The sequence below is a fragment of the Streptomyces sp. WAC07094 genome (assembly GCF_036320405.1).
Classification (GTDB): domain Bacteria; phylum Actinomycetota; class Actinomycetes; order Streptomycetales; family Streptomycetaceae; genus Streptomyces; species Streptomyces lannensis.
This window is the reverse complement of sequence record NZ_JAVMJZ010000001.1, coordinates 5,612,451-5,843,136: the sequence shown is the minus strand read 5'-3', so window position 1 is coordinate 5,843,136 and position 230,686 is coordinate 5,612,451. Positions and strand designations below refer to the sequence as shown.

At 70.4% G+C, this 230,686-nt stretch carries 198 protein-coding genes, 4 tRNA genes and 4 pseudogenes (2 of these 206 only partly in view); 111 read left to right on the top strand and 95 right to left on the bottom strand.

Features of this window, described 5'->3' with window-relative positions; genetic code table 11:
- From RCR19_RS25790 to RCR19_RS25755, 8 genes are all read left to right on the top strand, one after another.
- Positions 1–560 carry the final stretch of a YbfB/YjiJ family MFS transporter gene (locus RCR19_RS25790; protein WP_331267283.1) on the top strand. Its footprint begins 685 nt before the window's first position, so 560 of the gene's 1,245 nt are visible here — the last part of the coding sequence; the start codon falls outside the window, past its left edge; its stop codon occupies positions 558–560.
- A 408-nt stretch (positions 561–968) separates the two neighbouring features.
- The gene (locus tag RCR19_RS25785; protein ID WP_331269554.1) at positions 969–2,168 is read left to right on the top strand and encodes an ATP-binding protein; all 1,200 of its coding nucleotides are present in this window, start codon (positions 969–971) and stop codon (positions 2,166–2,168) included.
- Positions 2,165–2,566: a roadblock/LC7 domain-containing protein gene (locus RCR19_RS25780; RefSeq protein WP_059125879.1), complete on the top strand. Its 402-nt coding sequence runs from the start codon at positions 2,165–2,167 to the stop codon at positions 2,564–2,566. Before RCR19_RS25785 ends, RCR19_RS25780 begins: the two co-directional genes overlap by 4 nt.
- Positions 2,563–2,937 (top strand): DUF742 domain-containing protein, encoded by a 375-nt coding sequence (locus RCR19_RS25775; protein WP_059125878.1) that lies wholly within the window; start codon positions 2,563–2,565, stop codon positions 2,935–2,937. Before RCR19_RS25780 ends, RCR19_RS25775 begins: the two co-directional genes overlap by 4 nt.
- Complete coding sequence (locus tag RCR19_RS25770) at positions 2,912–3,499, top strand: ATP/GTP-binding protein (protein WP_059125877.1); 588 nt, start codon at positions 2,912–2,914, stop codon at positions 3,497–3,499. Before RCR19_RS25775 ends, RCR19_RS25770 begins: the two co-directional genes overlap by 26 nt.
- A gap of 72 nt (positions 3,500–3,571) precedes the next feature.
- Positions 3,572–4,927, top strand: coding sequence for a cytochrome P450 (locus tag RCR19_RS25765; RefSeq protein ID WP_331267282.1), 1,356 nt, complete (start codon positions 3,572–3,574; stop codon positions 4,925–4,927).
- 100 nt (positions 4,928–5,027) lie between these two features.
- Positions 5,028–7,106, top strand: coding sequence for an acyl-CoA dehydrogenase (locus RCR19_RS25760; protein WP_331267281.1), 2,079 nt, complete (start codon positions 5,028–5,030; stop codon positions 7,104–7,106).
- 504 nt (positions 7,107–7,610) lie between these two features.
- Complete coding sequence (locus tag RCR19_RS25755) at positions 7,611–8,873, top strand: cytochrome P450 (RefSeq protein ID WP_331267280.1); 1,263 nt, start codon at positions 7,611–7,613, stop codon at positions 8,871–8,873.
- A gap of 1,136 nt (positions 8,874–10,009) precedes the next feature.
- Here the strand turns inward: RCR19_RS25755 and RCR19_RS25750 are convergent.
- Positions 10,010–10,300: a hypothetical protein gene (locus RCR19_RS25750; protein ID WP_331267279.1), complete on the bottom strand. Its 291-nt coding sequence runs from the start codon at positions 10,298–10,300 to the stop codon at positions 10,010–10,012.
- Between the two features lie 270 nt (positions 10,301–10,570).
- Positions 10,571–11,374 carry a nucleotidyltransferase domain-containing protein gene (locus RCR19_RS25745; protein WP_331267278.1) on the bottom strand — a complete coding sequence of 268 codons (804 nt, stop codon included), beginning with the start codon at positions 11,372–11,374 and terminating at the stop codon, positions 10,571–10,573.
- A gap of 364 nt (positions 11,375–11,738) precedes the next feature.
- Between RCR19_RS25745 and RCR19_RS25740 the strand changes: the two genes are divergently transcribed.
- The 6 genes and pseudogenes from RCR19_RS25740 (at position 11,739) to RCR19_RS25715 (ending at position 18,480) form a co-directional block, all read left to right on the top strand.
- Positions 11,739–12,326 carry a dihydrofolate reductase family protein gene (locus RCR19_RS25740; protein ID WP_331267277.1) on the top strand — a complete coding sequence of 196 codons (588 nt, stop codon included), beginning with the start codon at positions 11,739–11,741 and terminating at the stop codon, positions 12,324–12,326.
- Between the two features lie 279 nt (positions 12,327–12,605).
- Positions 12,606–13,979 carry an FAD-dependent oxidoreductase gene (locus RCR19_RS25735; RefSeq protein ID WP_331267276.1) on the top strand — a complete coding sequence of 458 codons (1,374 nt, stop codon included), beginning with the start codon at positions 12,606–12,608 and terminating at the stop codon, positions 13,977–13,979.
- Positions 13,980–14,159: 180 nt separating this feature from the next.
- The gene (locus RCR19_RS25730; RefSeq protein ID WP_331267275.1) at positions 14,160–15,473 is read left to right on the top strand and encodes an MFS transporter; all 1,314 of its coding nucleotides are present in this window, start codon (positions 14,160–14,162) and stop codon (positions 15,471–15,473) included.
- 361 nt (positions 15,474–15,834) lie between these two features.
- Positions 15,835–16,423: pseudogene (locus tag RCR19_RS25725) on the top strand (RNA polymerase sigma factor).
- Between the two features lie 788 nt (positions 16,424–17,211).
- Positions 17,212–17,652, top strand: a complete 441-nt coding sequence (locus RCR19_RS25720) for a VOC family protein (protein WP_331267274.1) — start codon at positions 17,212–17,214, stop codon at positions 17,650–17,652.
- Between the two features lie 375 nt (positions 17,653–18,027).
- Positions 18,028–18,480 (top strand): SMI1/KNR4 family protein, encoded by a 453-nt coding sequence (locus RCR19_RS25715; RefSeq protein ID WP_331267273.1) that lies wholly within the window; start codon positions 18,028–18,030, stop codon positions 18,478–18,480.
- Between the two features lie 670 nt (positions 18,481–19,150).
- On the opposite strand, the gene RCR19_RS25710 is transcribed toward RCR19_RS25715, so the two are convergent.
- Positions 19,151–19,681 carry a YrhB domain-containing protein gene (locus RCR19_RS25710; RefSeq protein WP_331267272.1) on the bottom strand — a complete coding sequence of 177 codons (531 nt, stop codon included), beginning with the start codon at positions 19,679–19,681 and terminating at the stop codon, positions 19,151–19,153.
- 270 nt (positions 19,682–19,951) lie between these two features.
- Between RCR19_RS25710 and RCR19_RS25705 the strand changes: the two genes are divergently transcribed.
- The 5 genes from RCR19_RS25705 to RCR19_RS25685 all read left to right on the top strand — a co-directional run bounded on the left by RCR19_RS25705 (position 19,952) and on the right by RCR19_RS25685 (position 24,253).
- A complete protein-coding gene (locus tag RCR19_RS25705; protein WP_331267271.1) occupies positions 19,952–20,503 on the top strand; it encodes a YcxB family protein in 552 nt (183 codons plus the stop codon).
- Positions 20,504–20,999: 496 nt separating this feature from the next.
- Positions 21,000–21,668, top strand: a complete 669-nt coding sequence (locus RCR19_RS25700; protein ID WP_331267270.1) for a hypothetical protein — start codon at positions 21,000–21,002, stop codon at positions 21,666–21,668.
- A 921-nt stretch (positions 21,669–22,589) separates the two neighbouring features.
- The gene (locus RCR19_RS25695; RefSeq protein ID WP_331267269.1) at positions 22,590–23,228 is read left to right on the top strand and encodes a hypothetical protein; all 639 of its coding nucleotides are present in this window, start codon (positions 22,590–22,592) and stop codon (positions 23,226–23,228) included.
- A 70-nt stretch (positions 23,229–23,298) separates the two neighbouring features.
- Positions 23,299–23,844 (top strand): hypothetical protein, encoded by a 546-nt coding sequence (locus RCR19_RS25690; protein ID WP_331267268.1) that lies wholly within the window; start codon positions 23,299–23,301, stop codon positions 23,842–23,844.
- 148 nt (positions 23,845–23,992) lie between these two features.
- On the top strand, positions 23,993–24,253 hold the full coding sequence (locus tag RCR19_RS25685; protein WP_331267267.1) for a hypothetical protein: 261 nt from the start codon (positions 23,993–23,995) through the stop codon (positions 24,251–24,253).
- A gap of 148 nt (positions 24,254–24,401) precedes the next feature.
- Here RCR19_RS25685 and RCR19_RS25680 read toward each other — a convergent pair whose 3' ends face one another.
- Complete coding sequence (locus RCR19_RS25680) at positions 24,402–24,683, bottom strand: hypothetical protein (RefSeq protein ID WP_331267266.1); 282 nt, start codon at positions 24,681–24,683, stop codon at positions 24,402–24,404.
- 90 nt (positions 24,684–24,773) lie between these two features.
- The gene (locus tag RCR19_RS25675; protein WP_331267265.1) at positions 24,774–25,148 is read right to left on the bottom strand and encodes a hypothetical protein; all 375 of its coding nucleotides are present in this window, start codon (positions 25,146–25,148) and stop codon (positions 24,774–24,776) included.
- Positions 25,149–25,956: 808 nt separating this feature from the next.
- Here RCR19_RS25675 and RCR19_RS25670 point away from each other — a divergent pair.
- A complete protein-coding gene (locus RCR19_RS25670) occupies positions 25,957–26,307 on the top strand; it encodes a hypothetical protein (protein WP_331267264.1) in 351 nt (116 codons plus the stop codon).
- Positions 26,308–26,489: 182 nt separating this feature from the next.
- On the opposite strand, the gene RCR19_RS25665 is transcribed toward RCR19_RS25670, so the two are convergent.
- The 5 genes and pseudogenes from RCR19_RS25665 to RCR19_RS25645 all read right to left on the bottom strand — a co-directional run.
- Positions 26,490–26,831, bottom strand: a complete 342-nt coding sequence (locus RCR19_RS25665) for a hypothetical protein (protein ID WP_331267263.1) — start codon at positions 26,829–26,831, stop codon at positions 26,490–26,492.
- 35 nt (positions 26,832–26,866) lie between these two features.
- The gene (locus RCR19_RS25660) at positions 26,867–27,874 is read right to left on the bottom strand and encodes an IS3 family transposase (RefSeq protein WP_331267262.1); all 1,008 of its coding nucleotides are present in this window, start codon (positions 27,872–27,874) and stop codon (positions 26,867–26,869) included.
- Between the two features lie 17 nt (positions 27,875–27,891).
- On the bottom strand, positions 27,892–28,275 hold the full coding sequence (locus tag RCR19_RS25655; protein ID WP_331267261.1) for a hypothetical protein: 384 nt from the start codon (positions 28,273–28,275) through the stop codon (positions 27,892–27,894).
- Positions 28,276–28,958: 683 nt separating this feature from the next.
- Positions 28,959–29,531, bottom strand: coding sequence for a DUF4240 domain-containing protein (locus RCR19_RS25650; RefSeq protein ID WP_331267260.1), 573 nt, complete (start codon positions 29,529–29,531; stop codon positions 28,959–28,961).
- Positions 29,532–29,640: 109 nt separating this feature from the next.
- Positions 29,641–29,730: pseudogene (locus RCR19_RS25645) on the bottom strand (NUDIX hydrolase); the annotation flags it as partial.
- A 1-nt stretch (position 29,731) separates the two neighbouring features.
- Here RCR19_RS25645 and RCR19_RS25640 point away from each other — a divergent pair.
- Positions 29,732–29,962: pseudogene (locus RCR19_RS25640) on the top strand (GntR family transcriptional regulator); the annotation flags it as partial.
- A 283-nt stretch (positions 29,963–30,245) separates the two neighbouring features.
- Here the strand turns inward: RCR19_RS25640 and RCR19_RS25635 are convergent.
- Positions 30,246–30,320 (bottom strand) — tRNA-Val (locus tag RCR19_RS25635).
- A gap of 195 nt (positions 30,321–30,515) precedes the next feature.
- Between RCR19_RS25635 and RCR19_RS25630 the strand changes: the two genes are divergently transcribed.
- Both RCR19_RS25630 and RCR19_RS25625 read left to right on the top strand, forming a co-directional pair.
- Positions 30,516–31,307 (top strand): DUF4097 family beta strand repeat-containing protein, encoded by a 792-nt coding sequence (locus tag RCR19_RS25630; protein WP_331267259.1) that lies wholly within the window; start codon positions 30,516–30,518, stop codon positions 31,305–31,307.
- A gap of 103 nt (positions 31,308–31,410) precedes the next feature.
- Entirely contained in the window at positions 31,411–32,937 is a 1,527-nt protein-coding gene (locus RCR19_RS25625; RefSeq protein WP_331267258.1) for a hypothetical protein, read from the top strand.
- 319 nt (positions 32,938–33,256) lie between these two features.
- On the opposite strand, the gene RCR19_RS25620 is transcribed toward RCR19_RS25625, so the two are convergent.
- The 4 genes from RCR19_RS25620 to RCR19_RS25605 all read right to left on the bottom strand — a co-directional run bounded on the left by RCR19_RS25620 (position 33,257) and on the right by RCR19_RS25605 (position 39,417).
- Positions 33,257–34,375 carry an amidase domain-containing protein gene (locus RCR19_RS25620; protein WP_331269553.1) on the bottom strand — a complete coding sequence of 373 codons (1,119 nt, stop codon included), beginning with the start codon at positions 34,373–34,375 and terminating at the stop codon, positions 33,257–33,259.
- Between the two features lie 175 nt (positions 34,376–34,550).
- The gene (locus RCR19_RS25615; protein ID WP_331267257.1) at positions 34,551–35,837 is read right to left on the bottom strand and encodes a hypothetical protein; all 1,287 of its coding nucleotides are present in this window, start codon (positions 35,835–35,837) and stop codon (positions 34,551–34,553) included.
- 48 nt (positions 35,838–35,885) lie between these two features.
- Complete coding sequence (locus RCR19_RS25610; protein ID WP_331269552.1) at positions 35,886–37,949, bottom strand: transglycosylase domain-containing protein; 2,064 nt, start codon at positions 37,947–37,949, stop codon at positions 35,886–35,888.
- Positions 37,950–38,679: 730 nt separating this feature from the next.
- Entirely contained in the window at positions 38,680–39,417 is a 738-nt protein-coding gene (locus tag RCR19_RS25605) for a class I SAM-dependent methyltransferase (protein WP_331267256.1), read from the bottom strand.
- A gap of 98 nt (positions 39,418–39,515) precedes the next feature.
- Between RCR19_RS25605 and RCR19_RS25600 the strand changes: the two genes are divergently transcribed.
- Positions 39,516–39,740: a zinc ribbon domain-containing protein gene (locus RCR19_RS25600; protein WP_331267255.1), complete on the top strand. Its 225-nt coding sequence runs from the start codon at positions 39,516–39,518 to the stop codon at positions 39,738–39,740.
- Between the two features lie 8 nt (positions 39,741–39,748).
- Here the strand turns inward: RCR19_RS25600 and RCR19_RS25595 are convergent.
- From RCR19_RS25595 to RCR19_RS25580, 4 genes and pseudogenes are all read right to left on the bottom strand, one after another.
- Positions 39,749–40,407, bottom strand: a pseudogene (locus RCR19_RS25595) (O-methyltransferase).
- A gap of 104 nt (positions 40,408–40,511) precedes the next feature.
- Positions 40,512–41,324 (bottom strand): HAD family hydrolase, encoded by an 813-nt coding sequence (locus tag RCR19_RS25590; RefSeq protein ID WP_331267254.1) that lies wholly within the window; start codon positions 41,322–41,324, stop codon positions 40,512–40,514.
- On the bottom strand, positions 41,321–43,825 hold the full coding sequence (locus RCR19_RS25585; RefSeq protein ID WP_331267253.1) for a phosphoribosyltransferase: 2,505 nt from the start codon (positions 43,823–43,825) through the stop codon (positions 41,321–41,323). Before RCR19_RS25585 ends, RCR19_RS25590 begins: the two co-directional genes overlap by 4 nt.
- A 17-nt stretch (positions 43,826–43,842) precedes the next feature.
- Positions 43,843–45,009 carry an HpcH/HpaI aldolase/citrate lyase family protein gene (locus RCR19_RS25580; RefSeq protein WP_331267252.1) on the bottom strand — a complete coding sequence of 389 codons (1,167 nt, stop codon included), beginning with the start codon at positions 45,007–45,009 and terminating at the stop codon, positions 43,843–43,845.
- Positions 45,010–45,196: 187 nt separating this feature from the next.
- On the opposite strand from RCR19_RS25580, the gene RCR19_RS25575 reads away from it, so the two are divergent.
- A complete protein-coding gene (locus RCR19_RS25575; RefSeq protein WP_331267251.1) occupies positions 45,197–46,030 on the top strand; it encodes a TerD family protein in 834 nt (277 codons plus the stop codon).
- A 4-nt stretch (positions 46,031–46,034) separates the two neighbouring features.
- Here RCR19_RS25575 and RCR19_RS25570 read toward each other — a convergent pair whose 3' ends face one another.
- The 6 genes from RCR19_RS25570 to RCR19_RS25545 all read right to left on the bottom strand — a co-directional run bounded on the left by RCR19_RS25570 (position 46,035) and on the right by RCR19_RS25545 (position 50,633).
- Complete coding sequence (locus RCR19_RS25570; RefSeq protein WP_059131632.1) at positions 46,035–46,766, bottom strand: Tellurium resistance; 732 nt, start codon at positions 46,764–46,766, stop codon at positions 46,035–46,037.
- A gap of 200 nt (positions 46,767–46,966) precedes the next feature.
- Complete coding sequence (locus tag RCR19_RS25565; protein ID WP_331267250.1) at positions 46,967–48,115, bottom strand: DUF475 domain-containing protein; 1,149 nt, start codon at positions 48,113–48,115, stop codon at positions 46,967–46,969.
- 51 nt (positions 48,116–48,166) lie between these two features.
- The gene (locus tag RCR19_RS25560; protein ID WP_331267249.1) at positions 48,167–48,742 is read right to left on the bottom strand and encodes a TerD family protein; all 576 of its coding nucleotides are present in this window, start codon (positions 48,740–48,742) and stop codon (positions 48,167–48,169) included.
- A 97-nt stretch (positions 48,743–48,839) separates the two neighbouring features.
- A complete protein-coding gene (locus tag RCR19_RS25555; protein ID WP_220294219.1) occupies positions 48,840–49,415 on the bottom strand; it encodes a TerD family protein in 576 nt (191 codons plus the stop codon).
- A 113-nt stretch (positions 49,416–49,528) separates the two neighbouring features.
- Positions 49,529–49,987 (bottom strand): peroxiredoxin, encoded by a 459-nt coding sequence (locus tag RCR19_RS25550; RefSeq protein WP_331267248.1) that lies wholly within the window; start codon positions 49,985–49,987, stop codon positions 49,529–49,531.
- A 208-nt stretch (positions 49,988–50,195) separates the two neighbouring features.
- Positions 50,196–50,633 carry a DUF3052 domain-containing protein gene (locus RCR19_RS25545; RefSeq protein ID WP_059131400.1) on the bottom strand — a complete coding sequence of 146 codons (438 nt, stop codon included), beginning with the start codon at positions 50,631–50,633 and terminating at the stop codon, positions 50,196–50,198.
- Between the two features lie 427 nt (positions 50,634–51,060).
- Between RCR19_RS25545 and aceE the strand changes: the two genes are divergently transcribed.
- Together aceE and RCR19_RS25535 are read left to right on the top strand one after the other, a co-directional pair.
- The gene (aceE, locus tag RCR19_RS25540; protein ID WP_331267247.1) at positions 51,061–53,808 is read left to right on the top strand and encodes a pyruvate dehydrogenase (acetyl-transferring), homodimeric type; all 2,748 of its coding nucleotides are present in this window, start codon (positions 51,061–51,063) and stop codon (positions 53,806–53,808) included.
- Positions 53,809–53,892: 84 nt separating this feature from the next.
- On the top strand, positions 53,893–54,663 hold the full coding sequence (locus RCR19_RS25535) for an ion channel (RefSeq protein WP_331267246.1): 771 nt from the start codon (positions 53,893–53,895) through the stop codon (positions 54,661–54,663).
- Positions 54,664–54,690: 27 nt separating this feature from the next.
- Here RCR19_RS25535 and RCR19_RS25530 read toward each other — a convergent pair whose 3' ends face one another.
- Positions 54,691–54,999, bottom strand: a complete 309-nt coding sequence (locus RCR19_RS25530; protein WP_331267245.1) for a small hydrophobic protein — start codon at positions 54,997–54,999, stop codon at positions 54,691–54,693.
- Positions 55,000–55,220: 221 nt separating this feature from the next.
- The gene (locus RCR19_RS25525) at positions 55,221–56,849 is read right to left on the bottom strand and encodes an MFS transporter (protein ID WP_331267244.1); all 1,629 of its coding nucleotides are present in this window, start codon (positions 56,847–56,849) and stop codon (positions 55,221–55,223) included.
- A gap of 113 nt (positions 56,850–56,962) precedes the next feature.
- Between RCR19_RS25525 and RCR19_RS25520 the strand changes: the two genes are divergently transcribed.
- The 3 genes from RCR19_RS25520 to RCR19_RS25510 all read left to right on the top strand — a co-directional run bounded on the left by RCR19_RS25520 (position 56,963) and on the right by RCR19_RS25510 (position 59,974).
- Entirely contained in the window at positions 56,963–57,634 is a 672-nt protein-coding gene (locus RCR19_RS25520) for a TetR family transcriptional regulator (RefSeq protein ID WP_331267243.1), read from the top strand.
- 201 nt (positions 57,635–57,835) lie between these two features.
- Positions 57,836–59,053, top strand: a complete 1,218-nt coding sequence (locus RCR19_RS25515; protein WP_331267242.1) for an alpha/beta hydrolase — start codon at positions 57,836–57,838, stop codon at positions 59,051–59,053.
- 66 nt (positions 59,054–59,119) lie between these two features.
- Positions 59,120–59,974 (top strand): DUF4429 domain-containing protein, encoded by an 855-nt coding sequence (locus tag RCR19_RS25510; RefSeq protein WP_331267241.1) that lies wholly within the window; start codon positions 59,120–59,122, stop codon positions 59,972–59,974.
- Here the strand turns inward: RCR19_RS25510 and RCR19_RS25505 are convergent.
- Both RCR19_RS25505 and RCR19_RS25500 read right to left on the bottom strand, forming a co-directional pair.
- Positions 59,971–61,005: an aldo/keto reductase gene (locus RCR19_RS25505; RefSeq protein ID WP_331267240.1), complete on the bottom strand. Its 1,035-nt coding sequence runs from the start codon at positions 61,003–61,005 to the stop codon at positions 59,971–59,973. The genes RCR19_RS25510 and RCR19_RS25505 overlap by 4 nt on opposite strands.
- On the bottom strand, positions 61,002–61,478 hold the full coding sequence (locus tag RCR19_RS25500; RefSeq protein ID WP_059131409.1) for a MerR family transcriptional regulator: 477 nt from the start codon (positions 61,476–61,478) through the stop codon (positions 61,002–61,004). Before RCR19_RS25500 ends, RCR19_RS25505 begins: the two co-directional genes overlap by 4 nt.
- Before the next feature lie 95 nt (positions 61,479–61,573).
- Between RCR19_RS25500 and RCR19_RS25495 the strand changes: the two genes are divergently transcribed.
- A complete protein-coding gene (locus RCR19_RS25495; RefSeq protein WP_331267239.1) occupies positions 61,574–62,053 on the top strand; it encodes a GNAT family N-acetyltransferase in 480 nt (159 codons plus the stop codon).
- A 10-nt stretch (positions 62,054–62,063) separates the two neighbouring features.
- Entirely contained in the window at positions 62,064–62,885 is an 822-nt protein-coding gene (locus RCR19_RS25490) for a serine hydrolase domain-containing protein (RefSeq protein WP_331267238.1), read from the top strand.
- A 9-nt stretch (positions 62,886–62,894) separates the two neighbouring features.
- Here RCR19_RS25490 and RCR19_RS25485 read toward each other — a convergent pair whose 3' ends face one another.
- Positions 62,895–63,548 (bottom strand): pirin family protein, encoded by a 654-nt coding sequence (locus RCR19_RS25485; protein ID WP_331269551.1) that lies wholly within the window; start codon positions 63,546–63,548, stop codon positions 62,895–62,897.
- An 84-nt stretch (positions 63,549–63,632) separates the two neighbouring features.
- Here RCR19_RS25485 and fasR point away from each other — a divergent pair, with 84 nt between their 5' ends.
- The 5 genes from fasR (at position 63,633) to fabF (ending at position 68,636) form a co-directional block, all read left to right on the top strand.
- Entirely contained in the window at positions 63,633–64,838 is a 1,206-nt protein-coding gene (fasR, locus tag RCR19_RS25480) for a fatty acid biosynthesis transcriptional regulator FasR (protein ID WP_331267237.1), read from the top strand.
- An 89-nt stretch (positions 64,839–64,927) separates the two neighbouring features.
- Complete coding sequence (locus tag RCR19_RS25475) at positions 64,928–65,842, top strand: ACP S-malonyltransferase (protein WP_331267236.1); 915 nt, start codon at positions 64,928–64,930, stop codon at positions 65,840–65,842.
- A 16-nt stretch (positions 65,843–65,858) separates the two neighbouring features.
- Complete coding sequence (locus RCR19_RS25470) at positions 65,859–66,890, top strand: ketoacyl-ACP synthase III (RefSeq protein ID WP_331267235.1); 1,032 nt, start codon at positions 65,859–65,861, stop codon at positions 66,888–66,890.
- A gap of 103 nt (positions 66,891–66,993) precedes the next feature.
- Positions 66,994–67,242, top strand: coding sequence for an acyl carrier protein (locus RCR19_RS25465; RefSeq protein WP_043440034.1), 249 nt, complete (start codon positions 66,994–66,996; stop codon positions 67,240–67,242).
- Positions 67,243–67,364: 122 nt separating this feature from the next.
- Positions 67,365–68,636 (top strand): beta-ketoacyl-ACP synthase II, encoded by a 1,272-nt coding sequence (gene fabF, locus RCR19_RS25460; RefSeq protein WP_331267234.1) that lies wholly within the window; start codon positions 67,365–67,367, stop codon positions 68,634–68,636.
- A gap of 79 nt (positions 68,637–68,715) precedes the next feature.
- Here the strand turns inward: fabF and RCR19_RS25455 are convergent, their stop codons facing one another.
- Positions 68,716–69,210, bottom strand: a complete 495-nt coding sequence (locus RCR19_RS25455) for a DUF3145 domain-containing protein (protein WP_059131417.1) — start codon at positions 69,208–69,210, stop codon at positions 68,716–68,718.
- A 240-nt stretch (positions 69,211–69,450) separates the two neighbouring features.
- On the opposite strand from RCR19_RS25455, the gene RCR19_RS25450 reads away from it, so the two are divergent.
- Both RCR19_RS25450 and RCR19_RS25445 read left to right on the top strand, forming a co-directional pair.
- Entirely contained in the window at positions 69,451–70,353 is a 903-nt protein-coding gene (locus tag RCR19_RS25450) for an SGNH/GDSL hydrolase family protein (RefSeq protein ID WP_331267233.1), read from the top strand.
- 10 nt (positions 70,354–70,363) lie between these two features.
- Entirely contained in the window at positions 70,364–71,374 is a 1,011-nt protein-coding gene (locus RCR19_RS25445) for an aldose epimerase family protein (protein ID WP_331267232.1), read from the top strand.
- 76 nt (positions 71,375–71,450) lie between these two features.
- Here the strand turns inward: RCR19_RS25445 and RCR19_RS25440 are convergent, their stop codons facing one another.
- Positions 71,451–73,907 (bottom strand): glycoside hydrolase family 3 C-terminal domain-containing protein, encoded by a 2,457-nt coding sequence (locus tag RCR19_RS25440; protein ID WP_331267231.1) that lies wholly within the window; start codon positions 73,905–73,907, stop codon positions 71,451–71,453.
- A gap of 102 nt (positions 73,908–74,009) precedes the next feature.
- Here RCR19_RS25440 and RCR19_RS25435 point away from each other — a divergent pair, with 102 nt between their 5' ends.
- The gene (locus RCR19_RS25435; RefSeq protein ID WP_331267230.1) at positions 74,010–74,588 is read left to right on the top strand and encodes a TetR/AcrR family transcriptional regulator; all 579 of its coding nucleotides are present in this window, start codon (positions 74,010–74,012) and stop codon (positions 74,586–74,588) included.
- Positions 74,589–74,736: 148 nt separating this feature from the next.
- The gene (locus RCR19_RS25430; RefSeq protein WP_331267229.1) at positions 74,737–76,002 is read left to right on the top strand and encodes a pyroglutamyl peptidase; all 1,266 of its coding nucleotides are present in this window, start codon (positions 74,737–74,739) and stop codon (positions 76,000–76,002) included.
- On the opposite strand, the gene RCR19_RS25425 is transcribed toward RCR19_RS25430, so the two are convergent.
- Positions 75,989–76,780, bottom strand: coding sequence for an EI24 domain-containing protein (locus RCR19_RS25425; RefSeq protein WP_331267228.1), 792 nt, complete (start codon positions 76,778–76,780; stop codon positions 75,989–75,991). The genes RCR19_RS25430 and RCR19_RS25425 overlap by 14 nt on opposite strands.
- A 319-nt stretch (positions 76,781–77,099) precedes the next feature.
- Between RCR19_RS25425 and RCR19_RS25420 the strand changes: the two genes are divergently transcribed.
- Entirely contained in the window at positions 77,100–77,711 is a 612-nt protein-coding gene (locus RCR19_RS25420; RefSeq protein WP_331267227.1) for a tetratricopeptide repeat protein, read from the top strand.
- Positions 77,712–77,717: 6 nt separating this feature from the next.
- On the top strand, positions 77,718–78,992 hold the full coding sequence (locus RCR19_RS25415; protein ID WP_331267226.1) for a glycosyltransferase: 1,275 nt from the start codon (positions 77,718–77,720) through the stop codon (positions 78,990–78,992).
- A gap of 127 nt (positions 78,993–79,119) precedes the next feature.
- Here the strand turns inward: RCR19_RS25415 and rfbD are convergent, their stop codons facing one another.
- The 4 genes from rfbD to rfbA all read right to left on the bottom strand — a co-directional run bounded on the left by rfbD (position 79,120) and on the right by rfbA (position 82,747).
- Positions 79,120–80,022, bottom strand: coding sequence for a dTDP-4-dehydrorhamnose reductase (gene rfbD / locus RCR19_RS25410; RefSeq protein WP_331267225.1), 903 nt, complete (start codon positions 80,020–80,022; stop codon positions 79,120–79,122).
- Positions 80,019–80,993 carry a dTDP-glucose 4,6-dehydratase gene (rfbB, locus tag RCR19_RS25405; RefSeq protein WP_331267224.1) on the bottom strand — a complete coding sequence of 325 codons (975 nt, stop codon included), beginning with the start codon at positions 80,991–80,993 and terminating at the stop codon, positions 80,019–80,021. Before rfbB ends, rfbD begins: the two co-directional genes overlap by 4 nt.
- A 129-nt stretch (positions 80,994–81,122) precedes the next feature.
- A complete protein-coding gene (rfbC, locus tag RCR19_RS25400) occupies positions 81,123–81,752 on the bottom strand; it encodes a dTDP-4-dehydrorhamnose 3,5-epimerase (protein ID WP_331267223.1) in 630 nt (209 codons plus the stop codon).
- Positions 81,753–81,802: 50 nt separating this feature from the next.
- A complete protein-coding gene (gene rfbA / locus RCR19_RS25395) occupies positions 81,803–82,747 on the bottom strand; it encodes a glucose-1-phosphate thymidylyltransferase RfbA (RefSeq protein ID WP_331267222.1) in 945 nt (314 codons plus the stop codon).
- A gap of 405 nt (positions 82,748–83,152) precedes the next feature.
- On the opposite strand from rfbA, the gene RCR19_RS25390 reads away from it, so the two are divergent.
- The gene (locus tag RCR19_RS25390) at positions 83,153–84,082 is read left to right on the top strand and encodes a hypothetical protein (protein WP_331267221.1); all 930 of its coding nucleotides are present in this window, start codon (positions 83,153–83,155) and stop codon (positions 84,080–84,082) included.
- 183 nt (positions 84,083–84,265) lie between these two features.
- Here RCR19_RS25390 and RCR19_RS25385 read toward each other — a convergent pair whose 3' ends face one another.
- Positions 84,266–85,288, bottom strand: a complete 1,023-nt coding sequence (locus RCR19_RS25385; RefSeq protein WP_331267220.1) for an NADP-dependent oxidoreductase — start codon at positions 85,286–85,288, stop codon at positions 84,266–84,268.
- A gap of 100 nt (positions 85,289–85,388) precedes the next feature.
- Here RCR19_RS25385 and RCR19_RS25380 point away from each other — a divergent pair, with 100 nt between their 5' ends.
- Positions 85,389–85,823: a MarR family transcriptional regulator gene (locus RCR19_RS25380; protein WP_059131432.1), complete on the top strand. Its 435-nt coding sequence runs from the start codon at positions 85,389–85,391 to the stop codon at positions 85,821–85,823.
- Between the two features lie 119 nt (positions 85,824–85,942).
- Here RCR19_RS25380 and RCR19_RS25375 read toward each other — a convergent pair whose 3' ends face one another.
- A complete protein-coding gene (locus RCR19_RS25375; RefSeq protein WP_331267219.1) occupies positions 85,943–86,713 on the bottom strand; it encodes a hypothetical protein in 771 nt (256 codons plus the stop codon).
- A gap of 268 nt (positions 86,714–86,981) precedes the next feature.
- On the opposite strand from RCR19_RS25375, the gene RCR19_RS25370 reads away from it, so the two are divergent.
- The 10 genes from RCR19_RS25370 to RCR19_RS25325 all read left to right on the top strand — a co-directional run bounded on the left by RCR19_RS25370 (position 86,982) and on the right by RCR19_RS25325 (position 102,378).
- Positions 86,982–88,139 carry a mandelate racemase/muconate lactonizing enzyme family protein gene (locus tag RCR19_RS25370; RefSeq protein ID WP_059131434.1) on the top strand — a complete coding sequence of 386 codons (1,158 nt, stop codon included), beginning with the start codon at positions 86,982–86,984 and terminating at the stop codon, positions 88,137–88,139.
- A complete protein-coding gene (locus RCR19_RS25365; RefSeq protein ID WP_331267218.1) occupies positions 88,136–89,140 on the top strand; it encodes an alcohol dehydrogenase catalytic domain-containing protein in 1,005 nt (334 codons plus the stop codon). Before RCR19_RS25370 ends, RCR19_RS25365 begins: the two co-directional genes overlap by 4 nt.
- Positions 89,141–89,264: 124 nt before the next feature.
- A complete protein-coding gene (locus RCR19_RS25360) occupies positions 89,265–90,272 on the top strand; it encodes a hypothetical protein (RefSeq protein WP_331267217.1) in 1,008 nt (335 codons plus the stop codon).
- Positions 90,273–90,277: 5 nt separating this feature from the next.
- On the top strand, positions 90,278–91,384 hold the full coding sequence (gene chvE / locus RCR19_RS25355; protein WP_331267216.1) for a multiple monosaccharide ABC transporter substrate-binding protein: 1,107 nt from the start codon (positions 90,278–90,280) through the stop codon (positions 91,382–91,384).
- Between the two features lie 44 nt (positions 91,385–91,428).
- Positions 91,429–92,979 (top strand): multiple monosaccharide ABC transporter ATP-binding protein, encoded by a 1,551-nt coding sequence (gene mmsA, locus RCR19_RS25350; protein ID WP_331267215.1) that lies wholly within the window; start codon positions 91,429–91,431, stop codon positions 92,977–92,979.
- Positions 92,976–94,220, top strand: coding sequence for a multiple monosaccharide ABC transporter permease (mmsB, locus tag RCR19_RS25345; RefSeq protein WP_331267214.1), 1,245 nt, complete (start codon positions 92,976–92,978; stop codon positions 94,218–94,220). Before mmsA ends, mmsB begins: the two co-directional genes overlap by 4 nt.
- 57 nt (positions 94,221–94,277) lie before the next feature.
- Positions 94,278–95,432 carry an aldose epimerase family protein gene (locus RCR19_RS25340; protein ID WP_331267213.1) on the top strand — a complete coding sequence of 385 codons (1,155 nt, stop codon included), beginning with the start codon at positions 94,278–94,280 and terminating at the stop codon, positions 95,430–95,432.
- 164 nt (positions 95,433–95,596) lie between these two features.
- Positions 95,597–97,234, top strand: coding sequence for a histidinol-phosphate transaminase (locus RCR19_RS25335; RefSeq protein ID WP_331267212.1), 1,638 nt, complete (start codon positions 95,597–95,599; stop codon positions 97,232–97,234).
- Positions 97,235–97,410: 176 nt separating this feature from the next.
- Positions 97,411–98,991 carry a substrate-binding domain-containing protein gene (locus tag RCR19_RS25330; RefSeq protein ID WP_331267211.1) on the top strand — a complete coding sequence of 527 codons (1,581 nt, stop codon included), beginning with the start codon at positions 97,411–97,413 and terminating at the stop codon, positions 98,989–98,991.
- A 435-nt stretch (positions 98,992–99,426) separates the two neighbouring features.
- Entirely contained in the window at positions 99,427–102,378 is a 2,952-nt protein-coding gene (locus RCR19_RS25325) for a beta-galactosidase (RefSeq protein ID WP_331267210.1), read from the top strand.
- A gap of 47 nt (positions 102,379–102,425) precedes the next feature.
- Here RCR19_RS25325 and RCR19_RS25320 read toward each other — a convergent pair whose 3' ends face one another.
- Positions 102,426–103,271 (bottom strand): SMP-30/gluconolactonase/LRE family protein, encoded by an 846-nt coding sequence (locus RCR19_RS25320; RefSeq protein WP_331267209.1) that lies wholly within the window; start codon positions 103,269–103,271, stop codon positions 102,426–102,428.
- Complete coding sequence (locus RCR19_RS25315) at positions 103,268–104,041, bottom strand: IclR family transcriptional regulator (protein WP_331267208.1); 774 nt, start codon at positions 104,039–104,041, stop codon at positions 103,268–103,270. Before RCR19_RS25315 ends, RCR19_RS25320 begins: the two co-directional genes overlap by 4 nt.
- A 174-nt stretch (positions 104,042–104,215) precedes the next feature.
- Here RCR19_RS25315 and RCR19_RS25310 point away from each other — a divergent pair, with 174 nt between their 5' ends.
- Positions 104,216–104,812, top strand: a complete 597-nt coding sequence (locus RCR19_RS25310; RefSeq protein ID WP_331267207.1) for a hypothetical protein — start codon at positions 104,216–104,218, stop codon at positions 104,810–104,812.
- Here the strand turns inward: RCR19_RS25310 and RCR19_RS25305 are convergent.
- Positions 104,796–105,677, bottom strand: coding sequence for a hypothetical protein (locus tag RCR19_RS25305; RefSeq protein WP_331267206.1), 882 nt, complete (start codon positions 105,675–105,677; stop codon positions 104,796–104,798). The two genes, RCR19_RS25310 and RCR19_RS25305, sit on opposite strands and share 17 nt — an antisense overlap.
- Positions 105,678–106,021: 344 nt before the next feature.
- On the opposite strand from RCR19_RS25305, the gene RCR19_RS25300 reads away from it, so the two are divergent.
- The 4 genes from RCR19_RS25300 (at position 106,022) to RCR19_RS25285 (ending at position 110,848) form a co-directional block, all read left to right on the top strand.
- Positions 106,022–107,470, top strand: coding sequence for an acyl-CoA synthetase (locus RCR19_RS25300; RefSeq protein ID WP_331267205.1), 1,449 nt, complete (start codon positions 106,022–106,024; stop codon positions 107,468–107,470).
- Positions 107,463–108,809, top strand: a complete 1,347-nt coding sequence (locus RCR19_RS25295; protein ID WP_331267204.1) for a carboxyl transferase domain-containing protein — start codon at positions 107,463–107,465, stop codon at positions 108,807–108,809. Before RCR19_RS25300 ends, RCR19_RS25295 begins: the two co-directional genes overlap by 8 nt.
- 241 nt (positions 108,810–109,050) lie before the next feature.
- On the top strand, positions 109,051–110,088 hold the full coding sequence (locus RCR19_RS25290) for a rod shape-determining protein (protein ID WP_331267203.1): 1,038 nt from the start codon (positions 109,051–109,053) through the stop codon (positions 110,086–110,088).
- A gap of 292 nt (positions 110,089–110,380) precedes the next feature.
- Positions 110,381–110,848 (top strand): hypothetical protein, encoded by a 468-nt coding sequence (locus RCR19_RS25285; RefSeq protein WP_331269550.1) that lies wholly within the window; start codon positions 110,381–110,383, stop codon positions 110,846–110,848.
- Positions 110,849–110,895: 47 nt separating this feature from the next.
- Here the strand turns inward: RCR19_RS25285 and RCR19_RS25280 are convergent, their stop codons facing one another.
- The gene (locus RCR19_RS25280) at positions 110,896–111,810 is read right to left on the bottom strand and encodes a DUF4231 domain-containing protein (protein WP_331267202.1); all 915 of its coding nucleotides are present in this window, start codon (positions 111,808–111,810) and stop codon (positions 110,896–110,898) included.
- A 245-nt stretch (positions 111,811–112,055) separates the two neighbouring features.
- Between RCR19_RS25280 and RCR19_RS25275 the strand changes: the two genes are divergently transcribed.
- The 5 genes from RCR19_RS25275 to fxsT all read left to right on the top strand — a co-directional run bounded on the left by RCR19_RS25275 (position 112,056) and on the right by fxsT (position 120,664).
- Complete coding sequence (locus RCR19_RS25275) at positions 112,056–112,235, top strand: hypothetical protein (RefSeq protein WP_331267201.1); 180 nt, start codon at positions 112,056–112,058, stop codon at positions 112,233–112,235.
- Positions 112,236–112,376: 141 nt separating this feature from the next.
- Entirely contained in the window at positions 112,377–114,542 is a 2,166-nt protein-coding gene (fxsB, locus tag RCR19_RS25270; protein WP_331267200.1) for a radical SAM/SPASM protein FxsB, inactivated metallohydrolase extension form, read from the top strand.
- Between the two features lies 1 nt (position 114,543).
- Positions 114,544–115,308 carry an AAC(3) family N-acetyltransferase gene (locus tag RCR19_RS25265; RefSeq protein WP_331267199.1) on the top strand — a complete coding sequence of 255 codons (765 nt, stop codon included), beginning with the start codon at positions 114,544–114,546 and terminating at the stop codon, positions 115,306–115,308.
- Positions 115,309–115,415: 107 nt separating this feature from the next.
- Positions 115,416–116,732: a TIR-like protein FxsC gene (locus RCR19_RS25260; protein ID WP_331267198.1), complete on the top strand. Its 1,317-nt coding sequence runs from the start codon at positions 115,416–115,418 to the stop codon at positions 116,730–116,732.
- On the top strand, positions 116,729–120,664 hold the full coding sequence (gene fxsT, locus RCR19_RS25255; RefSeq protein WP_331267197.1) for an FxSxx-COOH system tetratricopeptide repeat protein: 3,936 nt from the start codon (positions 116,729–116,731) through the stop codon (positions 120,662–120,664). The genes RCR19_RS25260 and fxsT overlap by 4 nt, the downstream gene beginning before the upstream one ends.
- Before the next feature lie 33 nt (positions 120,665–120,697).
- On the opposite strand, the gene RCR19_RS25250 is transcribed toward fxsT, so the two are convergent.
- The 4 genes from RCR19_RS25250 to RCR19_RS25235 form a co-directional block, all read right to left on the bottom strand.
- Positions 120,698–121,621, bottom strand: coding sequence for an alpha/beta hydrolase (locus RCR19_RS25250; protein ID WP_331267196.1), 924 nt, complete (start codon positions 121,619–121,621; stop codon positions 120,698–120,700).
- 286 nt (positions 121,622–121,907) lie between these two features.
- Positions 121,908–121,981 (bottom strand) — tRNA-Ile (locus RCR19_RS25245).
- A gap of 166 nt (positions 121,982–122,147) precedes the next feature.
- A tRNA-Asn gene (locus RCR19_RS25240) sits at positions 122,148–122,220 on the bottom strand.
- 5 nt (positions 122,221–122,225) lie between these two features.
- A tRNA-Asn gene (locus RCR19_RS25235) sits at positions 122,226–122,298 on the bottom strand.
- Between the two features lie 165 nt (positions 122,299–122,463).
- Between RCR19_RS25235 and RCR19_RS25230 the strand changes: the two genes are divergently transcribed.
- The 4 genes from RCR19_RS25230 to RCR19_RS25215 all read left to right on the top strand — a co-directional run bounded on the left by RCR19_RS25230 (position 122,464) and on the right by RCR19_RS25215 (position 128,220).
- Positions 122,464–122,769, top strand: a complete 306-nt coding sequence (locus RCR19_RS25230; protein ID WP_331267195.1) for a YtxH domain-containing protein — start codon at positions 122,464–122,466, stop codon at positions 122,767–122,769.
- A 117-nt stretch (positions 122,770–122,886) separates the two neighbouring features.
- The gene (locus RCR19_RS25225) at positions 122,887–124,332 is read left to right on the top strand and encodes an FGGY family carbohydrate kinase (protein ID WP_331267194.1); all 1,446 of its coding nucleotides are present in this window, start codon (positions 122,887–122,889) and stop codon (positions 124,330–124,332) included.
- Between the two features lie 226 nt (positions 124,333–124,558).
- A complete protein-coding gene (locus tag RCR19_RS25220; protein ID WP_331267193.1) occupies positions 124,559–126,292 on the top strand; it encodes an ABC transporter ATP-binding protein in 1,734 nt (577 codons plus the stop codon).
- Positions 126,292–128,220, top strand: coding sequence for an ABC transporter ATP-binding protein (locus RCR19_RS25215; protein WP_331267192.1), 1,929 nt, complete (start codon positions 126,292–126,294; stop codon positions 128,218–128,220). The genes RCR19_RS25220 and RCR19_RS25215 overlap by 1 nt, the downstream gene beginning before the upstream one ends.
- 35 nt (positions 128,221–128,255) lie before the next feature.
- Here RCR19_RS25215 and RCR19_RS25210 read toward each other — a convergent pair whose 3' ends face one another.
- From RCR19_RS25210 to RCR19_RS25190, 5 genes are all read right to left on the bottom strand, one after another.
- On the bottom strand, positions 128,256–129,548 hold the full coding sequence (locus tag RCR19_RS25210; RefSeq protein WP_331267191.1) for an RNA polymerase sigma factor: 1,293 nt from the start codon (positions 129,546–129,548) through the stop codon (positions 128,256–128,258).
- 381 nt (positions 129,549–129,929) lie between these two features.
- Positions 129,930–131,837, bottom strand: coding sequence for a DNA primase (dnaG, locus tag RCR19_RS25205; protein WP_331267190.1), 1,908 nt, complete (start codon positions 131,835–131,837; stop codon positions 129,930–129,932).
- 141 nt (positions 131,838–131,978) lie between these two features.
- Complete coding sequence (locus RCR19_RS25200) at positions 131,979–133,244, bottom strand: FAD-dependent oxidoreductase (RefSeq protein WP_331267189.1); 1,266 nt, start codon at positions 133,242–133,244, stop codon at positions 131,979–131,981.
- Positions 133,245–133,348: 104 nt separating this feature from the next.
- Positions 133,349–134,722 (bottom strand): deoxyguanosinetriphosphate triphosphohydrolase, encoded by a 1,374-nt coding sequence (locus tag RCR19_RS25195; protein WP_331267188.1) that lies wholly within the window; start codon positions 134,720–134,722, stop codon positions 133,349–133,351.
- An 85-nt stretch (positions 134,723–134,807) separates the two neighbouring features.
- Positions 134,808–135,710: a sirohydrochlorin chelatase gene (locus RCR19_RS25190; protein ID WP_331267187.1), complete on the bottom strand. Its 903-nt coding sequence runs from the start codon at positions 135,708–135,710 to the stop codon at positions 134,808–134,810.
- 277 nt (positions 135,711–135,987) lie between these two features.
- On the opposite strand from RCR19_RS25190, the gene RCR19_RS25185 reads away from it, so the two are divergent.
- The gene (locus RCR19_RS25185) at positions 135,988–136,683 is read left to right on the top strand and encodes an ElyC/SanA/YdcF family protein (protein WP_331267186.1); all 696 of its coding nucleotides are present in this window, start codon (positions 135,988–135,990) and stop codon (positions 136,681–136,683) included.
- Between the two features lie 128 nt (positions 136,684–136,811).
- On the top strand, positions 136,812–138,989 hold the full coding sequence (locus RCR19_RS25180; protein ID WP_331267185.1) for a molybdopterin oxidoreductase family protein: 2,178 nt from the start codon (positions 136,812–136,814) through the stop codon (positions 138,987–138,989).
- On the opposite strand, the gene RCR19_RS25175 is transcribed toward RCR19_RS25180, so the two are convergent.
- The gene (locus RCR19_RS25175) at positions 138,969–139,877 is read right to left on the bottom strand and encodes an intradiol ring-cleavage dioxygenase (RefSeq protein ID WP_331267184.1); all 909 of its coding nucleotides are present in this window, start codon (positions 139,875–139,877) and stop codon (positions 138,969–138,971) included. The two genes, RCR19_RS25180 and RCR19_RS25175, sit on opposite strands and share 21 nt — an antisense overlap.
- Before the next feature lie 190 nt (positions 139,878–140,067).
- Positions 140,068–140,478 carry a gamma-glutamylcyclotransferase family protein gene (locus RCR19_RS25170; RefSeq protein WP_331267183.1) on the bottom strand — a complete coding sequence of 137 codons (411 nt, stop codon included), beginning with the start codon at positions 140,476–140,478 and terminating at the stop codon, positions 140,068–140,070.
- Positions 140,479–140,695: 217 nt separating this feature from the next.
- Between RCR19_RS25170 and RCR19_RS25165 the strand changes: the two genes are divergently transcribed.
- A complete protein-coding gene (locus RCR19_RS25165) occupies positions 140,696–142,342 on the top strand; it encodes a M4 family metallopeptidase (RefSeq protein ID WP_331267182.1) in 1,647 nt (548 codons plus the stop codon).
- A gap of 145 nt (positions 142,343–142,487) precedes the next feature.
- Positions 142,488–143,378, top strand: a complete 891-nt coding sequence (locus tag RCR19_RS25160; protein ID WP_331267181.1) for an aminoglycoside phosphotransferase family protein — start codon at positions 142,488–142,490, stop codon at positions 143,376–143,378.
- A gap of 46 nt (positions 143,379–143,424) precedes the next feature.
- Here the strand turns inward: RCR19_RS25160 and RCR19_RS25155 are convergent, their stop codons facing one another.
- The gene (locus RCR19_RS25155; protein WP_331267180.1) at positions 143,425–144,024 is read right to left on the bottom strand and encodes an NAD(P)H-dependent oxidoreductase; all 600 of its coding nucleotides are present in this window, start codon (positions 144,022–144,024) and stop codon (positions 143,425–143,427) included.
- Between the two features lie 339 nt (positions 144,025–144,363).
- Here RCR19_RS25155 and RCR19_RS25150 point away from each other — a divergent pair, with 339 nt between their 5' ends.
- The 7 genes from RCR19_RS25150 (at position 144,364) to RCR19_RS25120 (ending at position 151,401) form a co-directional block, all read left to right on the top strand.
- A complete protein-coding gene (locus RCR19_RS25150) occupies positions 144,364–144,891 on the top strand; it encodes a hypothetical protein (protein ID WP_331267179.1) in 528 nt (175 codons plus the stop codon).
- Positions 144,892–145,007: 116 nt separating this feature from the next.
- The gene (locus tag RCR19_RS25145; RefSeq protein ID WP_331267178.1) at positions 145,008–145,676 is read left to right on the top strand and encodes a class F sortase; all 669 of its coding nucleotides are present in this window, start codon (positions 145,008–145,010) and stop codon (positions 145,674–145,676) included.
- 68 nt (positions 145,677–145,744) lie between these two features.
- Positions 145,745–146,971: an FAD-dependent oxidoreductase gene (locus tag RCR19_RS25140; RefSeq protein ID WP_331267177.1), complete on the top strand. Its 1,227-nt coding sequence runs from the start codon at positions 145,745–145,747 to the stop codon at positions 146,969–146,971.
- Complete coding sequence (gene nirB / locus RCR19_RS25135) at positions 146,971–149,586, top strand: nitrite reductase large subunit NirB (protein ID WP_331267176.1); 2,616 nt, start codon at positions 146,971–146,973, stop codon at positions 149,584–149,586. The genes RCR19_RS25140 and nirB overlap by 1 nt, the downstream gene beginning before the upstream one ends.
- On the top strand, positions 149,583–149,957 hold the full coding sequence (nirD, locus tag RCR19_RS25130) for a nitrite reductase small subunit NirD (protein ID WP_059131471.1): 375 nt from the start codon (positions 149,583–149,585) through the stop codon (positions 149,955–149,957). Before nirB ends, nirD begins: the two co-directional genes overlap by 4 nt.
- A 29-nt stretch (positions 149,958–149,986) precedes the next feature.
- Positions 149,987–150,568, top strand: a complete 582-nt coding sequence (locus tag RCR19_RS25125; RefSeq protein WP_331267175.1) for a TetR/AcrR family transcriptional regulator — start codon at positions 149,987–149,989, stop codon at positions 150,566–150,568.
- A 68-nt stretch (positions 150,569–150,636) separates the two neighbouring features.
- On the top strand, positions 150,637–151,401 hold the full coding sequence (locus RCR19_RS25120; RefSeq protein ID WP_331267174.1) for a glucose 1-dehydrogenase: 765 nt from the start codon (positions 150,637–150,639) through the stop codon (positions 151,399–151,401).
- A gap of 154 nt (positions 151,402–151,555) precedes the next feature.
- On the opposite strand, the gene ppdK is transcribed toward RCR19_RS25120, so the two are convergent.
- Together ppdK and RCR19_RS25110 are read right to left on the bottom strand one after the other, a co-directional pair.
- Complete coding sequence (ppdK, locus tag RCR19_RS25115) at positions 151,556–154,297, bottom strand: pyruvate, phosphate dikinase (RefSeq protein WP_331267173.1); 2,742 nt, start codon at positions 154,295–154,297, stop codon at positions 151,556–151,558.
- Between the two features lie 429 nt (positions 154,298–154,726).
- A complete protein-coding gene (locus RCR19_RS25110) occupies positions 154,727–155,947 on the bottom strand; it encodes an ROK family protein (protein WP_331267172.1) in 1,221 nt (406 codons plus the stop codon).
- An 824-nt stretch (positions 155,948–156,771) separates the two neighbouring features.
- On the opposite strand from RCR19_RS25110, the gene RCR19_RS25105 reads away from it, so the two are divergent.
- Both RCR19_RS25105 and RCR19_RS25100 read left to right on the top strand, forming a co-directional pair.
- Positions 156,772–158,709 carry a glycogen debranching N-terminal domain-containing protein gene (locus RCR19_RS25105; protein WP_331267171.1) on the top strand — a complete coding sequence of 646 codons (1,938 nt, stop codon included), beginning with the start codon at positions 156,772–156,774 and terminating at the stop codon, positions 158,707–158,709.
- Between the two features lie 773 nt (positions 158,710–159,482).
- Positions 159,483–161,147 carry a hypothetical protein gene (locus RCR19_RS25100; protein WP_331269549.1) on the top strand — a complete coding sequence of 555 codons (1,665 nt, stop codon included), beginning with the start codon at positions 159,483–159,485 and terminating at the stop codon, positions 161,145–161,147.
- Between the two features lie 12 nt (positions 161,148–161,159).
- Here RCR19_RS25100 and dusB read toward each other — a convergent pair whose 3' ends face one another.
- Complete coding sequence (gene dusB / locus RCR19_RS25095) at positions 161,160–162,323, bottom strand: tRNA dihydrouridine synthase DusB (protein ID WP_331267170.1); 1,164 nt, start codon at positions 162,321–162,323, stop codon at positions 161,160–161,162.
- 98 nt (positions 162,324–162,421) lie between these two features.
- Here dusB and RCR19_RS25090 point away from each other — a divergent pair, with 98 nt between their 5' ends.
- Positions 162,422–163,867 (top strand): MFS transporter, encoded by a 1,446-nt coding sequence (locus RCR19_RS25090; RefSeq protein WP_331267169.1) that lies wholly within the window; start codon positions 162,422–162,424, stop codon positions 163,865–163,867.
- A 4-nt stretch (positions 163,868–163,871) separates the two neighbouring features.
- On the opposite strand, the gene RCR19_RS25085 is transcribed toward RCR19_RS25090, so the two are convergent.
- Positions 163,872–164,789: a helix-turn-helix transcriptional regulator gene (locus RCR19_RS25085; protein WP_331267168.1), complete on the bottom strand. Its 918-nt coding sequence runs from the start codon at positions 164,787–164,789 to the stop codon at positions 163,872–163,874.
- A 113-nt stretch (positions 164,790–164,902) separates the two neighbouring features.
- On the opposite strand from RCR19_RS25085, the gene RCR19_RS25080 reads away from it, so the two are divergent.
- The 3 genes from RCR19_RS25080 (at position 164,903) to RCR19_RS25070 (ending at position 167,166) form a co-directional block, all read left to right on the top strand.
- Positions 164,903–166,330 (top strand): MFS transporter, encoded by a 1,428-nt coding sequence (locus RCR19_RS25080; protein WP_331269548.1) that lies wholly within the window; start codon positions 164,903–164,905, stop codon positions 166,328–166,330.
- 97 nt (positions 166,331–166,427) lie between these two features.
- The gene (locus tag RCR19_RS25075) at positions 166,428–166,634 is read left to right on the top strand and encodes a hypothetical protein (RefSeq protein ID WP_331267167.1); all 207 of its coding nucleotides are present in this window, start codon (positions 166,428–166,430) and stop codon (positions 166,632–166,634) included.
- Positions 166,635–166,710: 76 nt separating this feature from the next.
- The gene (locus tag RCR19_RS25070; RefSeq protein ID WP_331267166.1) at positions 166,711–167,166 is read left to right on the top strand and encodes a VOC family protein; all 456 of its coding nucleotides are present in this window, start codon (positions 166,711–166,713) and stop codon (positions 167,164–167,166) included.
- Here the strand turns inward: RCR19_RS25070 and RCR19_RS25065 are convergent.
- Together RCR19_RS25065 and RCR19_RS25060 are read right to left on the bottom strand one after the other, a co-directional pair.
- Positions 167,163–167,768 carry a TetR family transcriptional regulator gene (locus tag RCR19_RS25065; protein ID WP_331267165.1) on the bottom strand — a complete coding sequence of 202 codons (606 nt, stop codon included), beginning with the start codon at positions 167,766–167,768 and terminating at the stop codon, positions 167,163–167,165. The two genes, RCR19_RS25070 and RCR19_RS25065, sit on opposite strands and share 4 nt — an antisense overlap.
- Before the next feature lie 26 nt (positions 167,769–167,794).
- A complete protein-coding gene (locus RCR19_RS25060) occupies positions 167,795–168,799 on the bottom strand; it encodes an aldo/keto reductase (RefSeq protein WP_331267164.1) in 1,005 nt (334 codons plus the stop codon).
- 205 nt (positions 168,800–169,004) lie between these two features.
- On the opposite strand from RCR19_RS25060, the gene RCR19_RS25055 reads away from it, so the two are divergent.
- A complete protein-coding gene (locus RCR19_RS25055; RefSeq protein WP_059131483.1) occupies positions 169,005–170,057 on the top strand; it encodes a chitinase in 1,053 nt (350 codons plus the stop codon).
- A gap of 132 nt (positions 170,058–170,189) precedes the next feature.
- Here RCR19_RS25055 and RCR19_RS25050 read toward each other — a convergent pair whose 3' ends face one another.
- Positions 170,190–171,572, bottom strand: a complete 1,383-nt coding sequence (locus RCR19_RS25050; protein WP_331267163.1) for a glycine--tRNA ligase — start codon at positions 171,570–171,572, stop codon at positions 170,190–170,192.
- 197 nt (positions 171,573–171,769) lie between these two features.
- On the opposite strand from RCR19_RS25050, the gene RCR19_RS25045 reads away from it, so the two are divergent.
- The 4 genes from RCR19_RS25045 to RCR19_RS25030 all read left to right on the top strand — a co-directional run bounded on the left by RCR19_RS25045 (position 171,770) and on the right by RCR19_RS25030 (position 174,966).
- Positions 171,770–172,726 (top strand): zinc ABC transporter substrate-binding protein, encoded by a 957-nt coding sequence (locus RCR19_RS25045; RefSeq protein WP_331267162.1) that lies wholly within the window; start codon positions 171,770–171,772, stop codon positions 172,724–172,726.
- Between the two features lie 17 nt (positions 172,727–172,743).
- Positions 172,744–173,508 (top strand): metal ABC transporter ATP-binding protein, encoded by a 765-nt coding sequence (locus RCR19_RS25040; RefSeq protein ID WP_331267161.1) that lies wholly within the window; start codon positions 172,744–172,746, stop codon positions 173,506–173,508.
- Entirely contained in the window at positions 173,508–174,410 is a 903-nt protein-coding gene (locus RCR19_RS25035) for a metal ABC transporter permease (RefSeq protein ID WP_331267160.1), read from the top strand. The genes RCR19_RS25040 and RCR19_RS25035 overlap by 1 nt, the downstream gene beginning before the upstream one ends.
- 136 nt (positions 174,411–174,546) lie before the next feature.
- A complete protein-coding gene (locus RCR19_RS25030) occupies positions 174,547–174,966 on the top strand; it encodes a transcriptional repressor (protein ID WP_331267159.1) in 420 nt (139 codons plus the stop codon).
- A gap of 252 nt (positions 174,967–175,218) precedes the next feature.
- On the opposite strand, the gene RCR19_RS25025 is transcribed toward RCR19_RS25030, so the two are convergent.
- The 5 genes from RCR19_RS25025 to RCR19_RS25005 all read right to left on the bottom strand — a co-directional run bounded on the left by RCR19_RS25025 (position 175,219) and on the right by RCR19_RS25005 (position 179,785).
- Positions 175,219–176,052 (bottom strand): isoprenyl transferase, encoded by an 834-nt coding sequence (locus RCR19_RS25025; RefSeq protein WP_331267158.1) that lies wholly within the window; start codon positions 176,050–176,052, stop codon positions 175,219–175,221.
- Between the two features lie 32 nt (positions 176,053–176,084).
- Entirely contained in the window at positions 176,085–176,831 is a 747-nt protein-coding gene (gene recO, locus RCR19_RS25020) for a DNA repair protein RecO (RefSeq protein ID WP_059131489.1), read from the bottom strand.
- Between the two features lie 433 nt (positions 176,832–177,264).
- Entirely contained in the window at positions 177,265–177,483 is a 219-nt protein-coding gene (locus tag RCR19_RS25015; protein ID WP_331267157.1) for a hypothetical protein, read from the bottom strand.
- Between the two features lie 443 nt (positions 177,484–177,926).
- Entirely contained in the window at positions 177,927–178,583 is a 657-nt protein-coding gene (locus tag RCR19_RS25010) for a response regulator transcription factor (RefSeq protein WP_059131491.1), read from the bottom strand.
- Entirely contained in the window at positions 178,580–179,785 is a 1,206-nt protein-coding gene (locus RCR19_RS25005) for a sensor histidine kinase (RefSeq protein ID WP_331267156.1), read from the bottom strand. Before RCR19_RS25005 ends, RCR19_RS25010 begins: the two co-directional genes overlap by 4 nt.
- Positions 179,786–179,918: 133 nt before the next feature.
- Here RCR19_RS25005 and RCR19_RS25000 point away from each other — a divergent pair, with 133 nt between their 5' ends.
- Positions 179,919–180,833, top strand: coding sequence for an ATP-binding cassette domain-containing protein (locus RCR19_RS25000; protein WP_331267155.1), 915 nt, complete (start codon positions 179,919–179,921; stop codon positions 180,831–180,833).
- On the top strand, positions 180,830–181,672 hold the full coding sequence (locus RCR19_RS24995) for an ABC transporter permease (protein ID WP_331267154.1): 843 nt from the start codon (positions 180,830–180,832) through the stop codon (positions 181,670–181,672). Before RCR19_RS25000 ends, RCR19_RS24995 begins: the two co-directional genes overlap by 4 nt.
- Here RCR19_RS24995 and RCR19_RS24990 read toward each other — a convergent pair.
- From RCR19_RS24990 to RCR19_RS24950, 9 genes are all read right to left on the bottom strand, one after another.
- Positions 181,557–183,281, bottom strand: a complete 1,725-nt coding sequence (locus RCR19_RS24990; protein WP_331267153.1) for an MFS transporter — start codon at positions 183,279–183,281, stop codon at positions 181,557–181,559. The genes RCR19_RS24995 and RCR19_RS24990 overlap by 116 nt on opposite strands.
- Before the next feature lie 5 nt (positions 183,282–183,286).
- On the bottom strand, positions 183,287–183,916 hold the full coding sequence (locus RCR19_RS24985; RefSeq protein WP_331267152.1) for an NUDIX hydrolase: 630 nt from the start codon (positions 183,914–183,916) through the stop codon (positions 183,287–183,289).
- A 138-nt stretch (positions 183,917–184,054) separates the two neighbouring features.
- Entirely contained in the window at positions 184,055–184,591 is a 537-nt protein-coding gene (locus tag RCR19_RS24980) for a GTP cyclohydrolase I (protein ID WP_331267151.1), read from the bottom strand.
- A gap of 526 nt (positions 184,592–185,117) precedes the next feature.
- Positions 185,118–186,143 carry a DUF6879 family protein gene (locus tag RCR19_RS24975; protein WP_331267150.1) on the bottom strand — a complete coding sequence of 342 codons (1,026 nt, stop codon included), beginning with the start codon at positions 186,141–186,143 and terminating at the stop codon, positions 185,118–185,120.
- A 38-nt stretch (positions 186,144–186,181) separates the two neighbouring features.
- Positions 186,182–187,150 (bottom strand): SCO2521 family protein, encoded by a 969-nt coding sequence (locus RCR19_RS24970; protein WP_331267149.1) that lies wholly within the window; start codon positions 187,148–187,150, stop codon positions 186,182–186,184.
- Position 187,151: 1 nt separating this feature from the next.
- Positions 187,152–188,135 carry an SCO2522 family protein gene (locus RCR19_RS24965; RefSeq protein ID WP_331267148.1) on the bottom strand — a complete coding sequence of 328 codons (984 nt, stop codon included), beginning with the start codon at positions 188,133–188,135 and terminating at the stop codon, positions 187,152–187,154.
- Positions 188,132–189,049, bottom strand: a complete 918-nt coding sequence (locus RCR19_RS24960) for an SCO2523 family variant P-loop protein (RefSeq protein ID WP_331267147.1) — start codon at positions 189,047–189,049, stop codon at positions 188,132–188,134. Before RCR19_RS24960 ends, RCR19_RS24965 begins: the two co-directional genes overlap by 4 nt.
- 3 nt (positions 189,050–189,052) lie before the next feature.
- Positions 189,053–190,894, bottom strand: a complete 1,842-nt coding sequence (locus RCR19_RS24955; protein WP_331267146.1) for an SCO2524 family protein — start codon at positions 190,892–190,894, stop codon at positions 189,053–189,055.
- Positions 190,895–190,964: 70 nt separating this feature from the next.
- The gene (locus RCR19_RS24950) at positions 190,965–191,753 is read right to left on the bottom strand and encodes an SCO2525 family SAM-dependent methyltransferase (protein WP_331267145.1); all 789 of its coding nucleotides are present in this window, start codon (positions 191,751–191,753) and stop codon (positions 190,965–190,967) included.
- 355 nt (positions 191,754–192,108) lie between these two features.
- Here RCR19_RS24950 and RCR19_RS24945 point away from each other — a divergent pair, with 355 nt between their 5' ends.
- Positions 192,109–192,546, top strand: coding sequence for a GNAT family N-acetyltransferase (locus tag RCR19_RS24945; protein ID WP_234381122.1), 438 nt, complete (start codon positions 192,109–192,111; stop codon positions 192,544–192,546).
- A 40-nt stretch (positions 192,547–192,586) separates the two neighbouring features.
- Here the strand turns inward: RCR19_RS24945 and RCR19_RS24940 are convergent, their stop codons facing one another.
- Positions 192,587–193,048 (bottom strand): protein-tyrosine phosphatase family protein, encoded by a 462-nt coding sequence (locus RCR19_RS24940; protein WP_331267144.1) that lies wholly within the window; start codon positions 193,046–193,048, stop codon positions 192,587–192,589.
- Between the two features lie 57 nt (positions 193,049–193,105).
- Positions 193,106–193,852: an FCD domain-containing protein gene (locus RCR19_RS24935; protein ID WP_331267143.1), complete on the bottom strand. Its 747-nt coding sequence runs from the start codon at positions 193,850–193,852 to the stop codon at positions 193,106–193,108.
- A 239-nt stretch (positions 193,853–194,091) separates the two neighbouring features.
- On the opposite strand from RCR19_RS24935, the gene RCR19_RS24930 reads away from it, so the two are divergent.
- Genes RCR19_RS24930 through RCR19_RS24910 form a run of 5 tightly spaced genes read left to right on the top strand, consistent with a single transcriptional unit; the run spans position 194,092 to position 200,665 of the window.
- The gene (locus RCR19_RS24930; protein WP_331267142.1) at positions 194,092–195,720 is read left to right on the top strand and encodes an ABC transporter substrate-binding protein; all 1,629 of its coding nucleotides are present in this window, start codon (positions 194,092–194,094) and stop codon (positions 195,718–195,720) included.
- Between the two features lie 19 nt (positions 195,721–195,739).
- Positions 195,740–196,702, top strand: coding sequence for an ABC transporter permease (locus tag RCR19_RS24925; RefSeq protein WP_331267141.1), 963 nt, complete (start codon positions 195,740–195,742; stop codon positions 196,700–196,702).
- Entirely contained in the window at positions 196,699–198,666 is a 1,968-nt protein-coding gene (locus RCR19_RS24920; protein ID WP_331267140.1) for a dipeptide/oligopeptide/nickel ABC transporter permease/ATP-binding protein, read from the top strand. Before RCR19_RS24925 ends, RCR19_RS24920 begins: the two co-directional genes overlap by 4 nt.
- Entirely contained in the window at positions 198,663–199,730 is a 1,068-nt protein-coding gene (locus RCR19_RS24915) for an ABC transporter ATP-binding protein (RefSeq protein WP_331267139.1), read from the top strand. Before RCR19_RS24920 ends, RCR19_RS24915 begins: the two co-directional genes overlap by 4 nt.
- Complete coding sequence (locus RCR19_RS24910) at positions 199,730–200,665, top strand: dihydrodipicolinate synthase family protein (RefSeq protein WP_331267138.1); 936 nt, start codon at positions 199,730–199,732, stop codon at positions 200,663–200,665. The genes RCR19_RS24915 and RCR19_RS24910 overlap by 1 nt, the downstream gene beginning before the upstream one ends.
- Positions 200,666–200,668: 3 nt before the next feature.
- Here the strand turns inward: RCR19_RS24910 and RCR19_RS24905 are convergent, their stop codons facing one another.
- The 3 genes from RCR19_RS24905 to leuA form a co-directional block, all read right to left on the bottom strand.
- Complete coding sequence (locus RCR19_RS24905) at positions 200,669–201,856, bottom strand: sialidase family protein (RefSeq protein ID WP_331267137.1); 1,188 nt, start codon at positions 201,854–201,856, stop codon at positions 200,669–200,671.
- Between the two features lie 114 nt (positions 201,857–201,970).
- Entirely contained in the window at positions 201,971–202,675 is a 705-nt protein-coding gene (locus tag RCR19_RS24900; RefSeq protein ID WP_331267136.1) for a TerB family tellurite resistance protein, read from the bottom strand.
- Between the two features lie 214 nt (positions 202,676–202,889).
- The gene (gene leuA, locus RCR19_RS24895) at positions 202,890–204,611 is read right to left on the bottom strand and encodes a 2-isopropylmalate synthase (RefSeq protein WP_331267135.1); all 1,722 of its coding nucleotides are present in this window, start codon (positions 204,609–204,611) and stop codon (positions 202,890–202,892) included.
- Positions 204,612–204,962: 351 nt separating this feature from the next.
- Here leuA and RCR19_RS24890 point away from each other — a divergent pair, with 351 nt between their 5' ends.
- The 9 genes from RCR19_RS24890 to RCR19_RS24850 all read left to right on the top strand — a co-directional run bounded on the left by RCR19_RS24890 (position 204,963) and on the right by RCR19_RS24850 (position 212,906).
- Positions 204,963–206,033 (top strand): M4 family metallopeptidase, encoded by a 1,071-nt coding sequence (locus RCR19_RS24890; protein WP_331267134.1) that lies wholly within the window; start codon positions 204,963–204,965, stop codon positions 206,031–206,033.
- Between the two features lie 33 nt (positions 206,034–206,066).
- Positions 206,067–206,333 (top strand): protealysin inhibitor emfourin, encoded by a 267-nt coding sequence (locus tag RCR19_RS24885; protein WP_331267133.1) that lies wholly within the window; start codon positions 206,067–206,069, stop codon positions 206,331–206,333.
- A gap of 109 nt (positions 206,334–206,442) precedes the next feature.
- Complete coding sequence (locus RCR19_RS24880) at positions 206,443–207,759, top strand: GH1 family beta-glucosidase (RefSeq protein ID WP_331267132.1); 1,317 nt, start codon at positions 206,443–206,445, stop codon at positions 207,757–207,759.
- On the top strand, positions 207,756–209,024 hold the full coding sequence (locus RCR19_RS24875) for an MFS transporter (protein WP_331269547.1): 1,269 nt from the start codon (positions 207,756–207,758) through the stop codon (positions 209,022–209,024). The genes RCR19_RS24880 and RCR19_RS24875 overlap by 4 nt, the downstream gene beginning before the upstream one ends.
- Before the next feature lie 217 nt (positions 209,025–209,241).
- A complete protein-coding gene (locus RCR19_RS24870; protein WP_331267131.1) occupies positions 209,242–210,315 on the top strand; it encodes a PhoH family protein in 1,074 nt (357 codons plus the stop codon).
- Between the two features lie 12 nt (positions 210,316–210,327).
- Positions 210,328–210,825 carry an rRNA maturation RNase YbeY gene (gene ybeY / locus RCR19_RS24865; protein ID WP_059131516.1) on the top strand — a complete coding sequence of 166 codons (498 nt, stop codon included), beginning with the start codon at positions 210,328–210,330 and terminating at the stop codon, positions 210,823–210,825.
- Positions 210,822–212,129, top strand: a complete 1,308-nt coding sequence (locus RCR19_RS24860; protein ID WP_331267130.1) for a hemolysin family protein — start codon at positions 210,822–210,824, stop codon at positions 212,127–212,129. The genes ybeY and RCR19_RS24860 overlap by 4 nt, the downstream gene beginning before the upstream one ends.
- Positions 212,126–212,485 carry an MmcQ/YjbR family DNA-binding protein gene (locus RCR19_RS24855; protein WP_331267129.1) on the top strand — a complete coding sequence of 120 codons (360 nt, stop codon included), beginning with the start codon at positions 212,126–212,128 and terminating at the stop codon, positions 212,483–212,485. Before RCR19_RS24860 ends, RCR19_RS24855 begins: the two co-directional genes overlap by 4 nt.
- A gap of 67 nt (positions 212,486–212,552) precedes the next feature.
- A complete protein-coding gene (locus RCR19_RS24850) occupies positions 212,553–212,906 on the top strand; it encodes a cytidine deaminase (protein ID WP_331267128.1) in 354 nt (117 codons plus the stop codon).
- Between the two features lie 165 nt (positions 212,907–213,071).
- Here the strand turns inward: RCR19_RS24850 and RCR19_RS24845 are convergent, their stop codons facing one another.
- Positions 213,072–213,410 carry a P-II family nitrogen regulator gene (locus RCR19_RS24845; RefSeq protein WP_331267127.1) on the bottom strand — a complete coding sequence of 113 codons (339 nt, stop codon included), beginning with the start codon at positions 213,408–213,410 and terminating at the stop codon, positions 213,072–213,074.
- A 247-nt stretch (positions 213,411–213,657) separates the two neighbouring features.
- Between RCR19_RS24845 and era the strand changes: the two genes are divergently transcribed.
- The gene (gene era / locus RCR19_RS24840; RefSeq protein WP_331267126.1) at positions 213,658–214,608 is read left to right on the top strand and encodes a GTPase Era; all 951 of its coding nucleotides are present in this window, start codon (positions 213,658–213,660) and stop codon (positions 214,606–214,608) included.
- Between the two features lie 33 nt (positions 214,609–214,641).
- Here the strand turns inward: era and RCR19_RS24835 are convergent, their stop codons facing one another.
- From RCR19_RS24835 to RCR19_RS24825, 3 genes are all read right to left on the bottom strand, one after another.
- Positions 214,642–215,742 (bottom strand): PfkB family carbohydrate kinase, encoded by a 1,101-nt coding sequence (locus tag RCR19_RS24835; protein WP_331269546.1) that lies wholly within the window; start codon positions 215,740–215,742, stop codon positions 214,642–214,644.
- Positions 215,743–215,868: 126 nt separating this feature from the next.
- Positions 215,869–217,176 (bottom strand): glucarate dehydratase family protein, encoded by a 1,308-nt coding sequence (locus RCR19_RS24830; RefSeq protein WP_331267125.1) that lies wholly within the window; start codon positions 217,174–217,176, stop codon positions 215,869–215,871.
- The gene (locus RCR19_RS24825) at positions 217,173–218,135 is read right to left on the bottom strand and encodes a 5-dehydro-4-deoxyglucarate dehydratase (RefSeq protein WP_331267124.1); all 963 of its coding nucleotides are present in this window, start codon (positions 218,133–218,135) and stop codon (positions 217,173–217,175) included. The genes RCR19_RS24830 and RCR19_RS24825 overlap by 4 nt, the downstream gene beginning before the upstream one ends.
- 117 nt (positions 218,136–218,252) lie before the next feature.
- Here RCR19_RS24825 and RCR19_RS24820 point away from each other — a divergent pair, with 117 nt between their 5' ends.
- Both RCR19_RS24820 and RCR19_RS24815 read left to right on the top strand, forming a co-directional pair.
- On the top strand, positions 218,253–219,035 hold the full coding sequence (locus tag RCR19_RS24820) for an IclR family transcriptional regulator (RefSeq protein WP_331267123.1): 783 nt from the start codon (positions 218,253–218,255) through the stop codon (positions 219,033–219,035).
- Positions 219,036–219,248: 213 nt separating this feature from the next.
- Complete coding sequence (locus RCR19_RS24815; protein WP_331267122.1) at positions 219,249–220,592, top strand: MFS transporter; 1,344 nt, start codon at positions 219,249–219,251, stop codon at positions 220,590–220,592.
- On the opposite strand, the gene RCR19_RS24810 is transcribed toward RCR19_RS24815, so the two are convergent.
- The 10 genes from RCR19_RS24810 to hrcA form a co-directional block, all read right to left on the bottom strand.
- The gene (locus tag RCR19_RS24810; RefSeq protein WP_331267121.1) at positions 220,589–221,587 is read right to left on the bottom strand and encodes an adenosine deaminase; all 999 of its coding nucleotides are present in this window, start codon (positions 221,585–221,587) and stop codon (positions 220,589–220,591) included. The two genes, RCR19_RS24815 and RCR19_RS24810, sit on opposite strands and share 4 nt — an antisense overlap.
- Positions 221,588–221,607: 20 nt before the next feature.
- Entirely contained in the window at positions 221,608–222,513 is a 906-nt protein-coding gene (locus RCR19_RS24805; protein ID WP_331267120.1) for a ribonuclease Z, read from the bottom strand.
- Positions 222,514–222,519: 6 nt separating this feature from the next.
- Complete coding sequence (locus RCR19_RS24800; RefSeq protein WP_220294139.1) at positions 222,520–222,873, bottom strand: histidine triad nucleotide-binding protein; 354 nt, start codon at positions 222,871–222,873, stop codon at positions 222,520–222,522.
- Between the two features lie 223 nt (positions 222,874–223,096).
- Complete coding sequence (locus RCR19_RS24795) at positions 223,097–226,336, bottom strand: S41 family peptidase (RefSeq protein ID WP_331267119.1); 3,240 nt, start codon at positions 226,334–226,336, stop codon at positions 223,097–223,099.
- A 69-nt stretch (positions 226,337–226,405) separates the two neighbouring features.
- Entirely contained in the window at positions 226,406–226,966 is a 561-nt protein-coding gene (locus RCR19_RS24790) for a hypothetical protein (protein WP_331267118.1), read from the bottom strand.
- Between the two features lie 107 nt (positions 226,967–227,073).
- A complete protein-coding gene (locus RCR19_RS24785; protein WP_115975297.1) occupies positions 227,074–227,466 on the bottom strand; it encodes a VOC family protein in 393 nt (130 codons plus the stop codon).
- Positions 227,467–227,482: 16 nt separating this feature from the next.
- Positions 227,483–228,223: a 16S rRNA (uracil(1498)-N(3))-methyltransferase gene (locus tag RCR19_RS24780; protein WP_220294137.1), complete on the bottom strand. Its 741-nt coding sequence runs from the start codon at positions 228,221–228,223 to the stop codon at positions 227,483–227,485.
- Positions 228,220–229,341, bottom strand: a complete 1,122-nt coding sequence (locus tag RCR19_RS24775; protein WP_331267117.1) for a nitronate monooxygenase — start codon at positions 229,339–229,341, stop codon at positions 228,220–228,222. Before RCR19_RS24775 ends, RCR19_RS24780 begins: the two co-directional genes overlap by 4 nt.
- A 148-nt stretch (positions 229,342–229,489) precedes the next feature.
- A complete protein-coding gene (gene dnaJ / locus RCR19_RS24770; RefSeq protein WP_331267116.1) occupies positions 229,490–230,626 on the bottom strand; it encodes a molecular chaperone DnaJ in 1,137 nt (378 codons plus the stop codon).
- A protein-coding gene (gene hrcA / locus RCR19_RS24765) for a heat-inducible transcriptional repressor HrcA (protein ID WP_059131536.1) crosses the window boundary here: on the bottom strand, positions 230,627–230,686 show its end. The gene runs 960 nt beyond the window's last position; 60 of the gene's 1,020 nt are visible here — the last part of the coding sequence; the start codon falls outside the window, past its right edge; it ends in the stop codon at positions 230,627–230,629. It lies immediately after the preceding gene.

The following is a 230,686-nucleotide window of genomic DNA, read 5'->3' as shown; positions in this document are numbered from 1 at the left end:
TCCCCGCCATGTCCTTCCTCGCCGACTTCGTCAGCCGCGGCCTGGGCAGGGGCTCCGGCAGCGGCTCCATGGTGTGGATCGTCTACGGCCTCGGCGCCCTCGTCGGGCCCACCCTCTACGGACTCCTCGGCGACCGCCTCGGATTCGCCAGGGCCCTGCTGCTGATCACCCTGGTGCAGACGGGAGCGCTCATCACGCTCGCCTTCGTGCACGACCTGCCCGAGGTCGCGGTGCTGAGCGCCGTCATCGGGTCCTTCCCGCCCGGCGTGGTGCCCGTCGTCCTGGGGCGCGTCCACGAACTGGTGCCCGCGCGCACCGAGGAGCAGTCGACGGCCTGGGGGCAGGCCACCGTCGCCGGTGCCCTCTCGCTGGCGGTGTCCGCGTACCTGTACTCGTACGTCTTCGACCTGACGGGCCAGAACCACCGCGTGTTGTTCCTGATCGGCGGCGGTGCCCTCGTCCTGGCGCTCCTGACCGGCCTCGCCACGCGGTTCGTGCACTCGGGCGGGGATCACACCGCCCGTGTGACCGCATCCGGGCGCGTCACGACGGCGGGCTGAGACACCTCTGACCGGCACGTCACCGGTCGCCATGGCACGAAGTGCGGCGCGGCTTGCGCCGTCTCCGCCCAGCTCAACGACTGTTCACCGGAGGGCATCAGTAGTGCCGGGGGCTGTTCAGCCCTCAGTGAGCCTTTCGTCAGCATCCCTTCCTGGCGAAGGTTCACGTTGCCTCCCCAAGTCGTCACCGTGGTACGGGGATTGGTACGAGCCCCGCTGTTAAGATCATCTGGCTTTCAGTAGGCTGACGTCGCGTCATGCACGTGTCACGGGGGATAGCTTTTGCCTACTGCGAAGGAGTAGCCGTTGGTCCGCGAGTGAGCCCGCAGCGCGGCGTGAGGTCCGCGACTTCGGCCACTGCCGCGCGGTCCTGCACTACCCCCCGCGATGCGACGTGAAGAGAGCCTGATGACCTCATTGATGAAGGATCCACTGTTGTGGATCTTGCTAGGAGTACTGATCGCTGCGGTCCTCGCAGTGATGCTCGCCCGGAGAACCAATCTGGCGCTCCGGAAGCAGAACGCCGATCTGCATGCAAGCCAGGGCCGTCTCGAAGCAGAGCGCCAACGGCTTGCCAACGAGAGCGCCACCCTGCGTTCCGAGCACGATCGCGATCTGGCGCAGGTCCGCAGCGACGCCGAAGAGGAAACTAAGGCCGCTCTCCGTACATGGATGCGTAGCCTGCAGGTCCTCGCTGATGAGCAGCAGGGCGTCATCAGCGATCTGGCCCGAGTGAAGTACGGCAACGACAGCGAGATCCTTGCCGACTTCATGACGATCGACCACACCAACAGCCAGTTCGGCCGGCGCGCTCAGGGCATCGCGGCTCTGTGCGGCGGCTGGCTCGGTCGACGTGACCGCGCAGCCCCTGTCCTCGACGTGGCGCGCAGCGCGCAGGGCCGCATCAAGCTCTTTGACCGGGTGAGGATCCACAGCCAGGTCAACGTCGCAGTCGCCAGCACCGCCGTGGAACCGGTGGCGGTCGTCTTGGCCGAGCTCCTGGACAATGCCACGAACTACTCGGCGCCCGGCACGCCCGTCGAGATCAACATCCAGGCCGTTCCGACCGGTGTGTGCCTGATCGTCGACGACGCCGGCCTTGGTATCAACGCAGAGGAGAAGGACCGCGCCTCCGCCCTGCTGAACACGCAGGGCCCTGTGTCGATCACCAGCCTGGGCAGCCCGCCGCGCGTCGGCTTCGCTGTCGCAGGTGTGCTCGCTGCAAGGTATGGCTTCAAAGTTTCCGTCGATTCCGTCTCGCCGTACGGCGGCGTCCGCGCGGTCATCCTCCTTCCGGAGAGCCTCTTGACCCACGATGTCCCCGCGCCTGAAGCCGAGAACAGCCCCACCACTGCGAGTGAAGGGTCGCCGAGCAGCCCGGTCACGGCGCCGGTGGCAATCGTTGGGACGACGGCAGGCGGTCTGCCCAGGCGTCGCCGTGCGGTCGCAGTGGTACCGCCTGCACCATCGCTGGCAGCCGAGCCGGACCCGGTGCCGGTGCCGGAGCACAGTGAGGTGACCGCCACCGCGACACGCCTCACTGCCTTCGCACGCGGAACCGTCCGCGGGCGGGACACGACCACCACGGAAGGATCTGAGAACCAGTGAAGCCCGACCTGTCCTGGGTGCTGGACGACGTAATCAGCGTCCGTGGTGCCCGGCATGCGATCCTCGTCTCCGCTGACGGCCTGCTCCTGGAGCGCTCCAGCGAAATCCCCCGAGACGAGGCCGAGACCAACGCCGCGGCGATGAGCTCGATGCAGTCCCTCAGCCGCGCCGTCGCCGGGTTCGTGGCAGGCGGTAAGGGCATCTGGAAGCAGACCCTGCTGGAGTACGACGGCGGCTGGATCTTCCTGATCGCGGCAGGCAGCGGAGCCTACATGGCTGTTTCCGCGGCCTTGGACGTCGACATGGAGGTCATGTCGATGCGTATGCAGCAGCAGGTGGCTGCTCTGGGTCGGGCACTGAGCACCCAACCTCGTCAGAGCGCTGGTGCTGAGGCATGAGCGCCCCCGGCGAGGAAGCTCCGGTCTCCAGCGAACTCGTCCGCTCCTACGTCATCACAGGCGGCCGGCGCCTGCCTTCCGCCGACGACCTCTCCCTGCACATGCTCGTCACCTTGGCGCCCGACCGGGAACTGCCGCTCGGTGCCAGCCCGGAAGTACGCGCCATCTGGGAGCTCTGTGCGGGGGGCTACCTGGCCGTGGCGGAAGTGGCCGCGCACTTGGGCCTGCCGGTCGGGGTTGCCCGTCTGCTGTTGACGGACTTAGCGGACCAAGGCCATCTGCTGCGCCGCTCTGCGCCGCCGCCCGCCAAGTCGGAATCGAGACTCGTCATCGAGAAGGTGCTGCATGGACTCCAAAGCCTCTATGCCTGAGCCGAGTTACGTCTCGGGCTCGGTGACGACAGCTGCAAAGATCCTCGTGGTGGGGCACTTCGCCGTGGGCAAGACCACCTTCATCGGCTCGCTGTCCGAGATTCCCCCGCTGCGCACGGAGGAGCGGATGACTCAGGCTTCGGCTCACGTGGACGACCTGGCGGGTGCACCGGACAAGGTGACGACCACGGTCGCCCTGGACTTCGGGCGGCTCACCCTGGGTGACGAAGTGGTGTTGTACCTCTTCGGTACGCCCGGTCAGCAGCGGTTCGTCCAGCTGTGGGAGGACATGGCCCGCGGGGCGCTTGGAGCGCTGATCCTGGTCGACCCCGTGCGGCTGGCCGACTCCTTCCCGGTGATCGAGTTGGTCGAGAAGTACGGCCTGGAGTACTCCATTGCGGTCAACTCCTTCACCGATGTCCTGTACGGCGAGGCCGAGATCCGTGAGGCCCTCGACTTGCTGCCCGACACCCCTGTCTCGTACTGCGATGCCCGCGACCGTGCGTCGTCAGCAAGGTCGCTGATCACGCTCGTGAAGCATCTCCTTGTGCGCACGGCCTGATCCGCCGCTCGCCCCCTGCTCCTCCACTCGCCCGGACCGCAAAGACGCCGGGCCCACAAAGGATCCGATCCCATGGACACTCAGCAACCAACCGTGCCGGGCGCCCCCGCACGGTGCCCGATGCACACGGCGGAGTTCGCCGCCGATCCGCATGCTGCCTACGACAAGATGCGCGCCGAGGGGCCGGCGGCGCCGGTCGAGCTCGCCCCCGGGGTGGATGCCACACTCGTCGTCGATTACCAGACGGCGCGAAGCGTGCTGCAGAACACGACCGATTTCAGCAAGGACGCCCGGCACTGGAAGGCCCTCATGGAGGGCCGTATAGCTCTGGACAGTCCGGTGGTGCCCATGATGGCGTTCCGTCCCAACGCCATGTTCACCGACGGAGCTGTCCATCTCCGGCTGCGCAAGGCCGTCACGGACAGCCTCGACCGACTCAACATCGGCCGGATCCGCCGGGACGCCGAGCCCATTGCCGCCTTCCTGATCGACCAGTTCAGCGAACGCGGCCGCGCCGATCTCCTGAACGACTACGCGAAGTTGTTGCCGCTGCTGCTCTTCAATCGGCTTTTCGGCTGCCCGGCCGGGATCGGCGATCGCCTTACCACCTCCATGTCGGCGATGTTCGACGGCAGGGACGCCCTGAAGGCCAGCGAGAACATCACTGCCTGCCTCATGGAGCTGATCGCCCTCAAGCGGCGCGAGCCCGGCGACGATGTCACCTCCTGGCTCATCCAGCACCCCGCCGGCCTGAACGACGAGGAACTCAAAGACCAGCTCGTCATGATGATGGGCGCCGGCGTGGAGCCCGAGCGGAACCTGATCGGCAACGCACTGCTCCTGCTGCTGTCCGGCTCCTCGAGCCGAGGGGCGGGCATGCTGCCCGAAGAGGCCATCGACCACGTCCTGTGGAACAACTCGCCCATCGCAAACTACGCCACGCACTACCCCCTGCGTGACGTCGACCTCGGCGGCGTCCGAGTGGAGGCCGGCACGCCTCTCATGATCAGTTTCGGGGGCGCCAACTCCGACCCCGCACTTGGCGCAGCCCGTGAGTCCCTCAGCAAGGGGGCTCACCTCGCCTGGGGCGCCGGGCCGCACGCCTGCCCGGCAAAGTCCCCGGCGACGGTGATTTCCCTGACCGCGATCGAGGCCGTACTCAACGCGCTGCCCGACCTGGCGCTCGATGTCTCGGTCGAGGAGCTGCAGTGGCGGCCCGGCCCCTTCCACCGGGCCCTGGCGACGCTGCCGGTGCGCTTCACACCGACCCCCGGAACCCGGGTGGCCGCACTCCACACCCCCGCACAAACCACCCCGCAGACCACGACTGCCCCGTCCCACACTCCCGTGACGCCCTCACTCCACCCTGAGGCCAAAAGGGTGAGGAAGGGATTCTGGAGCACCTTCCTCGACATCTTCCGCGTGTAGAGGTCGGCCAGCAACGGGAACCGCTCCCTGCAGCGCAGACCCAGTGGATCGGGAGGGTAGGTCCTGGCGGTAGCAGTGCCGCCCGGAAGCTCTACGCGCCATGGGCGACGTCGCCGGCGCCCTCTGGGGCGGATACTTAGTCCCCCAACTACGAGGCCTGCAGCCAGGTCCTGCCCCGCAGGACCTGGCTCGTGCCCGTCATCAACTCGGCGATGAAGACAACCCGCGCCAGGCCACGTTCAAGGGCCCCTCGACGGTCACCACGCGGAGACTTTGGGTATCTTCCACGTTCTTCGAACAGCCAATCGTGTTGATCATCACGCTGAGCGGAGCAATCAACTCCGCTCCTTTCAAGTACTTTCAAGCCGTGACTGCCACTCCACTCCCCCAGCCTCGGGGTATATCGGCGGACCTTGCCCGTATCCTCTTCGGGCCTCATGCAGAGCAGATCCACGAGCCCTGGAAGTCCCTGTTCAGCGATCCGCGGTTCAGCTTCCAGGAGGGCCTGAGCCCGCATGAACGGACGGCGCTGTCCTACGAGCGACTGCGCCTGGTCAACGAATTTGTGGCTGACCCGATCGGACTCGCCTCCGACATCGAATCCCTCACCGCGATGCACGAGTGGGCCGGCGTCGTGGACGCCGGCATGGCCACCATCGCGAGCATCCACTGGAACCTCCACATCGGCAGTCTGGTGGACCATGACACGGATGGATGGGACCTGTCCGCGTACGCCCGCATGGACCGCATCGGCACATTCCTCTGCACCGAATTGGACCATGGCAACGACGCCGCATCGCTGGAGACAACGGCGACGTTCGATCGCGAGACGAGCGGATTCGTCCTTGACACACCGACGCCCGGCGCCTGCAAGTGGATGCCCAACACCTCGTCAACGGGCGGCGCCAAGAACGCCGTCGTGGCGGCCCGCTTGGTGGTCGACCATATCGATCACGGCGTGTTCCTCTTCCTGACTCCTCTGACTGACAGCGCGGGCCACCACTATCCCGGCGTGGAGGTACGACCCCTCCCGCAGACGGCGAGTGCGCCCGTCGACCACTGCGCCACGCACTTCCATCAGGTGCGGTTGCCGTTCGAAGCCCTGTTGCAGGGCGAGCACGGCCGCCTGTCGCGCGACGGCACGTTCACTAGCTCTCTGGGCAACCCGCGCAAACGGTTCCTTCAGTCGGTACGCCGCGTCCATACAGGCAAGCTGTGCATGACCGCGTACAGCCTCGGTGTGACCCGGCACGCCCTGGCCGTCACGATGCAGCACTCCCATCGCCGGCTCACCTCGGGCATGACGACGGGTCGCAAGGTCTCGCTGATCGAGCACCGCAGTCACCACGCCCCCCTCATGGCGGCCGTCGCCACCACTTACGCCGCGACGCTGCTGCACCGCGACGTCGTGCGGCAGTGGACAGGCGGGGCGGGGGCCGAGCAGGAGGAGACCGAGCGCCTGGCGGCCGTGGCCAAGGCGTGGATCACCTGGCAGGCCCGTTCGGTGATGACGGAGTGCCGGGAGCGGTGCGGCGCACAGGGCCTGCTGCTCTCGAACGGCATCGCCTTCCAACTGGCCGCGAACGAAGGGACGATCACTGCAGAGGGCGACAACCGCGTCATCTGGGTCAAGGCCGCGGGCGAGATGCTCCTGGGCGGATTCACCCCGGCACCGCCCTCCGAGACACCGCCGGCCGGTCGCACTCTGGACGACTCCGCCTATCTCCAGGACCTGCTGACGGATATCGAACGGATCTGGCACAGCCGGGCCCGAAGCCGACTGCGCGGCGGTCGCCGCGGCGATCCCCTCGCCCGCTGGAACGGAGCCGTCACACCCGCGTTGAACCTGGTCGAGGCGCACGTGCACCGCCGTGCGGCACAGGCCCTCCTCACCGCCGCCGGACGGCCGTCCGATCCGCAGGCCCGCGCGGTTCTCCGGTGCTTGCACGCCCTGTTCGCGCTGCGCCAGGTGAAGGCACACAGCGGGGACCTGCTTGCCGCCGGCCGCCTCACAGCCGACCACGTGCAGCAGCTACCGGACGTGGAAGAAGCGGCGGTCGAGGCACTCGTGCCGTACAGCCTGCAGTTGACCGAGGCCTTCGCTGCCCTGGAAGGATTCATGGGCGAGCATCCAATGTTGCGCGCCCCGTCGCCTGCGGTCGCGTTGGCGCCCGCCTAGCCTGGGCGGGCTGCCCTCCCGGTGGGCGTGCTGGGGCGGATGTGCCGGGCCGTGAGCAACCGCGGTGGCTTTGGGTCCCCCGGCACCGCGCGTCCGCCCCGGCCACGGTGATATCCCGGACTGCGCTCGATGCCGTCCTCAACGCGCTGCCCGACCTGACGCTCGATGTCCCAGTCGAGGAGCCGCAGTGGCGGCCCGGTCCCTCCCATCGAGCTCCGGCTCTCCGTCCCCTTCGCGTCGGGACCGGGAACCTGGGTTGGCGCAGTCCGTGCTCCCGCACAGTCCCGGCAGACCACGCCTGACAAGTTCCACGCACCCGTGGCAATCACTCCGTGCCGGGGGAGCCGACAGGTCAACAAGGGCATTCCGGAGCTCCGTCGGCATCTTCTGCGTGCAGAGGACGGCATGTGACAGAAGCAACCCTCCGCTCCGCATGACCAGAGGGGGAGGAAGGGTAGATTCCGCCGGTAACGGTAGCGCTCTGCCCACTCGAAGGAGCTCCGCGTGACCGCAGTGGATGACATAGGCGGCATAACCACCGACCGTCGCGCCGTCATCTCAGTTCTCCGTCGCCTACGTTCTCCCGAGGGACAAACCAACCCCCTGCCCCTCTGGGAAGAACTCCGCGGCATGGGGGACGTCGTCCCCGCCCCCTGGGGCGGGTACTTCGTCACCTCCTACGAAGCCTGCAGCCAGGTCCTGCGCGGCAGGACCTGGCTGGTGCCCGACATCAACTGGCAGGAACGCCAACCGGATCTCGAACGCTGGCACGCCCCCGCCACCCAGGAGATGAGCCACGCCCTCTCGCGGCTCAACGCCCCCACCCATACGTGCCAGCGGCGCAGCCTCGGCAACCTTTTCGACCGTCGGACCCTCGAGGAGATGCAGCCCGACATCGACGACCACGTGAGGCAACTCCTGGACGCCCTGGAGGAGCACCTCGACACCAGCGGCGAGACCGACCTGGTCACAACCGTCAGCGAGCAGCTGCCCATCCGCACGGTCGGACACTGGCTCAACATCCCTGACGAACACTACGGCCACATCCTGGACTTCACCCATCGGCAGGTCTTCGCTCAGGAGCTGCTCCCCACCAAGAGCGAGCTCGAGATCTCCGCTCGCGCCACGCTGGAGATGAGGGCCTTCTTCACCGACCTCATCCGCCAGCGCCGGGCCCGCCCTGGCAACGATGTCCTCTCCGACTGGATCCGCTACTGGGACGCCCTGCTGCACGACGACCCTGCCGGCGCGGACCGCACCCTCTACCACCTGGTCATGTTCATCTGCATTGCCTCGCTGGAGACCACCGCGACGTTGCTGTCCGTCGCCGTCTGGCTTCTCCTGCAGGACCCGGCGCGGTGGGACTGGCTGCGCCGCCACCCCGAGCACATCGACGACGCCATCGACGAAGCCCTGCGCTACGACCCGCCCATCCATCTCAACTCGCGGATCGCGGGCGACGACACCACCTTGGCCGGCGTACCGATCGCCAAAGACACGATGGTCCACGTCCTGTACGGGGTTGCCGCCCACGACCCCCGCCGCAACCCGGACCCGCACACCTACGACATTCTCCGCAAGGGCAGCCACATCACTTTCGGTGGCGGTGCCCACTACTGCCTCGGCGCAGCCCTGGCACGTCTCGAAGCCCGAACCCTCCTCACGCACCTGCTGAAACGCTTTCCGACATTGAAACTCGCCAGCGGCCCCACCTACGCCTCTCGCATGGTCTTCCGGCGCATGACCTCGCTGAGAGTGAGGACATGAGAAGCCGTTGTCCTTTTGATCTTGAGCGGTGGCGATCGACCGCCGATTCCGGCTAGGTAGTCCTGCCGTGTCAAGGGCATGAAGACGGGCCTCCTGACCAGCTCATGGGTGTCGAGTCCATAGAGGACCAGGAGGCCCCGATGCTGACTCCGCACCGGGACTCGTCAAACGTGGGGCGTTGGTCTTCTATCAGTCCTGTACGGATGGCTCCGATCTACTCGGGAACCGCCGGCGACACCGCCGGTAAGGGCCCCCGGCGGCTCTCAGGGCCGCGCTCGCCAACGCTGGCAGATCCGCTCGCATGCGATCTCAGGAGGAGAACCGAATGGCTACAGACGACGCGCAGCAGGACGCCGCGAGCCTTGGGCGCCCCGTCGGCGCGTACGGCGTCTGCCCTAGCTGCGAAAACGTCGTTTTCCCGGAAGGGATGACCCAGGAAGAGCTTCTAAAGCTGTCGTGGTGCCCGGAGGGATGCGCCTCCTTCCTGGAGTGGGTCCCGTACCGCTCGAATGCGTAGACCGGTCTCATCCTCATTGCACATGCCGTCAACGAAAACTTTGAACAGTGAGTGGACCGAATCACCTGATGTGCTCCGCGGTGGCAGATGGGACAGAAGTCGAACCGGCGGGCGTGGAGTGTCCGTACGGTGCGGACAGCGTGGTCGAGGCCCGATCTGTGTCGTGCCCAGGAGCTGTCAAAGAGGGAAACCATCTTGGAGAAACCCTCCGGATACCCCTGCCCGTCGCGGAAATACGCCACCGGATCGGACTGTTCCTGCGTCCACCACACCTCACGCCGACGCACCATCTGCGCTGGTCATGGTGGAGACGACTCAGCCAGTCACGCGCTCGGCTCAGCCATTACAATGCTCGAGGCCAGACCCTATAACTGTGATTGCAGTACTAGGTCGTGGCACGTTCCGCGCGACTGCTCAGCCCCCACTTTCCCCGGCTCCCCTACCGTCCGCCCTCGACCCACACACCGTGGAGCGGGCGTGGTTCCCGGCGTCCAGGTGGAGCGCGCCACTGTACGAATGCGGGCTGCGCCTACCCCGGCACAGCCGCACCGGCGGCTGCCACGTCGAGGTGACAGCGCTCGGCGGCCCCCGCTACGGGTGACGGGGCTCGCCTCCCGCCTCAGATCCGCCCGCCGGTCAGACGTGTGATCGGACCGTGCGTGCGGCGCCCCGCACGGCGACCCGCCAGGTAGGACGTGGCACCCAACGCCGACAAGCCCGCGCCCACGCCGGCGGCGAGGATCTTTCGATGGGCGATCAACGTCCATCCCGTCTTGGCAAGGACCACGGCCTGACCCGAGGCAGCGATGACCGCCTGGCGGCCGGCTTGGACACGCTCGGCCGCGCTGTGCACGACCGCGGCGCCCGTCCCGGCCGTACGCTCGGCCGCGTCCACGGCTGTTGACGCCACGTCACCGGACTTCTCGGCCGCCTTGTCCGCCGCCTGCGAAGCCGGAGCAGTCGCCTTCGCCGTGGCCCGCCGGGCCTTGGCGGATGCGCTCCGCTTGGATACCGAATCTTGATTCGTGCCGCTGTTTGATTGACTCATGGACTCCGCGTTGCCGCTGGCGCCAAAGGCAAACACTCTCCGCCGGGACGGTGCACGCCGATACACCTCCGGCACGACTGCTCTTCGTCCCGAACTGGCCTTACTGGACGCCTGGCCTGTGGTCCGCTTTTCTCACGAATGTTGCGACGTTCCATCGATGATGTCATGGAGGTACCGCACGGCGAGCTTTTCGGCGTGAGAATGACGTTCGATCGTCGCTCCTGTGTCATCCAGCCACCGCCGGTAGAGCTCGATGGCGGCAAGGAGTGCCTGACCGGCGCCATGTCGGTCGTAACCGCACAGAGTTGTCCGAAGGTCGCGCGCCTCATCCGGTGCGACGGTTTCAAGGTGGCGCAGGCCACGGGGCGTTGCCCCCGCTCGGAGGGTCGCCAGGGGGCCCAGCACCGCTTCTCGCAGATAGTTGAGAAAGCCGATGACCTCGAACAGTTCACCGCGGCCGAGTTTCGTCGCACCGTAATGCACCCAGATCCAGAAGCGGTCCTCGATCCACTGAAGGTCGAACGACGAGGTCTGCGGCGGATGTTCCGCGAGCGAGTCGGCCAGGCCTCCGTCTCGGTCCCACAGGATGTCCGGGTCCTCGACACGCTTGGCGAAGTCGGAGGCTTTCACGAACTTGAAGTCGACATGGAGGAGGGGCGGCCCGACGAGCGTGATGATCAGGCGGGGTTCACCGACGTGCTCCCCGGTGAATCCGGCCACCAGAGTGGCCCATGCGCCGATCAGGGCAAGCCGCTCCTTCATGACCGAGTCGAACGCCTCGTCGTCGATGACCACGATCAGGTCGACATCGGAGTAGATGTCGGGGTTTCCACCGGCGATCGACCCCGCGACGGCAACGCCGGTCACTCGCTGATCCTGCTGAATCCGAGGAAGCACATTGCCGAGGAACCGGCTGTGCAGGGAGGGGATGTCCATGGCATTCCTTCCGAATGGAACAAAGTTTTGCAACGTACCACGCCACCGGGCCGGACCCCCAAGGAAATAACGGCACGGCAAACCGTGGTGAAGCAGGAACCCTCCCGTCCGCACCGCCGGACTCGGGCGGCCGTACACACGCCGTCCCACGTCCCGGCCCCGGGCCGTGGCGTCCTCCGGCCCACTGTCGTCCGTCCGCCGCGCGGCCTTGCCGAATATGCAGGCCGCGGGCCCAGGAACCGCCCGAGTGACAACATTCGGCGCGTGCCCAGTCAGCCCCGACGAAGGAAATTGCGGGAACCGCGATGAGTTCCGCGGTATCCGGCGGTCGTACTGTCGAACCCGGTGCCGAGGAGGACTTCTGATGCGCGGCGTGACCTATTCGATGAATGTCTCACTCGACGGCTACATCGCCGGTCCGGACGGCGGCATCAACTGGACGCCGCCCGACGAGGAGGTCTTCCGCTCCTGGATCGACGAGATTCGAAAGGTCGGCGTCCACCTGCTGGGACGGCGGCTGTACGAGACGATGCTGTACTGGGAGACCGCCGACCAGGATCCATCGCTCGACGACTCGAGGCTCGAGTGGGCCGCGATCTGGAAGCGGCTCCCGAAAGTGGTGTTCTCCACCACGCTCTCCGCGGTGCAGGGCAACGCCCGCCTGGTTTCCGGCGGCCTGGCGGAGGAGATCGAGCGCTTGCGGACCGAGCCGGGGAAGGGCGACATCGCGATCGGCGGCGCGACTCTCGCCGCGGGGGCGGCGGAGTTGGGCCTGATCGACGAGTACCGGGCCAGGGTCTACCCGGTGCTGGTCGGCGGTGGCATTCCGTTCTTTCCCCGGCTCGAGCGCCAGGTGGATCTCGAACTCGTCGAGACCCGCACCTTCAACTCAGGAGTCGTCTACTCCCGCTATCGCGTGGGGCGCCAGGCAGAGCCTGAAGGCGAGAGCTGAGCTGGGCGGACACTCGGCCTCCTGTCCCCGACCCCACTCTGCCGAGCCAACTCATGTTCCGCTTACGGACGTTCAGTTCTCGCACTCCTTTGTCCTCGGCCCCTTGTCGGGCCGTACGGACTTCACCCTGACCCTGAACTGCTTCGAACGGGAGGGCCGGCTCCCGGAGCTCGTCGAGGAGATCCCTCGGGCCACCGTCCAGTGCGTCGCCCACTTGGTGAAGGCGAATGATCTTCCAGCATTAGGCTCGTTCCGCAACACGACGCGAAGGGGAGATCGGTGGCGCGGGTTGCGGTGATCGGTGGGGGTATCAGCGGACTGGGGACGGCGCTCATGCTTGGCCGACGGGGCCACATGGTCACGTTGTTCGAGCAGGACGCGCGGCACGCCGGAGAGGACCTGAACCGGGACTTCTTCCGATGGGACAGACCCCGAGTCCCGCAGGCCACCCATCCCCATTCTTTCCTCGCGCCAGTCCGCACCGTACTGCGCACCGAGACCCCTGATGTCTACACCGACCTGCTGAGACGCGGAGCACGGGAATACCACGACTTCGACTGGTTCGGCGAGCATCCACCGCATCAAGACGGCGATGAGGACTTGGTGACCCTGCGCACCCGCCGCATCGTGTTGGAGGCCGCCCTGACCGCGGCCGTGCGGCGGGAAGCCACCGTTGAAGTCCGGCAAGGCTGCCGGGTGCGCGCCCTCACCTTCGGAAACGGCCGCCCTGCCCGGGTCACCGGCGTGCAGGTGGGTGCGGAAACGCACAAGGCGGACCTCGTCATCGACGCGTCCGGCCGCCGCACGCCGGTCCCCGACTGGCTGACCGCGGCCGGCTGCCGCCTGCCCGTGGTCGACAGCCATCGCACCAGGATCGCCTATCTGTGCCGCTGGTACCGCCTGCGTCCCGACGGCCCGCGTGACCCCGGGCGGGTGAAGACCGGCTCGGCCGCACCGTTCGCGCTCGCCGGAGTCTTCCCATCCGACAACGACACCTTCGCGGTGAGCCTGGTGCTCTCCACGAGTGATCCGAGCCGCGGCGCGCTCACCGACCCCGCTGTGTTCGAGGCCGTCGCGCGCCGCTTTCCCGCCACCGCCGCCTGGCTCGACCTGGCCCCCGAGGCGCAGACGGCCGTCCTGGCGATGGCCGGCCTGGACAACCGCTGGACCTCCCTCGTCGACGATGACGGACCTGTCGTCACGGGCCTGGTCAACGCCGGGGACAGCCTCGTCCACACCAACCCCACCCTGGGCCATGGCGTGGCCCTCGGCCTGCGTGCTGCCCAGTACCTCGCCGCCCACGCCGACCGGGCCGCCGCGGACCCCATCGGCTACCACACCTGGACGGCACAGGTCCTCCGCCCGTGGTTCGACGCACAGGTGGCGGCCGATCGCGGCAACGAACAACGCCTCACCGAGAGTTCACCGTCCTCGGATCTGCGCACTGCTGCCCTGGCCGCTTGCGCCTTTGACGATCCCGTCGTCATGCGAGCCCGTGCCCAGGTACGCCATCTCCTGCAACCGGCCGGCGAGGCTTACGGCACCGATGAAGTGGACCGAGCTGTAACCGACTGGCTGGCCGACCATCCGGACTTCTCGCCGGCGTACGACGGCCCGACTCGCAATCAGTGGGACGCCCTCATTCCGGGCTGAGCGCTTGGCCGCGGACTGGAATACCCCTCTCTTGCTGCGACGGTGCGCGGAGCGTCCGTTGCCATTGTTCGCACGAACCGAGAGACCCCGGGTGTATGGCCGAGAACGGAGCAGAGGTGGGCGCGGTGCCGATGGAATAGCAGTTGCCCTGGCGGTCACAGACCGCCAGGATCGCGTCCCGTGCCTCGCTTGCTCCCTGACCTCGCCCCCTGGCGGTCTTCCCGTGATTTCCGGCTGATGTGGTGTTCGGGGCTGATCACGAACTTCGGCAGCGCCCTGACCCTGGTGGCCTTGCCCGTCCAGCTGAAGGAGCTGACCGACTCGCCCCTGGCAGTCGGCGCAGTCGGCGCGGTCGAGCTGATACCGCTCATCCTCTTCGGGCTCTACGGTGGCGCGCTCGCGGACGCCCTCGACCGCCGCAAGCTGATCGTGTACACGGAGGCGGCACTCGGTCTGCTGATGGTCGCCCTCCTGGCCAACGCGCTGCTTCCGCACCCCCTGGTCTGGCCGCTGTACGTCGTCGCGGCGCTGAGCAGCGCTCTCGGCGGCCTGCAGCGCCCGGCGCTGGACGCGATGGTGCCCCGCGTCGTCCGGCACGACCAGCTCACCGCTGCCGGCGCCCTCAACGCCCTGCGTTGGCAGATCGGTTCGATCGCGGGTCCGTCCCTTGCGGGCCTCCTCGTCGCCCTCGCCGGTCTTCAGTGGGCCTACGTCATCGACGTCGCCACCTTCGCGGTCTCGGTCGCCCTCAGTCTGCGCCTGCGGCCGTCCCCGGCCCGGCGTGGCACCGGGAAGCCGTCGCTGCGCTCGATCGCGGACGGTGCACGCTACGCGTGGAGGCGCAAGGAGTTGCTCGGCACCTACGCCGTCGACGTGGCCCAGACCGGGCTAGGGTTCCCCATCGCGGTCTTCCCCTTCCTCGCCGACGACCTCGACGCACCCTGGTCCCTGGGGCTGATGTACGCGGCGCTGCCGGCCGGTGCGCTCATGGTGAGCCTCACCAGCGGCTGGTCGTCCCGCATCCATCACCACGGCCGCATGCAGATCCTCTCGGCCACCACGTTCGGCCTCACGATGACGATGACGGGCCTGGTGCACAACGTCTGGCTGGTGCTGCTCCTCCTCACCGTTGCGGGCGGCTGCGACACGATCAGCGGCATCTTCCGCCGGACGATCTGGAACCAGACGATCCCCGACGAGCTGCGCGGCCGTCTCGCCGGCTTCGAGATGTTCTCCATCGCGGGCCTTCAGCTGGGCCAGGTCCGCGCCGGGGGCATGGCCGCCCTCGTCGGCGTCCGCGCTTCGGTGTGGTCGGGCGGCCTTATGTGCGTGGCCGCCGCCGGCCTGCTCGCCGTCTCGCTGCCGCGGCTGATGTCCTACGACGCCCGTACCGATGAACATGCCGAGCGTCAGCGCATGATCGCGGCACAGAGGCATGACTCCACTGCCGTGGAGAGCGGCGTGCCCAGTGAGGACAGGCAGTCCCAGCGCTAGGAGAAGTACACAGCGCCCGAGCACCCAGGGGTCGTCGGCGGCCGAAGTCGTCCGAGTTCTGGGCCGTGTCCGACGTCATCGCCCCAGGGACGATGTGCAGCTCCCACGGCAGGGAATCCCATCGGATCCGAGCACGCGGCACGCACATGAACCCGGACTCCTGGATCCGGCAGTGGCCCACGGACGCCGAATGTGCCCGCGTGCACGTGTTTCCATGACTCTCATGCCTCCCCGGCGGCTGTGTGACAGCGAACACAGGAACCCGGCCTGGGCGGCGGCGGGTGATGAATGCGACGCATACAGAACCAGCAGAGTCGTCGCGTGGGCGAACACGGCAGGAGACCGTGCCGCGTTCGCCGACCTGTACGAGCAAAACGCGCGGGCGGTCTGCGACCACGCGCTGCGGTGGACCGGCAGCTGGTCGGAGGCCGAGGACGTCATGTCCGAGACCTTCCTCGCAGCCTGGCGCGCGGGAGACCGTGGAACCGGAGGGCGACTCCCTCACTCCGTGGCTGCTCGGCATAGCCACATACAAGGCACACAACGCCAACCGCGGACTGTGGCGAAAGCCGGCTTTCCTGGCGCGCAGCCCGGAGCCTCGCCCCGTCCAGGACTTCGCGGACGAGACGGTCGGCCGGATCGACGACACCAGCCGCCTAGCCGCCGTCCACGACACACTGCGCCAACTGCGCCGCCAGGACAGGGAAGTGATCGCCCTGTGCGTGGCGGCCGGGCTGGACTACCGGCAGGCCGCCGAGGCCCTGAACATCCCGGTCGGCACCGTGCGCTCACGGCTTTCGCGCGCCCGGAACCGACTGGCCAGGCACCTTGGGCGGCCCGGTCCGGCTCGGGGCGTTGCACAAGACCGAAGTCCGGACCGTCCAGGGCTCCGGCCCCACCACCAGGACGGGCTGGATGCGCGAGACGGGCAAGGACGCCGTGATGCCTGATCAGCGGATCCCCATCGTCACCCCCACGCCCGTGCATGCCGGTCTGGACCACCCCACCTGCACGTGGCCGGCCACACTGCCCACGGATCCCGAAGCCCTGCGCACACTGCCTTACGCACAGACCGAGCCGCGGGGCAGCCTTTCGCAGGACGAGACCGTACTTCAGGAACGTCGGCGACCTGCTGGGGTCGACGATCATGCCGCCCGCCACCGCCTCGGCTCTGTACAAGGTCCTCGAGAGGATCCCCGGAGTCACCGTGATACCCGACACGGTCGACGCTGCAGGCCGTCACGGCATCGGCATCACCCGTAAGGACCCCGCATCCGCCACCCGCGACGAGTGGATCTTCAAGAAGAACACCCTCGCCTGTTCTCGGCTCACGGTCATACATGACCGCCGACAAGCGCACGGGCGTCACCGCCGACACGTTGTGCGGCATCGACGTCATCATGGAGCGAGGGGTCGTCGACAAGTCCGGCGAGGTTCCCGCGAGCGCCGAGGGCTGACCCCGGCGCGGACTCCTCCTGGACGACCCACGCCCGGCTGTCCGCGACGTCGAAGGGCTCACCCGGTTCGTCCGGGCCCGGCGAGGAGCCCGGAACGTTCGTGTGGCGGTGCACGCGCCGGATCGGGATGCCCGTGCCATTGATGCGACTGTTGGACGGCGAGGCGCGTTCCAGATTCTTCGGAGTTCGGCAGTCTGCGGATGTCGAGAACGTGCCACCGGCTCCGTCCCAGGGACATCAGTGGCCACCAACGGCCGCATGAGGAAGAAGGAGAAACCAGCATGGCGATTCAGCGGATGGACAACGTCGGCATCGTCGTCGAGGACATGGATGCCGCCATCGCGTTCTTCGAGGAACTCGGTATGGAGCTGGAGGGCAGGGCGGAGGTCAAAGGCCGCTTCGCCGACCAGTGCACCGGACTCGAGGGCGTCCGCTGTGACATCGCGATGGTCCGGACCCCGGACGGTCACAGCCGGCTCGAGCTGGCGAAGTACCACAGCCCCGCGGTGATCAGCGCCGGGCCGCGCAACCGCCCGCACAACGTTCTGGGCACGCACCGCGTCATGTTCGCCGTCGACGACCTCGAGGACACCGTTGCCCGCCTGCGCCCTCACGGCGCCGAACTGGTCGGCGAGATCGCCCGGTTCGAGGACAGCTATCTGCTCTGCTACGTCCGCGGCCCGGAGGGCATCATCGTCGGACTGGCCGAGCAACTCCGCTGAGAGGCTGCGAAGGAGGAACCGAACCATGCGGCCGATCGGAAACCGTGAGACGGACCTCGGAGAGTGGTGGCTCGCCACCACTCTCAGGCTGATACGGGCCTCGGGCCGCGGCCCCGCTCGGCTGCGCGCAGCAGCGCATGCGCCACCTGTTCCACATCATCGGGTGTCGGTAGATCTCCTGCGTCCACAGCTGTGACAGCCGGATCCTGCAGTTGAGGAGGTTGGTTGCGACATCCACCTCCACACCATTGCCCGTCACGTCGGTTACCGACAGGTCCTGGTCGCTGCTGTGGGCGAGGGTCCGGTTGCGCTCGGCCCGGTACTCGTCGAACAGACTGAAGAACAAGTCGATCGCACGTAATCGGAGGGTCTACCGTGGAGTTCAAAGATTTCTCGGCCATCCTTGAGCGCGTTCGCGCCACGCGATCTGGAAATGTACCCTCAGACATTCAACTCCTTGACTCCTGGCTTGCGTCCGATAGCGAGATCCGGCACGCGGAGGATGAACTCGGCGTACGACTTCCAGAGAAATACAAGGAGTTTATGCAGAGGATTGGAGGCGGCCAGTTCATCTTCATAGACCTGCTTCCAGTCGTCTCCCCGGAAGGCCGTCATGAGGATGTCGTAGAGGTCAATCAGCGGGAACCCTGGGCAAATGACTTTGTTGCAGTATCCCCGGTCGGGACCGGCGACTGGTGGGGGTTCAATGCTGTCGGCGGCATATGCGGGGATGAGGTCTTTATACGTATCTTTGAAGACGGCAGTCGTGAGGTCGAGGCGTCCGATTTTCTTGAGTTCGCTGCCAGGCAGGGTCTGCGAGCGGGCTGATCCGTCGGAAACCGATGTCAGCCTGGATGGCGGCGAGGAGGTGCCGGCGTCTTGTTGTCGACGCGGTGTCAGAGGGTGAGGCCCGCGGGCCCATAAGTGCTGCAGAACCCGCAATCACAGCTGGTCAGGGAGTTCGCCCTGCAATGGGCGGTCGGCCAGGAGCGGGATGCACAGGGGCCTGGGGCGAGCAGCGCCTCGTCGCCGGGCACTGTCCTGTCACACCAGGTGCAGCAGACGGCTGCAGACACGCCGGCATCCTGCAGTCGCCCGGCCGCGACGACGGCCATGTCGAGCGGGACATTCTCCAGAACCTCCGCAGGGGCACTGCCCAGAAGAAGCTTGCTACGCCACAGGCTCAGTCCGGTCACTGCTCCGACTGCCTGCAGGGCTTTCCGTCCTCCATTCCCGGATTCGGTCACCAGCACGGTGAACCCTGGCTCCTCCATGGATACATCTCCTTCGGGGGCGGGGCAGCCGTCTTCAGTATGTCGACCGAGGGCCGTAGTCCAGGGATGGTCTGGGCGCCTTGAAGGCGCAGCGAGGGGGCTGCACTTGTGTTGCGATTCCACAGGCTGCACCCTCGCCCGCATCGTGAACCTGTCGCAGGGCGGATCGGGAGCACTCTTTCAGCGCGCAACTCGACCCGCAACGCAGCCCTTCCGCCGGACGGCTATTGAGCGGGGGCGGAAAGGGTCTCGATGGGCAACGGTGGGCAGATCTCCCGCTTTCGTGTGAGGCTCACCAGTTCTTCCGGAGGCTCGGCTCCCTCCCGCAGGGCCATGACGTAGGCCTTTGCCTGCTGCGGTGTCAGCAGCGGGGCCTGTTTGCGCAGATGGCGCATCGCGGCAATGGTTCCGTCGGATTGCACGAATGCTCGGACGGCCGCAATCAGTGGATCTGGTGGTCTGGCGCCTCTCACCTGCTGGAGGTAGAGCCGTTCCCAGTCCACGCCCCGGTACGTGGTGACGGGAATATGGTGGATGCTCCCATCCTGCCGGTCCACCAGGTAAGGGCCGTGACCCACCAGCATCTCCTCAAGGTCACGACTACGTATGTACTCCACCGACTGCCAGGTGACCAGCCACCCCAGAGTGTGCTCTCTAACGTCGCAGACAGCGGCTTCCGGCAACCATGGGGACTCCTGCTGCTCGCTTGACAGCAAGCCCTCCACCAACTGGACGGCACGCTCCTTGGTGACCATGTCCTTCATCATTCACCATGGCACAACCAGATTTCGGACCACGGCCGGAACAGTCGCACGTCGACTTAATCGAGATCTCGAACGCGGTCTGACGTCAACGTACGCAGACAACAGCGTCCAGGCGCGTACGTAGGTCCACAGGGCCTCTGGCTTTTGCGTCGACGGCAGAGTTCGACGGCAGCCGGGCTCCGAAGTGGACCATGAGTGTTCAGCGGATCTTGGTACGCCGGCTCCGATCCGGCTGAGATCACCCCGCTAGGATCCCCGCTCATGGAGACCAGGGGTGGGGATTCCTCAGATCAGGACACGGACCGTGGTACGGCCGTGGAGTTCGTCTACCGGCTGACCGCCGCGGACTTCGAGGAGGCGCTCCGTGCGCGAGCCCGTCGGACACCGGCGGGCCGGGCGCATGTGCTCATGGGGCCGCTGATGGCGGCTGTCGCTGTGGCCGTCCTGTCGATGTTTCAGCACGCCACGCTGCCGCTGTGGATCGTCACGCTGGTGGTCTGCGTGGCAGCCGTGTCCTGGGGCACCGTACGAGGGCTGCGCACCATGGCTCGACGCATGTCCAGCGTCATGGAGGTGTACGGGCAGTGCCGCATGGTGGCCGACGACCGCGGCGCCGTCACCACCGGCGAGCGGGCGTCGTCGAGCATCGACTGGTCGGCGTTCCGGGAGTATCTGGAGACATCCGGCCTCTTCGTGCTGCTGGGCGGTGACCGCGCGACCAGTGTCACGGTATTGCCAAAGAGGGGAGCCCATGAGCACGCCGACGTGGACCGGCTTCGGGCGATCCTGGACCGACACTTGAAAAGGCGTTAGGCGGCTACGGCGACACCGGCCGGACCGCCATCACCGTCCGGGCTGCTGCCACGTCTCCGGCGAGGTTGGGCGATCACGGGTGTGACCGGCGGACTCCTTGTCTGGACCAGGGTCCGGCTAGTTCACCCCCGCGGCCCCCGGTTCCCCGTGGGTCCCCGTCGGTTCTGGCGCGAGAGTGGCGCGGCCCAGGTGCCGACCTGCAAGCGCAGCAGCCCCAGTTCGGCGCCCTCGATCAACGCTGCCACCTGCGACTTGGCTGTCGGTGGTTGTCAGCGTTGGTCGTCGTTGAGAGACGGCCCGAACGGGGGCGTCGCCGTGCCTCCTTGGGTCGAACTACAGGCGTGGCGGTCGCTGAGGTCATCTGGGGCCCCGATATCGGCTTGGCCGACCGGGCCCGGAGTGCCAACGTCCTGTACATGTAAGCCGGCAGAGCGGCGGATGCATGCCGTCAGGCGCGTCCGCCCCTCTTTCTGATTGAGGGGAAAGGCCCTTGTCCATGTCGATTCTCCACCGGGTTTGCGAGCCTTTTCCCGATGCGTCAAGCACGCTGTCGCGGGCGCGGGCGATCATGCGCGATCTGGCCGACTGGAACGGCACCCCTTGGCCCCAATTGGATCTGGTCACGACAGCCGGGCAGTACATGCACGCAGTTCGCACATTCGGCGCCGCGCTGGCCGCCTGGGACCGCGACCTGCCTGGGTTCGGACCCATCCGGGATGAACTGCAGCACCGCGGTGTCGCATTCGACTGGGAAGAGCGGAGCTACGTGTTCATTACGGATATGCAGCTCCGCCCGGACCTGGCCGACCTGTGGCCGCTGCCCGAAGGCCTGTCCCTTTCCCTGGCGAGGACTCCGCCCTTCGGTGGCCCGGACAGCGAGCCCGAGGACGACTGCACCGAGGAGGAACTGGACCGGATGGTCTCCGCACTCGGGCCACTGTCCATGGAGGTCAGCTGGAATTGCGGCTGGCGGGGCCTGTCCGATTTCAAAGGCTGTGGCGTGCAGATCTGTCTGAATTGCATCCAGGTCGACCAGCACGTCGAGCTGGCCCCCGGTGAGTTCGGGGTCTGGGTCTCCCTCGGCTCCCGCGTCGCCTGGAGCCCGGCCGGCCAGGCATGGCTGCGTGACTCGGGACTGCCACTGGGCGAACCCCAGACAGGCTGAGAGCGCAACCGGAGCGGCCGGCCCGTATCCGAGCAACGTCACTCAACCGATGTAGGGCTCCGTCCGGTTGGCCAAGTCGTGATCGATTCGCATCCGTCGGGCCCCAGACGGACTCACAGTCAAGGCACCCAAGAGCGCTCGCACGTCCGGGCAGGGCGTCCGCGCGTGGCTGGGGGAGACGTCCGGGCTGAACTGGCCGTTCCGTGCTGGGCTGTTGCTGCTCGGTGCGCTGCTCCTGAAGAAGGTCATCGTCGCTGTGGCCAGCGGTCTGGCCCGGCGCGTGGATGCGGCGCCGTGACTGATGTGGCCGCTCGTGATCGCTTGGCTGATCGCGGCGTACCGGGTTGGCCGCCCGGACTGGCAGCCGTCCAAGGCTCGTGAGGCGGAGTCCGAGGTGACCGTCGAGCGTGAGGAGGGCGAGCCGCACCAGGGTCCGGCGGCTCCGGCCGGGGCCGAGCTGGTGGCTGCGGTCCGTGAGATCGGTACTCCGCATGCCCATCTCGCCGCTCTCGCCGAGCACTTGGGGACGACCGGCGAGCGAGTCCGAGAGGGCTGCGCTTGCGGCGGGAGGTCACGACCGTCCGTATGCGGGGGCGCGGCTCGTCCACGGGGGTGCGTGGTGACGTCCTTCCCCCGGCTCCCCTCCCCCGCCCCTGACTCTGTTGTTGCCGCTGGTCAGGCCACCAACAACGACAACAACAACGCGTCAGGAGATGAGCAGCGTGAGGGGGGTTCGTGTACAGCACATTGAGGGCGAGCTGATCGTCTACGACCTGTCGGACAGTCACCGTCACCACGTGGTCCGCAAGTCATAGCACCATGCCGATTGTCACGGTCAGGTCACTTTCGCCGAATCGCGGCAACCACACAAGTCATTCACATGTCACACACCCGCAAGACACAAGAACCTCAGGGGGCACCATGAGCCAGCAGTACCCGCAGAACCCGCAGCAGCCCGGCTACGGCTACCCGCAGCAGCCCGGCCAGCAGCAGCCTGGATGGGCCGGCCCCGGCGCGCCGCAGCAGATGTGGGGTGCCCCGCCGCCGCAGCCTCCGAAGAAGTCCAGCGCGGGGAAGATCATCGGGTTCGGGTGCCTCGGCGTCGTCGCCCTGTTCGTCGTGATCGGCATCGTCGCCGCGCTCGCGGGCGGCGGCAGCGACTCCACCGACAACAGCAACAAGGACAAGGCCATCGCCGCGGCCAGCAGCGATCCGAAGGCGGACGACTCGCAGAAGGCGCCCGCCAAGAAGCCGGCCGAGAAGCCTGTTGAGTCGAACAAGACGCAGGCCGAGCAGTTCCAGGCGTGCGTGGCCAAGTCCGGCACGCCCACCGAGAAGTCGGCCGTCAAGCACGTCACGAAGGTGACCGGCACCGACAAGCGCAACGACCTCCTCGACTCGGCCGAGGTGTGGACCGACTACACCGGCGGATTCATGAGCGATAACTCGGGCGACGCGAAGCTCATCGCGACCGCGTTCACGTCCTGCTACGAGTCGAAGAACGGTCTCGTCACCGTGTACGGCAAGGACGGCGACATGATCACCAACGCCAACTACTGAGACGGCCGTACGAACTGGCCCCGCCGATCCATTCGGCGGGGCCAGCCCACTTCGTATCCCTTGGGGGACCATGACCAGCGCGACACCGCCGCCCATGCCCGACTTCCCGCCGCCCCCGCCGGCGCCGAAGAAGTCCCGCACGAACCTCGTCATCATCGGCTCGGCCGCCGCCGTCATCGCTGCCGTCATCGGCACCGGCGTGGTGGTCGTGCAGTCCAGAGGCGACGACAGCAGGCCGGCCGCGGTCACCAAGTCGGCGAGCGAGGAAGCCGTCACGCCCGCAGCGGAGCCGGATCCCACGCCGACGTACACCGAGCTCACCGCCGACAGCTTCACGGTCAAGCTTCGGACCACCGAGCGGCAGTGCTTCGGGTCAGCGGGCTGCAATGTGACGGTCGAGCCGAAGCTGACCTTCCTCGGAGACACGGAGGAAATCGATCCGGACGCCACGTACGAGATCACGTACGAGATCCACGGCGACGAGTCCGGTCCGGTCATCGAGACGGCTGAGCTGACGGACCGGACAAGCCTGAACTACACGCCGTCTCTGATCAGCACGTCCTCGTCCCGTACGAAGGTGTCCGTGGAGATCGCCGACATCACCCGGGGGGGATGAGTCGGCGTAGCCGGATGTGCAGCGGCCCCGCTCCTGAATCGCTCCAGGGCGGGGCTTTCGCATGTCATGGTTCGGGCGCCACCCTTCACACGGTGCCCACTGCAGCAGATGATGCGGCCCAGAGCTACGCCCACCCTCGGGGGATTACTTGTCCGACTACAGCGATGTGCAGCGCGCGGTACGCGGGGGAAAGCACCGCATCTGGATCCCATGGCTATGTGCCAGCGTGATCCCGCCGATCGCGGGCCGGGCGGTCGATGGCCTCGGCGTGGTGGGCATGGTCATCCAGGAGGTGGTCATCTTGGCGTGGATCGCATTGATGATGGTCCTTATCCGGATGACGGGCGCGTTGAATCGGAAGGCTGCAGCAGCGCGGCGTGAGGTCCTCGGGGACGACTACCCGGGCTGATGCGGTAGTGACAGGGCTCGCCTGATTGCCGTAGCCGGGAACGGCAGCTGCGCAAGTCTTCGCAGGGCTACAGGGGTGTGGTGACCCCTCGCGTGGCTGCCGTGTGAGCATGGTTCGGCCCCGACTGGTTGTCCGGGCGGGTCCGTAGTCATCCCCTTCCCCCACGTTCCGGCGGGACTCCCCTGCCGTCGTACAGGTCGAGGCAGTTGGCCACGAAGTGCATACCATCGCGGAACTCGCGAGAGAAGCTCTTAGAGGCTGCACCCACCTCGTCCGCCTGGTCACGGAGCCAGTCCGCCAGCTCGGCCTCAAAGCTCTGAAGCAGTTCCTCAACTTCCGACCGCTCGGCGCCATGCCCGAGCAGCGTGCCGACGATCGCCCGCCGGGCTGGCGGGAGGGACTCCAGCGGTTCGCAGGCGGGCCCACTCATGTGGTGGGCTCCTTGCCCGGGCGTCCCCAGCCGTGGCCGTTGAGGTCTGGGTGCGTCATGCAGAACAGGCGCAAGGCTGTCCGCCGACGGTCAGCGTCGACCACGGTTGTTCCCCCGTGTTGTGTCAGGGGAGTGATCGGGCTTGATTCCCCGACGCAAGAACGGTCCGGGGATTCGCCGGTCGTGACGCTGGTGTCCACACTCCAACGGGCTGCCAGACATATCGATCACCTGGGATTCCAAGACAACCCTGTTGGGGTCACCGTCCTCGAAGAGCCACACGCTCACCAGCTCGTCCGCAGCGGTCACCGCGAACTGGACGTTGACGCCGTCGCTGACCGGCGAGACGGTAACGGTCTCCCCCGGCTCAAGCCAGAAATCCTCGCCGTATGGTTCGACGAAGAGGCACAGCGGGACGCTCCCCGCATTCTCGACCGGCAGACTTCCGTGCACTGGATCACTCACTCCGCACCCTGACGGCCAATCATCCACGCACCGGCCAGCACTCGCGAGCGGCGCCCGGCCATCTCCGTCCGCCGCCGCTGAAAGTCCTGCGAATCCCGCCGCCCCCTCGATGCGAGCTACGGGCGGGACGGTCGGTGAGGTCTGCTCGGCTGGTCAGACGGTCATGTAGGGCTGCTGACGGTTAGGTCCGGTCGCGATGGTTGCTGTACCTCGCTGCTGTACAGCCAGACCAGAGGTCCGCGATCTCCGTTTTAAAGGTGCGGGGGTGGGTGATTGCTGGCGGGACCTGCGGAGACGTGGCTTCAAGTAAGGCCTGGTGCCTGCACCACTGCCGCCGAGTCCCCGTGAGTCCCCGTCCGACCAGGCACGGCCGTCAGATGAGCCGCCAACGCCAGCACCACGGAGCGAGGTCGGCTGTCGGGTATTCCTCCCGGCCGCCAGCCCGCTGCACGAGAAGACGACCGCCGTCCATGGAGACCCGATCTCCTGGCATGAGCAGCAGAGGACGGTCGAGGCGGAAGATCCAATCCGGATCAAACCTCACCTCGCTGAGCAGCAACATCCTGGGGGCCACCGCTGGAGTGCCGAAAACTCGCATGGCTCCATGGTGTATCGAACAGGGATCCGTGATCACCTCTTTAGGAGCGAGGTGGGGCGGTCAGGAGACCGAGCTGGGAGTTTCCTGGTTCGGCGTAGTACGGCCATCGTGCCCGCTCTGTGCCGCGATTCCCCGTGAGTGCCCGCCCGTTCTGGCACGAGAGTGGCACGGCCCGAAGGCTGGGCCATGCCTGCGCCTACTCTCTAGGCCATGGACGACTCAGATGCCTTTCGCGCAGCGGTCAGGGCGCGTTTGGCGGTCATGCTGAACAGCGATGCTTCACCGTACGAACCGGCGTTGGAGGTCCTGGGCCTTGCTAGTGGTGGGATGCCGGTCGACGACGGCGATGAAGCCTGTAATTCGCTGACGCTCATCTGGGGCGAGCTGACCGATTGGGTCGAGCTCCGGCCTTCGGAAACGGATCAAGCAGAGACGCATATGGTGACTGCCGCCCGTGAGTGGCTGACCGTTGAAGGTGATCGAGAGGCCGAGGGCCAGTACTTCGACCGTTGGCTTCACGACATCCTTGGGTACGAGCGTGCCGCTCCGCCTCAGCATTAGTCCACGATCTTGAAAACCGTCGTGGCGCGAGTCACCGTGGGTTCAAATCCCACACCCACCGCCAGCAGAAACGGCCTCTGCCCAGTCGATACGGTTAGGGGCTGTTCTGCTGCCTGGTGCCCGCCGACGACCGCCATTCCCCGTGGCTACCTGTTCGACCGGGCACGCAGGGGGCACGCTGTCTAGACTGCCGCCTGGTAGACCTCGAGCTTCACTGGTCTCTGCTCACGGATGGCTGCCCAGGCATCCCGCGTGGTGAGGGCTTCTAGCCACTGCCCCAGATCCTCACCTGAGTCGTGAAAGAACCAAGAGGTGAAGTCTCCCAGAGCGACCAAAGCCGGTACCGGCTCGTAGATCAGCTCGCAGTGGACCTGGACGAAGTGGTCATGGTCGCCGTCCTCGCCCAGCACTTCGAATTGGCGTGTGAGGTCGAGTGAGAAAGCCTCCGGACCATCGAAGCTGTACACCCCATACTGAAACAGCAGACCGTCGGCGTCGGGCGAATCCGCCGTGCTGAACCGCATCGGAAGATTTCAAGTCCAGTGAGACGGTCGTGACGCTATGAGGTTTGTGGTGCGGGTTCCCTGCGCTTGGCCGGGTCGTTGATCCATGCCTGCTGGGGTATCCGGGGTGGTCGGGGGCGGCGGCCGAAGCGTTCGGGATGGCGGGCGTATGCCTCGGCGAGGGTGACGGCACGCTGATCACGGACCTCCTCGGCGGTGCCGAAATGCACGCTGGCCGGTGTGTGCCAGCCGATGCCCGAATGCCGGTGCTCGTGGTTGTAGTACGCGATGAACGCCTCGAACCACTCACGGGCATGGGCCAGCGAGTCGAACCGTTCGGGGTAGTCGGACATGTACTTCGTGGTCTTGAAGTGGGCCTCGCTGTAAGGGTTGTCGTTGGAGGTCTTCGGCCGCGAGTGCGACCTTGTCACCCCGAGATCGATCAGCAGCTGGGAGACCTTCTTGCTCGTCATCGAGGTGCCGCGGTCCGCGTGCACGGTCTGGGGCACGATGCCGTTGCGGGCGATGGTCTCGCGGATCAGCTCCCCGGCCCGCACCGCTGATTCGGCCCGCTCGACGGTATGGCCGACGACGTAGCGGCTGAAGATGTCGATGATGACGTAGGCGTGATACCAGACGCCCTTGACCGGTCCGGCCGCCTTGGTGATGTCCCAGGTGAACACTTGTGACGGTGCGGTGGCGACCAGCTCGGGCACTGTCTTCGCCGGGTGGGTGGCCTGGCGGCGGCGCTCGCCGGACTGCCCCTTCTCGCGCAGGATCCGGTACATCGTGGAGACGGAACAGTGGTAGCGCCCGGCATCCAGCTCGCGGGCCCAGATCTGCGCGGGCGGCAGCTCGGCGTACTCGTCGCTGTTCATCATCTCCAGGACCGCCGCCCGCTCCTCGGGTGCGAGAGATGAGGGCTGGACCTGCGGTTTTCTGGGTTTCCGCTCGGTCGGGGGCCTCAGCCGACGGTAGTGGGTGGCCCGGGAGCGGCCGGTCAGCCGGCACGCGGCCGTGATGCCCAGTTCGCCCTGGACGCCGGTGAACGCGTCGTCGACCACCGGTTCGGCGGCAGCGTTCAGCCCGCGCCCTCGGAGATCATTTCCAAGAGCGCGGAAGCTTTTCCCATGACTTCCAACGCGGCCTTGTTCCGGGCCAGTTCCTTCTCCAGCCGTTCCACCTGGCGGCGCAGCTTCTCGTTCTCCGCCTCGGCAGCAGGCTTCTTCGGCCTCGCCGGACTGGTCCGCTGGTCGACCAGCTTCTCCAGGGCCCCGGCATCCCGCGCGGCCCGCCATTCCTTGACGTGCGAGTGGTACAGACGCTCGCGGCGCAGGACCGCGCCCTTCTCATTCTTCGGGGCGGCGTCGTACTCGGCCACGATCCGCAGCTTGTACTCCGGACTGAAGGTGCGGCGCTTCGGCCGGGGAGCCGGGTCGGACCCGGCGGGGGCGGTGCTGGTCATGAGGGGGTGGTTCTCCTGTCGTGCCCTCTCAGGCTAACCCGACGAAGCGGGATGTCTCCCCCAAGGCTGACAGAGAGGGCATCCGGCCGAAGCGGATGAAGGCAGACCATGCGTCCTCAGCTGTTGTAGGGCTCGATAGCTGGCCCACGCGCAGCTCCGCCCGAAGGAGGTCTGCCGCTTCGCCGATCGATGGTCTGCCGGACATGCGTTGATCCCGTCTCTCGCGGATGAGTGCTCAGCGTACGAGCGCGGCCGGTGGAGCGGCTTTGGGCGGGAGCTGCCATGGGGCGAGTGATCATGGCCCCGTAAGCTTCCGGCGAGTCGGGCAGTCTGTGGACCTGCCCGTTAAAGCACGACGTTGGGGCCATGATCTTCGAGGCTAGCCCCATGATGGCTGCCTAATAAAGCCGCGGAGCCGACCGCCCAGCCACGACGGGTTCTCACCTCATGCCGCCGGCCAGCCCTCTCCAGAGCGCGCGTCGGCGCAGCGCGGGCGGAGGGGGCCGAAGGCAGGAGCCGCGCCCGCAGTGGAGCCGGGAGCGCGCCCGGCGGAGCGGAGCGCAGCCGGGGCTTGATGAAGCAAGGAAAGTTCTATCCCGTTGAGATCAGGCGCCTGTTGTCTTGTCTCGGTTGATGCTTGACGTTGTGGCTTCACCTGATGCCTGACGGCGACTCTGTCGTCGCTACGTAAGGCTGCTTGGTTGAGCGTCGAGGTAGAGCACAGTTAGCCGCGGCAGGCGTTGGCGCATCTGCTGGGCATCATCGAAGTCGAACGACTCACCCATGCCACTGGCGTCGTCCGTGCTGTTGGGGCGATCGGCAATGTACGTGGCCCATGCCTCCCAGAAGTCGTCTGTGTCACCGGTCAGCCGCTCGTACGCTGTGGACGAAACGAAGTTGAAGTCCTCATCGAAGATGACGTCCTGGTCACCGACGGCTGCCGCGGTACGCACAGCAGGGTGCTCGGCGAGCGTGTCCGGGTGGGCAGCTACCTGCTCGTACCACTCGTGCCCGAGTGCCACCACGCCTGCGGTGAAGTCGCTGAACCGATCATCAGAGCAGCCGCTAGCGATGAGGTAGGCAGCCGCCCAGACGTCCCAGCGATAGACCGCCTTGCGTAGACGGGAGAACTGGTACTCGAAGGCGAGGATCTCTCCTGGGGAGAGGGCCGACAAGTGATCAACCACGGCTACATCGAGCGGCTTGTCTCCGTCCTTCGCCACGTCGAGCACGCGCCAGAATGCTTCGGTGTCCATGGCACGCAGTCTGGAGGGGCGCTGTGACAGCGTTCTGCACGCAGGATGGACGCTGAAACGCGAGTTTTTCGGCAAACCGCCAACCGCGCGAGCCTTCGGCCGGCCTAACTCAGGCGATGAGGAGATTGCGGCCGTCGTGGCTCCGGACGTGCGGGCCGTCGCCGTCCAGGGCGTCTAGCAGGCGGACCGCGAAGACTTTGTCGATCGTGAAGGATCGCCCGCCGGTACGGCATCGCTCCTCCGACCGCTTCCGGCGTTCGCACCGCCAGGGCGGCAAGGCCGCGTACCTCGCGGAGTCCGCGCAGTCCGGTGCCACGGCCAAGGTGAGCGTCCTCTACATCGGCCCCATGCAGGCCCCCGAGGATGCCGCGGAGCGACTGGGCGTCTCGGCCGGCACCCAGGTGCTCGCCCGACGCCGCCTCTACTTCCGCACCGGCAACACCCTCGCCGCGACCGGCGGCGCCACCACCCGCGAGCTGATGCACGCATGGGTCACTCGTCGACGCGGGCCGCGCTGATCTATCAGCACCTCGTCAACGGCCGCGACCGCCAGGTCGCGGACTACGTGGACGGTCAGATCAAGAAGGTGAAGCGGCCCCCGCACGGACCATCTGGCACGTGAGTGGCACGGCGGCGAAAAGTCGCCGAGAAAGATCAAGGCCCAGGTCTCCGGCTTCGCACCGGTTGACCTGGGCCTTAGTCGTGTCCTGAGACTGGTGGGCGCGGACGGTTTCGAACCGCCGACATCCGCCTTGTAAGGGCGGCGCTCTACCGCTGAGCTACGCGCCCAGGACGAGTCGACAGCCTACATCGATCCAGGGGATACCCCGCAAACGCACATGACCGGGAAAGCGGCAGGAACCCCGGCAGGGGGTTAACCCCACCTCGGACCGGGGAGTCCGCTCCATCCTCCCGAGGGCCGCCGATCCGTACGGTCGAAGAACACTCCGCTTCGGTACTTCAGGCTCTCAGGGGGATATTGTCATGGCTCGTACGACGACGCACACCGGTCGGTCAGGCCGGGTCGGGCGCACTCGGTTGATCGCCGTCGCCGGGGCCGTCGCGGTCGCCGCCACGGTCGCCGCCTGCGGCAACGACGCCCGCGACGACCGGCACCCCGACCACCGCTCCTTCGCGCTGCACGGCCGTACGCTCACCGTCGACTCCGACGACTCGGCGCTGGAGATCGTTCCGGCCGATGTGCACGAGGTCCGGGTCACACGGTGGTTCCAGGGGACGGTCGTGGTCGGCGGGGACCCCCGGGTGACCTGGGCCATGAAGGACGACCGGCTGGTGCTGCGGCTGAAGTGCTCCGGTCTGGTCGCCGACTGTTCCGCACGGCACCGGATCGAGGTGCCGCGCGGGGTGGCCGTCAAGGTCGAGGACGGTGACGGGAGCGTGCGGGCGCAGGGCTTCCAGGAGGCGCTGACCATCCGGACCCAGGACGGTTCGGTGCGGGTGAGCGACTCCACGGGGCCGCTCACGCTGGACAGCGGTGACGGGTCGGTGCGGGCGACGGGGGTGGGCTCACGGCGCGTGCACGCCGCGACGCGGGACGGCTCGGTCCATCTCGAACTGGGCACCGTGCCCGATCTCGTCGAGTCGAGCAGCGAGGACGGCTCGGTCACGATCTCGCTGCCGCACGAGACCTACCGGGTCACCACCCACACCGGGGACGGCTCCGTCCATGTCTCGGTCCCGCGGGATCCGGGCAGCTCACACGTGGTCGACGCGCGGACCCGGGACGGGTCGGTCACGGTGCGGACGGCGGGGTAGACCGCGGGCCGGGCAAAGAAGTGGTAGAGCCGCGGCACATCACGAACCGAACGCCCCGTGTGTTCGTCCTCAACCGGTGGGAGAATGACACCGGGCAGGGCGGATGACAGCACGGGAGAGGGATGTGACGGCGACACCACCACAGCCGTGTACGCCGTTTGCGCCATGCGCGCACCACCGATCGCCGAGCGTCGGGCCCGGCCGCACGACCACCCCGGTCGCACCGTCCGAAGTCCGGGGACACCCGGGCACGTCCGGCGGCGCCGGTGCCGCACCCGCCCGTGCCCCGGTCGGCTCCCGGGGCCGCACCGCCCTCCGTGACACCCTCGCCCTCCTCGCCCTGCCCCTCGTCGCCGCGCTCGTGCTCCCCGGCGCCTTCGCCGGGGGCGGGACACGGCGGTGGTTCGGCGGACGGTCCGAGGGGCAGCGGGCCGAGGCCCAGGCCGCAAAGGACGCCGCCGCGGCCGCCTTCTACGAGCTCGACACCGCCCAGCGCGATCTCAGGATCTCGATCGAGACCATCGACGCCGTGGACGACTCCCCCGCCGCCCGGCGCGCCATCACCGACTTCGAGGCGTTGGGACGGCGCATCGACGAGGCCAGCCAGCGGTATATCCAGGCCGTCGACGCGCACGACCTCGACCGCGTTGATCTCGAGGCCTCCGCCGCCTCACGGGCCCGCACCGAACTCACCGCGGCCAAGGACGAGCTGGGCCGCGTCAAGCAGGAGCTGGATCGTTTCGGCGCGAGCCTCGGACCCCTGCTCGGGAAGGCCGAGACCCAGCTCGCCCGGCTGGTCCCGGCCGTGGAGCGGGCCCGCCAGGCGCTGCTCGCCGCCAGCAACGCCCTGGACGGCGTCCGGTCCTCCGGGCTCAAGGCCGACGACCTCGCCGCCCGGCTCGCCGCCCTCGCGCCCGAGCTGACCAAGCTCAATCAGGGGGCGGGCCGGCACGGCGTGGCGCAGACCCTGGAACGCGCGGAGCGTGTCGCCCGGGAGGCGGAGGGCGTGCGCACGCAGGCCGAGCGGCTGCCGGAGCGGGCCGCCGAGATCGATCACCGGCTCGTCTCACTGCGGACCCGGGCGCAGGCTCTCACCACGCGTGCCGGCCAGGTCGAGCCCGTGCTGAGCGAACTGCGCCGCCGGTTCGCCGCGGCCTGCTGGCAGGATCTGCAGCAGGTCCCGGAGCAGGCCGGCGAGTCCGTGCGGCAGGCCGAGCTGAAGCTGAAGGAGGCGCAGGCCGCGCGCGAGGCGCAGCGCTGGCCGGACGCGACCTCGCTGCTGTCGACCGTCCGGGCGCTGCTGAACACGACGGACGAGGCCGTGTCCGCGGCCGGTGACCGGCTGGGGCGGCTGAACGCCGTGCAGAAGGACCCGCAGCAGGAGATCGAGCGCACGCGGTTCGCGATCCGGGACGCGCAGCGGCTGGCGATGACGGGGCGCAACAAGCCCGATCCGCGGCACGCCCGGCCGCTCGACGACTCCGTGGCCCGCCTGGACCGGGCGGTCGCGTCGCTGGAGGGCCGCCACCCGGACTACTGGCACTTCCTGACCGAGACCGAGGCGGTGCGCCGGACGGTCGCACGGGTGGTCGGCAGTATCCGTGAGGAACGCGGCACGGGAGCGTCGTAGCACGGGGTGCGGCGCCGGCTGAGGGGGCCTCGCGGTGTCCACACACGGCACAGAGACGGGGCAGAGGCCGGACAGCACGGGGACGGTGCGGAAGCCGACGGCACGGGAGCGTCGTAGCACGGGGTGCGGCGCCGGCTGAGGGGGCCTCGCGGTGTCCATACACGGCACAGGGACGGGGCGGAGGCCGGACAGCACGGGGACGGTGCGGAAGCCGGACAGCACGGGGACGGTGCGGAAGCCGGACAGCACGGGGACGGTGCGGGAGCCGGGCGGCCCTGCGCCCGGGCGCAGGGCCGCTCGGCGGCACTCGAGCGACGGCTCAGGTGCGGTACGCGTAGTACGCGGCGTTCGGGTACGACGCGATGATGCTCGCCACCGACCTGTTGTAGGTGTTGGTGGAGTGGTACGTCACATACGGCACGCCCTGCGAGTTGCGGGAGGTGACGATCATGGAGTGGTCCTTGGACCCGTCCTTGTCGAAGTCCATCTGCAGCACGTCGCCGACGTCCATCTGGTAGACGTTGGCAAGGCTGGTGACTCGCTTGGAGGACAGTGCGAACCAGGAGAACTCGTTGACCCCGATGAACGAGTCGGACTGGATCTCGGAGTTGCCGAACCACTTGTGGAAGTCCGACGTGTAGCCGGGCACATGCTTCCAGCCGCCCGCCTTCAGGGACTGGCTGACGAAGTTGGTGCAGTCGCCGCCGGCACCCTGGCCGTTGAAGTTCGGGTAGTCCGGGTTGTACTTGCTCCAGTACTTCTGCGCGTACGCGGCCATGGCCTTGTAGTCGTAGCCGGTGGCGGAGAAGTTCTTCGGCTTGGCCGGTGCGGGCCGCGTCGTGGCCGAACGGGCCGCCTCCGGCGGGCCGTCGTCGGCCGCGGTGGCCGGTGCCGCGACGGCCGGCTTGGCGACCTGGTTGACGGCCAGGTAGCCGTCGTCGGTGTCACGGATGCCGGTCAGCTGCCAGTCGCCGTCGCGACCGGCCTTGAACGTCAGCTCGTGGTGGGCCTGGAAGCCGGTGGTCTTCGGCTCGCTGCCCTTGACCTTCTCGTACGTCAGGGTGGTGGTCTCGGTGACGGCGACCGTGGCGTTCCGGCCCTTCACCTGCGTGGCGTCCAGCTTGACGCTGGTGTCGGCCGCGCTGTACTTCTCCCCCAGCTGCGCGAGACGGGCCTTGCGGCCGCTCAGCTCCGACAGCGCCGTGTTCTCGTGGCGGGACTGCGTTCCGGACAGACGCACCTTGCCCGAGAATCCGGACGTCAGCCGGTGTCCCTTCTTCCCGCCTTCGGCCTTGTCCACCAGGGCCTGGGTGCGGTCCGTGAAGACCGCGTCGGCCAGCCGCTGGAAGGTGGCCCTGGTCGTCGGGTCCACCTTCGGGTCGTCCGTGACCGCCGCGCCCGCGCTCCAGTTGGGCAGCAATGCGACGCCGGCGACCACCGAGGCGGCCGCCGCGGTGATGATGGTCGTGCGGCTCCGCTTACGGCTCAATCTTCTTGATTTCAACGATGTTCCCCTCTACGCCGGTACACCTACCGGGCGACGGCATCTTCGCACGGGCTGTGTGACGGTTGTGAAGAGGGGACGCACAAGTGGAACCGGACTGTCCCAAGCGTCACTTGACCACCGTCGACCAGTCAGGCGACTGCGCCGGGTCCAGGCTGCGCAAACGTTCCAGCGTCTCCGGCTTCTGCACGTCGAGCCAGTCGGCCAGCTCCTTGAACGAGACGCACTGGACGCCCTTTTTGGTGCACACGTTCTTGACCACCTGATCGATGGCCTTCATGTAGATGCTGCCGTTCCAGTCCTCGAAGTGGTTGCCGACGAACAGGGGGGCCCGGCTGCCGTAGTAGACGCGGTCGAAACCGGCCATGTACGAGTCCACCGTCATCTCCTCCCACTCGGCGTACTTCGACGCGTCGCCCTGTGTCTCACCGGCCGACTGGTTGTAGAGGAAGTTGAAGTCCATGGACAGGCCTTGGTACTTGCCGCCCTCGTACGGCAGCATCTGCAGCGGGAAGTCCCAGATGCCCTTCTTCTTCACCGGCCATATCTGGAAGTCGCCCGGGGAGCTCGCGTCGTAACGCCAGCCGTAACCCTTCATGGCCTTCAGCAGGTTCGGCTGGCCCTCCAGGCAGGGCGCCCGTCCGCCGGTGACCTCCTTCTCGAAGTCGAAGGGCAGCGCGGGAATGTCCTTGTAGCCGGTGTTGGTCTTCCAGTTCTCGACGAAGGAGTAGAACTGGTCGATCTCACTCTTCCACTCGTCGACGCTCCAGTCGCCGCCGCCCTTGGCACCGCAGAAGTGCCCGTTGAAGTGGGTGCCGATCTCGTTGCCGTCGTTGTACGCCTGGCGCAGCTGCTCCAGCGTGGTGTGTATGTGCTCGTCGGTGGCGTAGTCGATGGCCGCGTCGCCCGCCTCGTGCTGCGGCGGGTGGTAGAGATCCTTCTTGTTCTTGGGCAGCAGGTAGATGCCCGTGAGGAAGAAGGTCATGTGGGCGTTGTACTCCTTGGCCAACTCCCGGTAGTGCGAGAAGAGATGGTCGCTTCCCTCCAGCGCGCCGTCCCAGGAGAAGACCACGAACTGGGGCGGCTTCTCACCGGGCTTGAGCGGCTTCGGCTTCAGCGAGCCCTTCTGCGGTCCCGTGTAGGAGGTCGAGCCGTCGCCGATGACCTGTGTCCTGCCGTCCCACTTCGGCGTCGCGGTCGGCTTGGCGGCGGCCCTGTCGTCCTTCCGCTCGGTGCCGGCGGAGGCGGTCGGCGCCGTGTCGTCGTGCCGGGCCACCGCCAGGAAGGTCACCGTGACGGACGCCACGGCGAGAAGGGCCGCCAGGGTGATGTTGCGGCGGTTGTTGGTGCGGGTGGGGCGTGCGCTGCGGCGGCGGTGGCCGTTCTTCTTCGTCACAGGCGGCTCGTTCCGGGAGGAGGCGGGGGGTGTGTCTCGGCGCCGTCGTCAGCCGAGTGGACTCATGGCTTTGGACCAGATGCCGTAGGGGACGCTGCCGGCCGTGGTGCCGGCGAGCCCGTCGAGTTCCAGCGGCTCGAGGCTCTTGGACAGGTCGATCCGGTAGACCACGACCGCCGTCGACACGGATGCGGCCGTCCCGACGTACCAGGACGCCGTGTCGTCGTGCGTGGTTCCGGCCTTGCCGGCCACCGGGGCGGTGGCGGTGGCCGCGTCCGGATGAGCGGTGCGGAAGGACTCCGTCAGCGCCTCGGTCACCTGGCGGGCCACGGTGGAGCCGAACGCCTTCCGGGTCCCCGGCACTTTGAGCGCGACCTTGGAACCGTTGCGGGTCACACGGCGCACCGAGTAGGGCTCGGTGTGCGTACCGTCCGCGGCGAACGTGCCGTATCCGCTGGCCATCCGGATCGCGCTGGGCGTGGCGGTGCCCATGGAGAGCGCGGGCACCTGCGGTCCCATGCTGGAGGCGAGCAGTCCGGCCGCCTCCGCGGTGTCGCGGACCTTGTTCAGTCCTGTGTCCATGCCCAGTTGCATGAAGGGGGTGTTCACCGAGAGGGCGAGTGCCTGCCCCAGACCGATCTGCCCGTAGGACTTGTTGCCGTCGTTGTGGGCGGCGACCTTCTTGCCGCTGCGGTCCCAGTACGGTCCCTCGGGCGTGGTCACGGGAACGCCGTCGTCACCGTCGTAGAGCGACTCCGGGGTGACAGGGGTGGCCGGACCGTTCCTGGTCTTGTAGACACCGTGCTCCAGGCCGGCGGCATAGACGAACGGCAGGAACGCCGAACCGGCCTGCACGGTGGTCGCGTTGGACTCGTTGTACCCCTGGGTGCGGTGGTCGGGGCCGCCGTAGACCGCGAGGATGCGCCCGTCCGCGGCGACAGTGGCCGCGCCGTAGTGGGCGGTCTTCGCCGACTCGGGGTGGTCCTTGCGGCCCTGGTTACGGGCCTTGGTCACCGCGTCGGTGAGCGCCTCCTCCCGTTTGCGGTCGAAGGTCGTGTAGATCTGGTAGCCGCCCAGGTCGAACTGCTTGTCCGAGACGTGTCCGGACTTCTTGACGTACTGGGAGGCCAGTTCGACGAGATAGTCGCTCTGCTTGCCGGTGTTGTACAGCGGGTTCTGCTTGAGCGGCTCGGGGAAGGTCCGGTACTTCGCGCGCTCCGACGGCGACAGCTTGCCGATCTCGACCATCCGGTCGAGGATCCACGACCAGCGTTCCACGGCCCGCTCGTGGTTCGCCTTGCTCAGCGTGGGGTCGAACAGGCCCGCCCCCTTCAGCAGCGAGGCGAGGAAGGCGGCCTCGCCCGCGTCGAGCTGGCTGACGTCCTTGCCGTAGTAGGCCTGGGCGGCCCGTTGGATGCCGTAGGTGCCGCGGCCGAACCAGCTGGTGTTGAGGTATCCCTCGAGGATCTTGTCCTTGCTCATCCTGTTGTCGAGCTTGAGCGCGATCATCGCCTCGGTGAACTTGCGGCTCACCGTCTGGTTCTGGGTCAGATAGACGTTCTTCACGTACTGCTGCGTGATGGTCGAACCGCCCTCGGTGTCCCCCTCGCCGACCGTGCGCCACAGGCCGCGGGTGAGACCCGAGACGGAAATGCCGGGGTCCGAGTAGAAGCTCTCGTTCTCGGCGGCGAGTACCGCCCAACGGACCTGCTCCGGTATGTCCTTCAGCGGCATGGCCTGGCGCTGTACCCAGCCGGTGCGGGCCATCGGTGTGCCGTCGGACCAGAAGTAGACGTTGTCCTGCTGGGTGGCGTACGTGTTCAGGTTCTGCGGTATGTCCGTCGCGGCGTACGCCACGGCGAGGAAGACCCCGCTCAGGCCGGCGGACGCCAGTACGGCCCCCAGCCACTGGCGCCAGGAGGGCATCCAGCGCCGCCAGCCGATCCGGCCCGGGCGGGGGTAGACCGGCCTGAGCCTGCGGACGTGGGGCGCGAGCCTGCGCGCGTGGGGTTCGAGTCGGGCCTTGAGACGGGCGAGCGGCGGGGGTGAGGCGGCTTTCTGGCGGGCGCTACGCCGGGGGCCCAACTTCGGTATGGGTATTCGCAGTTGCATGGTGACGTCCGGCTTCACCGGCGCGACGTCGTCCGGGTCCGCGGACTCCATGGTCTTCAACTGCATGGTGGCGTCCGGGGGAAGGGGCACTCCGGCCTTCGACTGCGCCGAGGCGTCCGGGGGAAGGGACACTCCGGCCTTCGACTGCGCCGAGGCGTCCGGGGGAAGGGACACTCCGGCCTTCGACTGCGCGGAGGCGTCCGGGGGAAGGGGCACCCCGGCCTTCAACTGCATCGTGGTGTCCGGAGGCAGGGACGCTCCGGCCTTCAACTGCATGGTGGTGTCGGGATCGAAGGACTTCCCGGTCCGGGCCTCGTCCTCGGGGCGGCGCTCCCGCGGCTGTTCGGGCGTCACCTCGGTGTTCTCGGGACGGCCGTCGTTCCCGCTAGTCACGGTGAACCCTCTCGCACGCACGCGTTTGTGGATGCCGGCCCTCTGTTCGCTGCCGTGCCTCGGTCACCACTGCGTCTCCCTCCGCACTCGGTCTTGCGCGCGCGGGTAGATGCAGCTGCCACACATATGGCTGCGAGCCCCCTCACGACGTTGCGGCTCCTCGCGGCTTCTATAAATTATCAGCGGCCTCTGTGATCTACCGGATCAGGAGTGGCAGAGAAGTGGCCAACTCATGGAGAGTAAGGAGATGTCGAGAAGACACTCGGGTCACCCACGCCCCCTCCGGGGCGATCTCGGTGGCCCCGCGGGCAGCCGGACGCTCTTGCGGTCAGGGGGATCAGAACGTCCTGAACTCCTCGAAGGGCGGCTCGAACGAAGGGTCGGGCAAGCGAACGGCTGCGCAGCGAGGTGCCGGTTCGGCCCGAGGATCACCGACGGCCGCCGTCGGAGCCTCCGGCTCACGGGGGAAGGCGTCGGCAATCACCGTCCAGCCGAGGTTGCGCTCGTAGTAGCACAGCGCGGTCCGCACCGAGGGTGACCGGACGTCGTCGAGGACGATCAGCCCACCGGGTCTGACGATCTTGCGCAGGAAGTAGAGATCGACGAACACCTCGTGGAACCGGTGGCTGCCGTCGACGAACGCCGCGTCGGCGACGAGGCCTTCGGCGAGAAGCCGCGGAAGCGCGATCGACGACGGAGCGGACAGCAGAGTGGCGATCGAGTCCAGTCCGGCCGAGCGGAGCAGGTCCCAGCCGGCAAGGGACCAGTCGCGCTCCTGGTACGGGTCGACGATGATGTGCCGGGGACGCGGCGGGGCGACCGTGACCAGTGCCTCACCGATCGCGAGCGCGGAACCGGCGTAGGCGAGACCGATCTCGACGACCGTCTGCGCGCCCTCGGCGATCAGCAGGTCGCGCAGCCGATCGCAGGTGTGCTCGGGCACCGAGATCGTCTCGAAGTCCGCCGCACCACCCCGAGTCCGAGGCGGTCCCTCCCGCACCAGCCGGCGGCGTACCGCGCCGACCCGTGCCCTGCGGTCGTCCGTTCCCGGCTCTCGCCCCTGGTCGTCGAACACTCTTCAGCACCTTTCGACGTCTTCGTGACACGTCCCGGGAATGCTTCCGGCCCCCCGATGTCCTGGGATCGCCGGTGGCCGCCGGTTAGCCTGTGCCCATGCCACGCTATGAGTACCGCTGCCGCAGCTGCGGTGACACGTTCGAACTGAGCCGTCCGATGGCGGAGTCCTCCGCCCCCGCCACGTGCCCGTCCGGTCACGACGACACGGTGAAGCTCCTGTCGACCGTCGCGGTGGGCGGCAGCGCGTCGGCCCCGGCGCCGGCTCCCCGGGCGGGCGGCGGCGCGGGCGGCGGGTGCTGCGGCGGCGGCTGCTGCGGCTGAGCACCCGCTCAGCGCCGTCGCGCCAGGGTCAGCCCGTCCGCCACCGGCACCATCACGCTGTCGACCCGCTCGTCCGCCGTCACATGGTCGTTGAAGTCCCTGATGGCGGCGGCGAGTCCGGACGCGCCGGGATCCGTCACGCCGCCGCGGTAGAAGATTTGTCCACCACGAGCAGACCGCCCGGACGCATGCGCGGCACCAACTCGTCCCAGTACGCGACGTAGTTGTCCTTGTCCGCGTCGATGAACGCCATGTCGATGTGCGGCCCGCCGGGCAGCGACCGCAATGTGTCGATCGCGGGCGCGATCCGCAGCTCGATCCGGTCGGACACCCCCGCCTTCGCCCATCCGGCCCGCGCGTACTCCGTCCACTCCTCGCGGACGTCGCACGTCAGCAGGGTTCCGTCGGGGGGCAGCGCCTGCGCCATGGACAGCGCCGACAGCCCGGTGAAGGTCCCGATCTCGACGACCCGCCGCGCCCCGGTCAGCCGCACCAGAAAGGCCAGAAGAGGCCCCTGCTCCTCGGCGACCTGCTTGCCCGCCACCAGTGGCAGCCGGGTGTGCGTGACCTCGACCAGCATCCGCTGCACGGGGTCCAGCGGTGGGTTGTGGCCGAGCATGTACGCGTAGAGCTCGTCCGTCAGCGGCGTCCCGTTCCCCTTGGCCACCCGGTCCTCCTCCGGCCCGCCCCGAGATCCTGAGCGCTTCGGGCTCCCTTCCACCGTATCCCGGGGTCGCCCGAACGGGGCGGGTCGTGCCGGACGGGGACGGGTCAGGCCTGGCCCGCCTCCTTCAGGAACTCCCGCAGGATCCGCTCTCCGGCCAGCACGCCCCGCTCGGGCAGGGCGGTGATGCCCGGTGCCGTCCATTCGGCGTCGGCGAGCTCGCCGTGCCCCGGGCGCCAGCCGCGGTCGGCGGCCAGCAGCAGGTCCGCATCGAGCAGCGAGTCCCCGGCGGCGAGGGTGAGCGCGGCCCCGGTACGGCGGGCGACCTCCCGCACGGCGGCGCTCTTGGTGAGCGGCTTCGGCACGGCGTAGATCTTGCGGCCCTGCAGGGACACCGTCCAGCCGCGGTTCTCGGCCCACGCGGCCAGTTCCTTCACCCACTCCTCCGGCAGCAGCTCGCGCTCCACCACGAGGTAGGCGAAGAGGTCCTCGGCGACCCGGTGCTTGCGCAGCCACACCGGGTCGGCGGTGGCCGCCAGGTGCTCCCGCACCTCCTCCAGCGGCGCGCACTCCTCGGCGAGCCGGGCGACGACTGCTGCGTGCCACTCGGGATCGGCGACACCGTCGACGAGCAGATGGCCGCCGTTCGCGCAGATCGCGTACGTCGGGGCCGGGCCGGGCAGGTTGATGCGCTGGTACTGCTTGCGGGTGCGGGTGGTGGTCGGCACGAACACCGCGCGGTCGCCGAGGTCCGTGAGCAGCGCGGCCGCGGTCTCGGTCATGTACGACAGCGGCCTGCTCTCGTGCACCTCGACGCACAGCAGCCGGGGCGCCCTGGCGTCCGGCATGGTCAGCGCGAGCGCCGCGGACGAGTAGATGAGCGTACGGTCGAGGTCGCTGGCGACCAGAACGGGACTCATGCCGTCACCGCCTTGCCGTCGGCGCCGGTCGCGCCCCGGGTGTACTTGGGGTGGATCAACCCCACGCAGGTGTAGGGAAGTTCGTCGACCAGCTCGACGGGCACACCCCGCTGCCCGGCCAGCAGCCGCACATGGTCCAGGTCGGCGCCCGCCCCGGACCGGGCCAGTATCTTCCAGGGCACCCGGCGCAGCAGTACCCGCGTGGTCTCGCCGACGCCGGGCTTGACGAGGTTCACGTCGTGGATGCCGTACTCCTCGCTGATGCGTTCCACCGCCGCCCAGCCCTCCCAGGTCGGCGCGCGGTCACCGGAGAGCAGTTCCTTGGTCAGTGCGTCGACCGCGTCCTCGACCTCCGTGAAGCAGGCCGAGACGGTGTCGAGGAAGGCGACCGAGACGTCCGCTCCGGCGAGTTCGCGGTAGAACTTCGCGCCGTGGTAGTCGTGCGGCCCGACCAGGTCGGCGCGCAGCACCGTGCGGGATATCAGCCCGGAGACCGTGGAGTTGAGGCAGGCGGACGGGATCAGGAAGTCCTCGCGCGTGCCGAAGGTCCGTACGCAGGAGCCCGGGTCCGCGAGCACCGCGATCTCCGGGTCGAAGCCGGTGATGCCGTCGGACTCCTCGAACTCCCGGATCGCTTCGGCGAGTTCCCGGGTGATGGCGCCCTTGCCGGTCCAGCCGTCGACGAAGACGATGTCGGCGGGGTCGTACCGGTCGGCGAGGTAGCGCAGGGCGTTGGCGTCGATACCGCGTCCGCGCACGATGGACACCGCGTAGTGCTGCACGTCGATGCCGTGGCGGTACCGCGCCCAGCGGCGCATCAGGACGCCCACGGGGGTTCCGGCGCGGGCCAGTGAGACGAGGACCGGACGCGGGGACCGTTCGGCGAGGATGGTCTCGGTGACCACGCCGACGGCCTGCGCGATACGGGCGGCGGACGTCTCGAGTGCCGCGTGGAACAGCTCCTGGTACTGCTCGCTCGGCTGGTACTCCACCGGCAGCGACTCGGCGTAGTGCGCGCCGCCGCTCTGGATCGCCTCCTCGCGTTCCTCGGTCGGCGCCTCCAGGGTGACGTCCGAGAGGTCCTGGAGCAGCCAGCCGACCTCGTCGGGCGCGTACGAGGAGAAAGCGGGGCCACGAAGTGGCTCGGGCAGCATGGCGGGCCTTTCGGGGACGTGCCGGGGCGCGGGGACGTGGCTGGGCACGACCGCGAGCAGGACGTGCGGGGTGTGGGCGGCGAGCCGGTCCAGGAGGCCGCCCGGGGCGTGCAGTGCGGGTGTGTCGGCCACGGAGTCCACGACGGCGACGACGGCGTCGAAGCCGGCACCCGCCACGTTGTAGGCGTAGCGCTCGCCGGGGCCGTCGGCCGGGTCGTCATGCGCGGGGAAGGCGATCCGGCTGCGTATCGCATAGCCGGGGTCGTCCACGGCGAGGACGGGCGAGCGGGTGGTCGTGGAGAAGCGGACCTCGGCGGGAACGACCTGCTCCAGCTCCCGGGCCAGCCGCAGCGGAGCGTACATGAGCTCCTCGAAGCCGAGCACGAGGACGCGTCGGGCCGCGCCGGGTATCGCCTCGGCCAGCCGCGCCGCCATGGTGGGCAGCGCACGCTCCAGACGGACCCGGTGCTCGGGGGTGAAGCCGTGGCGTCCGCCGTCGGGCAGACCGCCGGGCCAGCCGAGGCTCACCCGCGCGATGCGGCCGAACTCGTCGGACCGGTGGCCGGATGCCTCGCCGGACGCGCTGTCCGACTCCGTACGTCGCACGGCGCTCTCGTGCTCCGCGACCAGTGCCTGGCCCTTCTCCAGCACCCCCTCCGGCAGCCGCACCGTGCCCGAGACCGCCGCCACCAGGTCCACTCGGGCGCCGATCTCCCGGGCGAAGGCCTCCAGGCGCCCCAGATCCGCGGCCGAGCGCATGTCGACCAGCGCGACGACGACGTACCGGTCGCGCGGATACCGCTCGTGCAGGTCGCGGATCGTGTTCATGACCGTGTTGCCGGTCGAGAACTCGTCGTCGACCAGGACCAGCGGACCGTCGCCGGCCAGCAGCGCCGGATCCTCCGGCAGCAGCAGATGCGAGGTGGCGTGGGAGTGCGACTCCTCGAAACCGCCGGCCGGGGCGACGCCCTCGACGGGCCGGCGGGTGGAGTGCAGGTAGGGGGCGAGGCCGAGACCGTCCGCGACGGCGTGACCGAGCCCGGTGGCCGTCTCCGCATAGCCGAGGACCACTGCGCCGCGTCCGCCCGAGCCGTACCGGCCCCCGCCGTCGCCGCCCAGCAGCTCCCGCACCCGGCGGCCGAGCGCGAACCCATGGCCGTAGACGACGGCCGGTGACTGAGGAACGTGCTTGCCCAGCACGTTCGAGACGAGCAGATGCGCCCGTTTGGGGTTGCGCCGCAGCGCGAGACCCAGCAGATCGGTCAGCCGTTCGTCGCCGACCAGCTCCACCCCGAGCCGCTCGGCGACCCACGTCCCGGACCAGACCACGTTCTTCCTCGGTTCCATCTCAGTCGGCGGCGGTGTCAGCCGGGAAGCCCGGCGGCCAGCAGCTCCACGAAGCCGATGTCCTCGCCCGCCACACCGAAGACCTCGGCGCGCTGGAGCGTGCGCTCCGCCCAGGCGCGGTGCGGCTTCACCTCGTTCATCTTGTTCGTGTACGCGGAGCGCAGCACTCCGCCGCCGAGCCGCTCGGGCCGCATGATGTCCTGGGCGTCGCTGAACTCCTCGTGACTGACGACCGACAGTGCGTGCACGGGCATCACATGCGAGGGGTGGATGCAGGTCTTGCCGAGCAGGCCGTTGGCCCGGTCGAGCGAGATCTCGCGCAGCAGCCCGTCCAGGTCGTGCTCGATGAGCGTCTCACGCAGTTCCTCGACCTCCCCCTCCATGAAGGGGCTGCGCCGCAGCTGCGGCTTGAACATCCGCTCCTGTGCCCTGAAGTACTCCCACACGGGCCCGGTCACCGTGAATCCGGTGCCGTCGGCCCGCCCGAGGACATTGACGACGTCGGCGATCACGGAGGCCACGATCTGGACGTCGTAGGCGGTCATGTCGGGCGCACGGCGCAGGCCGTACGAGGAGCAGAAGTCGGTGACGCCGAGGCGCAGCGCGAGCACCCGGTCGCGGTACTTGTCCACGGTGCGGAAGATGCCCTCCAGCGTCTCCCGGCGGGTCTCCAGGTAGAGCAGGGAGGGGGACTCGAGAACCGGCATGGCGAAGAGCCTGCGCCCGCTCGCCGTCACGGCCCCGGTCAGCGCCTCCATGAAGGGGACGCCCCGCTCCTCGGTGAACTTCGGCAGCACGAAACCGGACAGCAGCCGGACCGCCGGACCGAGCCGGGCCACCAGGTCCGGGATCTGCTCGGGGACACGGACCCGGATGAAGAGCAGCGGCAGCTCCACGTCCCGGCGCCCGGCGAGATCGGTGAACTGCCGGACCAGATTCTCCTCGGCGTCCACGACGTCCGCGTCGTCGATGGAGTCCTCGAGGCACAGCACCATGGACACGACTCCCCGGCCCGCCTGCTTGACCACGTCGTCGGCGAGCTGCGGACGGGTCGCGGGACTGTAGAGGGTGGCGCCGAGGGCCACCGCGAGCACACGGGCCGGCGCGTCGGCGGTGAAGACGGCGGGCTCCTGATGGAAGAGCCGCCGCCGCTCCTCAGGGGCGATATGCCCGAAATGACGCATGAGACTCCCCCGTGGTGCTGGACTGCCCGAAAAGTGGTGGCCGGTAATACTACGTAGAACTCCATGTCATGGGTTCCCGTTGGGCATGAAGTTCAGGTAACTCGGCTGTGTCCGTGGTACATCGGCGCAGCGGCGGGGGTCCACCCCCGCGTTGTCGTGACCTTGACGGGGAAGGCAGGATGACGCCATGACGCACGCGATGCTGAAGGGGTCGAACGTACCGCTCGAGGTCACGGCGGTACGGGCGGTGCTGCGCTGGGCAGCGGGACAGGGCGCTCCCGAGGTGGACGCCTCGGCGCTGCTCCTCGGCCCCGAAGGGCGGGTGCGGTCCGACGAGGACTTCGTCTTCTACAACCAGCCCCGGCACCCCTCGGGCAAGGTCCGGCTGCTCGGGAAGAAGCGGGAGGCGGACCGGCTGACCGAGACGGTCCAGACGGACCTGGCGGGCATGGAGCCCGGCGTGGGCCGGGTGCTGCTGGTCGCCTCCGCGGACGACGTCACCTTCGACCAGGTCCGGTCGCTGAGCATCCTCCTGTACGACGCGGCGGCCGCCGACGGGGAGCCACTGGCGTACTTCGACATCAAACCGGAGACGGGCGCCGAGACGGCCCTGATCTGCGGGGAGCTGTACCGGCGCGGCGACGCCTGGAAGTTCCGGGCGCTCGGCGAGGGCTATCTGAACGGGCTGAAGGGCCTCGCGAACGACTTCGGCATCTCGGTGGACGAGTCGGAGGCACCCGCCGAGACCGGAGGGGTCCCGGCCGCCGCCGAGATCTCGTTGCCGCTGCCGCCGGAGCAGCCGGTGCCGCAGCAGCCGGCTTACGGCTATCCGGCGGAGCCGGTGTCGACGCAGCCGGCCTATGGCTATCCCCAGCCGGCCAGCCCGCCCGCCTACGGCTATCCGCAGACGCAGGCGGCCCCGGCGACGGCGCCCGCCTACGGCTATCCGCCCACCGCGGCACCGGCCCTGGACCCGAACTTCACTCTCCCGCCGCAGGGGCCGCAGTTCATCGGCCGGTAGCAGGCTACGCCTTCGTCTTGTAGCCCCGGCCCCACTGCAGACCCCAGCCGTAGAGCCGGTCCAGTTCGGCCTGGAAGCCGTACACGAACTTCACCTCACGGCGGACGACGATCTCGCCCTTGACGTTCTCTATCAGGACGACCGCGCAGGAGCGGGCCTGCGGGTGGCGTTCGTCCAGGCCGATCTCGATGCGCGGGCCGTTGCTGGGGTAGAGCGTGACCACGGCGTGCGTACGGTCGAACGCGGGGGTCTGGTCGTAGATGTAGACGAAGATCAGCAGCCGCTTGAAGTCGTCCCGGTGATCGAGGTTGACGAAGATCGTCTCGCCGGAGCCGGAACCGAACCGGTCGTCACCGCTCAGCTTGATGTACGGCGGGTCGTTGAGCTCCCCGAAAAAGCTGCCCAGCGGCTGCACCACACCCTTGGTGCCGTCGGCCAGCTCGTACATGCAGCCGAGGTCGAGGTCGACGTTGACCATGCTCTGGGTGTGCGCCTGCACGACCTCGGGGGTGAACATCCGGAACGGGTGCCTCAGCAGGCTGCCCCGCTCGGGACCGCCGATGTCCGAGGTCCGCATCCGCCACGACAGGTTGATGCGCAGGTTGCCGGTGGCCGCGCCCTGCTTGGTCAGCGAGACACGCTGGTGCCGTTTGGTCAGCTCGATCGAATTGCTCGCCGCGCTCCCCGAGTCGAACTCCGTCGCGCGTCCGCGCCACACGCCGTCCCAGAAGCTCATGCCCGCCCCCTGTGTCACTACACGGTTCAACAGCCGCGGGGCGGCCGCCGAGGACGTGTCCTCGCTGCCGCCCCGCACAGAGCGTTCCTCACCTGGGCCCGGTCCACACCCGCGAAACCGTCGCCGACGTGCGGGAGGGTGTGCGCCCCGGGGCTCGTACGCCCCGGGGCCGACCGGACCTCGAAGGGGAACGCCTGCCCCTACACCCCGGACGAGACCTCAGCCTTCGCGTCCGACGCCGCCGCTTTTCCCTCGGCCGCGGCGAGCGCACGGTTGCGGCGTACCGAGGACCAGAAGGACCAGCCGATGAGGACGACACCGACGAGACCGGTGATCACCTCGTTGATCTGGTACTGGATGGTGACCATGAGGATCACGGCCAGCGCGCCGATCGCGTAGTGCGCGCCGTGCTCCAGGTAGACGTAGTCGTCGAGGGTGCCCTGCCGGACGAGGTAGACGGTCAGCGACCGGACGTACATCGCGCCGATGCCGAGGCCGAGCGCCATCAGGATGATGTCGTTCGTGATGGCGAAGGCGCCGATCACACCGTCGAACGAGAAGGACGCGTCCAGGACCTCCAGGTAGAGGAACATGAAGAACGCGGCCTTGCCGGCGAGCAGGACCGCCGAGCGCTCCTTGCCGGAGCGCGCGGCCTCTTCCTCCGCCTCGCTCTCCCGCTCCTCCTCGTCCTCGAGCCTGTCCTCGAAGTAGCCGGAGAGACCGCCGACGATCATGTACGTGATCAGACCGGCGATGCCGGAGATCAGAACCGTCTGGCCCTTGTCGATGTGCGCGCCGCCGTGCTGGTGGGCGTGGGTCGCGAAGGTCATGGAGGCGATCAGCAGGACGATCAGCGCGATGCAGACCGACAGCATGTCGACCTTGCCGAGCTTGGAAAGCGGGCGCTCGATCCAGCGCAGCCACTGGATGTCCCGGTCCTCGAAGATGAAGTCCAGGAAGATCATCAGAAGGAACATCCCACCGAAGGCGGCGATCGCCGGGTGGGCGTCGGTGACGAGCTGCTGGTACTGGTCCTTGTCGGTCAGCGCCAGGTTCACCGCGTCGATGGGGCTCTTCTTCGCCGTGACGGCGACGATCACGACGGGGAATACCAGTCGCATACCGAAGACCGCGATCAGCACACCGACCGTGAGGAAGATCTTCTGCCAGAAGGCACTCATCTTCTTCAGGATTCCCGCGTTGACCACGGCGTTGTCGAAGGACAGCGAGATCTCGAGGACGGACAGGATCGCCACGATGCCGAAGGCGGTCCACCCCCCGTAGAGGACCGCAAGGACCAGGCCGACCGCGGTGACCACGAACGACCAGCCGAAGGTTTTCAAAAGCACTGGCTACCCAATCCGAATCTGTACGGGACTCCCCCGTCGCCGTACCCGGCTTTACGAAACGTTGACTCCGAAGTCTAGAGCGATTCCGCGCAGACCGGATGCGTACCCCTGTCCCACCGCCCTGAACTTCCACTCGGCGCCGTAGCGGTAGACCTCGCCGAAGATCATCGCGGTCTCCGTGGAGGCGTCCTCGCTCAGGTCGTAACGGGCGAGTTCCTGACCGTCGGCCTGGTTGACCACACGGATGAAGGCGTTGCTGACCTGGCCGAACGTCTGACCGCGATCGTCGGCCAGATGGATCGAGACCGGGAAGACGATCTTGTCGCACTGGGCCGGGACCTTGGAGAGGTCGATCAGGATCGACTCGTCGTCGCCCTCGCCCTCGCCGGTGAGGTTGTCCCCGGTGTGCTCCACCGACCCGTCCGGGCTCTGGAGCTGGTTGTAGAAGACGAACCACTCGTCACCGAGGACCCGGCCGCCGCTGCACAGCAGCGCGCTGGCGTCGAGGTCGAAGGGTGCTCCGGTGGTGGAGCGCGCGTCCCAGCCGAGCCCGATCATCACCTGCGTGAGATTCGGTGCGGCCTTGGAGAGGGAGACGTTGCCCCCCTTGGCGAGCGTGACACCCATGATGCTGGTCCTCCCCGAGATGGTGCTGCTCTGCTTGTCCTGCGCGTCCGGCGCCGCACTCAAACCGTGCGACGCCGGACGATGCGGTTCAGGCTGCTCAGACGTTGACGCCGAAGTCCTGCGCGATACCGCGCAGGCCCGAGGCGTAACCCTGACCGATGGCGCGGAACTTCCACTCCGCACCGTGGCGGTACAGCTCACCGAAGACCATGGCGGTCTCGGTGGAGGCGTCCTCGCTCAGGTCGTACCGCGCGATCTCCTGCTGGTTCGCCTGGTTGACGACACGGATGAACGCGTTGCGGACCTGGCCGAAGGACTGCTGGCGGTTCTCGGCGTCGTAGATCGACACCGGGAAGACGATCTTCTCGACGTCGGTCGGGACCGAGGCGAGGTTGACCTTGATCACCTCGTCGTCGCCCTCGCCCTCGCCCGTGAGGTTGTCGCCCGTGTGCTCGACGGAGCCGTCCGGGCTCTTGAGGTTGTTGAAGAAGACGAAGTTCTGGTCGCTGCCGACCTTGCCCGACGTGTTCAGCAGCAGGGCGCTGGCGTCGAGGTCGAAGTCGGTACCGGTCGTGGTGCGGACGTCCCAGCCCAGACCGACGAGGACCGCGGTCAGGCCCGGGGCCTCCTTGGTCAGCGATACGTTGCCGCCCTTGCTGAGGCTGACTCCCACGAGTCCCTCCATTGGTGTCCAGGGGCGGGGAGCCCCGTAGTGCGTTGGCATCGGATCAACGAGTCGATCCTAGTGACGGGTTCCCGTACCCCGCAGGCCTTGGGACCCGAGAATCACAGGGTGTCGAGCGCCTTCACGTACTCGTTCAGGTCGCGCGCGTCCGGCAGGCCGTTGACCACGGTCCACCGCACCACGCCCTCCTTGTCGATGATGAAGGTCCCGCGCACCGCGCAGCCCTTGTCCTCGTCGAAGACGCCGTAGGCGCGCGAAATGTTGCCGTGCGGCCAGAAGTCGGAGAGCAGGGGGTACTCCAGGCCCTCCTGCTCGGCGAAGACACGCAGGGTGTGGATGGAGTCGTTGGAGACGGCGAGCAGCTGGGTGCCGTCGTTGACGAACGCCGGCTCGCTGTCGCGCAGCGCGCCGAGCTCGCCCGTGCAGACGCCGGTGAAGGCGAACGGGTAGAAGACCAGCACCACGTTCTTCTCGCCACGGAAGTCGGCGAGCCGCACGGCCCTGCCGTGGTTGTCCTTGAGCTCGAAGTCGGGGGCCTTCTCGCCGACCTGGATCGCCATGGGCCTGTTTCCCTTCCGGTGGGGCTGGTCGAGTCGGACCCACCCTACGCAGCGGTCACAGCAGGCCTGAGGACGGGCTGAGCGTTCAGCCCGTCCTCGGGATCCCGTGCTCGAGCGACTTCGCGGACGAGGACGTGAGGGCCGGGGTGGGGTCCGGGGCGCAAGCCCCGTTACGGCCGCCCCGGCGACCGGCCGGTCCGGCGGAGCGTCACCTCTTGGACCTGGCCGCCTTCGGCGTCACCAGCCGGGACCCGCTCCAGTCCTTGCCCACGCTGACACTCTTGGACGCCGACAGACCCGCCGTCGTCGCGGATTCAGAGATGTCGCTCGGCTCCACGTAGCCCGTACGACCCGTCTTCGGGGTGAGGAGCAGGATCGAGCCGCCTTCTTCGATGTACGTGGTGGCGTCCACCAGGACATCCGTCAGGTCGCCGTCCTCGTCGCGGAACCACAGCACCACAGCATCGGCGACGTCGTCGTACTCCTCGTCCACGAGCTGGCTGCCGATGAATTCCTCAATGGCCTCGCGGAGCTCCTGGTCGACGTCGTCGTCGTAGCCGATCTCCTGGACCACCTGCTCGGGCTGGAACCCCAGCCTCGCGGCAGGGTTCGTCCTCTCCTCCGCGTGGTCCGCGGTCGCGCTCACGGCTTGCCTCCTGATCATGTCTTGTCGAATATCTCAGCCACGCGCGTACGCGAAGCGTTGGCCGTAGTCCACACGGGCGCGGCGGATCGCGCAAGTACCCGGCGGTTCAGACCGCCGAAACGGTGACGATCCTGGCCGTGTCGCCGCAACTCCAGGCACGGTATCGCGTCGGATGGTGATCCACACCACACCGTTCTGCCCGGTTTGCGCATTCCGGAATCCTCCGTGGGTACGAGAGTCGAATGACTTTGCGGGGCCCGTCACCGCCTGGGCGTATCGTGTCGCTTTGCTCGTGAGCGTCCCCGAAGAACCGATCCGCCACTGTGGTTACCTCACGGTAGAGATGACGTTTCCCTTCCCCGAGGTACACGATGGGGATCGGTGCAGGCACAAGGAAAAAGTGGCCCTCTGACAGGTAAGGAACAGCGTGGCTTCCGGATCCGATCGCAATCCGATCATCATTGGCGGCCTTCCTAGTCAGGTTCCTGACTTCGATCCCGAGGAAACCCAGGAGTGGCTCGACTCCCTCGACGCCGCAGTGGATGAGCGCGGCCGTGAGCGGGCCCGCTACCTGATGCTCCGTCTGATCGAGCGGGCCCGCGAGAAGCGCGTGGCCGTGCCCGAGATGCGCAGCACGGACTACGTCAACACCATCCCCACCAAGAGCGAGCCGTTCTTCCCCGGCAACGAGGAGATCGAGCGCAAGATCCTCAACGCCACGCGGTGGAACGCCGCCGTCATGGTCTCCCGCGCCCAGCGACCCGGAATCGGGGTCGGCGGCCACATCGCCACCTTCGCCTCCTCCGCCTCGCTGTACGACGTGGGCTTCAACCACTTCTTCCGGGGCAAGGACGAGGGCGACGGCGGTGACCAGGTCTTCTTCCAGGGCCACGCCTCCCCCGGCATCTACGCGCGGGCCTTCCTCCTCGACCGGCTCTCCGAGCGTCACCTGGACGGGTTCCGCCAGGAGAAGTCGAAGGCCCCGTACGGGCTCTCCAGCTATCCGCATCCGCGCTCGATGCCGGACTTCTGGGAGTTCCCGACGGTCTCCATGGGTCTCGGCCCGATCTCCGCGATCTTCCAGGCCCGGATGAACCGCTATATGCACGCGCGCGACATCGCGGACACCTCCCGCTCGCACGTGTGGGCCTTCCTCGGCGACGGCGAGATGGACGAGCCTGAGTCGCTGGGGCAGCTGTCCATCGCCGCCCGCGAGGGCCTGGACAATCTGACCTTCGTCGTCAACTGCAACCTCCAGCGCCTGGACGGCCCGGTGCGCGGCAACGGAAAGATCATCCAGGAGCTGGAGTCGGTCTTCCGGGGTGCCGGCTGGAACGTGATCAAGCTGATCTGGGACCGCACCTGGGACCCGCTGCTGGCGCAGGACCGGGACGGCATCCTGGTCAACAAGATGAACACCACGCCGGACGGCCAGTTCCAGACGTACGCGACCGAGTCCGGCGCGTACATCCGGGACCACTTCTTCGGCGACGACCACCGGTTGCGCGCGATGGTCGAGAACATGACCGACGACCAGATCCTGCACCTGGGCCGTGGCGGTCACGACCACCGCAAGATCTACGCGGCGTTCAAGGCGGCCAAGGAGCACAAGGGCCAGCCGACGGTGATCCTGGCCAAGACCGTCAAGGGCTGGACCCTGGGCCCCAACTTCGAGGGCCGCAACGCCACGCACCAGATGAAGAAGCTGACGGTCGCCGACCTCAAGCACTTCCGCGACCGGCTGCACCTGCCGATCTCCGACAAGGACCTCGAGTCCGGCCTGCCGCCGTACTACCACCCCGGCCGGGACACGGAGGAGATGCAGTACATGCACGACCGGCGCAAGTCGCTCGGCGGGTACGTCCCGACGCGCGTCGTGCGCTCCAAGCCCCTGCCCCTTCCCGACGAAAAGGCGTACGCGGGGGTCAAGAAGGGCTCCGGTCAGCAGGCCATCGCCACCACCATGGCGTTCGTGAGGCTGCTGAAGGACCTCATGCGGGACAAGGAGATCGGCCGGCGGTTCGTGCTGATCGCCCCGGACGAGTACCGCACCTTCGGCATGGACTCGTTCTTCCCGAGCGCGAAAATCTACAACCCGCTCGGCCAGCAGTACGAATCGGTCGACCGGGACCTGCTGCTCGCCTACAAGGAGTCCCCGACCGGCCAGATGCTGCACGACGGCATCTCCGAGGCGGGCTGCACGGCGTCGCTGATCGCGGCCGGGTCGGCGTACGCCACGCACGGCGAGCCGCTGATCCCGGTGTACGTCTTCTACTCGATGTTCGGCTTTCAGCGCACCGGTGACCAGTTCTGGCAGATGGCCGACCAGCTCTCGCGCGGTTTCGCCCTCGGTGCGACCGCGGGCCGTACGACTCTGACCGGTGAGGGCCTCCAGCACGCGGACGGCCACTCGCAGCTCCTGGCCTCGACCAACCCGGGATGCGTGGCCTACGACCCGGCCTACGCGTACGAGATCGCCCATATCGTGCAGGACGGTCTGCGGCGGATGTACGGCTCCTCGCCGGAGCACCCGCACGGCGAGGACGTCTTCTACTACCTGACCGTCTACAACGAGCCGATCCGGCAGCCGGCCGAGCCGGCCGGCGTGGACGTCGAGGGCATCCTCAAGGGCATCCACCGGATCTCCGAGGGCACCTCGGGCACCGTCCGGGCGCAGATCATGGCCTCCGGCGTGTCCGTGCCCTGGGCACTGGAGGCGCAGCAGCTCCTCGCCGAGGACTGGAACGTGCGTGCGGACGTCTGGTCGGCGACCTCCTGGAACCAGCTGCGACGCGAGGCCGTGGACTGCGAGGAGCACAATCTGCTGCACCCCGAGGAGGAGCAGCGGGTGCCGTACGTGACGCAGAAGCTGGGCAGTGCCGAGGGTCCGTTCGTCGCCGTGTCCGACTGGATGCGATCCGTTCCCGACCAGATCGCGCGCTGGGTGCCCGGCTCCTACCAGTCGCTGGGCGCGGACGGCTTCGGCTTCGCGGACACGCGGGGCGCGGCCCGCCGCTTCTTCCACATCGACGCGCAGTCGATCGTGGTGGCGGTCCTCGCCGAACTGGCCAGGTCGGGCAAGATCGACCGCTCGGTGCTCAAGCAGGCGATCGACCGCTACCAGCTGCTCGACGTGACGGCCGCCGACCCGGGAGCGGCGGGCGGCGACGCGTAACCCCCCGCATCGCCCGGCCGCGGTGGCCGAGGGGCGGCGAGGCCGGCGGCCTCGCCGCCCCTGCGCGTTCCTTACGATGCGGGCATGGAGGAACGAACGGCACAGGCCCGATGGGAGCGGCGCACCCAGCGACCTCTGCTGGCGCTCGCGGTGGGGTTCGCCGTCGCCTACGCCGTGCCGATCGTGGACGGCTCGGCGAGCCGGTCGCTGACCGTCGCGTGCACGGTGACCGAGTGGGTGGTGTGGGGAGCGTTCGCCGCGGACTATCTCGTGCGGCTCGCGATCGCGCCGCGCCGCAAGGAGTTCGTCCACACCCACTGGCTCGACCTGTGCGCCGTGGTGCTGCCCCTGCTCCAGCCGCTGCGGCTGCTGCGGCTGGTGTCGACGCTGATGCTGGTGGGGCGGCGCGCGCGGATGGCCTCCCAGATCCGGCTGACGACGTATGTCGCCGGAGCGGTCGTCGGACTGCTGATGTTCGGGTCACTGGCCGTGCTCTCGGTGGAGCGGGACTCGCCGCACGGGAACATCAAGACACTGGGCGACGCGGTGTGGTGGTCGTTCACCACGATGACGACCGTGGGCTACGGCGATCACGCACCGACCACCGGCCTCGGGCGCATGCTCGCCGTGGGCCTGATGCTCTCCGGCATCGCGCTGCTCGGTGTGGTGACCGCGAACATCGCGACCTGGTTCATCGCGCGGTTCGAGAAGGACGACGTGGAGGAGCGCCGGCAGACGGCGGCGATCGAGGCGCTGACCGAGGAGGTACGGGCGCTCAGGGCCGAGGTGGCCGCGCTGTCCGGTCCGTCCGTGCCGCTCCCGCTCGCCCCCGAGGAAGCGGGGCCCCGGCCGTAGCCGGGGCCCGACGCTCGCTCTCCAGGATCAGAGCAGTCCGTTCCCGGGGGTCGCGGTTCCGGCCAGCCAGACGATCGCCAGCAGTGTGTCGATCGCGCCGAGGACCAGGGCCACCAGAGCCGGAATCGAGCGGCTGCCCGCCCAGCTTCGGCCCATCGCGAGCCATCCGCACATGGCCGCGACCGGTCCCAGAACGATGCCGAGGGCGAAGAAGCCCGCGACAGCGCAGATGACTCCTATGATCCCGAGCGTCGCGCGATCCGGCCCGGTCCGCGACCACGTCCGGCCGCGTGAGCGGGGGTACCTGCGCGTGCCGTTCCCGAAGCCCGCCATCATCAACTCCTCGAACTCATCGGTCAGTTCGGGCGTGATGAGCGGGTACCCCGGTTTCCCGCGGCAAGTCCTGCCGGCACGCGGCTGCCGCCGGCGGCGCGCCGCGGTCCGACCGGCCGCCCGGTCGCACGGCGGCGGACGGACCCACTGTGACCTGCGACGTCCGCCGGACGGGAGGGATCCGAGCGCCTTCGTCCCGACGGACGAACGCGCTCGGATCCGCGTCAGATGTGCGCGGCCCCCGCGCCCGCCTCCGCGTTCTCGCCGCGCTTGGTGAGCAGCGCGACCAGCACCGCGACCGTCGCGACACCCGCCGCGACCAGACAGGCCAGGCTCATGCCGGAGATGAACGTGTCGTGCGCGACCGCGGTGATCTTCTGGGCGATGGCGGCCGGGGTGTCCGGGGTCACCGGGGCCACGCCCACCTGCACCGCCTCGGAGGCCTGGCCGAGCTGCGGCCCGGTCAGCGGCGGAAGTCCGGCGTCCGTCCAGTTGCCCGCGAGGTCGTTGTCGACCTTGGAGGCCATCACGGCGCCCAGCACCGCGGTGCCGAGGCTGCCGCCGATCTGCATCGCGGCCTGCTGCAGTCCGCCGGCGACACCGGAGAGCTCCATGGGCGCGTTGCCGACGATGACCTCGGTGGCGCCGACCATGACGGGCGCGAGTCCGAGACCGAGCAGCGCGAACCAGATCGACATGACGCCGCTGCCCGTTCCGGCCTCCAGCGTCGACATCCCGTACATCGCGATCGCGGTGGCGGCCATGCCTCCGGCCAGCGGGATGCGCGGGCCCAGCTTGGTGATCGCGGCACCCGCGAGCGGGGAGCCGACGATCATCATGCCGGTCAGCGGAAGCAGGTGCATACCCGCGTCGACCGGGCTCATGCCGTGCACGTTCTGCAGGTAGAAGGTGACGAAGAACAGGCCGCCCATGAAGGCGATCGCCATGAGGACCATGAGCACGACACCCGCGGACAGCGGCACCGAGCGGAACAGTCCCAGCGGGATCAGCGGCTCCTTCACTCGCTTCTCCCACACGGAGAAGAGGACGAAGCCCAGCACGGACGCGCCGATGAACAGCCAGGTCTTGCCGTCGCTCCAGCCCCAGGCCGGCGCCTTGATGAGCGCCCAGACCAGGCAGAACATGGCGCCGGACAGCAGGGCGATACCGAGCAGGTCGAAGGAGCGCGGGGCGTTCTTCGCACGGTGGTCGGTGAGGATCAGCAGGCCGAGGACGAGCGCGAGCGCGCCGACGGGCACGTTGATGAAGAAGACCGACTGCCAGCTGACGTGCTGGACGAGCAGACCGCCGAGGATCGGGCCGCCCGCGGTGGAGGCGCCGATGACCATGCCCCAGATGCCGATCGCCATGTTCAGCTTCTCGGCCGGGAAGGTGGCCCGCAGCAGACCGAGCGCGGCGGGCATCAGCAGCGCGCCGAACAGACCCTGGAAGACGCGGAAGGTCACCACGAGGGCGATGCTGTCGGACAGGCCGATCGCGCCGGAGGCGGCCGCGAAGCCGACCACACCGATCAGGAAGGTCTGCCGGTGGCCGAAGCGGTCACCGAGCTTGCCCGCGGTGATCAGGGTGACCGCGAGGGCGAGGAAGTAGGCGTTGGTGATCCACTGGACGTCGGAGAAGCTGGCTCCGAGGTCCTTGGCGATGGCCGGGTTCGCGATGGCCACGATGGTGCCGTCGAGGGCCACCATCATGACGCCGACCGCCACGGTGATCAGGGTGAACCACGGGTGTCCGCGCAGTCCGCGGTCAGGCGCCCGCTCCGCCGGGACCGTCGGTGCCCCGGCCGTCTTGTCCCCCGGTTCCGTCGCATCGACGGTGGTCTGACTAGTCATATGGTGGAGGTTAGTGACAGCCGCTGACAATTGACAAACCAATTCACAAGTCGGTAACTGTCACGCTACTCGCGGCTTGACCCAACCGGGCCGTACGACCAGAAAGAGGACCGATGGAGACGGCGTCGCGACCAGGATTGCGTGAGCGCAAGAAACAACGCATCCGTGACGCGCTGCTTCGCGCCGCTCTGGAGCTGTTCCTCACCCAGGGGTACGAACGGACGACGGTCGACGAGATCACTGCGGCCGTGGACGTCTCCCAGCGCACCTTCTTCCGTTACTACGCCGGAAAGGAGGAGGCCGTCTTCTTCACCCACTCCGTCGCCGCGTCGCACTTCGTCGACGCGGTGCGGGCGCGCCCCCGGGACGAGGCCCCGCTGGAAGCGCTGCGACAGGCGGTTCTGCAGGGCTGGGACGGCATCGGGGAGACCATCGAGCGGATCATCCCGGTCGAACTCCACCTGCGCACCTACCAGTTGATCGAGTCGACGCCCGCCCTCTTCGCCACCCATCTGCGCCGTTCGGCCGAGGTGGAGGAGGAGATCGCACGCGTGATCGCCGAACGCGAGGGCCTCGACGTGGACACGGACCCCCGACCTCGTGTCGCGGTGGCCGTGTTCGGCGGGGTGATGCGCGTCACCGAGCGGCTGTGGGGCACGGGCGAGGACATCAGCGTCGCCGCGATCCACCAGCTGACGGTCTCGCACCTGGACGCCGTGCGCCCGGCGCTGGCGGAGAAGTGGCGCACGGACGGCGTGGACGACACCTCCGCCGCCGTCAACTGAATTCCCGGCGTCCGGGGGCCGGACACGGCCGACGGAGTGAAGCTGCGGCCACGTGGAGTGTCAAGTGACGCGCGCCTCATCGACCCAGCGTGACGATCGGACGTAAGACCCATCCGTTTTGCCGTAATTGGCGCCACAGAAACGTGAGACGCATCACTCGGTTAACGCGAGACACTCCCGTTCTCCTAGTGTGTCCTCCCAGTGACTTCCTTCGACACCTCCCCGCAACTCAACGTCTGGCGCGCGCTGCTCGCTCTGGCCGTTGTCTTCGTGATGCTCGCGACGACCGGCTGGACCGCCGTTCGCAACCACCGAGGTCCCACGCCGCTCCAGGAGTCACGCTCGGCGTGGGAGCACGGGACGATCGCCGGACGCAAACTGCCGGACGCCGACGCGTCTCCGCACCGGATCACGCACTTCTTCTCCTCGCTCGGCGCCCAGCAGCGCTCCCGGCTCGTCCACCGCTTCCCGCTCGCGGTCGGCAACATGAACGGGGCGCCGGTACGTCTGCGCTACGCGGCCAACCGCATCGCCCTCGACCAGCAGCGCAAGGTCGAGCGGGCGCGGATGCACGACGACCGGCTGTCGGCCGTCGGCCAGCGCGAGGCGGGCCGGCTCATGCACCGCTTCGAGGCGCTGATGCGGACGGACCGGCAGATCCTCGCCTTCGATCCGGAGGGTTCGGGGCGCGTGGCGGAGGTGCTCGGAAACCTGGACCGCGCCCAGCGGATCTCCGTCGTCGTCCCCGGTGTCGACACCGACCTGCTCACCTTCCAGCGCACCTTCCGCTCGTACTCGGCGCCGGTCGGCATGGCCAAGTCGCTCTACGCGGCCGAGCGGAAGGCCGGTCCCCTGACCCGTACTGCCGTGATCGCCTGGGCCGACTACACCGCGCCCAGCGGTCTCGGGGTGGAGGCGGCGACGGCGATGCGCGCCGAGGAGGGGGCCGTCCGGCTCAACGCCCTCGTCCGCGCCCTGCCCGGCCGCTCCCCCGTCCAGCTGTACTGCCACAGCTACGGCTCGGTGGTGTGCGGCGTGGCTGCGCGCACGCTGCCGTCCCGGGTGTCCGACCTGGCGGTGGCGGGCAGCCCCGGCATGCGCACCGGTACCGCCGCCGGTCTGCGGACCCCCGCCCGGGTGTGGGCGATGCGGGACGCCGACGACTGGATCCAGGACGTGCCCTATCTGGAGGTGGGCGGCATCGGCCACGGCGCCGACCCGGTCTCCCGTGCCTTCGGGGCGAGGGTGCTGTCGGCGCAGGGGGCGAAGGGCCATGCCGGATACTTCGCGCCCGGCACCGAGAGCCTGCGCAACTTCGCCGAGATCGGCGTCGGCGCATATCGCGCGGTGCACTGCGTCCACAACGATGACGTCTGCCGGGCGGATCTGCCCGGCACGGCGTCGGCCGGACGCGCGTAGAGAAACAGGAATTGCGGTCCGCCAGGGGAGGCGACGGAGGAGCACGTGCCGCATACGATGAGCCGCATGGGTGACGTACTGGCCGGATTTCATGCCGCCTGGGAGTTCGAGTCCGACTCCGTGCTCATCCGCTTCGAACGGGGTATTCGCACACCGAAGCTGTTCCAGACGCTCGGTGAACGCCGTGTCCCCCTGGAGGCGATCACGGGGGTCACACTGACTCAGGGCAAGCGCGGGACCGTGGTCCTGCACGCGGTGCCCAGGCCCGGGGCGGACCCGCTGATGGAGGCGGCGGCGGGACAGCTGAAAGAGTCCTCCGACCCGTATCGGCTGGTTCTGCCCGCCGACCGCGAGACCCTCGCCGAGTACTACGCCGACGAGCTGCGTGCACGGCTGAGCGGGGACGGTCAGCCGGCGGAGCGGTTCCTGGTCGACCCGCCCAAGGCACCCGTGCAGTTCAAGGCGTACGACGGCAAGGCTTCCTTCGACGGCACGTCGGTGTCCTTCCGCTGGTTCTGGACGGGCGCGTCGTCCGCCAAGTGGAAGGCCGGCGACCAGAATTTCCCGGTCACCGGCCTCGGCGGCGTCGAGTGGCGCTCCCCCGAGGTCTTCGAGGGCCATCTGCGGCTGCTGCAGCGTGATCCCGCCGGCGGCGCACAGCCGGCCCAGCCGGACCAGGACCCGGCGGCCGTGGTCTTCGGCCTCGGCTACGGCCCCGTGCACGAGTCGTTGCCGTTCGCCGCGTCCGTGCTCGCCGCCGTCCGTGCCGCGGGCTCGGGTCCGGTGGCGGTCCCGGTCGCGCGGCGCGACCCGGCGGACATCGCCGAACGGATCCGCCATCTTGGGGAACTTCACAAGGCCGGGCTCGTGACGGACGAGGAGTTCTCCATGAAGAAGGCGGAGTTGCTGGCGGAACTCTAGGGCCGCGGGGTCCTCTGCTCCCGGCCGGCCGAGGAGAACGTCATGTCCGGGTAGCGGTCGCCGGCGACCTTCGCGGCGATCGGTTCCAGGAGGCCCAGTTCGTCGGCGGTCAGCACGACGCGGGTCGCGTCCACGTTCTCCTCGACGCGAGTGCGCCTGGTGGTGCCCGGGATCGGGACCACCGGGAGCCCGTGCACCGCCGCCTGCTGCTGGACCCAGGCCAGGGCGATCTGCGCGGGCGAGGCGCCGTGCGCCTCGGCGACGGTCCGGATCGGCTCGAGCAACGCCACGTTGGCGGCCGCGTTCTCCCCCGTGAAGCGGGGCATCGTACGGCGGAAGTCCTGGTCCGTGAGGTCGGTGTCGGCGTTGGAGAAGGAACCGGCGAGGAAGCCGCGCCCCAGCGGCGAGTACGGCACCAGGGTCACGCCGAGCGCCTTGGCCGCGGGCAACACGTTCGCCTCGATGTCCCGGCTGAACAACGACCACTCCGACTGCACGGCGGCGATCGGATGGACCGCGTGGGCCGCGCGCAGTTCACCGGCCGTGACCTCGCTCAGCCCGAGGTACCTGACCTTCCCCTCGCGCACCAGCTCCGCCATGGTGCCGGCGGTCTCCTCGATCGGAACGGTCACATCGCGCCGGTGCATGTAATAGAGGTCGATCACCTCGACGTCCAGTCGCTCGAGGCTCGCCTCGACGCACTGGCGGATGTACTGCGGGTCGTTGCGGATGATCCGCTTGTACGGCTCGTCCGGCGAGGAGGAGATCCCGAACTTCGTGGCGATGACCACTTCGTCGCGGTGCCGCTTGAAGAAGGGCGACAGGAACTTCTCGTTCTCCCCCGCTCCGTAGGCGTCCGCCGTGTCGAAAAGCGTGACGCCCAACTCCAGCGCCCGTTCCAGGGTGGCGCGCGCCTCCCCGGCGTCCGAGGGACCGTAGGCCCAGCTCATGCCCATGCAGCCGAGGCCCTGCACCCCCACCTGCGGCCCGTCAGCGCCGAGCCGCGCCTTCGCGATCCCGCTGTCCGTCATCGGGGCCTCTCCGACGCCAGGGCACGTCCGGCGTCCCCATAGAAGTCGATCTTCCGGTCGAGCACCGCGAGGGTGTCCCGGAGCTCCGCGATCCGTGCGAGCACGTCCCTGCGGGTCGCCTCCAGGAGTTCGTAGCGCTCGCCGTACGTGTGGTCGCCGGCGCGCACCAGCTCCGCATAGCGCACCATGTCGGCCACGGGCATACCGGTGAGCCGCAGTTTGCCGACGAGGTCGAGCCAGTCCAGGTCGGCGTTGCAGTAGCGGCGCTGGCCCGTGTGCGAGCGGTCGACATGCGGCATGAGCCCGATCCGCTCGTACCAGCGCAGGGTGTGCGCGGTCAGTCCGGTGAAGGCGACGACCTCGCTGATGGTGTAGCTGTCCTGCCCGTCGGGACGGGGATGCCTCCCGGGCGGTACGGAGCAGATGTCGGTCCCGTTGTCGGCCGCCTCGGTCAAGGTCTCCATCACCGTCATGAACCCCACGCTAAAACCTTGGAGTGCACTCCAGGCAAGCGGAACAAGGGGAAAATGCCGAGCCCCGTCGGCCGGGTGCAACTAGCGTGCGCCCCATGAGTCTCGTACGCCGGGCCGTGCCCGAGGACGCCGAAGAACTGCTGCGACTGCGCCAGGTGATGATCGATTCGGTCTTCTCCACCGACTCCTCCACACACTGGCACAAGGAGTCCCTGCCCACCGTGCGCCACCGGCTCGAGGACCCGGAGGGCGGTTTTGTCGCGTTCGTGATCGACCATCCCGAGCGGCCGGGGGCGCTGGCCGCGCTGGTGGCCGGGACCGTCGAGTACCGGATCGGCCGACTGGGCAATCCCCACGGGCTGGTCGGGCACGTCTTCAGCGTCGCCACCGACCCGGACGCGCGCCGCCGGGGCTATGCACGCGCCTGCATGGAGACGCTGCTGGACTGGTTCCGCGCGCAGGACGTGCGCCAGGTCGACCTGAACGCCTCCGCCGAGGCCGAACCCCTCTATGCGTCGCTGGGCTTCGTCCGCAAGCCGGACCCCTCGATGCGGCTGCAGCTGGGAAGCGCATAGTGTCGGAGGCATGTCCCTGCAGAGTCTGGCGCTGATCGAGAACTGGCCCGTCCCCAACGCCGCCGCGGCGGTCGTCCGCGCGGACGGCACCGTGCTCGGCACGCACGGCCCGGTCGACCACCGCTTCCCGCTGGCCTCGGTCACCAAGCCGCTCGCCGCGTACGCCGTGCTCGTGGCGTACGAGGAGGGGGCGGTCGAGCTGGACGAGCCCGCCGGGCCGCCCGGCGCCACGGTCCGGCACCTCCTCGCGCACACCTCCGGGCTGGCGTTCGACGAACACCGCGTCACGTCCGCACCCGGGGAGCGGCGGCTGTACTCGAACGCCGGGTTCGAGGTGCTGGGCGATCATGTGGCGAAGGCGACGGACATCCGGTTCTTCGAGTACGTGCGCCAGGCTCTCCTCGAGCCGCTCGGCATGGACTCGACGAGCCTCGACGGCTCCCCGGCCAAGGACGGTGTCTCGACGGTCGCCGACCTCGTACGGTTCGCGGCCGAGGTGCAGGCGCCCCGGCTGCTGGACCCGCGGACGGTGGCGGAGGCGATGACGGTGCAGTACCCGGGCACAAAGGGCGTGCTGCCGGGGTACGGGCACCAGAACCCCAACGACTGGGGGCTCGGCTTCGAGATCCGGGACTCCAAATCGCCGCACTGGACGGGTGGTTCGTCCTCGCCGCGGACGTTCGGTCACTTCGGGCAGTCGGGCACGTTCCTGTGGATCGACCCGGACGCCGGCGCGGCGTGCGTGGCGCTGACGGACCGTGCGTTCGGACCGTGGGCCGCCGAGGCGTGGACGCCGTTCACGGACGCGGTGCTGGCGGAACTGCGGGGCTGAGGCGCCCGGCTACCCCGCCAACTCCCAGACCAGCAGCTCCGCCTCCGTCAGGCCCACGGCCTCCATGTCCTTCGCGTCCGTGATCCGCGCCGCGTCGCCCGATCCCAACTCCGCACCGCCCAGGTGCACTTCACCGCGCACCACATGGACGTAGGCGTACGCCGCGTCCGGCACCGCGGTGCGCTCCCCCTTTCCGAGGCGGCGTACATGGAGCATCGCTCCCGCCTGGGGGACCGCGTACGGCGTGGAGTCCGCGATGCCGTGGACCACCTCGTACGCGGGCTCACCGCCCGGCTCCAGGGGCGCCAGCCACATCTGGACGAAGACGAGCGGGACGTCGGCGTCGTTGCGCTCCACATGGCGCACACCGCCCGCCGAACTCAGCCGCTGGACGTCTCCGGGCCGGACGACCGAAGCGTGGCCGGTCGAGTCGCGATGGGTCAGGACGCCCTCCACCACCCATGTGACGATCTCGGTGTGGCTGTGCGGGTGCTCGTCGAAGCCCGCCCCGGGCGCGAGCCGCTCCTCGTTGCAGGCGATCACGGCGCCGAAGCGGAGGTTGTCGGGGTCGTAGTGCGGACCGAAGCTGAAGGCGTGCAGGGACTCGATCCCGGCGACCGGGTCCCCTCCCCGGTAGCGCTCGCCGGAGCGCCGTACGTCCATCACGGCAACCACCGTAGTCCCGTCCTTCCCGCCCTCCTGGACCCCCACCGCACGCTCCCGGCCCGATAAGGCAGTCTTGTCCCCGTGCCCGAACCCGAAGCCAGCCACGCAGACCACACGGTACGTTCCGTCCATCCCCACGCCGCGACCCTGAAGCGGCTGGAGAAGTCCTCCGGAAGCCTCGCTGCGCAGGCCATCGCACGCATGGACGAGACCCTGCCGTGGTACCGGGCCATGCCGCCGGAGAACCGCTCCTGGATCGGTCTCGTGGCCCAGGCGGGCATCGCCGCCTTCACCGAGTGGTTCCGGCACCCGGACGCGCCCCAGGCGATCTCCACCGATGTCTTCGGCACCGCGCCGCGCGAACTGACGCGCGCCATCACCCTCCGGCAGACCGTGGAGATGGTGCGGACCACCATCGAGGTCATGGAGTCTGCCATCGACGAGGTGGCCGCTCCGGGCGACGAGTCCGTGCTGCGCGAGGCGCTCCTCGTGTACGCCCGCGAGATCGCCTTCGCCACCGCCCAGGTCTACGCGCAGGCCGCCGAGGCACGCGGTGCCTGGGACGCCCGGCTCGAGTCACTGGTCGTCAACGCCGTGCTCAGCGGCGAGGCCGACGAGGGAGCCGTCAGCCGGGCCGCGGCGCTCGGCTGGAATTCGCCCGAACATGTGTGTGTGGTGCTGGGAACGGCGCCCGACGGTGACAGCGAGTTGACGGTCGAGGCCATCCGGCGGGCCGCACGGCACGCCAAGCTCCAGGTCCTCACGGGGGTACTGGGCGACCGGCTCGTGGTGATCGCCGGCGGCAGCGACAACCCGCTCGCCGTAGCCAGGTCACTGATCGGCCCGTTCGCCGCCGGGCCCGTGGTCGCCGGCCCCGTCGTACCCGATCTGCTCGCCGCCACCCGCTCCGCGCAGGCCGCCGCCGCGGGCCTCAAGGCGTGTTCCGCCTGGCAGGACGCACCGCGCCCGGTACTGGCGGACGACCTGCTCCCGGAGCGCGCGATCGCGGGTGACCCCAGTGCCCGCGAGCAACTGGTGGAGGAGATCTACAGACCGCTGGAGGAGGCGGGCTCCGCGCTTCTGGAGACCCTCAGCGTCTATCTCGAGCAGGCGTCGAGTCTCGAGGGTGCCGCCCGAATGCTGTTCGTTCACCCGAACACCGTGCGCTACCGGCTCCGACGTGTGACTGACGTCACCGGTTGGTCGCCCTCTGATGTACGCTCCGCGTTCACGTTGCGGATCGCGCTGATCCTGGGACGGCTCACCGAGGGGGATCAGCAGACCTAGTCTTTTGTCGGGGGCCCACAAAACCCCCTGCTGTTCTTCGTCCCTGTCCCCACGGGCGGCCGTGGCCGTCTCCAAGAGAGAGTGTGAGAGTGCTCGTACTCGTCGCTCCCGGCCAGGGCGCCCAGACGCCCGGCTTCCTGACTCCCTGGCTCGAACTGCCCGGTGCCGCCGACCGTATCGCCGCGTGGTCGGACGCCATCGGGCTCGACCTCACCCACTACGGCACCCAGGCCGACGCCGATGCCATCCGCGACACCGCCGTGGCCCAGCCGCTGCTGGTCGCCGCCGGTCTGCTGTCCGCCGCGGCACTCGGTGACACGGTCCCCGGTGCCGTCGCGGGCCACAGCGTCGGAGAGATCACCGCCGCCGTCCTCGCGGGCGTTCTCGACGAGACGGCGGCCCTGACGCTGGTGCGCCGGCGAGGGCTGGCCATGGCCGAGGCCGCCGCCATCACTCCCACGGGCATGTCGGCGCTGCTCGGTGGCGAACCCACGACCACGATCCCGCACCTGGAGGGCCTGGGCCTGACCCCGGCGAACGTGAACGGTGCCGGACAGATCGTCGCGGCCGGAACCCTGGAGCAGCTCGCCGCCCTGGAGGCGGACAAGCCCGAAGGTGTACGGCGCGTCGTTCCGCTGAAGGTGGCGGGTGCGTTCCACACCCACCACATGGCGCCCGCCGTCGACGCGCTCGCCCGGGCCGCCGAGGCGCTCACGCCCGCCGCGCCGCGGGTCGCGTACGTCTCGAACAAGGACGGACAGGTCGTCGACACCGGGTCCGAGGTGCTCCAGCGCCTGGTCGGCCAGGTCGCCAACCCGGTCCGCTGGGACCTGTGCATGGAGACGTTCGAGAAGCTGGGCGTGACCGCGATGATCGAGGTGTGCCCCGGCGGCACCCTGACCGGCATCGCCAAGCGCGCGCTTCCGGGCGTCGCGACCCTGGCCCTGAAGACCCCCGACGACCTCGACGCGGCGCGCGACCTCGTAGCCGAGCACAGCGCCTGATTAGGAGCCCCAGAGCATGTCGAAGATCAAGGCACGTAAGGGCGCTCCGTACGCGCGCATCCTCGGAGTGGGCGGCTACCGCCCGGTCCGGGTCGTGCCCAACGAGGTGATCCTGGAGAAGATCGACTCCTCCGACGAGTGGATCCGCTCCCGCTCCGGCATCGAGACCCGCCACTGGGCGAACGACGAGGAGACCGTCGCCGCGATGTCGGTCGAGGCGTCCGGCAAGGCGATCGCCGACGCAGGGATCGCCGCCGAGCAGATCGGCGCGGTCGTCGTCTCCACCGTCTCGCACTTCAGCCAGACCCCGGCGATCGCGACCGAGATCGCCGACAGGCTCGGTACGGACAAGGCCGCCGCCTTCGACATCTCGGCCGGCTGCGCGGGCTTCGGCTACGGCCTCACGCTCGCCAAGGGCATGATCGTCGAGGGGTCCGCGGAGTATGTCCTCGTCATCGGCGTGGAGCGGCTCTCCGACCTGACGGACCTCGAGGACCGTGCCACCGCCTTCCTGTTCGGCGACGGCGCCGGCGCGGTCGTCGTCGGCCCGGCGCAGGAGCCGCACATCGGCCCGACCGTCTGGGGCTCGGAGGGCGACAAGTCCGAGACGATCAAGCAGACCGTGTCGTGGAACGAGTTCAGGCTCGGCGATGTCTCCAAGCTCCCGGTCGACAGCGAGGGCAACGTCAAGTTCCCCGCGATCACCCAGGAGGGTCAGGCGGTCTTCCGCTGGGCCGTGTTCGAGATGGCGAAGGTCGCCCAGCAGGCGCTGGACGCGGCCGGGATCACCGCGGACGACCTGGACGTCTTCATCCCGCACCAGGCCAACGTGCGGATCATCGACTCGATGGTGAAGACTCTCAAGCTGCCGGAGCACGTCACGGTCGCCCGCGACGTGCGTACGACCGGCAACACCTCGGCCGCCTCGATCCCGCTCGCGATGGAGCGGCTCCTGGCGACCGGCGAGGCGAAGAGCGGCGACACCGCGCTCGTCATCGGCTTCGGGGCGGGTCTCGTGTACGCAGCGACGGTCGTTACCCTCCCCTAGGCACTCCGTGCCGGATCATGCGGTCCGGCACGGGAACTGCACACCCCTGCCGCTGACGCGGCGGGCGCCACACCCTCTGGATACATACGAAGGAGCGCCTGACATGGCCGCCACCCAGGAAGAGATCGTCGCCGGTCTCGCCGAGATCGTGAACGAGATCGCCGGGATCCCCACCGAGGACGTCCAGCTGGACAAGTCCTTCACCGACGACCTGGACGTCGACTCGCTGTCCATGGTCGAGGTCGTCGTCGCCGCCGAGGAGCGCTTCGACGTGAAGATCCCCGACGACGACGTCAAGAACCTCAAGACCGTCGGTGACGCCGCCGAGTACATCCTCAAGCACCAGGCCTGATCAACCGATCACCTGGGCAGACGACAGCCCGATGACGGGCTGCGGCCTGTCCAGCGGGCCGTTGCCCCGCCACCCGGCGGTGGCGCCGCCGAATCCTCGTATACGTTGGAGAAAGAATTCCCGTGAGCTCGACCAATCGCACCGTGGTCGTCACCGGTATCGGCGCAACCACACCGCTGGGTGGCGACGCGGCCTCTACCTGGGAGAGCCTGGTCGCCGGCAAGTCCGGTGTCCGCCTCCTCGAGCATGAGTGGGCCGCTGAGCAGGCGGTCCGCATCGCCGCCGAGATCGCCGTGGAGCCGTCCGAGGTCATCCCGCGTCCCCAGGCCCGCCGCCTGGACCGCTCGGCGCAGTTCGCGCTGATCGCCGCCAAGGAGGCCTGGGCGGACGCCGGTTTCACCGACAAGGCCGGTGAGGACCCCGCCGTCGACCCCGACCGCCTCGGCACGGTCATCGCCTCCGGCATCGGCGGTGTGACGACCCTGCTCGATCAGTACGACGTGCTGAAGGAGAAGGGCGTTCGCCGGGTCTCCCCGCACACCGTGCCGATGCTGATGCCGAACGGCCCGTCCGCCAACGTGGGCCTCGCCGTGGGCGCCCGGGCCGGCGTGCACACCCCGGTCTCCGCCTGCGCGTCGGGCGCCGAGGCCATCGGCTACGCCATCGAGATGATCCGCACCGGCCGCGCCGACGTCGTCGTCGCCGGCGGTACGGAGGCCGCGATCCACCCGCTGCCCATCGCCGCGTTCGGCAACATGATGGCGATGTCCAAGAACAACGACGACCCGCAGGGCGCCTCGCGTCCCTACGACGTCGACCGGGACGGCTTCGTCCTGGGCGAGGGCGCGGGCGTGGTGGTGCTGGAATCGGCCGAACACGCCGCCAAGCGCGGTGCCCGCGTCTACGCGGAGGCGGTCGGTCAGGGCATCTCCGCCGACGGCCACGACATCGTCCAGCCGGAGCCCGAGGGCCGCGGCATCTCGCACGCCCTGCAGAACCTGCTCGACAACACCGACCTGAACCCGGCCGAGATCGTGCACGTGAACGCGCACGCCACCTCCACTCCGGCCGGTGACGTGGCCGAGTTGAAGGCGCTGCGCAAGGTCTTCGGTGACGACGCCGACCACATGGCGGTCTCCGCGACCAAGTCGATGACCGGTCACCTCCTCGGTGGTGCGGGCGGTGTGGAGTCGGTCGCAACGGTCCTCGCCCTGTACAACCGGGTCGCCCCGCCGACCATCAACGTCCGCGAGCTCGACCCCGAGGCCGAGGCCAGTGCCGACATCGTGCGCGGCGAGGCCCGCAAGCTGCCGGTCGAGGGCCGTATCGCGGCGCTGAACGACTCGTTCGGCTTCGGCGGCCACAACGTCGTCCTGGCGTTCCGCACGATCTGACGCGGACCGTCACCCGACACGCTGAAGGGCCCCCGGTGGGGGCCCTTCCGTCGTTTCAGACGTTGTCGGGGAACGGCCTTCAGACGACCTGGTGCAGCCACCGCACCGGCGCGCCCTCCCCCGCGTACCGGAACGGCTCGAGCTCGTCGTCCCACGGCTTGCCCAGCAGTCTGGCGAGCTCGGCCTCGAGCTCCGTCTCGCCGCGCTGGGAGCGCACCAGTGCGGCGCGCAGCCGGTCCTCGGGGATCAGGATGTCGCCGTGGATGCCGGTGACCGCATGGAAGATGCCGAGGTCGGGGGTGCAGCTGTAGCGCTCGCCCTCCGCGGTCGGGCACGGCTCCGCCGTCACCTCGAAGCGCAGCAGCTGCCAGCCGCGCAGCGCGGAGGCCAGCTTGGACGCCGTGCCGGCCTCGCCCTGCCAGGAGAACTCGGATCTCCAGGTGCCGGGTGCGGCGGGCTGCCGGATCCAGTCGAGGTTGACGCGCGTGCCCAGCACGCCCGCGACTGCCCACTCGACGTGCGGGCACAGTGCGCGTGGCGCGGAGTGCACGTACAGGACTCCACGTGTCGTCACCTGAACCTCCGGGCAGACCGCGACATCTTGTAACTTTACGGAACGGGCGTGGCGGGGCGGCCACGGGGCGAGGCTACCGTGCGGCGGCGCAAGGAGTGTGACGTACCGTCGGTCCCGACGGCACCGAACACCGAGGTTTCACCCAAGAAGACGCGGGACCGGCCCAGCGTGTTCGAAGCGCTGCCGAACGACGGCGTCCACCGACCGGCCGGTGGTGGACCACGAACGAGGGGACCAGGGATGCGGAAGCGAAGCCACCGCTCGCGCGCCGGCGTGGCGCTCGCGGCGGCCGCCGTCCTGGGGCTCGCGGCGTGCGACGCGAGCGGCGGCGAGGAGTCCTCTCCCCGGTCCACCACCACTCAGCCGAAGCCGTCCCCGAGGCCCTCGCCGCTCTGGGACCGCTACCCGGGCTCGATCGCCGCGGTGGGCGACTCCATCACCCGCGGTTTCGACGCCTGCACCGTGCTGTCCGACTGCCCCGAGGTGTCGTGGGCGACGGGCAGCGACGCCCACGTCGACAGCCTCGCGGTACGGCTCCTCGGGGCGAGCGGGGCCTCGCTCAACAGCTGGAACTTCGCGGTGACCGGGGCCCGGATGTCCGATCTCGCCGCACAGATGGAGCAGGCGGCACAACGGAAGCCGGAACTGGTGACGGTGATGGCGGGCGCCAACGACGCCTGCCGCTCCACCGTCTCCGCGATGACCTCGGTCACCGACTTCCGCGCCCAGTTCAAGGAGGCGATGGACGCGCTGCGCGGGGAGCTGCCCAGGACGCAGGTGTACGTCTCCAGCGTGCCGAACCTGAAGCGGCTGTGGTCGCAGGGCCGCACCAGCCCGATCGGCAAGCAGGTGTGGAAGCTGGGCATCTGCCCGTCGATGCTGGGCAACGCGGACGCCCTGGACGCGGCGGCCACGGACCGGCGCGCCAAGGTGCAGGCCCGGGTGGAGGCCTACAACAGGGTCCTGAAGGACGTGTGCGGGAAGGACCGGCGGTGCCGCTTCGACGGAAACGCCGTCTTCGACTACCGCTTCGGCACCGATCAGTTGAGCCAGTGGGACTGGTTCCATCCGAGCCGCAACGGCCAGGCGCGGCTGGCGGAGATCGCCTACCGCACCATCACCGCGAAAGACCCGGTGACCTAGGGTTTCCCGCATGAGCGAATTCTTCGGCACACTTCCCGACGGCACACCGGTCCACCGCTGGACGCTGGAGCGGGACGGGGTGCGGGTGCGCATCCTGTCGTACGGCGGGATCGTGCAGTCGGTCCAGGTCCCGGACCGGCGGGGGTCCGAGCGCTCGAGCGGGGCCGCCAGCGGGGAACCCCGCTCGGCGGAGATGGTCCTGGGCTTTCCGGACCTCGAGGGCTACCTCGCCCACCCCGAGCCGTTCTTGGGGGCGCTGATCGGGCGTTACGCCAACCGCATCGGGGGCGCCCGCTTCCCGCTCGACGGCCGTGCCTGCACGCTCGAGCCGAACGACGGACCGAACTCGCTGCACGGCGGTTCGCGGGGCTTCGACAAGCGCGTGTGGGACGTGGAGCCGGTCGAGCACGGCGTACGGCTGTCCCGGGTCGGCGCGGACGGCGAGGAGGGCTTTCCGGGCCGCCTCGAGGTCTCCGCGACGTACACCCTCGGACCGGGGGGTGCGCTCCGGATCGCGTACGAGGCGGTCACGGACGCGCCGACCGTCGTCAACATGACCAGCCACTCGTACTGGAACCTGGCCGGTTCGGGGCACACGGGCGGGCACGAGCTGCGGATCTCGGCCTCGCGCATCACTCCGGTGGACGAGGAGCTGATCCCGACGGGCGAGCTCCGGAAGGTGGCCGGCACCCGCTTCGACTTCCGGACGCCACGCAAGGCGGGTCCGGGGTACGACCACAACTTCGTACTGGACAAGGGAGTGACCACCGCGCCCGAGCAGGTGGCCGAGCTGTACGACCCGGCGTCCGGGCGGGTGCTCACCGTCGCCACGACCGAGCCCGGTCTCCAGCTCTACACCGGGGACCACCTCGGTGCCCCGTTCGCACCGGGCGACGGGATCGCACTGGAGACGCAGCACTTCCCGGACTCCCCGAACCGCCCGGAGTTCCCGAGCACGGTGCTGCGGCCGGGAGAGCTCTACCGCTCGCAGACGGTGTACGGCTTCGGCACCCGCGACTAGCGCCGCAGTACGCCACGAGCCCCGATCCAGGGGTCAGGTCCCGGACCGGGGCTGCTCGTGGAGGGCTTCTCCCGGGTCAGACGTTAATCGTCACCGTGACGCGGCGGTCCGCGATCGAGCGCCCTGCCGCAACCTCGTACGAACCCTTCACAAACGACCACACGTTCGAAACCTGGTCCCAGATCTCAAAGCTCCGCCGCGGTAGCTCCATGACCACGTCGACGCTCTCCCCGGGGGCCGCCTCGACGCCCGCGAAACCGGCCAGCCGGCGCACCGGGCGCAGGGGGTCCGGCTCGGCCGGGCCCAGATAGACCTGGACGACCTCGCGCCCGGGCCGTGAGCCCGCGTTGCGGACGCGGACCTTGACCGTCGTGCCTTCGACCTCGATCGACTCGTACGCCCAGTCGGTGTAGCCGAGGCCGTGGCCGAAGGGGTACGAGGGCTCCCGGCCCGCCCTCTCCCAGGCGCGGTACCCGATGAACACGTTCTCGGTGTAGTGGAGTTCGCCGTCCTGCGGAACCACCTCGGTGACCGGGGTGTCCTGGAGTGGCCCCCAGGTGGTGGGCAGCCGGCCGCCGGGCTCATGGGCGCCGGTGAGGACGTCGGCGAGCGCGGCGCCGCCCTCCTGGCCGGGGAACCAGCTCAGCAGCACGGCCGCGACGTCGTCACGCCACGGCAGCTCCACCGGGGATCCCGAGTTGACGACCACGACGGTGTTCGGGTTGACGGCGGCGACGGCGTGCACCAGGTCGTCCTGCCGTCCGGGGAGCCGGAGGTCCGTGCGGTCGAATCCCTCGGACTCCACGCGCTCGGTGGTGGCGACCACGACGACGGCGGTGTCGGCGTCGCGGGCTGCCTCGACCGCCTCGGCGATCAGCTCGTCGGGGTCGCGTTGCGGCTCCTGGTGGGCCAGCGTGAATCCGACGACCTTCATCGGGATGCGGTCGGGGAACTCGACCACATGGGTGAGGGATACCTCGACCGTCGTCCCGGCGGTGAGTTCGGCCCGGGCGCGCGGCACCGGCGCGCCGGACAGCGCCTCGAAGGGGTTGCCCTCCACGGCGGGGCGCTGGACGTCGTCGTAGTGGGTCGTTCCGTCGACGACGAGGCGGAACGCGCCGACGCCCTTGACGCCGAAGATGTGCGGGCCGGATTCGCGGGGCGTGAACGTTCCGGTGAGCTCGACGCTGTGCAGTGCCTCGTGGGTGACGCCCTCGGGGAGGTCGGAACCCATCCACTGGATGTGCCCGGTGGGCGCGGACCCGGTGCCGAGGACGTTCCCCCCGGCGTCACGGCAGACCGCCCGCAACGAGAAGCCCTGGTCGGCCACGTCGAGTTCGGTGGTCGGGTCGGCACCGACGGCATACCTCAGACTGCCTTCGGGGAGGGCGGCGGTCAGACCGTCGAGCGGCGAGACGATCCGGGGCGGGAAGACCGTCGCGGAGCCGCCGCCGAGCACACGGGCGTCTCGGGCCGCGGCGCCGATCAGGGCGAGGGTGCCGTGCGGCCGCAGCGGGAGCGCGGCGTTCTCGTTGCGCACGAGCACGAAGGAGCGGCGGGCCGTCTCACGGGCCAGGGCCTCGCCGTCGACCTGCTCGGGAGGACGGGTCACGACGGGTTCGGCGCCCTCCAGGATGCCGACGCGGGCGGCGAGCCGGAGGACGTTGCGCACGGCCTCGTCGACCCTGGCCTCCTCGACCTGTCCGTCGCGCACGGCCCGGGCGAGGGCCTCGCCGTACACGGTGCGCGGACCGGGCATGGCGACATCGAAACCGCCCTCGACGGCGCCGGCGGTCGAGCGGGCCGCCGTCCAGTCGGAGACGTTGAAACCGTCGAAGCCCCACTCGCCGCGCAGGACCTCGTCCACCAGGCGGCCGTGCTCCGTCATCGTCGTGCCGTTGACCGTGTTGTAGGCGGTCATGATGCCCCAGGGCCGGGCGCCGGTGACGATGGCCTCGAAGGGCGCGAGATACAGCTCGCGCAGGGTGCGTTCGTCCACGACGTTGTTCACGGTGAAGCGATCGGTCTCGGCGTCGTTGGCGACGAAGTGCTTGACCGTGGTGCCGACACCGCCGGACTGTACGCCCTGGACGTATCCGGTGCCGATCCGTCCGGTCAGGTACGGGTCCTCGCTGTAGGCCTCGAAGTGCCGGCCGCCCAGCGGGGAGCGGTGCAGGTTGACCGTGGGCGCGAGAAGGACGTGGACGCCCTTGCGGCGGGCCTCCTGGGCGAGGAGGACACCGGCGCGGTGGGCCAGGCCGGGGTCCCAGGTGGCGGCGAGGGCGGTCGGGGAGGGCAGTGCGACGGACGGGTCGTCGGATGTCCAGCGCACTCCGCGGACGCCGATCGGGCCGTCGGACATCACCAGCGACTTCAGGCCGATCTCGGGGAGGGCGGGAAGGGACCACATGTCCTGGCCGGCCAGCAGCCGGGCCTTCGCGTCCAGCCCGAGCCTGCCGAGGGCCGCCTCGACCACGGCCTCACGCGCCTCGTCCTGCGGGGTCTTCGCTGTCCTGGCTGCCGTCCTCGCCATGCGGCACCTCCTAGTCGAAAGCCATCGGCGGTCTCCATCGTGCACCCGATGCCTGTGGAGCGGTAGGTTTTGTTATCCCGCCGCAATATGACGAGGGGTCGCATGCCGTACGGTGACGCCATGACGGCCCGGGCCAGGAACGAGGAGCGGCGCGCCGAGATCGTGCGCGCCGCCCTGGAGGTGATCGCCGAGCGCGGCTACCGCGGCGCGAGCATGGCCGCCGTCGCCGAGCGGGTGGGCCTGACCCAGCAGGGGCTGCTGCACTACTTCCCGACGAAGGACACACTGCTGGTCGCGGTGCTCAAGGAACGCGATCAGTGGGACGCCGTCCCGGACGGCCGCTGGCGTCTGGAACTGCTCGCCGCCCTCGTGGAGTACAACGCGATGCGGCCCGGCATAGTGCAGACGTTCTCGGCCCTGCTCGGCGAGAGCGTCACCGAGGGGCATCCCGCGCGCGGCTACTTCACCGAGCGGTACCGCGATGTGCGGTCGAGCATGGCGGCGACGCTCCGCTCCGAGTACGGGGACCGGCTGCCGAGCGGCCTGACCCCGGAGCGCGCCGCGCCCCTGCTGGTGGCGGTGATGGACGGCTTGCAGTACCAGTGGCTGCTCGACCCGGACTCGGTGGACATGCCGGCGGCGTTCCGGGACTTCCTGCTGCTCCTCGGCGAGGCGGAATAAGGGGCAGCCCCTTCACGTCCGGCCGGAACGGGGTGCGGCGGCACCGCCGCACCGGCTCCCGCCCCATGGCATCCACCGCTTCCCTCACGCGATACTGCGACGGTCCGGCACCACGCACCCCACTGCGACCGGAAGGACCTGAACTCCCTTGATCTACCGACGTGTTCGGCTCGGCGTCCTGGGACTGACCCTGCTCGCGGGACTGGCTGTCACGCAGACCGCGACCGCCGGCCCTGCCCCCACCACGACCGTCGAGGAACAGCGGCTCGACGGCGCCGTTCCGCAAGAGATCCTCAGGCGATCCGGATTCGCCTCCGTCGCACCCGAGTTCGCCCGGGCACTGGCGAGGAGCCGCTCCTACGCACAGGCCGAGCGCGTCGTCACCCGGCAGGGATCACGGCTGTGGCAGCGGGCCGTCGACCGGGCGCAGGGGCGAGGGCCGCTGGGCGGGGACCTGAGCCGCGACGACGACCGGCCGCTGTACTGGGCACGACTGGCGATGACCCGGGAAGTACGGTCCTGGGAGCCGAGCTTCGGCCTGTCCGACGGGCGACGCGCGAGGCTGCTGTCGGAGCTGGAGACCACCTCGCGCGGTCAGGACGGCGTCCGGTACCCGCAGGGCGGGGGTGTGAAGCGGATCCTGCTCACCGGGTTCGACCCGTTCACGCTGGACCGGGACATCCGGATCTCGAACCCCTCGGGGGCCGGCGCGCTCGCCCTGGACGGCACCACGGTCCGGACTGCGGACGGTCCCGCGCGCATCGAGACCATGGTGTTCCCCGTGCGCTGGCAGGACTTCGCCGACATGACGGTGGAGCGGTCGCTGCGCCCGTACCTGCCGAAGGTCGACCTGTTCACGACCGTGAGTCAGGGCAGAGTCGGCCGCTTCGACGTCGAGCGGACCAACGGGGCCTGGCGGGGCGGCTTCCCGGACAACAACAACGTCGGCAGCACCGGCACGGTCCCGGTCGCCCACCCGGCCACACAGCCTCAGTGGACGTCGACGACCCTTCCGTATCGTGCGATCGTCGCGGCGGACACCGGCCGCTTCCCCGTCTACGACCACACGGAGGTCACCGAGATCCCGGCGGGTGGCACCACTGCCGTCGTACGGGCGGACGGGCCGACCCCGGGTTCGACGGCGCGGGCAGGAGGGGGCGGCGACTATCTCTCCAACGAGATCGCGTACCGGGCGACGCTGCTGCGGGACCGGCTCGGACTGCACGGGACCCTGCCCGGCGGGCATGTCCACACACCGGTCCTGCAGTTCGGGGCAGGGAACACGGATCCCGCGACGGGGACGGTCACCGACCCCGAGTTCGTACGGAACCGGGTCGACATCATCGCGCAGGTCCGGGCGATCGTGACGGTGGCGGCGAACTCCCTCTCCGGATCCGGTCTCAGGCGGGGGTGACCTGCTCCCCCTCGGGTTCCCGCTCCCCGGCCGTCTCCTCACCGAGCAGGTCGCGGGCCAGCAGCGTGGCGCCCGCGACCGCGCCCGGCATCAGGAACACGGCGACGAACGGGACGAGGAAGGCAAGGCCGAGCGGCGTGCCGAAACCCCAGACGAGCAGCTTGCGGGAGCGCAACAGCGCGAGGCGCTCCCGCAGTTCCACCCCGCGGCGCTGAAGGGCGATGGCGGTGAGTTCCTCGGTGAGGAAGAAGCCGGTGACGAAGAAGCCGATCACGGGCACGACGGTCTGGCCGACGAACGGAATGAAGCCGAGGGCGAAGAGGAGAACGCCCCAGACCATGGCGCGGACGAGGATGCGGGCGCTGTCCCGGATCGATATCCACAGTTCGCGGTGGAGCGGCAGACCGGACTGCGGGGCCGTGCCGTCCGGCGAGACGTCGCGGTCGACCGTTTCCGAGAGGCTCTCGTAGAACGGCTGGCCCACGACGAGGGTGACGGCGGTGAAGGTGAGCACGGCCAGCAGCAGGGCGAGTGCGAAGAGCACGGCCGTGAGGAAGCCGCGGAAGAGGCCGAGCCAAGGGCTCGGCCAGCCGTCGGCGAACGGCGTCGCCCAGGTCACGGCGTCCTCGCCCCACACGGCCAGGGCGAACAGCGCCGCCGCGTACAGGACGAGGGTTATCAGCCCCGGCAGCAGGCCGATGCCGTACTGCCTGCCGTGCCGGGCCACCCATCGCTGACCCGACAGAAGACGACCGAATCCCACCCCGAGATCACGCATGGGAAGCACTTTACCGAGACGCTCGCACTGCCCCGCGCGGGTGTCACGGCAGTACGGGCCGGACTGCGGCGAAATGAACCGGCGCCTTTGCTAATGACCCTTTAATACAACGGAATTCACGGTCCGGTATCACTCCGCCCGCTCTGAATACGTACGTTCGGGTGGTCTGCGGCAGTTGATCACCTACGGCAGATGACGACATATCGGACGCATCGTTACCTTGGCCGCCATGACGACCACCGAAATCCATCACACCCGGGGTCGTCCACCGGGCTCCTCACGCAGCCGGAACCCATCCCGACTCCCTGAGATGTGACAAGTGAAAAGATTGTGGACAGGCGTCGGCGCAGCGGTCGCGGTCGCCGCAGGAACAGCCACCTGGGCCATCATGTCGCAGCCGGCCAAGGCTCCGGAGGCCAAGTCCGACGATGCGCCCCGTACCGCACTCAAGGCCGACGCGCTCATGCAGGCAGGTCTGTTGCAGGTGCAGTACCAGGACTTCGACGGTGCGAAAGCCACCTTCGAACGCGTCCTGAAGTTGGACCCGCACAACAAACTCGCCTGGTACAACATGGGCGTCGTGGCCGAGAGGGAGGGCCGACGAGCCGATGCCCTCAAGGCGTACGACTCGGCTCTGAAGGCCGACTCGTCGTTCACGTCGGCTCTTTTCAACAAAGCCCTGCTGCTGAAGAAAAGTGACCCCGACCGGGCCCTCGAACTGCTGCAGCGGGCCGTCTCCGTCAACCCGAAGGCCTCCACCGCCTATTTCCAGATCGGCGAGACGATGGCCATCAAGGGCCTCGACAAAAAGGCACAGGACGCCTACCAGCACGCCGTCGACCTCGACCCTTCCCTGCGCTCCCAAGTACCGAAGCCCTTCAAGGACTCCGTCGAAGCCGGCTCCGAATCCACCGAGACCTCAGGCAGGTAGCCCCAGATGACGTCGAATGCGACACCCAGGTTCTCCGTCTTCACCCCCAGCCACCGGCCGAGCTTCCTGGACGAGTGCCTGGCGACGCTGCAGGCACAGTCCTGCTCGGACTGGGAGTGGATCGTCCTGCTCAACAACGGGGCTCGCTGGCGCCCCGAACGGCCCGACGAGCGGGTCCGCGTGGAGATCGCGGACGACGTCAGGGGCGTCGGGGCCGCGAAGCGCAGGGCCTGCGAACTCGCCTGCGGCGAGATCCTCGTGGAACTCGACCACGACGACCTGCTGGCCAGGGACTGCCTCGCCGAGATCGGCAAGGCGTTCGACGAGCACCCGGACGTCGTCTTCGTCTACAGCAACACCGCCCAGATCACCGAGGACGGCGGACGGGACGACTCCCGGTTCAACGAGACGTACGGCTGGAAGTACGAGGAGGTGGACGTCGACGGCCGGCGGCTGCTGGCGGCCAGGACCATGGCGCCGACGCCGCACAACGTCTCGTACATCTGGTACGCGCCCAATCATGTGCGCTCGTTCCGGAGGGACGTCTACGAGAAGGTCGGCGGCTACGACGCCACCCGCACGGTGCTGGACGACCAGGACATGATGTCCCGGCTCTTCCAGGCCGGCGACTTCCACCACATCGAGCGCTGCCTCTACCTCCAGCGCATGCACGGCGCGAACACCCAGCGCGACAAGGAGATCAACGCGCACATCCAGCGCGAGACGGTCGCCCTCTACGACAAGTACATCGAGGCCAACGCCCTCGCCTGGACCCAGCGCCACGGGCTGGTGGCGCTCGACCTCGGCGCGGCCCACCGCAAGCCGCCGGGCTACCTGGGAGTGGACCAGCACCCGGGAGACGGCGTCGACCTCGTGGCGACGCTGCCCGACAGACTGGACCTGCCGGACGCCTCCGTCGGTCTGATCCGGGCGGTGGACTTCCTCGAGCACGTGCCCGCCAAGGTGCCGCTGATCAACGAGCTGTACCGGCTCCTCGCGCCGGGCGGCATGCTGCTGACCATGACGCCCAGCTCCGACGGACGCGGCGCCTACCAGGACCCCACGCATGTGGCGTTCTACAACGAGAACTCGTTCTGGTACTACACCGACAACCAGTACCGCGCGTTCGTCCCCGAGATCGAGGCGCGCTTCCAGAGCTCCCGGCTGGTGACGTACTTCCCGACCGAGTGGCACTCCGCGAACAACATCTCCTATGTCGTGGCGAACCTCATCGCCATGAAGGAGGGTGCGGTGCGCAACGGCGGGCCGCTGCTCGTCTGAGACGGATGGCGCCCGCCCTGCCCGGCACCGCTCGGGCAGGGCGGGCGCCATGTGTCCACCGCGTGTCCGGGCGCGTCCGCCGACTTCGCCCGGACCAGTGGACCGACGGGCCGCCGGGTTCGCCCGGTCAGCCCGGGATACGGGCCGCGGCGGCCAGTTCCGCGAACCAGGACGTGTCCAGGGCCTCCGACAACTGCTCCTGCCAGCGGGGCTGGCAGGGGACACCGGCGCGCGGCCAGGCGCCGTGCCCCAGCACCCCGAACGCCGGACGCACGGCGGGCCGCGGGAAGGCCTCCGAACCGACCGGGCGGATGCGCTCCGGGTCGAGGCCGCTGAGCCGGTAGGTCTCCCGGGCCAGTCCGAACCAGGTCGTCCGGCCGGCGGACGTGCCGTGGTAGACGCCCGCCGGCGCCCGGCCGGCCAGTGCGGCGCGGCCGAGCTCGCCCAACTGCCGGGCGAGGGCACCGGACCAGGTGGGCTGGCCGTACTGGTCCGCGACCACGTCCAGGGTCTCGCGCCGGCCCGCGAGTTCGAGCATGGTGGCCACGAAGTTGCGCCCGTGCGTGCCGTAGAGCCAGGCGGTGCGTACCGTGTAGCCGGTGCGGGGCAGCAGCTTGGCCACCGCCCGCTCCCCCACCAGCTTGCCCCGGCCGTACGCGTTGAGCGGGCCGGTCCGGGCGTCCTCGGTGTAGGGATACCCCGCGTCGCCGCTGAAGACGTAGTCGGTGGAGACATGCAGCAGAACGGCCCCCGCGTCCGCGCAGGCGCTCGCGAGATGGCGCACAGCGGCGCCGTTGACGGCGGTCGCGGCCTCCTCCTCCTGCTCGGCACGGTCGACGTCCGTCCACGCGGCGCAGTTGACGACCACGTGGTGCCCGGCGACGGCCGCGCGCACGGCCTCCGGGTCGGTGATGTCGAGCCCACTGCGCGTCCGGGCGGTCACCTCGGCATCGGGATCGGCGGCGAGCTCCGTCAGCACGTCCCGGCCGAGCATCCCGCCCGCGCCGGTCACCAGCCATTTCGTGGTCATCCCCGCGCCCCCCTGGTCTTGAGCGGCTCCCACCAGGAGCGGCTGTCCCGGTACCAGGCGACCGTGGCCGCCAGCCCCTCCGCGAACGGGAACCGGGGCGCGTAGCCGAGCTGTTCGCGGATCTTGCTGTCGTCCAGCGAGTAGCGCAGGTCGTGGCCCTTGCGGTCGGCCACGTACGTGACCCGGTCCCAGTCGGCCCCGACGGCGTCCAGCAGCAGTCCCGTGAGCTTGTGGTTGCTCACCTCCGTCCCGCCGCCGATGTTGTAGACCTCCCCGGACCTCCCGCCGCGCAGGACCAGCTCGATGCCCTGGCAGTGGTCCGAGACGTGCAGCCAGTCGCGGATGTGGCGGCCGTCCCCGTAGAGGGGGACGTTCTTCCCGTCGAGCAGGTTGGTGATGAACAGCGGAACGACCTTCTCGGGGAACTGGTGGGGCCCGTAGTTGTTGGTGCACCGGGTCACGACCACGTCCATGCCATGGGTGCGGTGGCAGGCGAGTACGAGGAGGTCGGCTGCGGCCTTCGACGCGGAATAGGGGGAGCTGGGCGCGAGCGGCCACTCCTCGGTCCACGATCCCTCGCTGATCGAGCCGTACACCTCGTCCGTCGAGACCTGGAGGAACCGGCCGACACGGTGCCGGAGCGCCGCGTCCAGCAGTACCTGGGTGCCGACGACGTTGGTGTGGACGAAGGGCCCGGCCCCCGTGATCGACCGGTCCACGTGCGACTCGGCAGCGAAGTGCACGACCGCGTCCTGCCCCGCCGTCACCTGGTCGACCACATCGGGATCGCAGACGTCGCCGCGCACAAAGCGGTAACCGGGATGCCGGGCCACGGAGGCGAGATTCTCCTCGACCCCGGAATAGGTGAGTTTGTCCAGGACCGTGACATGTGCCGTCGGTTCGGAATTCAGCCACCTCCGGACGAATTCCGAACCGATGAAGCCGGCCCCGCCGGTCACAAGGATGCGCATGGTTCTCCGATGCTCTGACGTGCCGGAACTACGGCCGGGAAACTGCTTGTTCTTGATGAGGCCGGGATGTGGGACGACGGTGCCCCGAGCCCGGTGACACCGGGACCGGGGCACCGCTGCGGGCTCGCTTCACGCCGGCGACACCGCAACCGGGTGTTCGTCCGGCCGGGCCTTCAGGCGCTGCCGATATGCGACGCACTCCGCATAGGAGGGCAGCAGGCCCTGCCGCTCGGCCTCCGCCAGGGTGGGAGCCGCGGCGTCCTTGTCCGAGAGCTCGGGACCGAGATCCGTGGGCCATTCGATCGCCAGCGCCGGGTCGAGGGGGTGGACACCGAACTCCCGCTGCGGCGCATATCCCTCGGAACAGAGGTAGACCACGGTGGAGCCCTCCTCCAGGGCCATGAAGGCGTGGCCCAGGCCCTCCGAGAGGTAGACGGCCCGGTGCTCCTGGTCGTCCAGCCGGACCGCCTCCCACCTGCCGAAGGTCGGGGAGCCGGTGCGGATGTCCACGACCACGTCGAGCACCGCTCCACTGATGCACGTCACGTACTTGGCCTGCCCCGGCGGAACCGACGCGGAGTGGATGCCCCGCAGAGCGCCGCGCATGGACCGGGAGCAGTTCGCCTGCTCCAGACGCAGTGCGTGACCGGTCGCCTCGCGGAACCGGTCGGCCCTGAACCACTCATGGAAGCGGCCCCTGCGGTCCGTGAACGCCCGGGGCGTGTCCACCCAGGCCCCTTCGATGCCAAGCGGTCTCACCCGATGCCTTCCTTCCACAGACGGCGCATGCGGCCGAGTCCCGGCCGCCGTCACTTGACCGCGAGGGGCTGCGCCCGGAACGGCTCCCCCTGGCGCGGTCCGCTGCCGCGCTGCGGCACGACGGTGCACCGTTCGTCGTCGAGCAGCCCCAGCAGGTACTGGCCGTATCCGCTCTTGAGGAGCGGCCGGGCAAGTTCGCGCAACTGGTCGTCGTCGATCAGTCCGACCCGCCAGACCGCCTCCTCGACACAGCCGACCTTGAGACCCTGGCGCTCCTCGATCACCCGGACGAACTCCGAGGCCTGCACCATGGAGGTGAAGGTCCCCGTGTCCAGCCAGGCGGTGCCCCGGTCGAGCCGGGTGACACGGAGTTCCCCGGCGTCGAGGTAGACGCGGTTGAGGTCCGTGATCTCCAACTCGCCGCGTGCGCTGGGCCGCAGCCGGCGGGCGATCTCCACGACCCGGCTGTCGTAGAAGTACAGCCCGGGCACGGCGTACGGGGACCTCGGCCGGGCGGGCTTCTCCTCGATGGAGAGCGCACGGCCCTGCTCGTCGAACTCGACCACACCGTAGGCCGACGGGTTTGCGACCTGGTAGGCGAACACCTGGCCGCCGCGCATCCCGTCCTCGTGCGCCAACCGGGCGCCGAGGCCCGATCCATGGAAGATGTTGTCCCCCAGGATCAGCGCGACGGATTCGTCCTCGATGAATTCGGAGCCCAGCAGAAAAGCCTGGGCGATGCCCTCGGGGCGCTCCTGCGTCACATAGTCGATGCGCAGACCCAACTGGCTTCCGTCGCCGAGCAGCGAGCGGAACTGCTCCTGATCGCCCGGGGTCGTGATGACGAGGATTTCGCTCACCCCCGCCAACACCAGTGTGGAAAGCGGGTAATAGACCATGGGCTTGTCGAACACCGGCAGAAGCTGTTTGGAAACGGATCGGGTCAGCGGCCAGAGTCGCGAGCCGGTGCCGCCTGCCAGCAGAATTCCACGCATGGCGTCACCATAGAGGAGCCTGACGCACCTTCAATACGCTGACACGAGCCGCAATTTGCAGTCGGTCAAGCCTTTATGGATACCAATTCCTCCGTCATCCGGCCCAGGAGTGCAGCCGAATGAGCGGCAGGTTTCCATCTCTCCACCCTGCCACTCGGGTGATCTTGTCTGTCCGGGGCGGGCCGCGAATGAGCCGGACCTGATCGTTTGTGAACAATGACGCCGTCCGTAACTCTCCACGAACGCCGCACAAACACACCATTCGATCGCATTGCCGTCGCCCGCAGTGAAGGCGTGAGCCTTCTCCGGGCGCCTGGTGTTTCCGCGGCAACCACGCGGGCTCCTCGGCCTGCCTCGCACGGGCGGCCACGGCCCACTCCAATGTTCTTCACGGAAGGATGTCTGGTGAACCGTAAAACCATCGGCCGCAACCGGGTGAGAACCGTCACCCTGGTTTCGGCAGGCACCCTCGCTGCGGTGCTCAACGTCGTCCCGAGCACGGTGGCCATCGCCGATGCCGTCCAGCGTTCGGGCTCCCAGCACAGCCTGGGGCTGCCGGGGCCGAACGGTGCTACGACGGTCAGGGCCAACGACCGCGACCGCGGCCCACAGGGACCACGCGGCGAACGCGGTGACCGCGGCGAGCCAGGTCCGCGCGGCTTCCAGGGCCCCCAGGGCGTACCGGGTATTCGGGGCCCGCAGGGCGTCCCCGGTGTCGGCACCCAGGGGCCCCAGGGCACACAGGGAGCGCAGGGAGCCTTCGGCGGCCCTCAGGGAACACAGGGAGCGCAGGGCGTTCCGGGAACACAGGGTTCCCAGGGAGTTCCGGGAACACAGGGTTCCCAGGGTGTCACCGGCACCCAGGGCACCACAGGAGCACAGGGCGCGCAGGGCGTCCCGGGAACGCAGGGCGTCCCGGGAACGCAGGGCGTCCCGGGAACGCAGGGCACCACAGGAACACAGGGCCCGCAGGGCACCCCGGGAACGCAGGGCACCACGGGAACACAAGGCCCGCAGGGCACCCCGGGAACACAAGGCCTGCAGGGCGACCCGGGCGGGGCGATTCTGGACACCTACGTCATCAAGGGCAACGACGCCGTCGGGTTGGGCGTGCAGTCGACCGCCCTGTGTTTGGACGACGATTCCGCCACCGGTGGCGGCTACATCGCCACCGGTGTCCTGGCGCCGCTCAATGTCACCGCCAACAATCCGGTGCCCGTGGGCGTGGGCACTCAGTCCGGCCCAGCCACCGGATGGCAGACCACGGCATCCGCCACCGTCCTCGGCGGAGGGTTCCAGGCCTACGTGATCTGCCACGCCCAGCCCGCGCCGTAGCCGCCGGCACGCAGGTCATCCAAAGGGGCCGTCGTCGCAGTCCTTCTGCGGCGGCGGCCCGCCTCGTCACCCGTCGCGACGGGCCCCGGCCTCGAAGCCGGAGGGCCGCACCCCACGTCCAAGGGTGCGGCCCCGTCGTATCGAACGACCCTGATCCGGCAGGCGTCACGGTGAAATCGTCCGTCAGAGCTTGACGATCATCTTCCCGATGTTGTCACCGCGCAGGACACCGAAGAACGCCTCCAGATTGTTCTCGATGCCCTCGACCACGGTCTCGCGGTACTTGAGCTCGCCGGAGCGGACCCAGGGACCGACCTCCCGGATGAACTGCGGCTGCAGGTCGTAGTGGTCCCCGACCAGGAAGCCCTCGATGCGGCCACGGGTCTGGATCAGGCGGGCGAGGTTCCTCGGACCCGGGGAGGGCTCGGTGTCGTTGTAGACGGAGATCATGCCGCAGACGGCGACGCGGCCGCCCCGGTTGAGGGATCCGATGGCCGCCTCCAGGTGCTCACCGCCGACGTTGTCGAAGTACACGTCGACGCCATCGGGAGCGGCCTCGCGCAGCTGCCGGCTCACGGGCCCGTTCTTGTAGTTGAAGGCCGCGTCGAAGCCGTACTCCTCGACCAGGAGCTTGACCTTCTCGTCGGATCCGGCCGAGCCGATGACCCGCGAGGCGCCCTTCAGCTTGGCGATCTGGCCCACCTGGCTGCCGACGGCTCCTGCCGCGCCCGACACGAAGACGGAGTCGCCCTCCTTGAACGCCGCGGTCCGCAGCAGACCGGCGTACGCGGTGAGCCCCGTCATGCCCAGCACACCCAGGTAGGTGGACAGCGGCGCCGCGTCGGCGTCGACCTTGACGGCCTGCGCCGCGTCCACGACGGCGTACTCGCGCCAGCCGAGGAAGTGCAGCACATGGTCGCCGGCCTCGATCCCCTCGGCACGGGAGACGACGACCTCGCCCACCGCACCGCCCTGCATCGGCCGGTTCAGCTCGTACGGCGCGGCATACGACTTGGCGGCGCTCATACGGCCGCGCATGTACGGGTCGACGGACACATACGTGTTCCGCACCAGGACCTGGCCCTCGCCCGGCTGCGGGAGCTCCGCCTCGACGAGGGCGAAGTCCTCGGCCTCGGGCCAGCCGACCGGGCGGCTGAGCAGATGCCATTCACGGCTGACGGCGGGGAGGGTGGGGGTGTCGCTCATGGCGCCTCTCGTCAGGGTTGCGATCCAAATACTTCAGTACCTGAAACAACCATGCTCCTGAATATTTCATGCTGTCAAGTAAAGAGGTAGCATGGACCGCATGGCCACGCAGAAGACACCCCGCATAGACCCGCTGACCCTGGAGGTCGTGGAACTGATCGGTGCGGTCGTGGCCCGCTACCACGAGGAGTACGAGGAGGCGGCGGCCGAGCACGCGCTGACCGGGGCCCAGGCACGACTGCTGAGCCTTCTGTCGCTGGAGCCGCTGCCGATGCGGCGGCTCGCCCAGAAGCTGAAGTGCGAGCCGTCCAATGTCACCGGGATCGTGGACCGGCTGGAGGCACGAGGGCTCGTGGAACGGCGCCCGGACCCGGCGGACCGCCGCGTGAAGCTGGCGGCGGCGACGGAGGAGGGCAGCCGGCTGGCGCGCGGGCTGCGTGATTCGCTGAACTTCGCCCGCGAGCCCCTGGCTGGGCTGTCGGACGACGAACGTCTGTCGTTGCGGGACCTGCTGCACCGGATGCTGGAGGCATAGCCCGGCGGCGGGCACCGCCCCGGGGGAGTTCGGCCGGCGGCGCACCCGCAGCCTCTACCGCACCGCCCCCGTACTCCGGACGGACCGTGCGGCCCCCGGATGCGCGCCTCGCACCGGTACTACGTGCACCACCACAGGAAACGGTTGCAGGTTTTCGTTGGCGACGGGTGCGGAGTCGGGCTCGACGCCGGAGGACGGCTCGACGGAGCCGAACTCGGCGCGGACGACGGCGTGATCGAGGGGGCCGGGTTCGAGCGGGGCGGAAGGCTCGTCGCGGTCGCCGACGGCGTGGCCGCGTCTGTCTCCTTGTCCTTGTCCTTCTTGTCCTTGGCGGACTCCGACGCCGACGGAGACACGGAGATCGAGGAGGAAGGCGAGGCCGCACCCCCGGCACCGCCGCCGGACGGCGTGGCGCTCTCCTTCGCGGCGGCACCGCCGTCCGCCGTCTCGTCCCCGGCGGACGCGGTCTTGGGTGTGGTCCCGGGTGCCTCTATGCCGAGTTCGGCGAGGCTCAGCGCGCCTGCGGCCAGCAGCAGTCCGGCACCCACCAACAGCACGCGCCTACGGCGCCGCCGATGGGCCGCGGCCTTGCGGTCGCGACGACCCGACCGCCCGACCGAGGCGTCGTCGGCGTCGCCGGAGGGCCCGCGGCGCTGCGACCGTCGCCGGCCCTGCGCCCGCCCGGACGCCGCCGGTTCGTCCTCGTCCGGCGGTTCGGCTCCGTCGGAGCTGTCGGTGCCGTCGTATCCCTGGTCGTCGTCGCGGCCGTCGGCATGCGCGTCGGCCGCATCCGTGCGGGCGTGCGTGCGTAGTTCGTCGACCGGCGTGCCGCACCCCGGGCAGGCGAGGGCGCCGTTGAGGTGCCTTCGGCACGGGTGGCAGTAGTCCATGACGCGGGAAGACTAAGTTCCTCGCAGGTAACGTTCCTAGGGGCAGCTGTGAAAGTTGTGTGCGGAATCGCTCGTTACCGTGTGGCAAGTTGAACACGGCGTGCGACGCGGTGGTCGAAACCCTTGCCGAAACCGTTATGCGCACAGCCCATTGACACCCCCACCGCCCCCTCCTTACTGTCACGCCAGCATTTCGAACGCGTGACGAAATTTCGAACAGACCGTCTGGGCCGACGAAGCACCGACGACGCAGCAAGGGGCAACTGCCGTGCGCATCACCGGAATCAGCACACACGTGGTCGGGACGCCGTGGCGCAACCTGACATACGTCCAGGTGCACACCGACGAGGGCATCACCGGAGTCGGCGAGACCCGGATGCTGGGCCACACCGACGCGCTGATCGGCTATCTGCGGGAGGCGGAGGCCAACCACATTCTCGGTTCCGATCCGTTCGCCGTGGAAGACCTCGTACGCCGGATGAAGTACGGCGACTACGGGCGCGCGGGCGAGATCGTCATGTCCGGTATCGCGGTCGTCGAGATGGCCTGCTGGGACATCAAGGGCAAAGCCCTCGGCGTCCCCGTCTGGCAGCTCCTCGGCGGAAAGGTCACCGACCGGGTCAAGGCGTACGCCAACGGGTGGTACACCACCGAGCGGACCCCCGACGCGTATCACAAGGCCGCCCAGGAGGTCGTCGCCCGCGGCTACAAGGCTCTGAAGATCGACCCGTTCGGCACCGGACACTTCGAGCTCGACCACGACCGGACCCTCTACTCCGTCTCCCTCATCGAGGCGGTGCGGGATGCCATCGGGCCCGACACCGAGCTGATGCTGGAGATGCACGGCCGCTTCTCCCCCGCCACCGCCGTCCGGCTGGCCCGCGAGCTCGCGCCCTTCGAGCCAGCCTGGCTGGAGGAGCCGGTCCCGCCGGAGAACCTCAAGGCGCTGGAGAAGGTGGCCGGGAAGGTGGACCTGCCGGTCGCCACCGGTGAGCGGATCCACGACCGCATCGAGTTCCGCGAGTTGTTCGAGAGCCAGGCCGTCGACATCATCCAGCCGGACGTCGGCCACATCGGCGGCATCTGGGAGACCCGGAAGCTCGCCGCGACCGCCGAGACCCACTACATGCTGGTGGCCCCGCACAACGTGGGCGGGTCCGTCCTCACCGCGGCCTCCCTCCAGGTCGGCTTCACCACCCCGAACTTCAAGATCCTCGAACACTTCAACGACTTCGCGGACGCGGAGATCAAGAAGGTGGTCAAGGGCGCCCCCGAGGTCGTCGACGGCTACTTCCACCTCTCCGACGCCCCTGGGCTCGGTGTCGAGCTGGACATCGACGCCGCGGCCGAGTTCCCCCAGCAGCAGGCCCGGTTCGACCTGTGGGCCGACGGCTGGGAGCAGCGCAAGCCCAAGGGGACGAAGTGAGCACCGCGGTCGTCGTCGAGGCACCGGGCGCGCACCGGCTGGTACCCCACGACCCCGTCGCGCCGGGACCCGGCGAGGCGCTGGTGGGCGTGCATGCCGTCGGCATCTGCGGCAGCGACCGCGAGGTGTACCAGGGCAACCGGCCCGAGGGTTACGTCCGTTACCCCCTCACCCCGGGCCACGAGTGGTCGGGCGCGGTCCGGGCGGTCGGCGCCGGGGTGCCCGAGGGCCTGGTCGGCCGCAAAGTGGTCGGGGAGGGCTTCCGCAACTGCCAGGTCTGCGACCGCTGCCACGCCGGTGAGACCACCTTGTGCACCGCCGGTTACGAGGAGACCGGCTTCACCCGGCCGGGCGCCATGGCCGCCACGCTCACAGTGCCGGCCCGGCTGCTGCACGTGCTGCCGGAGGACGCGGACCTGACGGCCGCGGCCCTCCTGGAGCCGGCCGCCTGCGTCGCGGCCGCCGCGCTGAAGGCGAACGCCCGGCCCGGCGAGCGGGTCGCGGTCGTCGGTACCGGCACGCTCGGCATGTTCGCCGTGCAGTTCCTGAAGGCCGCCTCCCCTGCCGAACTGCTGGTGGTGGGTTCCGGGACCGACCGCGAGGCGCTGTCCCGGCGGTTCGGGGCCACCGGCTTCCGCACCAAGGACCAGGAACTCACCCCCGACTTCGACGTCGTCGTCGAGACCGCCGGGTCCGCGTCCGCCGCGCGCACCGCGGCCTCCCTGCTCAGGCGCGGCGGACGCCTGGTCCTCACCGGCATCCCGGCGCCGGGCGCCGAGGGCCTCGACCCAACCGATCTCGTCGTACGGCAGCTGGAGGTGCACACCGTGTTCGGGGCGCCGCCGGACGCCTGGGCGCACACGGTACGGGTCTTCGGCGCCGGACTGCTCGATCCGTTGCCGCTGGTCACCCACGAGTTGCCCCTCGCCGAGTTCTCCCAGGCCATCGAGCTGGTGGGAGCCGGCGATCCGAAGGTCGGCAAGGTCCTGCTGCGACCGTGACGTCTCCCGGACCGTGCGCCGGTACGGAGTCACCCGACGTGCTCCGTGCCGGCGTACCACCACAAGTCTCTTCACATCCAGAGTCGCGAACCTTGTCCGAAATACCGAACATGAAGGACGCCCTGTGACCCACCCCGCTACGGCAGCCCGCAGGCCCGGTGAGCAGGTCCTCGCCGCGCTCGGCCTCGGCGCGCCCGCTCTCTCCCCCGCCGACGCCTCCCCTCACACCTTCCCCGGAGGCGGGCGCTGGCGCACCGAGATCCCCTCGTGCGAGGGCCCAGAGGCACTGGCGGTGGTCCTCAAGGAGTCCTCCAGGCTGGACGTGCCCATCCACCGCATCAGCCAAGGCAGCGGCGTGTGGATGCTGACCGATTCCGAGATCACCGAGATGGTCGAGGCCACCGGTGAACGCGACATCGAGCTGTGTCTGTTCACCGGGCCGCGCGGCACCTGGGACACCGGCGCCTCCGTACGCTCGGACTCGCGCGGGGCCGGGCTGCGCGCCCGCGGCCACGACGCCGTCGCCGGCTGTGTCGAGGACGCCGTGCGGGCCACCGAACTCGGCGTCAAGTGCCTGCTCGTGGCCGACGAGGGCGTGCTGTGGACCCTGCACCGGGCACGCACGGCGGGGATCATCCCGGCCGACACCACCCTCAAGGTGTCCGCGCTCATCGGTCCGGTCAACCCGGCGTCGTACGCCGTCTTCGAGCACCTCGGCGCCGACTCCGTGAACGTGCCGAGCGATCTGACGCTCGATCACCTGACGGAGATCCGGCGGGTCTCCGCCGCTCCCATGGACATGTACATCGAGGCCCCCGACGACCTCGGAGGCTATGTGCGGATGTACGAGGTCGCCGAGCTCATCCGGCGCGGCGCACCGCTGTATCTGAAGTTCGGTCTGTCCAGGGCGCCCGGGATCTACCCGTACGGCACCCATCTGCGGGACCTGACCCTGGACACCGCCCGGGAGCGGGTGCGGCGCGGCCGGCTCGCTCTCGACCTGCTCGCCCGGCACGGCGCGGACGGCGACATGGCGCCGCTCGGCTCCAGGCTGCCCGGCTCGTTGCATCGCTTCCCCACCGGCGACCGACCGCCGGCTGCCCCTCTCAACGACGAGAAGAACAAGGACTGATCACCATGCGCACTCGCAGAGCCGCTCTCGCCGCGATGGCCTCGGCCGCCTCGCTCGCCCTGACCCTGTCCGCCTGCGGCCAGAACAGCGAGGGCGGAAGCAAGGAGGACAAGGGGAGCTCCAAGGGCGGCACCATCGGTATCGCGATGCCGACCAAGTCCTCCGAGCGCTGGATCTCCGACGGCAACAACGTCGTCAAGAACCTCCAGGCCAAGGGCTACAAGACCAAGCTCGTCTACGGCGAGGACGACCCGGACACCCAGGTCTCGCAGATCGAGAACCTGATCACCCAGGGCGTCAAGGGCCTGATCATCGCGGCCATCGACAACAAGTCGCTGAACAACGTGCTCCAGGAGGCGGCGGACGCCAAGATCCCGGTCGTCGCCTACGACCGTCTGATCCTCGGCACGAAGAACGTCGACTACTACGCATCCTTCGACAACACCAAGGTCGGCGAGCTCCAGGCCAACTACATCGTCGACAAGCTCGGCCTGAAGGACGGCAAGGGCCCCTTCAACATCGAGCTGTTCGCCGGATCCAACGACGACAACAACACCAAGTACTTCTTCAACGGCGCGATGAGCGTCCTCAAGCCGTACATGGACAGCAAGAAGCTGGTCGTCCGGTCCGGTCAGACCGCGCTCAACAAGGTCACCACCCTGCGCTGGGACGGCGCCACCGCGCAGAAGCGCATGGACGACGTCCTCACCTCCTCGTACAAGAGCCAGAAGGTCGACGCCGTCCTGTCGCCGTACGACGGCATCTCCATCGGTGTCCTGTCCTCGCTGAAGTCCGACGGCTACGGCAGCAAGAGCAAGCCGCTCCCGGTCGTCACCGGCCAGGACGCCGAGCTCGCCTCCGTGAAGTCGATCATCGCCGGTGAGCAGACGCAGACCGTCTACAAGGACACCCGCAAGCTCGCCGAGGTCGCCTCGGCGATGGTCGACGACGTGCTGACCGGCAAGAAGCCCGAGGTCAACGACACCAAGACCTACGACAACGGCTCGAAGGTCGTCCCGTCGTACCTGCTCCAGCCGGTGAGCGTCGACAAGACCAACTACGAGGAGACCCTGGTCAAGGGCGGCTACTACACCGACGCCGAGCTGAAGTGACCCCGCCGCCGTACCCGACCCCACACTGATTGGAAGGCACGACCATGGCGGGACCCGTCCTGGAAATGCGCTCGATCGTCAAGACCTTTCCCGGCGTCAAGGCGCTGTCGGACGTCAATCTGACCGTCCGCCAGGGCGAGGTCCACGCCATCTGCGGTGAGAACGGCGCCGGGAAGTCCACCCTGATGAAGGTGCTCTCCGGCGTCCATCCGCACGGCACCTACGAGGGCGAGATCCTCTTCGACTCGGAGGTCTGCCGCTTCAAGGACATCCGGGCGAGCGAGCACCACGGCATCGTCATCATCCACCAGGAGCTGGCGCTGGTGCCGTTCCTCTCCATCGCCGAGAACATCTTCCTCGGCAACGAGCACGCCACGCGCGGGTTCATCAACTGGAACGACACCCTCAAGCACGCCACCGAACTGCTGCGCCGCGTCGGACTCGACGAGCACCCGGAGACCCGCGTCGCCGACATCGGCGTGGGCAAGCAGCAGCTCGTCGAGATCGCGAAGGCCCTGTCGAAGTCGGTGAGGCTCCTCATCCTCGACGAGCCGACGGCCGCGCTGAACGACGAGGACAGCGGCAAGCTCCTCGATCTGATCCTGGAGCTGAAGAACCAGGGCATCACCTCGATCATCATCTCCCACAAGCTCAACGAGATCCGCAAGGTCGCCGACTCGGTCACCATCCTGCGCGACGGGCGCACCATCGAGACGCTCGACGTGAAGGCGCCGGAGACGACCGAGGAGCGGATCATCGCCGGCATGGTCGGCCGCGACCTCGACCACCGCTTCCCCGAGCGCACCCCGCACAAGCCGGAGGAGGGGGCTGCCCCGGCGCTCGAGATCCGCAACTGGACCGTGTTCCACCCGATCGACCAGCAGCGCAAGGTCGTCGACGACGTGTCGATCCAGGTGCGGCGCGGGGAGATCGTCGGCATCGCGGGGCTGATGGGCGCCGGGCGCACCGAACTCGCGATGAACCTCTTCGGACGCACCTACGGCCGGTACGCGCAGGGCACGGTCCTCAAGGACGGCAAGGAGATCCGGACCAGGACCGTCGCCGAGGCGGTCGGCCACGGCATCGCGTACGTCACCGAGGACCGCAAGCACTACGGGCTCAACCTCATCGACACCATCAACCGCAACATCTCCTTGACCGCCCTGAAGAAGGTGTCCAGGCGGGGTGTGGTCGACGAGCACGAGGAGCGCCAGGTCGCCGAGGGCTACCGGACGTCCATGAACATCAAGGCGCCGACCGTCTTCGAACCGGTGGGCAAGCTGTCCGGCGGCAACCAGCAGAAGGTCGTGCTCAGCAAGTGGATCTTCGCGGGCCCGGAGGTGCTGATCCTGGACGAGCCCACTCGCGGTATCGACGTGGGCGCCAAGTACGAGATCTACACGGTCATCGACCGGCTGGCCGCCCAGGGCAAGGCGGTCGTCTTCATCTCCTCCGAACTGCCGGAGCTGCTCGGCATGTGCGACCGCATCTACACGATGGCCGCAGGGCGGCTGACCGGTGAGGTACAGCGCGCCGAGGCCACGCAGGAAGTGCTGATGCGTCATATGACGAAGGACAAAGAGGTAACGCGATGAGCACGGATGTGACCGCCACGACCCCGGCCCCCGCGCCGCCGGGCAAGAGCGGATCGGCCACGGGCGGGAGCCTGCTCCAGCTGATGCTGAACGGGCTGCGCCGCAACATGCGGCAGTACGGCATGCTGATCGCGCTCGGTCTGATCGTCGTCCTCTTCGAGATCTGGACCGGCGGGGACCTGCTGCTGCCGCGCAACGTCTCCAACCTGGTGCTGCAGAACAGCTACATCCTGATCCTCGCGATCGGCATGATGCTGGTGATCATCGCCGGGCACATCGATCTGTCGGTCGGCTCCCTCACGGCGTTCGTCGGAGCGTTCGCCGCCGTGCTCACGGTGCAGCACGGTATGGCGTGGCCCCTGGCCCTGGTGCTGTGCCTGCTGGTGGGCGCGGTGGCGGGTTCGGTGCAGGGATTCCTGATCGCGTATCTCGGCATACCGTCGTTCATCGTCACCCTCGCCGGGATGCTGCTCTTCCGCGGTCTGACGGAGATCCTGCTCAAGGGGCAGACCCTCGGCCCGTTCCCGAACGGGCTGCAGAAGATCGGCAACGGTTTCCTGCCCGAGGCGGGGCCGAACACCAACTACCACAACCTCACCCTGCTCCTCGGCCTGGTGCTGATCGCCGCCGTGGTGTGGCAGGAGACGCAGGACCGCCGCCGTCAGCGGGAGTTCGCCCTCGACGTGCCGCCGGCGAAGCTGTTCGTCCTCAAGCTCGTCGCCCTGGTCGCCGCGATCCTCGTGCTGACGCTGCTGCTCGCCAGCTACAAGGGCGCCCCGATCGTGCTGATCATCCTCGGCGTCCTGGTGGTCGGCTACGGCTATGTGATGCGCAACGCCGTCTTCGGCCGCCACATCTACGCGATCGGCGGCAATCTGCCGGCGGCGAAGCTCTCCGGCGTCAAGGACAAGAGGGTCACCTTCCAGGTCTTCCTGAACATGGGCGTGCTCGCGGCCCTGGCGGGGCTGGTGGTCGCCGCCCGTCTGAACGCGGCCTCGCCGAAGGCGGGTGTGAACTTCGAACTCGAGGCCATCGCTTCGTCGTTCATCGGTGGCGCGTCCATGAGCGGCGGTGTGGGAACCGTTCTCGGCGCGATCATCGGTGGGCTCGTCCTCGGCGTGCTGAACAACGGCATGAACCTCCTCAGCGTCGGCACCGACTGGCAGCAGGTCATCAAGGGCCTCGCCCTTCTGGTGGCGGTCGGCTTCGACGTGTGGAACAAGCGCAAGTCCGGTTCGTAACACGTCAGCTCGGGCCCCGTCGTGACGACGGGGCCCCACCCTTCACGGGAGCCGCACATGGAACTGAACAGACGCACAGTCATCGCGGGCGCCGCGGCAGCGGGCATCGCCGCGACCACCCTCGGCACCGGCACCGCCGAGGCCGCCCCTGGAGGCAGGAAGCCGGTGAAGGAGCTCTTCGGCAAGCTGGATGACGGCACGAAGGTCTACCGCTGGTCCCTGCAGAACGGCGGCACCCGGCTGAAGGTCCTGTCCTACGGCGGCATCATCCAGTCCCTGGAGATCCCGGACCGGCACGGCCGCTACGCCAACGTCTCGCTCGGCTACGACAACCTCGCGGCCTACGTCGCCGGCACCACATTCTTCGGCGCCACGATCGGCCGCTACGGCAACCGCATCGCCAAGGGCCAGTTCACCCTGGACGGCAAGAAGTACCAGCTGAACGTCAACGACGGCGTGAACAGCCTGCACGGCGGCGCCAAGGGCTTCAATACCAAGGTGTGGGACGTCGAGGGCTTCACTTCCGGCTCGGACGTGGGCTTGCACCTGTATTACACCAGCGTCGACGGTGAGATGGGCTATCCGGGCACGCTCAGGACCAAGGTCACCTTCACACTGAACCGGGACGGCGACTGGCGCATCGACTACGAGGCCACCACCGACAGGCCGACGGTCGTCAACCTCACCAACCACACGTACTGGAACCTCGCCGGCGAGGGCAGCGGCACCATCGAGGACCACGAGCTCACGATCGCCGCCTCCCGCTACACGCCCACCGACACGGGCCTGATCCCCACGGGCGAACTGGCGAAGGTCTCCGGCACCCCCTTCGACTTCCGTAAGAGCAAGCCGGTCGGCCGGGACATCCGCGCGGGCCACCCCCAGCAGGTGCAGGCCAAGGGCTTCGACCACAACTGGGTGCTCGACAAAGGCGTCACGGCGAAGCCGGTGCACATCGCCACTCTGCGCGACCCGCGCTCCGGCCGCACCCTGAAGATCGCCACCGACCAGCCGGGCCTGCAGTTCTACTCCGGGAACTTCCTCGACGGCACCCTCGTCGGCACCTCCGGCCGCACCTACCGGCAGGGCGATGGCTTGTGCCTGGAGACCCAGCACTTCCCGGACTCCCCGAACGAGCCGTCGTGGCCGTCGACCGTGCTGCGGCCCGGCCAGACGTACCGGACGACGACGATTCACTCGTTCGGCGCGTGACACCTCACCGGAGGGATCGGTTCCGGAAATCACACCGGCTTCACACGAGTTGAACACCGTCCCTCCCCCGTCCGTATGACTGGGTGGCCCGCGCTCCCCCGCGCGGGCCACCCACAGACGACGGGCCCGCCGTCCCCACCGGGCCCGCCTCATACGGAGGTTCCATGGGCGACACCGTCACCTCGCTGTTCCGCGGTACCGCGGCGCACAGTCCCTCGATGGCGGCGCTGACGCGCGAGGGCGGCGACGGAACGGGTCCCGTGGACTTCTGCATCCCCTGCAACCCCTACTTCCCCACGCCCGCCATGTTCGACGAACTGGCGGGCCGGCTGCGCGAGATCATCACCTACTATCCGAGCAGCGCCGACACGATCACGGCCGAGCTGTGCAACCTGCTCCAGCTGCCTCCGAGTTGTGTGGCGATGGGCAACGGCTCGACCGAACTGATCACCTGGATCGACCATCTGCTGGTCCGCGAGTCCCTCGCCGTCCCCGTCCCCACATTCGGCCGCTGGACCGACCAGCCCATGGAGACCGGCAAACGCGTCGACATGTTCCCGCTCCAGGAGTCCAGCGGTTTCGCCCTGGACCTGGCCCAGTACGCCGAGTTCATCCGAAAGCGCGGCACCCGCGTCGCCGTCGTCTGCAATCCGAACAACCCCGACGGCGGGTTCGTGCCCCGCCAGGCACTGGTGCAGTTCATGGACGCGATGGCGGACCTGGACCTGGTGGTGATCGACGAGTCGTTCCTGGAGTTCGCCGACGCCGAGAACGAACCGAGCGTCGTCCAGGACGCGGTGATGCGGCCCAACGTCATCGTGCTGCGCAGCCTCGGCAAGAACTTCGGACTGCACGGCATACGCTTCGGCTACCTGGTCGCCAATCCCTCGCTCGCGGGCCGGGTCCGCTCGATGCTGCCGAAGTGGAACCTCAACTCCTTCGCGGAACACGTGGTGTTCATGCTGAGGGAGCACGGTGCCGAGTACCTGGAGAGCCTGCACCAGGTCCGCCGCGACCGTCTGGACATGTCCCGGCAGCTCTCCCAGCTGCCGGGTCTGACGGTGTACCCCTCCCAGGGCAACTTCCTCTTCGTACGCCTGCCCCTGGGCGCCGAGGGCACCGTCGTCCGTGACCGGCTGCTCACCGAGCACCGGATCCTCGTCCGCGAGTGCGGCAACAAGATCGGTTCATCCAGTCGCTTCCTGCGGCTCGTGGTACGCCCCGAGGTGGACGTGCGTCGCCTGGTGTCCGCCATGGAAGAGGTGCTCTACGGGGCCAGGAGGGGAGCCGCCGTGCCCGAGCCGGGCACAGGGACCAGCTACAGCTCGGGCACGGCGGCGGTGGACCGGCTCGTGAGCCAGACCAACGGCGCGGGCGTCATGGGGCTCGCCTCGCAGGCGTGGTCGATGCCGCTCGCCCCCGGCTCGGCACCGGCCCCCGTGCCGATGCCCGCCCCGATGCCCGCGGCACCCCCGCTGCCCGCACCGACTCCGCTGCCCGCACCGCCCGTCCCCGCCCCGATGCCGGCACCCGCTCCCATGCCGGCGCCGGCCGCCGCCGTGGCCGCCGCTCCGCAGCTGCCCGGAATGCCGCCGGGAATCGCTCCGGCTCCCGCCGCCGGTCTGCAGCCCGTCCCGCAGACCGGCCTGCCCGGACTCGCGGCGGCCGCGCAGAACCGGCGGGGAATGCCCGCCGCGGGCGGTCTCACGGCCGCTCAGGTCCGCGGCCGCACCCAGCCGGAGCCGGTCCCCGAGCCGACGGGCTGGCCGGCGGCGGGCGCGATGTACAACCAGGTCGGCTGAGCCGGCGCGGCGGGGGCCGCGCAGGTGTCCTGGCGGCCCCCGCAGGCGAACCCCGGGTGTCCCAGTTGACGCGCCGGTGAACATGGTCGGGAGGATCTCGGTTTCCCCGGGCAACCAGGTGCTTGCTCCACTCACCATGGCCTCTCCGATCATCGTGCCTGCTGCAGGAGTTGACCGTGAGCGGCATTCCCTGGGACACCGCATTGGCCGTCTTCGGTCTGGCGGTCTCCGGCGCCGCGGGCGTGTGGGAGTTCACGCTCGTCGGCCGCAAACTGCTCGGCTACCGGGTGCAGATGGACACCACCGCCCAGGACGCGGCCGCCGCACCCTACGCGGGGGTGCTGCAGCAGATGCAGCACAACGGCACGCCTCTGCGCGATCCGTCGTTCGTGCTGCTGCGCATCGAGAACAGCGGCCGGGCCCCGATCGTGGAGGACGACTATCTGGCGCCGGACGGCGCCCGGGCCGGCATCCGGGTCGCGTTCCGGGGCCGCCGTGTCGTCGGCATGGTCGTCACCGAACTAAGCCGCAGCGAACTCGGCAGCTTCTTCACCCCCGACGACAACGGACCTGGCAGCCCGCAGCAGGTGCCGGGCCTCGGCGTCAGCGACGGTCTCATCGAACTGCCCAAGGTGAAGCTCAACCGCCGCGACCACTACAAGGTGCTGGCGGTGCTGGAGCGCGAGGAGGACTTCAGGGAGCCGGCCTTCCCGGACCCGGAGGTGGTCGGCGGCATCGTGGGCGGGGTCCGTCGCGGCAGGATGCGGAAGACCGAGTACTACCCGTTCGCCGCCAAGCCGGTCCGCGCGCTGCTCATCGTCCTGGTGCTGGTGCTCATCGGGGAGTCCCTCTTCATGCTCCTGCGCAGCGACCCCGAGCCCGCGCCGCTGGACTGCGCGAGCGGCACGCTCACGCTGTCCGGCTCCACCGCGTTCGCGCCGGTCCTGCGCGAGGCCGCGCGGCAGTACGAGAAGGTCTGCCCCGATGCGCACATACCCCTGTCCGATCGCACCTTCCAGGGCAGTGTCCCCGGCCTCAGCGCCCTCGCCGCGGCGGGGAAGAAGGCCCGTCTCACGGGCAGCCAGGGCCTTGGCGACCGGCTGGCGTTCAGCGACGGCCCGAAGAGCGAGGACGGACGCCCGCAGTTGCTGCCCCGCCCCGTGGCGCTCTCCCTCTTCACGCTGGTCGTCAACCCGGACGCGGGCGTGAAGGACCTGTCCCTGAAGCAGGTGAGGGACATCTACGCCGGGAAGATCACCGACTGGAACCAGGTCAAGGGCAACGACGTGCCGATCCACCTGGTCAGCCGCAACCCCGGCTCCGGCACCCGTACCACCCTCGAACGCCAGGTCCTCGGCGGCAGGTCGTTGCCGGCGGCCACGGTGAGCGACTGCGCGTCCCTCGCGGCGGCCGAGCCGGGACGCTGCGAGGTCGCTGACACGGAGACGCTCCTCGACACCGTGGCCTCGACGCCCGGCGCCCTCGGGCACAGCGAGGTCGGCGCCGCCGCGGCACAGGACGGTGTCGAGGAGGTGCGGATCGACGGCTATCCGGCCACCCTCGAAGGTGCCGACGAGGGCGCCTACCCCTACTGGCAGACGGAGTTCGCCTACACCTACGGCGAGCCGCCGGCCGACTCCATGGCCGCGGGCTTCCTGCGCTGGCTGGCCGACGAGGTCGGCAAGGACGTCATCCGCTCCCACGGGGACCGGCCCTGCTCTGAGCTGGCCAAGCCGTTGCTCTGCCGCCCGAGTTAGGGCGGCCTCCGCCCTCGGCCCGCCACACGGGACCGGGCCCCCCACGGCCGGCGTGCCCTGTGCCTCGTCCCGGACGACGGCGGCAGCCGGCGCCGGACGGCCCGCCTCTGCACCGCGCCTCGACCACCGGTACTCGCCCCCTTCGACGACCCGAACGACCGGCCCGACGCCCCCGGAACCCTTCCTCGGCAGGGCGACACGCGGGCCCGAGCGTGATGACGGCGAGCAGGACCGCCGACGGCCGTCCGCCCGTATCGGGGGAACGGGCGGACGCCTGACGCCCGTTGCCCCCGCGACGCGTTCCCGGACCCACGTGTGCGCGATGCCCTCGTACCGCCCGTACCGCGTAATCCGTCCGCCGGGGGTCCCTCATGGGCCGTCCTGGTGCCGGGCACCGGTGACAATGACGGCATCCGCGACCCTGAGGAGACCGCCTTGGTGTTGAGCAGACGCGCCTTCAGCGCGATCGTCGGAACCGCCGCGCTCGAGCTGGCGCTCGGTGCGAGCGCCGGGCATTGCATCGCCGCGACAGGGCCCACCGGCCCCGCCCCCGGGCCGCCGCGTGCGGACGGACGGCGGCACACGGTGGGCTTCGACAGATACTCGATCATCGTCGACGGCGGACGGGTCGTGCTGTGGTCCGGCGAGTTCCACCCCTTCCGGCTGCCGAGCCCTTCGCTGTGGCGGGACGTCCTGCAGAAGATGCGCGCCCACGGCTACAACACGGTCAGCGTCTACGTCTCCTGGAACTACCACTCCCCCGCCCCCGGCTCCTACGACTTCACGGGCGTGCGCGACCTCGACCTGTTCCTGCGCACGGCCGCCGAGGTGGGCCTCTATGTGATCCTGCGCCCGGGCCCGTACATCAACGCCGAGGTGGACGCGGGCGGTTTCCCGGGCTGGCTGACCGCCACGAAGGGCAGGGCCCGCACCTCCGATCCGACCTACCTGACGTACGTGGACGAGTGGCTGACCGCCGTGAACCGGATCGTGGTGCGCCACCAGTACACCGCCGGATCCGGCACGGTCGTGCTGTACCAACTGGAGAACGAGTACGCGGACCACGTCACCGAGGCGGCCGGCCGCGACTACATGGCCCATCTGTACCGCAAGGTCCGCGCCGACGGCATCGACGTGCCGCTCTTCCACAACGACAAGGGCAGGAACGGCGACTGGGCACCCGGCACCTTCGACACCGGCGGTGAGAGCGGGCACTGGCTCTATGCCTTCGACGGCTACCCCTCGCCGTTCCGGACCCCGCCGGACTGGGGGTACTTCGGCCCGGGCGGGACCAAGGGCGGGGCGTCCGCGAGCCCGGGCACCCCGGGATTCCTGGCCGAGTTCGGGGGCGGCTGGTTCGATCCCTGGGGTGGAGCCGAGTTCGACGGCAAGGGGTACGCCGAGTCGCGCCGTACCCGGGACGCGGCGTACGAGCGGCGCTTCTACCTGACCAACCTCGCCAACGGCATCACGATCCACAATGTCTATATGACCTTCGGCGGCACCTCCTGGGGCTGGCTGCCCGCACCGGTCGTCTACACGTCGTACGACTACGGGGCCGCCCTCGACGAGGCCCGGCGGCCCACCACCAAGCTGGTCCCGATGCACCAGCTCGGCCATCTGCTGGACAGCGTGCCCGAGTTGGCCGAGCTGGACCGCGCGGAGGACCTCGACGTCGGCGGCGGCCCCGGGCTCAGGGCGTACCACCTCGTCAACCGCAGGACACGGGCGCACGTCCACGTCCTGCGCAACGACACCCCCGACGAACGTGTCGCCGCCGTCCCGCTGGCCGGGACGACCGTACGGGTGCCCGTCCCCGGCCTCGACGCCCGGCTGCTGGCCACCGGGATCTCGCTGGGACGGCGCACGCTGCGCCACTCCACCGCCCAGCCGATGCTGCGCCTGACCGCGGGCCGCCAGGACGTCGCAGTGTTCACGGGCCGCACGGGCGAGACGACGGAGACCGTCGTGGAGGCCGCGGCCGAACCGGTCTTCACCGTGCTCGAGGGGGAGGCCGGCTGCGAGTACCGGGACGGCGCGCTGCATGTACAGGCCCGGCTCGGCGGGCTGGTCCGGGTGCTGGTGGACGGCGGAGGGGTGCCGCGGCCGCTGCTGCTCCTGCTCGCCGACGACGCAACCTCGGGGCGGCTGTGGCGTCATGACACCCCGTCGGGTCCGGTCCTGGTGTACGGGCCCGAGCTGCTGCGCACGGTGGGTTTGAGCGGTACGACCGCGCGGCTGGGCGGCGACACGGTCGAGGAGGCGGACCTGGAGGCGTGGCTGCCGCGCGGTGTGACGGAGGTCGTCTGGAACGGACGGCGCGTGCCCACGCACACCACCCGCTCGGGCGGCCTGCGTGCCACGCACCGGCTGCCCGGCGCGGGACCGGTCCGGCTGCCCGCGCTGACCGGGTGGCGCCGCCGCGTCGAGAACCCCGAGTCGGCTCCCGGCTTCGACGACTCGACGTGGCGGACGGCCGACCGGACCACCTCCTTCAGCACGACTCCCGTGCCGGCCTCGGGACCCGTCCTGTTCGCCGACGACTACGGCTTCCACTACGGCGACGTCTGGTACCGGGGCCGCTTCGAGGACGCGGCCGGCGCCGCGGAGGTGTCCTTCTCGTATGTCACCGGCACCCAGGGCCTGCTGATGGCGTGGCTGGACGGCAAGCCCCTGGGCACGCACCGGATGCCCGTGCCGGACAAGAAGACGGTCCGGAAGGGCACGTGGTCGGCGACGGCCGCGTTCCCGGTCGCACCGGGGAAGGGGCCCCATGTCCTCTCCGTCCTCGTCCGCCGTATGCAGCACGACCAGGACGGACGGGCCGACGACACCCACAAGGCGGGACGGGGGCTCGTCTCGGTGGCCTTCGACGGTGCGACGCCGCGGGTGAGATGGCGGATCCAGGGCGAGAGCGCGCCCGATCCCGTGCGCGGGCCGATCAACAACGGCGGGCTGTACGGGGAGCGGCACGGCTGGCATCTGCCCGGATTCGCGGACGGCGGCTGGGAGCCCGCCGAACTGCCGCGGGGCGAGCGGCGGCAGGGCGTCGTCTGGTACCGGACCACCTTCCGGCCTGCCGTCGATCCGGGAACGGACGCGTCGATCGGGCTGACGCTCACCGACGACCCGGCCCGCGCCTACCGGGTGCAGATCTTCCTCAACGGCTGGAACATGGGCCAGTACATCAACGACGTGGGCCCGCAGCAGACGTTCGTCCTGCCGAACGGGGTGCTGAACACCCGTGGGGAGAACACGCTGGCCCTGGCGGTCCTCTCGGACGGGACCACGCCGGCGGGACCCGGAGGAGTACGGCTGACGCTGCTCGGCAAGGCGGCGGGAGGAGTCCCGGTGGCGCCGGTGGACTCCCCCCGCGCCGCGCACTGACAAGAGCGGGGGCCCCGGCCGGGCGGGCCTGGGCCCCCGACGAGGGGTCAGCCCGCGAACGCCGGCTGCGGCAGGCCCTTTCCGGCGCCCGGCACGACGAGCACCGAACCGGAGAGCGGATGCGGTGCGTCCAGCCCCGTACGGGCGGTGGTGATGTACAGGTCGGCCAGGTCCGGCCCGCCGAACGCACACGCGGTCGGACGGCGGACGGGCAGCTCGAGGACCCGGTCCAGCACGCCGGAGGGAGTGTAGCGGTGTACCGCGCCGCCGTCCCACAGAGCGACCCAGACACAGCCGTCGGCGTCGACGGCGAGCCCGTCGGGGAAGCCGCGGTCGACGTGGGCCAGCGGGCGCCGGCCTGCCGGGAGCCCGTCGTCGCGCACATCGAGGACGTCGACCCGCCGGGTCGGCGAGTCGATGTAGTACATCAGCCGGCCGTCGGGGCTCCAGCCCGTGCCGTTGCTGACGGCGACGTCGTCCAGCACCGTCAGGACCTCGCCGTCGGCTGTGATCCGGGACAGCGTGCCACCGCCCGGTGCCTCGTCGTACCGCATGGTGCCCGCCCACAGTGATCCGTCAGCGGCGACGGCCGCGTCGTTGGCGCGGCGGCCCGGGACGACCTCGCGGTGCAACCAGCGGAAGTCGCTGCCGCCGGGCCCGTACAGGCCGACTCCGTCGCGGAGGTTCACCACCAGACCGCCGCCGGCGCGCGGCTTGGCGGCCCCCACGTGCTGTTCCGTGGCCATGACCGTGCGGCGTCCCGAGGCGGGGTCATAGGTGTGCACCCGTGAGCCCAGGATGTCGATCCATATCAGAAGCCGGGCGCCGGTGTCCCATGTCGGCCCCTCGCCCAGGGCCGCTTCGGCCCGTACGGCGACCTCGTAGCCCGTCATGCGGCACCCCTGTGGCCGAGCCTCTCGGAGAGCTCCGCGGCGCCCTTCGCGGCGAGCTGCTCGAGCTCGGCACGGCGCTCGTCGCTCCAGCGGATCATCGGTACGGAGATCGAGAGCGCGGCGACGACCTGTCCGGCGCGGTCGCGCACCGGCGCGGCGACGCAGCTGACGTCGGGGTTGGACTCGCGGGTCTCCACGGCGAGACCGCGTCCGCGGATCTCGCCCAGCACCGTGCGCAGGACCGCCGGGTCGGTGATGCTGTTGGGGGTCATCGCGACGAGTTCCGCGCCGTCGGGGATGCGGTCGGCCAGTTCCTCCGCCGGGAGGGAGGCGAGGAGCATCTTGCCGACGGAGGTGCAGTGGGCCGGCAGCCGGCGGCCCGCCGCCGACACCATCCGCACGGCGTGCGTGGAGTCGACCTTGGCGATGTAGATGACGTCGGTGCCCTCGAGGATCGCCACGTGCACGGTCTCGTCGCAGGTCTCGGCGACGGACCGGGCGACGTGCTGGCCCTCGGCGGCGAGGTCCAGCTGCTCGGCGTAGCGGCTGCCGAGCTGGTAGGGCCGCACGCCGAGCCGGTAGCGTCCCGGTTGCCCCGGCACCTGGACGATGTAGGAGCGTGCGGCGAGCGTGGTGACCAGCTCGTGCACGGTGGTACGGGGCAGCTGGAGCTTGCGCACGATGTCGGGGGCGGAGAGCGTCCCGTCCCCGTCCAGGAAGAGCTCCAATATGTCGAGAGCCCGGGTCACGGCAGGTACAAGGCGTCCCACGACCGGCCCCCTCCCTTGCGTTCGAAATTTCAACCGGCGATCGGCATGGCGAACACAGGCTAATCACAGTGGACTCGGCCGGGCAATGGCCCGGTCCGGGTGACGTCGTCCCGAGGCCCGTCCCGAGGGGCGGTCGCCGTACCCGTGCCGTGACCGTGGGCGAGGATGGTGTGCATGTCGTCCGCGAAGCGCCCCACCGGCCCCTTCACACCCGTCGACTTCCAGCTGGTCCTGCTGCGCCGCATGGCCGACCACAACCCGGACCTCGTCGAGAACGCCCGCCACGAACTGGGGGTCTCGATCGCCGACATGCGCGAGGCGAACCGGCGCTGGCAGGCGATGCTGCACTCCCCCCGCGCCCGCGCCGCCGCCTCCCGTTACCGTTCCGTCCTCGGTGAACCCGAGTCGACACAGGACCGCAGGATCGGCGACCTGGACTGCCGGGCGGTGCTCTGGCCGGTCCCGCTCTGGCCGGATCTGCGCTTCGAGATCCTGGTGGCGCCGAACGGGGTGGTGTGGAACGAGTGGCTGGTACGGGCGCCGGATGCGCCCGGCCCGAAGCTGAAGACCCTGGAGGACCTCACCCCCTGGTCCTGCACGGTCGACGAGGTGGCGCGCGCCTTCGCGCCGGCCCGCCCGCTGGAGGGCACGGCCCCCACCCGCTGGGGTCTGGCCTTCACCGCGCCGGACGCCTCCGGTGAGCGGCGCGACGTGGCCGCGGAGTTCACCTGGGGGCTGTTGCAGCGGACGGGCGTCAGCGGGCGGCCGTGAGGACGGCCTCCACCACCGTCGGCAGCGACCCCGCGTGCAGGTCGAGGAACAGATTGGGCTCGACCAGCTCCAGCTCCATCACACACGGACCGCCGTCCGCGCCGTCGACGAGGTCGACCCGGGCGTAGAGGAGCTCCTCCGAGCCCGGTATCGCCGCCAGGGCCCGCTCGGCGACGGCCAGTTCCTCCGGGGCCGGGGTCCAGGCCTCCAGACGGGGGTGGGCCACCTTCTTCTCGTCGTACGGTGTTCCGGGCGCGAGAACGGCACCCTTCCGGCTGGCGTGCAGCAACCGCCCGCCGAAGAACTGCAGGGCCCGCTCTCCGCTGACGTCGATGTTCTTCACATAGGGCTGCACCATCGCGGTGAACCCCTCCGCGTGCATCCGCTGGAGCTGGCGCACGGCGGTGGCCCGCTCCGCCGGGGTGTACCGGGCGGCGTAGCGGGCGCCCGCGCCCGAGGTGGGCTTGACGACGTACTCGTGGTCCTCGGGCAGGTCGACGGGCTCGCCGGGGGCGAGGTACCGCGTGGGGACGACGGGGACGCCTGCCGCGGCAAGGTCTCCGAGGTACCGCTTGTCCGTGTTCCAGCGCACGACGTCCACCGGATTGGCCAGCCGTGTGACGTTCGCACAGCGCTCGGCCCACGCCGTGAACTCCGCCGCGCGCCAGCTGTAGTCCCACGTGGAGCGGATCACGGCCAGGTCGTAGGCCGCCCAGTCGATGTCGGGGTCGTCCCAGTACACGGCGTCGGCGGCGGCACCGGCCGCCCTCAACTCCGCCACAATTCCCGGCAGATCCCGGTCGACCGAGACCTCCGGCCTGGGGCGGCACGTGACCAGTGCGACTCGGGCTGCGGGGCGGGGCACGTCTGCACTCCTGTTCGTACGGCGGCTGCTGGGCGCAGGTTAACAACGGGCAGGGGAACCGCCACAACCTTGTTGACCTTCACCTTCGGTGAAGCCACGGCAGCCGTCGACCGAACGGGGAACGGCCGCAAGGGCGGGATGCGCCGAGATCCGCCACGTCGACCGGCCGCGCATCGGTCGAGCAGCGGCGGTCCCCCGGGCAGGGCACGGTAGCGGCATGCGCGGACCGGTACCTGCCGTGGTGGGATGAGGTGTCCGTCACCGCGGGGAAGGGTTTTCGCCCGCCGTGATGTAGGAACGGTCCTTGAGTCCGTACGTCCGCTTCGAGCCCAGGAGTACCTCGCGTGTCCTCCCTCTTTCCGGCCCTGACGGGGCCCTCGGCCGGGCGGCGGCCCGCCCTGCGCTTCGGTGAGCGGACCCTGACGTACGCGGAGCTTGCCGCGGCGGCCGGCGCGCTCGCCGGGCGGATCGGCGGTGCGGGAAGGGTGGCCGTGTGGGCCACGCCGTCCTTGGAGACCGCCGTCGCGGTGGTGGCCGCGCTGACCGCCGGTGTGCCCGTCGTACCGCTCAACCCGAAGTCCGGGGAGAAGGAGCTGGGGCACATCCTTTCGGACAGTGTGCCCTCCGTGGTGCTGACCGCTCCGGGCGACGAACTCCCGCCGCCGGTGAGCGCGTTGGAGAGAGTGACGGTCGATGTGCACGGCTCCGGGGCGTACGCGCCCGCCGAGGTGGACGAGGAGAGCCCCGCCCTCGTCGTGTACACCTCCGGAACCACCGGGCCGCCCAAGGGCGCCGTCATCCCCCGCCGTGCGGTGGCCGCCACCCTCGACGCGCTCGCGGACGCCTGGGAGTGGACCGGGGACGACGTGCTGGTGCAGGGGCTGCCCCTGTTCCATGTGCACGGTCTGGTGCTCGGTGTGCTCGGCCCGCTGCGCCGCGGCGGATCCGTGCGGCACCTGGGCCGCTTCAGCACCGCGGGCGTGGCGCGCGAGCTGGGCGCGGGCGCGACCATGCTGTTCGGGGTACCGACGATGTACCACCGGATCGCGGAGACGCTGCCGGGCGACCCCGCCCTCGCCGAGGCGCTGGGCCGGGCCCGGCTGCTGGTCTCGGGGTCCGCCGCGCTGCCGGTGCACGACCACGAGCGGATCGCCGCCGCGACCGGCCGCCGGGTGGTCGAGCGGTACGGGATGACGGAGACCCTGATGAACACGAGCGTGCGCGCCGACGGGGAGGCGCGTCCGGGCACGGTCGGCGTGCCGCTGCCCGGTGTGGAGCTGCGGCTCGTCGAGGAGGACGGCTCGCCCGTCGCGGGTGACGACGGGGAGACGGTGGGCGAGATCCAGGTCCGCGGGCCGAACCTGTTCACCGAGTACCTCAACCGTCCCGACGCCACCACCGCGGCGTTCACCGCCGACGGCTGGTTCCGCACCGGCGACATGGCGGTCCGTGAGGCCGACGGGTATGTGCGCATCGTGGGCCGCAAGGCCACCGACCTCATCAAGAGCGGCGGCTACAAGATCGGTGCGGGCGAGATCGAGAACGCGCTGCTGGAGCACCCGGGGGTGCGGGAGGCGGCCGTCACCGGGGAACCCGACGAGGACCTCGGCGAGCGGATCGTCGCATGGGTCGTGCCGGCGGACGCCGGGGACCCGCCCGGCGCGGAGGAGTTGGCCGACCATGTGGCGCGGCGGCTCGCCCCGCACAAGCGCCCACGCGTCGTGCGCTACCTCGGCGCCCTGCCCCGCAACGACATGGGGAAGATCATGAAGCGGGCGCTGGGCGATGCCTGACCGCCCGACCGCACGGCAGGCCCTCGCCCTCCTCACCGACGACTTCGCCGAACTCCCCCACCCGGCCGGGACCTACCGGCCCGACGGCCCGCTGGAGTGGGCCGGCTACGACGCCTCGCGTGCCCGCGCCGCCGCGCGCACCGGCGAGGACGAGTCCGTGGTCTGCGGACACGCGACCGTCGGCGGCACCCCGGCCGTGCTGATCGCGTTCGAGTTCGGCTTCCTCGGCGGCTCCCTCGGCGAGCGCACCGGTGACCGGCTGGAGGCGGCGCACATCCACGCCCGTGAGCACCGGCTCCCGGTCGTCTCGCTGGTCGCGACCGGCGGCAGCCGGATGCAGGAGGGCATGCTCGCGCTCACCCAGCTCCAGCGCGTGGCCCGGCAGTCGGCGCTCACCCGCGCCGAAGGCCTGCCACAGCTCTCCGTCCTGCGGGACCCGACGACCGGCGGGGGCTGGGCCACGCTGGGCGCGGGCGCCGACGTGGTGCTGGCCCTGCCGGACGTCCAGGTGGGGTTCGCAGGCTCCCGGGTGCGCCCTGCGGACGCGGACCCGGCGGCGTACACGGCGCAGGCGCAGCTGGCGGCGGGCACGGTCGACGCCCTCGTACGGCCCCGGGAACTGCGGGACACGGTGGGCCGATGGCTCGGTCTGCTGACCGCGCCGTCGTCCGACCCCGCCCCGGTGCCCGGGGCGCTCGGCCGGGTGGACCTCCCGGCGACCGGCTGGGACGCCGTCCGGCGCGCCCGTGACCCCCTGCGGCCGCGGGCGCAGGCCTACCTGGACGCCTACTTCACCAGCCGGGTGGCCCTTGGCGGCGACCGCTGCGGTGGCCGCGACGAGGGCATGCTGTGCGGTTTCGGCTCCCACGACGGCCGTACGATCGCCTACGCCGCACAGACCGGCACCGCGACCCGCCCCGCGGGATACCGCACGGCCGCCCGGCTGATCCGGCTGGCGGACACCCTGTCGATCCCCGTGCTGACGCTGGTGGACACACCGGGCGCCGCCAACGACGCGGAGGCCGAGCGGCAGGGCGCGGGCGCCGCCATCGCGGACCTGTTCGCCGCGGTCGCCACCGCCCGTACGCCGCTCACCACGCTGGTGATCGGCGAGGGCGGCTCCGGCGGCGCCCTGGCGCCGGCCGCGCCCGGCAACACCTGGGTCACCCCCGACAGCTACTTCTCCGTCATCGCGCCTGAGCTCGCCGCCGCGATACTCAAGCGCCCGGCGCACGAGGTGCGGGCCACGGCGGACCAGCTCCGGCTGCGCCCCCAGGACCTGGTGGCCCTGGGGGTCGTACGCGGGATCGTCGGCGGGGACACCGCGCCGGCCGGATGATCTCGCGGGCGCGCTCCGCCCCGGCCCCGGGCGCCGCGCGCGCCCGCGGCGCCCTCGCGGCCGGGCACGGCCCGGGCCGGCAGACGGACTTCCGGGGCACCCGGCGCGCCCGAGATCACTCGCCCGGAGCCGCCCCGCCCGGCCCACCTCGAGAGGCGCGGTCCCCGCCCGCGGCACACGATGGGGGAGGAGAGGCCCGCCGCCCGGCGGCCACCCGCGGCCTGTTTCGGAAGGTACCGCCATGACCGTGAGTCTGGACCAGCTGCGCCGTTGCCATTTCGCCGTCGACCTGGGGGCGGCCCGGACCCGTGTGTACGTCAAGGGTGCCGGGCTGGTGGTGGATCAGCCCAGCGCTGCCGCCGTCAACACGCGCAACGGTGCGCTGATAGCGGTCGGTGAACTCGCCGAGAAGATGACGGGACGCACGCCTTCGTACATCCGGGTGGTACGGCCCGTCTCCGGCGGCACGGTCGTGGACATCGAGATGGCCCAGCGCATGCTGCGCCAGCTGCTCGGCGAGAGGCTGCGCCGCAAACTGCGCCGCAAGCCCCGGCTGCGGGCCGCCGCCTGCACCCCGCACGACGCGGACCCGCTGGCCCAGCGCGCGGCCATCGAGACCCTCGTCGGACTGGGGGCCAGGAGGGTGGAGCTCGTGGACACGCTCGTGGCGGCCGCCGTCGGCTGCGGCCTGCCCGTCGAGCAGGCCGAGGCTTCCATGATCATGGTGTGCGGTGCGGCCGCCACCCAGATCGCCGTTCTGTCGCTGGGCAACATCGTCACGGCCGAGCGGGTCCCGGTGGGCGGCGAGGCGGTCGACCACGCGATCGTGCAGCACCTGCGCCACGAACACGCGTTGATGCTGCCGAGTCAGTCGGTACGGCCGCTGCAGGTCGCCCTCTCCGGCAACGGGCTGACCCCGCACGGACCCGCGGCCACCGAGATCCAGGGCCGGGACGTGGCGACCGGTCTCGCCCGTTCGGTGCTGGTCGACACCGCCGCCGTACGGATCGCCATCCAGACCCCGCTGACCGCCGTCCTCGACGGCATCGGCAAGGTGCTCCGGGACTGCCCGCCCGACCTGGTGGCCGACCTGGTGGACCGGGGGATCATGATGGTCGGCGGCAGCGCCCTGCTGCCGGGCCTGGACCAGATGCTCCGCCAGGCGACGGGCATGCCCGTGCACATCGCCGAACGCCCGGACATCTGCGCGGTCCAGGGCCTGGGCGCGATGCTCGAGGGCAGGATCCAGCCGCTGGTACTGAATCCGCTGGCGGCCTGACGTCGTCCGGGGCCGGGCCCGTTCGCGGCACCCCGGCCCCGAAGACGCCCGTACATGCGTCCGGCGGCCGGGCGTCGCGCCCCGCCCTGCGCCGGGCCTGCCGCCGTGCGCCCCTGCGCACCGGGGTGTGTTCACGTACGGCGATGGGGAAGACGTATCCGTGACTGGAACCGGTGCGACCGACGCGGCCGCGCGACGTGCCATCGCCCCTCGGCACACCGCCGCAGGGTTCACCGTCGCGCCCCGGACTCCTCCGTCCCCCCGTTCCTCCGTCCGGACCCGCGTCACCCGCATCGGCGTCACCGGCCACAGGTCGATCCCGGCCGCCGTCCTGCCGTCCGTACTGTCCGGCATGCGCCGGCAACTCAGTGCCGAGGGACGCCTGGAGGCCCTCAGCAGCCTGGCGGCGGGCGCGGACCAGCTCTTCGCCGACATCGCCCTGGCCAACGGCGTACCGGTCACGGCCGTGATCCCGGGCATGGACTACGAGGCCCATCTCGGGGACGCCGAGACGCGGGCCGCCTACCGTCGGCTGCTCGGCTCCTGCGCAACCAGGGTGGACCTGCCGGTCGAGGACACACACGAAGAGGCCTACTACGCGGCGGGCCGCTGGATCGTCGACCACTCCGACCGGCTGGTCGCGGTCTGGGACGGCCGCCCGGCCCGGGGCCCCGGCGGCACCGGTGACGTGGTGGCGTACGCGCGGCGCACCGGGGTGCCGGTGACCGTGCTGTGGCAGCCGGGCGTGGGACGCGACTGACGCACCGAACGACCGGCGGCCGTCGGCGCACACCGCCCGACAGGGCCTCAGTTTCCGAACTTGACCAGCCAGTCCGAGTGCTGCGGCGACACCAGCCGCTCCGCCTGTTCCACCGCCTCGGCCCACCGCTCCTCGGTCACGGTCGTACTCATCGTGATCCGCAGGGTCTCCAGATCCTGCTCCACGAGCGAGTGCGCGTATGTCAGCGGCCGATGGCGACGCACCTCCTGCCAGGCCACTCCGGCCGCCGCGCCCGCGCTGAGCAACCCGGTCAGGTCCCAGCCCTCGATGACGCCCGCGGCCCGGAGCACCGCCGCGAGAAGGGCGAGCAGCGACAGCACGGCCGTGACGGAGGACCAGCGCACGGAGGACCGGTGGGTCTGAGCGGCCCGGCGCTTGTACCAGCCGTGCTGCTCCAGGAGCCGGTCCCGCAGATAGATGTCCCGGCGCACCTCGTACGGCTTCCCGCGCACCGCCCGCATCACCGGCGTGATCTGCCCCGCGCCACGCGCACCGGCCCCGTTCCGTTCGTCCTCCCACCCGACCTTGCGCAACTCCCGCAGCCGCTCCTCCAGTCGTTCAGCGAACAGCGCCTCGGGATTGGCCACCCTCGAGTGGAACGGCCCCCCGTGGACCATGTACTGCCACGCCAGCGACTTCAGCAGCTCGGCGACGGCACGGTGCGCCTGCCAGTGCGCGCGGGCGCGGCGCCGGGAGGTGCGCAGACCGATGGCGATGGTCAGGGCGTACAGCACGGCCGCGATTGCCGCAGGAATATGACTGTGGAGATGTTCGGCCAGCATGGCGGCCGCGGCGGCCATGAGAAGAACCACCAGTTGGGTACGGACGGCGCGGAAGGATTCCCCCTGACGGGCCAACGCTCTTCGGTCACTGACTCGAAAGAGTGGCGGAAGATCGCCGTCGCCCAACGTCACGGTGGGACCCGGAGTTCCAGCTCGCATGCTCTCCCCCGACTGCCGGCAAGCGAACACCTGGAAAAATCCTGCTCCACGAGTGGAGCATTTGGACACCCCCGGTGGGCGATTGCATGCCCACCGTGTTAGCGTTCCCGCCAAGAGCATCCGTCAACAGGTCTCAGGCTGTCTCCAGACGTCTACAGGTCCCAACGCCCACACGGTCATCCCTACCTTGCGACGGGAAACGGGCTGGATCTGTCTACAAGCCGAACTGGAGCCATGAGAAAGCCATGAACTCGACGGCCACCAAGATCCAGCACGAATCGGTCGAACCCCGACCGGTGCGCCGCCTCACTCCCCTTGCCTCCACCGCCGCCGACAAGACGTCCGCGGTGAGGTCGACAAGTCGCCTGACGGACGCCGAAGGATGGCGTTCGAAGAAGCCGATCGCCTTTGACGCCGCGCTGTGATGCGGTAGGCGATCACATGACCCGGAGCTCCCCGGCGGACCCGTCGTCGGGGGCCCGGGTTACGGTACCCGGTCACCAACTCACCTGATCGAGTGAGTACTTGAGGTCATCCCGGCGTCCGGCTCCCCGTAGTATGTCTCGGTGACGCAAATCCAGGAACTGGTCCTGAAGATCCATAGCAGATGCAATCTCGCTTGCGATCACTGCTATATGTACGAGCTCGCCGACCAGAGCTGGAAGACGCGACCGGTCGTGATTTCCGAGGAGACGGTCACACAGGTCTCCCTGCGCCTCTCCGCCTATGCAGCGGCACATCGACTCGAATCCGTCGCAGTGATTCTTCACGGCGGCGAACCCCTCCTTGTGGGGCCCGAACGGCTGCGGCGCATCTGCGCGGAAATCACCCGCATCCTGTCCCCCGTCACCACGGTGAACCTCATCATGCACACCAATGGCGTCCTGTTACGCGGACGGCATCTGGAGGTCCTACGGGAATTCGGTGTCAAAGTCGGCATCTCGCTCGACGGAGACGAGGCGGCCAACGACCTTCACCGACTGGACCGACGCGGACGCAGCAGTCACGAAAGAGTGCTGAATGGAATCGAGCGTCTACGGGCGCCCGAATACCGGCACCTCTTCCAGGGCATCCTGTGCACGGTCGACATCAAGAACGACCCGGTCGCGGTCCACGACGCACTCACGACTCTGCAGCCGCCCCGAATCGACTATCTGCTGCCGCATTCCACCTGGGACAATCCCCCACCGGGATTTTCGGAATCCACTACTCCGTATGCCGACTGGCTGCTGCGCATCTTCGACCGCTGGCTCGAGCAGGGTCGACCGATGGAGGTGCGTACCTTCGACTCGGTGCTGAGCACCCTGCGCGGGGGCCCCAGCCTCACCGAAGCCATGGGGCTGGCGCCGTCCGAACTCGCGGTCGTGGAGACCGACGGTGCGATCGAGCAGGCGGACTCGCTGAAGGCGGCCTATGACGGCGCCCCGGCCACCGGCTACGACGTCTTCAATCACACGTTCGAGGAGTTCGCCCGCCACCCGGGCGTACGCGCGCGGCAGCTCGGCATCGACGGCCTCAGCGACGCCTGTCGGCGCTGCCCCGTGGTCGAGTCCTGCGGAGGCGGGCTCTACACCCACCGCTACAGCTCCGAACGAGGCTTCGACAACCCCTCCGTCTACTGCGCGGACCTGCGGACCTTCGTCGACGGCGTCGCAGCACGGATGTACACGCCGGAGCTCTCGCCCGCCGTGCACGACAGCGCCGAACTCGCCATCGCACAAGCAGAGTTGACACGCGATCTACTGAGAGACGCGAACAGCAGGACCGCCGGCGACACGGACTGGGACAGCGCCTGGCACGTGCTGGCCGACTTGGACCGGGACGCCGACGCCGGACCCCTGGTGGACCTGGTGCAGTCGCATCCGTACGTCCGCCGTGCGCTGCGTCAGGCCGGGAGCGGCCGCACTCTGTCCGCCTGGCTCGGCCGGCTCACCGTGGCGGCAGCCGTGCGGGCGCACGTCGAGGTGACGCTGGCCTGGGACCAGCACGACCCACAGCTGCACCTGCCGACGCTGGGCACGCTCCGCCTGCCCGCCCCGGGCCGGGTCGAGGTCACCACGAGCGCGGACGGCCTGCGAGTACGCCACCCGGGTGGTACGGAGCAGGTACACACCGCCGCCGACGGGCATCCCCTGTGGCGCCCTCTGCACTCCGTCGACGGCGGGCCGCTGCTGGACGACGCGGACCCGTTCCGGGACGCCTTCCCCGCAGCGGTCCACGCGCCGCTGACCTCCGATGAACGCGAGCTCTTCGGCAAGCGCGTCCGCCTTGCCCACGGCCTCCTGGACAAGCTCCTGCCCGCATGGCGCAGCGACCCGCAGACGCTCCTGCCGTGGGTGGTGACACCGCTGGCGAGGGGCGCGGGCGTCCAGCTCGGCGGGTACGCTCCCGGCGCCATGGGAGTCGCCGTGGACGCCGAGCCGGAACACATCGCGCAGCAGCTGCGGCGCCTCGGCCGGCGGGCCCGGTACACCGCCCTGCGGGAGACCACCGACCTCGCGGTGCCCGGTCGCCCGACCGCCCGGCTGCTCCTCGAGGCCGGCGAGGCCCTCGCCGACGTCTGCGCCTGGGACCTCGTCGACCGGCCCGACACCGCCGTCAGGGAGATCGCGCTGAAGGAGGCCCATCGCGCGCTCACCGCACTGGACGCGGAGCCGGAGTGCGACCTCAGCGAGACCGGCGCGGCGCTGGTCGGCCAGTGGTGGGCCGAATGGCACGAATGGGCCCGATAGCATGACCGGTTCCCATGAACTCGGCCTGCTTCTGAAGGAGTCGGGTGTCCGCCGAAGCGGCGTCCTCATGGTGCACGCTTCACTCGGGGGCAGTGGGCTGCGGGCCACCGAGGTGCGCGACGCCCTGCTCGACGCGCTGGGTCCGGACGGCACCCTCGTCGTGCCCGCCTTCACGCAGGAGAACTCCCGGACCTCACGCGCTTATCGGGCGCTGACAGCCGGCATGACGGAACGGGAGCAGGAGCAGTACCGGGCCTCGATGCCGGCGTTCGATCCGGGCACGACCCCCTGTCCGGCGATGGGCGTGCTCGCCGAGTGCGTGCGCACCTCACCCGGTGCGGTGCGCAGTTCCCACCCCCAGACCTCCTTCGCCGCTCTCGGCCCGCTGGCGGCGGAGCTGGTCGGTGGCCACGACCCGCAGTGCCTGCTGGGAGAGCGCTCGCCGCTTGCCCGGCTGTACGACGCCGACGCCCAGATCCTGCTGCTGCGGGTGGGGTTCGAGGTGTGCACCGCGTTCCACCTCGCCGAGTACCGAACGACGCCGCCCCGGCCGCGGCGCATGTACCACTGTGTGGTCGGCGAACCGGGCAACTGGGTCTCGTACGAGGACACATCCCTCAACGACTCGGACTTCGCCGCCGTCGGAGCCGAACTTCCTCCGGAGGTGCAGACCCGGGGCGAACTGGCAAGCAGACGGGTCACCTTGCTCGACATGCGGCCCGCCGTCGACTTCGTCTGTGCACGGATGTCTGAATATCGCCACTGAATGACGTGAAACCAATGACACGTACCGCCATGTCGTCGTGCACATTGTTGGTTCTGGCCGGATGACACCGTCGGTGGGGCGCGGGTCATCCACTGGCGGGGGGGCGTGTGAACGTATCCGAGCGGGGTCGCGAGGCGGACAACCGGCCGTATTTCTTTCTGAGTTACGCCCACACGCCGCCTTGGGGATCGGGCGGTGGCGACCCCGACCACTGGGTGCACGTGCTCTTCACCGACCTGTGCGACCACATCATGGCGCTGACCGATCTTCCGGCCGGCACCCCGGCGGGTTTCATGGACCGGGAACTGCGCTCCGGGGACGGCTGGCCGGAGAAGCTCAGCGAGAACCTCGCCACCTGCCGCGTGTTCGTTCCGCTCTTCTCCCCGCGCTACTTCACCAGTGAGATGTGCGGGCGCGAGTGGTTCGCCTTCCACGAGCGGATCCTGCGCGCGCGGGCCGCGGGCGAGGGCGATGTCCCCGCCATCGTCCCGGCCCTGTGGACACGCGTGGACTATGCCCAGCTTCCCGACTCCGTACGGCATATCCACATCGACCACGGCGCCTTCGGGGAACGCTACACAGCGCACGGGATATACGGGCTCATCAAACTCAACCGGTTGCGCGACGAGTACGAGGAGATAGTGCTGGGTCTCGCTCAGCGCATCGTGCGGGTCGCCCACGAGTCGCCGCTGCCGGCCGGCAGACCCCGTCCGTACGAGTCCACGCCCAGCGCCTTCAAGCCACGCGGTGAGGGGCCCCGCCACATCCATCTGACCGTGGCCGCCCCCACCCGCGACAGCCTTCCCCAGCACCGTGACGTCAGGCCGTACGGCGAGGAGGCCCAGGACTGGAACCCCTACCACTCGGAGAGCACCCGCCCGCTGTCCACCCTCGCCGAAGAGCTGATCCGGTCGCTGGACTACCGCATCACGGTCTCCTCCTTCGACGACGAGGACACCGGCGGCACCGACGACGACGATGTGGCCAAGGCACCGTCGGGACGGCCGGGCATTCTGCTGGTAGACCGATGGGTCCTCACCGACGAGGAACGCCGCCGCAGACTCGCGGAGTTCGACTCCAAGGCCCGGCCTTGGGTCAACGCCGTCGTCCCCTGGAACCGGTCCGACGTCCAGTGCCACGGCGCGGAGGGCCGCAAGCTGGCGGAGAAACTGGAAAACACCCTGCCGATGATCCTGGACCGGGGCCGGCGCACCGACTGCCGAATGGCCGTCAACGGCATCCCCAGCCTCAAGGCCTTCACCGACGTGCTCCCGTTGGTCGTGGCACACACGTTCCGGCAGTACCTCAAGCACGCGACGGCCCATCCACCCGCCGGTCCGCACGTGCCCCGGCCCCGACTCATGGGCCCGACCCACCAGCCGCCCTACCTGGACGCGGGACCCGACAACGGAGGAGAAGCATGACGGCCGCGCACGACGGACGCATCATCACCTTCTACTCGTACAAAGGTGGAACGGGCCGCACGATGGCCCTGGCCAACACCGCGTGGATCCTCGCGGCCAACGGCAAACGCGTCCTGGCCGTCGACTGGGACCTGGAAGCCCCGGGCCTGCATCGCTTCTTCCACCCGTTCCTCGACTCCAACGCGCTCGCGGCCACCACCGGCGTCATCGACATCATCAACGAGTACGCCTGGGCGGCGACCACCGGAGCCCAGCGCTCCGGGCCCTGGCACGTGGACTACGCGGACGTCGAGCAGCACGCCATCTCGCTGACGCCGGAGCGGCTCGGACTGCGTTTCGCCGAAGGCGGCTCGCTCGACTTCCTGTCCGCCGGCCGGCAGGACCGCACCTACTCGGCCACCGTGTCCTCGTTCGAGTGGGACAACTTCTACGAACGGCTGGGCGGCGGACTCTTCCTGGACGCGCTGCGCGACAGCATGAAGGCGTCGTACGACTACGTCCTGATCGACAGCCGCACGGGGCTGTCGGACAGCGCGGACATCTGCACCATCCAGATGCCGGACGTGCTCGTGGACTGCTTCACCCTCAGCGACCAGTCCATGGACGGCGCCGCCGCCGTGGCCCGCAGCGTCCAGGACGGCTACCGCAAGCGCAGGATCCGGGTGCTTCCCGTCCCGATGCGCATCGACGAGGGCGAGAAGGAGAAGGTCGACGCCGGACGGGCACTGGCCAGGCTCAAGTTCGAGGGGCTGCCCAAGGGACCGGACGACAGTGATCTCAGCCCGGAGGAGCAGACCGCCTACTGGGGCAACATCGAGATCCCCTACCGCCCCTATTACGCCTACGAGGAGACGCTGGCCACGGTCGGCGACGAAAGCGGCATCGCCAACTCACTGCTCTCCGCCTTCGAACGCCTCACCGCCGTCGTCTCCGAGGGCGAGATCGCGTCCCTGCCGCCGATCCCCGAACCGGTGCGGCTGCGCTGCCGTGACGCGTTCCTGCGACGGCGGCCCATCACCAGCACGGCGGACGTCGTCGTGGCCTACGCGGCGGAGAACCGCATGTGGGCCGACTGGGTCGAGGCCCTGCTGAAGCGGGTCGGCTGCCATGTGACCCTGCACGACACCTCGGCGGGCCCCGTCGAACGCCCGAACCCCACCACGCGCACGGTGGTCCTCCTGTCCAACGCCTTCCAGAAGTCCCGGTACGCCGACGCGGTCTGGCGCGCCCTGACGGAGTCCGACCAGGAGACCCCGAGCGGTTCGGTCATCCCGCTCCGCGTCGATGAGGTGCGGCTGCTCACCTCGTACCTCGACCACAACCCGGTCGACCTCCATCGGCTGGACGAGGCCCAGTGCGTCGTCGGACTGCTGGGCGCCATCGGCCTGCCGAGCCAGCCGGTCGACACCGGCACCGCGGGTCCGCGCTTCCCCGGCAACACCCCGGCGCACTGGAACGCGCCGCTGCGCAACAGCACGTTCACCGGCCGCAACCTCATCCTCGACCGGGTCCGCGACGACCTCGCCGGCAGCATGTCCGGCGTCGTGCCGCAGCCGCAGGCCCTGTTCGGCCTCGGCGGGGTCGGCAAGACGCAGGTCGCCATCGAGTACGTGCACCGCTTCATGGCCGACTACGACCTGGTGTGGTGGACCTCGGCCGAGCACGAGGACAACGTGGTCGCCTCTCTGGCCGAACTGGGCGCCCGGATCGGAGCGCCCGGCGGCGAAGACATGACACTGGCCAGCCAGGAAGCCGTACAGATGCTCGCCCGGGGGTTGCCGACCAAACGCTGGATCCTCGTCTTCGACAACGCCGACGACCCGGCGTGGCTCACCCGCTACTTCCCCCAGGGCGGCGGCGGGCACATCCTCGTCACCTCGCGCAACCAGGCCTGGGCGCAACAGGGAACCTCCGTGCCCATCGAGGTCTTCCTGCGCGAGGAGAGCGTCGAGCACCTGACACGCAGGGCCTCCGGGCTGACCACGACCGAAGCCGACCAGGTGGCGAACGCGGTGGGAGACCTGCCGCTGGCGGTGGAGCAGACGGCCGCCTGGCTCGCCGAGACGGCCACCCCGATCGAGGACTACCTGCAGCAGCTGGCCGAACAGACCACCGATGTGCTGGCCCTCAACCAGCCCGCCGACTACTCCCACTCGGTGGCGGCGACGTGGAACATCTCCATCGCCCGGCTCGCGGAACGGTCCCCCGCCTCGGTCCGGCTCCTCCAGCTGTGCGCCTTCCTGGCCCCCGAGCCGATCTCCTCGCACCTGCTCTACAGCAAGGAGATGATCGACGCCCTGCGCCCGTACGACTCCTCCCTCCAGGAGAGTCTGCTGCTCGGGCGCATCATCCGGGAGATCGGCCGGTTCGCGCTGGCGAAGGTCGACCAGGTCAGCAACAGCATCCAGGTCCACCGGCTGGTGCAGGCCGTGATCCGCTCGCAGCTGTCCGAGGAGGAGCAGCGGGAGGCCCGCCACGTCGTGCACACCGTGCTGGCCGGTGCCCGCCCGGACGGCGACGAACCCATCGACGACCCCGAGACCTGGCCGCGCTTCGCCGTCATCTGGCCTCATCTGACCGCCTCGGACGCCCGCAACTGCACCGACGCCCCGACCCGCCGGCTGCTCATCGACCGTGTCCGCTACCTCTGGAAGCGCGGTGACTTCCCCGGCGCCCAGCGCCGTGCCGAGGAACTGCTCGCCCACTGGAAGGACCTGCTCGGCGAGGACGACGTGCAGTACCTGTATCTGCGTTGCCAACTCGCCAGCGTGCTGCGCTCCCAGGGACGTTACGTGGAGGCCCGCGGGATCGACACCGAACTCCTGGAGCGGCAGCGCCGGGTGCTCGGGCACTCGCACCCGCACACGTATGTGACGACCTCCAATCTGGCCAGTGATCTCGCGGCGCTCGGCGAGTACCGTTCGGCGGTGGACCTCGCGCGCGAGGCGCACGAGGGGTTCAGCCAGATCTTCCACGAGTCGCACCGCAGGACCCTGAGCGCCGCCAACAACCTCGCGCTGGCGCTGCGCATGGTCGGCCGCTACAGCGACGCACGCGTTCTGGACCAGGACACCCTCGACCGCCGGATAGAGGTCCTGGGGCCGGATCACCCCTACACGCTGGCCTCGGCCGAGCGCCTCGGCCGCGATCTGCGTGAGGTCGGCCGCTACTCGGAGTCGGTGGCGCTGCTCTCCCGGACGTACGACGCGCACAAGCGCATCCTGGGCAAGGACTTCCCCGGCACCCTGCGGTGCGCCAAGTCGCTCGCCGTCTCGCTGCGCCGCGCGGGGCAGTTCGAGGACGCGCGGCGGCTCACGACGGCGACCCGCGGCCAGTACCGGGCGCAGTACCCGAAGCCGACCCCGGACTCCCTCGCCTGCGATCTCAACCTCGCCGCCGACCTGTTCGCGGCGGACGAGCGGGAACCGGCGCGCGAGGTGGCCCGGGAGGCGCTGAGCGAGTACGTCAAGGTGCCGGGAGAGGCCCACCCGTACACACAGGCCGCGCTCAACAACCTCGGCATCTTCCACTGGGGCTGCGGGGACGTCGCGAAGGCGGAGGAGGTGTTCCAGCAGGTGCTGCCGCGCATGGCGGAAGTCCTGGGGGAACGTCACCCGCACACCCTGTTCTGCGGCATCAACTACGCCAACGTCCTCGCGGACCAGGACCGGTTCGAGGAGGCCAGGGAACTTGAGGAGAAGGCGATGGCGACACTCGGCACCGTGCTCGGCCAGCACCATCCGGAGACGCTGGCCGTGGTCGCCAACTTCGCCCTGACCCTCGCTGCACTCGGCCGCCCGGACGAGGCCCGCCGGCTGCGCGAGGAGACGCTGGACGAGTTGCGCCGGCTGCTCGGCGACGACAACGGCATCATCCAGGTGGCGTCGGAGGGCCGCCGCATCTACCGCGACCTCGAACCGCTCGCCGTCTGACCACCGTCGACCCCGGCCCGGGACGCCCCGCTGTCACCACGCGCCGCCGTGGGGCGCCCCCGGGCCGGTCGTTCCCGAGGGCCGGACGACGACGTCCTCGATGAGCCAGTCGATCACCTTGGGCAGCGCCCGCAGGGCGGTGAAATGCGCTGCCGTGGGGTCGACGACCGTCCTCGCGCGTGGAATGCGGGCAGCGAGCCAGGACGCGTGGGAGGCGGGGGAGAAGACGTCCTTGGCCGCGTGCCAGAGCAGGACGGGCACCCGGATGTCGGCGGGGTCGAAGCCCCAGGGCCCGGTCAGCGCCAGCACGTCGTCGATCCACCCGTACGGCGAATTCCTCAATGCCTCCCGGAAGTTGCGCAACATCATCGAGCGCATCGCCGTGTCCGACACGATCAGGCGGTCGAGGTCCGTGAGGTCGCGCCGCAGCTCCTCGAGCAGCCGGGCCGGATCACGCCGGATCGCCGCCGACCGCGGAATCAGGCGGGCCGCGAACCGCTCCGGGTCGGTGAACGCCGTATGGAACTCGTCCACGTTGTGCGGCGCCATGCCCGCGAACCAGTCGAGTCCCTCCGCGTCCCGCGGGGCGAGACCGACGAGCGCGGCGGCGCGCGTCACCCGGTGCGGCAGCAGTGCGGCACACGCCAGCGCGTGCGGGGCGCCGCCCGAGCGGCCGACCACCGCGAAGCGGTCGAGCTCCAGCGCGTCGGCGACCACCGCCACGTCCTGGACGACGTCCACCACCCGGCGGCCCGGCTTGCGGTCGGAGCCGCCGTAACCCGGACGGTCATAGCTGATGAGCTGGGCTCCGCGCTGGTACAGGAACATCGACCTGGGCCTGGGCCCCACGCGGCTGCCGGGCATGCCGTGCAGGAGGAACACGGGGCGTCCGCGCGGGTCCCCCGTGATGTCCACCCGTAATCGACGCCCGTCCGCCGTCCGCACATGGTCAGGCACCGCCGCGCTCCCCTCCCTCGGTCCATGGACCGGGACGCTGCCAGGAGATTGCCCCAAGTCCCGGACCGCGAAACGAATCAGCAGGTCAGCCGGACCTTGCGAGCGATCGTCCGGGAGGGCCGGGGAAGGGACATGAGCGGCCGGCCCCTGCGGCGTTCCTCCGACCGGGTACACATCCGGCGAAACGAGCGGCCGACGCCACCGGAAGCCGTCCCGGGGCCCGAGACTTGTTCGGCGTGACGAGCGGATCCGCCGATCGCATCGTTTCTCCACGCGTAGCGTGCGGTGGGGCGGGTGGGACTCGAACCCACGGCCGACGGATTATGAGTCCGCTGCTCTAACCGGCTGAGCTACCGCCCCGTTACGGCGCGTCGCGTACATGTGTACGCGCCGTCTGCCGCAGCATAGCCGCTCATACGATCTCCTGCTTCGGATGGTCGGCTACGCATGACCTTGAGGACTCCACCGAGCGGGCGACGGTTCCTGCGGACATGAAAAAGGACCCCTGTGGGGCCCTCGTTCAGCGCTCCCCCGACTGGACTCGAACCAGTAACCTGCCGGTTAACAGCCGGCTGCTCTGCCAATTGAGCTACGGAGGACCGAGCTCCCCCGACTGGACTCGAACCAGTAACCTGCCGGTTAACAGCCGGCTGCTCTGCCAATTGAGCTACGGAGGAATGCATCGTTGCATCGAACGTACCTACCTGGGTATTCGCCAGGGAGCGCGCGCTCGCTGCGACACATACATTAGCGCAAGCAGGGGGGTGCTCCGCCAATCCGTACTCCCCACGACCGATGCCCACGCAAAGGGACGACGCAGACGCAAGGGAAGGGTGGCCGCCATGCGCTATCGGCTCACGTTCGTCGCCGGGCTGGTTCTGGGCTACGTGCTGGGCACACGGGCCGGGCGAGAACGGTACGAGCAGCTGAAGAAGTCGGCCCGCCAGGTCGCGCAGAACCCGGCCGTGCGCAACACGGCCGAGACCGCGGCCCAGCAGGGACGCGAGATCGCCGGCAAGGCGTTCCACGCCGTGAGCGACAAGGTCGGCGACCGTATGCCCGCCTCGGTCGCGGGCCGGGTCCGCTCGCTTCGTGAACGGAATGCGAACGGCAGCGTCGAGGACGACTGGGGCACCAGCAACACCTGATCGCCCCGGGCCGCAGGCTCCGCCCGGCCGGCCGTCGGCATCCGCCGCGCCGGGCGCGCCGTCCCACTCCTCCCGGCGAGGCGCGCCCGGCCCCCTCCGTACGGCAGAATTTCCGCCATGGGGATAGTCGCCGGGTTGGACAGTTCGCCCGATTTCACTCGTATCGTCGTCTGCGACTCGGAAACGGGCGCCGTGCTCAGGCAGGGATACGCGCCGCATCCGGTGGAGGGTGACGGCCGTCCCTCCGACGTCGATCCGCAGGCCTGGCTGCTGTCCCTCGGTGAAGCCGCCGGCGGTGGCCTCCTGGAAGGCGTGCAGGCCATCGGCGTGTCGTCGCAGCAGAACGCGCTGGTCCCGCTCGACTCCCAGGGGGCCACGGTGCGGCCGGCGCTGGTCGGTGGCGACAAGCGGGCGCAGGTCGCGGCGGCCGACCTCATCGACGCGCTCGGCGGACGGCAGGCCTGGGCCGAGGCCGTCGGCTGTGTGCCGCAGGCCGCTCGGCCCGTGACCAAATTGCGCTGGCTCGCCAAGGCCGAGCCCGACAATGCGCGGCGCGCCTCCGTACTCCTGCAGGCCCACGACTGGCTCGTGTGGCAGCTGCTCGGCCGTCCTGTGAGAAGGACCACGGATCGCGGCGGCGCCTCGGGCACCGGGTACTGGTCGGCGGCGACCGGCGCCTACCGTCCCGACCTCGTGGAGCTGGCGCTCGGGCACCAGGCCGGGCTGCCCGAGGTGCTGGGGCCGTCCGAGGCCGCCGGGACGACACCGGAGGGGCTGCTGATCTCCGCGGGCACCGGCGAGACCATGGCCGCCGCCCTGGGCCTCGGCATCGGGCTCGGCGACGCGGTCGTCTCCCTCGGAGCCTCCGGATCGGTGATGGCGGTGCACCCGGAAGCACTTGTCGACTCCACCGGGATGATCACCTCCCTGGCGGACGCGACGGGCATGCATCTGCCGGTCGTGACAACGCTCAACGCCGTGCGCACCCTGCGCGGAACCGCCGAACTGCTCGGCGTGCCCGACCTGGAGGGCCTGTCCGACCTCGCGATGAAGTCGACGCCGGGCTCGCACGGGCTCGTCCTGCTGCCCTATCTGGAAGGCGAGCGGACCCCGAACCTCCCGCACACCGCGGGCACCCTGGCCGGACTGCGGCGCGAGTCGATGAAGCCCGAGCACCTGGCGCGGGCCGCCTTCGAGGGCATGCTGTGCGGGCTCGCGGACGCGCTGGACGTGCTGCGTGGACGAGGGGTCGAGGTGCGCCGGGTCTTCCTGCTCGGCGCGGCCGCGGAGCTCTCCGCCGTGCAGGCGGCGGCGCCCGCGCTCTTCGGCGTGCAGGTCGTGGTGCCCCAGCCGGCCGACTACGCGGCGATCGGCGCGGCCCGGCAGGCGGCTTGGTCCCTCGGCGTGTCGCAGGGGACCCTGGACCCGCGCACCCCGCCGGTCTGGCAGGGCGCGGTCGCCCAGGTCCTGGAGCCGGGCGACGAACTGGCGGTGGGCCAGGCCGTGCGGCAGCAGTACGTGTCCGTACGGGAGCAGACGCATCCGGGGGCGTTCCGCGCCTAGTGCGGGCTCCGTCGTACGGCTCGCCGGGCGTCGTACCCGTGCGGCTGCGTCCGCTACGCCACCTGACCCAGCCCCGCTCCGTCCGCGGTTCATGACTGAATCCAGGTCAGTAGTTCAGCCGCCGTTGGATAAATCGGTTGAGGTAACGCGGGTGGAATGTTCGACGATAGGGGGTGGTGCAGCACCGTCTGCCACGCCGTCCGCCGACGACTCCGAGAGATCCCGCGTGCTCATACGACTTCTGAGGGCCCACCTGCGCCCGTACAAGAACCCGATCACCCTGCTGGTGCTCCTGCAGCTGCTGCAGACCTGCGCCACGCTCTACCTGCCCACCCTCAACGCGCACATCATCGACAACGGTGTCGTGAAGGGGGACACGGACTACATCCTGACCTTCGGCGGTCTGATGATCGCGGTCTCTCTCGGCCAGGTCGTGTGCAACATGGGCGCCGTCTACTTCGGCGCCCGTACCGCGTCGGCCCTCGGCCGGGACGTGCGGGCCGCCGTCTTCGACCGGGTGCAGTCCTTCTCCTCCCGCGAGGTGGCCCACTTCGGCGCGCCGTCGCTGATCACCCGCACCACGAACGACGTGCAGCAGGTGCAGATGCTCGTCCTGCTGTCGTTCACCCTGATGGTGTCGGCGCCGATCATGTGCGTGGGCGGCATCGTCCTGGCGCTCGGTCTGGACGTGCCGCTGTCCGGTGTGCTGGTCGCGGTCGTGCCGGTGCTCGGCGTCTCCGTGACGCTGATCGTGCGCCGGCTGCGCCCGCTGTTCCGCAGCATGCAGGTCCGCCTCGACACGGTGAACCGGGTGCTGCGCGAGCAGATCACCGGCAACCGCGTCATTCGCGCGTTCGTCCGCGACGGCTATGAGAAGGACCGCTTCCGGGGCGCCAACACCGACCTCACGGACGTGTCCCTGAAGACCGGCCGGACTCTTGCGCTGATGTTCCCCATCGTGATGACGGTGGTCAACCTCTCCTCCATCGCGGTGGTCTGGTTCGGCGCGCACCGCATCGACAGCGGCGGCATGCAGATCGGCGATCTGACGGCGTTCCTCGCCTACCTCATGCAGATCGTCATGTCCGTGATGATGGCCACCTTCATGTTCATGATGGTGCCGCGCGCGGAGGTCTGTGCCGAGCGCATCGAGGAGGTGCTCGACACGGAGTCGAGCGTCGTTCCGCCCCTCGCACCCGTGTCCGAGCTGCGGCGTCACGGCCACCTGGAGATCCGCGAAGCCGGCTTCCGCTACCCGGGTGCCGAGGAGCCGGTCCTCAAGGCCATCGACCTCGTGGCGCGGCCCGGCGAGATCACCGCCGTCATCGGCTCCACCGGCAGCGGCAAGTCGACCCTGCTCGGTCTGGTGCCCCGCCTCTTCGACGCCACCGAGGGCGAGGTGCTCGTGGACGGGGTGAACGTCCAGGAGATCGACCCCAAGCTGCTGGCGCGGACGGTCGGGCTCGTCCCGCAGAAGCCGTACCTGTTCGCGGGCACGGTCGCCACGAATCTGCGCTACGGCAATCCGGACGCGACCGACGAGGAACTGTGGCACGCGCTGGAGGTGGCGCAGGCCAAGGAGTTCGTGTCGAAACTGGAGAACGGTCTGGACTCCCCCATCGCCCAGGGCGGGACGAACGTCTCGGGCGGCCAGCGGCAGCGCCTCGCGATCGCCCGCACTCTGGTCCAGCACCCGGAGATCTATCTCTTCGACGACTCCTTCTCCGCGCTCGACTACGCGACCGACGCGGCGCTGCGCGCGGCGCTTTCGCAGGAGACCGCCGAGGCGACGGTGGTGATCGTCGCCCAGCGGGTGGCGACCATCCGTGACGCCGACCGGATCGTCGTCCTCGACGAGGGCCGGGTCGTCGGCACCGGGCGCCATCACGAGTTGATGGCGGACAACGAGACGTATCGGGAGATCGTGCTCTCCCAGCTCACGGAAGCGGAGGCTGCCTGATGGCCGGGCCCATGGGACGCATGATGGCCGGGGGCAGCCCGGACCAGCGCTCGATGGACTTCAAGGGGTCCGGGAAGCGGCTCCTGTCGCTGTTCAAGCCCGAACGCACCCTCATGATCGCGATGCTGGTCTGCGGTGTGCTGAGCGTGGGGCTGTCCGTGATCGGCCCGAAGATCCTCGGCAGGGCGACCGACCTCGTCTTCGCCGGCATCATCGGCCGGCAGATGCCGGCGGGCATGAGCAAGGAGCAGGTCCTCGAGTCCATGCGCAGGCGGGGCGAGGGCCGCATGGCCGACATGCTCTCCGGCACGGACTTCACCCCCGGCAAGGGCATCGACTTCGACGCCGTGGGACGGGTCCTGCTGCTCGCCCTTGTCGCCTTCCTGTTCGCCGGTCTGCTGATGGCGGTCTCCACCCGGCTCTCCAACCGGGCCATCAACAAGACCGTCTACCGCATGCGCGAGGAGGTGCAGGCGAAGCTGTCGCGGCTTCCGCTGTCGTACTTCGACAAGCGGCAGCGCGGCGAGGTGCTCAGCCGCGCCACCAACGACATCGACAACATCGGTCAGACGCTGCAGCAGTCGATGGGGCAGCTCATCAACTCGCTGTTGACCATCGTGGGCGTGCTGATCGTGATGTTCTGGGTGTCGTGGCTGCTGGCGCTGGTCGCCCTCGTGACCGTGCCGCTCTCCTTCGTCGTGGCCACGCGGATCGGCAAGCGCTCGCAGCCCCACTTCGTGCAGCAGTGGCGCACGACCGGCGCGCTCAACGCACACATCGAGGAGATGTACACCGGGCACACGCTCGTGAAGGTGTTCGGACGCCAGGAGGAGTCGGCCCAACTGTTCGCGGAGCAGAACGAGAAGCTCTACGAGGCCGGGTTCAAGGCGCAGTTCAACAGCGGTGTGATGCAGCCGCTGATGATGTTCGTGTCGAACCTGAACTACGTGCTGGTGGCCGTGGTCGGTGGTCTCCGGGTCGCGTCCGGTGCCCTGTCCATCGGTGACGTCCAGGCCTTCATCCAGTACTCGAGGCAGTTCTCGATGCCGCTGACGCAGGTCGCGTCGATGGCGAACCTCGTGCAGTCCGGTGTCGCCTCGGCGGAGCGGATCTTCGAGCTGCTGGATGCGGAGGAGCAGGACGCGGACCCCGAGGAGGGACTGCGGCCGCAGGAACTGCGCGGCCGGGTCGCGCTGGAGGGCGTGTCGTTCCGGTACGACCCCGAGAAGCCGCTCATCGAGGACCTGTCGCTGAAGGTCGAGCCGGGGCACACGGTCGCGATCGTCGGCCCGACGGGCGCCGGGAAGACCACGCTGGTGAACCTGCTGATGCGGTTCTACGAGGTCAGAGGCGGACGGATCACGCTCGACGGGGTCGACATCGCCAAGATGTCCCGGAACGAGCTGCGGGCCTCGATCGGGATGGTGCTCCAGGACACCTGGCTGTTCGGGGGCACGATCGCGGACAACATCGCCTACGGTGCCGCGCGCGAGGTCACGCGCGGGGAGATCGAGGAGGCGGCGCGCGCGGCGCACGCGGACCGGTTCGTCCGCACGCTGCCGGACGGCTACGACACCGTGATCGACGACGAGGGCACCGGGGTCAGCGCGGGTGAGAAGCAGCTCATCACGATCGCGCGTGCCTTCCTGTCCGACCCGGTGATCCTGGTGCTGGACGAGGCGACGAGTTCGGTGGACACCCGGACGGAGGTCCTGATCCAGAAGGCGATGGCGAAGCTGGCGCACGGACGGACGTCCTTCGTCATCGCGCACCGGCTGTCGACCATCCGGGACGCGGACACGATCCTCGTGATGGAGAACGGGTCGATCGTCGAACAGGGCTCGCACAGCGAGCTGCTGGCCGCCGACGGCGCCTACGCGCGGCTGTACAAGGCGCAGTTCGCCCAGGCGGTGGCCGAGGTCGACTGATTCCGGGGGGACCGCCCCCTGCGGGCGGTCCCCTGTCAGTCCAGGTAGCCCCTCAACTGGTCGGCGAAGGCGTGGTCGCGGAGCTTGTTCAGCGTCTTCGACTCGATCTGGCGGATCCGCTCACGGGTCACGCCGAAGATGCGGCCGATCTCCTCCAGCGTGCGGGGGCGGCCGTCGGCCAGCCCGTAGCGCAGCTGCACGACCTTCCGCTCCCGTTCACCGAGGGTGGAGAGGACCGCCTCCAGGTGCTCCCTGAGCAGCAGGAACGCGGCGGACTCGACCGGGCTCGCGGCGTCGCCGTCCTCGATGAGATCCCCGAGGGCCACGTCGTCCTCCTCGCCCACGGGCGCGTGCAGCGAGACGGGTTCCTGGGCGAGCCTCAGCACCTCGCTGACCCGCTCGCCGGGCAGTTCGAGGTGGGCGGCCACTTCCTCCGGCGTCGGCTCGTAGCCGCGCTCCTGGAGCATGCGGCGCTGGACCCGGATGACCCGGTTGATGAGCTCGACGACATGGACCGGGACGCGGATGGTGCGGGCCTGGTCGGCCAGGGCGCGGGACATCGCCTGGCGGATCCACCAGGTCGCGTACGTCGAGAACTTGTACCCGCGGGCGTAGTCGAACTTCTCGACGGCCCTGATCAGGCCGAGGTTGCCCTCCTGGACGAGGTCGAGCATGGTCAGCCCGCGTCCGACGTAGCGCTTGGCGACCGAGACGACGAGCCTCAGGTTGGCCTCGATGAGCCTGCGCTTGGCGACCCGGCCCATGACCACGAGCCGGTCGAGGTCCAGGGCGAGTTCGGTGTCCAGGTCGGGGGTGTTGCCGAGCTTCTCCTCGGCGAACAGACCGGCTTCCACGCTGCGGGCGAGTTCGACCTCCTCCGCGGCCGTGAGCAGCGGGATGCGGCCGATCTCGCGCAGGTACTGCCGGAACAGGTCCGAGGAGGGCGCGCTGGTGTCGGCGCGGCCGCGCAGCGGTTCGGCGGGCTCGGGCGCCTCGGAGACCTCACCGGCGGGTGGTTCCTCGATCTCGGGCGGCTCCTGCGGCTCGTCCTCCGTCTCGGGGTGGTGCGCGGGCCGGCTCTGCGGAGGCACCCCCGCGAGGACGTCGGTCTGCACATCCGGCTCGTCCGTACGGATGTCGGTCTGTGTGAGGGTCTGGGTCTGCACGGGGGCGACCTCCAGGAATGTCGCTGCTGAGGCATGCGGCAGCGGTACGTCGGGGATGGGGCCGGTGGTCCGCCCGCCGGCCATCCCGTAGTCGTTGAGCGGAATCGCGGGGGTGTCGGACCCGCCATGGGCGGGCCGGCCGCGCTCCGGGGACTCAGGCACCGCACCCCAGTGTGGGGTACGACACATCGCTGCCACGAGGGGCGTGCGTCCACTTTTTGAGTCCGGTGCGTGACCGGCCGGTTACTCAGGTCGTTTGACCGTCACACCGGACAACCGGGGGCACCGGGGAAGTTGGGGCACACGAGCGGGAACGAGGAGCCGCGGCGTAGTCCCGAGGCACCCGGGGCGCGCCGGACGAGGTCCTGGAACGGCAGGCCGCGACGCCCGACCTCGCCGCTCAAGCCGAACAGGGCCGGGTCCTCGCCGGGCACGGCACGATGTCGCGGTCCCCGGTCGCGGGCCGGTCCGCGACCCTCGACCACCTCGGGATCACCGCGCCCGAGCCGGCCCCGGAGGGCCGGGGACTCCGCGCGGCGGCGCTCACAGCGACGCGGCCCCGCGTTCCCGCAGCGCCTGGTCGTACTGCTGCAGCACCCACAGTTCGTTCTGCACAGCGGACAGATGGGCCGGGTCGGCGTAGGCGCCCAGGCGGGTCAGCGTGCTCTGGACGTCGCGGATGCGGCGTTCGACGGCGCGGCGGCGGACCGTGACCAACTGGGCGCCGGCGTAGGTCTCGTCCACCTCCTTGCGGAGCATGATCGCCTCGACCGCCAGTTCCGTCACCATGGCGCGCACCGTGTCGTCGGGGGCCGCCTCGCGCACGCGGACCAGGTACTCCTGCGGGTCCTGCGCGCCGTACTCCGCGCCGCCGGCCTCCAGGATCGCCTCGCGGACCGCCGCGTACGGCTGCGCGGTGAACTCGTCGACCCCGTACGCGTCGAATGCCGGAGAGACCAGCTCCGGCCTCTGCAGGGCGAGTTTGAGCAGCTCGCGCTCGGTCGCGTAGACCGGGTTGCGGAGGTTCAGCGCCGGACCCGTCGCCGCCGGGCGGGAGGCCGCCTGGTAGGACTGCGGGGCACGGTGCCCGGCCGGCGCCGGGCCCCGGCCGCCCCGGTCACGCGCCCAACGGGCGAGCTGCGCCACCCGCTTGACCACGAACTGGGTGTCGAGGATGCCGAGCATGCCCGCGAGCTGCACCGCGACCTCGTGCTGGGCACCGCTGTTCTTGATGCGGGCGACGACCGGCGCGGCCTCGTCCAGCGCGGCGGCGCGCCCGGCCGGGGTCTCCAGGTCGTAGCGGCCGAGGATCTGGCGGAGCGCGAACTCGAACAGCGGTGTCCGGGGTTGGACCAGGTCGGCGACCGCGTCGTCGCCCTTGGCCAGGCGCAGCTCGCAGGGGTCCATGCCGTCCGGCGCGATCGCGATGTACGTCTCGGCGGCGAACTTCTGGTCGTCCTCGAAGGCCCGCAGGGCGGCCTTCTGGCCGGCCGAGTCACCGTCGAAGGTGAAGATCACCCGTGCCGAGCCGTTGTCCATCAGCAGCCGGCGCAGGATCTTGATGTGATCGCCGCCGAAAGCCGTGCCACAGGTGGCGATGGCCGTGGTGACACCCGCGAGGTGGCAGGCCATGACGTCGGTGTAGCCCTCGACGACGACCGCCCGGCTCGACTTCGCGATCTCCTTCTTCGCCAGGTCGATGCCGTAGAGGACCTGGGACTTCCGGTAGATCGCCGTGTCGGGGGTGTTCAGGTACTTGGGCCCGTTGTCCGCCTCGTACAGCTTCCGCGCGCCGAAGCCGACGACGTCCCCGCCGATGTCGCGGATCGGCCACATCAGCCGGCCGCGGAACCGGTCGATGGGGCCGCGCCGGCCCTCCTGGGACAGTCCCGACAGGAGCAGTTCCTTGTCGCTGAAGCCCTTGCCCCGCAGGTAGCGGGTGAGGTGGTCCCAGCCCTGGGGGCTGTAGCCGACGCCGAAGTGGACCGCTGCGGCCTGGTCGAAGCCGCGCTCGGCCAGGAACGCCCGCCCCGCCTCGGCCTCGGGTCCGGCGTCGAGCTGCTCGGCGTACCACTGGGCGGCCAGCTGGTGGGCCTCGACGAGGCGGATGCGCTCGCCGCGCTGGTGGGTCGGGTTGTACCCGCCCTCCTCGTACCGCAGCGTGATGCCCGCGCGGGCCGCGAGGCGCTCGACCGCCTCGGAGAAGGAGAGGTGGTCGACCTTCATCACGAACGTGATGGTGTCGCCGCCCTCCTGGCAGCCGAAGCAGTGGAACAGGCCCTTGCTCGGGCTGACCTGGAAGGACGGGGACTTCTCGTCGTGAAACGGGCACAGGCCCTTGAGGTTGCCGCCGCCCGCGTTGCGCAGCTGGAGGTACTCGGACACGACGGCGTCGATCGGGACCGCGTCCCGTACCGCCTTCACGTCCTCGTCGTTGATCCGTCCTGCCACGAGGTGATTCTACGGGGCAGGACCGACACTCCTGGGGCGGGACGGCCGGCCCCCGCCGGGGCCGGCCCGCCGCACGGCGGCCGGCAGACGCGCTGCCCCGGGGGGATCACGGCACGCGGGCCGCGAACGGCGGCCTCCGGATCACGGGACGAGGCTCTCCAGCGGCACACCCGGGTCCGCCAGGGCGTCCTGGTCCACGACGGACCTCGACCGGATCAGGTCCTGAATTCGCTCTGTGACGTCCCACACGTTGACGTTCATCCCCGCCAGCACCCTCCCCTCCTTCAGCCAGAAGGCGATGAAGGTCCGCTTCCCGGCGTCGCCCCGGATCACCACCTCGTCGTACGATCCCGCCGGCGCCCATCCGGAGTACTCCATCCCGAGGTCGTACTGGTCGGAGAAGAAGTAGGGCAGCCGGTCGTACGTGACCTCGCGCCCGAGCATCGCGCGGGCCGCCGCCGGGCCGCCGTTCAGCGCGTTCGCCCAGTGCTCCACACGCAGCCTGGTACCGAAGAGGGGGTGGTGGAGGGAGGCGATGTCGCCGGTGGCGTAGATGTCGGGGTCGGAGGTGCGCAGCTGCTCGTCCACCACCACGCCCCCGCCCTGTGCGAGGTCGGCGATCTCCAGGCCCGCCGCCTCGGCGAGCCCGATGCGCGGCGCGGCACCGATCGCCGCGAGCACGTCGTGCGCGGGGTGCTCCTCGCCGTCGTCGGTGCGGGCGGCCAGCACCATGCCGTCCTGGCCGACGATCTCGGTGAGCCGCACGCCGAAGCGGAAGCGGACGCCGTGCTCGCGGTGCAGTTCGGCGAAGACGTTGCCCAGCTCGGGGCCGAGAACCGTGTGCAGCGGGGTCGGCCCGTGTTCGACGACGGTGACCTCGGCGCCGTACTCACGGGCGGCCGCGGCGACCTCCAGACCGATCCAGCCGGCACCCGCGATCACAAGATGGCCGTTGTCGCGGCCCAGCGAGGTGAGAACGCCCTTGAGACGCTCGGCATGGGCGAGGCGCCGCAGATGGTGCACACCGGCGAGGTCCGTGCCCGGGATGTCGAGGCGCCGGGGCTCGGCGCCGGTCGCGAGCAGCAGCTTGTCGTAGTGGACAAGGGTGCCGTCGTCGCCGAAACGGACCGTCCTTGCGCCGCGGTCGATGGCGTCGACGGTCTGGCCGAGATGCAGTTCGACGTCGTTGCGCGCGTACCAGGCGGGCTCGTGGACGAAGACGCTGTCGCGCTCCTCCTTGCCGAGCAGATAGCCCTTGGAGAGGGGCGGCCGCTCATAGGGGTGGTCCCGTTCGTCGCAGATCAGTATCACGCGGCCGGTGAAGCCCTCCGCGCGGAGTGTCTCGGCCGCCTTCGCACCGGCAAGACCTCCTCCGACGATGACGAATGTCTGATCCGCGTCGACCACTTGATGCCTCCTATTAATGATGTCGCCATATGCGAGCGTCCCGCACGCAGCGTGCAGCGGGAAGAGGGAGTGGCCCGATCAGGCCACTCCCGATCACGTCCGGCTCAGGTCCGCCCCGTCAGCCGCTCGTGCAGGGACCGCGCCGAGGCGTCCGTGAGCGAGGCGATCTGGTCGACGATGACCCTTTTGCGCGCGCGGTCGTCGGCCGCCTCCTGGAACAGCGCCCGGAATTGCGGATCGAGCCCTTCGGGTGCCCGCGCGGTCAGCGCCGCGGCCAGCTCCGCGACCACGACGCGCTGGTCGGCACGCAGCCGCTCCTGCTCGGCGCGCTGCATCACGTACAGGTCGGCGACCGCCTTCAGGACCGCGCACTCCATGCGGGCGTCCGCGGGGACGACGAGCTCGGCGGCGTACCGGGTCAGACGCCCGCTGCCGTACGCCGACCGGGTGGCGCCCTCCGCGGCCAGGCAGAAGCGGCCGATGAGCTGACTGGTGGCGTCCTTGAGCCGGGCCTGGGCGACGGCGGATCCGTCGTAGCCGCTCGGCCACCACTCCTGGGCGAGCAGCCGGTCGAGGGCCTCCGCCAGCTCCTCGGGGTCGGTGTCCACGGGTACGTACCGCCCCCGGGCGACGGCGAAGACGGCCTCGCGCTCGGGGTCGGCGTGCAGACAGCCCGGGTCGATGTGCCCGGCGTGCAGGCCGTCCTCGAAGTCGTGCACCGAGTACGCCACGTCGTCGGACCAGTCCATGACCTGGGCCTCGAAGCAGGTGCGGTGGCCCGGGGCACCCTTGCGGACCCAGTCGAAGACGGGGCGGTCGTCCTCGTAGACGCCGAACTTCCGGGACGCCGGGTCGGTGGGGTGGGCGCCGCGCGGCCAGGGGTACTTGGTGGCGGCGTCGAGGGCGGCGCGCGTGAGGTTCAGGCCCACACTGACGAAATCGCCGGTGTCCTCGCTCCGTACGAACCGCTTGGGCTCGATGCGGGCGAGCAGGCGCAGGGACTGGGCGTTGCCCTCGAAGCCGCCGCAGTCCCGCGCGAACTCGTTCAGTGCCTGTTCGCCGTTGTGCCCGAACGGCGGGTGGCCCAGATCGTGGGAGAGGCAGGCGGCCTCGACGAGGTCGGGGTCGCAGCCGAGGGCGGCGCCCAGCTCACGACCGACCTGGGCGCACTCCAACGAGTGGGTGAGCCGGGTGCGCGGGCTGGCGTCCCAGGTCTCGACGAGGGTCCCCCCTGGACGGGCGAGACCGAGGACCTGGGGGATCGTGCCGGGCGTGACGACCTGGGTCTTGCCCGCCAGACGGCGCAGTGCCGCCGAGTGCAGCACCCGCGCGCGGTCGCGCTGGAAGGCGGTGCGGCCGGGGCGCTTGTCGGGTTCGGGCGCCCAGCGCTCGGCCGCAGCGGAGTCGTACGCCGAGCCGGCCGAGCCGTTCTCGTAGCGCGCGGAGGTCTCGCAGGCCTTCGGTGCAGTGCCGTCCATGACCCGACAGTAAACGCAGCGGGCGGCAATCGGGATGTGGGCGTCCGTCTCCCGCCGGGCCGTTTCGCGCCGTGGAGCCGGTCGTTCAGGCGGAGGTCAGCGCGTGTTCGGCGGCGGCTTCCGGGGCCGCGAGGGTCTGCGCGTAGCGGTGCAGGACAAGACGGGCCATCGCCGGATGGGCGCCGAGCGGGGCCGCGGCGATCCACGGGGCGGCCGCGGCACACTCCGCGGCGAAGCGGCCGGGCGCGGCGAAGTAGGAGGCGACGGCGATCCGGTGGCGCCCGCGGGCGGTGAGCGCGCGAACCGCGCCGGCGACGGTGGGCGTGGCGGCGGAGGCGTAGGCGGGGACGACCGGGACGCCGAGGCGTTCGGCGAGCAGCCGCGCGGTGCGCCGGGTGTCGGCGGCGGAGTCGGGGTCGCGGGAACCGGCGGCCGCGAGCACGACGGCGCTCGCCCGGCGCCGGGCGTCACTGAGCGTCGTGCGCCAGCCGGCCTCGACCAGCCGGGCGTAGAGGGTCTCCACGAGGAGGGGGTGCGGGCCGAGCGGGGCGGCCACCCGGGTCTCCGCGCGCGCCGCGGCGGCGGCTTCGGGGATGTCCCGCTTGACGTGGTGGCCGCGGCCGAGCAGCAGCGGTACGAGGACGGTGCGGCCGTCGCCGAGCGAGGCCAGCGTGTCGGGCAGCAGCGGCTCGTTCAGCTCGATGTGGCCGAGGCGCACCGGCAGCAGGGGGCGCAGTTCACGGACGCGCTCGACCAGGGTGCGCACGGTCGACAGGGCCCGCGGGTCACGGCTGCCGTGCGCCACGAGGACGAGCGCGGGCGGCGCCGGCCGCCGGGTGCCGTCGAGGGACACGAGGCCGAGCCGGGTGCCGAGTTGACTGCCGATCCGGTTCATGAGCTGCGCCGCACTGTCGAGGTGTGCGTCACCGGGCGGCAGCCCGCCGGGGCTGGCGTGGGACTCGTCGCGATAAGGGTTCGACGCCGTCATGGAGCGATCCTGCCGGGGGGAGGTTGCCGCCCCGTTGCACGGCCATGACCGGGTTGTTTTCCGGGGTTTCACAGCACGGGGACCGGTGGTGTGAGGCGGGCGCGGTCGGTTGCGCGCACGCCCCGGAGCCACAGGCGCGGGTGCGTCCGCACGACACGGCGCGGGAGGGCGGCGGTTCGCGTGAGGCATGTCTCGCGGTTCGGGCGAACCGGATCACCGTACGCTGCGTCCACACTGGCGACACGGTGAAGCGATCGACCTGGGGGGACGCGTGCCGATGGGCCTGCCGCGCCTGAGGATCCGCCGGCCGAGGCTGCCGCGTACGCGCGCGGGGCGACGCCGGGCCGTACAGGTTCTTGTCCTGCTGTGCGTGCTGGCGCTCCTGCCGGCGACGTGGATGTACCTGGCCACGGGCAGCCGGCTGCGCACGACCGCGGACGTGCCGCGCACGGAGGTGGCCGTCGTCTTCGGCGCCGGTCTCTGGGACGGCGAGCCCTCGCCGTATCTCGCCCATCGGCTGGACGCGGCGGCGCGGCTGTACCGGGCGGGCCGGATCGAGGTCGTCCTGGTCACCGGCGACAACAGCCGCAAGGACTACGACGAGCCGGGTGCGATGCGCGACTATCTGGCCGGGCACGGCGTGCCGCGTGCCCGGGTCGTGACGGACTACGCCGGATTCGACACCTGGGACTCCTGCGTCCGGGCCAAGAAGATCTTCGGTGTGGACCGGGCGGTCCTGATCAGCCAGGGCTTCCACATCCGGCGCGCGGTGGCCCTGTGCCAGGCGGCGGGCGTGACCTCGTACGGCGTCGGCGTCGACGACAAGCACGACGTGACCTGGTACTACGGCGGCACCCGGGAGATCTTCGCGGCGGGCAAGGCCGCCCTCGACGTGCTGTTCCACCCGGGGCCTCGGTTCCTCGGCCCCAGGGAGCACGGCGTCGCCAAGGCGCTGGCCGCGGCGCGGGGCTGAAACAAGGCGGATCCGGGACCCGCCGCGCCGGACCTCACGCGGCCGCACGCCCCGCGGGGAGGTCCCGGTCCCGGCGGTGTAACGGCGGGCGGCCCGGTACGAAACACGGCATCGGCACGCTGGGCGGCATGCGGACCACCTCGACGCCCACCCACTGCCCGTACTGCGCACTTCAGTGCGGGATGAATCTGACGCTCCTGCCCGGCGGAGCCGTCGAGGTGACGGAGCGCGCGGACTTCCCGGTGAACCGGGGCGCGTTGTGCGGCAAGGGCAGGACGGCGCCGGCCCTGCTGTCCCCCGAGTTGCGGCTGACCTCGCCGTTGGTGCGCTCACAGGGCGTGCTCAGGCCGGCCGGCTGGGACGAGGCCCTGGACCGCGTCGCGGAGGGGCTCTCCCGGACGCGCGCGGAACACGGTCCCGACGCGCTCGGGGTGTTCGGCGGAGGCGGCCTGACGAACGAGAAGGCGTATGCGCTCGGGAAGTTCGCCCGGGTGGTGCTCGGCACCTCGCAGATCGACTACAACGGGCGGTTCTGCATGTCGTCGGCGGCTGCCGCGAGCGTCCGGGCGTTCGGGCTCGACCGGGGGCTGCCGTTCCCGCTGGAGGACGTCCCGCGCACCGGCTGCGTGATCCTCGTCGGCTCCAACCTCGCGGAGACGATGCCCCCCGCTCTGCGTCATCTGACGGAACTGCGGGAGAACGGCGGCACGCTGATCGTCGTCGATCCGCGCCGCACCCGCACGGCCGAGCAGGCCGACCTGCATCTGGCCCCCCGGCCGGGTACGGATCTGGCGCTGGCGCTCGGTCTGCTGCACCTCGTCGTCGCCGAGGGCCGTACCGACGAGGCCTACGTCCGGGAACGCACCAGCGGCTGGGAGGAGGCGCGGGCCGCCGCGATGGCGCACTGGCCGGAGTACGTGGAGCGGATCACGGGGGTGCCCGTCCCCCGACTGCGCGAGGCGGTACGGCTGTTCTGCGCACCGAAGAGCGCGATGGTGCTGACCGCGCGCGGACCCGAGCAGCAGTCCAAGGGCACGGACACCGTGGGCGCCTGGATCGACCTGTGCCTTGCGACCGGCCGCGCGGGGCGCCCGTACTCCGGCTACGGCTGCCTGACCGGCCAGGGCAACGGGCAGGGCGGCCGCGAACACGGCCAGAAGGCGGACCAGTTGCCCGGCTACCGCAAGCTGACCGACCCGGCGGCACGCCGGCATGTGGCGGAGGTCTGGGGGGTGGATCCGGACACCCTGCCGGGCCCGGGCCGCAGCGCGTACGAACTCCTCGACGCGCTGGGCACGGACATCCGTGCCCTGCTGCTGATGGGCTCCAACCCCGTGGTGTCGGCGCCCCGCGCGGCCCATGTCGAGGAGCGGCTGCGCTCGCTGGACTTCCTGGCGGTCGCCGACGTGGTCCTCTCGGAGACGGCCCGGCTGGCCGACGTGGTGCTGCCGGTCGCGCAGTGGGCGGAGGAGACGGGCACGACGACCAGCCTGGAGGGCCGGGTCCTGCTGCGCCGACGTGCGCTGAGCCCGCCGGCCGGGATCCGCAGCGATCTGGAGGTGCTGCACGAACTGGCCGCCCGGCTCGGCGTGGAGAAGGGCTTCCCCGTGGAACCGCAGGAGGTCTTCGACGAACTGCGCCGCGCCACGGCGGGCGGCCCCGCGGACTACTCGGGCATCACCTACCGGAGACTGGCCGAGGAGAACGGCGTGTTCTGGCCGTGCCCGGCGCCGCCCGGTTCGCGGGCCGGTGTGTCGCCGGGTGTGCTCACCGACGATCCGGTGCAGGAGGAGTCACCGTCCGCCGTCCACCCGGGCACGCCTCGTCTGTTCCTCGACCGGTTCGCCACCGGGGACGGGCGGGCGCGGTTCGCCGCCGTGTCGTACCGGGACTCCGCCGAGGAACCCGACGAGACCTACCCGGTACTGCTGACCACGGGACGGGTCGTCGCCCAGTACCAGTCCGGCGCGCAGACGCGACGCGTCGACGAACTGAACGCCGCCGCGCCCGGCCCGTACGTGGAGATGCACCCTCGGCTGGCCGAGCGGCTCGGCGCGGCGGACGGCGAGCCGGTGGCCGTGGTGTCGCGGCGGGGCCGGGCCGTGGCGCCCGCACGGATCAGCCCGGCCATCCGGCCGGACACCGTGTTCATGCCGTTCCACTGGCCGGGCGAGGGCCGTGCCAACACCCTGACGAACCCGGCTCTCGACCCCACCTCCCGCATGCCGGAGTTCAAGGTGTGCGCGGTGAGGCTGGAACGTGTGGGAGGCGCCCCCGAGGACGGCTCAGGGGCCGGGCGTGTGTGAGGCGCTCGCGGCGCTGTCCGGCGACGTGCTCGATACCGCTCCCCCGGCAGGGGCGGTCGCCGACGGGGCACCGGGCGTCCCGGCCGGGGACGGGGAGGCGGGCGGTCCTGCGCTGTCGCCGGTGGCTGTCCCGCCGCTCTCGCGTGTGGTGTCGATCCCGACGGTCAGGGTCGCGAGCAGCCCTGTGTCCATATCCCCGGTGACGGCCATCAGCCCGTCCCTCGCACCGCCCCCGCGGTACACCTGGTCCCGGGCGAGCCGGACGCGCGTCCCCTTGTGCCGGGTGTAGGGGGACCTCGCGTACACCTCGTCGGCATGGCGGTCGTCGAAGAAGAGCTGGCCGGTCCAGTTGGTCCTGCCGCCCTCGTAGGTGCCTGCACCCCTCCGGCCGCCGGTGTGCACCCTGACGTCGATATGGGGGGCGCGCGAGGCGTACCAGCCGGGGAAGACGGTCACGAACTCGGCGACGCCGTCGGCGCCGGTCTGCTGGAGGCCCCTCGGACACGCCCCTGCCCGCGTGCCGCCGGGTGAGCCGGAGCACTGGCCCTGCGCGTCGCAGTGCCAGATCTCGACGGCCGCGCCCGCGAGGAGGGCGCAGGCGTGGGGCTCGTCGCGCACGGTCAGCCGTACCGTGAGCGGCACTCCCGGCCTGCCGTCGGTGATGTCCTTGCGGAAGGGCGCTCCCCGGAGGTGGTACGGCCCTGCCGTGGTGCCCGGTGTCAGCACGCACAACTCACCGGCGGCGCCGGGGCTCGGCGCCGTGCGGGAACCGGGGGCGCGGGAGCCGCGGGTCGGGGAGGAACAGGCGCCGGCCCCGAGTCCCAGGACGGCACCCGCGGCGCCGCCCAGCGCGAACACCCGCCGCCGGGAGATGTCCCTGTCGGTCATGACCGGGACCCTAGGACGCACGGATTTGCAGTGGGAGGGGAATCACGGCCCGGTCGCCCGCACGAGCGACCCCGCTGCCCGGGCGGCCGCGTCCGCCCCGGGACACCGTGCCGCCGGTGTCGATCCATCGGGGACCGGGAAGGGCGCCTCCCGGCGGCTCCTCCCCAGCGGGGGCGTTTCGGCTTCCGTCTCAGGGGCGGGCCAGCCAGTCCCCGCCCTCGATCCGTCTGCCGTGCGCGCGCAGTCGCGCCGCGACGGCGGGCGCGGCGAGGTACACCCACGCCCGGACCACCCTGCCGTCGGACGCCGTCACCTCCCGGTCCACCCGCTCGTAGAGACTGCGGGGGTCGCCCGGGACGTACTCCTCCAACCGGTCGAGGGCGTCGAGCAGTTCGCGGTACGCCTCGGGCAGCGCGGTGACGATCTCACCGGTTACCGTGCCGCCGTGCTGCTCCACGGCGTAGGGGTATCCGGGGCCGTCGTACAGCAGGGCCCCGGGCAGCAGCCCCGGCTCCTCGCAGCGGGTGCGCCCGCGCAGGAACTCGTCGTGGTAACGCTCACCGGGGCGCAGTGTCCCGTACACGAAGAACGGCAGTCTCACCTGCCCGCTCCTCGGTCGATCCCATGGGCCGCCACCATGATCGGTCTTCCTTCCGCACCCGTGCCGAGTCCCTGCAGCAACGATTTTCACCCCCCTCACACATCTCCTCGAACGCGCTATGGACATGACATGTCATGAACCCTTAAACCGGTGGGACGTCCGGGGCCGCCGCCCCCGACCCCCACATGCGCCCCCACGCGCCTTCCCGAGGAGACCGATGAGTCGGATACGGCACATCCGAGGTTCCCGCCTCGCCGCGGCCGGCACGGCCGCGACCACCGCGGTCCTGCTGGCCGCCGCCCTCGCCCCCGCGCCCGCCGGCGCCGCCGACAGACCCGACCGGGCCACCGCGATCGCCAACGCCACGACGGCACTGGTGCACCAGGCGGCGCGCCTCGGCCTCACCTCGGCACAGAGCACCACCGTACGGGACGTCGTCGTGGACGCCGACGGCAGCCAGCACGTGCGCTACGACCGGACATACCGTCAGCTCCCCGTCCTCGGCGGGGACTTCGTGGTCCACCTCGCCCCCGGGGGCTCATACCGCAGTGCGGACCGGGCCACCGGGCGAGCCATCACCGTGCCGACGACCACCCCCACGGTCAAGGCACCCGAGGCGGCCGACCTGGCCACCGCCGCGCTGCGCGCCGTGAACGCCGGCGAGTTGCTCAAGCGCGTGACCGCCAAGCCGCAGCTCGTCGTCGACGCCCTGCACGGCGCGCCGAAGCTCGCCTGGCGCACCGATGTCGTCGGCCAGGACTCGCTCGGCAACCCGGTCGCCCGCACCGTCCTCACGGACGCCCGCACCGGGAAGCAGATCGACGCCTGGGACAGCATCGAGACGGCGACCGGTGACGGGAAGTCCCTCTACAGCGGCACGGTCGCCCTGGAGACCACGCAGTCCGGCTCCACGTACCAGCTCAAGGACCCCACGCGGGGCAACACCTACACCGGCGACGCGGCGAACAAGACGGACCTCTGCTTCCTCGGGATCTGCCTCAGCCGGGCACCCGCCACCCTGTTCACCGACTCGGACAACCACTGGGGCACGGGGGCGGCGACGGACCGTTCGTCCGCGGCGGTGGACGCGCAGTACGGCACCGACGAGACCTGGGACTACTACAAGAACGTCCACGGCCGCAACGGCATCGCGGGCGACGGCAAGGGCTCGTACAACCGCGTGCACTACGGCACCAACTACAACAACGCCTTCTGGGACGACACCTGCTTCTGCATGACGTACGGCGACGGCGACGGGAGCACCTTCGGCCCGCTGGTGGCGCTGGACGTGGCGGGCCACGAGATGTCGCACGGTGTGACGTCGAAAACGGCGGCGCTGACGTACTCCGGTGAGTCGGGCGGCCTGAACGAGGCGACGTCGGACATCTTCGGGACGCTGGTGGAGTGGTACGCGAACAACTCCTCCGACCTCGGTGACTACCTCATCGGCGAGAAGGTCGTCCGCTCGGGCTTCGGCCAACCGGCCCTGCGGTTCATGGACAAGCCGTCGAAGGACGGGAACTCCGCGGACTGCTGGAGCTCGTCGGTCGGCAACCTCGACGTCCACTACTCCTCGGGCGTCGCCAACCACTTCGCGTACCTGCTCGCGGAGGGCAGTGGCGCGAAGACACTCAACGGGGTGTCCTACAACTCCCCCACCTGCAACGGCTCGACGGTCACCGGCATCGGCCGGGACAAGCTCGGCAAGATCTGGTACCGGGCCCTGACGGTCCATATGACCTCCTCGACCGACTACGCGGGCGCCCGCACCGCGACGCTGAGCGCGGCGAAGGACCTCTACGGCGCAGGCAGCACCGAGTACAACGCCGTGGCGGCGGCGTGGACCGCGGTGGGCGTGGGCTGACCGACCCGGCTCCGGCTCCGGCTCCGGCTCCGGCTCCGGCTCCGGCTCCGGCTCCGGCTCCGGTTCCGGCGAAAAACCGTGGCAGGTCGGGTCCCGGTGCGCCTACGCTCCGGGACCCGACCGGTCCACGGCCCCACGGAGTCCCATGCCCACCACGAAGATGCACGCCGACGAACTCGACGTCGACGACGCCCTGGTGCGCCGTCTGGTCGCCGACCAGTTCCCGCAGTGGGCGCGCCTGCCCGTCGCCCGGGTCCCGTCGGCCGGGACGGACAACGCCATGTTCCGGCTGGGCGACGACATGGTCGTGCGGCTGCCGCGGCGGCCCGACGGGGCCCGGCAGGTGACCGAGAGGCAGCGCTGGCTCCCCCGGCTCGCCCCGCATCTGCCGCTGACGGTTCCGGTGCCGCTCGGCAGGGGGGAGCCTGCCCCGGGGTACGGGCAGCCGTGGTCGGTGCTGCGCTGGCTGGACGGCGAGAACGCCTACGACGCCCCGATCACCGAACTCGCCGATGCCGCCGTCCGGCTGGGCCGTTTCGTGGTGGCGCTGCGGAGGATCGACGCCACCGGCGGCCCGGCCTCCTGGCGCGGCGGACCGGTCGGGGCGAACGACGCGTACGTCCGCGCGGCGATCCGCGACCTGGGCGCCTGCGGCAGCGTGGACCCGGCCGCGGCGACGGCGCTGTGGGAGGAGGTGATCCGGCTGCCGCCGTGGGGCGGCGGTCCCGTCTGGCTGCACGGCGACCTTCTGCCCGGCAATCTGCTGACCTCGGCCGGCCGGCTCACCGCGGTGATCGATTTCGGTGGCCTGGGCGTGGGCGACCCGGCGGCCGACACGCTGGCGGCGTGGGCGGTCTTCACGGCCGGTACCCGCGACCTGTTCCGTGAGGCGGCCGAGGCCGACGACGCCACCTGGCAGCGGGGGCGCGGCTGGGCGCTGTGCTTCGGCCTCATGGCGGAGCACTACTACCGGACGACCAATCCGGTGCTCGCGGCGGTGGGCCATCGGGCGGCGGCCGAGGCACTGAACGGCTGACGGCTCCCGCACGCCCGGGACACCTCCGGCAGCGCGGCGCACGGCACTACCCGGCGTACGGGCTCCTCTCCTTCGCCTCCCGCAGCGCCCGTGCCCACCAGACCAGTTGGTCCAGCATCACCTTGGCCGCCGCTGCGGGTCCTGACGCGTCGCGCGGTTGCCCCTCCGCGTCGAACGCGGCGCCCGCGCCGTGGAAGGACACCGTGTCCCGCACGGTGACCGCGTGGAGCTCGGCGAAGACCTGACGGAGGTGTTCCACCGCACGCAGGCCTCCGGAGACGCCGCCGTACGAGACGAGGGCGACCGGCTTGGCGCGCCACTCGGTGTAGTGCCAGTCGATCAGGTTCTTCAGCCCGGCCGGGAAGGAGTGGTTGTACTCGGGGGTCAGGACGACGTACGCGTCGGCGTCGGCCAGCTTCGGGGTGACCCCGGCGAGTGCGTCCTTCGCCTCCGGGGTCGGGGACAGGGTCGTCGGCAGGGCGACCTCGGCCACGTCCACGACGTCGGGTACGAGGTCGTCCCGTTCACGGACCCGGCCGAGCAGCCAGTCGGCGACGACGGGCCCGAAGCGGCCCTGCCGGTTGCTGCCGACGACGACGGCGACGCGGACGGGTGGGACGACAGGGGGATGCGTGGTGGTGTTCATGGCACCACCCTGGTACCTCGACCTTTCTTGAGGTCAAGCGACGCCTCCGCCCGGACGCCGCCCCACGGGCCGCCCGTGTGCGTCACCCGTTTCGCAGCCACCCCTGGACCCTTCGGGTGTTCTCTGACGGCCCGTCGGAAATGCACCGGTGACCTGCCGAAACGTCACGGCGACGCCTCCATTGACGTCCGGGATGACACCCGTTCACCCTATTTCTGACGTTCCGTCAGAAAGCGGGGAACGCGGACTGCCGCTTTCCTCGAAAGGGCAGGGGCACGACCTACGCAGCGGCACACTCGGGATGTCGCGGGCCGTGCCCTCTCCCCGAGGAGCACCACGATGCGACGAACGGCCCGCCTGGTCACCGGTCCCGCGCTCGCCGTCGCCGCCGCGGCGCTCGCCGCCGCCGCACCCGCGTACGGCGCGAACACCGACGAGCTGGCGGTCTCTCCCACGATCGCCGTGCCCGGCGGGCAGGTCACCGTCGACACGACGGCCTGCGGCCCGGACGGCTCGGCGGCCGGCGACGCCTCGGCGGTCGGCGCCGGAACGTTCATGCTGGCGCCCGGCACGCACGGGGCGAAGGCGACGGCGCGGTTCCGGGTGCCCCCGGGCGCGCAGCCGGGTACGTACGAGATCGTCGCGACGTGCTCCGGCGCACAGCACACGACCGTGACCGGGGACCTGGTGGTCTCCCTGACCGCGGTCAAGAACCCGGCGCTTCCGCAAGGAAGCGTGAAGACGGGGGTCGGCGGTGCATTCGGCCCCGACCCCGTGAAGACCGCGGCCGGTGTGGCGGCTCTTGCCGTCGCGGCCGCGGGCGGTACCTGGCTCCTGCATCGCCGGGTGAAGGGCGACGGGATCTGACGGACACCCTCCGCGGTCCGTCGGCCGGTACCGCCAACCCGCTCCCCCTCCGGGTCCGATGCCCCTCGCGGCCCGGAGGGGGCCCGGGAGACCCCTCACCTCGCAAGGAGGCCCATGTGCGCAAGGTCGGCAAGTCCCGCACCGTCGGTGACGCCGCGATAGCGTCCGTCACCGCGGTAGCCCTCCTGGCCGGCATATGGCTGCTGCAGGGCGCCGACGAGCCCGCGTCGCCCCCGCAGCCGACGGCCGCTCAGGCCGCCCCGGGCACGGACCAGGAGCGGTTCGGCCCACCCGCCCTGCCGCCCTCGCCACCGGACCGCATCCGCATACCCTCCCTGCACGTCGACGCCCCTCTCACCGGCCTCGGCCTGACCGGCACCGGGGCACTCCAGGCCCCGCCCGCCGCCGCCAAGAACCTCGCGGGCTGGTATGAGAACGGCGCCACGCCCGGCGAAGCGGGCACCGCGGTCGTCGCCGGCCACGTCGACAACACGACGGGCCCCGCCGTCTTCTACGACCTCGGCGCGCTGAAGAAGGGCAGCACGATCGATGTGCACCGACGCGACGGCTCGACCGCCGTCTTCACGGTGTACGCGGTCCAGGTCTTCCAGCGGAAGGACTTTCCCGACGCCAAGGTCTACGGTCCCGCAGCCCGACCCGAGCTTCGGGTGATCACATGCGGGGGCGGCTACTCACGCAGGACGGGCTACCGGGGGAACGTGGTGGTCTTCGCCCGCTTCACGGTCGGCCATCCGGCCCTCACACTGCCGCTCCGCCTCGGCTGAGGTCAGCGTTCCGCACGGGAAACAGCCGTGATGCGGGCGGGTAACGTCGGCACCGCACGCTGCGATGCATGACCTCGAATACGCGTGTGGTGGTGATCGGCGCCGGACTCGCGGGCGTCCGTCTCGCCCGGCGCCTCGGCGAACTCGGCACGCCCGCCCTGCTCGTCGGCGAGGAGGAGCACCCCCCGTACAACCGCGTGCTGCTGGCCGACGTCCTGGCCGGCCGCTACCCGCCCGAGGTGATCTCCCTGCCGGCCCCGGAGCGCCTGATGCGCGCCCGGGCCACCCGGATCGACCGAGCCGGCCGCGAGCTCCACTGCTCCGACGGCTCGGTGATCGCATACGGCACGCTCGTCCTCGCCACCGGATCCAACCCGGTGCTTCCGCCCCTGCGCGGCCTGCTCGCCCCCGGCCGGACCGAACTGCCCGAGGGCGTCCACGCCTTCCGCACCATGGACGACTGCCTCCGGCTCGCCGGGGCGGTACGCGAGGGGGTGCGGGCCGTGGTCATCGGCGGCGGGCTGCTCGGGGTCTCCGCCGCCCGCGCCCTCGCGGCCCGCGGTACCCAGGTGGTCCTCGCCCAGCAGGCGGAGCGGCTGATGGAACGCCAGCTAGACCCGGGCGCCTCGGCACTGGTGCGCCGTCACCTCACCGCCCTGGGTGTCGAGGTGCACACCGAGACCCGGGTCCGCGGTGTGCGCACCCGGGCGGGCGCGGTCCGTTCCGTGGAGATGGCCGACGGTTACTCCCTCGACACCGACCTCGTGGTGCCGGCCTGCGGTGTCCTTCCGCGGGTGGGCCTGGCCCGGGAGGCGGGCCTGGCCGTGGACAGCGGCGTCCTCGTCGACGACGAACTGCGCACCTCGGACCCGGACATCCGGGCGATCGGGGACTGCGCCCAGCACGCCGGGACCGTGTACGGGCTCGCCGCCCCCGCACTCGAGCAGGCCGGCGTCCTCGCCGAGCTGCTCGCGGGCGGGGCGGGCGACCGGACCCGCCGCTACTCCGGCACCCGTTCCCTCACCCGGCTCACCCTCGCCGGGCGGGACGTCCTGGACCTCGCCGCCTTCGGCGAGCCGGACCCCCGCCCCGGCGACGACGTCGTGCGGCTCGCCGACGCCACCCGCGGCACCTACCGCAGGGTCGTCGTCCGAAAGGACCGCCTGGTCGGCGGCGTGCTCGTCGGCGACCTCGGCACCGTCGGCGACCTCGCCCGCGCCTGGGAGGGTGCCGAGCCGCTTCCCACGGGCGGCGCCCCGCTGCTGCATCTGCTCACCACCGATGGAGGCTCCTGATGTCCACGACCGCACGCGGCGGGGACCGCCCCACGATCGTGCTCGTCGGCCACGGCATGGTCGGCCAGCGCTTCCTGGAAGCGCTGGCCGAGCGCGGCCTGACCGCCACGCACCGCGTGGTCGTGCTGTGCGAGGAGCCGCGTCCCGCCTACGACCGGGTCCGGCTCACCTCGTACTTCTCGGGCACCACGCCCGAGGAACTGTCGATGACCGACATGGAGTTCATCAACGGGCACGGGATCGAACTCCACGTCGGCGACCCCGCCGGAAGGATCGACAGGGACACCCGCACGGTCACCGCGCGCTCCGGGCTCACCGTCCCGTACGACGCGCTCGTCCTCGCCACCGGCTCCTACCCCTTCGTGCCGCCGGTCCCCGGCAAGGACGCCGAGGGCTGCTTCGTCTACCGCACCGTCGAGGACCTGCTGGCCATCGAGAGCTATGCGAGGACGCGGGCCCGCACGGGCGCGGTGGTCGGCGGCGGGCTGCTCGGCCTGGAGGCGGCCGGCGCGCTCAAGGGCCTGGGCCTCTTGACGCACATCGTGGAGTTCGCGCCGCGGCTGATGCCCGTGCAGGTCGACGAGGGCGGTGGGGCCGCCCTTCTGCGCACCGTCGAGGACATGGGCCTGACCGTGCACACCGGCACGGGCACCCAGGAGATCGTCGCCGGTGCGGACGGCGCGGTGGCGGCCATGAAGCTGTCCGACGGCTCCGAGCTGGCCACCGACATGGTGGTGTTCTCGGCCGGTGTCCGCCCCCGCGACCGGCTCGCCCGCGACTGCGGGCTGACGGTGGGCGAGCGCGGCGGCATCGCCGTGGACGAGCAGTGCCGTACGGTCGCGGACCCCCGTGTGTTCGCGATCGGCGAGTGCGCGCTCGCCTCCGACGGCCGGGTGTACGGGCTGGTCGCGCCGGGTTACGAGATGGCGGAGACGGCCGCGGCCACGATCGCCGCCGACGAGGCCGCGTTCACCGGGGCCGACCTGTCCACCAAACTCAAGCTGCTCGGCGTGGACGTCGCGTCGTTCGGCGACGCGCACGGCACCACCGAGGGCTCACTCGACGTCACCTACGCGGACTCGCGTTCGGGCACGTACAAGAAGCTGGTCGTCGGCCGGGACGGGGAACTGCTCGGCGGCATCCTGGTCGGCGAGGCGGAGGCCTACGGGACGCTGCGCGCGCTCACCGGTTCGGTGCCGCCCGTACCGCCGGAGTCCCTGGTGCTGCCCGCCGGAGCCGGGTCACCCGCCCCGCTCGGACCCTCCGCGCTGCCGGACGAGGCGGTCGTGTGCTCCTGCCACAACGTCACCAAGGGCACGATCCGCGACGCGATCACCGGGCACCGGTGCACCACCGTGCCCGAGGTGCAGAAGTGCACCAGGGCCGGCACGGGCTGCGGAAGTTGCGTCAAGGTGATCGGCGGCCTGGTCGCCGACGAACTGGCGGCGAGCGGTGTCGAGACCGACAAGGGCCTGTGCGGCTGCTTCCCGCAGACGCGGGAGGAGCTGTACGAGATCGTCCTCAGCCTGCGGATCTCCTCCTACCGGCGGCTGCTCGACCGGTTCGGGCACCGAGGCGCGCGGGGCGGGGACGGGTGCGAGGTCTGCAAGCCCGCGGTCGCCTCGATCATCGCCTCCCTGGCCCCGGCGATCGGCGCCGACGGACATGTGCTGGACGGCGAGCAGGCGGCGCTTCAGGACACCAACGACCACTTCCTCGCCAACCTGCAGAAGAACGGCTCCTACTCGGTCGTGCCCCGCATCGCCGGCGGCGAGATCACCCCGGAGAAGCTGATCGTGATCGGTGAGATCGCCCGCGACTTCGGCCTCTATACGAAGATCACCGGAGGTCAGCGCATCGACATGTTCGGCGCACGGGTGGAGCAACTGCCGCTGATCTGGACCCGGCTGGTCGACGCCGGCTTCGAGTCCGGCCATGCCTACGGCAAGGCGCTGCGTACCGTGAAGTCCTGCGTGGGCCGGACCTGGTGCCGCTACGGCGTCCAGGACTCCGTGCGCATGGCGATCGATCTGGAGCTGCGCTACCGGGGGCTCAGGTCCCCGCACAAGCTGAAGTCGGCGGTCTCCGGCTGCGCCCGCGAGTGTGCGGAGGCCCGGTCCAAGGACTTCGGCGTGATCGCCACGGCGAACGGCTGGAACCTCTATGTGGGCGGCAACGGCGGCGCCTCCCCGCGCCATGCCGATCTGCTCGCCCAGGATCTCTCCGACACCGAACTCGTCCGTACGATCGACCGCTTCCTGATGTTCTACATCCGCACCGCCGACCGGCTGGAGCGCACCTCGGTGTGGCTGGAGCGGATCCCGGGAGGTCTTGCCCACGTTCGGGACGTGGTGGTCAACGATTCCCTCGGCATCTGCGGGGAGCTCGAGTCCCTGATGGCGGCCCATGTGGCGAACTACCGCGACGAGTGGGCCGAGACCGTCGCCGACCCCGAGAAGTTGGCTCGTTTCGTGTCGTTCGTCAACGCGCCGGACACCCCGGACCCCGTCGTCGGCTTCGTGCCCGAGCGCGACCAGATCAAGCCCGACCTGCCGTTGCTGGCCATCGGCCCCCGCCCCGACGAGGACGTCCTGGAAGGAAGTGCCGCACGATGACCCTGGCATCGGGGACGACCGGTCCGAAGGTCCAGCTCCGCCTCGACGGGGACGGCTGGTTCACGGTCTGCGACCTGAGCCTGCTGACCCCCGAGGGCAGAGGCGTGGCCGCACTGCTGCCGGACGGGCGCCAGGTGGCGCTCTTCCGCGACCGCGCCGGCCGGCTGTACGGCATCGACAACCGGGACCCCTTCGGCGGCGCGGCGGTGCTCTCCCGCGGCCTGACGGGCACCCACGACGGCCGGCCGTTCGTCGCCTCCCCCCTGCTGAAGCAGCGCTTCGACCTGCTCTCCGGCCGGTGCCTGGACGACGAGTCGGTTCGGGTGGCGACCTACGAGGTGCGTACCGCGCTCGACCCTTTGCTTGACTGATCGTTCCGGAAAATCCTAGGCTCCGGCATATGGCGAGGACCAAGGAGTTCGACCCCGACGCCGCGCTGCAGGCGGCCCTGGAGCTGTTCTGGCGGCGCGGCTACGAGGCGACGTCCATGTCCGACCTGGTCGAGCACCTGGGGATCGGGCGCGCCAGCCTGTACGCGACGTTCGGCAGCAAGCACGAGCTCTACCTCAAGGCGTTCGACCGCTACGGCGAGAACCGCGACGCCGTCCTGCTGAGGGAGCTGTCCCAGCCGGGACCCGCACTGCCGGCCGTACGGGCCGTCCTGCGCCGCTTCGCCGCGGAGGCGGCCGACGAGGAGCGGCTCAGCGGCTGCCTTGTCACGAACACGGCCGCCGAGCTCGCACCGCACGATCCGCAGGCGGCCCGCCGCGTCGAGCAGCGGTGGGACTACGCCGAGACCCTGCTGCACTCGGCGCTGGCCCGCGCACAGGCGCAGGGGGAGCTGTCCGGCGACCGCGATCCGCGCGCCCTCGCCCGCATGCTTCTGGTGCTGATGCAGGGGCTGCGGGTCGCCGGAAAGGCCTCGTCGGACCCGGCACGCGTGCGGGACGCGGCGGAGCAGGCCCTGTCCGTGCTCGACTGAGCCACTCGTGTGGTCGGGCCCGGGGCATGCCGTCATACTGAACCAGTTGTTCCAATAAAGGGGGAATCATGAGCACTCGCTTCTCCGGCCGCACCGCCCTCGTCACCGGCGCCGGCTCCGGCATCGGCCGGGCGATCGCGCAGGCGCTGGCGGCGGAGGGCGCACGGGTCGTCGTCGCCGGACGACGGCGCGAACCGCTGGAGGAGACGGTCCGGCTCATCGAAGAGCGGGGCGGGACCGCGCTCGCGGCGACCGCCGACGTCGCACGCCCGGGAGACGCCGAGGCACTGGTCCGGGTGGCGATGGACCACTACGGCTCGCTCGACGTGGCGGTCAACAACGCCGGCGTCTTCCGGGGCGGCGGGCCCCTGGCCGACCTTCCGGAGGCCGACTGGCACAGCCAGCTCGACATCAACGTCAGCGGCATGTTCCTGGCTCTGCGGGCGCAGATCCGCCGGATGCGGACCCAGCCGTCGGGCGGCGCGATCGTCAATGTCTCCTCCACCTTCGGACCGCACACCACCACCCCCGGGGCCGCCGCCTACTCCGCCTCCAAAGCCGCCGTGACCGCGCTCAGCCGCGGCGCCGCCCTGGACCACATCCGCGACGGGGTCCGCATCAACGTGGTCAGCCCGGGAGCCACCGACACCCCGATGTCACTGCGATCCGGCGAGACGGAGGCCGGGCGCACCGAGCGCGCGAGGGCCACGCTCCCGCTGGGCCGGATCTCGGCGACACAGGAGGTGGCCGCCGCCGTGCTCTATCTCGCCTGCGACGACGCCGCCTCCGTCGTCGGCACCGACCTCGTGGTGGACGGCGGCGGCTCGCTCTGACGCCTGCGGCCCGCCGCGAACGGACCGCGCACGGCGAGAGGGCGGCACCCCCCGCACAGGGGTGCCGCCCTCTCCCGGTGTCCGGTGCCGCCCTCGTGTCGGTTCGGTGAGGGTCGGGGTGACCGACGACGGCCCCGGAGGTCTGGCGCCGGCGTCAGCGGTGGTCGCTGCCCTCCGCCAGTGACGCCGCCCGGCCCGCCTCCAGGCGGGCCACCGGGATCCGGAACGGGGAGCAGGAGACGTAGTCGAGGCCGACCTCGTGGAAGAAGTGGACGGACTCGGGGTCGCCGCCGTGCTCGCCGCAGACACCGAGCTTGAGGTCGGGGCGGGTGGCACGGCCGGCCGTGGCGGCGGCCTTCACCAGGGAGCCGACGCCGTCCCTGTCGATCGTCTCGAACGGGCTGACGCCGAAGATGCCCTTCTCCAGATACGCCGTGAAGAAGCTCGCCTCCACGTCGTCCCGGCTGAAGCCCCACACCGTCTGGGTGAGGTCGTTCGTGCCGAAGGAGAAGAACTCGGCGGCCTCGGCGATCTGAGCCGCGGTCAGCGCGGCACGCGGCAGCTCGATCATGGTGCCGATGGCCAGCTTCAGCGTCGCGCCGGAGGCCGCCTCGACCTCGGCGATGACCCGGTCCGCCTCCTCGCGCACGATCTCCAGCTCCTGGACGGTGCCGACGAGCGGGATCATGACCTCCGCGCGCGGGTCGCCCTTGGCGGCCTTGCGTTCGGCGACCGCCTCCGCGATGGCCCGCACCTGCATCGTGAACAGCCCCGGGATGACGAGGCCGAGGCGCACCCCGCGCAGGCCCAGCATCGGGTTCTGCTCGTGCAGCCGGTGCACCGCCTGGAGCAGGCGCAGGTCGTTCTCGTGCGGCTCCTGGCGGGACTCCGCCAGCGCCACGCGCACCGACAGCTCGGTGATGTCGGGCAGGAACTCGTGCAGCGGCGGGTCCAGGAGCCGGACCGTCACCGGGAGGCCGTCCATCGCCTCGAAGAGCTCCACGAAGTCCTGCTTCTGCAGCGGAAGCAGCTCCTTCAGGGACTCCTCGCGCTCGGTCTCGGTGTCCGCCAGGATCAGGCGCTCGACCAGCTCGCGCCGGTCGCCGAGGAACATGTGCTCCGTGCGGCACAGGCCGATGCCCTGCGCCCCGAACCGCCGCGCGCGCAGCGCGTCCTCGGCGTTGTCCGCGTTGGCGCGTACGCGCAGACGCCGCTTGCGGTCGGCGAACGCCATGATCCGGTGCACGGCCTCGACCAGTTCGTCGGCGTCGTCGGCACCCGCGTGCATCCGGCCCTCGAAGTACTCCACGACCGGCGAGGGCACCACCGGGACCTCACCGAGGTACACCTTGCCGCTCGATCCGTCGATCGAGATGAGGTCGCCCTCCTCGACGACGTGCCCGCCGGGCACGGTCATCCGCCGGCGCTTGGTGTCGACCTCCAGCTCCTCGGCGCCGCACACACAGGTCTTGCCCATGCCGCGGGCCACGACGGCCGCGTGCGAGGTCTTGCCGCCGCGCGAGGTCAGGATGCCCTCGGCCGCGATCATGCCGTCCAGGTCGTCGGGGTTGGTCTCGCGGCGCACCAGGATGACCTTCTCGCCCGAGCGGGACCACTTCACCGCGGTGTAGGAGTCGAAGACCGCCTTGCCGACCGCCGCGCCCGGCGAGGCAGCGATGCCCCGGCCTACCTGCTCGACCTTCGCGTGCTCGTCGAAGCGCGGGAACATCAGCTGCGCGAGCTGAGCGCCCGTCACCCGCTGTAGCGCCTCCGCCTCGTCGATCAGGCCCTGGTCCACCAGCTGCGTCGCGATGCGGAAGGCCGCGCCCGCGGTGCGCTTGCCGACGCGGGTCTGCAGCATCCACAGCCGGCCGCGCTCGATGGTGAACTCGATGTCGCACAGGTCCTTGTAGTGGTTCTCCAGCGTCTCCATGATCTGCATCAGCTGGTCGTACGACTTCTTGTCGATCTGCTCCAGATCGGCGAGGACCACGGTGTTGCGGATGCCCGCGACGACGTCCTCGCCCTGCGCGTTCTGCAGGTAGTCGCCGTACACGCCCTGATGCCCGGAGGCGGGGTCGCGGGTGAAGGCCACGCCGGTACCCGAGTCGGGGCCCAGGTTGCCGAAGACCATCGAGCAGACGTTGACGGCCGTGCCCAGGTCGTGCGGGATGCGCTCCTGGCGCCGGTAGAGCTTCGCCCGGTCGCCGTTCCACGAGTCGAAGACCGCCTTGATGGCCAGGTCCATCTGCTCGCGCGGGTCCTGCGGGAAGTCGCGCCCGGCCTCGGTCTTGACGATCTTCTTGAACTTGGTGACCAGCTTCTTGAGGTCCGCGGCCTCCAACTCCGTGTCGACCGAGACCTTCTTGGCCTGCTTGGCCGCCTCGAGCGCGTCCTCGAAGAGATCACCCTCGACACCGAGAACGGTCTTGCCGAACATCTGGATGAGACGGCGGTAGGAGTCCCAGGCGAAGCGCTCGTCGCCGGCCTGCTTCGCCAGACCCTGCACCGACTTGTCGGAGAGACCGATGTTCAGGACCGTGTCCATCATGCCGGGCATGGAGAACTTCGCACCGGAACGCACCGAGACCAGCAAGGGGTCGTCGGCCTGACCGAGCTTCTTCCCCATCCGCTTCTCGAGCGCCTCGAGGTGCGCACTCACCTCGTCACGCAGTGCCGCGGGCTCCTCACCGCTGTCCAGGTAGACCTTGCAGGCCTCCGTGGTGATGGTGAAGCCCGGAGGGACGGGCAGACCCAGGTTGGTCATCTCGGCGAGGTTGGCACCCTTGCCGCCGAGGAGGTCCTTGAGGTCCTTGTTGCCTTCGGTGAAGTCGTAAACGAACTTCACGCCCTCGCCGCCGTTTTCAGCTACGTGGGGATCTTTGTTTTCCGACACGGTCTCGACTCCTCGAGGACGCGGTGGCTGCCCTGACGGCGAGGAACATACCCAGATCAAAGGCGTCTGGGTACGTCCACTTGTGCGTCATGCCGCTGTAACCACTCGTCCGCCACCGGATCGAAAGTCAAAGCTTGGCAACCGCCCATCGGGTGAGGTTTTCACTTCTTGAACGCATCACCGCCCAGCAGCCCGGATTTATTGCTCAGATGAGCAACTGGCCACACGTCTGATTTCGATCGATGAACGATCGGCGGGTGGCACTCAGTGCCACTCCTTGGAGAAGTGCAGCCGAACATGATCCGCTCATCTGAGCGGAGCCCCTATCAAGGGTGGCGAGAATCACGCTATACGGAGCGGTCCGGTTTCACCATGTGGACGGGGATCCGGGCGGAAACACGGCTTTCACGTCTCGGGCGCCGGCAGCCCTCACACACCGAGCGCGAGCAGCCGCTCCTCCACCCGGTCCGGGGCGTAGAGATGCTCGACGACCAGGGCACCCGCCCCCACCAGGCCCGCCCGTTCCCCGAGCCGCGAGGTCACCACGTCCAGATGCGCGGTGGAGCGGGGCAGTGCCCGCTGGTACAGCAGTTCCCGCAGGCCCGTCAGGAAGGGGGTTCCGGCCAAATCGCCGGCGATCATCAGCACTCCCGGGTTGAGCAGCGTCACCACGGTCGCCAGGACGTCCCCGACGCGTCTCCCCGCCTCCCGGGCGAGCGCGGCCGCCTCCGGGTGCCCGGCGGTCAGCAGGTCCCGTACGTCCGATCCGGAAGCGGCCGGAACCCCCGCCTCCGCGAGCCGTCGCGCCACGGCTCCGCCGCTCGCCACCGCGGCCAGGCAGCCGTAGGAGCCGCAGCGGCACAACGCCTCCGCGCCCGCGGGGACGCGGATGTGCCCGATGTCCCCGGCGCCGCCGTCGATGCCGCGGTAGATGCGCCCGTCGACGACCACACCGGCGCCGATACCGGTGGAGACCTTGACCAGCACGAAGGCCGAGCAGTCCGGATGTCCGGTGCGCTGTTCGCCGTAGGCCATCAGATTGGCATCGTTGTCGACCAGGACGGGCACCTCGGCGCCGGAGCGCGCATGCTCGGCGAAGGCCCGGCCCAGGCGTCCCCGTATGTCGAAGCCGTCCCAGCCCGGCATGATCGGTGGCTGGACGACCCGGCCGGTGTCGCTGTCCACCGGTCCGGGAACGGCGAGCCCGATCCCGCAGACCTCCTGCACCCCGTGTCCCGCCTTCGGGAGCAGCTCGGCGAACCAGCGGCCCAGCTCCCCGAGGACGGCGTCCGGGCCGTCCTCGACGACCAGGCTTCCGGAGTGCTCCGCGAGGATCTCGCCGGTCAGGGAGAGCACCGCCGCACGGCCGTGCCGGGTGTCGAGATCGGCGGCCAGCACCACCGCGTGGGCGTCGTCGAACTCCAGGGTGATCGAGGGGCGGCCGCCCAGCGGGGAGTCGACCGGTCCGCCGGCACCCTCGCGCAGCCAGCCGGCGCGGAAGAGCCGGTCGAGCCGCTGGCCGACCGTGGCCCGGGAAAGCCCCGTGGCCTGCTGCAGGGCACCCCGTGTCGTCGCGCGGCCGCTGCGCACCAGCTCGAGCAGATCTCCCGCGCTGGCCTGACCGCCCGCCTTCCCGGCCCTCGCGCTCATGCGCACCCCCTTGCGTTCGTCAACCTTGCATTACATGCTGGGTTTTGCGTGTCAAATAGACGTAACTCTACGGTAGCTGGGGCCGAACCACTCGGCCGGACGTCGTTCGGGGGGACCTGAGTGGACCGCACGACCCGACCCACCGCCCGCAGCACGGGACGTACAGGTGCCGTGGGCGCCTCCGGCCCGCCGACGGCGCCCGGCCCATGGGAGGACATCGGTCCCGGCCCCGGCGCATACGGTCCGTCCGGGCCCATCGGGCCATTGCACACCGGGACGTCCACCGTGCCGTATCCGCACCGGCCTTTCCGGGACCCGGCGCTCATCGTGACCGGGCCGTGCCGTCCGTCGTCGTCGCCGCCGAGGCGGAACGAGCCGGAGAAACCGCTCGGCTTCCGGGCGCCGCGACGGGCGGATCGTGTGCATCGTCCCCACTCCCTCCGAGCCGCTCGACGCCTGGTTGCCGGGCCCGTGCTTCCGGTGTTCCTCGACCGACGGGCGCACGGCGGGCACTCCGCGCACCGTACAGACCTCGGGCGTCGCGCGGCCACGGTGCACGCGCCGGCAGCGCGGCCGGCGCACCGGTCCGAGCCCAGGCTGCCCCGGACGCGCGGCCTTCCGCCCCGGCTCCACCAGGTCCCGGCCTCCCGGCACGAGGGGCCGCCGCGCCGTCGCGACCGGGGCGGCAGGGGGGCTCGCCCCGGTGATCCGGACCCGGGAGCGGCGGCCTTCCGGGGCGGGGGCCGGTGGCGGGCCGGGCCGGCGTCCGTGCCCTCCGAGGGCATCGACACGTTCGACAGGAGTGACAAGGAAGGGGACCGGGCATGACGGACCGGCATCATCTGCTCGTGCGAGGCGGGACGTTCGCCGCCGTGGGCGACAGCGGGGACATCAACGGGGTGCGGGGCGTCGGTTCCCCGGCAGGGTTGTTCGTACGTGACGCGCGGCATCTGAGCCGATGGCAGCTCACCGTCGACGGAGCCGTGCCGGAGACGCTCGCACCGATCGCCGACGGGGACACCGCCCGCTGCGTCCTGGTGCCGCGCGGCGGCCGCGCGGAGCCGCCCGCGCACACCCTCTTCCGTGAACAGGCCGTCGTCGAAGCGGCGTTCGTGGAGTCACTGCGTGTCACCAGCAACCGCCCGGTGCCGACCACGGTGCGCGTCGCGGTGACCGCGGACGCCGACTTCACCGACCAGTTCGAACTGCGCTCCGACCACCGTACGTACGCCAAGTCCGGTGCCGTGCGCTCCCGTCAGGTCCTCGAGGACGGCGTGGAGTTCGGCTACCGGCGCGGCGAGTGGTGGTCCCGCACGACCGTGACGTCGGACCCTCCGCCGGACGCCGTGGAGGAGACCGGCACGGGTGCGCGCCGCCTCTGCTGGACGCTGGACCTGGAGCCGCACGGCTCGACCCACCTCGCGTTACGGGTCGCGGCACGGCCGCACGGAGCGACAGCGGCACCCGTGATCCCGGCGTCCCCGGCCGCCGCAGGCGGCCAGTTGCTCGCCCTGGAGGGCGAGTTCATTCAGGACGTGGCCCTCCCCACCGGCCGGCCCGAGCTGGCGGCCGCCTGCGCGCGGGGACTGTCCGACCTCGCCGCGCTCCAGGTCCCGGCGACGGGTCCGGACGGGGAGGAACTGAACGTGCCCGCCGCCGGGGCGCCCTGGTTCCTCACGCTCCTCGGCCGCGACGCACTCCTCACCTCGCTCTTCGCCCTGCCCTACCGCCCCGGGTCGGCCGCGGCCACGCTGTCCGCGCTCGCCGCCACCCAGGCGACCGCGGTGGACACACGGTCGGTGGCCCAGCCGGGGAAGATCGTGCACGAGGTGCGGCACGGGGAGCTGGCGCACTTCGGGCAGGTGCCCTACGGGCGGTACTACGGTTCCGTCGACGCCACCCCACTGTTCCTCGTACTGCTCGGGGCGTATGTCGAGCAGACCGGTGACGTGACGACCGCCCGCCGCCTGGAGCCCCATGCCCGCGCGGCGATCGGCTGGATGCTGGACCACGGCGGACTCACCTCGCGCGGCTATCTCCTCTACCGTGCCGATCGGGGTGGCCTCGCCAACCAGAACTGGAAGGACTCCCCCGGCGCCATCTGCTGCGCCGACGGCAGCCGTCCGGTCGGCCCGGTGATGGCGGCGGGCGCCCAGGGTTACGCGTACGACGCGCTGCGCCGCACCGCGCATCTGGCGCGCACGGTGTGGGACGACGAGGTGTACGCGGCGCTCCTCGAGCAGACGGCCGGAGATCTGCGCGACCGCTTCCAGCGGGACTTCTGGATGGACGCGCACGCCTTCCCGGCGCTGGCCCTGGACGGTGCCGGCCGTCAGGTCGACGCCCTCGCGTCGGACGCGGGCCATCTGCTGTGGTCGGGTCTGCTGGACAAGGAGTACGGAGAGCTGGTGGGCCGGCGCCTGCTGGAACCCGACTTCTACTCCGGTTGGGGCGTGCGCACCCTGGCCGCCGGTCAGGCCGCGTACCACCCGATGTCGTACCACCGCGGTTCGGTCTGGCCGCACGACAACGCGCTGATCGCGCTGGGGCTCGCCCGCTACGGGCTGCACGACGAGGCCCGCACGGTCGCGCACGGGCTGGTCGACGCCGCCATGGCGACGGGGCACCGGCTCCCGGAGGTGCTCGCCGGGTACGGTCGCGACACCCATCCGGAGCCGGTGCCCTACCCCCACGCGTGCGTCCGCGAATCCCGCTCGGCGGCGACACCGCTGGCCCTGCTCACCGCGGTCGGCGGCGCCTGACCCGGCACCGAGTCGTGTTGACCTGGGATTTGCCGAGTGTTTGCCGGGCACTGGGGCGCCCCGTTTGAACACATCCGTGCGACCGCCCGTACGGGATGACGGCGGGTCCGGCCTCCCCAGCGTGGCCCGCCCCTCCACCACGGGCTTCGCACGGAAGGACCCTCGGGTTGCCTCTCAACACGCGCTCACCACAGAAGACGGACCAGGCTGGGGCAGCCACGGACGGGGCACTGCCAAAGGAGGCGGAACGGTCCGAGACGGCGGCGGAGCCGTCCCGGGGTTCGGACGCCGGGTCCGAACCGGCCACCGAGTCCGCCGCGCCCGCACCGGGATCCTCGGCGGAACCCGAGCCCGAGTCCGAGCCCGACGCCGCGTCGGTGGCAGAAACGGAGGACGAGGCCACCACCGCACAGGCACCCGAACCGGAGAGCGGCGGCGACTCCGCGACCGGTCGGGCGGCGAAGGCCGGGAGGGAGACCGGCACCGAGGCCAGCACTGCCCAGGCTGAAGCCGCCGGCGCCGACACCCCCGCCGCCGGCGAGTCGGATGCCGCCGCTGCGGACGCCGGCGCGCCCGCCTCCGCCGGCGAGTCGGATGCCATCACCGCGGACCCCGACACACCCCTCGCCGATACCGAACCAGGTGCCGCCGCCGTGGACGCCGATGCGCCCGCCTCGGGCAGCGTGGACGGCCGGACCGCCGCCGAGGGCGACTCCGACGCCGCTGCGGACGGCGGAACCGACGCCGGCCGGCCGCCCGGCGCCCGTCCCCGGCTGCGGCGGCTGCGCGACTGGCGGGCCGACCACCCCGTGGCCGCCCGCGTCATCGGCGTCACGGTCACCGTGCTCGCCGGTGCGCTCGTCGTCGCCTCGCTCCTCCTGCCCAACAAGCCGGACTTCCGGCCCACGGTGTTCCTGAGGATCCCGGTGGAGGCGCTGATCGGTGCCGTCGTGCTGACCGCGCTGCCACGGCGGCCGCGGCTGGTCCTGGCCTGGCTCGGCGGGATCGTGCTCGGTGCACTGACCCTGCTCAGCCTGCTCGACATCGGCTTCTACCAGTACCTCGGACGAGGCTTCAACGTCATCCTCGACTGGTCGCTGTTCGCGGACGCCTACGCCTATCTCAAGGACACCCTGGGCGGTACGGGCGCCCTGGGGGCACTGGCGGCGGTCATCGTGCTGGCCCTGTTCATACCGGCCGTCTCGGCGCTGTCCGTCGTCCGGGTCAGCAATGTGATGGCCCGGCACCGCGCCGCCACCACCCGTACCGTGCTCGTACTCAGCATGGTGTGGATGACCTTCACGGCCCTCGGCCTCCAGGTCAGCGGCATGCAACTGGCCTCGGACCACATCGTCACGCTGCTCCAGGCACGCGCCAAGAACGTTCGCACCACGCTTCACGACGAGCGGGAGTTCACCAGGACAGCGCAGGCCGACGCGTTCGGCAACACCCCCGCCTCCCAGCTCGTGCCCGATCTGCGCGGCAAGGACATGATCTTCACGTTCATCGAGAGCTACGGCCGCAGTGCCGTCGAGGACCCGATCATGGCCCCCGGGGTCGACAAGACACTCGACGCCAGCACGAAGGCCCTGGACCGGGCAGGCTTCCATGCCAAGAGCGGCTGGCTGACGTCGGCTACCTACGGCGGCAGCAGCTGGCTCGGGCACTCCACGTTCATGTCGGGCCTGTGGGTCGACAACCAGCAGCGCTATCGCACGGTCACCTCGAGCGACCACCTCACCCTCACCGAGGCGTTCAAGAAGACCGGCGCCTGGGACACGGTCGGCATCATGCCCGGCGTGCAGAAGGGCTGGCCGGAGGCGAAGTGGTACGGCCTCGACAAGGTCCGCAACGCCTTCCAGCTCGGCTACCAGGGCCCGAAGTTCAGCTGGTCGACCATGCCGGACCAGTTCACGCTGGAGCAGTTCCAGAAACTGGAGCACAGCAAGAAGCGCGACAAGCCCCTGGCCTCGTTCGTCATCCTGACGTCGAGCCACCAGCCCTGGGCGCCGATCCCCAAGATGGTGGACTGGGACCGGCTGGGCAACGGCTCGATCTTCGACGCCATCGAGAAGGCGGGCACCAAGCCGGCGGACGTCATCGCGAACTCCACCCGGTCGAAGGAGGGGTACGGCGAGTCGGTCCAGTACTCGGTGACCGCGCTGACCCAGTGGCTCGAGCGCTACGGCAACGACAACACCGTGCTCGTCTTCCTCGGCGACCACCAGCCGATCTCCCGGGTCAGCGGGAACAACGCCAGCCGGGACGTGCCCTGTTCGATCGTCGCCAAGGACCCGAAGGTGCTCGACAAGATCGCCGACTGGGGCTGGACGGACGGCCTGCGGCCGGCCCACGACGCCCCGGTGTGGAAGATGAGTTCGTTCCGGGACCGCTTCCTGACGGCGTACGGCTCGACACCGCACCCGTCGGGGCACTGACCCCGCCGGGGCTCAGCCCCCGGAGGTGTCCAGCTCCGCGTCCTCGCCGACCCCCGCGCAGTCCCACGGGTCCTTCAGCCAGCCGTCCGGCAGCACCACGCGGTTGTTGCCGGACGTGCGGCCCCGGGGCCCGTCGGCACCCACCGGCCAGGCCTGGTCGAGGTCGAGCTCGTCCAGGCCGGCCCGCAGCTCCGCGAGCGAGGACGTGATCGCGAGCCGCTTGCGCATCTCCGAGCCGACCGCGAAACCCTTCAGGTACCAGGCCACGTGCTTGCGGAAGTCGATGACCCCGCGCGACTCGTCGCCGATCCACTCGCCGAGCAGGGTGGCGTGCCGGACCATGACGTCGGCGACCTCGCGGAGCACCGGCCGCGCGATGTCACCGGTCCGCCCCTCGAAGGCGGCCACCAGATCCGCGAACAGCCAGGGCCGCCCGAGGCACCCGCGGCCCACCACGACTCCGTCGCAGCCCGTCTCACGCACCATCCGCAGCGCGTCCTCGGCCGACCAGATGTCGCCGTTCCCGAGCACCGGGATCTCCGGCACGTGCTCCTTGAGCCGTGCGATGGCGTCCCAGTCCGCGGTGCCGCCGTAGTGCTGGGCGGCCGTGCGACCGTGCAGCGCGATGGCCGTCACGCCCTCCTCGACGGCGATCCGCCCGGCGTCCAGGTATGTGATGTGGTCGTCGTCGATGCCCTTGCGCATCTTCATCGTGACCGGCAGGTCACCCGCGCCGCTCACGGCCTCACGCAGGATCGCCCGCAGCAGGTTGCGCTTGTAGGGCAGCGCGGAGCCACCGCCCTTGCGGGTCACCTTCGGCACCGGGCAGCCGAAGTTGAGGTCGATGTGGTCGGCCAGGCCCTCTTCCGCGATCATGCGGACGGCCTTGCCGACGGTCGCCGGGTCCACGCCGTACAGCTGGATGGAGCGCGGCCGCTCGGTGGCGTCGAACCTGATCAGCTGCATGGTCTTGTCGTTGCGCTCCACCAGCGCCCGAGTCGTGATCATCTCACTCACGAACAGGCCCTTGCCGCCGCTGAACTCCCGGCACAGCGTGCGGAACGGCGCGTTCGTGATCCCGGCCATGGGGGCGAGCACGATCGGGACCCGCACGTCGTGCGGGCCGATCCGCAGTGCCGGATCCGTCGTGGTCGGGTTGGTCGTGAGCGTGGGCATTCCCCCATTGTCACGTACGCCGGCGGGTACCCGGCACCTGTGATCGTGTAGAGGTCATTAGTTAACCGCACTATCGACATCGGCGTACGATGGGTCCCATGCCCGAGCTCAGCCACCGACGACGTCTTCTGGTGCTCGCGATCTGCTGCATGAGCCTGCTGATCGTGAGCCTCGACAACACCGTTCTGAACGTCGCGCTCCCCTCCATGCAGAAGGAACTGCACGCAAGCGTGTCCGGCCTGCAGTGGACGATCGACGCCTACACCCTGGTCCTCGCCTCGCTGCTGATGCTCTCGGGCTCGACGGCCGACCGTATCGGCCGCCGCAGGGTCTTCCAGGCGGGCCTCGTGATCTTCACGATCGGCTCACTGCTCTGCTCGCTCGCCCCGAACCTGGACTCGCTGATCGTCTTCCGCATGGTGCAGGCCGTCGGCGGCTCGATGCTCAACCCGGTCGCGATGTCGATCATCACCAACACCTTCACCGACCCCCGCGAGCGCGCCCGCGCGATCGGCGTCTGGGGCGCAGTCGTCGGCATATCCATGGCCGCCGGCCCGATCGTCGGCGGCCTGCTGGTCGACTCGGTCGGCTGGCGTTCGATCTTCTGGCTCAACCTGCCCGTGGGGCTCGCCGCGCTGCTGCTGACCGTTCTGTTCGTGCCCGAGTCGCGCGCACCGAAGGCCCGCCGCCCGGACCCGGTGGGCCAGCTCCTGGTGATCGCCCTGCTGGGCTCACTGACCTACGCCATCATCGAGGCGCCGAGCTCGTCGGCCGCCGGCGTGCTGGCCTTCGGCGCGGTGGCGCTGATCGCGCTGCTCGCCCTGCTGTGGTACGAGCCCCGACGTGACGAACCCCTGATCGACCTGCGCTTCTTCCGTTCGGCGCCGTTCAGCGGGGCGACGGTCGTCGCGGTCAGCGCCTTCGCGGCACTCAGCGGTTTCCTGTTCCTGTCCACGCTGTACCTGCAGAACGTACGCGGTCTTGACGCGCTGCACGCGGGCCTGTGGATGCTGCCGATGGCCGTCATGTGCTTCGTGTGCGCCCCGCTCTCCGGACGTCTGGTCGGCAGCCGCGGCCCGCGCTTCTCCCTCGTGACGGCCGGGATCGCGATGACGGCGAGCGGTCTGCTGTTCGCGGCCTTCGAGGCGGAGACGTCCGACGTCACGCTGGTGATCGGCTACGTCCTCTTCGGCCTGGGCTTCGGCTTCGTGAACGCGCCCATCACCAACACGGCCGTCTCCGGCATGCCCCGCACCCAGGCGGGTGTGGCCGCCGCCGTCGCCTCCACCAGCCGCCAGATCGGCGGCACCCTCGGCGTCGCTGTGATCGGCTCGGTCCTGGCCTCGGGCGTGCACACGGGCCCCTACCGGGAGGTCTTCGTCTCCGCCGCACGCCCCGGCTGGTGGATCCTCACGGCCTGCGGGCTCGCGGTCCTGCTGCTGGGCACCCTGACGACGGGTCGCTGGGCCCGCGGGACGGCGGAGCGCGCGGCGGACCGGCTCCAGGCCTCGGAGATCCGGGACGCGGCGGGGGTCGGCGCGTAGGGCGTCAGGCCGCCGCGCGCTCCCGCCCGAGGGCGATGGTCCGGAGCTGCTCGAGCCTCCTGCGCGACTCCTCGTCGGCCGGCGCGTACGTCACCATCCGCGCCCCGTTGTGCGGGCCGAGCCACAGATCCGTGTGGTCCAGGTTCAGATGGCCCACATGGGCGTTGAGGAACTGCTTGCGCTTGGTCAGGGACCGCACCACCTCGTGCCGCTCCCATGCCTCGCGGAACTCGGCGGACTCGGTCATCAGCCGCTTGAGCAGGATCTTCCATGCGGGCTCGCCCAAGTGTTCGGCCATATTGGCGCGGAACTTGGCGGCCATCAGGCGCATGGCCCCCTCCAGGTCGACGGTCGCCGCCTGCCAGTCCGGGTTGGTGTAGCAGAGCACCATGCAGTTGCGGTCCATCGGAGGGACGGCGTCCAGGTCGCACATCAGCAGACCGTAGGTGCGGTTGTAGGCGAGGATGTCGTACCGGCTGTTGGTGATGCAGGCCGGCAGCGGCTCCAGCTGGTCGAGCACGATGCGCTGGGCGTCCGTGACGGACGAGCAGTGCGAGCCGGGGGCGGGGTCGACGGCCCCGGCCAGGTTGAACAGATGGGCCCGCTCGCTGGCGTCGAGCAGGAGGGTGCGCGCGAGGGCGTCGAGGACCTGGACGGAGACCTGGATGTCCCGGGCCTGCTCCAGCCAGGTGTACCAGGTGACACCGACCGCGGAGAGGTGCGCGACCTCCTCCCGCCGCAGCCCGGGGGTACGGCGGCGCCTGCCGCGGGGCAGCCCGAGCTGTTCGGGGGCGATGTGCTCGCGCCGGTGCCGCAGGAAGGCGGCCAGTTCGTGCCGCCGCACCTCGGATGCGGGTGTCTCGTGAAGCCTGCGGTCCCCGGTCTCCCGGCTTGTCGCCGTCTCCTGCACCATGGTCGCCATGTCCTCAGCCTGCCGTGCCCCCGACCCTGTTGCCAGGTAGTGCTTGTACCAGGATAAGGACACTCTGGTACCACGCTGAGGGTCGACGGAGGCTCGACGGCGTGACCGAATCACTGTCTTCGACACTGACCTCCCGTACCGTCCGCTCGCCGGTGACGGCACCGGGGCTGAGCGGGCTCGGACTGTTCACGGTGCTGCTGGCGGCGGCACTGCCCCTCATCGACTTCTTCATCGTCAACGTAGCCCTCCCGACGATGGGCAGGGACCTGCACGCGAGCGAGGCCGTCCTTGAGCTCGTCGTCGCCGGGTACGGGCTCTCGTACGCCGTGCTGCTCGTTCTCGGCGGACGGCTGGGCGACCTCTTCGGGCGCCGCGAGTTCTTCCTGGGCGGCATGGCGGCCTTCGGCGTGACCTCGCTGGCGTGCGGACTGGCACCCGACGCGTGGACGCTGGTCGCGGCGCGTGTCGCGCAGGGCGCGGCGGCCGCGGCGATGCTCCCCCAGGTGCTCGCCACGATCCAGGCGGCGACCAGCGGCCCGCGCCGGGCCAAGGCGATGGGCCTGTACGGAGCGACGGCCGGACTCTCCATGGTGGCCGGGCAGATCCTCGGCGGTGTGCTGGTGGCCGCGGACATCGCGGGCACCGGCTGGCGCTCGGTCTTCCTCGTGAACGTCCCGGTCGTCGTCGTCGGCCTGTTCCTGGCCGCACGAACCGTCCCTGAGACCCGTTCCCAGCACCCCGAGCCGGTCGACGGACCCGGCACCGTGCTGCTCGCCGTGGCACTGGTCACCCTCCTCGCCCCGCTCACCGAGGGCCGCGCGGCCGGCTGGCCGCTGTGGACCTGGCTCGCGCTCGCCGCCTTCCCGTTCGCGGCCTGGGCGTTCTACGCGGTGGAGCGCCGCGCTGACCGGCACGGCCGTACGCCGCTGGTGCCGCCCAGCCTGTTCGCGCTGATGTCGCTGCGCCGCGGGCTGGTGATGATCGTGCCGTTCTCGATCGGCTTCAGCGGATTCATGTTCGTGATCGCGGTGGCGCTCCAGCAGGGTGCCGGGCTCGGTCCGGTCTCGGCGGGTCTGGCACTGACACCGATGGCGGTGGCGTTCTTCGTGGTGTCGCTGTGCGGACCGCGGCTGGTGGCCCGCTTCGGCACCCGGGTGGTCAGCGCCGGCGGTGTGGTCCAGGCGGTCGGCGTGACCCTGATGGTGCTCGCGGCCTGGCGTGCCTGGCCACATCTGGGCGTGCTGGAACTGCTGCCGGGCGCGGCGGTGGCCGGTGCGGGGCAGGCGCTCCAGCTCCCGGTCGTGCTGCGGCTCATCCTGTCGGAGGTGCCGCCGGCCCGCGCGGGCGTCGGCGGCGGCGTCATGATCACCACCCAGCAGTCGGCGTTGGCGCTGGGCGTCGCGACGCTCGGCTCCCTGTTCCTGGCCCTGGTGCCGGGCCTGGGTATGCGGGACGCGCTGGTGATCACGCTCCTGGTCCAGCTGGCCGGGATCGCCCTCACGATCGCCCTGAGTCTGCGCCTGCCGCGGACGATCGGCTGACGCGTCGCGTCAAGTCGTCGTTCAAGAACCCCTATTGATCTTCCAGTTGCTGCACACTCCTTGCTGCGCAAGCGGACAGGTACTTCCTGGAGGCGTCATGCTGCAGATCAACTCGAGCAAGGTCAGCCGCTGGGACCAGCACGGGCGGGAACACGTCGTGCGGGTACAGCGGACCGGGGCGCAGCGCACGATCAGGTGCGACACGTGCGGCTGGCGCAAGAGCGCGCAGTTCCTGCCGTGGCTGAAGGCGGAGGAACACCTCGCCGAGGCGCACCAGGCGACGGTGGATCCCGCGGACGACTAGCCGGCCCGGTCGTTCGCGGGAGACGGTTTCCGGCTCCGGGCCCCGGGTGCGAGCCGGCGGCGATAGAACTGGTCGCATGGCAGCTCTGGACTGGAAACTGGTCGTCGACACGCGCAACGCCACCGCCCTCGCGGACTTCTGGGCGATGGCGCTGGGCTACGAGGTGGAGGACAACAGCGCTCTGATCTCCCGTCTGCTGGCCGCCGGCCGGCTGCCGGAGGAGGCGGTCGCCGAGCACAACGGCGTCCGCGTCTTCCGGGGCTTCGCGGCGATCCGGCACCCCCTGGATCCGTACGACGAGGAGACGGGCATCGGCCGGGGCCGGCGCGTCCTGTTCCAGGACGTCCCCGAGTCCAAGACCGTGAAGAACCGTCTGCACATCGACGTGCGCTCCGGCCCGGACGGCCCGGAGGCAACGGCCGCGCGTCTGGAGTCCCTGGGCGCGACCCGGGTCGAGGAGGTCGACAAGGGCCCGGCCGGCCGCTGGACGGTGATGCGGGACCCCGAGGGCAACGAGTTCTGCGTGGCCTAGCCGGCGGGGTGGTCGGCAGCCCGAAGCCCCCTCAGCAGGAGGTCGACCACCGCGTCGAACTCGGCCCGCACCTGGGGCCGCAGCCACCGGCTCGCATACGCGGGATCGTGGAAACGGCCCGTCGCCTGGAAGACGGCACGGGCCGCGAGCGCGGGGTCGGTCGCCGTGAACGCGCCCCGGGCCACGCCGTTGCGGACGATCTCGGTGAGCTGGGCGGTGAGTTCCGCGATGTGCTGATCGACCACGCCGCTGTTCTCGTCGGCGAGAACGCTGAACGTGGCGAACAGCTCGGGGTCGTCACCGGCCTTGCGGCGCTTGGCGTCGAACAGGGCCTCCAGCCACTCCCGCAGCAGCGTCTCCGGCGCGCGGTCCTGGCCGACGATCGCGGAGAGCCTGAGCGCCGTACGGTCCAGCCACCTCTTGGTGACCGCCTCCCGCAGCACCGCCTTGGTACGGAAGTGGCGGTACACGCTGCCATGGCTGACACCGAGCGCACGGGCCACGTCCACCACGGTGGCCTTGGCGGGGCCATGGCGGCGCAGCACCTCCTCGGTCGCTTCGAGGATGCGCTCGGCGGTCAGGGTCTCGGTGGTCGGTGCCATGTTCCAGACCGTACCCGGGGCCGGTGTCAGCGCTCGCTGTCGAGGTGGTTCATCTGGGCCGCGGGGTAGCGGTCACCGGCCGCAGCGTCCGCGGGCACGGCCGCCTCGATCGCCGCCAGATCGGCCTCCTCCAGGGTCACGGCGGTCGCGCCGAGCGCCTCCGACAGCCGCTCGCGGGTGCGGGCGCCGATCAGCGGCACGATGTCCTCGCCGCGCGAGAGGACCCAGGCGATCGCGAGCTGCGCGACGCTCACGCCCTTCTGGCCGGCGATCTTCCGCAGCGCCTCCACCAGACCGAGGTTGTGGTCGAGGTTCTCGCCCTGGAACCGGGGCGAGAAGGAGCGGAAGTCGTTGGAGGCGAGCTGCCGGTCCCGGGTGTAGTGGCCGGAGATCAGGCCCCGGGACAGCACGCCGTATGCCGTGACGCCGATCCCCAGTTCGCGCGTGGTGGGCAGGATGCGCTCCTCGATGCCGCGCGAGATGAGCGAGTACTCGATCTGCAGATCGGAGATCGGGGCGGCGGCCGCGGCCCGGCGGACGGTGTCGGCGCCGACCTCGCTGAGCCCGATGTGGCGGACGTACCCCTTCTCCACCAGCTCGGCGATCGCACCGACCGTCTCCTCGATCGGCACGGCCGGGTCGAGGCGCGCGATCCGGTAGATGTCGATGTGGTCGACGCCGAGGCGCTGGAGCGAGTACGAGGCGAAGTTCTTCACGGCGACGGGACGGCCGTCGTAGCCGAGCCAGCTGCCGCCGGGGTCCCGCAGGGCACCGAACTTCACGCTGACCAGCGCCTGTTCGCGGCGGGCCGCGGGGGCGGTGCGCAGAGCCTCGCCGACCAGCATCTCGTTGTGGCCCATGGCGTAGAAGTCACCGGTGTCGAGCAGGGTCACGCCCGCTTCGAGGGCGGCATGGACGGTGGCGACGGACTCGGCCCGGTCGGCCTCGCCGTACATCGCGGACATGCCCATGGCGCCGAGGCCGAGAGCGGAGACCCGGGGGCCGGTGGTGCCGAGGGTGCGGGTGTGCATGGGGAACTCCTTGGTATCCGTTTCAGGACGTCTGACTCCAGCCTCGCATGACAGATGACAGATTTCAATATCTGTCATCTGTCATGCCGTCATTCGCCACACGTACACCTGTCGGCCGATCTGGTCCAGACCTATTGACGAGAGGTCTGGACCACGAGCACTGTCATGCCTACGACACCTCACACCCCCCACCGGGAGGCCTCGCATGATCCGCCACAGGCTGCGCCTGCTCGCCGCCGCGCTCACCGCGGCCGTTCTCGTGCCACTGTCGATCGCCACCGCCCCCGCCGCATCCGCGGCCGACACCTGCGCCGTGAAGTCGCGCCCGTCCGGCAAGGTCCTCCAGGGCTACTGGGAGAACTGGGACGGCGCGGCCAACGGCGTCCACCCGCCCTTCGGCTGGACCCCGATCACCGACTCGCGCATCGGCACCCATGGCTACAACGTGATCAACGCGGCCTTCCCGGTCATCCGCTCCGACGGCACCGCGCTGTGGGAGGACGGCATGGACGCGGGGGTGAAGGTGGCCACGCCGGCGGAGATGTGCGCGGCGAAGGCGGCGGGCCGGACGATCCTGCTGTCGATCGGCGGCGCGGCGGCGGGCATCGACCTCAGCTCCACGGCGGTCGCCGACCGGTTCGTCGCGACGATCGTGCCGATCCTGAAGAAGTACAACTTCGACGGCATCGACATCGACATCGAGACGGGCCTGGTCGGCAGCGGGGACATCGGCCGGCTCTCCACGTCCCAGGCCAACCTGATCCGCATCATCGACGGAGTGCTGGCGCAGATGCCGTCGAACTTCGGTCTGACGATGGCCCCGGAGACGGCCTACGTCACCGGAGGCAGCATCACCTACGGCTCGATCTGGGGCGCCTATCTGCCGATCGTCAAGAAGTACGCGGACAACGGCCGCCTGTGGTGGCTGAACATGCAGTACTACAACGGCAGCATGTACGGCTGCTCGGGCGACTCCTACGCGGCGGGCACCGTCGCGGGCTTCACCGCGCAGACGGACTGCCTGAACAAGGGACTGGTCGTACAGGGCACCACGGTGAAGGTCCCGTACGACAAGCAGGTACCGGGCCTGCCCGCCCAGTCGGGTGCGGGCGGCGGCTACATGTCACCGGCACTGGTCTCCCAGGCCTGGCGCCACTACGGCACCTCGCTCAAGGGCCTGATGACCTGGTCGATCAACTGGGACGGCTCGAAGAACTGGACCTTCGGCGACAACGTGAAGTCCCTGCAGGGCCGCTGACGGCCGGCCCGCGCTGCGAACGCCGCGCGGGGCCCGGAGCGGGCCCCTTACCGGGACCCCGCCGAAAACGCCGGGCGGGCCGGATCGATACGGCCCGCCCGGCGTTCGGGTGTTCAGGAGTTCAGGCGGCGTCTAGCAGCCGATGAGGCGGCTCGCGAGGTAGCCCTCGATCTGGTCGAGGGACACGCGCTCCTGCTTCATCGAGTCACGCTCGCGCACGGTCACCGCGTTGTCCTCGAGCGTGTCGAAGTCGACCGTCACGCAGTACGGCGTGCCGATCTCGTCCTGACGGCGGTACCGGCGGCCGATGGCGCCCGCGTCGTCGAACTCGATGTTCCAGTGCCCGCGCAGCGCCTGCGCCAGGCCCTTGGCCTTCGGGGACAGCTCCGCGTTGCGGGACAGCGGGAGCACCGCGACCTTCACCGGGGCCAGGCGGTGGTCCAGGCGCAGCACCGTGCGCTTCTCCATCTTGCCCTTGGCGTTCGGCGCCTCGTCCTCGACGTAGGCGTCCAGCAGGAACGCCAGCATCGCGCGGCCGACACCGGCCGCGGGCTCGATGACGAACGGCGTCCAGCGCTCGCCCGCCTCCTGGTCGAAGTAGGAGAGGTCCTGACCGGAGGCCTTGGAGTGGGCGCCCAGGTCGTAGTCGGTGCGGTTGGCGACACCCTCGAGCTCGCCCCACTCGGAGCCGCCGAACTGGAAGCGGTACTCGATGTCGGCCGTGCGCTTGGAGTAGTGGGAGAGCTTCTCCTGCGGGTGCTCGTACCAGCGCATGTTCTCCTCGCGCAGGCCGAGACCCGTGTACCAGTTCCAGCGCTCCTGCATCCAGTACTCCTGCCACTTCTCGTCCTCGCCCGGCTTGACGAAGAACTCCATCTCCATCTGCTCGAACTCGCGGGTGCGGAAGATGAAGTTGCCCGGCGTGATCTCGTTGCGGAAGGACTTGCCCATCTGCGCGATGCCGAACGGCGGCTTGCGGCGCGAGGTCTGCTGGACCTGGGCGAAGTTGGTGAAGATGCCCTGGGCGGTCTCGGGGCGCAGGTACGCGATCGAGCCGCTGTCCTGCGTCGGACCGAGGTGGGTGGAGAGCAGACCCGAGAACTGCTTGGGCTCGGTGAACATGCCCTTGTTGCCGCAGTTCGGGCAGTTGATGTCCGCGAGACCGTTCTCCGGCAGGCGGCCGTGCTTGGCCTCGTACGCCTCTTCCAGGTGGTCGGCGCGGAAACGCTTGTGACAGGAGGTGCACTCGGTGAGCGGGTCGGTGAAGGTGGCGACGTGTCCGGAGGCCACCCAGACCTCGGTCGCCAGGATCACCGACGAGTCGATACCGACGACGTCCTCGCGCGACGTCACCATGTAGCGCCACCACTGGCGCTTGATGTTCTCCTTGAGCTCGACACCCAGCGGTCCGTAGTCCCAGGCGGCGCGCTGGCCGCCGTAGATCTCGCTGCAGGGGAATACGAAGCCACGGCGCTTGCTCAGGCTGACGATGGTGTCGATCTTGTCGGCGGCCACGGTGCTCTCTTCATTACGACGACGGGCGACGAAGCGACTGCTTCAGAGCATTGCTTCAGAGCGAATGCTTCAGGTTACCGGCGGGGGCTCCCCTCCAATCAAATCGGTACTGACCCTGAAGCCGGTCCCCGGGTCGGTCCGGTCCCACCCGGGGAACTTATTGACAACGGTTTCCATATTTGATGAAAATGACTGTCATGAACGTACGCCGACGCCTCATACCCGTGACCGCCCTGACCGGGGTCGCCGCACTGACCCTCGTGGCGACCTCCGCCTGCTCCACGAGCACCACGGCCGGTGGCACGGGAAAGTTCGACGTCGTCGCCTCGTTCTATCCCATGACCTTCCTCGCCGAGCAGATCGGCGGGAAGTACGTCCATGTGACCAGTCTGACCCAGCCCGGTCAGGAGCCGCACGACCTGGAGATCAGCGCCAGACAGACCGCGCAGCTCCAGGAGTCCGACGCGGTGCTCTACCTCAAGAACCTCCAGCCCTCCGTCGACGAGGCGGTGGCCCAGTCCGAGGTCGGGACCAAGATCGACGCCGCCTCGCTGACCACCCTCGAGACGCACGGCAACGAGGTCGGCGGGCACGCGGCCGCCCACGACTCCCACGAAGGGGAGGAGCCGGGCGGCAAGGACCCACACATCTGGCTCGACCCGGTGCGCTACGCCGCGGTCGCCAAGGGTGTCGGCAGGGCCTTCGAGAAGGCGGACCCGAAGCACGCGGACGCCTACCGGGCGAACACGGACGCGCTGGTCAAGAAGCTCGACGACCTCGATGCGCGGTTCGCGTCCGGGCTGCGGAACACCGAGGGCAAGGTCTTCGTCACCACACACGCCGCCTTCGGCTACCTCGCCGAGCGCTACGGCCTCACCGAGGAGGCCATCAACGGACTGGACCCCGAGTCCGAGCCCAGCGCCGCGCGTGTCCGGGACCTCGAGACGATGGCGAAGGCCGACGGCGTCACGACGGTCTTCTACGAGACGCTCGTCAGCGACAAGACCGCCAGGACCATCGCCCAGGACGCGAACCTCAGGACCGACGTCCTCGACCCGATCGAGGGCATCACGTCGAAGTCGCGCGGCAAGGACTACTTCGCGGTCCAGGAGGCGAACCTCGGGGCGCTGCAGACGGCCCTGGGCGCCAAGTGATCGTCATGGAGGACGGTATGACCGAGCCCCTCATCAGTCTGCGCGGTGTCCGCGCCGACCTCGGCTCGCGCCCCGTACTGCGCGGCATCGACCTCGCCGTGCACCGCGGTGAGGTCGTCGCGTTGCTCGGGGCGAACGGCTCGGGCAAGTCGACGATCGTGCGCGGCATCATCGGCCAGGTGCCGCCGAGCGCCGGCGAGATCGAGCTGTTCGGCACTCCGCTGCGCCGTTTCCGCGACTGGCGGCGGATCGGGTACGTCCCGCAGCGCACCACGGCCGCGGGCGGCGTGCCCGCCACGGTGACCGAGGTGGTGTCCTCCGGCCGGCTCTCCCGAACCCGCTTCGGAGTTCTGCGCAGGGCCGACCACGAGGCCGTACGGCGGGCCCTGGACATGGTCGGGCTGGCGGACCGCGCCAAGGACTCCGTCGACGCGCTCTCCGGGGGCCAGCACCAGCGGGTGCTGATCGCCCGGGCGCTGGCCTCCGAGCCCGAGGTGCTGATCATGGACGAGCCGATGGCCGGCGTGGACCTGGCGAGCCAGGAGGTGCTGGCCAGGACGCTGCGGGACCAGGTGAACTCGGGTGCCACCGTGCTGCTGGTGCTGCATGAACTGGGCCCTCTCGAACCGCTGATCGACCGGGCCGTCGTACTGCGCGACGGCTGTGTGCTGCACGACGGACCGCCGCCGAAGGCCGTCGGCCAGCACGCCCTGCCCGGTCACGACCATGTGCACCCGCATGCGGCGGACGCCGCACCGAGCCGTACGGGACTGCTGAGCTGATGGACTTCCTGGACTACGCCTTCATGCAGCGGGCACTGCTCGCCGCCGTGCTGGTCGGCATCACCGCGCCGGCCGTCGGTATCTACCTCGTGCAGCGCCGCCAGGCCCTGATGGGCGACGGCATCGGCCATGTGGCGATGACGGGCGTCGGACTCGGCTTCCTCCTCTCCACCTCCCCGGTGTGGATGGCGACTGCCGTCTCCGTCCTCGGCTCGATCCTGATGGAGCTGATCCGCTGGTACGGCAGGACGCGCGGCGACGTCGCGCTCGCCATGCTCTTCTACGGCGGCATGGCCGGCGGGGTGATGTTCATCAACCTCGCGCCGGGTGGCTCGAACGCCAATCTGACGTCGTATCTGTTCGGCTCGCTCTCGACGGTCTCGCAGTCGGACGTCGTGGCGATCTGCCTGCTGGCGGCCTTCGTCGTCCTGGTCACCGTGGGCCTGCGCCGCCAGCTCTTCGCGGTCAGCCAGGACGAGGAGTTCGCACGGGTCACGGGCCTGCCGGTGCGCGCGCTGAACCTGCTGACGGCGGTCACGGCGGCGGTGACGGTGACGGTCGCGATGCGGGTGGTGGGCCTGCTCCTGGTCTCGGCCCTGATGGTCGTCCCGGTCGCAGCGGCGCAGCAGCTGGGCCGCAGCTTCGCCGCCACCTTCGCGATCGCCGTCGCCGTCGGTGTGACCGTGACCCTCGGCGGCACCGTCACGTCGTACTACCAGGACGTTCCGCCCGGGGCGACGATCGTGCTGCTGACGATCGCCGCGTTCGTCCTCCTGACGGCGCTGGCCACTCCCCTGGCCCGCCGCCGCGCCCGTGCGGCCGCCGCCGCGCACTCCGCCGGGGACCCGGTGGAGTGCGCGATTCCGGCCACCCGGGGGGCCGCCGAGGAGGTCGGAGCCTGACCGGGCACGGGCCGGGCTGGCACAATGGCCCGGCAAGGCGCAGACCTGAGCCGTGCGAGAGCCGAAGGGGCGCCGCGGTCCCGGCAGCGGCTCAAGGCGCCCCGTAGGCGAGCGAGCCATCACGAAGGAGGCAACGGTGACGACCGCCGGCCAGCCCGTACGGGGACGATCCACTCGCCAGCGTGCGGCCGTGGCTGCGGCGCTCGACGAGGTCGACGAGTTCCGCAGCGCGCAGGAGCTTCACGACATGCTGAAGCACAAGGGCGACTCGGTGGGTCTGACGACGGTCTACCGCACGTTGCAGTCCCTCGCCGACGCCGGTGAGGTCGACGTCCTGCGCACCTCAGACGGGGAGTCCGTCTACCGCCGCTGCTCGACGGGCGAGCACCACCACCACCTGGTCTGCCGGATCTGCGGCAAGGCCGTCGAGGTCGAGGGCCCCGCGGTGGAGAAGTGGGCCGAGGCGATCGCCGCGGAACACGGTTACGTCAGCGTCGCCCACACGGTGGAGATCTTCGGCACGTGCGCTGACTGCGCCGCGGCCGCCGAGGGCTGAGCAGGGCTCGGGTCCGGGGCGGTCGGCCGTCCCGCGGGGCGCGCAGCCGCTCCACGTCCTGCGGAGTGTGCGGGCCCCGGTCGACGAAAACCGCCGCACGGGTACCGGCGCGGTCGGGACCGCGCAGCACGCACCTGCTGGATGTGCGGGGCACCGGGGACAGCGGTGCCCGTCGCACGGCGAACCTCACCCCGAACGCGACACCGTTGCTGCCCCCACCGCGTGGCGCACCCGTGACGGGCTGGGAGCGGGTTACTCCTGCCTGCCCTCCATGGCCAGCAGTTCCTCGTTCGGGATGGCGCCGCCGAAGCGGCGGTCGCGGGAGGCGAACTCCAGGCACGCCCGCCACAGGTCACGCCGGTCGAAGTCCGGCCACAGCACGTCCTGGAAGACCATCTCGGCATAGGCGCTCTGCCAGAGGAGGAAGTTGGAGGTGCGCTGCTCGCCGCTCGGCCGCAGGAACAGGTCCACGTCCGGCATGTCCGGGAAGTACATGTGCTTGGCCAGGGTCTTCTCCGTGATCTTGGCCGGGTCGAGCCTGCCCTGCCGCACGGCCTCGGCCATCGCCTGCGCCGCGTCCGCGATCTCGGCCCGTCCGCCGTAGTTCATGCAGAAGTACAGCGTCAGCAGGTCGTTGTCCTTGGTCTGCTCCTGGGCGATCTGGAGCTCCTTGGCCACGGACTTCCACAGCTTGGGCATCCGGCCCACCCAGCGCACCCGGACACCGAGTTCGTCGAGCTGGTCACGGGTCTTGCGGATGAAGTCGCGGTTGAAGTTCATCAGGAAGCGCACCTCGTCGGGCGACCGCTTCCAGTTCTCGGTGGAGAAGGCGTACAGGGAGATGTTGCCGACGCCCATCTCGATCGCGCCCTGCAGCACGTCCAGCACCCGCTCGGCGCCGACCTTGTGCCCCTCGGTGCGCGGCAGACCCCGTTCCTTGGCCCACCGGCCGTTGCCGTCCATGACGATCGCCACATGCTTCGGGACCAGCTCGCCCGGGATCTTCGGCGGCCGGGCCCCGGACGGGTGCGGCTCCGGCGTCCTGACCTCGCGGCGCTGCCGCCCCAGGAACCCGCGTACAGCCATGTGCTTCTCGTCTCCCTCGATCTCAGGTCGCTCTACTGTTCCACGTACCGGAGCGAACGCAGTCCGCGCTCCAGGTGCCAGTGCAGGTACGCCGACACCAGTCCGCTGCCCTCCCGGACGTACCGCGGCTCGCACACGTCCGCGGTCTCCCAGTCTCCCGTCAGCAGCGCGCCGAGCAGTTCGAGGGCCCCCGGCGAGGGTACGACGCTGCCGGGCACCCGGCAGTCGCCGCAGACGACCCCGCCCGAGGCCACCGAGAAGAACCGGTTCGGCCCGGGCATGCCGCACTTGGCGCAGTCGCTGAAGCTGGGCGCGTAGCCGTTGACTGCCAGGGAACGCAGCAGGAAGGCGTCGAGGACGAGATGCGGCGCGTGCTCACCGCGGGCGAGAGTCCTCAGACCGCCGACGAGCAGCAGATACTGCTGCACCGCCGGCTCGCCCTCGTGATCGGTGAACCGCTCGGCGGTCTCCAGCATGGCGGTCCCGGCCGTGTAGCGCGCGTAGTCCGTCACGATCCCGCCCCCGTAGGGAGCGATGGTCTCGCTCTGCGTGCACAGCGGAAGCCCGCGCCCCACCAGTTCGCTGCCGCGCGAGAAGAACTGCACGTCCACATGCGAGAAGGGCTCCAGCCGGGCCCCGAACTTCGACTTGGTCCGCCGCACTCCGCGTGCCACGGCGCGCACGCGCCCGTGACCCCGGGTGAGCAGCGTGATGATCCGGTCCGCCTCACCCAGCTTCTGGGTGCGCAGCACGATGCCGTCGTCGCGGAACAGACTCATGCGGCCATTCTCGCGTACGGCGTCGGCGCGCGTGGCCGGGGTGTCGTATGCCGTCGCACGGAGCCGGATTCCCGGGGCCGGACCGGTCCGCCGGTTCGAACGGGACGGGCGGACGGGCGTCGGCGACGGCCCGCGGGGCCTCGCGGCGGGCCATCTGCACCCCGGCGGGGGAAGTCGGCGCACAGGGCCGCGTCCCGGGCCGGCGGCGAGACACCCGGGAGCCGTTGGGCCCCTGCCCGGCGGCCGGCGGGATCGGCTCCTCCCCCGAGGCGGTCCACGAGGTTCCGATCGCGGGCGGCCGGCGCGCTCGGCGGCACCGTCCACGGCCCGCGCACCGTGGACCGGACGGGCCATCGGCGCCCGGCCCGCCGCTTCCTCCACCGGACCGTGCGCCCGCGCACCACGTCATGCCCTGCGCGGCGGCCCGGCCGCCTCAGGGGACCTCGCCCCGGCTGCGGGCGTTCGCGTACGCGGTCGCGGCCCTCAGCCGCTCCGCCTGGGTCGCGCCGCGTACCGCCTCCGGCTCCACGTCCCATTCCTTGCCCCCGCCGTACGGTCTGAGCTGGACGTACGGACCCTCGTGTCCCATCACCACCCCCACCCGCCCGGTGCGGACGTCGACGGCGTACGAACCGATCGGCGGCTTCTGCATCACGCCTCCGCGGCCCGCTGCGCGCGGAGGACCGCAACGCGCCGGGCGGCGAAGTCGACGCGGCGGCCGTCCGGTCCGGCGAACGGACGGGTAGCCCCGCGCGGGGGAGCCACCGGGGCGAGCCGGAGCGACGGCACCATGGTTCCTGCTTCTGCGAGCGCCGCCCGCGATTCCCTCACTGCTCCTCCGCCTCTTCGGCGCAGCACGCCGAATGTCGTCCCCCGAGTGGTACGTGTACTGCAGCCACCCTGCTGCCCGACCCACCCTGTTTTTACTCTTCGCATCACCCTTGTGACGCTCTGCATATACACTCGGCAGGTGCCTGCGCCCTGCAAGTGCGCAAGCGCAAAGGGGTATTGGGCCCGGGCGGACCGGGCGCGCGTGTACCACGGGAGTGACCGGATCACCGGCTCGGCGGCATGGGCGGAATGCGTCCGACGACGTCAGCCCGCCACCGACACCAGCCCCGCCTCGTACGCGGTGATGACCAACTGCACGCGGTCCCGTGCGTCCAGTTTGGTCAGCAGACGGGTCAGATACGTCTTCGCGGTCGCCACGCTGATGCACAGTTCGGCGGCGATCTCGGCGTTGGACAGGCCGGTGCCGACGAGGGTGAGGACCTCCCGTTCCCGGTCCGTGATGCCCCGCAGTTCGCGGCGTCCGCGTGCCGGCCCGGGACGCGCCGCGAAGTGCTGGATCAGCCGGCGCGTCACACCGGGCGCGATCAGTGCGTCGCCCGCCGCCACCACCCGTACTGCGCCGATGATGTCGTCCAGCGCCATGTCCTTCACCAGGAAGCCCGACGCACCCGCGCGCAGCGCCCCGTACACGTGGTCGTCGTCGTCGAAGGTCGTCAGGACCACGATCCGGGTGTCCGTGGACCCCGCGGTGATGCGGCGCGTCGCCTCTATGCCGTCCATCTCCGGCATACGGATGTCCATGACGACCACGTCCGGTGCGAGTTCCCCGGTCAGGGCCACGGCCTCCGCGCCGGTGGCCGCCTCCCCGACCACGTCCATGTCCTCGATGTCCGCCATCACCATGCGCAGCGCCGTACGGATCAGCTCCTGATCGTCGGCGAGAACCACCCGGACCGTCATCGGACGGACACCGGCACGGGCAACCGGGCTGCCACCCGGAAGCCGCCCTCCGGACGGGGTTCGGCGCTGAACCTGCCGTGCAGCAGCGCCACGCGCTCGCGCATGCCCGCCAGGCCGAAGCCCGTGTCGGTCGACGTGCCGTGTCCCCTGCCGTCGTCCGTCACCTCTAGGGAGATGTCGTCCTCGCCGTAGTCCACGGTCACCCGGCACGCGTGCGTGCCCGAGTGCCGTACGACGTTCGTCACCGACTCCTGGATGATCCGGAACGCCGACAGGTCGATGTCGGGCGGAAGCCGGCGGGGCTCACCGAGCCACCTCACCTCGACCCGTACGCCCGCCGCGGTCGTCGCGGCGGCCAGCCGGTCCACGTCGGCCAGCCCCGCGGGCCGTGCCTCCGCGGCCGTGCCGTCCCCGTGCCCCGCGTCGGCCGCCCGGAGTGCGACCAGCATCCGCCGCAGCCCCGCCAGCGTCTCCCGGCCCGTCGTCTCCACCGCCCGCATCGCCTCCCGTGCCGCGTCCGGCTGAGTCGCCGTCACCCGGGCCGCCGCCCCTGCCTGGAGGGCGATGATGCCGATGCTGTGGGCCACCGTGTCGTGCATCTCCCGGGCGATACGCAGCCGTTCGGCCGTCACCGCCTGCGCCGAGGCCTGTGCGCTCAGCCGCTCGGCGTGTACGCGGGCCTGGAGTGCCGAGTCGCCGAGCAGCCAGCTGATCACCGACACCAGGACCACGGCCAGTTCCGCCGACATGCCGACTGCCCATCCGCTCAGCAGCCGTGTGGCGATGTATGCGACCAGCGCTCCGACCCCCAGGACCAGAGCCAGGACCGAGGTGCGGCGCGGCGCCGCCGCCGCGATGAAGTACAGCGCGAGGATCGGCGCGAGGTACTGCGCCATCGGCAGTTCGCTCACCCCGATCGTGACCGCCTCGCAGATCGAGGCCAGGATCAGCAGGGCGAGCGCGCACAGCGGCCGTCTCCGCAGCAACACGGCGCCGTACAGCGCCATCAGGGCGGAGACCACGTGGAACAGCAGACCGTCCCAGCGGTACAGCTGGGCCGTCCCCCACTCCTCCGGCTCCGTCTCACCGGGCAGCCTGAACGTGGTCAGGAGCGTGAAGAGCGTGCTCGCGCACCAGACGAGCACGATCCACGTCCGCGGCGACACTCGCTTGACCAGGGGAAGCGGCGCAGTGACGGGCATGGCGCGATCGTAGAGGCGCGGCGCGGCGGCGGTCATCGGACCGGGGACGTACAACCACGGTCGACAACGGCCGGCCGTGAATGTCGTCGGCCGCACGATGCCCCACGACGCCCTGCCGCGCGACGGTGGTCCCGTGATCGAAGTCGACCGCCTCACCAAACGCTACGGCGGGACCACCGCCGTCCGCCAACTGTCCTTCACCGTCCGCCCCGGCCATGTCACCGGCTTCCTCGGACCCAACGGCGCCGGCAAGACCACCACCCTGCGGATGCTGCTCGGCCTGGTCGAGCCCACCTCCGGCGCCGCCACCGTCGACGGGCACACCGTCCGCCGGTATCCGCGCGGACTGCGTCACGTCGGCGCCCTCCTCGATGCCGGCGATGTGCACGGCGGTCGGACCGCGCGGGCGCATCTGCACGCGCTGGCCCGCAGCAACCGCATCCCGGCACGCCGGGTGGACGAGGTCCTCGCCGAAGTGGGACTGGCCGGTGCACCGGCCGGGCGCCGGGTCGGCGGCTACTCGCTGGGCATGAAGCAGCGCCTCGGGATCGCCACCGCGCTGCTCGGCGATCCACCGGTTCTGCTGTTCGACGAACCGCTGAACGGACTCGATCCGGAGGGCGTGCTGTGGGTCCGCGGGCTGTTCCGGAGGCTGGCCGGCGAGGGCCGTACCGTCTTCGTCTCCAGTCACCTCATGTCCGAGATGGAGAACACCGCCGACGAGCTGATCGTCATCGGGCGAGGCGAACTGATCGCGGCCGAGAGCCTGACCGAGTTCGCCGCGCGCGGCACCCGGCCGCCCGTGACCGTGCGCACGCCCGACGCCGGGACGCTGGCCGCCGCGTTGTCGGCCGAAGGCGCTGCGGTGGCGCCGTACGACGGGGAGACGCTGAAGGTCACCGGGCTCAGCTCCGACCGGATCGGCGAGATCGCCTTCGAACACAGCGTGTTGCTAAGGGAGTTGACCACCGAGACCGCCTCTCTCGAAGCCGCCTTCATGGAACTGACCGCCGACAGCGTCGAATACCTCGCCGGAGAGCCCCGATGACCACCTCGACAACCGCGCTCCCCCTGCCCGCCGCCCGTTTCACCGACCTGCTGGCCGCGGAGTGGATCAAGCTCCGGTCGCTGCGCTCCATCCACTGGGCGCTCGGCGCCGGCGCCCTCGGGATCATCGCCTTCAACACCAACGCGGCCCGTGCGGACTACGTCAACTTCCCGCACTACGGCCGAGTCGTCCGGACGCACTTCCTCTCCTGGGCACTGCGCGACGCGTTCACCCAGGGTGCCGCCATGATGCTGGTCCTCGCGGCGTCGAGCATCGGCGCCATCAGCATCGTCGGGGAGTACACGACGGGCCTCGTCCGCACCACCTTCGCGGCCGTCCCGGACCGGCGCGCGCTGATGACCGCGAAGGTGGTCGTCGTTGCGGCCGTCATGACGGTGTACGGCGCCTTCACCGCGGGCGCCTCCTTCGTCCTGACGCAGGCCGTCCTCGACGGACGCGGTCAGGGCGTGTCGATCGGCCATCCGGGCGCGCTGCGCGTGGTCGTGGCGTCGGCGCTGCTCGCGCCGGTGTGCGCCCTGGCCGGCCTGGGTCTGGGCGCTCTGATCCGGCACAGTGCGACGACCACGGTGTTCAACGTGTTCGTCCTGCTGTTCCTGCCCACCTTCGTGACCGACCGCTACCACTGGACGGCCTGCGTCAGGAACGCCCTGCCCTTCAACGCCTGGTACCGCCTCGTCGACGTCGAGTACGGACATCAGCCGTTCACGCTGACTCCCCGCTATCAGACGACGGTGACGGGCGGCTGGATCGTGTTCGGTGCGTGGGCGCTCGCGGCGGCCGTCGTCGCGGTGGTCGCCGTTGACCGCCGCGACGTGTGACGCGGCCCATGGCGTCGGCCCAGCGTCTGCGCGGGACCGCCTCCCGGCGCCCCGGTTCGGGGGCTCCGGGGCCCCGGTGTGTCTTTTCGTGCCGCAGCAGGGTCAGATGCGCCGCGGTGAGCGCCAGCAGGATGCCGATGTTCACCAGCGCCGCCACATGCAGTCCGTCCGTGAACGCCGTCCGGGCCAGCGCGAGGAGGTCGCCGCCGAGCCGTTCGGGCAGCCGGGCGGCGACCTCGGTGGCACCGCCGAGGGTCGCGCGGGCGGCCCCGGCCGCGTCCGGCCCGACACCGTCCGGCAGGGCGTCGCCGCTCAGCTTCGCCCGGTACACGACGGCGGCGACGGACCCGGCGACGGCCACGCCCAAGGCCTCGCCCAGGTTCGCACCGGTCTCCCCGATGCCCGAGGCGTTCCCGGCGCGTTCGGGTGGAGCGCTGCTGATGATGACGTCGTTGGTGAGCGCGAGCGCCGCCTGCACCCCGAACGACATGACGGCGAACCCGATGACGACGAGTCCCGGCCCGGACGTCGTGTCCGCCCGGGTGAGCAGCGCCAGCCCCGGCACCGCCAGCAGGAATCCGCCCGCCATGACCCGTCCCGGACTCGTCCGCGCCGCCGCGAAGGGTGCGAGGAGCGCGCTCACCACGCCCGCCAGCACCGCGGGCAGCGTCCACAGCCCGGTCACCAGCGGGGACAGTCCCAGCACCAACTGGAGGTACTGCAGGAGCAGGAACTGGATCCCGGTCACCGCGAAGAGCCCCAGGGTCAGCCCGCCCAGCGAGACCCCGAAGGCCGGCCGGGTGAACAGTCTGAGGTCGAGCATGGGATCGGGGAGTCTCAACTGTCTGCGCACGAAGACCGCGCCGAGGCCGAGCCCCAGCGCGAGGCCGATCAACGGCACCGTGCCGACGCCGTGCTGGGCGATCTGCTTGAAGCCGTAGACCACCGGCAGCACCGTGGCGATGGACAGGGCGACGCTGGCCGGATCCAGGCGGCCGGCCGCCGGATCGCGGTACTCGGGCAGCAGCAGCGGACCGGCGATGAGCAGGACCACCCCGACCGGCACGCCCATCAGGAACACCGAGCCGTACCAGAAGTGCTCCAGGAAGAGTCCGCCGACCAGCGGGCCGATCATCCCGCCGATGCTGAAATTGGTCATCCACACCGCGACCGCCACCCGCCGCTGTCCGGGGTCGCGGAACATGTTGCTGATCAGGGAGAGGGTCGAGGGCATCAGTGTGGCCCCGGCGACCCCCAGCAGGGCGCGCGAGGCGATGAGCATCGCCACGCCGGACGAACAGGCGGCGAGCACGGAGGCCGCGGCGAACGCGGCGGCACCGATCAGCAGCAGCCGGCGGCGCCCGATCCGGTCACCGAGCGTGCCCATCGTGGCGAGGAAACCGGCGACCATGAAGCCGTAGATGTCGACGATCCACAGCAGTTGGGTGCCGCTCGGATGCAGTCGCTCGCTGATGTGGGGGGCAGCCAGGTGCAGCACGGTCATGTCGAGGCCGATGAGCATGGTCGGCAGCGCGAGGACCGCCAGTCCGGTCCACTCCCGGCGCCCGGCCCGCATCGGGACGCCCGCGCCGCCGTGTGGTCGCACCACCGGGGTCAGCCTGCCGCACAGGAGGAGACCAGTGCGTCCCGGCAGTCCTCGAGCAGGCGGCGGACCGCGTACGTGACCGGACGCTCCAGCGCCTCGGCGGGTGTCAGCCAGACGGCCGAGCTGCCCTCCGGCCCGAGTTCCACCACGAGGTCCGCGTCCACCTCGGCGACCGTCCGGTAGACGTGCCACAGATGGGCGTCGGCCCCGCGGCGGCAGCCGTCACCGGGTAGCCGGATCCTGGCCAGGTGTTCGAGCGGCCTACCGGCGATGCCGGTCTCCTCCCGCAGTTCGCGCTCCGCCGCGTCGTCGGGCTGCTCGTCGCACTCGACGTGCCCGGCGGGGATCGTCAGGCCGAACGGGAAGGCCGTACGGTCGAAGAGGAGGACCCGGCCACGGAGGTCCCGGACGAACACGCCCGCCGTCTCGTGCCAGTACTCGCCCTCGGCATCGGTCCACCAGCGGACCTCGGGATCCAGCACCAGCGCCCGGTCGGCGACATGGCCGCAGGACCGGCATGCGCACTGCCGTCGCCCCGCGGCGGTACGCCACTGCACCGACTCGCCGTGGCACTGCAGGCAGTAGTGGTGCACGGCGCCGTCGTTCAGCGCCTGCGGTGGAACGAAGTCCAGCTTCATGGCTCACTCCCGGAACTACGGATCTCACGGTCTCGGGCGCCCGTCACGGGGCCGGGCTGCCGGACGGCACGGCCTCGCGCGGTGGGCCCATCCAGGTGCCCACCGCGCGAAACCCGGTGCGCCTCAGCCGGCGGACCGTCAGGCCTCCAGGCCGAACCGGGAGAACAGCTCCTTGTCGCCGGCGACATAGGAGGTGTCGGTGATCACCGTCTGGTCGGAGGGGCCCCGGCTGCACATGCACATGTGCCGTCCGGTCGAGACCACCCGCGCCGCGCGCGCACCGCCCGAGTTCATGATCTCCTCGGCGATGTCCTTCACGAGGTGCTCCTGGATCTGGAACCTGCGGCTGAACGCCTGTACCAGCCGCGGGAACTTGCCCAGACCGAGGATCCGGTCGCCGGGCACGTACGAGACCGCCACCTTCCCGTAGAAGGGCAGGAAGTGGTGCGCGCAGATCGAGTAGTAATTGATGTCGTGGACGCGGACCACTCCCGCATGCTCACCCTGGACCTCGACCGTGGTCTTGAGGATCGTCGATGTGTCGATCTCATAGCCGCTCAGCAGCTGGCGGTAGGCGCGGACGATGCGGGGTTCGCACTCGGGTTCCCGGTACCAGTCGAGTGCGCGTTTGTCGGTAGTGACGTTCTCTTCGAGCCATTCGGCGATGCTGCTCACGAGACACCTCCTGACGGACGGATTTGCGCGTTTGCTGCTGCTGATTCAGGTATGCCTCTGGCTGGTTCCGCACAAGTGGATCTCCGAGGAGTCTCCATCCTCGTATTCGAGCCGGATGCTCATGGGGCCACCCCCTGGGTATCCGTTCCACCGGTACCCCAAGTGAGTACACATGTGCTTTGAGCAGCAGCTTTGCGTTGACGGTGTCATGCTGCCCGCGGGCAGCATGGTGCGCAACTCATCGGAGATGTATGGGTGACCCGTCACTCTCTCGGGCGTTTCTCGCTTCCGATGGGGGCTCCTTCACCCTAAAAATCTGGAAAGAACTGGAAAGAAAGCGAAGGCGAGAAGAGAAGGGAGGGAGGGAACGGCACCGTGATGCCGGCCTCGGCGTCGCACGGCGCGGCGCACGTCACCGGACGGCTCCCGAGGACCGCCCGCGACGTGCGGCGTACCGTGCGATGCGCCGGGCGAAGTACCGTGCGATGCCTGGCGGCCTACCGTGCGATGTACCTGGCCGCGCCGGTCAGCCGGACGTCACGGTCGGCTGCGGCTCGGGCTCCGGGTCCGCGGGCTCCGTGGCCTCCCAGAGGACGGTGAAGCGGTTGATGCGCTCCGCGACGTGCTCACGGGTCATCTTCAGCGTCGTCTTGGCGGGCATGACCTCGACGTCCGGTTCGGTCTCGTAGGACAGCTCCCCGTCGAAGACGATGAAGTCGTTGAGCGGGGTCACCTGCGCGGGCGGCGGAAGCAGTGCGCGCACCGCGATACGGGCGTCGATGCCGAACTCGCGATGACGCTCGCACAATTGCTCGAGGCTGGGGGTGCGGTCCTCGGGCCTGCTGACCAGGAACAGCCGCCGTACCACCACACCGCGCTGCTTGATCGCCCTCTCCTGCGCCTTCAGATACCGGTTCGCGGGCTCGCTGAACCAGAAGTCGCGGTCCACCGAGGTGCTGGTGGCGTACACCGTCTCCTTGGCGCAGGTGGTGAGGTCGATCAGCCAGTCGTGGTTCTCACCCGGACAGTCGGCGCTGCCGTTGCTGAGGCTCTCCATCAGCGAGGCGAGCCGACCGATCTCCTCCTGGGCGAAGGTCTTGACCAGTTCCGAACCGTGCTCGCCCACCTGCGTGTACTTCCGGGCCAGCCGGGTCACGCCGTCCGAGCGCAGCACCGATCGGTCCACCTGACTGAACAGCTCCGTCGCGTCGTTGATCTTGGAGAAGCTCTCGTCGACCGCCCTGCGCATCTGTTCGTGATGGCTGGCCAGACTGTCGCGCATCTCCCGGATGCGCTTCTTCTGACTCGCCTCCATGGCCTCGAGCCGCTGCTCGAACTCGACCAGGTACTGGATGATCAGTGCCGCGCCGCCGAGGACGACGGACACGGTCAACTGCCACACCTGGTTCTTGTCCTGGTCCAGCACGTTGGTCAGCACATAGGTGCCGGCCGCCACCACGACCGTGAGCAGCGTCTTGCGGAGCAGCTTGGATATGCGCTGCTCCTCCCGCTGCGGCACGGCCCCGGCGTCCCCTGTCGATGCTCCGCTCATTTCGGCCTCCCCCGTCGGTGTCTCGTTCGTGCCGCGGCTCAGCGCGTGCTCAGCGCCTCGTGCAGCAGCGGTATGGCCTGGACGGCCAGTTGGTCGCGGATGCGCTGGACCAGGGTCTGCCACTGGCGAGTGAACCCCGGCTCCCGTTCCAGCACGTCCCACAATCGGCCCAGCGTCCGTTCCACGTGTGCTTGCGGCATCCACAGATGCAGCAGGTGGTCCACGGCCGGGCGCAGCGCCAGGACGGCCGAGGGGCCGTCCACCGCACCCAGCCGGCTGTTGTCCAGCATGTGCACGAGGGTCGTCAGCAACCAGTCGTGCAGCGCCAGGTCCTCGCACAGTCCCACGGCCGCGGTGGCCGGTGTCTCCTCCGGCAGCCTCAACTCCACGGTCCGCAGCCCGTCCTCGGCCAGGGTGAAGCGCTCCAGCGACGCCCCTTCGCCCGCCGGGGCCCGCCGCGCGACCCAGCGCAGATGGGTCCGCCGGGACTTGAAGGGCGCCTTGTGATCGAGTAGCGGATGCCGCAGCAACTGGGCGAGCAGCCCCTCGGCGATCATCCCGAGGTCCAGTTCGCCGCGGGCGCTCCCGCGCAGGACGCCTTGCGCGGTTGCCTGCTCGGGAAGCTTCCCGAAGGGTTCGACCAGCCCGGGACGTACCAGATAGTGGCCCCAGGGCCGGCGTGTGTCCGGGCCGGCGGCCGGGACGCTGAACCAGGCGCCGGCCTGCAGGACACGGCCCTCGGTGAGGGCGGCGCGGGAGGCCACCGTGCCGACGGCGCGCACCTTGGCGCCGTTTGCGGTGGGCAGCCTGCAGTCCACCCCGGTGAGTAGCTCGGGCGAGAGCGCGTAGAGGTTCGGCCGCTCGGAGACGCTGACCTGTTCGTCCGCGCGCAACCTCAGCAACTGGGCGGCGGCCCGGCCGTCCAGCGCCTGGAAGGACGGAAGCAGACAGGTGCGCGTCTCGCCGCAGACGAGGACCGCGGGCGCCGTCCGCCCGGTGGCCGCCATCTCACGTCTCCCCGTGCAGGACGGCGTCGGTGGGCTCTTCGTAGAAGACGTACGTGGCGCGCTGCGCGACCGCGGCCGGCACCGCCGCACCCTCACGGGCGGAACGCTCCGCGACCTGCCGCAGAGCGCCGGAGTCGACGTCGACCTGATCGAGGATGAGCCGCACGGCGTCCTCGACGGCCAAGAAGCGGTTCGGCATCAGCGTGCAGGTGCGGTACGCGCTGAAGGGCGCCGCGGAGGCGTTGAGCTGGAGCAGCGGCGGCAGCAGATCCCAGTCGTGGGGGAAGTCGCCGCCGTTCCAGGGGCGCGGGGCCAGCACCGGCGCGCCGAGGTGGCGCAGCAGGCCGAGGCGGGCCAGCTGCCAGACGGCGGCGAGGAACGGACAGGACCACAGGCGCTGCCCGTCCTTCTCCGACCACAGCTCGACGTCCATGAACACCGAGTGGTTGCGGGCCGCGGTCTCCTGCGGCGGCTGCCAGCCGGTGACCTCGCCCATGGCGCTGCGCGACGTCGGGGTCCGCTGGCCGTTGGGGAGCCAGCCGGTCTCGCTGACCGGCGGGCGGGAGCCGTAGCTGCCCGGCGGCGGCGATTCGACGAGGCGGTGCATCACGGATTCGGCCGGCTCGATCTTGTCGGCCACCGCGCAGCCGGACTCGCGGGCGAGGTAGTCGACGACCAGGCCCGCCCGCTCGGCCTCCGCCAGCACCACGGGGACGAGTTCGGCGGGGGTGGAGAAGCGCGTGAAGTAGTCGTCGATGAGAAAGCACGTGCTGATGCGGGGCCGCCTGCCGCCGGTACGGCGTGCGGCGGCGGCGCGGGCCGCGTCCACCCAGATCCGCACCTCGGCGAAGTGCTCGCGCAGCCGTTCGGGGCCGGCTTCGAAGTCCTCCATGTAGAGGTGGCCCAGCTCCAGCGAGAGGTGGGAGAGCGGTACGGACTGCGTTCGGGGCTGCGCGGTCGTCTCCTGGAACACGGCTTCCGTCACGCCTGCTCCCAGTACTTGTCGTCGGTCAGCCGGCCTGCCAGGTCGCTGAGCGCGTCCCAGGTCTCCCTGGTGGCGATCTGGCTGTCGAGCACGTCCTCGTCGGTGATGAGCTGTTCGCGCCACTGCAGTACGGGCTCGAGGGGCACGGAGCCGAGAACCTGGGTGTAGCCGATGCCGAGGGCCGAGGACATCTGTTTGAGGTCGCGGTCGCACTCGCGCATCCACGCCGACTGGGTGGCCGAGACCTGTGACCACAGCGGGGACTCGGGATCGGGCACGGCGGCCCGAACGAAGCGGATGACGCTGCGCAGCGCCTCCTCGTCATGGCCGCGGGCCACACCGCCGGCGACGATGCCGCGCTTGCCGAAGACCAGGCTCGCCGCGGCCGCCACATGCTGCCGGGTCCAGCGGTGGAAGACGAGCCAGCGGAAGTCCACACCGCGCATCTCGCGCTTCGAGGTGGCCTCCAGCACCATGTCGACGGCGTAGCTGCGGCCGGCGCTGAGGTCGACGACGATCAGGTCGAACTCGCCGTTGAGCCGGAGCAGGAGGTCGACGCAGCGACGCAGGTTCTCCTCTCCGGTGGCGAACTCGCCACCGGAGAGGTCACCGGGCATCAGCACCAGACGGCCGGAGCCGGGAGGCCGGTTGCGCAGCACCCGGTGCTCCGTGTCCGACCAGACGTCGATACGGAGGGGCTCGCCCACCTCACCGACCAGATACGAGTGCAGACCCCGGTCCTCGGCGGCCCGGCGCGCGTCGGGAACGTCGAAAACGGCCGCCGCGGTGGGTGATCCGAAGTCGAAGTCGAGGTAGCACACGTCGTCACCGGCCAGCGCCCGATGGTAGGCGAGGTTGGCGCTGGTGACGGAGCGGCCCGTGCCTCCCTTGTCGGAGGCCGCGAAGACGATCAACTGTCACACCCCCTGGGCCGCGGCTTCGCGGGCCCGGGCGAGGGCGTCGAGCTGTCCGAGCACGTCGAGCGTCAACGCGCACGCGGTGCCGGGCTGGTCGTCGACGAGGTCCCTGGCACGGCGCAACTTGACCTCGATGCCCCTCAGTTCCATCCCGCGGTTGCCCTCGGAGGCGGGTGCGGGCTCCATCTGCTCGTTGCCGAGGAGGTGTGCCGACTCGCTGAGCAGCGCCCGGGCGAGTTGGGTCAGTTCCAGGCTGCGGATCGGCGGCTGGTGGTACATCTGGTGGACCTGGACCATCACCTCGGTGACACGCTCGGTGATGCTCCAGGACACCGGCCCCTCGGAGACGGGCGACTCGGGGTAGGCGGCGTGGACGTTGTCCCACAGGCCGGCTCCCTCACCGTCGCGGATCCTGCGCAGCCACACATGACCGAAGATGTCCTCGGCGAGTCTGAGCAGCCGGTCGTGCGAGGCGAGGTTGCGGGAGAGCGTGCACAGCTGGATGGTCCGTTTGAGCAGCTGTGCCGAGAAGTCCGTCATGATCCACTGCATCGGCGGCCCGACGGCTTCACTGCCCTGCAGCGGGAGGGTGACACCTGGGTTGTGCAACTGGACCATGGGGTCGTCGCGCGTCATGCGACTGGTGACACGGCCGCGTTCGGCGAGGCGTTCCATGACGCTCACGGTGCGGGTCAGGTCGTCGTCGGTGGCCCGGCGCCGCATCAGGTCGTGGACGAGGATGGCGGCGACGGAGAGCGAGAAGTACTCGGACTCCAGCTTCTGGCCGGTGGTGCGCCAGGGGATGTCCTCCAGGGGCCAGCGGTCGCTGTCGAAGCGCGCGATGCCGGACCAGAACTGCTGCGTGATCTCCCAGCGCAGTCGTAACGCCTCGGCCAGCTTCTGCTGTTCGGAGTTGAGCAGGCCGAGGGTGAGCGTGCGGTCGGAGAACAGGTCCTGGATGCCGTCGAGCGCGACCACGGTGAAATACAGGTAGGGCACCTGGTTGGCGACACCGGCGGGCTGGGGCCCGATCTCCTCGTCGGTCTCCACCTCGGGGGCGTCCTTGACGATGCTCCAGCCCCAGCCGCACTCGAAGAGCTGGTTCTCGTCCTTGAGGCCCTCCTGGACGTCGACACCGAGGACGAAGCTCTCGACGATGGCGGCGCGCAGCGGCCGGAAGCGGCGCTGGAACTTCTGCAGTACGTGCCGTTGCGAAAGCCGGCCCTGGCCCAGCAGTTCGCAGAGCGTACGGCCCTGGGACGAGTCGGTGTCGAAGGCGTTGACGGTGAACGAGCGCAGCAGGCTCACCATGGCGGCGGTCAGCCGGTTGCTGGTGGCGGCGCGCAGTTCCTGGATCGTCTCCAGGACGTCGCTGCGACGGGTCTTGGACTCGTACACCTTGAGGAAACCGAGTGTGGCCAGACACAGGGTGATCGACATCGAGTACGAGTCGACCACCCCGAGTTCACGCTGCTCCTCGGTGAGGTCCCGGTCCTTGTCCGCCGAGACGAAGTAGGAGCCACCGGCGAACGTGGGTCTCTTGTCCTCGCCGGTGTGCATCCGCATGAACTGCGCCGCGGCCAGGACGAGTTTCGCCGGGACCTCCAGCCGCCCGCCCGCCTTCCTCAGCACCTTCTGGACGTCGTCCTGAGTGGTGTCGGGGTCGTCGAGGCGGAAGGCCGGGATCTCCGTTGCCGGGTACAGGAGGCAGAGCAGGCGCTCCGCATCGGAGACACTGCTTTCCCCGCCCCGTTTGCCCCATGCCCACTCGCCGCCGTCGAACGAGTCGCGGGCCACTGCCTGCCAGATGTCCAGCAGATGCTGGCGTGGCTTGATCTGCATCCCATGCCCCTCACACAGGCCGCACTGCCATCATTCGAGGAAGGCCGTCCTCTGTCGTGACGGCCGTTCCTCAATCGGTCGGAATCCCGGAGTCCGAATTCCGCCGCCCGTAGGCGACGATCATTCCGGAATAGCCTTCGCGTACGGCGGCCGAAGCCTTGAGGCGCATCGTCTTGAACTCGCCCACAAAAGGCTCGAGGCTCTCGTACACCTCCAACTCTCCCACGTCGCAGGCGGGGAAGAAATGCTCGCCCGCGTGATAACCCCTGGAATGTTCCATGAACGCGGCGGCGAACGGCGCGCCGGGTGCGAGGGCGCGCAGGAAGCACTCGACACCCCGGGCGAACTCCTTGTGCGAGGTGGTCATCGACTCCGCGACGAAGAACATGGTCCCCATGGACCACCGTCCCTCGTGCCGCACGAGGTCGAAGAGATTGCCGGGCTCGACCCTGACGGCGTCGCGGAACTTGGCCCGCGGGTCCATGTCGAGAGCGGCGTACGCCTCGTTCTTGCACAGGACGCGCCAGAACTGGTCCCAGTTCGCGTCGTAGGAACCGACCTGGCTCTCGAGGTAGCGCACGTTGGCCGAGGAGCGCTCGAGGAGTGTGATCTCGTCGCACCAGGGCAGCATGGCCAGTGCGGGGTAGAGGTTCGCGCCGGCCCCCACGTCGATACCCGAAACAGGTCCGGGGGTGCGCCCTCTGAAATGATCGCCGAAATGATCGCGTACGATATGAATGATCTCCTCGTCCTCCGCCTGTAAGGCGCGGTAATTGTGATCAACGTAGGCGATCGGGTCGAACGAGGCCCAGGACACATCCGCATTCAACTGCGTGTCCCCCGGCGATCTGAAGGTCATCCCTACACGGTACCAACGCCGGAGACCCGGTGGATCCCCTCGCCCCGGCGGCGCGGAACAATTACGCCGTGGGGCGCATCGGGGGCGCATCGGGGCGAATGGACTTCGAGACCCGATCAGGCCTTGAACGCCCAGATCATTCCCGCTCAAGATGGTCGCAACTCCGCCGAACACACCCGAACGGCAGACGGCACGCGTCCCATCCGTACCACCCCTACGGGTGGGACATGTCCCTGACTCCTTCCCACAGGGGGGCCGCATGACTGCGTTACCAGAGGAACGTTTCCCTTCGCGGCGGAGCCGCACCGGCCCGTCGTTGTGCCACGACGGGGCGTTCGTCGAGCGGCCTCTGACGATGCGGGAGGTCACGGAGGACGACCTGCCCGAACTCGTGCGCGTCGACCAGGAGGCCTTCCCCGACGACCCCTACCCCTACTTCGTGCTCCGCCAGTTGTGCGATCTGCACGGCGACTGCCTGCTCGTGCTGGAGGACGGGAAGAGCCTGCACGGCTACGTCCTGTACGTCACCACGCGGGACGGGTACCGGAGTTGGATCGTCAGCCTCGGTGTCACCCGCGACCAGCGGGGGCGCGGGCTGGGCCGGCGGCTGATGCTGGAGGTGCTGCGCCGGCTGCGGGGCGAGGACGTCCGCGAGGTCCGGCTGACCGTGGAACCGGCCAACGCCGCCGCGATCATGCTGTACCGCTCGCTGGGCTTCTCGTCCGACGAGGGTGTGCGCCACGACTATTTCGGGCCCGGCGAGGACCGGCTCATCATGACGCTCGGACTGTGAGGCTCACGGCGCGGGGGCCGTGAGGCTCGGAGACCGCCGTTCAGGCGGCGAAATGCCGTACGTACCGCCGTTGCCACGGGGTCTCCACCGCATGCCGGTCGTAGTGGGCCCGTACGAACGCGACGGCCTCCCGCGCCGGCACGCCGTCCAGCACGGCGAGGCACGCCAGCGCCGTGCCGGTGCGGCCGCGGCCGCCGCCGCAGGCGATCTCGACCCGCCCGGCCGCAGCGTGGGTCCACGCCTGCGTCAACACCCGTAGCGCCTCACCGCGGCTGACGGGCAGCCCGAAGTCCGGCCAGCGCAACCACTGCGCCTCCCAGGACACCTGCGGGGGCCGCCTGCCCAGCAGATGGACTGCGAAGGTGGGCTCCGGGCCGTCCGGGAGCGGGCGGCGCAGGGCACGGCCGCGCACGAGGCGGCCGGACGGCAGCCGCAGTACGCCGGGCGCCCCGGGGTCCCAGCCCCCGGCGCCGGTCTCCGGACCTCGGCCGTGCTCGCTCATCTCCCCAGTGTCGGCCACCGCCCGCGGCGCGGTACCCGTTTCGCGGCGAGCCCGCCCTCACCGCTCGAACCGGCCGCCGCGTTCCCGCGCGGCACGCACCTCGATGCCCCTGAAGTGGTCCGCCATCGCCCGCTCCGCGCCCTCGGCGTCCCGCGCGCGCAGGGCCGTGACGATGACGCGGTGGCGTCGGGCCGTCAACCGGGGCGCGGCCGCGTCCGACCAGCCGTGGGCGCGGGCGACCCGCCGGAACACCGTCCAGAACGCGCCCAGCAGTTGCGGCACGAGCGCGTTTCCCAGGTTGCCGTAGAGCAACGCGTGGAACTCCTGGTCGAGTTCGGGGAAGGCGCGGCCCTCCCGGGCCGCCGCCTCCATCCCGTCCACGACCGCCTCCAGACGGTCCAGATCCGGTTCGGCGAGCGTCACGGCCACCCGGCGGATCAGCCCTCCCTCCAGCACCTCACGGACCTGGAGGATCTCGCTCAACGCCTCCATCTCGTCGTCCGGCCGGACGAGCGTGCGAAAGGTGAGACCGTCCACGAACGGGGTCAGCGACGCCTGCCCTACATACGTCCCGTAACCGTGTCTGATCTCCACGATGTCGAGCGCCTGAAGGGCCTGCAGCGCCTCGCGGACGAGATGGCGGCCGACGCCGAGATCGGCCATCAGTTCCGACTCGGTGGGCAGCGGGTCGCCGGGCCGGAGTTTGCGATCGAGGACGATCCGCATGACCTCCCGCTGGATCCGGCTGCTGACACGCCGTTCGTCACGACGCCGGTTTCCGGACTCCTCAGACATGTGTCGCATCGTACGCTTGCACGTGCCCGCCGTCCCCCCTCCCGGAGTGACGACGGCGTCAACGACCTGCGGTTCACGGCGCCATTGGTCGCACCTTTGACGACTACTCCGTTCGTGTACGTTCCCTTGACCGCCCCCACGCCCGCTCCTATGGTCACGCTGCCGCCTGTGACGTAGGACGTCCTATCTCCCCCTCATCCTCGAGCCCTTCGGAAGTCCTCACCCAGACCATCTTTGCTGGAGGAACCGTGCGCGACGTGACCCCCGACGTTTCGGTGACGGCCCGCCGGACGGTGCTGAAGTACTCCGGCGCGCTCGGCGCGGCCGCCGCGCTGTCCTCGTCACTGGCCGCCTGCTCCTCGGGCCCGGAGTCCACCAACGACACCGGCGGCGGGAGCGAGCAGGACCGGACGCTGACGGCGGTCATCGGCTACGGGAACGACGGCAGTTGGGATCCGACCCAGACCGCCTCGGCCTTCTGCATGGCCGCCAACCACCACGTCTACGAAGGGCTGCTCGACACGGACCCCATCTCGCGTGAGCCCTACGCGGCTCTCGCGACCCAGGTGCCGAAGGACCTCCGGGGCACGTCCTGGAGGTTCACACTGCGCGAAGGGGCAACGTTCCACGACGGGCACCCGGTCACGGCCGACGACGTCGTGTTCGTCTTCGACCGGATCCTGGACCCGGACACGCAGACCCTCGCCAAGGGCTTCTTCGCGAGCTGGCTGCGGGAGGTCCGCAAAGTCGACGAGCGAAACGTCGAGCTGCTGCTGAAGTTCCCGTTCCCGGAGGGGCTTTCACGGCTGACGCTGGCGAAGATCATGCCGCGGCACGTCTTCTCCCGGCCCGGCGCCTGGGACGACGCGATCAAGGGCAAGGCGGTCGGTTCGGGACCGTATCGACAGACGGCGCACCACCCGAGGTCGAACACGACCTTCGAGGCCTTCGCCGACTACAACGGGCCCCGCAGGCCCGCCTTCAAGAGGATGAACTGGCTGACGATCGTCGACGCCGCGCCACGGGTGGCCAAGATCTCCGGTACCGGTGCGGGGGCGCAGATCGCGGACAACATCCCGTACGCCAACATCGCGCGGCTGAGGAGCGGCGGGCTGACGGTCGAGGGCGGGGCCGGGATGAACAACCTGTTCCTGATGTTCAACACCCGGCACAAGCCCTTCGACGACGTCCGCGTCCGGCAGGCACTGCACTACGCCGTCGACACCGGCAAGATGGTCGAGGTGGCCCTGAAGGGCCACGGCAGGCCGTCGTCGTCCTTCCTCAACGAGGCCAACCCGGGCTACCGGCGGGCGGGGACCGTCTACGACCACGACCCGGACAAGGCGAAGCGGCTGCTGAAGGAAGCCGGGGTCAGCGGGCTGAGGATCGACATCCTCGCGGTGAACGTGAGCTGGATCGTCGACTGTCTGCCGACGATCAAGGCGTCCTGGGACGCGATCGGTGTGGAGACGACTCTGTCGCCGCAGGAGACGACCGCCGTCTTCACGAAGATGGACCAGAAGCAGGACTACCAGGTCGTCGCGGCCGCCTCCAACCCCAACCAGTTCGGCCTCGACGCCGACCTGATCATGCACTACAACTACGGTCCGCAGAACCTCTGGATGCAGTACACCCGCTGGGCCGACGACCCCGTCGCGAAGAAGCTCTTCAAGGACATGGACCGGGCGACGAGGGAGCCGGACCCGGACCGGAAGAAGACGATGATCCAGGACTACATCGACATCGTCGCCGAGCAGGCCGTGCTGTACCCGGTCGTCCACAACGAGCTGATGACGGCCTGGAACCCGCAGAGGATCACCGGTATCAGGGCACAGCCCTACCCGGGCATCAGCCTCCTACAGGCCAAGTGGGCCTAGCGGCGGGGGAATCGATTCCGTGGTCGCCATCGCCAGGATCCTGACCCGCCGCGTCCTCCTGCTCGTGCCGCTGATGCTCGGCATCGTGCTGTTCGTGTTCCTGGTGATGCGGTTCTCGGACGTCGACCCGGCGTCCGCGTTCTTCCAGGGCGCCGACCCGAGCCCACAGCAACTGCACGACTTCCGGGAGCAGAACGGCCTGCTCGACCCGCTGCCCGTGCGCTACGTGCACTTCGTGGGCGATCTTCTCCGCGGCGACATGGGCACCAGCGCGCTGACCCGGGCGCCGGTGGTCGAACAGGTCACCACCGCGCTTCCCCTCACGTTCCAGCTCACCTTTCTCGGCCTCGGCATCGCGGTGGTGCTGGCGCTGCTCGGCGGGGTGACCGCCGCGATCCACCGCGATCGGCTGCCCGACCAGCTCATCCGGGTGGTGTCCCTGACCGGTGTGGCCGCTCCCGGCTTCTGGCTGGCTCTGCTGATGATCCAGTACCTGGCCGTGGACCGGGCCTGGTTCCCGACCGGCGGCTACGTCAACCCGGCGGACTCCCTCACCGGCTGGCTGCGGACCATGGCCCTGCCGGCCCTGGCGCTCTCGCTGCCGGTGGCGGCGCAGCTCACCCGGATCGTGCGGACGGCCGTGGTGGAGGAACTGGACAAGGACTATGTGCGCACCGCGATCGGCAGCGGGCTTCCGCCCTGGGTGGTCGTGGGCCGGAACGTGCTGCGCAACGCGCTCGTCAACCCGCTGACCGTGCTGGGTCTGCGGGTGGGGTACCTGCTCGGGGGCGCGGTCGTGATCGAGACCGTCTTCTCCCTGCCGGGGATGGGCAAGCTGATGATCGACGCCGTCAAGAACGGCGACCCGGCCGTCGTCCAGGGCGTCGTGCTGACCACGGCGACCGGTTTCGTGGTCGTCAACCTCGTCATCGACATCCTGTATCTGCTGGTCAATCCTCGACTGAGGGACGCGGCCCGATGATCACGCGCAAGGCACTCGCCGACACCCTGTCCCGTCCGGGTATCCGGCTGCGCGGACCGCGCCGGATGCCGCTGCCGTCGCGGGTGGCGGTCTGCTTCCTGGCCCTGGTCGTGCTGGTCGCGCTGCTGGCACCCCTCATCGCCCCGCACGACCCGCTCGACCAGCAGGATCCCGTGGACGGCAGCGGGCATCCGTCGGCCGGGCACTGGATGGGCCAGGACAGCCTCGGCCGCGACATCCTCAGCCGGCTGATGTACGGCGCCCGCTGGTCACTCGCCATCGGGCTCGGTGCGACGGCCCTCGCCCTGGTCGTCGGAGCCTTCCTGGGCGCGGTCGCGGGGACCTCACGCAGAGCCGTCGACGAGACGCTGATGCGATGCCTGGACGTCGTGATGGCGTTCCCCGGCATCGCGCTCGCGGCCGTCCTCATCTCCGTCTTCGGCGGTGGCATCACGGTCCTCAACTGCGCGATCGCCTTCCTGTTCACCCCGCCGGTCGCCAGGGTCGTCCGGGCGAACGTCCTCGACCAGTACGGCGAGGACTATGTGACGGCGGAACGGGTCATCGGGGCCCGCACGCCCCATATCGTGGTCCGGCACGTGGCCGTCAACTGCGCTGCTCCCGTCCTCGTGTTCTGCACGGTCCAGGTCGCCGAGGCCATCGTGTTCGAGGCGTCGCTGTCCTTCATCGGGGCGGGCGTACGGCCCCCGGACCCCTCCTGGGGCAGCGTCATCGCCGACGGCAAGAACATGGTGCTGACCGGCGGCTGGTGGGCGACGGCCCTCCCGGGCCTGCTGATGCTGATCACGGTCCTCTCCCTGAACATCCTGTCGGAGGGCGTCTCGGACGCCTGGGCGGCACCGTCCGGCCCGGACGTGGACGTACGCCAGGACCGCCTGGAGGCGCCGGAACCGGGCAGCGGCGAGGTGGTCCCCCTGCCCGGCCTGGCCGAGGCGGCGCTGCGGCTCCGTTCCCGGGCCCGCCCGCTGCCCGGCGGGGAGCCGGTGCTCGCGGTGGAGAACCTCGCCATCGGCTTCCCCGGCCGTCACCACGGTGTGGACATCGTGGACGGCATCAGCTTCGAGGTGCACCGCGGCGAAGTCCTGGGCCTGGTCGGCGAGTCGGGCTGCGGCAAGTCGCTGACGGCGCTCGCGCTGATGGGCCTGGAACCGAGGGAAGCCCGGGTACGCGGCCGGGTGCGGTTCGGCGAACGGCAGCTCGTGGGCGAACCGATGCGCGTGCGGCGCCGGCTGCTGGGCCACGAGATGGCCATGATCTACCAGGACGCCCTGTCCTCGCTGAATCCGGCGATGACGATCCGGGCGCAGCTGAAACAGGTCCTTCGGCGGGGCGGCCGCCGCGGCCCCGCGCAGCTGCTCGCTCTGGTCGGCCTCGATCCCGAACGCACCCTGCGCAGTTACCCGCACGAACTCTCCGGCGGCCAGCGTCAGCGCGTGCTGATCGCCATGGCGCTCTCCCGCGAACCCAGGCTGATCGTCGCCGACGAGCCGACGACCGCCCTGGACGTGACGGTGCAGGCGCAGATCATGGAACTGCTGCTCGGGCTGCGGGAGGAGCTCGGCTTCGCGCTGATCCTCGTCTCGCACGACCTTGCGCTGGTGGCGGACGTCACGGACCGGGTGGTGGTGATGTACGGCGGGCAGATCGTGGAGAGCGGGGTCACCGCGGACCTGGTGGAGGCGCCCGCCCACCACTACACCCGCGGGCTGCTCGGCAGCGTGCTGTCGCTGGAGTCGTCCGCCGAGCGAATGACGCAGATCAAGGGGATCGTCCCCGCGCCCGCGGACTTCCCGGCGGGCTGCCGCTTCGCCGACCGCTGCCCGCTGGCCGGCGAGGTGTGCCGCACGACGGCACCGGATCTGCTCGGACCGGTGACGCACAGGGCGGCCTGCCACCATCCGGCGGTCGACCTGGTGAGCACGGAGAGCGAGGCCGTCTCATGAACGCCGTCGTGGAGCTGTCCGGCGCCCATGTCGTCCACAGGGCCCGCAGCGGCGGTCTGTTCACCCGGGACAAGGTGTACGCGCTGACCGGCGCCGACCTCTGCGTGGCACCCGGTGAGACGGTCGGGGTGGTCGGCGAGTCCGGCTGCGGCAAGTCGACACTGGCGAAGGTGCTGGTGGGGGTGGAGCGGCCGACGTCGGGCACGGTCCTCTTCCGGGGCCGCGATCTGTGGTCGATGCCGCCCGCCGAACGCCGGTCCGTCGTCGGTGCCGGCACCGGCATGGTCTTCCAGGACCCGTCGACGGCCCTGAACCGGCGGCTGACGGTGCGCAGGATCCTGCGGGACCCGCTGGACGTGCACGGCCGTGGCACCCGGGCCCAGCGCGAGGAGCGGGTACGGGAGTTGATGTCCCTCGTGGGACTTCCCCGGGCCCTCGCCGACGGTCTGCCCGGCCGGCTCTCCGGCGGCCAGCGTCAGCGCGTCGCCGTCGCCCGCGCCCTCGCGCTGGAACCGGACCTGGTGGTCGCGGACGAACCGACCAGCGCGCTGGACGTCTCGGTCCGCGCGCAGATCCTGAACCTGCTGCTCGACCTCAAGGAACGACTGGGCCTGGCCCTCGTCTTCGTCTCGCACGACATCCAGACGGTCCGCCGGATGAGCGACCGGGTCGTCACGATGTACCTCGGCCGGATCGTCGAGGAGGCCCCGGCCGACCGGGTCACCGATCACGCTCGGCACCCGTACACCCGTGCCCTCTTCTCCGCCACCCCCGGTCTGCTCGATCCGCTCGACGCGATCCCGCTGGCCGGCCCGGTGCCCTCCGCGACCCGTCCGCCGAGCGGCTGCCCGTTCCGTACCCGCTGCTGGCGGGCGGACTCCGTGTGCGCCACCGTGATGCCGGACTTCTCGGGCGCGTCGGCGGCCGGACACCGCTTCCGCTGCCACCATCCTGTGGAGGAGGGCGTGCCGACCCGCGATCTGGCGCGCCAGGCGGCGGCGCCCTCCCCGGCCACCACCACGGCCGAGCTACTGCCGGACCAGAAACCCGCTCGGGAGCCTTGATGCCCTTCCCCGCACCGCTGACCGGTGTCGTCCCGCCCGTCTGCACGCCCCTGACACCGGAACGCGAGGTGGACGTCCCTTCGCTCGTGAGGCTCGTGGACCATCTTGTGCACGGTGGGGTGGACGCCCTGTTCGTGCTCGGTTCGTCCTCGGAGGCCGCTTTCCTGACCGATCGTCAGCGCCGTCTCGTGGTGGAGACGGTGGTGTCCCATGTGGCCGGCCGGCTCCCCGTGCTGGCCGGGGCGATCGACATGACGACGCCGCGAGTGCTGGACCATGTGGCCGATGTGACGGAGGCGGGCGCGGACGCCGTCGTCGTGACGGCGCCCTTCTACACCCGCACCCACCCCGCGGAGATCGCCCGCCACTACCGGCTGATCGCCGACCGCTCCCCCGCACCCGTCATCGCCTACGACATCCCCGTCGCCGTCCACTCCGGGCTGAGCCCCGAACTGGTGCTGGAACTGGCCGCCGACCGGACCCTGGCCGGGCTGAAGGACTCCAGCGGCGACCTGGCCGGCTTCCGCACGGTCGTGTCGGGCACCCGCACCCGCCCCGGACTCGAGGGCTTCGCCGTACTGACCGGCTCGGAGCTGGTGATGGACTCGGCCCTGGCGCTCGGCGCGCACGGCGCGGTGCCCGGGCTGGCCAACGTGGACCCCGAGGGCTACGCCCGGCTGTACCGCCTGTGCCGCGCGGGCGACTGGGACGCGGCGCGTGCCGAGCAGGACCGGCTGTGCGGCCTGTACGGCATGGTCCGCGTCGGGGATCCGGCCCGCATGGGCGGCGGTTCGTCGAGCCTCGGTGCGTTCAAGGCGGCCCTGCACCTGCGGGGGGTGATCGCCTGTCCCGCGACCGCCGAACCGCAGGTGCCGCTGTCGGAGGCGGAGACCGAGCAGGTGGGGAAGTTCCTGGCGGGGGCCGGCCTGCTGTAGCCGTCAGTCCAGGTCCGCGACCGGGATCCGCCGGAACGCGATCGAGTCGTACATGCCGGTCGCACCCGTCTCGTAGAGGATCCCGACCTTGCCACCGCGCAGTTGTACGAGGTCGCTGTAGGCCGCGGGATTCCGGGACAGCGTCAGCGCCTTGGTGAAGGTCGCCCCGTCGTCGGTGCTGCGCCAGATCGCCATCGCCCGGCGCGCGGTGGGGACGGAGGGCCCGGAGAAGAGCAACGGCGCCGACCGGCCGCTGAGCTGAAGGACGCTCGCCTGTACCGCCGGGACGTCGTCCAGACTGTGCTGCATCGTGTACGGGCGGTCGAGGGTCTCGCCGCCGTCGCTCGAGTAGCTGTCGAGGCGGTTGCCCCGGCGTGTGCCGCCCTGGTCGCGTGAACTGAAGTAGAGCCTGCCGTCGGGGAGTTGTGCCGCGCTGCTCTCGTTGGAGTTGTCGCCGCCGTCGTGGGAGCCGTCGGTGAAGCCGATGTGCCAGCTGCGCCCCCCGTCGTCGCTGTAGAGCGCGTGCGCCGCGTAGTACCGGGCCTCGCGCCCGGTGTCGGAGGAGCCCTCGGGCGGCGCCGTGGAGTGGTTGGCGGGGACGACGAGACGGCCCGCATACGGTCCCCGGGTGAGGGCGATCGCGTGGCCCGGGCCTGTCGCGTACCACCGCCACCCCGGCCGCTTCACCTGCGCGGTGATCTCCCGTGGGGCCGTGAAGCGCCGCCCGTCGTCACTGCTCGTCTGCACGAAGACCCGGCGGCTCTGCGCGCGTGCCACCTCACCGCGCATGATCTGCGACTCCGTCGCCGCGCCGCCGTTGTAGGAGGTGACCAGAACGACCCGGCCGGTACCCGGATCCACGACCGGCGCCGGATTGCCCCGGGTGTCTCTCCTGCCGGAGGCGACGACGCCGAGCGGCCCCCAGGTGCAGCCGCCGTCAAAGGAGCGTCTGAGCACGACGTCGATGGCGCCGCTGTCCGCCACGCCGTTGCGCCGGCCCTCGGCGAAGGCGAGCACGGTCCCCTTCCGCGTGGTCACGACCGCGGGGATCCGATAGGTGCCGTAGCCGCCCTTCCCTGCGGTGTAGGGCACGGAGGAGACACAGCCGGTGCTCGCGGAGCCGGGTGCGGTCGCGGTGAGCGGGGTGAACAGTACGGCCGCGGCGACGAGGGCGCGGAACGGAAGGGTCATGTCTATCCCCCAGGGAGTGCGTCCCTCGCGGGACGGTGACCGTTGTCGGTCACATACTCCCCACCGTCACCGTCCGTGATCCCTACGCCGCGATCATGTCACCGATGTGAGTGACTAGGAGGGCGTGCGCGCCGCCGCCAGCAGACGGGTCACATCGTTCGAACAGATCGTCAGGGCCGCGCCCACCGTGGCCAGTACGTCGCGTTCGGCGGGGGTGTACGGCCCGTCCGCCAGGGCGATCCGGGCACCCTGGAGGAGAATCGACTCGCGGCCCGCGGGCGCGAGATGGGGGGCGAGGGGGTCCAGCGCCTCGTGCAGCTCTATGGCGAGGCTCGCACCGCCCGGTTCTCCGCTGACCCGGCCGGTGTCGGCGGCCAGGGCGTCGACCAGCGCGCTGAGCCCGTCGCCGGTGCAGTCGTCGAAGCCTGCCGAACGAACGGCGGCCGCGGCCGTCTCCAGGGACGTGCGCGAGCAGGCGCCTCCCGCGGCGAGGACCGCGAGGGCCACGGTGTGCACCGCGTCGCGCAGCATCGCCGAGAAGCGGGTCGTGGTGGGGTGGTCGAGGACGTCCGTGCCGTAGTGCCGGCCGCAGGCCGCGCACTCCACGACCGGGCCCGTCTCGCCGCGGGGCAGGACCGGAACTCCGACCAGGGCGAAGCGGCGGCGGCCGGTGAGCCGTTGGTAGTTGCGATCGCCCCCGCAGCCGGGGCAGAAGAACTCGCCGTCACCTGCGGCGGTCCACACGGTGCGAATACCGAGGACGGGCGCGACGCGACTTCTGCGGGCTCCTCGGCCGTTGCGTCCCCGTCCTGGCAGCACGTCGCACCTCCGTAACTCCCCCACTGCCTCGAGGGCGTGGGCGGTGCCGCCGCGGCAACGTCGCCGCGCTGGCGTGATGTTAGCCACATTGGTGATGCGAAGTCAGTACCCCGGACGAGACCTCTCCGTGATCTTGGGCAGAAATGGCTGGTCCATGACGTGGCCCCGCCCGCCCTGCGGGGCGGACGGGGCCACGAACGTGCCGGTCAGAGGGTCAGCGCGCCGCGCGGTTGACGGCCGAGACGATCGCCTTCAGCGATGCACGTGTCGTGTTCGCGTCGATACCGATACCCCACAGGACCTTTCCGTCGATCGCGCATTCGATGTAGGAGGCGGCCTGCGCGGAGGCACCCTCGCTCATCGTGTGCTCCTGGTAGTCCAGCAGGCGTACGTCGATCCCGATGGACTGCAGGGCGTCGAAGAAGGCCGAGATCGGGCCGTTGCCGGACCCGGTCAGCACGGTGTCCTCGCCGTCCACGGTGGCCTCGACCGTGAGGGCGTCCACGCCGTCCGTGTCCGTCGTCGACTGGCCGGTCCTGACCTGGATACGCCCCCAGGGGTTGTCCGGGTTCGGCAGGTACTCGTCCCGGAAGACCGACCAGATCTCCTTCGGCGTGACCTCGCCGCCCTCGGCGTCCGTCTTCGCCTGGATGATCCTGGAGAACTCGATCTGCATCCGGCGCGGCAGGTCCAGCTTGTGGTCGTTCTTCAGGACGTAGGCGACGCCGCCCTTGCCGGACTGGGAGTTGACGCGGATGACGGCCTCGTAGGAGCGGCCCACGTCCTTGGGGTCGATGGGCAGGTACGGCACCGCCCACTCGATGTCGTCGACCGTCTTGCCCTGGGCGGCCGCGTCGGCCTCCATGGCGTCGAAGCCCTTCTTGATGGCGTCCTGGTGGGAGCCGGAGAAGGAGGTGTAGACCAGGTCCCCGATGTACGGGTGGCGCGGGTGGACCTCCATCTGGTTGCAGTACTCCCACGTGCGGCGGATCTCGTCGATGTGGGAGAAGTCGATCTGCGGGTCGACGCCCTGGGAGAAGAGGTTCATGCCCAGGGTGACCAGGTCGACGTTGCCGGTGCGCTCGCCCTGGCCGAACAGACAGCCCTCGACGCGGTCGGCGCCGGCCATCAGGGCCAGCTCGGCCGCCGCGACCGCCGTGCCGCGGTCGTTGTGGGGGTGGACGGACAGGCAGACGAACTCGCGGCGGGAGAGGTTGCGGTGCATCCACTCGAAACGGTCCGCGTGCGTGGACGGGGTCGAGCGCTCCACGGTGGCGGGCAGGTTCAGGATGATCTCGCGGCCCGGCTCGGGTTGCCAGACGTCCATGACCGCTTCGCAGACCTCCAGGGCGAAGTCCAGTTCGGTGTCGGTGAAGATCTCGGGGCTGTACTGGTAGCCGAACTCGGTCTCGGGACCCAGCAGCTTCTCGGCGTACTCCATCACCAGCCGGGTGCCGTCCACCGCGATCTGCCTGATGTCGTCCCGGGAGCCACGGAAGACGACCCGGCGGAAGACCGGGGCCGTGGCGTTGTAGAGGTGGACGTTCGCGCGCCTCGCGCCCTTCAGCGACTCGACGGTCCGCTCGATCAGGTCCTCGCGGGCCTGGGTCAGTACGGAGATCGTCACATCGTCCGGGATCGCGCCCTCTTCCTCGACGATCGAGCGCACGAAGTCGAAGTCGGTCTGCCCGGAGGCCGGGAAGCCGACCTCGATCTCCTTGTAGCCCATCTTCACCAGCAGATCGAACATCGCACGCTTGCGCGCCGGCGACATCGGGTCGATCAGGGCCTGGTTGCCGTCGCGCAGGTCGGTGGAGAGCCAGCGCGGAGCCTGGGTGATCCGCTGGTCGGGCCACGTACGGTCGGGGATGTCGACCTGGTCGTACGGACGGTACTTGTGGATCGGCATGGAAGTGGGCTGCTGGCGGTTGGCCATGGTGCGTGGGCTCCTCATGGGGTCCGGAAGGACGGCCGACGGCGCAACGCCGAACTCCGCGGGGAGGGAGTCGGCCTCGACTACAGGCCCTCGCCGCGGCAGCTAAGGAGGAGCAGCCCGAAACGCATGATGCTCCGCATGCTAGCCGAGCCACGCCGGCTGCGAAGGCTTGTATCAGTATGCGGGACCGCTGGGACAATTCGGACATAAAGTGCGCCACATCACACCGCCCCCCTTCGCACGGAAGCCCATAGCACCGCACCCGGCGACACGCGGCCCGTCGAGGCGGCAGTTCACCAATCACGGTTGCAGGTAGTGACAATCTCGTTACACAGTGCAATGGTTCCGCTCATGACCACCCCCGGGGGCTTCCAGCCCGTCTTCTGCACGATCGTGCCGCCCCACGTCCTCGACCGGCTCGCACAGCACGAGGACTCCGGACTCGCCGCTCCCGCGCGCCGCACACTCGAGCGCGACGCCCTGGAGCGCACCCGGCGCCGGCTGACCACCGTCATCGGCGCCCCCACGGCCGCCCCGCCCGAGCACACCGCGGGCAAGCCGTACCGAACGGTCTACGACGCCGGCCACCAGGAGAGCCTGCCCGGCAGGAAGGTCCGCGGCGAGGGCGACGAGCCCGGACAGGACGCATCGGTCAACCGTGCCTACGCGGGGCTCGGCGCCACCTTCGAGCTGTACCGGACGGCGTACGGCCGGGACTCCATCGACGGCAAGGGGCTGCCGCTCGACGCGACGGTGCACTTCGGCCAGGACTACGACAACGCCTTCTGGAACGGCGATCAGATGGTGTTCGGCGACGGGGACGGCGAGATCTTCCTCGACTTCACCATCCCGGTCGACGTGATCGGCCACGAACTCACCCACGGAGTAACCCAGTACACGGCGAACCTGGCCTACTTCGGGCAGTCGGGCGCGCTCAACGAGTCGCTCTCGGACGTGTTCGGCTCGCTGATCAAGCAGTACACGCTCGGCCAGACCGCCGCCGACGCCGACTGGCTGATCGGCGCGGGGCTGCTCGCGCCGCGCGTCACCGGCAAGGCGCTGCGCTCGATGAAGGAACCGGGCACCGCGTACGACGACGACGTCCTCGGCAAGGACCCCCAGCCGTCGACGATGGACGGTTATGTGAACACCGGCCGCGACAACGGCGGGGTGCACATCAACTCCGGTATCCCCAACCGGGCCTTCTACCTGGTGGCCACCGCCCTCGGCGGCAACGCCTGGGAACGGTCCGGGCAGATCTGGTACGACGTGCTGACCGGCGGCGGTCTCGAGGCGGAGGCGACCTTCGCGGACTTCGCCAGGCTGACGGTGGCGGCGGCGAGGACCCGCTACACCGAGGACGGCGAGGAGCAGGATGCCGTCCTCAAGGCCTGGGAACAGGTCGGGGTGCCCGCCTCGTAGCCCGCACGCCCGTTGTCGTACTAGACAGGTGCCATGCGTATTCGGGTGAGGCGCACGGGCGGGTTCGCGGGTATCGAGCGCCGGGCCGAGGTGGAGACCTCTGGACGGTCCGATGCCCAGGAGTGGCACTCCCTGGCCGAGCGGGCGGTCGCCGCCGGCCGGGACGCGCCACCCGCCGTGGTGCCGGACGGCTTCAGTTACGAGATCACCGTGGACGGCCGGACCGTGTACTGCGCGGACCCCCGGCTGACCGAGGAGCAACGGGCACTGGTGTCACGGGTGCTGAAGGAAGGCGCCTGACCCTGCCCGGCGCCTGACCCTCCCAGGCGCCGGGCAGGGACCCGGCCGCCCTCGAGGTTCGGGCTTTCGGTTCGTGCCCGGCCGTTGACTTCCGTTACCGACGGTAAGGATGATCCGGCGCATGGTGACGAACCCGATGCCTCAGTTCCCGGCCGGTTTTCTGTGGGGTGTGTCGACCTCGGCGCACCAGATCGAGGGGGCGGCGGACGTGCGCGAGCCCTCCGTGTGGGACGTGTTCACCGCCGAGCCGGGGCGCGTGAAGGACGGCTCGACGGCGGCGGTGGCCTGCGACTCCTACCACCGCTATCACGAGGACGTGGCGCTGCTGGCCGGCCTCGGTGTGGACGCCTACCGCTTCTCGGTCTCCTGGCCGAGGGTGGACTCCCCCGGCGGCCTCGACTTCTACGACCGCCTGGTCGACGCCCTGTGCGCGGCGGGCATACGGCCGGTGGTGACCCTGTTCCACTGGGACCTTCCGGTGGCCCTGGACTGGCTGGAGCGGGACACTGCGTCCCGCTTCGCCGACCACGTGTCGGTCGTCGCCGAGCGCCTGGGCGACCGCGTCGCCAAGTGGATCACACTCAACGAGCCCGCCGAGCACACCTTGCTGGGCCATGCGCTCGGGGTCCACGCCCCCGGCAGGCGGTTGATGTTCGACGCGCTGCCGGTGGCCCACCACCAGTTGCTCGCCCACGGCCTGGCCGTACGGGCACTGCGCGCGGCCGGGGCGGGCGACATCGGGATCGCCAACTCGCACGGCCCGACCTGGGCGGCGTCGGAGAAGCCGGAGGACAGGGAGGCCGCGGAGTTCTACGACCTCCTGCTCAACCGCCTGTTCTCGGACCCCGTCCTGATCGGCCGCTACCCCGAGGGCATCGGCGAGTTGATGCCGGGCGACGTCGAGGCCGACCTCAAGGTGATCGCGGAACCGATCGACTGGTACGGGATCAACTACTACGCGCCGACGAGGGTGGGCGCACCGCAGGGCGCGGAGATCGAGTTCGGCGGTCTCTCGTTCCCCGCCGAACTCCCCTTCACGGTCCGGGAGATCGAGGACCGCCCGGTCACGGACTTCGGGTGGCCGGTGGTCCCGGAGGCGCTCACCGAGCTGCTCACCGGATTCGCCGGGCGTTACGGCGACCGGCTCCCGCCCGTCCTCATCACCGAGAACGGCTGCTCGTACGAGGGCGTCGACGACCAGGAGCGCATCGCCTATCTGGACGGCCACATACGGGCGCTGCACCGGGCCGTCGAGGCGGGGGTAGACGTACGCGGCTACTTCGTGTGGTCACTGCTGGACAACTTCGAGTGGGCCGAGGGGTACGCGCGCCGCTTCGGGCTGGTGCACACGGACTTCGAGACGCTGGAGCGAACCCCGAAGGCGTCCTACACATGGCTGCGCGATCTGCTGCGGGCGCAGAGATGACGACGGCCGAGCGGCCCGCCGACCGTCCCCTGGACGCCCTCGCCGAGCCCGTCGAGCGGGTCGGCCGGGGCTGGACCTCGGCCCTGGCACTGGCCAACGGGGCGATCTGGGTCGGCTGGTACGGCCCGCTGCAGATCCTGCTCGCCTCCCAGGCGACGGACTTCGCCCCGGACGCCGGCATGTCCAAGGAGACGATGCTGGCCTGGGTGACGGGCGCGGGCGCGGTGGTGTCGCTCGTCGCGAACCCCTTCTTCGGTGCGCTGTCCGACCGCACCGTCTCCCGCCGGGGCCGCCGCACACCGTGGATCGTGGCCGGGACGGCAGGCGGGGCGCTGTCGCTCCTGCTGCTGGGAGGGGCGGGCGGGGTGTGGACCATGGCGCTCGGCTGGTGCCTGGTCCAGCTCACGCTGAACGCCGCCTGCGCGGCGGTGACGGCGGCGGTCCCCGACCGGGTGCCGCCCTCCCAGCGGGGATCGGTGGGCGGCTGGCTGGGTGCGGCGCAGATCCTGGGCGTCGTCGGCGGCACCGGCCTTGCGACCGTCGCCGGGGGCATCGGCGCGGGCTACGCGGCATGTGCGGTGTTCACGGTGGTGGGCGTGCTGCCCTATGTCCTGCGCCACCGGGACCTGCGGCTGGCCGCGGCGGCCCGGCCGCCCTGGTCCTGGCGGGGTTTCCTGGCCGGGTTCTGGCTGAGTCCGCGCCGCCATCCCGATCTGGGCTGGGCCTGGCTGACCCGCTTCCTGATCAATCTCAGCAATGGGCTGGTGCTGCTGTACCTGCTGTACTACCTGCGGGACCGCATCGGTTACCACGACCCCGACCAGGGCGTCCTCGTCCTGACAGCGGTGAACGGCATCACTCTCCTCGCCACGGTCGTCGTCGGCGGCGTGTGGTCGGACCGGGTGGGCCGGCGCAAACCGTTCGTGATCTGGTCCGGGGTGCTGATGGCGCTCGCCACGGCGGCCCTGTCCGGCTGGCAGACCTGGACCGGCACCGTCGTCGCGGCGGCCGTCCTGGGCGTGGGCTTCGGGGTCTTCACCTCGGTCGACTTCGCGCTGATGACCCATGTCCTGCCGAAGGCCCTGGACCGCGGGAAGGACCTGGGGGTGATCAACGTGGCCAACGCCCTCCCCCAGGTCGCAGCCCCGGCCCTGGCCGCGCCGATCGTGACGTATCTGGGCGGCTACCGGGTGCTCTACCTGGTGGCGGCGGTGGTCGGGCTGGCCGGGGCGCTGCTCGTGGTGCGGATCCGGGGCGTGGACTGACGTCGCAGCACCCCGGCACCGCGGCAGCCGCACGCCCTGGGGACGGCGGGTGGACCGGGGCGGCACGGCGGGGCACGCGGCCGGATCCCACTCGGGAAACTTCGGCCCCGAAAAGCCCTACGGCCTTGTCAGTACCGCGTCGTACCCTTGGAATCGCGAGGCCGCCCTCAGCTACGCGGCCGTGACGAGGAGGAACCGCAGGCCCGCGGGCCGGCCCATGACTCAGACACCCACAGCTCGTACCCCTGCGCAGGGGCAGGCGAGAACACAGATCACCGTCCCCGCCAAGCACCCCATGGTGATGGTGCTGGGTTCAGGCGACTCCCTCCTGCGCGTGATCGAGACGGCCTTCCCGGGGGTCGACATCCATGTCCGGGGCAATGAGATCAGCGCGGTCGGCGACTCGGCGGATGTCGCCCTGATCCAGCGCCTGTTCGCAGAGATGATGCTGGTGCTCCGCACCGGGCAGCCGATGACGGAGGACGCAGTGGAACGCTCGATCGCCATGCTCCGGGCGAGCGACGACGGTGAGGGCGACGGACCGGAGACCCCGGCCGAGGTGCTGACGCAGAACATCCTGTCCTCCCGCGGCCGCACGATCCGCCCCAAGACGCTCAACCAGAAGCGGTACGTGGACGCGATCGACAAGCACACGATCGTTTTCGGCATCGGTCCCGCGGGTACCGGCAAGACCTATCTCGCCATGGCGAAGGCCGTGCAGGCCCTGCAGTCCAAGCAGGTCAACCGCATCATCCTGACCCGGCCTGCGGTCGAGGCGGGCGAGCGGCTCGGCTTCCTGCCCGGCACGCTGTACGAGAAGATCGACCCGTATCTGCGCCCGCTCTACGACGCGCTGCACGACATGATCGACCCCGACTCCATCCCGCGGCTCATGGCGGCCGGGACGATCGAGGTCGCCCCGCTCGCCTACATGCGTGGCCGCACTCTGAACGACGCCTTCATCATCCTCGACGAGGCCCAGAACACGAGCCCCGAACAGATGAAGATGTTCCTCACCCGCCTCGGCTTCGACTCGAAGATCGTGATCACGGGTGACGTGACCCAGGTCGACCTGCCGAACGGCACCAAGAGCGGCCTGCGGCAGGTCCAGGAGATCCTGGAAGGCGTCGAGGACGTGCACTTCTCCCGGCTGTCGTCCCACGATGTCGTACGGCACAAGCTCGTCGGCCGTATCGTCGACGCCTACGAGAAGTACGACAGCCAGAACGGCACCGAGAACGGCACGCAGAAGCCCGGCCGCAGGGCCGGGCATGCCCACAAGGGGAAGTAGACCAGCAGCACCATGTCGATCGACGTCAACAACGAGTCCGGCACCGAGGTCGACGAGCAGGCGATCCTCGACATCGCCCGCTACGCGCTCGCGCGGATGCGCATCCACCCGCTCTCCGAGCTCTCGGTGATCGTCGTGGACGCCGACGCCATGGAGCAGCTGCACGTGCAGTGGATGGAGCTGCCCGGACCGACGGATGTCATGTCCTTCCCCATGGACGAGCTGCGGCCGCCGTCCAAGGACGACGACGAGCCGCCGCAGGGGCTGCTCGGCGACATTGTGCTGTGCCCCGAGGTCGCCGCCAAGCAGGGCGCCGAGGCGCCGACGCAGCACTCCATGGACGAGGAGCTCCAGCTTCTGACGGTCCATGGAGTGCTGCATCTGCTCGGCTACGACCACGAGGAGCCCGACGAGAAGGCCGAGATGTTCGGTCTCCAGGCGGCCATCGTGGACGGCTGGCGCGCGGAGAAGGGCCTGACCGGCCCGTCCCCTGCCCCGACCGTCTCATGAGCCCTCAGATCGTCCTCGGCGCGATCGCTCTGGTCGTCGTCGCCTGGCTCGCCGCCTGCGCGGAGGCGGGCCTGGCGCGGGTCTCCAGCTTCCGCGCCGAGGAGGCGGTACGCAGCGGGCGGCGGGGCAGTGCCAAGCTCGCCCGGATCGCCGCGGACCCGACGCGTTACCTGAACGTGGCGCTGCTGGTCCGCGTCACCTGCGAGATGGCCGCCGCCGCGCTCGTGACCTTCGCCTGCCTCAGGGAGTTCGACAACACCGCCGAGGCCCTTCTGATCGCGATCGCGGTCATGGTCCTCGTCTCGTACGTCGCCGTCGGGGTCTCCCCGCGCACCATCGGCCGCCAGCACCCGCTGAACACGGCGACGGTCGCGGCGTACGTCCTTGTGCCGCTGGCCCGGATCATGGGCCCGATCCCCTCCCTGCTGATCCTCATCGGCAATGCGCTCACCCCCGGCAAGGGCTTCCGCCGCGGCCCCTTCGCCTCCGAGGCGGAACTGCGCGCGCTGGTCGACCTCGCGGAGAAGGAGTCCCTCATCGAGGCCGAGGAGCGCCGTATGGTGCACTCCGTCTTCGAGCTGGGCGACACCCTCGTGCGGGAGGTGATGGTCCCGCGCACGGACCTGGTGGTCATCGAGCGCTACAAGACCATTCGCCAGGCGCTGACCCTGGCCCTCAGGTCCGGCTTCTCGCGCATCCCGGTCACCGGCGAGAGCGAGGACGACATCGTCGGGATCGTGTATCTGAAGGACCTGGCCCGCAAGACGCACATCAGCCGCGACGCCGAGTCCGAGCTGGTGTCCACCGCCATGCGGCCCGCCACGTTCGTACCCGACACCAAAAACGCCGGCGATCTGCTGCGCGAGATGCAGAAGGACCGCAACCACGTCGCCGTGGTCATCGACGAGTACGGCGGCACGGCCGGGATCGTGACCATCGAGGACATCCTCGAGGAGATCGTCGGCGAGATCACCGACGAGTACGACCGCGAACTGCCGCCCGTCGAGGACCTGGGCGAGGACCGCTACCGGGTCACCGCCCGCCTCGACATCGGGGACCTCGGCGAGCTGTACGGCCTCGAGGCCTACGACGACGAGGACGTGGAGACGGTCGGCGGACTGCTCGCGAAGGCACTGGGCAGGGTGCCCATCGCCGGTGCCTCGTCCCTCGTGGAGCTGCCCGACGGACGCGAGCTGCGACTGACCGCGGAGGCCGCTGCCGGACGCCGGAACCGGATCGCGACCGTGCTGGTGGAGCCGGTGGGCCCGGCCGGGCCCCCGCGGGAGGAGCCGAAGGCGGAATGACCCCACAGGAGCTGCGCGCGTTCTGCCTGTCGTTCAACGCCGCGGTGGAGGACTTCCCCTTCGACCCGCAGACCTCGGTCTTCAAGGTCTGCGGAAGGCTCTTCGCCCTGACGAACCTGGCCGGACGGCCCCTGAAGGTCAACCTCAAGTGCGATCCCGAGGACGCGGTGCGCCTGCGCACCGAACACGAGGGCCTGATCGCGCCCGGCTGGCACATGAACAAGCGCCACTGGAACACCGTCACCGTGGACGGCGGGCTTACCGACCGCCTGGTCCGGGAACTCGTCGAGGACTCGTACGACCTCGTCGTCGCCGGACTTCCGCGCGCCGACCGTCTCCGCCTCGACCGTCCCTGACGAGGACCGGCGCAGGGCGACGACCCCGTCGCCCGGCGGCCGCGAGACCTCTCCGTATGCTCGGGGCATGACCGACAGCACCGCGCTCGACCCCGAGGACCGCAAGATCGTCACCCTGGCCCGTTCCGTGCGGGCGCGCAACGGTGTGCCCGAGGGTGCCGCCGTACGGGACGAGACCGGCCGCACCTATGCCGCCGGGACCGTCGAACTGGAGTCGCTGAAGCTCAGTGCGCTGCAGACGGCGGTGGCCATGGCCGTGGCGTCGGGGGCGAAGTCCCTGGAGGCCGCCGCGGTCGTGACCATGTCGGAGTCCGCGTCGGCGGAGGACCGGGCGGCGGTGCGGGACCTCGGCGGGCCCGGGACGCCGGTGCTGGTGGCGTCGCCCGACGGAGTGCTGCGGCACACGGTCACGGCGGGCTGAGATCCGGGGCGCCGCCCGGTGCCCCGCGTGCGTCGGCCTTTCGTCGGGCCGCACCCGTCGGTGCGGCCCGCGTAGCCCCGTGACGGCTCATCAGGCCACGGGCCGCGTCCCTTCGGCATCCCGTAAGCCCCGGAGCCCTGGGGACCGTGACGGGCCGTCCGGCGGTCAGAGCGCGTCGGGGCCCCGCTCACCGGTCCGGACCCGCACCACCGTGTCCACCGGCACCGCCCACACCTTCCCGTCCCCGATCTTCCCCGTCCGGGCGGCCTTCACGATCGCGTCGACGACGGCGTCGGCGTCCGCGTCCTCGACGACGACCTCGATGCGGACCTTGGGCACGAGGTCGACCCGGTACTCCGCGCCGCGGTACACCTCGGTGTGCCCGCCCTGGCGGCCGTAGCCGCTCCCCTCGGCCACGGTCAGTCCCTGCACGCCCAGTTCCTGCAGGGCCGTCTTGACCGTGTCGAGACGGAACGGTTTGACGACGGCGGTGATGAGCTTCATGCGGGGGTGCCCTTCTGCGAGGCGGAGTGGGCGACCGGGGCGCCCTGGCCCGGGACGCCGTGATCGTAGGCGGTGCCGGCCCCCGCCGTAAGGCCCCGGCAGCTGCGTTTCCGCACGCCCTCCCGGTCGCATACGGGCATGCCCCTGTGACGCTGAGTGGTGCGGCGGCGCTTCGCGGGAAGGCGCGGGCTCCGGGGCGGGGCCGGATCGTGCGGAGGGGCTCCGTGGATCAGGGAGAATGGGCGCCATGAGCGTTCGCACCCAGTCCTCCGAGCCCACCGAGGCCGTCCACCGGGCAGGTTTCGCCTGTTTCGTGGGCCGTCCCAACGCGGGCAAGTCCACTCTCACGAACGCTCTGGTCGGGCAGAAGGTGGCGATCACCTCGAACCGTCCGCAGACGACACGGCACACGGTGCGGGGCATCGTGCACCGCCCCGAGGCGCAGCTGATCCTGGTGGACACCCCCGGTCTGCACAAACCGCGGACGCTGCTGGGCGAGCGGCTGAACGACGTGGTCCGCACGACATGGGCCGAGGTGGACGTGATCGGCTTCTGTCTGCCGGCCGACCAGAAGATCGGTCCCGGTGACCGCTTCATCGCCAAGGAGCTGGCGGGGATCAAGAAGACCCCGAAGGTCGCGATCGTCACCAAGACGGATCTCGTGGACTCCAAGACCCTGGCGGAACAGCTCATCGCGATCGACCGGCTGGCCGAGGAGCTGGGATTCACCTGGGCGGAGATCGTGCCGGTGTCGGCGACCGCGAACAAGCAGGTGGACCTGCTGGCTGACCTGCTGATCCCGCTGCTGCCCGAGGGACCCGCGCTCTACCCCGAGGGCGATCTGACGGACGAGCCGGAGCAGGTCATGGTGGCGGAGCTGATCCGCGAGGCGGCACTGGAGGGTGTGCGGGACGAACTGCCGCACTCGATCGCGGTGGTGGTGGAGGAGATGCTCCCGCGCGAGGACCGCCCGGCGGACAAGCCGCTCCTCGACATCCACGCGAACGTCTACATCGAGCGGCCCAGTCAGAAGGGGATCATCATCGGGCCGAAGGGCAAGCGCCTGAAGGAGGTCGGCATCAAGTCCCGCAAGCACATCGAGGCGCTGCTCGGCACCCCGGTGTTCCTCGACCTCCATGTGAAGGTGGCCAAGGACTGGCAGCGCGACCCCAAGCAGCTGCGCCGTCTGGGCTTCTGAGCGCTTCCCGTACGTCGCGCGGGCGGCTCGCGCTCATGTCGCCCCGCGGAATCCGATCGTCGGCACGGCCCGCCGCCGCGGCCACGGCTCCACGCACCCCTCCGGCACCAACCGCTCCAGGAACGCGTACCGGCTGAGCGCCGCCGGGTCCTGGTCCTCGTACGACTGGACCCTGCTCCACCACGCCGCGATCTCGGCCCAGCCGGGCGCCGAGAGCGACCCGCCGAACTCCTGCACCGAGAGCGCCGCCGTCAGACCGGCGAAGGCGAGGCGGTCGGCCAGCGGCCAGGCGGCCAGCGTGCCGGTCACAAAACCCGCCACGAAGACGTCGCCCGCCCCTGTGGGGTCCAGTGCCTCGACCGCGATCGCGGGCACGGCGGCGGTCTCCCCGGTACGGCCGTCCACGGCGTACGCGCCGTCCGCGCCGAGGGTGACGACGGCCAGCGGCACGTGTTCGGTCAGCGCGTGCGCGGCGGCGCGGGGGCATTCGGTGCCGGTGTACCGCATGGCCTCCTGAGCGTTCGGCAGGAACGCCTCGCAATGTTCGAGGTCGGCGAGACCCGCCAGGTCCCAGGCACCGGTGTCGTCCCAGCCGACGTCGGCGAAGACGCGGGTGCCCTGCTTGGCCGCCTCGGCGATCCAGGGGGCGCGTCTGCCCGGGGTCAGCGAGGCGACGGCGGCCCGCGCGCGCGGCGGGCAGGCGGGTGCGGGCTCCTCGGGCGGTGGCTCGTGACCGTGGGACACCATGGTCCGCTCGCCCTCGTAGGCCATGGAGACGGTGACCGGGGAGTGCCATCCGGACACCCGGCGGGAGATCGACAGGTCGATGCCCTCGCCCTGCTCCAGCTCGTCCCAGCAGTACTCGCCGTAGTGGTCGTCGCCGAAGGCCGCGGCCAGGGAGGTCCTCAGGCCGAGGCGGGCCAGCGCCGCCGCCATGTTGGCCACGCCCCCGGGGCTCGACCCCATCCCGCGCGCCCAGGACTCGGTGCCGCGCACCGGCGCGGAGGCGAGCCCGGTGAAGATGATGTCGAGGAAGACCGTCCCCGTGAGGTAGACGTCACAGGACGGATCGCCCGGCGCCCGAAGAGGGGCGAGCGGATCGACGTGGGGTTGGTGGTGCGGCCCGTCCCCGATGTGGGGGTGGTGCGGTCCCTCTCCGGCGGTCGCGGTCACGGTGGGCTCCCTGACATGGTGCGGATCCAGCCAGTGTGCACCAAAGGGCTCGCCGGGCGGCGGCGTCGGCGCGACGCCGCCGGGACCTCACCAGCGGGGCACCGCGGGCGCGCGCCACCCGGGATGCGCGAGGCGCATCGCCGCGCCGTCGTCGCGGTCGCGCAGGGCGCCGTCGTCCGCGAGCCAGCGCTCGTGCAGGGCGGCCAGCCGGTCGCGGTCCAGGGTGACGCCGAGCCCCGGGGCGTCGGACACGGCGACAGCGCCGTTCCGGAAGGCGGGACGCTCCGTGACGACGTCCTCGGCCTGCCACGGGTAGTGGGTGTCGCAGGCGTGGTGGAGGTCCGGCACCGTGGCCGCGACATGGGTCATCGCGGCGAGGGAGATGCCGAGGTGCGTGTTGGAGTGCATGGACACCCCGACGCCGAACGCACGGCAGATCGCGGCGAGTTCACGCGTGTTGCGCAGCCCGCCCCAGTAGTGGTGGTCGGACAGGACCACCTGGACGGCGCCGCTCGTGAACGCCTCCCGGATCTCGGCGAACGTGGTCACGCACATGTTGGTGGCGAGCGGCACCCGGGTCCGGGCGGCGATCTCGGCCATGGCCGGGGTGCCGAGGGCGGGGTCCTCCAGGTACTCGAGGACGTCGCCCAGTTCGCGGGCCACCGCCAGCGCGGTCTCCACCGACCAGGCGCCGTTCGGATCCAGCCGCAGGGGGTGGCCCGGAAAGGCCTCGGCCAGCGCCCGGATCGCCGCGATCTCCTCCGCCGGCGCGAAGACGCCGCCCTTGAGCTTGAAGGAGGTGAAGCCGTACCGCTCCTTGAACCTGCGGGCCTGCTCGACCACTCCCGCCGGATCGAGGGCGGCACCCCACTCGTCCTGCTCGCTCGCCACTCCCTCCGGGTGGCCGGCCCACTTGTAGAAGAGATACGCGCTGTACTCGACCTCGTCCCGCACCTTGCCGCCGAGCAGCGCGTGCACGGGCAGGCCGAGCGCTTTGCCGAGGGCGTCGAGGCAGGCGACCTCGAAGGCGGACACGACGGACAAGCGGAGTTTGTCGGCGGTCTGGACACCACGCAGCCCGCCGACGTCGAGCCGGCCGCCGGACCGGGAGCCGTGGACGGCGACGTCGTCGGCGAGCGCGAACAGGCCGTTGAGATCGGACACCGGACGGCCGATCAGCTTGTCCGCCAGGGGCCGGGCCGGTTCTAGGTACTTGGTGTCCCCGTAGGTCTCGCCGACCCCCGTGGTCCCGTCGGCGGTCACCACCTCCACGATCAGCCGGGGCGTGTAGGGCTGATGGACGCCCTGGGTGTTCAGCAGCGGCGGGTCGGCGACCAGGATCGGCGTCAGGCGCACCTCGGCGATGGTCAGGTCACGGGAGGTCGCGGCGGTCACAGGGCGGCTCCTACGAGATCGAGTCCGGTGGCGAGCAGGGTCTGCAGATCGGCCAGATCGGCGGGCGAGGGGTCGACGAGCGGGGCGCGTACGGGCCCCACCCGACCGCCACGCAGCCGGGCAGCCGCCTTGACCAGAGAGACGGCGTACCCGGGCACCCGGTCGCGGACGGCGACGAGCGGGACGTAGAACTCGCGCAGCAGCGTCTTCACCAGGGTGTCGTCGCCGTCGCGCAGGGCGGCGAAGAAGGTCGTCGCGATCTCGGGTGCGAAGGCGTGGACGGCGGAGGAGTAGGCCGGTACGCCGACCGCGGTGTACGCACGCGCCTGGAGTTCGGCGGTGGCGGCCCCGTTGAAGAACAGGAAGCTCTCGGGCGCGGCGAGGGTGAGGCGCTGCAGCCGGTCGAGGTCGCTGTGGCCGTCCTTGAGCCCGATGACGCCGGGGATGCGGGTGATGCGCCGGAACGCCTCGGTGCCGAAGGCGACCTGGCCGCGCTGGTAGGCGATGAGCGGGAGCGGGGTGCGGGCGGCGATCTGCTCCAGCTGCGCGACGAGCCCGTCCTGCGGGGCGGCCACGAGGTAGTGCGGCAGGACGAGCAGCGCGTCCGCGCCGGCGTCCTCGGCGATCCGCGCGAACCGGACCGCCTGCGCCCAGCCGTATCCCACACCGGCGACGACGGGTACCCGGCCGCCGGCCGCCTCCACGGCCGCGGCGACGACCTGTCCGTACTCCTCCTCGTCCAGGGAGAAGAACTCGCCGGTGCCGCAAGCCGGGAAGACGGCGCCGGGCGCGGCGGCGAGCTGCCCCGCGACGTGGGTCCGGAAGCCGTCGAGATCGAGCGAGCCGTCCTTGTGGAAGCTTGTGAGCGGGAACGACAGGACCCCCTGTGCCATGCCGTTCCGCAGCCTCCGTGCCACCGCCTCCGGGTCCGCGTCCCTGGCGCCGCTCACCGCATTCATCTCCTCATGTAGACGCTATCCATATATACAAATGCAGATTAGATACATGGACAGGCCCCGTCAACGGCGGGATCCGGACCGGGCCGTGCACCGCCCCGCCCGGATTACGATCGGCGCATGTCAGACACCGGGGGCGTCCGCGAGGTGAAGTCGGCCGCGCGCACGGTCGAGCTGCTCGAGGTACTCGCCGCGCGGGGCGACCGTCCGGCACGCCTGCAGGAGCTCGCGGACCAGCTCGGGGTGCCGCGCAGCTCGATGTACGCCCTGCTGCAGACCCTCGTCTCGCGGGGCTGGGTCCGCACGGACGTCACCGGCTCGCTCTACGGCATCGGCATCCACGCCCTGCTGACGGGCACGAGCTATCTGGACTCCGACCCCCGGGTGCGCGCCGTGCGCCCGTACCTCGACGAGGCGTCCGAGGCCCTCGGCGAGACGATCCACATGGGCCGCCTCGACGGCACCGACGTCACCTATCTCGCGACGCGCGAATCGCACGAATATCTGCGCACGATCAGCCGCGTCGGCCGGCGGCTGCCCGCGCACGCGGGCGCGCTCGGCAAGGCCCTGCTGGCGGAGCGGCCCGGCACATGGCTGCCGGAGGGCCCGTACGCGGCCCTCACCCCGCACACCCACACATCCCACGCCTCCCTGCTGGCGGATCTGGCCGTGACCCGTGAGCGCGGGTACTCGATCGACCGCGAGGAGAGCGTCGCCGGCATCGTCGGTTTCGGTTTCGCCCTCCACTACGACCTGCCGGCCCAGGACGCGATCAGCTGCTCGGTGCCCGTGGCCCGGCTGACACCCGGTCACGAGGAGCACATCGTCGCGGTGATGGGGGAGATCCGGACCCGGATCGAGGAGACCGCACGGGGCGGAGCCGGGGCGCCGCGCTGGCGCTGACCCAGCGCGATCCCGGGTCTCCGCTTCTCAAAAGGCCGCGCTTCTACCCGGCCCGACCAGCACCAAACCCCCTAGTGACTCAGATCACACACCCCGCGCTTTTTTCTTGAACCGCGTGCTTGATACAAATTGCCCGCGCGATCCTGTCGTTCGACGGTCGGCGCCCCAATCCCCCGCTTTTCCGCCGCTCCTTTCGTATGCCCTGGAACGCCCGTGTCCTCCCGCCCCGCCCCGCCCTGGCCCCTCGTCGCCCTTTTCACTGCCGGGTATCTGGCCGCGTACCTCCTGCCCACCACCGTCGGCAGGCTGGACTCGGGCCTTCCGCTCTCCTCCACCGAAGCCGGCTCCATCGGCAGCGCCCTGCTGCTGGGTTCGGCCTGCGCGGGCTTCCTGCTCGCCGCGCATGTCCACCGGATCGGCCCCCGCAGGCTCGCCCGTGCCGGGCTCCTGCTCGCCGCCGCGGGATACGGCACGGCCGCAGTCAGCCACAGCATCCCCGTGGTCGTCGCGGGAGCGGTGGCCGGCGGGTTCGGCTCCGGTACGGCGACCACCGTCGCCGCGACCGGCATCGCCGCCCAGCGCGACCCGCACCGCACCTCCACGCTCGGCCTGCTCGGCGTCTCCGCCCTCGCCGGCGTGATCTACCTGACGGTTCCCCGGCTCGGCCCGGGCCACGGACTCCCGCTCGCCGCCCTCGCGCTCACCGCGCTGCTGGTGTGGCCCGCGACCGGCCGCCTGTCCACCCCGGCGCGGATCGTCACGACTCACCCCGGGACCGGGGACAGCGGCCGTCTGCCCCACACCCGCTCCGGCATCGTCCTCGCCGCCGGCATTCTGTGCTGGTCCCTCGCCCAGAACTCGCTGTGGGGCGTCAGCGGCCGCATCGGCCTCACCCAGGCGCATCTGACGGAGGTCACCGTCGGCGCCGTCTTCGCGATCGCGCTCGGGGCCGGACTGCTCGGCGTGATCGGCGCGGGAGCACTCGGCCCCCGTCTCGGCCGCGCCCTCCCCATCGGTCTGGGCACCGCGCTCATCGCCGGCTGTATCGCACTCAGCGCCTCCGCCACGGGCTTCGGCACCTTCGCGACCGGCGAGATCGCCTGGAACACGCTCTACCCGATCGTGCTGTCGTATCTGATCGGCCTCGCCGCCTCCCTCGACCGGCGCGGCCGCTGGGCGGTCCTCGTGGGCTCGGCCTCCTCGCTCGGCACGGCGGTCGGCCCGCTGGCCGGCAGCCTGCTGTCCGCTCGGGCGGGCTTCCCGGCGATGGGGACGTTCCTCGCCGTCGGCCTGCTGGCCATCACCCTCCCGCTGACCGCGGTCGCCCTGCACACCGGAGGCCGTCCGCTGCTGCCCGGCGCGGCCCGTCGTCGCACCTCGGCCGTCGTGGTGGCCGTCACCACGGGCACCCCCTCGGGCGCGGTGCCCCCCGTCGGCGCACCGGAGCAGGCGGTCGTGGAGTTCCCGCTCGACGCGGCGGCGGGGACGGCACGAGAGGAGTACGACACGGCGGGGCCGCAGCAGACCGCCGCCGCACCGGGACCCGGAACCCTCTAGCGTCCGCCGAATTCGTAAGCGTCCACCTCGGACAGGTAGCGCGCCCGCCGCTCCTCGTCGTCCTCCAGGAAGGAGGCGGCAAAGGAGTTGCGGGCCAACCGGCGCATGTGCTCCTCGCTCAGGCCGAGGGCGTCGCGCACGGCGTGGAAGTTGTCCCCCGCGTACCCGCCGAAGTAGGCGGGATCGTCGGAGTTGACGGTGCACAGCAGTCCGGCGTCGAGCATCGCGGCCAGCGGGTGGTCCGCCAGGGTGTCCACGGCGCGCAGCCGGACGTTGGACAGCGGGCACAGCGTCAGCGGCACCCGCTCGCGCACCAGCCGTTCGACGAGGGCCGGGTCCTCCATGCAGCGCAACCCGTGGTCGACGCGCTCGACGCCGAGCACGTCAAGGGCCTCGGTGATGTACTCCGGCGGCCCCTCCTCGCCGGCGTGCGCGACGCGGCGCAGTCCCAGAGCGGCGGCGGCCTCGTACACCGCGCGGAACTCGGCCGGCGGATGGCCGACCTCGGCGGAGTCCAGCCCGACCCCGACGATCCGGTCCAGGTACGGTTTCGCGGCCTCGAGCGTCTCCAGCGCCGAGTCGGCGGACTCGTCACGCAGGAAGCACATGATCAGCCGGGTGGAGACGCCGTGCTTCTCCTCGCTGCGTCCGAGCGCCCGCCACAGCCCCTCGACGACCGTGCCCATGGCGACCCCCCGGGCGAGATGGGCCTGTGGATCGAAGAAGATCTCGGCGTGCCGCACCCCCTGTGCCGCGGCCCGCTCGAGGTAGGCGTCGGCCAGGTCCTCGAAGTCCTGCTCGGTCCGCAACACGGCCATGAGCTCGTAGTAGAGGTTCAGAAAGGACTGGAGGTCGTCGAAGGCGTACGCCTTGCGCAGCTCTTCCGTGTCCGCGTACGGCAGTTCGACGCCGTTGCGTGCGGCCAGCGCGAAGGCCAGCTCGGGCTCGAGGGTCCCTTCGACATGAAGGTGCAGTTCAGCTTTGGGGAGGGGCATCAAAGCATCGTACGGCCTGGTCACACCCGTTTCGGGACAGGCACTCTCAGCAGGTCGCGGGCCACGGTCAGCTCGCCCTCGAACCCGGCGTCGCGCGCCTGCCGCTCGAACTCCTCCGGCTCCGCGTAGCGCTGGCTGAAGTGGGTGAGGACCAGGTGCCGCACACCGGCCCCCTGCGCCACCCGCGCCGCCTGGCCTGCCGTCAGGTGCCCGTACTCGACGGCCAGTTGCTCGTCCGCGTCGAGGAAGGTCGACTCGATGACCAGCATGTCGCAGCCCTCCGCGAGGGCGTACACGCCGTCGCACAGCCGGGTGTCCATGACGAACCCGAAGCGCTGCCCGCGCCGCACCTCGCTCACGGCCTCGAGCGTGACTCCGTCCAGGGAGCCCTCACGCTGGATGCGGCCCACGTCCGGGCCCTTGATGCCGTGCGCGGCGAGCCGCTCGGGCAGCATGCGCCGCCCGTCGGGCTCGACCAGCCGGTAGCCGAAGGAATCGACGGGGTGGGACAGACGCCGGGCCTCGAGGGTGTACGCGGCCGTCGTCGCGATCAGGCCGTCCTCCGCGACCGGCGCCTCGGTGATCCCGACGGTCTCCCGATAGGCCGTCGCATACCGCAGCCGCTCGAAGAAGTGCTGCCCCGACTTCGGGTAGTGCGCGGTGATCCTGTGCGGCACCTTGTCCAGATTGATCCGCTGGATGACCCCGGCCAGCCCGAGCGAGTGGTCCCCGTGGAAGTGCGTGACGCAGATCCGGTTCAGGTCATGGGCGGCGGCGCCTGCGCGCAGCATCTGCCGCTGGGTGCCCTCGCCGGGGTCGAAGAGGATGCCGTCACCGTCCCACCGCAGCAGATAGCCGTTGTGGTTGCGGTGCCGGGTCGGGACCTGGCTGGCGGTACCGAGGACGACCAGTTCGCGTACGGACACGGCGTCCTAACCGGGGGGCCACTGCAGGCCGCGGCCGCCGAGAACGTGGGCGTGCGCGTGCCAGACGGTCTGCCCGGCACCGCTGCCGGTGTTGAAGACGACGCGGTGGCTCTCGAGCTTCTCCTGCGCGGCGACCTCGCCGGTCTCGCGGAGCAGGTCGGCGGCCACGGCCGGTTCGGCGGCGGCGAGGGTGGCGACGTCACGGTAGTGGACCCGGGGGATGACCAGGACATGCGTCGGCGCCTGGGGGTTGATGTCCTGGAAGGCGACGGTGGTCTCCGTCTCCCGGACGATCGTCGCCGGGATCTGTCCCGCGACGATCTTGCAGAACAGGCAGTCGTCCTGCGGCTCTCCCGCCATGTGCGTGCCTCCTCACACCGACTGATCACGACGACGGCATGGTATCCGCCCGGCCGCCGCCCACGGCCAACCCTGCACTGCGCGCGGAGAGGCGCGGGCCGCCCCGGGCCGGTCGCCCGACCGGGGCTCCACGGCGGCGGACGGCCCGGGGCGGCGGCGGCCCGCCCACGGCGGTCGGAACCACGCGAGACGGCGTACCGGGCCACCGGGGCGGGGCGCAGGCTCACAGCCGGGGAAGCTCCGGGGGCGTCTTCGCCGGGTGCTCCTCGAGCGCGGCCAGCGCCATGCGCACGGCCTCGTCCAGTTGCACATCGCGCCCTGCGGCGTGGTCCTGCGGCGCCTGCACCACCTCGACGTCCGGATCGACCCCGTGGTTCTCCACGCCCCAGCCGTAACCCTCCAGCCAGAACGCGTACTTCGGCTGCGTCACGAGGGTCCCGTCCACAAGGCGGTACCTGCTGTCGATCCCGATGACCCCGCCCCAGGTCCGTGTCCCGACCACCGGCCCGATCCCGAGCGCCTTGACCGCCGCGTTCACGATGTCCCCGTCCGATCCGGAGAACTCGTTGGCGACGGCGACGACGGGTCCGCGCGGGGCGTTCTCGGGGTAGCTGTAGGCCCGCAGCCCTCGCGGGAGGTCCCAGCCCACGATCCGGCGCGCCAGCTTCTCCACCACCAGCTGGGAGGTGTGCCCGCCCCGGTTCTCCCGGACGTCCACGACCAGCCCCTCCCGGTCGACCTCGATCCGCAGGTCCCGGTGGAGCTGCGCCCAGCCGGATCCCACCATGTCCGGCACGTGCAGATACCCGAGCCGGCCGCCCGAGGTCTCGTGCACATACGCCCGCCGGTCCGCCACCCAGGCGTGGTACCTGAGCGGCTCCTCGTCGGCGATCGGGACGACGACGGTGTGCCGCAGATCCCCGCCGCCCGCCGGTGAGATCGTCAGCTCCACCGGCCGGCCGGCCGTACCGACCAGCAGCGGCCCCGGTCCCGTCACCGGGTCCACCGGCCGCCCGCCCACCGCGACGATCGCGTCCCCGGTGCGCACGGCCACACCGGGTGCGGCGAGCGGCGACCGTGCGTCCGGGTCGGAGGTCTCCGAGGGCAGCACGCGGTCGACGTGCCACTGGCCGTCGGTGTGGCGGGAGATGTCCGCGCCGAGCAGCCCCTGGCGCCGGTCCGTGTCGGCACCGTGGCCGGGCGGCGTCACGTACGCGTGGGAGGTGCCCAGTTCGCCGTGCACCTCCCACAGGAGGTCCACCAGGTCGTCGTGCGTGGCCACCCGCCCGAGCACCGGCCGGTAGCGGTCGAGGACCCCGTCCCAGTCGATTCCGCCGAGGTCCGGCCGCCAGAAGTTGTCCCGCATGAGACGGCCCGTCTCGTCGTACATCTGCCGCCACTCCGCGGCGGGGTCGACGGTCTGCCGCACCCGCGACAGGTCGACCGTGATGTTCGCGTCGCTGTCGTCGTCGTTCGGGGCGCGGCGGTCGCTCGGCACGACCTTGAGCTTGCCGTCGGTCCACAGCAGCACCCGCTTGCCGTCACCGCTGACCGCGAAGTGGTCGGCGTCCGCGGCGAGATGCTCGATACGCTGCTGGACCAGGTCGTAGCGCTCCAGCTCGGACTTGGGATCGGGGTCGTCGGGTGTGGCGCGGGAGGCGCCCAGCACACCGCGCACGGGATGCCGCAGCCACAGCACGCCGTCCTTGGCGGCCCGCAGCCCGGAGTAGCGCGCGGCCTCGACCGGGAAGGGCACGATCCGGTCGCCGAGCCCGTCCAGGTCGATCCGGGTGGCGGGGGCGCCCTCGCTGTCGGGCGTCTCGTCCTTCTCGGGCGCCTCGAAGGGGCGGCCGTGCCGCTGCGGCCCGAAGGGGGACGGCGTGGTCGCGGCGAGGGTGATCAGGTGCGGCCGTGAACCGCCGACGAAGGCCAGGTCGAAGACGTGCTCGTCGTAGACGGGATCGAAGGAGCGCGCCGACAGGAACGCCAGGTGCTTGCCGTCCAGCGTGAACGCCGGTGCGTAGTCGCGGAAGCGGAGCGGGGTCGCCTCGGTCACCGACAGGTCGGCCGTGTTGGCGAGCTTGAGCTGGCGCAGCGGCCGCGGGCCGGGGTGCGACCAGGCCAGCCATGCCGAGTCCGGTGAGAAGACCAGCCCGTCGGCGTCTCCGTCGTCACTGCGGTCGACCTCGCGCACCTCACCGCTGTCCCGCTCGACGAGCAGCACCCGTCCGTCGTGCGTGGCGACCGCGACACGGCCGCCGTCGGGTGCCACCGCGAGCCCGAGCACCCGCCCCAACTGCCCGGCCGCCAGCCGGCGGGGGGTGGCTGCGGGCAGAAAGCCGGTGGCGGGCGCGAACTCCAGCGCGTCCTCGCCCTCCGCGTCCGTCACCCACACCACCCACTCCTCGCCGTCGGCGCGGAAGGTGTGCGGCAGCCGGGCTCGTACGCCGTGGGCCGCGGCGAGCGCGCGGGACGGCCCCGAACGGTGGGTGATCCAGTGCACGGCGCCGCGCACGGAGATCGCGCTGCCGCGTCCGGTGTGGTCGGGCGAGGCGGTCCCGAACCAGCGGCCCGCGTGCAGGGGGTACGGCTGGAGGTCCGCGCGCTGCCCGCCGAGCCGGATGTCCAGCCGCCGGGGTTCGGCGCCGTCCAGGTCGTCGAGGAGCCACAGCTCACCGGCGGAGGCGTACACCACCCGGGTGCCGTCGGTGGCGGCGTGCCGGGCGTAGAAGCCCTCCCCGCCCTCGTGCGCTCCAGCGAGCGGTGTGTGGCGGCGCAGGTCGGACCCGTCGGCCGCCGAGGAGTACACGGCCCCGACGCCCTCGTGGTCGGAGAGGAAGGCGATCCTCGCCCGGTCGCCCGTTCCCACCCAGAGCGGGTACTCGATGTTCCCGTCGAGATCCTCGTGCAGCCGCACGAACTCGCCGTCGCCCTCACGGTCGATCCACAACTTGCCGGCGGTGCCGCCCCGGTAACGCTTCCAGTACGCGGCCTCGCGTCCCATCGGCGCGGACAGCAGGACCGTGGCGGGCCCGTACGCGACCTCGCCGACGGGCCCGTACGCCAGGGTGGTGGCCGGTCCGCCGTCGAGCGGCACGGCGCGCGCCCAGGTGCGGCGCAGCGACGCCTGACCGGCCGTGCTGAGCGCGAGCACCTGGCCCTCGGGGGTCCAGCCGCGCACCTGGGTCTTCGCGCTTCCCCAGTGCGTCAGGCGTTTCGAGGGGCCGCCGTCGATCGGGGCGACGTGGACTTCGGGAGCGCCGTCGCGGGTGGAGGTCCAGGCGACGACCGTGCCGTCCGGGGAGATGCGGGGGTGGTTCACGGGAACGTTGTCGGCGCTGACCCGCCAGGCTCGGCCGCCGTCGAGCGGGGCGACCCAGACGTCGTCCTCGGCGGTGAAGGCGACCAACTCGCCGTGCAGATGCGGGAACCGGAGGTACGCGGGCGATGCGGACTGAGTCACCGGATCACCCTAAGCAGCGATCTCGTTCCCTGACAGGGGTTTTCCCGGATGAAACCGCCCCGGGGGACGTCACTTGCCCCGCACCGGCCAGCAGGTCGGATCTCCCTGGCACCAGATCGTCCTCGTGACGGTGACGGTGGGCCCGGGCTGCCCGGGAGCGGTCGGGCGGAACGTGACGGGCGGGATCGGGGTGGCGGCGGCGTTGCAGTCGCCGAGGCCGCTGACGTGGAACCAGCGTCTGCCGCCCACGGTGGCCGTGAGGTTCCCGCGTACGCACTTGCCGTCGACGGCACGGGTGACCCTGCCCGTGACGGTGATGTCCCTCTTGTCGTCGGTCTGGCCCTGGCAGTCCACGGTGACGACGGTGCTCGCGGACGGCGCGGGCGTCCGGTGGGCGGCGGCGGACCTGCTGCCGTAGTCGCCCACGCAGCTCAGCCAACGCACCTTCACATGCTGCCGTTCCAGTTGCCTGGTCGCGGTCTGGTCGGTCGTGTAGGCCACCGACGCGGAACTCAGATCACCGGGTTGGCACGCGACGGCTCCGCCCGCGGTGACCAGCACGGCCCCGGTCGCGGCCGCGAGCCGCCGCCCGCCTCCCGGTCGCCGCCGAATCCGTCTCAACACCCCCATGGAGGGCAGCCTGCCACTCCACGGCCCAGGGGGACAGGGCGCATACGGCCATGTGCACGCCCCCGTTCACTCCTACGGGATGTGCCGCCGCCGCGCGCCGGAGGACGTCAGGGGAGCAGCAGGAGCCACTCCTGGAGCTCCACCAGATTGCCCTCCGGGTCCTTGAGATGGGCGACACGCATGCGGTCGGTCATGGGGGCCGGACCGTGCAGGAGGGTCGCGCCCCTGGACGTGATCTGCTCGCAGTACGCGTCCAGATCGTCCACCCGCAGCACCACGAGCGAACGATGGCCTGTGGCCTCGTCGGACAGTTCGCCGAGGACCCCGGCCATCATCGACCGGTCCTGCAGCGCGATGCCCGCCGAACCGGTGGCGGGGCTGAACTTCTCGTACGGTCCGTCCACCGCTCCCGACTGGGGTTTGAGCCCGAGGACCTCCGCGTAGAACCGGTAGCACTCCGCGAAGTCCGAGACCAGCAGTCGTATCTGTGCGAGTTCCATGGAGCGCCCCCGTGGGTCAGGACCAGCGGCCCGTACGGCCGAGCAGCAGAGCGGCCGCCGCGGTTCCGGCTGTCGATGTACGCAGGACGGTACGCCCCAGCCGGAACGCCCTCGCACCCGCGTCCCCGAAGAGCGCCAACTCCTCGGGCGACACGCCTCCTTCAGGCCCGACGACCAGCACGATCCGGCCCTCCGCGGGCAGGTCCACCGTGGCCAGGGGCTCGTCGCCGCTCTCGTGCAGGACCGCGGCGAGATCGGCCTCGGCCAGAAGTTCCGCCACCTGCTTGGTCGTTGCCGCGTCCGCGACCTCCGGGAAGCGCACCCGGCGGGACTGCTTGCCCGCCTCGCGGGCGGTGGCCCGCCATTTGCCGAGCGCCTTGAGCCCGCGGTCGCCCTTCCACTGCGTGATGCACCGGGAGGCCGCCCAGGGGACGATCGCGTCCACGCCGACCTCGGTCATCGTCTCCACGGCCAACTCGCCGCGGTCGCCCTTGGGCAGCGCCTGGACGACGGTGATGCGCACCGCGGGCGGGGGCTCCTCGTGGAGGGACTCGAGGTCCATGACCACCAGCCGGTCCTTGCCCTCGGCGGTCTTCACCACGCCCTCGGTCCACCGGCCGTGTCCGTCGGTGAGGACCACGTCCTCACCGGGCCGCAGCCGTTTCACCGACACCGCGTGCCGGCCCTCCGGTCCGTCGAGCACGAACTCCGGGCCGATTCCGTCGAGTCGGTCCACGACGAAGACGGGAGCCGTCATCGCCCGGCACCGCCTCTCGACAACGCTGTCGCCGCCGCCTCCAGTTCGGCCGCCAGCACCTCCACCAGCTGCCCGGCGGGCAGCTCACGGGCCTGGCGGTGTCCCTGCCCGGCCCACAACCCCATGCCCTGTGCGTCGCCCGCCGTGGCGGCCGCCTTGCGCAGCGGAGCGGTGAGGTGGTTGATCTCCGGGTACGCGGCCGGCGCATAGGGGCCGTGCTCCCGCATGAAGCGGTTGACCAGACCGCGGGCCGGGCGCCCGCTGAAGGCGCGCGTCAGCTCCGTCCGCACGAACAGGGGGTCGGTCAGCGCCTGCTTGTGCAGGGGGTGGGCGCCGGACTCGGGGGTCGCGAGGAAGGCCGTGCCCAACTGCGCGGCGCTCGCGCCCGCCGCGAGCACCGCGGCGATCTGGCCGCCGCGCATGATGCCGCCGGCCGCCACGATCGGGATGCCCACGGTCTCGCGCACCTGCGACACAAGGGCCAGCAGGCCGATGCCGGATCCGTCGTTCTCCTGGATGTCCCGGTGGGTGCCCTGGTGTCCGCCGGCCTCGACGCCCTGCACGATCACCGCGTCCGCGCCCGCCTCCTGCACGGCGCGTGCCTCGTCCGGGGTGGTCGCGGTGACAAGGGTGAACGTGCCCACGCGACGCAGGGACTCCAGGACCTCGGCAGTGGGGACCCCGAAGTGGAACGAGACGGCGGGCACCGGGTTGTCGAGGAGAACGGCGAGCTTGACGTCGTAGCCGTCGTCACGGCCGCTGTCGGGGTCGCCGAGTTCGGTCTCGTACCAGGCGGCCTCACCGGCGAGCTGGTTGGCGTAGACCTCCACGGCCGCGGCGGAAGGCAGCGCGGCGCCCGCCGCTCCGGTGGAGCCCGTGCCTGCACCGGGGTATTCGGGCTGCGGCATGAACACGTTCACGCCGAAGGGTCCGTTCGTCAGCCCTCGGAGCTGCTTGATCTCCTGGTACATGCCGTCGGCCGTCTTGTACCCGGCAGCGAGGAATCCCAGGCCGCCGGCATCGGTCACGGCGGCGGCGAGCTGCGGTACGGAGACGCCGCCCGCCATGGGGGCCTGCACGATCGGATGACGGAGGAGATCGGTCAGCGCGGAGGACATGACGGCATGTTGTCACGTCCTCCGAACAAGTCCGAATCCGGCCTTCCCCTGGCATATGCCAGGGGAAGGAACAACGCATCAGGGCGATGGACGAGGGTCCGCGGGCGGCGGAATCCGGCCCGCGGGACGCCGGGTGCCCGCCCGGCGGTCACCGTCCGTTGAACGCGTCCTTCAGCCGTGAGAACAGCCCCTGCTGGCCCGGCTGGAACTGCCCCTGCGGCCGCTCCTCGCCGCGCAGCACCGCCAGCTCGCGCAGCAGGCGCTCCTGCTCGGGGTCCAGCTTCGACGGCGTCTGCACCTCGACATGGACGATCAGATCGCCGCGCCCGCCGCCGCGCAGATGTGTGACACCGCGGGTGTGCAGGGGGATCGACTGCCCGGACTGCGTGCCGGGACGGATGTCGACCTCCTCCAGGCCGTCGAGCGTCTCCAGCGGGACCTTCGTGCCGAGGGCCGCCGCCGTCATCGGGATGGTGACCGTGCAGTGCAGATCGTCCCCGCGGCGCTGGAAGACCGAGTGCGGCAGCTCGTGGATCTCCACGTACAGGTCACCGGCGGGACCGCCGCCGGGGCCGACCTCGCCCTCGCCCGCGAGCTGGATCCGGGTGCCGTTGTCGACGCCGGCGGGGATCTTGACGGTGAGCGTCCTGCGGGAGCGCACCCGTCCGTCGCCCGCGCACTCGGGGCACGGGTTCGGGACGATGGTGCCGAAGCCCTGGCACTGCGGGCACGGCCTGGACGTCATGACCTGGCCCAGGAAGGACCGGGTGACCTGCGAGACCTCGCCGCGGCCGCGGCACATGTCACAGGTCTGCGCGGAGGTGCCGGGCGCGGCGCCCTCGCCGTTGCAGGTGTTGCAGACGACGGCCGTGTCGACCTGGATGTCCTTGGTCGTGCCGAAGGCCGCCTCGTCGAGCTCGATCTCGAGCCGGATCATGGCGTCCTGGCCCCGGCGGGTACGCGAGCGCGGTCCGCGCTGCGACGCCGTGCCGAAGAAGGCGTCCATGATGTCCGAGAAGTTCCCGAAACCGCCCGCACCGAAGCCGCCCGCACCGGCGCCGCCCGCCTGGGACAGCGGGTCACCACCGAGGTCGTAGACCTGCTTCTTCTGCGGGTCCGAGAGAACCTCGTACGCGGCGTTGATCTCCTTGAACCGCTCCTGCGTCTTGGGATCGGGGTTGACGTCCGGGTGCAGCTCGCGGGCGAGCCGACGGAACGCCTTCTTGATCTCTTCCTGCGACGCGTCGCGGCGCACGCCGAGTACGGCGTAGTAGTCCGTGGCCACTTACGACTCCGCCAGGATCTGTCCGACGTACCGTGCCACCGCTCGTACCGCTCCCATCGT

What these genes read in the sequence shown, in the direction of transcription:
- RCR19_RS25785 (WP_331269554.1), top strand. Translation starts at nt 969, where the DNA reads ATGACCTCATTGATGAAGGATCCACTGTTGTGGATCTTGCTAGGAGTA.
- RCR19_RS25775 (WP_059125878.1), top strand. Translation starts at nt 2,563, where the DNA reads ATGAGCGCCCCCGGCGAGGAAGCTCCGGTCTCCAGCGAACTCGTCCGC.
- RCR19_RS25770 (WP_059125877.1), top strand. Translation starts at nt 2,912, where the DNA reads ATGGACTCCAAAGCCTCTATGCCTGAGCCGAGTTACGTCTCGGGCTCG.
- RCR19_RS25765 (WP_331267282.1), top strand. Translation starts at nt 3,572, where the DNA reads ATGGACACTCAGCAACCAACCGTGCCGGGCGCCCCCGCACGGTGCCCG.
- RCR19_RS25760 (WP_331267281.1), top strand. Translation starts at nt 5,028, where the DNA reads ATGGGCGACGTCGCCGGCGCCCTCTGGGGCGGATACTTAGTCCCCCAA.
- RCR19_RS25745 (WP_331267278.1), bottom strand. Translation starts at nt 11,374, where the DNA reads ATGGACATCCCCTCCCTGCACAGCCGGTTCCTCGGCAATGTGCTTCCT.
- RCR19_RS25740 (WP_331267277.1), top strand. Translation starts at nt 11,739, where the DNA reads ATGCGCGGCGTGACCTATTCGATGAATGTCTCACTCGACGGCTACATC.
- RCR19_RS25720 (WP_331267274.1), top strand. Translation starts at nt 17,212, where the DNA reads ATGGCGATTCAGCGGATGGACAACGTCGGCATCGTCGTCGAGGACATG.
- RCR19_RS25710 (WP_331267272.1), bottom strand. Translation starts at nt 19,681, where the DNA reads ATGGTCACCAAGGAGCGTGCCGTCCAGTTGGTGGAGGGCTTGCTGTCA.
- RCR19_RS25705 (WP_331267271.1), top strand. Translation starts at nt 19,952, where the DNA reads ATGGAGACCAGGGGTGGGGATTCCTCAGATCAGGACACGGACCGTGGT.
- RCR19_RS25700 (WP_331267270.1), top strand. Translation starts at nt 21,000, where the DNA reads ATGTCGATTCTCCACCGGGTTTGCGAGCCTTTTCCCGATGCGTCAAGC.
- RCR19_RS25695 (WP_331267269.1), top strand. Translation starts at nt 22,590, where the DNA reads ATGAGCCAGCAGTACCCGCAGAACCCGCAGCAGCCCGGCTACGGCTAC.
- RCR19_RS25690 (WP_331267268.1), top strand. Translation starts at nt 23,299, where the DNA reads ATGACCAGCGCGACACCGCCGCCCATGCCCGACTTCCCGCCGCCCCCG.
- RCR19_RS25680 (WP_331267266.1), bottom strand. Translation starts at nt 24,683, where the DNA reads ATGAGTGGGCCCGCCTGCGAACCGCTGGAGTCCCTCCCGCCAGCCCGG.
- RCR19_RS25670 (WP_331267264.1), top strand. Translation starts at nt 25,957, where the DNA reads ATGGACGACTCAGATGCCTTTCGCGCAGCGGTCAGGGCGCGTTTGGCG.
- RCR19_RS25665 (WP_331267263.1), bottom strand. Translation starts at nt 26,831, where the DNA reads ATGCGGTTCAGCACGGCGGATTCGCCCGACGCCGACGGTCTGCTGTTT.
- RCR19_RS25655 (WP_331267261.1), bottom strand. Translation starts at nt 28,275, where the DNA reads ATGACCAGCACCGCCCCCGCCGGGTCCGACCCGGCTCCCCGGCCGAAG.
- RCR19_RS25650 (WP_331267260.1), bottom strand. Translation starts at nt 29,531, where the DNA reads ATGGACACCGAAGCATTCTGGCGCGTGCTCGACGTGGCGAAGGACGGA.
- RCR19_RS25630 (WP_331267259.1), top strand. Translation starts at nt 30,516, where the DNA reads ATGGCTCGTACGACGACGCACACCGGTCGGTCAGGCCGGGTCGGGCGC.
- RCR19_RS25625 (WP_331267258.1), top strand. Translation starts at nt 31,411, where the DNA reads ATGACAGCACGGGAGAGGGATGTGACGGCGACACCACCACAGCCGTGT.
- RCR19_RS25610 (WP_331269552.1), bottom strand. Translation starts at nt 37,949, where the DNA reads ATGCAACTGCGAATACCCATACCGAAGTTGGGCCCCCGGCGTAGCGCC.
- RCR19_RS25600 (WP_331267255.1), top strand. Translation starts at nt 39,516, where the DNA reads ATGCCACGCTATGAGTACCGCTGCCGCAGCTGCGGTGACACGTTCGAA.
- RCR19_RS25590 (WP_331267254.1), bottom strand. Translation starts at nt 41,324, where the DNA reads ATGAGTCCCGTTCTGGTCGCCAGCGACCTCGACCGTACGCTCATCTAC.
- RCR19_RS25585 (WP_331267253.1), bottom strand. Translation starts at nt 43,825, where the DNA reads ATGGAACCGAGGAAGAACGTGGTCTGGTCCGGGACGTGGGTCGCCGAG.
- RCR19_RS25580 (WP_331267252.1), bottom strand. Translation starts at nt 45,009, where the DNA reads ATGCGTCATTTCGGGCATATCGCCCCTGAGGAGCGGCGGCGGCTCTTC.
- RCR19_RS25575 (WP_331267251.1), top strand. Translation starts at nt 45,197, where the DNA reads ATGACGCACGCGATGCTGAAGGGGTCGAACGTACCGCTCGAGGTCACG.
- RCR19_RS25570 (WP_059131632.1), bottom strand. Translation starts at nt 46,766, where the DNA reads ATGAGCTTCTGGGACGGCGTGTGGCGCGGACGCGCGACGGAGTTCGAC.
- RCR19_RS25560 (WP_331267249.1), bottom strand. Translation starts at nt 48,742, where the DNA reads ATGGGTGTCACGCTCGCCAAGGGGGGCAACGTCTCCCTCTCCAAGGCC.
- RCR19_RS25550 (WP_331267248.1), bottom strand. Translation starts at nt 49,987, where the DNA reads ATGGCGATCCAGGTCGGCGAGAAGGCCCCCGACTTCGAGCTCAAGGAC.
- RCR19_RS25535 (WP_331267246.1), top strand. Translation starts at nt 53,893, where the DNA reads ATGGAGGAACGAACGGCACAGGCCCGATGGGAGCGGCGCACCCAGCGA.
- RCR19_RS25530 (WP_331267245.1), bottom strand. Translation starts at nt 54,999, where the DNA reads ATGATGGCGGGCTTCGGGAACGGCACGCGCAGGTACCCCCGCTCACGC.
- RCR19_RS25525 (WP_331267244.1), bottom strand. Translation starts at nt 56,849, where the DNA reads ATGACTAGTCAGACCACCGTCGATGCGACGGAACCGGGGGACAAGACG.
- RCR19_RS25520 (WP_331267243.1), top strand. Translation starts at nt 56,963, where the DNA reads ATGGAGACGGCGTCGCGACCAGGATTGCGTGAGCGCAAGAAACAACGC.
- RCR19_RS25510 (WP_331267241.1), top strand. Translation starts at nt 59,120, where the DNA reads ATGGGTGACGTACTGGCCGGATTTCATGCCGCCTGGGAGTTCGAGTCC.
- RCR19_RS25505 (WP_331267240.1), bottom strand. Translation starts at nt 61,005, where the DNA reads ATGACGGACAGCGGGATCGCGAAGGCGCGGCTCGGCGCTGACGGGCCG.
- RCR19_RS25500 (WP_059131409.1), bottom strand. Translation starts at nt 61,478, where the DNA reads ATGACGGTGATGGAGACCTTGACCGAGGCGGCCGACAACGGGACCGAC.
- RCR19_RS25495 (WP_331267239.1), top strand. Translation starts at nt 61,574, where the DNA reads ATGAGTCTCGTACGCCGGGCCGTGCCCGAGGACGCCGAAGAACTGCTG.
- RCR19_RS25490 (WP_331267238.1), top strand. Translation starts at nt 62,064, where the DNA reads ATGTCCCTGCAGAGTCTGGCGCTGATCGAGAACTGGCCCGTCCCCAAC.
- RCR19_RS25485 (WP_331269551.1), bottom strand. Translation starts at nt 63,548, where the DNA reads ATGGACGTACGGCGCTCCGGCGAGCGCTACCGGGGAGGGGACCCGGTC.
- RCR19_RS25470 (WP_331267235.1), top strand. Translation starts at nt 65,859, where the DNA reads ATGTCGAAGATCAAGGCACGTAAGGGCGCTCCGTACGCGCGCATCCTC.
- RCR19_RS25465 (WP_043440034.1), top strand. Translation starts at nt 66,994, where the DNA reads ATGGCCGCCACCCAGGAAGAGATCGTCGCCGGTCTCGCCGAGATCGTG.
- RCR19_RS25450 (WP_331267233.1), top strand. Translation starts at nt 69,451, where the DNA reads ATGCGGAAGCGAAGCCACCGCTCGCGCGCCGGCGTGGCGCTCGCGGCG.
- RCR19_RS25445 (WP_331267232.1), top strand. Translation starts at nt 70,364, where the DNA reads ATGAGCGAATTCTTCGGCACACTTCCCGACGGCACACCGGTCCACCGC.
- RCR19_RS25440 (WP_331267231.1), bottom strand. Translation starts at nt 73,907, where the DNA reads ATGGCGAGGACGGCAGCCAGGACAGCGAAGACCCCGCAGGACGAGGCG.
- RCR19_RS25435 (WP_331267230.1), top strand. Translation starts at nt 74,010, where the DNA reads ATGCCGTACGGTGACGCCATGACGGCCCGGGCCAGGAACGAGGAGCGG.
- RCR19_RS25425 (WP_331267228.1), bottom strand. Translation starts at nt 76,780, where the DNA reads ATGCGTGATCTCGGGGTGGGATTCGGTCGTCTTCTGTCGGGTCAGCGA.
- RCR19_RS25415 (WP_331267226.1), top strand. Translation starts at nt 77,718, where the DNA reads ATGACGTCGAATGCGACACCCAGGTTCTCCGTCTTCACCCCCAGCCAC.
- rfbD (WP_331267225.1), bottom strand. Translation starts at nt 80,022, where the DNA reads ATGACCACGAAATGGCTGGTGACCGGCGCGGGCGGGATGCTCGGCCGG.
- rfbB (WP_331267224.1), bottom strand. Translation starts at nt 80,993, where the DNA reads ATGCGCATCCTTGTGACCGGCGGGGCCGGCTTCATCGGTTCGGAATTC.
- rfbA (WP_331267222.1), bottom strand. Translation starts at nt 82,747, where the DNA reads ATGCGTGGAATTCTGCTGGCAGGCGGCACCGGCTCGCGACTCTGGCCG.
- RCR19_RS25385 (WP_331267220.1), bottom strand. Translation starts at nt 85,288, where the DNA reads ATGAGCGACACCCCCACCCTCCCCGCCGTCAGCCGTGAATGGCATCTG.
- RCR19_RS25380 (WP_059131432.1), top strand. Translation starts at nt 85,389, where the DNA reads ATGGCCACGCAGAAGACACCCCGCATAGACCCGCTGACCCTGGAGGTC.
- RCR19_RS25375 (WP_331267219.1), bottom strand. Translation starts at nt 86,713, where the DNA reads ATGGACTACTGCCACCCGTGCCGAAGGCACCTCAACGGCGCCCTCGCC.
- chvE (WP_331267216.1), top strand. Translation starts at nt 90,278, where the DNA reads ATGCGCACTCGCAGAGCCGCTCTCGCCGCGATGGCCTCGGCCGCCTCG.
- mmsA (WP_331267215.1), top strand. Translation starts at nt 91,429, where the DNA reads ATGGCGGGACCCGTCCTGGAAATGCGCTCGATCGTCAAGACCTTTCCC.
- mmsB (WP_331267214.1), top strand. Translation starts at nt 92,976, where the DNA reads ATGAGCACGGATGTGACCGCCACGACCCCGGCCCCCGCGCCGCCGGGC.
- RCR19_RS25340 (WP_331267213.1), top strand. Translation starts at nt 94,278, where the DNA reads ATGGAACTGAACAGACGCACAGTCATCGCGGGCGCCGCGGCAGCGGGC.
- RCR19_RS25335 (WP_331267212.1), top strand. Translation starts at nt 95,597, where the DNA reads ATGGGCGACACCGTCACCTCGCTGTTCCGCGGTACCGCGGCGCACAGT.
- RCR19_RS25320 (WP_331267209.1), bottom strand. Translation starts at nt 103,271, where the DNA reads ATGACGGGCTACGAGGTCGCCGTACGGGCCGAAGCGGCCCTGGGCGAG.
- RCR19_RS25310 (WP_331267207.1), top strand. Translation starts at nt 104,216, where the DNA reads ATGTCGTCCGCGAAGCGCCCCACCGGCCCCTTCACACCCGTCGACTTC.
- RCR19_RS25295 (WP_331267204.1), top strand. Translation starts at nt 107,463, where the DNA reads ATGCCTGACCGCCCGACCGCACGGCAGGCCCTCGCCCTCCTCACCGAC.
- RCR19_RS25290 (WP_331267203.1), top strand. Translation starts at nt 109,051, where the DNA reads ATGACCGTGAGTCTGGACCAGCTGCGCCGTTGCCATTTCGCCGTCGAC.
- RCR19_RS25280 (WP_331267202.1), bottom strand. Translation starts at nt 111,810, where the DNA reads ATGCGAGCTGGAACTCCGGGTCCCACCGTGACGTTGGGCGACGGCGAT.
- RCR19_RS25275 (WP_331267201.1), top strand. Translation starts at nt 112,056, where the DNA reads ATGAACTCGACGGCCACCAAGATCCAGCACGAATCGGTCGAACCCCGA.
- RCR19_RS25265 (WP_331267199.1), top strand. Translation starts at nt 114,544, where the DNA reads ATGACCGGTTCCCATGAACTCGGCCTGCTTCTGAAGGAGTCGGGTGTC.
- fxsT (WP_331267197.1), top strand. Translation starts at nt 116,729, where the DNA reads ATGACGGCCGCGCACGACGGACGCATCATCACCTTCTACTCGTACAAA.
- RCR19_RS25230 (WP_331267195.1), top strand. Translation starts at nt 122,464, where the DNA reads ATGCGCTATCGGCTCACGTTCGTCGCCGGGCTGGTTCTGGGCTACGTG.
- RCR19_RS25225 (WP_331267194.1), top strand. Translation starts at nt 122,887, where the DNA reads ATGGGGATAGTCGCCGGGTTGGACAGTTCGCCCGATTTCACTCGTATC.
- RCR19_RS25215 (WP_331267192.1), top strand. Translation starts at nt 126,292, where the DNA reads ATGGCCGGGCCCATGGGACGCATGATGGCCGGGGGCAGCCCGGACCAG.
- RCR19_RS25195 (WP_331267188.1), bottom strand. Translation starts at nt 134,722, where the DNA reads ATGGACGGCACTGCACCGAAGGCCTGCGAGACCTCCGCGCGCTACGAG.
- RCR19_RS25190 (WP_331267187.1), bottom strand. Translation starts at nt 135,710, where the DNA reads ATGACGGCGTCGAACCCTTATCGCGACGAGTCCCACGCCAGCCCCGGC.
- RCR19_RS25185 (WP_331267186.1), top strand. Translation starts at nt 135,988, where the DNA reads ATGGGCCTGCCGCGCCTGAGGATCCGCCGGCCGAGGCTGCCGCGTACG.
- RCR19_RS25180 (WP_331267185.1), top strand. Translation starts at nt 136,812, where the DNA reads ATGCGGACCACCTCGACGCCCACCCACTGCCCGTACTGCGCACTTCAG.
- RCR19_RS25175 (WP_331267184.1), bottom strand. Translation starts at nt 139,877, where the DNA reads ATGACCGACAGGGACATCTCCCGGCGGCGGGTGTTCGCGCTGGGCGGC.
- RCR19_RS25165 (WP_331267182.1), top strand. Translation starts at nt 140,696, where the DNA reads ATGAGTCGGATACGGCACATCCGAGGTTCCCGCCTCGCCGCGGCCGGC.
- RCR19_RS25160 (WP_331267181.1), top strand. Translation starts at nt 142,488, where the DNA reads ATGCCCACCACGAAGATGCACGCCGACGAACTCGACGTCGACGACGCC.
- RCR19_RS25155 (WP_331267180.1), bottom strand. Translation starts at nt 144,024, where the DNA reads ATGAACACCACCACGCATCCCCCTGTCGTCCCACCCGTCCGCGTCGCC.
- RCR19_RS25150 (WP_331267179.1), top strand. Translation starts at nt 144,364, where the DNA reads ATGCGACGAACGGCCCGCCTGGTCACCGGTCCCGCGCTCGCCGTCGCC.
- RCR19_RS25140 (WP_331267177.1), top strand. Translation starts at nt 145,745, where the DNA reads ATGACCTCGAATACGCGTGTGGTGGTGATCGGCGCCGGACTCGCGGGC.
- nirB (WP_331267176.1), top strand. Translation starts at nt 146,971, where the DNA reads ATGTCCACGACCGCACGCGGCGGGGACCGCCCCACGATCGTGCTCGTC.
- nirD (WP_059131471.1), top strand. Translation starts at nt 149,583, where the DNA reads ATGACCCTGGCATCGGGGACGACCGGTCCGAAGGTCCAGCTCCGCCTC.
- RCR19_RS25125 (WP_331267175.1), top strand. Translation starts at nt 149,987, where the DNA reads ATGGCGAGGACCAAGGAGTTCGACCCCGACGCCGCGCTGCAGGCGGCC.
- RCR19_RS25120 (WP_331267174.1), top strand. Translation starts at nt 150,637, where the DNA reads ATGAGCACTCGCTTCTCCGGCCGCACCGCCCTCGTCACCGGCGCCGGC.
- RCR19_RS25110 (WP_331267172.1), bottom strand. Translation starts at nt 155,947, where the DNA reads ATGAGCGCGAGGGCCGGGAAGGCGGGCGGTCAGGCCAGCGCGGGAGAT.
- RCR19_RS25105 (WP_331267171.1), top strand. Translation starts at nt 156,772, where the DNA reads ATGACGGACCGGCATCATCTGCTCGTGCGAGGCGGGACGTTCGCCGCC.
- dusB (WP_331267170.1), bottom strand. Translation starts at nt 162,323, where the DNA reads ATGCCCACGCTCACGACCAACCCGACCACGACGGATCCGGCACTGCGG.
- RCR19_RS25090 (WP_331267169.1), top strand. Translation starts at nt 162,422, where the DNA reads ATGCCCGAGCTCAGCCACCGACGACGTCTTCTGGTGCTCGCGATCTGC.
- RCR19_RS25085 (WP_331267168.1), bottom strand. Translation starts at nt 164,789, where the DNA reads ATGGCGACCATGGTGCAGGAGACGGCGACAAGCCGGGAGACCGGGGAC.
- RCR19_RS25075 (WP_331267167.1), top strand. Translation starts at nt 166,428, where the DNA reads ATGCTGCAGATCAACTCGAGCAAGGTCAGCCGCTGGGACCAGCACGGG.
- RCR19_RS25070 (WP_331267166.1), top strand. Translation starts at nt 166,711, where the DNA reads ATGGCAGCTCTGGACTGGAAACTGGTCGTCGACACGCGCAACGCCACC.
- RCR19_RS25065 (WP_331267165.1), bottom strand. Translation starts at nt 167,768, where the DNA reads ATGGCACCGACCACCGAGACCCTGACCGCCGAGCGCATCCTCGAAGCG.
- RCR19_RS25060 (WP_331267164.1), bottom strand. Translation starts at nt 168,799, where the DNA reads ATGCACACCCGCACCCTCGGCACCACCGGCCCCCGGGTCTCCGCTCTC.
- RCR19_RS25055 (WP_059131483.1), top strand. Translation starts at nt 169,005, where the DNA reads ATGATCCGCCACAGGCTGCGCCTGCTCGCCGCCGCGCTCACCGCGGCC.
- RCR19_RS25045 (WP_331267162.1), top strand. Translation starts at nt 171,770, where the DNA reads ATGAACGTACGCCGACGCCTCATACCCGTGACCGCCCTGACCGGGGTC.
- RCR19_RS25040 (WP_331267161.1), top strand. Translation starts at nt 172,744, where the DNA reads ATGACCGAGCCCCTCATCAGTCTGCGCGGTGTCCGCGCCGACCTCGGC.
- RCR19_RS25035 (WP_331267160.1), top strand. Translation starts at nt 173,508, where the DNA reads ATGGACTTCCTGGACTACGCCTTCATGCAGCGGGCACTGCTCGCCGCC.
- RCR19_RS25025 (WP_331267158.1), bottom strand. Translation starts at nt 176,052, where the DNA reads ATGGCTGTACGCGGGTTCCTGGGGCGGCAGCGCCGCGAGGTCAGGACG.
- recO (WP_059131489.1), bottom strand. Translation starts at nt 176,831, where the DNA reads ATGAGTCTGTTCCGCGACGACGGCATCGTGCTGCGCACCCAGAAGCTG.
- RCR19_RS25015 (WP_331267157.1), bottom strand. Translation starts at nt 177,483, where the DNA reads ATGCAGAAGCCGCCGATCGGTTCGTACGCCGTCGACGTCCGCACCGGG.
- RCR19_RS25010 (WP_059131491.1), bottom strand. Translation starts at nt 178,583, where the DNA reads ATGACGGTCCGGGTGGTTCTCGCCGACGATCAGGAGCTGATCCGTACG.
- RCR19_RS25005 (WP_331267156.1), bottom strand. Translation starts at nt 179,785, where the DNA reads ATGCCCGTCACTGCGCCGCTTCCCCTGGTCAAGCGAGTGTCGCCGCGG.
- RCR19_RS24995 (WP_331267154.1), top strand. Translation starts at nt 180,830, where the DNA reads ATGACCACCTCGACAACCGCGCTCCCCCTGCCCGCCGCCCGTTTCACC.
- RCR19_RS24985 (WP_331267152.1), bottom strand. Translation starts at nt 183,916, where the DNA reads ATGAAGCTGGACTTCGTTCCACCGCAGGCGCTGAACGACGGCGCCGTG.
- RCR19_RS24975 (WP_331267150.1), bottom strand. Translation starts at nt 186,143, where the DNA reads ATGAGCGGAGCATCGACAGGGGACGCCGGGGCCGTGCCGCAGCGGGAG.
- RCR19_RS24970 (WP_331267149.1), bottom strand. Translation starts at nt 187,150, where the DNA reads ATGGCGGCCACCGGGCGGACGGCGCCCGCGGTCCTCGTCTGCGGCGAG.
- RCR19_RS24955 (WP_331267146.1), bottom strand. Translation starts at nt 190,894, where the DNA reads ATGCAGATCAAGCCACGCCAGCATCTGCTGGACATCTGGCAGGCAGTG.
- RCR19_RS24950 (WP_331267145.1), bottom strand. Translation starts at nt 191,753, where the DNA reads ATGACCTTCAGATCGCCGGGGGACACGCAGTTGAATGCGGATGTGTCC.
- RCR19_RS24945 (WP_234381122.1), top strand. Translation starts at nt 192,109, where the DNA reads ATGCGGGAGGTCACGGAGGACGACCTGCCCGAACTCGTGCGCGTCGAC.
- RCR19_RS24940 (WP_331267144.1), bottom strand. Translation starts at nt 193,048, where the DNA reads ATGAGCGAGCACGGCCGAGGTCCGGAGACCGGCGCCGGGGGCTGGGAC.
- RCR19_RS24935 (WP_331267143.1), bottom strand. Translation starts at nt 193,852, where the DNA reads ATGCGACACATGTCTGAGGAGTCCGGAAACCGGCGTCGTGACGAACGG.
- RCR19_RS24920 (WP_331267140.1), top strand. Translation starts at nt 196,699, where the DNA reads ATGATCACGCGCAAGGCACTCGCCGACACCCTGTCCCGTCCGGGTATC.
- RCR19_RS24915 (WP_331267139.1), top strand. Translation starts at nt 198,663, where the DNA reads ATGAACGCCGTCGTGGAGCTGTCCGGCGCCCATGTCGTCCACAGGGCC.
- RCR19_RS24910 (WP_331267138.1), top strand. Translation starts at nt 199,730, where the DNA reads ATGCCCTTCCCCGCACCGCTGACCGGTGTCGTCCCGCCCGTCTGCACG.
- RCR19_RS24905 (WP_331267137.1), bottom strand. Translation starts at nt 201,856, where the DNA reads ATGACCCTTCCGTTCCGCGCCCTCGTCGCCGCGGCCGTACTGTTCACC.
- leuA (WP_331267135.1), bottom strand. Translation starts at nt 204,611, where the DNA reads ATGGCCAACCGCCAGCAGCCCACTTCCATGCCGATCCACAAGTACCGT.
- RCR19_RS24890 (WP_331267134.1), top strand. Translation starts at nt 204,963, where the DNA reads ATGACCACCCCCGGGGGCTTCCAGCCCGTCTTCTGCACGATCGTGCCG.
- RCR19_RS24885 (WP_331267133.1), top strand. Translation starts at nt 206,067, where the DNA reads ATGCGTATTCGGGTGAGGCGCACGGGCGGGTTCGCGGGTATCGAGCGC.
- RCR19_RS24880 (WP_331267132.1), top strand. Translation starts at nt 206,443, where the DNA reads ATGATCCGGCGCATGGTGACGAACCCGATGCCTCAGTTCCCGGCCGGT.
- RCR19_RS24875 (WP_331269547.1), top strand. Translation starts at nt 207,756, where the DNA reads ATGACGACGGCCGAGCGGCCCGCCGACCGTCCCCTGGACGCCCTCGCC.
- RCR19_RS24870 (WP_331267131.1), top strand. Translation starts at nt 209,242, where the DNA reads ATGACTCAGACACCCACAGCTCGTACCCCTGCGCAGGGGCAGGCGAGA.
- ybeY (WP_059131516.1), top strand. Translation starts at nt 210,328, where the DNA reads ATGTCGATCGACGTCAACAACGAGTCCGGCACCGAGGTCGACGAGCAG.
- RCR19_RS24860 (WP_331267130.1), top strand. Translation starts at nt 210,822, where the DNA reads ATGAGCCCTCAGATCGTCCTCGGCGCGATCGCTCTGGTCGTCGTCGCC.
- RCR19_RS24855 (WP_331267129.1), top strand. Translation starts at nt 212,126, where the DNA reads ATGACCCCACAGGAGCTGCGCGCGTTCTGCCTGTCGTTCAACGCCGCG.
- RCR19_RS24850 (WP_331267128.1), top strand. Translation starts at nt 212,553, where the DNA reads ATGACCGACAGCACCGCGCTCGACCCCGAGGACCGCAAGATCGTCACC.
- RCR19_RS24845 (WP_331267127.1), bottom strand. Translation starts at nt 213,410, where the DNA reads ATGAAGCTCATCACCGCCGTCGTCAAACCGTTCCGTCTCGACACGGTC.
- era (WP_331267126.1), top strand. Translation starts at nt 213,658, where the DNA reads ATGAGCGTTCGCACCCAGTCCTCCGAGCCCACCGAGGCCGTCCACCGG.
- RCR19_RS24825 (WP_331267124.1), bottom strand. Translation starts at nt 218,135, where the DNA reads ATGAATGCGGTGAGCGGCGCCAGGGACGCGGACCCGGAGGCGGTGGCA.
- RCR19_RS24820 (WP_331267123.1), top strand. Translation starts at nt 218,253, where the DNA reads ATGTCAGACACCGGGGGCGTCCGCGAGGTGAAGTCGGCCGCGCGCACG.
- RCR19_RS24810 (WP_331267121.1), bottom strand. Translation starts at nt 221,587, where the DNA reads ATGCCCCTCCCCAAAGCTGAACTGCACCTTCATGTCGAAGGGACCCTC.
- RCR19_RS24800 (WP_220294139.1), bottom strand. Translation starts at nt 222,873, where the DNA reads ATGGCGGGAGAGCCGCAGGACGACTGCCTGTTCTGCAAGATCGTCGCG.
- RCR19_RS24790 (WP_331267118.1), bottom strand. Translation starts at nt 226,966, where the DNA reads ATGGGGGTGTTGAGACGGATTCGGCGGCGACCGGGAGGCGGGCGGCGG.
- RCR19_RS24785 (WP_115975297.1), bottom strand. Translation starts at nt 227,466, where the DNA reads ATGGAACTCGCACAGATACGACTGCTGGTCTCGGACTTCGCGGAGTGC.
- RCR19_RS24780 (WP_220294137.1), bottom strand. Translation starts at nt 228,223, where the DNA reads ATGACGGCTCCCGTCTTCGTCGTGGACCGACTCGACGGAATCGGCCCG.
- RCR19_RS24775 (WP_331267117.1), bottom strand. Translation starts at nt 229,341, where the DNA reads ATGTCCTCCGCGCTGACCGATCTCCTCCGTCATCCGATCGTGCAGGCC.